Annotated in this window: 211 protein-coding genes, 3 tRNA genes and 6 pseudogenes (2 of these 220 cut by a window edge); 109 read left to right on the top strand and 111 right to left on the bottom strand. The window is 69.3% G+C overall.

Features of this window, described 5'->3' with window-relative positions:
* A protein-coding gene (locus ABD705_RS01550) for a DUF1684 domain-containing protein (protein WP_344779803.1) crosses the window boundary here: on the bottom strand, positions 1 to 496 show its beginning. 587 nt of this gene lie to the left of the window's left edge; the window shows 496 of its 1,083 coding nt (coding positions 1–496); it begins with the start codon at positions 494 to 496; its stop codon lies off the left edge, out of view.
* A gap of 114 nt (positions 497 to 610) precedes the next feature.
* Here ABD705_RS01550 and ABD705_RS01545 point away from each other — a divergent pair, with 114 nt between their 5' ends.
* The gene (locus ABD705_RS01545; RefSeq protein WP_344779801.1) at positions 611 to 1,033 is read left to right on the top strand and encodes a nitroreductase/quinone reductase family protein; all 423 of its coding nucleotides are present in this window, start codon (positions 611 to 613) and stop codon (positions 1,031 to 1,033) included.
* A 55-nt stretch (positions 1,034 to 1,088) separates the two neighbouring features.
* Here the strand turns inward: ABD705_RS01545 and ABD705_RS01540 are convergent, their stop codons facing one another.
* Complete coding sequence (locus tag ABD705_RS01540) at positions 1,089 to 2,117, bottom strand: tocopherol cyclase family protein (protein ID WP_344779798.1); 1,029 nt, start codon at positions 2,115 to 2,117, stop codon at positions 1,089 to 1,091.
* A gap of 165 nt (positions 2,118 to 2,282) precedes the next feature.
* Here ABD705_RS01540 and ABD705_RS01535 point away from each other — a divergent pair, with 165 nt between their 5' ends.
* Positions 2,283 to 2,720: an NAD(P)-dependent oxidoreductase gene (locus ABD705_RS01535; protein ID WP_344779796.1), complete on the top strand. Its 438-nt coding sequence runs from the start codon at positions 2,283 to 2,285 to the stop codon at positions 2,718 to 2,720.
* A gap of 8 nt (positions 2,721 to 2,728) precedes the next feature.
* Here ABD705_RS01535 and ABD705_RS01530 read toward each other — a convergent pair whose 3' ends face one another.
* A complete protein-coding gene (locus ABD705_RS01530) occupies positions 2,729 to 3,391 on the bottom strand; it encodes an MFS transporter (protein ID WP_344779794.1) in 663 nt (220 codons plus the stop codon).
* Positions 3,392 to 3,442: 51 nt separating this feature from the next.
* Positions 3,443 to 4,066: an NADPH-dependent F420 reductase gene (locus ABD705_RS01525; RefSeq protein ID WP_344779792.1), complete on the bottom strand. Its 624-nt coding sequence runs from the start codon at positions 4,064 to 4,066 to the stop codon at positions 3,443 to 3,445.
* A 101-nt stretch (positions 4,067 to 4,167) separates the two neighbouring features.
* On the opposite strand from ABD705_RS01525, the gene ABD705_RS01520 reads away from it, so the two are divergent.
* Positions 4,168 to 4,668: a MarR family winged helix-turn-helix transcriptional regulator gene (locus ABD705_RS01520; protein ID WP_344779790.1), complete on the top strand. Its 501-nt coding sequence runs from the start codon at positions 4,168 to 4,170 to the stop codon at positions 4,666 to 4,668.
* A gap of 16 nt (positions 4,669 to 4,684) precedes the next feature.
* Here the strand turns inward: ABD705_RS01520 and ABD705_RS01515 are convergent, their stop codons facing one another.
* From ABD705_RS01515 to ABD705_RS01505, 3 genes are all read right to left on the bottom strand, one after another.
* Positions 4,685 to 5,317, bottom strand: coding sequence for an alpha/beta hydrolase (locus ABD705_RS01515; protein ID WP_344779788.1), 633 nt, complete (start codon positions 5,315 to 5,317; stop codon positions 4,685 to 4,687).
* On the bottom strand, positions 5,314 to 6,246 hold the full coding sequence (locus ABD705_RS01510) for a VOC family protein (protein WP_425562006.1): 933 nt from the start codon (positions 6,244 to 6,246) through the stop codon (positions 5,314 to 5,316). The genes ABD705_RS01515 and ABD705_RS01510 overlap by 4 nt, the downstream gene beginning before the upstream one ends.
* Positions 6,247 to 6,342: 96 nt before the next feature.
* Positions 6,343 to 7,713, bottom strand: coding sequence for an HNH endonuclease signature motif containing protein (locus ABD705_RS01505; RefSeq protein ID WP_344779786.1), 1,371 nt, complete (start codon positions 7,711 to 7,713; stop codon positions 6,343 to 6,345).
* 274 nt (positions 7,714 to 7,987) lie between these two features.
* Between ABD705_RS01505 and ABD705_RS01500 the strand changes: the two genes are divergently transcribed.
* The gene (locus tag ABD705_RS01500) at positions 7,988 to 8,644 is read left to right on the top strand and encodes a histidine phosphatase family protein (protein ID WP_344779784.1); all 657 of its coding nucleotides are present in this window, start codon (positions 7,988 to 7,990) and stop codon (positions 8,642 to 8,644) included.
* 10 nt (positions 8,645 to 8,654) lie between these two features.
* On the opposite strand, the gene ABD705_RS01495 is transcribed toward ABD705_RS01500, so the two are convergent.
* Positions 8,655 to 9,056: a PPOX class F420-dependent oxidoreductase gene (locus tag ABD705_RS01495; protein ID WP_344779782.1), complete on the bottom strand. Its 402-nt coding sequence runs from the start codon at positions 9,054 to 9,056 to the stop codon at positions 8,655 to 8,657.
* Between the two features lie 59 nt (positions 9,057 to 9,115).
* Here ABD705_RS01495 and ABD705_RS01490 point away from each other — a divergent pair, with 59 nt between their 5' ends.
* A complete protein-coding gene (locus ABD705_RS01490; RefSeq protein WP_344779780.1) occupies positions 9,116 to 9,610 on the top strand; it encodes a methylated-DNA--[protein]-cysteine S-methyltransferase in 495 nt (164 codons plus the stop codon).
* A 67-nt stretch (positions 9,611 to 9,677) separates the two neighbouring features.
* Positions 9,678 to 10,271, top strand: a complete 594-nt coding sequence (locus ABD705_RS01485) for a GNAT family N-acetyltransferase (protein ID WP_344779778.1) — start codon at positions 9,678 to 9,680, stop codon at positions 10,269 to 10,271.
* 23 nt (positions 10,272 to 10,294) lie between these two features.
* Here ABD705_RS01485 and ABD705_RS01480 read toward each other — a convergent pair whose 3' ends face one another.
* From ABD705_RS01480 to ABD705_RS01470, 3 genes are read right to left on the bottom strand one after another with little or no spacing between them, the layout of a single operon-like run.
* The gene (locus tag ABD705_RS01480; RefSeq protein ID WP_344779776.1) at positions 10,295 to 12,334 is read right to left on the bottom strand and encodes a vWA domain-containing protein; all 2,040 of its coding nucleotides are present in this window, start codon (positions 12,332 to 12,334) and stop codon (positions 10,295 to 10,297) included.
* A gap of 51 nt (positions 12,335 to 12,385) precedes the next feature.
* The gene (locus tag ABD705_RS01475) at positions 12,386 to 13,804 is read right to left on the bottom strand and encodes a sigma 54-interacting transcriptional regulator (RefSeq protein ID WP_344779774.1); all 1,419 of its coding nucleotides are present in this window, start codon (positions 13,802 to 13,804) and stop codon (positions 12,386 to 12,388) included.
* A complete protein-coding gene (locus ABD705_RS01470; protein WP_344779772.1) occupies positions 13,801 to 14,478 on the bottom strand; it encodes a class I SAM-dependent methyltransferase in 678 nt (225 codons plus the stop codon). Before ABD705_RS01470 ends, ABD705_RS01475 begins: the two co-directional genes overlap by 4 nt.
* A gap of 94 nt (positions 14,479 to 14,572) precedes the next feature.
* On the opposite strand from ABD705_RS01470, the gene ABD705_RS01465 reads away from it, so the two are divergent.
* The gene (locus tag ABD705_RS01465) at positions 14,573 to 15,496 is read left to right on the top strand and encodes a ketopantoate reductase family protein (protein WP_344779770.1); all 924 of its coding nucleotides are present in this window, start codon (positions 14,573 to 14,575) and stop codon (positions 15,494 to 15,496) included.
* Positions 15,497 to 15,550: 54 nt separating this feature from the next.
* Here the strand turns inward: ABD705_RS01465 and ABD705_RS01460 are convergent, their stop codons facing one another.
* The 6 genes from ABD705_RS01460 to rpsF all read right to left on the bottom strand — a co-directional run bounded on the left by ABD705_RS01460 (position 15,551) and on the right by rpsF (position 19,650).
* A complete protein-coding gene (locus ABD705_RS01460; protein WP_344779768.1) occupies positions 15,551 to 15,847 on the bottom strand; it encodes a GNAT family N-acetyltransferase in 297 nt (98 codons plus the stop codon).
* A gap of 100 nt (positions 15,848 to 15,947) precedes the next feature.
* A complete protein-coding gene (gene dnaB, locus ABD705_RS01455) occupies positions 15,948 to 17,321 on the bottom strand; it encodes a replicative DNA helicase (RefSeq protein WP_344779766.1) in 1,374 nt (457 codons plus the stop codon).
* 658 nt (positions 17,322 to 17,979) lie between these two features.
* Positions 17,980 to 18,432: a 50S ribosomal protein L9 gene (gene rplI / locus ABD705_RS01450; protein WP_344779764.1), complete on the bottom strand. Its 453-nt coding sequence runs from the start codon at positions 18,430 to 18,432 to the stop codon at positions 17,980 to 17,982.
* Positions 18,433 to 18,443: 11 nt separating this feature from the next.
* Complete coding sequence (rpsR, locus tag ABD705_RS01445) at positions 18,444 to 18,698, bottom strand: 30S ribosomal protein S18 (protein WP_029146075.1); 255 nt, start codon at positions 18,696 to 18,698, stop codon at positions 18,444 to 18,446.
* Positions 18,699 to 18,761: 63 nt separating this feature from the next.
* Positions 18,762 to 19,262, bottom strand: a complete 501-nt coding sequence (locus tag ABD705_RS01440) for a single-stranded DNA-binding protein (protein WP_344779761.1) — start codon at positions 19,260 to 19,262, stop codon at positions 18,762 to 18,764.
* A 4-nt stretch (positions 19,263 to 19,266) separates the two neighbouring features.
* On the bottom strand, positions 19,267 to 19,650 hold the full coding sequence (gene rpsF, locus ABD705_RS01435) for a 30S ribosomal protein S6 (protein ID WP_344779759.1): 384 nt from the start codon (positions 19,648 to 19,650) through the stop codon (positions 19,267 to 19,269).
* 191 nt (positions 19,651 to 19,841) lie between these two features.
* On the opposite strand from rpsF, the gene ABD705_RS01430 reads away from it, so the two are divergent.
* The 3 genes from ABD705_RS01430 to cds1 all read left to right on the top strand — a co-directional run bounded on the left by ABD705_RS01430 (position 19,842) and on the right by cds1 (position 22,168).
* The gene (locus ABD705_RS01430; RefSeq protein WP_344779757.1) at positions 19,842 to 20,816 is read left to right on the top strand and encodes a hypothetical protein; all 975 of its coding nucleotides are present in this window, start codon (positions 19,842 to 19,844) and stop codon (positions 20,814 to 20,816) included.
* Between the two features lie 90 nt (positions 20,817 to 20,906).
* Complete coding sequence (locus ABD705_RS01425) at positions 20,907 to 21,053, top strand: hypothetical protein (protein ID WP_344779755.1); 147 nt, start codon at positions 20,907 to 20,909, stop codon at positions 21,051 to 21,053.
* Between the two features lie 23 nt (positions 21,054 to 21,076).
* Positions 21,077 to 22,168 (top strand): L-cysteine desulfhydrase Cds1, encoded by a 1,092-nt coding sequence (gene cds1 / locus ABD705_RS01420; protein WP_344779753.1) that lies wholly within the window; start codon positions 21,077 to 21,079, stop codon positions 22,166 to 22,168.
* 269 nt (positions 22,169 to 22,437) lie between these two features.
* Here the strand turns inward: cds1 and ABD705_RS01415 are convergent, their stop codons facing one another.
* The 7 genes from ABD705_RS01415 to ABD705_RS01385 form a co-directional block, all read right to left on the bottom strand.
* Entirely contained in the window at positions 22,438 to 24,162 is a 1,725-nt protein-coding gene (locus ABD705_RS01415) for a dipeptide ABC transporter ATP-binding protein (RefSeq protein ID WP_344779751.1), read from the bottom strand.
* Positions 24,159 to 25,139 carry an ABC transporter permease gene (locus ABD705_RS01410; RefSeq protein WP_344780418.1) on the bottom strand — a complete coding sequence of 327 codons (981 nt, stop codon included), beginning with the start codon at positions 25,137 to 25,139 and terminating at the stop codon, positions 24,159 to 24,161. The genes ABD705_RS01415 and ABD705_RS01410 overlap by 4 nt, the downstream gene beginning before the upstream one ends.
* A gap of 98 nt (positions 25,140 to 25,237) precedes the next feature.
* The gene (locus tag ABD705_RS01405) at positions 25,238 to 26,314 is read right to left on the bottom strand and encodes an ABC transporter permease (RefSeq protein ID WP_344779749.1); all 1,077 of its coding nucleotides are present in this window, start codon (positions 26,312 to 26,314) and stop codon (positions 25,238 to 25,240) included.
* Between the two features lie 80 nt (positions 26,315 to 26,394).
* Positions 26,395 to 28,038, bottom strand: a complete 1,644-nt coding sequence (locus ABD705_RS01400; RefSeq protein WP_344779747.1) for an ABC transporter substrate-binding protein — start codon at positions 28,036 to 28,038, stop codon at positions 26,395 to 26,397.
* A gap of 214 nt (positions 28,039 to 28,252) precedes the next feature.
* Positions 28,253 to 29,005, bottom strand: coding sequence for an amino acid ABC transporter ATP-binding protein (locus ABD705_RS01395; RefSeq protein ID WP_344780416.1), 753 nt, complete (start codon positions 29,003 to 29,005; stop codon positions 28,253 to 28,255).
* A gap of 32 nt (positions 29,006 to 29,037) precedes the next feature.
* Positions 29,038 to 30,012: an amino acid ABC transporter permease gene (locus ABD705_RS01390; RefSeq protein WP_344779745.1), complete on the bottom strand. Its 975-nt coding sequence runs from the start codon at positions 30,010 to 30,012 to the stop codon at positions 29,038 to 29,040.
* Between the two features lie 3 nt (positions 30,013 to 30,015).
* Positions 30,016 to 30,918: an ABC transporter substrate-binding protein gene (locus ABD705_RS01385; protein WP_344779743.1), complete on the bottom strand. Its 903-nt coding sequence runs from the start codon at positions 30,916 to 30,918 to the stop codon at positions 30,016 to 30,018.
* Positions 30,919 to 31,376: 458 nt separating this feature from the next.
* Between ABD705_RS01385 and ABD705_RS01380 the strand changes: the two are divergent.
* Positions 31,377 to 31,550, top strand: a pseudogene (locus ABD705_RS01380) (response regulator); the annotation flags it as partial.
* Between the two features lie 60 nt (positions 31,551 to 31,610).
* On the opposite strand, the gene arfB reads toward ABD705_RS01380, so the two are convergent.
* Positions 31,611 to 32,048 carry an alternative ribosome rescue aminoacyl-tRNA hydrolase ArfB gene (gene arfB / locus ABD705_RS01375; RefSeq protein ID WP_344779741.1) on the bottom strand — a complete coding sequence of 146 codons (438 nt, stop codon included), beginning with the start codon at positions 32,046 to 32,048 and terminating at the stop codon, positions 31,611 to 31,613.
* 32 nt (positions 32,049 to 32,080) lie between these two features.
* Here arfB and ABD705_RS01370 point away from each other — a divergent pair, with 32 nt between their 5' ends.
* Entirely contained in the window at positions 32,081 to 32,281 is a 201-nt protein-coding gene (locus tag ABD705_RS01370; protein ID WP_344779739.1) for a hypothetical protein, read from the top strand.
* Between the two features lie 2 nt (positions 32,282 to 32,283).
* Here ABD705_RS01370 and ABD705_RS01365 read toward each other — a convergent pair whose 3' ends face one another.
* Positions 32,284 to 33,711 carry a CCA tRNA nucleotidyltransferase gene (locus tag ABD705_RS01365; RefSeq protein ID WP_344779737.1) on the bottom strand — a complete coding sequence of 476 codons (1,428 nt, stop codon included), beginning with the start codon at positions 33,709 to 33,711 and terminating at the stop codon, positions 32,284 to 32,286.
* Between the two features lie 149 nt (positions 33,712 to 33,860).
* Between ABD705_RS01365 and ABD705_RS01360 the strand changes: the two genes are divergently transcribed.
* The 5 genes from ABD705_RS01360 to trxA all read left to right on the top strand — a co-directional run bounded on the left by ABD705_RS01360 (position 33,861) and on the right by trxA (position 40,509).
* Entirely contained in the window at positions 33,861 to 36,185 is a 2,325-nt protein-coding gene (locus tag ABD705_RS01360) for a DUF6049 family protein (protein WP_344779735.1), read from the top strand.
* Entirely contained in the window at positions 36,182 to 37,774 is a 1,593-nt protein-coding gene (murJ, locus tag ABD705_RS01355; RefSeq protein WP_344779733.1) for a murein biosynthesis integral membrane protein MurJ, read from the top strand. The genes ABD705_RS01360 and murJ overlap by 4 nt, the downstream gene beginning before the upstream one ends.
* A gap of 93 nt (positions 37,775 to 37,867) precedes the next feature.
* Positions 37,868 to 39,004, top strand: coding sequence for an NAD(P)/FAD-dependent oxidoreductase (locus ABD705_RS01350; protein WP_344779731.1), 1,137 nt, complete (start codon positions 37,868 to 37,870; stop codon positions 39,002 to 39,004).
* A gap of 124 nt (positions 39,005 to 39,128) precedes the next feature.
* Positions 39,129 to 40,124, top strand: a complete 996-nt coding sequence (gene trxB / locus ABD705_RS01345) for a thioredoxin-disulfide reductase (RefSeq protein WP_344779729.1) — start codon at positions 39,129 to 39,131, stop codon at positions 40,122 to 40,124.
* A 61-nt stretch (positions 40,125 to 40,185) separates the two neighbouring features.
* Positions 40,186 to 40,509, top strand: a complete 324-nt coding sequence (gene trxA, locus ABD705_RS01340) for a thioredoxin (RefSeq protein WP_344779727.1) — start codon at positions 40,186 to 40,188, stop codon at positions 40,507 to 40,509.
* A gap of 75 nt (positions 40,510 to 40,584) precedes the next feature.
* On the opposite strand, the gene ABD705_RS01335 is transcribed toward trxA, so the two are convergent.
* From ABD705_RS01335 to rpmH, 10 genes are all read right to left on the bottom strand, one after another.
* Complete coding sequence (locus tag ABD705_RS01335; RefSeq protein WP_344779725.1) at positions 40,585 to 42,474, bottom strand: APC family permease; 1,890 nt, start codon at positions 42,472 to 42,474, stop codon at positions 40,585 to 40,587.
* Positions 42,475 to 42,655: 181 nt separating this feature from the next.
* Complete coding sequence (locus ABD705_RS01330; RefSeq protein WP_344779723.1) at positions 42,656 to 43,024, bottom strand: tryptophan synthase subunit alpha; 369 nt, start codon at positions 43,022 to 43,024, stop codon at positions 42,656 to 42,658.
* A 49-nt stretch (positions 43,025 to 43,073) separates the two neighbouring features.
* On the bottom strand, positions 43,074 to 44,051 hold the full coding sequence (locus tag ABD705_RS01325; RefSeq protein ID WP_344779721.1) for a ParB/RepB/Spo0J family partition protein: 978 nt from the start codon (positions 44,049 to 44,051) through the stop codon (positions 43,074 to 43,076).
* Positions 44,051 to 44,989 (bottom strand): ParA family protein, encoded by a 939-nt coding sequence (locus ABD705_RS01320; RefSeq protein WP_344779719.1) that lies wholly within the window; start codon positions 44,987 to 44,989, stop codon positions 44,051 to 44,053. Before ABD705_RS01320 ends, ABD705_RS01325 begins: the two co-directional genes overlap by 1 nt.
* Positions 44,990 to 45,823: 834 nt before the next feature.
* Positions 45,824 to 46,459, bottom strand: a complete 636-nt coding sequence (gene rsmG, locus ABD705_RS01315; protein WP_344779717.1) for a 16S rRNA (guanine(527)-N(7))-methyltransferase RsmG — start codon at positions 46,457 to 46,459, stop codon at positions 45,824 to 45,826.
* An 18-nt stretch (positions 46,460 to 46,477) separates the two neighbouring features.
* A complete protein-coding gene (locus ABD705_RS01310) occupies positions 46,478 to 46,990 on the bottom strand; it encodes a Jag family protein (protein WP_344780414.1) in 513 nt (170 codons plus the stop codon).
* 21 nt (positions 46,991 to 47,011) lie between these two features.
* Positions 47,012 to 48,232, bottom strand: coding sequence for a membrane protein insertase YidC (gene yidC / locus ABD705_RS01305; RefSeq protein WP_344779715.1), 1,221 nt, complete (start codon positions 48,230 to 48,232; stop codon positions 47,012 to 47,014).
* Between the two features lie 19 nt (positions 48,233 to 48,251).
* Positions 48,252 to 48,587, bottom strand: coding sequence for a membrane protein insertion efficiency factor YidD (yidD, locus tag ABD705_RS01300; RefSeq protein WP_344780412.1), 336 nt, complete (start codon positions 48,585 to 48,587; stop codon positions 48,252 to 48,254).
* A gap of 17 nt (positions 48,588 to 48,604) precedes the next feature.
* Positions 48,605 to 48,919 (bottom strand): ribonuclease P protein component, encoded by a 315-nt coding sequence (gene rnpA, locus ABD705_RS01295; RefSeq protein ID WP_344779713.1) that lies wholly within the window; start codon positions 48,917 to 48,919, stop codon positions 48,605 to 48,607.
* Positions 48,920 to 48,950: 31 nt separating this feature from the next.
* A complete protein-coding gene (gene rpmH / locus ABD705_RS01290; protein WP_320942673.1) occupies positions 48,951 to 49,088 on the bottom strand; it encodes a 50S ribosomal protein L34 in 138 nt (45 codons plus the stop codon).
* A gap of 295 nt (positions 49,089 to 49,383) precedes the next feature.
* Here rpmH and dnaA point away from each other — a divergent pair, with 295 nt between their 5' ends.
* From dnaA to ABD705_RS01255, 7 genes are all read left to right on the top strand, one after another.
* On the top strand, positions 49,384 to 50,805 hold the full coding sequence (dnaA, locus tag ABD705_RS01285; protein WP_344779710.1) for a chromosomal replication initiator protein DnaA: 1,422 nt from the start codon (positions 49,384 to 49,386) through the stop codon (positions 50,803 to 50,805).
* Between the two features lie 416 nt (positions 50,806 to 51,221).
* Positions 51,222 to 52,370, top strand: a complete 1,149-nt coding sequence (dnaN, locus tag ABD705_RS01280; RefSeq protein WP_344779708.1) for a DNA polymerase III subunit beta — start codon at positions 51,222 to 51,224, stop codon at positions 52,368 to 52,370.
* Positions 52,371 to 52,443: 73 nt separating this feature from the next.
* A complete protein-coding gene (recF, locus tag ABD705_RS01275) occupies positions 52,444 to 53,604 on the top strand; it encodes a DNA replication/repair protein RecF (protein WP_344779706.1) in 1,161 nt (386 codons plus the stop codon).
* Positions 53,594 to 54,127, top strand: coding sequence for a DciA family protein (locus tag ABD705_RS01270; RefSeq protein ID WP_344779704.1), 534 nt, complete (start codon positions 53,594 to 53,596; stop codon positions 54,125 to 54,127). Before recF ends, ABD705_RS01270 begins: the two co-directional genes overlap by 11 nt.
* Positions 54,128 to 54,247: 120 nt before the next feature.
* On the top strand, positions 54,248 to 56,296 hold the full coding sequence (gene gyrB / locus ABD705_RS01265; RefSeq protein WP_344779702.1) for a DNA topoisomerase (ATP-hydrolyzing) subunit B: 2,049 nt from the start codon (positions 54,248 to 54,250) through the stop codon (positions 56,294 to 56,296).
* Positions 56,297 to 56,388: 92 nt separating this feature from the next.
* Positions 56,389 to 58,971, top strand: coding sequence for a DNA gyrase subunit A (gyrA, locus tag ABD705_RS01260; RefSeq protein ID WP_344779700.1), 2,583 nt, complete (start codon positions 56,389 to 56,391; stop codon positions 58,969 to 58,971).
* Entirely contained in the window at positions 58,968 to 59,372 is a 405-nt protein-coding gene (locus tag ABD705_RS01255; protein ID WP_344779698.1) for a DUF3566 domain-containing protein, read from the top strand. Before gyrA ends, ABD705_RS01255 begins: the two co-directional genes overlap by 4 nt.
* Positions 59,373 to 59,467: 95 nt before the next feature.
* Here the strand turns inward: ABD705_RS01255 and ABD705_RS01250 are convergent, their stop codons facing one another.
* Positions 59,468 to 60,190, bottom strand: coding sequence for a VIT1/CCC1 transporter family protein (locus ABD705_RS01250; protein WP_344779696.1), 723 nt, complete (start codon positions 60,188 to 60,190; stop codon positions 59,468 to 59,470).
* 111 nt (positions 60,191 to 60,301) lie between these two features.
* Between ABD705_RS01250 and ABD705_RS01245 the strand changes: the two genes are divergently transcribed.
* From ABD705_RS01245 to ABD705_RS01230, 4 genes are all read left to right on the top strand, one after another.
* A tRNA-Ile gene (locus ABD705_RS01245) sits at positions 60,302 to 60,375 on the top strand.
* Between the two features lie 13 nt (positions 60,376 to 60,388).
* Positions 60,389 to 60,461, top strand: a tRNA-Ala gene (locus ABD705_RS01240).
* A 523-nt stretch (positions 60,462 to 60,984) separates the two neighbouring features.
* Positions 60,985 to 62,196, top strand: a complete 1,212-nt coding sequence (locus ABD705_RS01235) for an FAD-dependent monooxygenase (protein ID WP_344779694.1) — start codon at positions 60,985 to 60,987, stop codon at positions 62,194 to 62,196.
* Positions 62,197 to 62,201: 5 nt separating this feature from the next.
* Entirely contained in the window at positions 62,202 to 62,825 is a 624-nt protein-coding gene (locus ABD705_RS01230) for an NADPH-dependent F420 reductase (RefSeq protein ID WP_344779692.1), read from the top strand.
* Here the strand turns inward: ABD705_RS01230 and ABD705_RS01225 are convergent.
* On the bottom strand, positions 62,795 to 63,760 hold the full coding sequence (locus tag ABD705_RS01225) for a LysR family transcriptional regulator (protein WP_344779690.1): 966 nt from the start codon (positions 63,758 to 63,760) through the stop codon (positions 62,795 to 62,797). The two genes, ABD705_RS01230 and ABD705_RS01225, sit on opposite strands and share 31 nt — an antisense overlap.
* Before the next feature lie 200 nt (positions 63,761 to 63,960).
* Between ABD705_RS01225 and ABD705_RS01220 the strand changes: the two genes are divergently transcribed.
* The 4 genes from ABD705_RS01220 to ABD705_RS01205 are packed head-to-tail and all read left to right on the top strand — an operon-like array spanning position 63,961 to position 67,072.
* Positions 63,961 to 64,992 carry a thiamine pyrophosphate-dependent enzyme gene (locus tag ABD705_RS01220; protein WP_425562005.1) on the top strand — a complete coding sequence of 344 codons (1,032 nt, stop codon included), beginning with the start codon at positions 63,961 to 63,963 and terminating at the stop codon, positions 64,990 to 64,992.
* Positions 64,985 to 66,013: an alpha-ketoacid dehydrogenase subunit beta gene (locus ABD705_RS01215; protein WP_344779688.1), complete on the top strand. Its 1,029-nt coding sequence runs from the start codon at positions 64,985 to 64,987 to the stop codon at positions 66,011 to 66,013. Before ABD705_RS01220 ends, ABD705_RS01215 begins: the two co-directional genes overlap by 8 nt.
* Positions 66,006 to 66,329 carry a biotin/lipoyl-containing protein gene (locus ABD705_RS01210; protein ID WP_344779686.1) on the top strand — a complete coding sequence of 108 codons (324 nt, stop codon included), beginning with the start codon at positions 66,006 to 66,008 and terminating at the stop codon, positions 66,327 to 66,329. The genes ABD705_RS01215 and ABD705_RS01210 overlap by 8 nt, the downstream gene beginning before the upstream one ends.
* A 2-nt stretch (positions 66,330 to 66,331) precedes the next feature.
* Positions 66,332 to 67,072, top strand: coding sequence for an alpha/beta fold hydrolase (locus ABD705_RS01205; protein WP_344779684.1), 741 nt, complete (start codon positions 66,332 to 66,334; stop codon positions 67,070 to 67,072).
* Between the two features lie 50 nt (positions 67,073 to 67,122).
* Here ABD705_RS01205 and ABD705_RS01195 read toward each other — a convergent pair whose 3' ends face one another.
* The gene (locus tag ABD705_RS01195; protein ID WP_425562004.1) at positions 67,123 to 68,097 is read right to left on the bottom strand and encodes a LysR family transcriptional regulator; all 975 of its coding nucleotides are present in this window, start codon (positions 68,095 to 68,097) and stop codon (positions 67,123 to 67,125) included.
* Positions 68,098 to 68,329: 232 nt separating this feature from the next.
* Between ABD705_RS01195 and ABD705_RS01190 the strand changes: the two genes are divergently transcribed.
* The 15 genes from ABD705_RS01190 to ABD705_RS01120 all read left to right on the top strand — a co-directional run bounded on the left by ABD705_RS01190 (position 68,330) and on the right by ABD705_RS01120 (position 83,713).
* The gene (locus ABD705_RS01190; protein WP_344779682.1) at positions 68,330 to 69,517 is read left to right on the top strand and encodes an ABC transporter substrate-binding protein; all 1,188 of its coding nucleotides are present in this window, start codon (positions 68,330 to 68,332) and stop codon (positions 69,515 to 69,517) included.
* Positions 69,518 to 69,618: 101 nt separating this feature from the next.
* Complete coding sequence (locus ABD705_RS01185; RefSeq protein WP_344779680.1) at positions 69,619 to 70,320, top strand: ABC transporter ATP-binding protein; 702 nt, start codon at positions 69,619 to 69,621, stop codon at positions 70,318 to 70,320.
* A gap of 56 nt (positions 70,321 to 70,376) precedes the next feature.
* Positions 70,377 to 71,075 (top strand): ABC transporter ATP-binding protein, encoded by a 699-nt coding sequence (locus ABD705_RS01180; protein WP_344779678.1) that lies wholly within the window; start codon positions 70,377 to 70,379, stop codon positions 71,073 to 71,075.
* Positions 71,072 to 71,932, top strand: coding sequence for a branched-chain amino acid ABC transporter permease (locus ABD705_RS01175; protein WP_344779676.1), 861 nt, complete (start codon positions 71,072 to 71,074; stop codon positions 71,930 to 71,932). Before ABD705_RS01180 ends, ABD705_RS01175 begins: the two co-directional genes overlap by 4 nt.
* Before the next feature lie 65 nt (positions 71,933 to 71,997).
* Positions 71,998 to 73,050: a branched-chain amino acid ABC transporter permease gene (locus ABD705_RS01170; protein WP_344779674.1), complete on the top strand. Its 1,053-nt coding sequence runs from the start codon at positions 71,998 to 72,000 to the stop codon at positions 73,048 to 73,050.
* Positions 73,051 to 74,409, top strand: coding sequence for an FAD-binding oxidoreductase (locus ABD705_RS01165; protein WP_344779672.1), 1,359 nt, complete (start codon positions 73,051 to 73,053; stop codon positions 74,407 to 74,409).
* 306 nt (positions 74,410 to 74,715) lie between these two features.
* Positions 74,716 to 75,789 (top strand): histidinol-phosphate transaminase, encoded by a 1,074-nt coding sequence (gene hisC, locus ABD705_RS01160; protein WP_425562003.1) that lies wholly within the window; start codon positions 74,716 to 74,718, stop codon positions 75,787 to 75,789.
* Between the two features lie 87 nt (positions 75,790 to 75,876).
* A complete protein-coding gene (locus tag ABD705_RS01155; RefSeq protein WP_344779668.1) occupies positions 75,877 to 76,893 on the top strand; it encodes an ABC transporter substrate-binding protein in 1,017 nt (338 codons plus the stop codon).
* Between the two features lie 32 nt (positions 76,894 to 76,925).
* A complete protein-coding gene (locus ABD705_RS01150; protein ID WP_344779667.1) occupies positions 76,926 to 77,846 on the top strand; it encodes an ABC transporter permease in 921 nt (306 codons plus the stop codon).
* Entirely contained in the window at positions 77,846 to 78,637 is a 792-nt protein-coding gene (locus ABD705_RS01145) for an ABC transporter ATP-binding protein (protein WP_344779665.1), read from the top strand. Before ABD705_RS01150 ends, ABD705_RS01145 begins: the two co-directional genes overlap by 1 nt.
* A 19-nt stretch (positions 78,638 to 78,656) precedes the next feature.
* Positions 78,657 to 79,496 (top strand): methylenetetrahydrofolate reductase, encoded by an 840-nt coding sequence (locus ABD705_RS01140; RefSeq protein ID WP_344779663.1) that lies wholly within the window; start codon positions 78,657 to 78,659, stop codon positions 79,494 to 79,496.
* A 114-nt stretch (positions 79,497 to 79,610) separates the two neighbouring features.
* Entirely contained in the window at positions 79,611 to 80,396 is a 786-nt protein-coding gene (locus tag ABD705_RS01135; RefSeq protein ID WP_344779661.1) for a DeoR/GlpR family DNA-binding transcription regulator, read from the top strand.
* Entirely contained in the window at positions 80,393 to 81,340 is a 948-nt protein-coding gene (locus ABD705_RS01130; RefSeq protein ID WP_344779659.1) for a 1-phosphofructokinase family hexose kinase, read from the top strand. Before ABD705_RS01135 ends, ABD705_RS01130 begins: the two co-directional genes overlap by 4 nt.
* A 28-nt stretch (positions 81,341 to 81,368) precedes the next feature.
* Positions 81,369 to 83,423 carry a PTS fructose transporter subunit IIABC gene (locus ABD705_RS01125; protein WP_344779657.1) on the top strand — a complete coding sequence of 685 codons (2,055 nt, stop codon included), beginning with the start codon at positions 81,369 to 81,371 and terminating at the stop codon, positions 83,421 to 83,423.
* Between the two features lie 17 nt (positions 83,424 to 83,440).
* Complete coding sequence (locus tag ABD705_RS01120) at positions 83,441 to 83,713, top strand: HPr family phosphocarrier protein (RefSeq protein WP_344779655.1); 273 nt, start codon at positions 83,441 to 83,443, stop codon at positions 83,711 to 83,713.
* On the opposite strand, the gene ABD705_RS01115 is transcribed toward ABD705_RS01120, so the two are convergent.
* Together ABD705_RS01115 and ABD705_RS01110 are read right to left on the bottom strand one after the other, a co-directional pair.
* Positions 83,714 to 83,914: a DUF6186 family protein gene (locus tag ABD705_RS01115; protein ID WP_344779653.1), complete on the bottom strand. Its 201-nt coding sequence runs from the start codon at positions 83,912 to 83,914 to the stop codon at positions 83,714 to 83,716.
* Positions 83,911 to 84,654, bottom strand: a complete 744-nt coding sequence (locus ABD705_RS01110) for a hypothetical protein (protein ID WP_344779651.1) — start codon at positions 84,652 to 84,654, stop codon at positions 83,911 to 83,913. Before ABD705_RS01110 ends, ABD705_RS01115 begins: the two co-directional genes overlap by 4 nt.
* Before the next feature lie 66 nt (positions 84,655 to 84,720).
* Here ABD705_RS01110 and ABD705_RS01105 point away from each other — a divergent pair, with 66 nt between their 5' ends.
* The gene (locus tag ABD705_RS01105) at positions 84,721 to 85,146 is read left to right on the top strand and encodes an NUDIX hydrolase (RefSeq protein ID WP_344779649.1); all 426 of its coding nucleotides are present in this window, start codon (positions 84,721 to 84,723) and stop codon (positions 85,144 to 85,146) included.
* A 3-nt stretch (positions 85,147 to 85,149) separates the two neighbouring features.
* Here ABD705_RS01105 and ABD705_RS01100 read toward each other — a convergent pair whose 3' ends face one another.
* Positions 85,150 to 85,605 carry an aminoacyl-tRNA deacylase gene (locus tag ABD705_RS01100; protein ID WP_344780408.1) on the bottom strand — a complete coding sequence of 152 codons (456 nt, stop codon included), beginning with the start codon at positions 85,603 to 85,605 and terminating at the stop codon, positions 85,150 to 85,152.
* Positions 85,606 to 85,628: 23 nt separating this feature from the next.
* A complete protein-coding gene (locus tag ABD705_RS01095) occupies positions 85,629 to 86,219 on the bottom strand; it encodes a DNA helicase (protein WP_344779648.1) in 591 nt (196 codons plus the stop codon).
* 110 nt (positions 86,220 to 86,329) lie between these two features.
* Here ABD705_RS01095 and ABD705_RS01090 point away from each other — a divergent pair, with 110 nt between their 5' ends.
* Positions 86,330 to 86,887 (top strand): peptidylprolyl isomerase, encoded by a 558-nt coding sequence (locus ABD705_RS01090; RefSeq protein WP_344779646.1) that lies wholly within the window; start codon positions 86,330 to 86,332, stop codon positions 86,885 to 86,887.
* A 17-nt stretch (positions 86,888 to 86,904) separates the two neighbouring features.
* Positions 86,905 to 87,810 carry a rhomboid family intramembrane serine protease gene (locus ABD705_RS01085; RefSeq protein WP_344779644.1) on the top strand — a complete coding sequence of 302 codons (906 nt, stop codon included), beginning with the start codon at positions 86,905 to 86,907 and terminating at the stop codon, positions 87,808 to 87,810.
* Between the two features lie 64 nt (positions 87,811 to 87,874).
* On the opposite strand, the gene ABD705_RS01080 is transcribed toward ABD705_RS01085, so the two are convergent.
* Complete coding sequence (locus tag ABD705_RS01080) at positions 87,875 to 88,114, bottom strand: cell division protein CrgA (protein WP_344779642.1); 240 nt, start codon at positions 88,112 to 88,114, stop codon at positions 87,875 to 87,877.
* A 117-nt stretch (positions 88,115 to 88,231) separates the two neighbouring features.
* Between ABD705_RS01080 and ABD705_RS01075 the strand changes: the two genes are divergently transcribed.
* The 3 genes from ABD705_RS01075 to ABD705_RS01065 are packed head-to-tail and all read left to right on the top strand — an operon-like array spanning position 88,232 to position 89,801.
* Entirely contained in the window at positions 88,232 to 89,026 is a 795-nt protein-coding gene (locus ABD705_RS01075) for a class E sortase (protein WP_344779640.1), read from the top strand.
* Entirely contained in the window at positions 89,026 to 89,181 is a 156-nt protein-coding gene (locus tag ABD705_RS01070; RefSeq protein WP_344779638.1) for a hypothetical protein, read from the top strand. Before ABD705_RS01075 ends, ABD705_RS01070 begins: the two co-directional genes overlap by 1 nt.
* Complete coding sequence (locus tag ABD705_RS01065; protein ID WP_344779636.1) at positions 89,178 to 89,801, top strand: anthranilate synthase component II; 624 nt, start codon at positions 89,178 to 89,180, stop codon at positions 89,799 to 89,801. Before ABD705_RS01070 ends, ABD705_RS01065 begins: the two co-directional genes overlap by 4 nt.
* Here the strand turns inward: ABD705_RS01065 and pknB are convergent.
* The 7 genes from pknB to ABD705_RS01030 form a co-directional block, all read right to left on the bottom strand.
* Positions 89,798 to 91,534 carry a Stk1 family PASTA domain-containing Ser/Thr kinase gene (gene pknB, locus ABD705_RS01060; protein WP_344779634.1) on the bottom strand — a complete coding sequence of 579 codons (1,737 nt, stop codon included), beginning with the start codon at positions 91,532 to 91,534 and terminating at the stop codon, positions 89,798 to 89,800. The genes ABD705_RS01065 and pknB overlap by 4 nt on opposite strands.
* Positions 91,535 to 91,591: 57 nt before the next feature.
* Complete coding sequence (locus ABD705_RS01055) at positions 91,592 to 93,340, bottom strand: serine/threonine-protein kinase (RefSeq protein ID WP_344779632.1); 1,749 nt, start codon at positions 93,338 to 93,340, stop codon at positions 91,592 to 91,594.
* Positions 93,337 to 94,794: a peptidoglycan D,D-transpeptidase FtsI family protein gene (locus ABD705_RS01050; protein ID WP_344779630.1), complete on the bottom strand. Its 1,458-nt coding sequence runs from the start codon at positions 94,792 to 94,794 to the stop codon at positions 93,337 to 93,339. The genes ABD705_RS01055 and ABD705_RS01050 overlap by 4 nt, the downstream gene beginning before the upstream one ends.
* Positions 94,791 to 96,134 carry an FtsW/RodA/SpoVE family cell cycle protein gene (locus ABD705_RS01045; RefSeq protein ID WP_344780406.1) on the bottom strand — a complete coding sequence of 448 codons (1,344 nt, stop codon included), beginning with the start codon at positions 96,132 to 96,134 and terminating at the stop codon, positions 94,791 to 94,793. Before ABD705_RS01045 ends, ABD705_RS01050 begins: the two co-directional genes overlap by 4 nt.
* A gap of 80 nt (positions 96,135 to 96,214) precedes the next feature.
* Positions 96,215 to 97,450: a PP2C family protein-serine/threonine phosphatase gene (locus tag ABD705_RS01040; protein ID WP_344779628.1), complete on the bottom strand. Its 1,236-nt coding sequence runs from the start codon at positions 97,448 to 97,450 to the stop codon at positions 96,215 to 96,217.
* A gap of 12 nt (positions 97,451 to 97,462) precedes the next feature.
* Positions 97,463 to 97,987, bottom strand: coding sequence for an FHA domain-containing protein FhaB/FipA (locus tag ABD705_RS01035; protein ID WP_344779626.1), 525 nt, complete (start codon positions 97,985 to 97,987; stop codon positions 97,463 to 97,465).
* Complete coding sequence (locus ABD705_RS01030) at positions 97,984 to 98,721, bottom strand: FHA domain-containing protein (RefSeq protein WP_344779624.1); 738 nt, start codon at positions 98,719 to 98,721, stop codon at positions 97,984 to 97,986. Before ABD705_RS01030 ends, ABD705_RS01035 begins: the two co-directional genes overlap by 4 nt.
* A 221-nt stretch (positions 98,722 to 98,942) precedes the next feature.
* On the opposite strand from ABD705_RS01030, the gene ABD705_RS01025 reads away from it, so the two are divergent.
* Positions 98,943 to 99,026, top strand: a tRNA-Leu gene (locus ABD705_RS01025).
* Positions 99,027 to 99,612: 586 nt separating this feature from the next.
* On the opposite strand, the gene ABD705_RS01020 is transcribed toward ABD705_RS01025, so the two are convergent.
* Both ABD705_RS01020 and ABD705_RS01015 read right to left on the bottom strand, forming a co-directional pair.
* Positions 99,613 to 100,098, bottom strand: coding sequence for a GNAT family N-acetyltransferase (locus ABD705_RS01020; protein ID WP_344779622.1), 486 nt, complete (start codon positions 100,096 to 100,098; stop codon positions 99,613 to 99,615).
* 48 nt (positions 100,099 to 100,146) lie between these two features.
* Complete coding sequence (locus tag ABD705_RS01015; RefSeq protein ID WP_344779620.1) at positions 100,147 to 100,791, bottom strand: GntR family transcriptional regulator; 645 nt, start codon at positions 100,789 to 100,791, stop codon at positions 100,147 to 100,149.
* Between the two features lie 308 nt (positions 100,792 to 101,099).
* On the opposite strand from ABD705_RS01015, the gene ABD705_RS01010 reads away from it, so the two are divergent.
* On the top strand, positions 101,100 to 101,306 hold the full coding sequence (locus ABD705_RS01010; RefSeq protein ID WP_344779618.1) for a cold-shock protein: 207 nt from the start codon (positions 101,100 to 101,102) through the stop codon (positions 101,304 to 101,306).
* A 61-nt stretch (positions 101,307 to 101,367) separates the two neighbouring features.
* On the opposite strand, the gene ABD705_RS01005 is transcribed toward ABD705_RS01010, so the two are convergent.
* From ABD705_RS01005 to ABD705_RS00990, 4 genes are all read right to left on the bottom strand, one after another.
* Positions 101,368 to 102,633, bottom strand: a complete 1,266-nt coding sequence (locus ABD705_RS01005; RefSeq protein WP_344779616.1) for a hypothetical protein — start codon at positions 102,631 to 102,633, stop codon at positions 101,368 to 101,370.
* Position 102,634: 1 nt separating this feature from the next.
* Positions 102,635 to 103,324 carry an HAD hydrolase-like protein gene (locus ABD705_RS01000; RefSeq protein WP_344779614.1) on the bottom strand — a complete coding sequence of 230 codons (690 nt, stop codon included), beginning with the start codon at positions 103,322 to 103,324 and terminating at the stop codon, positions 102,635 to 102,637.
* 246 nt (positions 103,325 to 103,570) lie between these two features.
* Entirely contained in the window at positions 103,571 to 104,266 is a 696-nt protein-coding gene (gene nucS / locus ABD705_RS00995; protein WP_344779612.1) for an endonuclease NucS, read from the bottom strand.
* 9 nt (positions 104,267 to 104,275) lie between these two features.
* Positions 104,276 to 104,911: a cysteine hydrolase family protein gene (locus tag ABD705_RS00990; protein ID WP_344779610.1), complete on the bottom strand. Its 636-nt coding sequence runs from the start codon at positions 104,909 to 104,911 to the stop codon at positions 104,276 to 104,278.
* A gap of 116 nt (positions 104,912 to 105,027) precedes the next feature.
* Between ABD705_RS00990 and ABD705_RS00985 the strand changes: the two genes are divergently transcribed.
* The 10 genes from ABD705_RS00985 (at position 105,028) to ABD705_RS00940 (ending at position 116,633) form a co-directional block, all read left to right on the top strand.
* Positions 105,028 to 105,789 carry an IclR family transcriptional regulator gene (locus ABD705_RS00985; RefSeq protein ID WP_344779608.1) on the top strand — a complete coding sequence of 254 codons (762 nt, stop codon included), beginning with the start codon at positions 105,028 to 105,030 and terminating at the stop codon, positions 105,787 to 105,789.
* 139 nt (positions 105,790 to 105,928) lie between these two features.
* The gene (locus ABD705_RS00980; RefSeq protein ID WP_344779606.1) at positions 105,929 to 106,951 is read left to right on the top strand and encodes an amidohydrolase family protein; all 1,023 of its coding nucleotides are present in this window, start codon (positions 105,929 to 105,931) and stop codon (positions 106,949 to 106,951) included.
* 42 nt (positions 106,952 to 106,993) lie between these two features.
* The gene (locus tag ABD705_RS00975) at positions 106,994 to 108,025 is read left to right on the top strand and encodes an ABC transporter substrate-binding protein (RefSeq protein ID WP_344779604.1); all 1,032 of its coding nucleotides are present in this window, start codon (positions 106,994 to 106,996) and stop codon (positions 108,023 to 108,025) included.
* A gap of 27 nt (positions 108,026 to 108,052) precedes the next feature.
* Entirely contained in the window at positions 108,053 to 108,862 is an 810-nt protein-coding gene (locus ABD705_RS00970; protein WP_344779602.1) for an ABC transporter permease, read from the top strand.
* Positions 108,859 to 109,683 carry an ABC transporter permease gene (locus ABD705_RS00965; RefSeq protein WP_344779600.1) on the top strand — a complete coding sequence of 275 codons (825 nt, stop codon included), beginning with the start codon at positions 108,859 to 108,861 and terminating at the stop codon, positions 109,681 to 109,683. Before ABD705_RS00970 ends, ABD705_RS00965 begins: the two co-directional genes overlap by 4 nt.
* A gap of 9 nt (positions 109,684 to 109,692) precedes the next feature.
* Positions 109,693 to 110,499 (top strand): ABC transporter ATP-binding protein, encoded by an 807-nt coding sequence (locus tag ABD705_RS00960; RefSeq protein WP_344779598.1) that lies wholly within the window; start codon positions 109,693 to 109,695, stop codon positions 110,497 to 110,499.
* 19 nt (positions 110,500 to 110,518) lie between these two features.
* Positions 110,519 to 112,036 carry an aldehyde dehydrogenase family protein gene (locus ABD705_RS00955; protein ID WP_344779596.1) on the top strand — a complete coding sequence of 506 codons (1,518 nt, stop codon included), beginning with the start codon at positions 110,519 to 110,521 and terminating at the stop codon, positions 112,034 to 112,036.
* Positions 112,033 to 113,754: a thiamine pyrophosphate-requiring protein gene (locus ABD705_RS00950; protein ID WP_344779594.1), complete on the top strand. Its 1,722-nt coding sequence runs from the start codon at positions 112,033 to 112,035 to the stop codon at positions 113,752 to 113,754. Before ABD705_RS00955 ends, ABD705_RS00950 begins: the two co-directional genes overlap by 4 nt.
* A gap of 1 nt (position 113,755) precedes the next feature.
* A complete protein-coding gene (locus ABD705_RS00945; protein WP_344779592.1) occupies positions 113,756 to 115,183 on the top strand; it encodes an MFS transporter in 1,428 nt (475 codons plus the stop codon).
* 70 nt (positions 115,184 to 115,253) lie between these two features.
* Positions 115,254 to 116,633 carry an MFS transporter gene (locus tag ABD705_RS00940; protein ID WP_344779590.1) on the top strand — a complete coding sequence of 460 codons (1,380 nt, stop codon included), beginning with the start codon at positions 115,254 to 115,256 and terminating at the stop codon, positions 116,631 to 116,633.
* 17 nt (positions 116,634 to 116,650) lie between these two features.
* On the opposite strand, the gene ABD705_RS00935 is transcribed toward ABD705_RS00940, so the two are convergent.
* On the bottom strand, positions 116,651 to 117,907 hold the full coding sequence (locus ABD705_RS00935) for an MFS transporter (protein WP_344779588.1): 1,257 nt from the start codon (positions 117,905 to 117,907) through the stop codon (positions 116,651 to 116,653).
* A gap of 61 nt (positions 117,908 to 117,968) precedes the next feature.
* Here ABD705_RS00935 and ABD705_RS00930 point away from each other — a divergent pair, with 61 nt between their 5' ends.
* The 7 genes from ABD705_RS00930 (at position 117,969) to mnhG (ending at position 125,525) form a co-directional block, all read left to right on the top strand.
* Entirely contained in the window at positions 117,969 to 119,009 is a 1,041-nt protein-coding gene (locus tag ABD705_RS00930) for a LacI family DNA-binding transcriptional regulator (protein ID WP_344779586.1), read from the top strand.
* A gap of 167 nt (positions 119,010 to 119,176) precedes the next feature.
* On the top strand, positions 119,177 to 122,107 hold the full coding sequence (locus tag ABD705_RS00925) for a Na+/H+ antiporter subunit A (protein WP_344779584.1): 2,931 nt from the start codon (positions 119,177 to 119,179) through the stop codon (positions 122,105 to 122,107).
* Positions 122,104 to 122,745, top strand: a complete 642-nt coding sequence (locus ABD705_RS00920; RefSeq protein WP_344779582.1) for a Na(+)/H(+) antiporter subunit C — start codon at positions 122,104 to 122,106, stop codon at positions 122,743 to 122,745. Before ABD705_RS00925 ends, ABD705_RS00920 begins: the two co-directional genes overlap by 4 nt.
* Positions 122,742 to 124,310 carry a Na+/H+ antiporter subunit D gene (locus ABD705_RS00915; protein WP_344779580.1) on the top strand — a complete coding sequence of 523 codons (1,569 nt, stop codon included), beginning with the start codon at positions 122,742 to 122,744 and terminating at the stop codon, positions 124,308 to 124,310. Before ABD705_RS00920 ends, ABD705_RS00915 begins: the two co-directional genes overlap by 4 nt.
* A complete protein-coding gene (locus tag ABD705_RS00910) occupies positions 124,307 to 124,858 on the top strand; it encodes a Na+/H+ antiporter subunit E (RefSeq protein WP_344779578.1) in 552 nt (183 codons plus the stop codon). Before ABD705_RS00915 ends, ABD705_RS00910 begins: the two co-directional genes overlap by 4 nt.
* The gene (locus ABD705_RS00905; protein WP_344779576.1) at positions 124,855 to 125,118 is read left to right on the top strand and encodes an MrpF/PhaF family protein; all 264 of its coding nucleotides are present in this window, start codon (positions 124,855 to 124,857) and stop codon (positions 125,116 to 125,118) included. Before ABD705_RS00910 ends, ABD705_RS00905 begins: the two co-directional genes overlap by 4 nt.
* Positions 125,115 to 125,525 carry a monovalent cation/H(+) antiporter subunit G gene (gene mnhG, locus ABD705_RS00900; RefSeq protein WP_344779574.1) on the top strand — a complete coding sequence of 137 codons (411 nt, stop codon included), beginning with the start codon at positions 125,115 to 125,117 and terminating at the stop codon, positions 125,523 to 125,525. The genes ABD705_RS00905 and mnhG overlap by 4 nt, the downstream gene beginning before the upstream one ends.
* An 83-nt stretch (positions 125,526 to 125,608) precedes the next feature.
* Here the strand turns inward: mnhG and ABD705_RS00895 are convergent, their stop codons facing one another.
* From ABD705_RS00895 to argG, 3 genes are all read right to left on the bottom strand, one after another.
* On the bottom strand, positions 125,609 to 126,409 hold the full coding sequence (locus ABD705_RS00895; RefSeq protein WP_344779572.1) for an aggregation-promoting factor C-terminal-like domain-containing protein: 801 nt from the start codon (positions 126,407 to 126,409) through the stop codon (positions 125,609 to 125,611).
* 399 nt (positions 126,410 to 126,808) lie between these two features.
* Positions 126,809 to 129,376, bottom strand: a complete 2,568-nt coding sequence (locus tag ABD705_RS00890) for a penicillin acylase family protein (RefSeq protein ID WP_344779571.1) — start codon at positions 129,374 to 129,376, stop codon at positions 126,809 to 126,811.
* A gap of 142 nt (positions 129,377 to 129,518) precedes the next feature.
* Positions 129,519 to 130,949: an argininosuccinate synthase gene (gene argG, locus ABD705_RS00885; protein WP_344779569.1), complete on the bottom strand. Its 1,431-nt coding sequence runs from the start codon at positions 130,947 to 130,949 to the stop codon at positions 129,519 to 129,521.
* A gap of 157 nt (positions 130,950 to 131,106) precedes the next feature.
* Here argG and ABD705_RS00880 point away from each other — a divergent pair, with 157 nt between their 5' ends.
* Together ABD705_RS00880 and ABD705_RS00875 are read left to right on the top strand one after the other, a co-directional pair.
* Complete coding sequence (locus ABD705_RS00880) at positions 131,107 to 132,390, top strand: adenylosuccinate synthase (RefSeq protein WP_344779567.1); 1,284 nt, start codon at positions 131,107 to 131,109, stop codon at positions 132,388 to 132,390.
* Complete coding sequence (locus ABD705_RS00875; protein ID WP_344779565.1) at positions 132,390 to 133,433, top strand: lactonase family protein; 1,044 nt, start codon at positions 132,390 to 132,392, stop codon at positions 133,431 to 133,433. The genes ABD705_RS00880 and ABD705_RS00875 overlap by 1 nt, the downstream gene beginning before the upstream one ends.
* A 165-nt stretch (positions 133,434 to 133,598) precedes the next feature.
* Here the strand turns inward: ABD705_RS00875 and ABD705_RS00870 are convergent, their stop codons facing one another.
* Positions 133,599 to 134,795, bottom strand: a complete 1,197-nt coding sequence (locus tag ABD705_RS00870) for an AI-2E family transporter (RefSeq protein WP_344779563.1) — start codon at positions 134,793 to 134,795, stop codon at positions 133,599 to 133,601.
* Positions 134,796 to 134,912: 117 nt separating this feature from the next.
* Between ABD705_RS00870 and ABD705_RS00865 the strand changes: the two genes are divergently transcribed.
* The 4 genes from ABD705_RS00865 (at position 134,913) to ABD705_RS00850 (ending at position 138,953) form a co-directional block, all read left to right on the top strand.
* Positions 134,913 to 135,218 (top strand): chorismate mutase, encoded by a 306-nt coding sequence (locus ABD705_RS00865; protein WP_344779561.1) that lies wholly within the window; start codon positions 134,913 to 134,915, stop codon positions 135,216 to 135,218.
* Between the two features lie 531 nt (positions 135,219 to 135,749).
* Positions 135,750 to 137,036: a quaternary amine ABC transporter ATP-binding protein gene (locus ABD705_RS00860; protein ID WP_344779559.1), complete on the top strand. Its 1,287-nt coding sequence runs from the start codon at positions 135,750 to 135,752 to the stop codon at positions 137,034 to 137,036.
* Positions 137,036 to 137,938 carry an ABC transporter permease gene (locus ABD705_RS00855; RefSeq protein WP_344780404.1) on the top strand — a complete coding sequence of 301 codons (903 nt, stop codon included), beginning with the start codon at positions 137,036 to 137,038 and terminating at the stop codon, positions 137,936 to 137,938. The genes ABD705_RS00860 and ABD705_RS00855 overlap by 1 nt, the downstream gene beginning before the upstream one ends.
* Before the next feature lie 97 nt (positions 137,939 to 138,035).
* Entirely contained in the window at positions 138,036 to 138,953 is a 918-nt protein-coding gene (locus ABD705_RS00850; RefSeq protein WP_344779557.1) for a glycine betaine ABC transporter substrate-binding protein, read from the top strand.
* 542 nt (positions 138,954 to 139,495) lie between these two features.
* Here ABD705_RS00850 and ABD705_RS00845 read toward each other — a convergent pair.
* The 4 genes and pseudogenes from ABD705_RS00845 to ABD705_RS00830 all read right to left on the bottom strand — a co-directional run.
* The gene (locus ABD705_RS00845) at positions 139,496 to 140,461 is read right to left on the bottom strand and encodes a hypothetical protein (RefSeq protein ID WP_344779555.1); all 966 of its coding nucleotides are present in this window, start codon (positions 140,459 to 140,461) and stop codon (positions 139,496 to 139,498) included.
* Positions 140,462 to 140,494: 33 nt separating this feature from the next.
* On the bottom strand, positions 140,495 to 140,629 hold the full coding sequence (locus ABD705_RS00840) for a hypothetical protein (RefSeq protein WP_344779553.1): 135 nt from the start codon (positions 140,627 to 140,629) through the stop codon (positions 140,495 to 140,497).
* Positions 140,630 to 140,703: 74 nt separating this feature from the next.
* Positions 140,704 to 143,022, bottom strand: coding sequence for a phosphoribosylformylglycinamidine synthase subunit PurL (purL, locus tag ABD705_RS00835; protein WP_344779551.1), 2,319 nt, complete (start codon positions 143,020 to 143,022; stop codon positions 140,704 to 140,706).
* Between the two features lie 79 nt (positions 143,023 to 143,101).
* Positions 143,102 to 143,413 (bottom strand): annotated as a pseudogene (locus ABD705_RS00830) (aminotransferase class V-fold PLP-dependent enzyme); the annotation flags it as partial.
* 150 nt (positions 143,414 to 143,563) lie between these two features.
* Between ABD705_RS00830 and ABD705_RS00825 the strand changes: the two are divergent.
* The 4 genes from ABD705_RS00825 to ABD705_RS00810 all read left to right on the top strand — a co-directional run bounded on the left by ABD705_RS00825 (position 143,564) and on the right by ABD705_RS00810 (position 146,092).
* Entirely contained in the window at positions 143,564 to 143,902 is a 339-nt protein-coding gene (locus tag ABD705_RS00825) for a hypothetical protein (RefSeq protein ID WP_344779549.1), read from the top strand.
* Complete coding sequence (locus tag ABD705_RS00820; RefSeq protein WP_344779547.1) at positions 143,889 to 144,470, top strand: carboxymuconolactone decarboxylase family protein; 582 nt, start codon at positions 143,889 to 143,891, stop codon at positions 144,468 to 144,470. Before ABD705_RS00825 ends, ABD705_RS00820 begins: the two co-directional genes overlap by 14 nt.
* Before the next feature lie 257 nt (positions 144,471 to 144,727).
* Positions 144,728 to 145,087: an ArsR/SmtB family transcription factor gene (locus ABD705_RS00815; RefSeq protein WP_344779545.1), complete on the top strand. Its 360-nt coding sequence runs from the start codon at positions 144,728 to 144,730 to the stop codon at positions 145,085 to 145,087.
* Positions 145,088 to 145,114: 27 nt separating this feature from the next.
* On the top strand, positions 145,115 to 146,092 hold the full coding sequence (locus tag ABD705_RS00810) for an SRPBCC family protein (RefSeq protein WP_344779543.1): 978 nt from the start codon (positions 145,115 to 145,117) through the stop codon (positions 146,090 to 146,092).
* Between the two features lie 49 nt (positions 146,093 to 146,141).
* On the opposite strand, the gene ABD705_RS00805 is transcribed toward ABD705_RS00810, so the two are convergent.
* Genes ABD705_RS00805 through ABD705_RS00785 form a run of 5 tightly spaced genes read right to left on the bottom strand, consistent with a single transcriptional unit; the run spans position 146,142 to position 151,019 of the window.
* Positions 146,142 to 147,176, bottom strand: coding sequence for an ABC transporter substrate-binding protein (locus ABD705_RS00805; protein WP_344779541.1), 1,035 nt, complete (start codon positions 147,174 to 147,176; stop codon positions 146,142 to 146,144).
* Positions 147,177 to 147,193: 17 nt separating this feature from the next.
* Positions 147,194 to 148,075 (bottom strand): ABC transporter permease, encoded by an 882-nt coding sequence (locus tag ABD705_RS00800; protein ID WP_344779539.1) that lies wholly within the window; start codon positions 148,073 to 148,075, stop codon positions 147,194 to 147,196.
* The gene (locus ABD705_RS00795; RefSeq protein WP_344779537.1) at positions 148,072 to 148,875 is read right to left on the bottom strand and encodes an ABC transporter ATP-binding protein; all 804 of its coding nucleotides are present in this window, start codon (positions 148,873 to 148,875) and stop codon (positions 148,072 to 148,074) included. The genes ABD705_RS00800 and ABD705_RS00795 overlap by 4 nt, the downstream gene beginning before the upstream one ends.
* Before the next feature lie 41 nt (positions 148,876 to 148,916).
* On the bottom strand, positions 148,917 to 149,765 hold the full coding sequence (locus tag ABD705_RS00790; RefSeq protein WP_344779535.1) for an NAD-dependent epimerase/dehydratase family protein: 849 nt from the start codon (positions 149,763 to 149,765) through the stop codon (positions 148,917 to 148,919).
* On the bottom strand, positions 149,766 to 151,019 hold the full coding sequence (locus ABD705_RS00785; protein ID WP_344779533.1) for an FAD-dependent oxidoreductase: 1,254 nt from the start codon (positions 151,017 to 151,019) through the stop codon (positions 149,766 to 149,768).
* A 64-nt stretch (positions 151,020 to 151,083) separates the two neighbouring features.
* On the opposite strand from ABD705_RS00785, the pseudogene ABD705_RS00780 reads away from it, so the two are divergent.
* Positions 151,084 to 151,908: pseudogene (locus ABD705_RS00780) on the top strand (LysR family transcriptional regulator); the annotation flags it as partial.
* A gap of 85 nt (positions 151,909 to 151,993) precedes the next feature.
* Here ABD705_RS00780 and ABD705_RS00775 read toward each other — a convergent pair.
* Genes ABD705_RS00775 through ABD705_RS00765 form a run of 3 tightly spaced genes read right to left on the bottom strand, consistent with a single transcriptional unit; the run spans position 151,994 to position 156,873 of the window.
* Positions 151,994 to 154,084 (bottom strand): APC family permease, encoded by a 2,091-nt coding sequence (locus tag ABD705_RS00775; protein ID WP_344779531.1) that lies wholly within the window; start codon positions 154,082 to 154,084, stop codon positions 151,994 to 151,996.
* 48 nt (positions 154,085 to 154,132) lie between these two features.
* Entirely contained in the window at positions 154,133 to 155,164 is a 1,032-nt protein-coding gene (locus ABD705_RS00770; protein ID WP_344779529.1) for a LacI family DNA-binding transcriptional regulator, read from the bottom strand.
* Positions 155,165 to 155,193: 29 nt separating this feature from the next.
* The gene (locus ABD705_RS00765; protein ID WP_344779527.1) at positions 155,194 to 156,873 is read right to left on the bottom strand and encodes a glycoside hydrolase family 13 protein; all 1,680 of its coding nucleotides are present in this window, start codon (positions 156,871 to 156,873) and stop codon (positions 155,194 to 155,196) included.
* Between the two features lie 329 nt (positions 156,874 to 157,202).
* On the opposite strand from ABD705_RS00765, the gene ABD705_RS00760 reads away from it, so the two are divergent.
* Together ABD705_RS00760 and ABD705_RS00755 are read left to right on the top strand one after the other, a co-directional pair.
* On the top strand, positions 157,203 to 157,721 hold the full coding sequence (locus tag ABD705_RS00760) for an adenine phosphoribosyltransferase (RefSeq protein WP_344779525.1): 519 nt from the start codon (positions 157,203 to 157,205) through the stop codon (positions 157,719 to 157,721).
* 66 nt (positions 157,722 to 157,787) lie between these two features.
* Positions 157,788 to 158,957: a glycoside hydrolase family 3 N-terminal domain-containing protein gene (locus ABD705_RS00755; protein ID WP_344779523.1), complete on the top strand. Its 1,170-nt coding sequence runs from the start codon at positions 157,788 to 157,790 to the stop codon at positions 158,955 to 158,957.
* A 13-nt stretch (positions 158,958 to 158,970) separates the two neighbouring features.
* Here the strand turns inward: ABD705_RS00755 and ABD705_RS00750 are convergent, their stop codons facing one another.
* The 19 genes from ABD705_RS00750 to idi form a co-directional block, all read right to left on the bottom strand.
* Positions 158,971 to 159,897 (bottom strand): 2-hydroxyacid dehydrogenase, encoded by a 927-nt coding sequence (locus ABD705_RS00750; protein WP_344779521.1) that lies wholly within the window; start codon positions 159,895 to 159,897, stop codon positions 158,971 to 158,973.
* A gap of 44 nt (positions 159,898 to 159,941) precedes the next feature.
* Positions 159,942 to 161,405 (bottom strand): aldehyde dehydrogenase family protein, encoded by a 1,464-nt coding sequence (locus ABD705_RS00745; protein WP_344779519.1) that lies wholly within the window; start codon positions 161,403 to 161,405, stop codon positions 159,942 to 159,944.
* 111 nt (positions 161,406 to 161,516) lie between these two features.
* A complete protein-coding gene (locus ABD705_RS00740) occupies positions 161,517 to 161,852 on the bottom strand; it encodes a cupin domain-containing protein (RefSeq protein ID WP_344779517.1) in 336 nt (111 codons plus the stop codon).
* A gap of 69 nt (positions 161,853 to 161,921) precedes the next feature.
* The gene (locus ABD705_RS00735) at positions 161,922 to 162,719 is read right to left on the bottom strand and encodes a MetQ/NlpA family ABC transporter substrate-binding protein (protein WP_344779515.1); all 798 of its coding nucleotides are present in this window, start codon (positions 162,717 to 162,719) and stop codon (positions 161,922 to 161,924) included.
* A 54-nt stretch (positions 162,720 to 162,773) separates the two neighbouring features.
* Positions 162,774 to 163,445, bottom strand: coding sequence for a methionine ABC transporter permease (locus tag ABD705_RS00730; protein WP_344779513.1), 672 nt, complete (start codon positions 163,443 to 163,445; stop codon positions 162,774 to 162,776).
* Complete coding sequence (locus ABD705_RS00725; protein WP_344779511.1) at positions 163,442 to 164,215, bottom strand: methionine ABC transporter ATP-binding protein; 774 nt, start codon at positions 164,213 to 164,215, stop codon at positions 163,442 to 163,444. Before ABD705_RS00725 ends, ABD705_RS00730 begins: the two co-directional genes overlap by 4 nt.
* Before the next feature lie 234 nt (positions 164,216 to 164,449).
* Positions 164,450 to 165,157, bottom strand: coding sequence for a phosphoribosylformylglycinamidine synthase subunit PurQ (gene purQ, locus ABD705_RS00720; protein ID WP_344779509.1), 708 nt, complete (start codon positions 165,155 to 165,157; stop codon positions 164,450 to 164,452).
* On the bottom strand, positions 165,154 to 165,402 hold the full coding sequence (locus ABD705_RS00715; protein WP_344779507.1) for a phosphoribosylformylglycinamidine synthase subunit PurS: 249 nt from the start codon (positions 165,400 to 165,402) through the stop codon (positions 165,154 to 165,156). The genes purQ and ABD705_RS00715 overlap by 4 nt, the downstream gene beginning before the upstream one ends.
* A gap of 102 nt (positions 165,403 to 165,504) precedes the next feature.
* Positions 165,505 to 165,942, bottom strand: coding sequence for a pyrimidine dimer DNA glycosylase/endonuclease V (locus ABD705_RS00710; RefSeq protein WP_344779505.1), 438 nt, complete (start codon positions 165,940 to 165,942; stop codon positions 165,505 to 165,507).
* A complete protein-coding gene (locus tag ABD705_RS00705) occupies positions 165,939 to 166,919 on the bottom strand; it encodes an alpha/beta hydrolase (protein WP_344779503.1) in 981 nt (326 codons plus the stop codon). The genes ABD705_RS00710 and ABD705_RS00705 overlap by 4 nt, the downstream gene beginning before the upstream one ends.
* 32 nt (positions 166,920 to 166,951) lie before the next feature.
* A complete protein-coding gene (locus tag ABD705_RS00700) occupies positions 166,952 to 168,634 on the bottom strand; it encodes an MFS transporter (RefSeq protein WP_344779501.1) in 1,683 nt (560 codons plus the stop codon).
* Positions 168,631 to 169,437 (bottom strand): tryptophan-rich sensory protein, encoded by an 807-nt coding sequence (locus ABD705_RS00695; RefSeq protein ID WP_344779499.1) that lies wholly within the window; start codon positions 169,435 to 169,437, stop codon positions 168,631 to 168,633. The genes ABD705_RS00700 and ABD705_RS00695 overlap by 4 nt, the downstream gene beginning before the upstream one ends.
* A 44-nt stretch (positions 169,438 to 169,481) precedes the next feature.
* Positions 169,482 to 170,363: a prenyltransferase gene (locus tag ABD705_RS00690; RefSeq protein WP_344779497.1), complete on the bottom strand. Its 882-nt coding sequence runs from the start codon at positions 170,361 to 170,363 to the stop codon at positions 169,482 to 169,484.
* Complete coding sequence (locus ABD705_RS00685; RefSeq protein WP_344779495.1) at positions 170,356 to 170,679, bottom strand: lycopene cyclase domain-containing protein; 324 nt, start codon at positions 170,677 to 170,679, stop codon at positions 170,356 to 170,358. Before ABD705_RS00685 ends, ABD705_RS00690 begins: the two co-directional genes overlap by 8 nt.
* Complete coding sequence (locus tag ABD705_RS00680; protein ID WP_344779493.1) at positions 170,676 to 171,005, bottom strand: lycopene cyclase domain-containing protein; 330 nt, start codon at positions 171,003 to 171,005, stop codon at positions 170,676 to 170,678. Before ABD705_RS00680 ends, ABD705_RS00685 begins: the two co-directional genes overlap by 4 nt.
* Entirely contained in the window at positions 171,002 to 172,567 is a 1,566-nt protein-coding gene (crtI, locus tag ABD705_RS00675; protein WP_344779491.1) for a phytoene desaturase family protein, read from the bottom strand. The genes ABD705_RS00680 and crtI overlap by 4 nt, the downstream gene beginning before the upstream one ends.
* A complete protein-coding gene (locus ABD705_RS00670; RefSeq protein WP_344779489.1) occupies positions 172,564 to 173,457 on the bottom strand; it encodes a phytoene/squalene synthase family protein in 894 nt (297 codons plus the stop codon). The genes crtI and ABD705_RS00670 overlap by 4 nt, the downstream gene beginning before the upstream one ends.
* Entirely contained in the window at positions 173,451 to 174,515 is a 1,065-nt protein-coding gene (locus tag ABD705_RS00665) for a polyprenyl synthetase family protein (RefSeq protein ID WP_344779487.1), read from the bottom strand. Before ABD705_RS00665 ends, ABD705_RS00670 begins: the two co-directional genes overlap by 7 nt.
* The gene (gene idi, locus ABD705_RS00660) at positions 174,512 to 175,090 is read right to left on the bottom strand and encodes an isopentenyl-diphosphate Delta-isomerase (protein ID WP_344779485.1); all 579 of its coding nucleotides are present in this window, start codon (positions 175,088 to 175,090) and stop codon (positions 174,512 to 174,514) included. Before idi ends, ABD705_RS00665 begins: the two co-directional genes overlap by 4 nt.
* A 71-nt stretch (positions 175,091 to 175,161) precedes the next feature.
* On the opposite strand from idi, the gene ABD705_RS00655 reads away from it, so the two are divergent.
* A complete protein-coding gene (locus ABD705_RS00655) occupies positions 175,162 to 175,737 on the top strand; it encodes a MarR family winged helix-turn-helix transcriptional regulator (RefSeq protein ID WP_344779483.1) in 576 nt (191 codons plus the stop codon).
* Between the two features lie 31 nt (positions 175,738 to 175,768).
* Here the strand turns inward: ABD705_RS00655 and treS are convergent, their stop codons facing one another.
* The 4 genes from treS to glgX are packed head-to-tail and all read right to left on the bottom strand — an operon-like array spanning position 175,769 to position 184,267.
* Positions 175,769 to 178,096 (bottom strand): maltose alpha-D-glucosyltransferase, encoded by a 2,328-nt coding sequence (treS, locus tag ABD705_RS00650; protein WP_344779481.1) that lies wholly within the window; start codon positions 178,094 to 178,096, stop codon positions 175,769 to 175,771.
* Positions 178,093 to 179,907 carry a malto-oligosyltrehalose trehalohydrolase gene (treZ, locus tag ABD705_RS00645; protein ID WP_425562002.1) on the bottom strand — a complete coding sequence of 605 codons (1,815 nt, stop codon included), beginning with the start codon at positions 179,905 to 179,907 and terminating at the stop codon, positions 178,093 to 178,095. Before treZ ends, treS begins: the two co-directional genes overlap by 4 nt.
* Positions 179,904 to 182,219 carry a malto-oligosyltrehalose synthase gene (gene treY / locus ABD705_RS00640; protein WP_344779479.1) on the bottom strand — a complete coding sequence of 772 codons (2,316 nt, stop codon included), beginning with the start codon at positions 182,217 to 182,219 and terminating at the stop codon, positions 179,904 to 179,906. The genes treZ and treY overlap by 4 nt, the downstream gene beginning before the upstream one ends.
* Before the next feature lie 5 nt (positions 182,220 to 182,224).
* The gene (gene glgX, locus ABD705_RS00635) at positions 182,225 to 184,267 is read right to left on the bottom strand and encodes a glycogen debranching protein GlgX (RefSeq protein WP_344779477.1); all 2,043 of its coding nucleotides are present in this window, start codon (positions 184,265 to 184,267) and stop codon (positions 182,225 to 182,227) included.
* 115 nt (positions 184,268 to 184,382) lie between these two features.
* On the opposite strand from glgX, the gene ABD705_RS00630 reads away from it, so the two are divergent.
* The 4 genes and pseudogenes from ABD705_RS00630 to ABD705_RS00615 all read left to right on the top strand — a co-directional run bounded on the left by ABD705_RS00630 (position 184,383) and on the right by ABD705_RS00615 (position 189,149).
* On the top strand, positions 184,383 to 185,756 hold the full coding sequence (locus ABD705_RS00630) for a maltokinase N-terminal cap-like domain-containing protein (protein WP_344779475.1): 1,374 nt from the start codon (positions 184,383 to 184,385) through the stop codon (positions 185,754 to 185,756).
* A 476-nt stretch (positions 185,757 to 186,232) separates the two neighbouring features.
* A pseudogene (locus ABD705_RS00625) lies at positions 186,233 to 186,592 on the top strand (carbohydrate ABC transporter permease); the annotation flags it as partial.
* A gap of 58 nt (positions 186,593 to 186,650) precedes the next feature.
* Complete coding sequence (locus tag ABD705_RS00620; protein WP_344779473.1) at positions 186,651 to 188,117, top strand: GH1 family beta-glucosidase; 1,467 nt, start codon at positions 186,651 to 186,653, stop codon at positions 188,115 to 188,117.
* Between the two features lie 24 nt (positions 188,118 to 188,141).
* Positions 188,142 to 189,149, top strand: a complete 1,008-nt coding sequence (locus ABD705_RS00615) for a LacI family DNA-binding transcriptional regulator (protein WP_344779471.1) — start codon at positions 188,142 to 188,144, stop codon at positions 189,147 to 189,149.
* A gap of 122 nt (positions 189,150 to 189,271) precedes the next feature.
* On the opposite strand, the gene ABD705_RS00610 is transcribed toward ABD705_RS00615, so the two are convergent.
* On the bottom strand, positions 189,272 to 189,724 hold the full coding sequence (locus tag ABD705_RS00610; protein ID WP_344779469.1) for a hypothetical protein: 453 nt from the start codon (positions 189,722 to 189,724) through the stop codon (positions 189,272 to 189,274).
* 145 nt (positions 189,725 to 189,869) lie between these two features.
* Positions 189,870 to 191,198: a uracil-xanthine permease family protein gene (locus ABD705_RS00605; protein ID WP_344779467.1), complete on the bottom strand. Its 1,329-nt coding sequence runs from the start codon at positions 191,196 to 191,198 to the stop codon at positions 189,870 to 189,872.
* A gap of 168 nt (positions 191,199 to 191,366) precedes the next feature.
* On the opposite strand from ABD705_RS00605, the gene ABD705_RS00600 reads away from it, so the two are divergent.
* Together ABD705_RS00600 and ABD705_RS00595 are read left to right on the top strand one after the other, a co-directional pair.
* Positions 191,367 to 191,606 carry a DUF2249 domain-containing protein gene (locus tag ABD705_RS00600; RefSeq protein ID WP_344779465.1) on the top strand — a complete coding sequence of 80 codons (240 nt, stop codon included), beginning with the start codon at positions 191,367 to 191,369 and terminating at the stop codon, positions 191,604 to 191,606.
* Positions 191,607 to 191,613: 7 nt separating this feature from the next.
* Positions 191,614 to 192,090: a hypothetical protein gene (locus ABD705_RS00595; RefSeq protein ID WP_344779464.1), complete on the top strand. Its 477-nt coding sequence runs from the start codon at positions 191,614 to 191,616 to the stop codon at positions 192,088 to 192,090.
* Positions 192,091 to 192,288: 198 nt separating this feature from the next.
* On the opposite strand, the gene ABD705_RS00590 is transcribed toward ABD705_RS00595, so the two are convergent.
* Complete coding sequence (locus ABD705_RS00590) at positions 192,289 to 193,185, bottom strand: phosphoribosylaminoimidazolesuccinocarboxamide synthase (RefSeq protein ID WP_344779463.1); 897 nt, start codon at positions 193,183 to 193,185, stop codon at positions 192,289 to 192,291.
* Between the two features lie 98 nt (positions 193,186 to 193,283).
* On the opposite strand from ABD705_RS00590, the gene ABD705_RS00585 reads away from it, so the two are divergent.
* Entirely contained in the window at positions 193,284 to 193,907 is a 624-nt protein-coding gene (locus ABD705_RS00585) for a PadR family transcriptional regulator (protein WP_344779461.1), read from the top strand.
* Positions 193,904 to 195,604, top strand: coding sequence for an MDR family MFS transporter (locus ABD705_RS00580; protein WP_425562001.1), 1,701 nt, complete (start codon positions 193,904 to 193,906; stop codon positions 195,602 to 195,604). Before ABD705_RS00585 ends, ABD705_RS00580 begins: the two co-directional genes overlap by 4 nt.
* Positions 195,605 to 195,675: 71 nt before the next feature.
* Here the strand turns inward: ABD705_RS00580 and ABD705_RS00575 are convergent, their stop codons facing one another.
* Positions 195,676 to 196,515, bottom strand: coding sequence for a siderophore-interacting protein (locus tag ABD705_RS00575; RefSeq protein ID WP_344779459.1), 840 nt, complete (start codon positions 196,513 to 196,515; stop codon positions 195,676 to 195,678).
* A 131-nt stretch (positions 196,516 to 196,646) separates the two neighbouring features.
* Between ABD705_RS00575 and galE the strand changes: the two genes are divergently transcribed.
* Complete coding sequence (gene galE, locus ABD705_RS00570; protein WP_344779457.1) at positions 196,647 to 197,606, top strand: UDP-glucose 4-epimerase GalE; 960 nt, start codon at positions 196,647 to 196,649, stop codon at positions 197,604 to 197,606.
* Positions 197,607 to 197,664: 58 nt separating this feature from the next.
* On the opposite strand, the gene ABD705_RS00565 is transcribed toward galE, so the two are convergent.
* Entirely contained in the window at positions 197,665 to 200,187 is a 2,523-nt protein-coding gene (locus tag ABD705_RS00565; RefSeq protein ID WP_344779455.1) for a CDP-glycerol glycerophosphotransferase family protein, read from the bottom strand.
* Positions 200,188 to 200,280: 93 nt separating this feature from the next.
* Between ABD705_RS00565 and ABD705_RS00560 the strand changes: the two genes are divergently transcribed.
* Entirely contained in the window at positions 200,281 to 201,147 is an 867-nt protein-coding gene (locus ABD705_RS00560; protein ID WP_344779452.1) for an LLM class F420-dependent oxidoreductase, read from the top strand.
* Positions 201,148 to 201,343: 196 nt separating this feature from the next.
* On the top strand, positions 201,344 to 202,246 hold the full coding sequence (locus ABD705_RS00555; protein WP_344779450.1) for a hypothetical protein: 903 nt from the start codon (positions 201,344 to 201,346) through the stop codon (positions 202,244 to 202,246).
* Positions 202,247 to 202,458: 212 nt separating this feature from the next.
* Here ABD705_RS00555 and purD read toward each other — a convergent pair whose 3' ends face one another.
* Positions 202,459 to 203,730: a phosphoribosylamine--glycine ligase gene (purD, locus tag ABD705_RS00550; RefSeq protein WP_344779448.1), complete on the bottom strand. Its 1,272-nt coding sequence runs from the start codon at positions 203,728 to 203,730 to the stop codon at positions 202,459 to 202,461.
* A 209-nt stretch (positions 203,731 to 203,939) separates the two neighbouring features.
* On the opposite strand from purD, the gene ABD705_RS00545 reads away from it, so the two are divergent.
* Together ABD705_RS00545 and ABD705_RS00540 are read left to right on the top strand one after the other, a co-directional pair.
* A complete protein-coding gene (locus tag ABD705_RS00545) occupies positions 203,940 to 204,293 on the top strand; it encodes a sterol carrier family protein (RefSeq protein WP_344779446.1) in 354 nt (117 codons plus the stop codon).
* A 39-nt stretch (positions 204,294 to 204,332) separates the two neighbouring features.
* The gene (locus ABD705_RS00540; RefSeq protein WP_344779444.1) at positions 204,333 to 204,713 is read left to right on the top strand and encodes a potassium transporter Trk; all 381 of its coding nucleotides are present in this window, start codon (positions 204,333 to 204,335) and stop codon (positions 204,711 to 204,713) included.
* A 27-nt stretch (positions 204,714 to 204,740) separates the two neighbouring features.
* Here ABD705_RS00540 and ABD705_RS00535 read toward each other — a convergent pair whose 3' ends face one another.
* Positions 204,741 to 205,352 (bottom strand): zinc-binding alcohol dehydrogenase, encoded by a 612-nt coding sequence (locus ABD705_RS00535; RefSeq protein WP_344779442.1) that lies wholly within the window; start codon positions 205,350 to 205,352, stop codon positions 204,741 to 204,743.
* A 69-nt stretch (positions 205,353 to 205,421) separates the two neighbouring features.
* Between ABD705_RS00535 and purM the strand changes: the two genes are divergently transcribed.
* Positions 205,422 to 206,543, top strand: a complete 1,122-nt coding sequence (gene purM / locus ABD705_RS00530) for a phosphoribosylformylglycinamidine cyclo-ligase (RefSeq protein ID WP_344779440.1) — start codon at positions 205,422 to 205,424, stop codon at positions 206,541 to 206,543.
* 6 nt (positions 206,544 to 206,549) lie between these two features.
* Positions 206,550 to 208,010 carry an amidophosphoribosyltransferase gene (gene purF, locus ABD705_RS00525; RefSeq protein ID WP_344779438.1) on the top strand — a complete coding sequence of 487 codons (1,461 nt, stop codon included), beginning with the start codon at positions 206,550 to 206,552 and terminating at the stop codon, positions 208,008 to 208,010.
* 60 nt (positions 208,011 to 208,070) lie between these two features.
* Here purF and ABD705_RS00520 read toward each other — a convergent pair whose 3' ends face one another.
* Entirely contained in the window at positions 208,071 to 208,277 is a 207-nt protein-coding gene (locus tag ABD705_RS00520; protein ID WP_344779436.1) for a DUF3073 domain-containing protein, read from the bottom strand.
* A gap of 164 nt (positions 208,278 to 208,441) precedes the next feature.
* On the opposite strand from ABD705_RS00520, the gene ABD705_RS00515 reads away from it, so the two are divergent.
* A complete protein-coding gene (locus ABD705_RS00515) occupies positions 208,442 to 208,966 on the top strand; it encodes a universal stress protein (RefSeq protein ID WP_344779434.1) in 525 nt (174 codons plus the stop codon).
* A gap of 429 nt (positions 208,967 to 209,395) precedes the next feature.
* On the opposite strand, the gene ABD705_RS00510 is transcribed toward ABD705_RS00515, so the two are convergent.
* Both ABD705_RS00510 and ABD705_RS00505 read right to left on the bottom strand, forming a co-directional pair.
* Complete coding sequence (locus tag ABD705_RS00510; RefSeq protein ID WP_344779432.1) at positions 209,396 to 210,001, bottom strand: PadR family transcriptional regulator; 606 nt, start codon at positions 209,999 to 210,001, stop codon at positions 209,396 to 209,398.
* Positions 210,001 to 210,846, bottom strand: a complete 846-nt coding sequence (locus ABD705_RS00505) for a DUF4097 family beta strand repeat-containing protein (RefSeq protein ID WP_344779430.1) — start codon at positions 210,844 to 210,846, stop codon at positions 210,001 to 210,003. The genes ABD705_RS00510 and ABD705_RS00505 overlap by 1 nt, the downstream gene beginning before the upstream one ends.
* A gap of 155 nt (positions 210,847 to 211,001) precedes the next feature.
* On the opposite strand from ABD705_RS00505, the pseudogene ABD705_RS00500 reads away from it, so the two are divergent.
* The 3 genes and pseudogenes from ABD705_RS00500 to ABD705_RS00490 all read left to right on the top strand — a co-directional run bounded on the left by ABD705_RS00500 (position 211,002) and on the right by ABD705_RS00490 (position 213,297).
* A pseudogene (locus tag ABD705_RS00500) lies at positions 211,002 to 211,755 on the top strand (MerR family transcriptional regulator).
* A gap of 34 nt (positions 211,756 to 211,789) precedes the next feature.
* On the top strand, positions 211,790 to 212,026 hold the full coding sequence (locus ABD705_RS00495) for a putative acetyltransferase (protein ID WP_344779428.1): 237 nt from the start codon (positions 211,790 to 211,792) through the stop codon (positions 212,024 to 212,026).
* Positions 212,027 to 212,121: 95 nt separating this feature from the next.
* Positions 212,122 to 213,297 (top strand): MalY/PatB family protein, encoded by a 1,176-nt coding sequence (locus tag ABD705_RS00490; RefSeq protein WP_344779426.1) that lies wholly within the window; start codon positions 212,122 to 212,124, stop codon positions 213,295 to 213,297.
* A gap of 397 nt (positions 213,298 to 213,694) precedes the next feature.
* On the opposite strand, the gene ABD705_RS00485 is transcribed toward ABD705_RS00490, so the two are convergent.
* Complete coding sequence (locus ABD705_RS00485) at positions 213,695 to 214,957, bottom strand: CynX/NimT family MFS transporter (protein ID WP_344779424.1); 1,263 nt, start codon at positions 214,955 to 214,957, stop codon at positions 213,695 to 213,697.
* A 112-nt stretch (positions 214,958 to 215,069) separates the two neighbouring features.
* The gene (locus ABD705_RS00480) at positions 215,070 to 215,234 is read right to left on the bottom strand and encodes a hypothetical protein (protein WP_344779422.1); all 165 of its coding nucleotides are present in this window, start codon (positions 215,232 to 215,234) and stop codon (positions 215,070 to 215,072) included.
* Between the two features lie 265 nt (positions 215,235 to 215,499).
* On the opposite strand from ABD705_RS00480, the gene ABD705_RS00475 reads away from it, so the two are divergent.
* Positions 215,500 to 218,688, top strand: coding sequence for an efflux RND transporter permease subunit (locus tag ABD705_RS00475; RefSeq protein ID WP_344779420.1), 3,189 nt, complete (start codon positions 215,500 to 215,502; stop codon positions 218,686 to 218,688).
* Positions 218,689 to 218,810: 122 nt separating this feature from the next.
* Here the strand turns inward: ABD705_RS00475 and ABD705_RS16045 are convergent.
* Positions 218,811 to 219,371: pseudogene (locus tag ABD705_RS16045) on the bottom strand (DUF998 domain-containing protein); the annotation flags it as partial.
* A 369-nt stretch (positions 219,372 to 219,740) separates the two neighbouring features.
* On the opposite strand from ABD705_RS16045, the gene ABD705_RS00465 reads away from it, so the two are divergent.
* Positions 219,741 to 221,738 carry a DEAD/DEAH box helicase gene (locus tag ABD705_RS00465; protein ID WP_344779416.1) on the top strand — a complete coding sequence of 666 codons (1,998 nt, stop codon included), beginning with the start codon at positions 219,741 to 219,743 and terminating at the stop codon, positions 221,736 to 221,738.
* Between the two features lie 122 nt (positions 221,739 to 221,860).
* On the opposite strand, the gene ABD705_RS00460 is transcribed toward ABD705_RS00465, so the two are convergent.
* Positions 221,861 to 222,970: an Rv2578c family radical SAM protein gene (locus tag ABD705_RS00460; RefSeq protein ID WP_344779414.1), complete on the bottom strand. Its 1,110-nt coding sequence runs from the start codon at positions 222,968 to 222,970 to the stop codon at positions 221,861 to 221,863.
* A gap of 108 nt (positions 222,971 to 223,078) precedes the next feature.
* On the opposite strand from ABD705_RS00460, the gene ABD705_RS00455 reads away from it, so the two are divergent.
* Both ABD705_RS00455 and ABD705_RS00450 read left to right on the top strand, forming a co-directional pair.
* Positions 223,079 to 224,395, top strand: a complete 1,317-nt coding sequence (locus ABD705_RS00455) for a M15 family metallopeptidase (protein WP_344779412.1) — start codon at positions 223,079 to 223,081, stop codon at positions 224,393 to 224,395.
* A gap of 167 nt (positions 224,396 to 224,562) precedes the next feature.
* On the top strand, positions 224,563 to 225,490 hold the 5' portion of the coding sequence (locus ABD705_RS00450; protein ID WP_344779410.1) for an acyl-CoA dehydrogenase family protein. Its footprint extends 236 nt past the window's final position; only the first 928 of its 1,164 coding nucleotides appear in the window; its start codon is at positions 224,563 to 224,565; its stop codon lies beyond the right edge, outside the window.

Here is a 225,490-nt window from a genome sequence, read left to right as displayed (position 1 = left end):
GCAGCGTCTCGCCGTCGACGAGCGTCACGACGGGTGCGGCATCCGTCGTCGACCAGGCCCCGGGCGCGTCGTCGAAGCGCTGCGGGTCGGCGCCCAGCCAGTGCGCGGCGGTGATCGCCAGGAAGCCGTGCGGATCGGCGCGCACCCGCTCGTGCTCGGCATGCCAGGCCGCCCAGTCCGCGGCGAAAGCGGCCCCGGCATCGACGGTGTGGTGCACCGAGGCGGGTGGGCGCGCGGTGAAGTCGCGCAGGCCGGCGTGCGCGATCTGCTCGTGCCAGCGCAGGAAGTCGGCCACCGCCTGCTCCGATTCCCAGCGCGAGATCACCAGGATCCGGTCGGCGTCGCCGGGGTCCGCAGCCACCTCGGCGCTCAGGCATCCGTCCTGCCGGCCGGCCGCCGCGGCGTTCTCCCATGCGGCTGCGACCAGTTCGGCGCGGACGTCGGGGCGGGCCTGCAGGGTGGTGATGCGGATGACGGTGGCGTGCGGTGCGGGCATGACTCCAGTCTGACGCCTCGCACCGATGTCCGGCGCCGGAAGATCGGGCGCGCCCGCGGCGGGATACTGAGAGAAGGGGCCGTGACGGGCGCGGACCCATGGGAGGGGTATTCCGTGGCTGGACAGAAGGACTGGACGCAGCAGATCATCGACGAGTTCCGGGAGCACGACGGCACCGTGACCCTGGCTCCGTTCGGTCGCCACCTGGTGCTGCTGCACCATGTCGGCGCCAAGAGCGGAACCGCCCGGGTCACGCCGGTGCGGTCCATCCGGACTGATGACGACACCTGGCTGATCGCCGCCTCGAAAGCGGGTGCGCCGGTGAACCCGGGCTGGTACCACAACCTGCTCGCCCACCCCGACATCACGATCGAGGTGCCCGGCGAGGGCGAGGTCGCCGTTCACGTCGACGAGCTGACCGGCGCGGCACGGGATGCCGGCTGGGCGCAGTTCACCAGCCAGGCCCCGGGATTTCAGGAGTACGAGAAGAAGACGACGCGCGTCATCCCCGTGCTCGCGCTGCACCGGCGCGGATAGGGGCAGCCGGCGCAGTCACTGCGGCCGGCGCGTGCGATCAGTGCCGCGCGTACGTTCACTGCGGCGGCGCGTGCGTGGCCGCTCCCTCCGCACCGCGACGGATCAGCTCGGCGCGGGCCCGGTCCAGGCCCCCGTGCTCGAGCCCGGCGAGCGCCGATTCGCCCGAGAACACGACCCGTCCGCGCCGGCGCACGGTCAGCTGCAGCGTGCCGGCCAGGTGCTCGAGCGCGCCGGCGATGTTGCGCTCCTGCGACGGCAGCGGCACCGGCAGCACGTGCGCGGCGCCGCGCGGGGCGTGCGCATCCACGTCGATCTGCCAGCCGAATCCGCGACCGCGCAGCCGCCACGTCTCATCGGCGATCTCGGCGCGCACCGGGCTGAGGATCGGGTCGCCCAGGCGCACGACCCGGCCGCCGGGCAGGCGTACGACCAGCCCGGTGACCTCGGTGCGGATCGGGCCGGAGTGCACCTGCCCGCCGGCGAACGCCACGCACACGTCGCGCTGGTCGAACCCCTGGGCCTGGCCCCACCACCAGGAGTCCGGGAATCCCTCCCGCCCCCAGTTCTTCTCGGCGTAGATCTGCGCGCCGTGCAGCTGCCAGGTGTGCCCGCCCAGGGTCGCGGTGCCGTCGGCGCGGCCGCCGAGCAGCCACGGGTGCCAGTACTGGTTCAGCGCCGGCACCATCTGGAAGACGCTGGATCCGCCGAGCGCGCGGTGCGGCCAGGGCAGCGGGTCGGTGATGACCACGTCCAGCCGCGCATCGGGGCCGAGGTCGATCCGCAGCCGCCGGTCGTCGCCGGCGAAGGCCGTTCCGGCGCTCGCTCCGATGCGCCGCGGGTCGGCGGCGGCATCCGAAGCCTGCGCGACGCGCAGGAATCCGCCCGGGTGTGCGGCGAAGCCGAGCGTCGCCCACGGGCCGTGCGGGCCGCGGTTCACACCGTTCAGCGCGATCAGCACGCGGCCGGCGGCGGCATCCGTGATGCGCCAGAAGTAGCCCTCCATCGCGACCCCGGGGTGCGCGGGCAGCGGACTCTGGAACGGCAGATCCGCCCCTGTCGACCGGTACCACCTGCGAATGCCCACGGCCCAGGTCTACCAGCAATGCGCCGCGGTACGCGGGGGGTCGGATCTGACCCCGCACGGCGCCGCGGAACGTCGCTCGGCATCGCAGCGGTTACCACGAGCTCGCCGGTACCCGCCGACCGCGACGACTTCTTCTCGGGAACCGGCAGCGCAATCTCGCTCGCGGTGACCACTGGGATGACCGGGGTCGACGGCGCCCTCATGCGTGCCGCGCCGCGCCTGCGTGCCGTCGCCAGCCTCGGGGTCGGGTTCGACAGCACCGATGTCGTCACCGCACGCGAGCTGGGCGTCGCGGTCTCGACCACCCCCGACGTGCTCACCGACTGCGTGGCGGACCTGGGTGCCGGAATGGTCATCGACATCGTGCGGGGGATCAGCGCCGCCGACAGGTTCGTCCGTCGCGGGAAGTGGGCGCAGTCCGCGATGCCGCTGGCGCACGACATGCGCGGCCGGCGCGTGGGCATCGTCGGGCTCGGCCGGATCGGCCGGGCCGTCGCACAGCGCCTCGTCGCCTTCTCGGTCGAGGTCGCGTACCACAACCGCCACGAGGTGCCCGGGGCCGGCCATGGGACAGCAGGCGAGCGGCTGCGGCAGGTGAGCTGACAGGTTGATCACTCCAGATCTTTCGCGCACGTCGCGGCATCGGGCAGCACCTGCATGATCAGCGCGGTATCGACGGCCTGATAGACACCGAACCCGAAGCCGGCCAGGCACACCGCCCGCCCAAGCGTCAGCGGCAGCCAGGCGGTCACCAGGGCCGCGCTCATGAGCACGGATACCGCGAAGACGAGGGGCTTGCGTCGCCCGACCCTGTCCGGCAGCGGGCCGCAGGTCAGCGTCAGCTGGAACCCCATGACGCAGAAGTATCCGCTGAACAGCAGCATCCGACTGATGAACGCCCAGAGGAAGTCTGGATGCCGCACGGGGCAGACCCAGAACCTGCCCAGCACCGCCCGCACATCCAGCCACCGACGAGGCAGGTGGATGCTGGGCGCATCGGGGTTGGCCATGGCAACCAGCACCAGCGTCGTCGTCATGATGACGGCGAAGACGGCGTACCCGCGGTGATGGGCGCGCTGCGCGCTCGTGCCGACCGCGACGCGGCACGACCAGCGCTCGCTCGTGCTGACGCGCCGCGGAGAATCAGCATCCTGGCTCAAAATCAGGGCGTCGCCGCGATTGCGGGTCGGGATGCCGATTCTCGCGGTGACGGTGGGGTGTGGCGCCGCGCGGGTGCGATGCCGCGGGTCAGCGATGCCGCGGGTCAGCGGCACCACGCAACAGCGGCGCCCGCGGGCCGTTGGTCCGCGGGCGCCGCCACCGGGTCAGGCGCGGACGGCGAAGCCGCCGGTCCAGGCGACCTGCTCGCGCACGGCGAGCACCATCTGCAGGAAGCCTACGGCCTCGAGCTCGCGTGCACGCTTGAGCGAGCCCGCGTCGGCGATCGTCACGCCGCCCGCCGAGACGACCTCGGTCAGCAGCGCCTTGGCCACGTCGTCGTCACCGGCGATGACCACGGTCGTGGGCACGCCGCCGACCTCACCCGACTGCAGGGTCGCGGCGAAGTTCGTGTTGAACGCCTTGATGACCTTCGCGGCCGGGATCGCGGCCTGCAGCTCGGCGGCGGCCGAGGAGTCGGCCGGAACGGTCAGGTCGTCGAAGGTGGCGAAGTCCACCGGGTTGGTCACGTCGACCACGATCCTGCCGTCCAGCTGGGCGCCGTACGTCGAGATCACGTCGGCCAGAGCCGGGTAGGGCAGAGCCAGCACGACGATCTCGCCGCTCAGCGACTCGCCGAACGCGACCGCGGTGCCGCCGACCTGCTCAGCCAGGGCCTGCGCCTTGACCGCGTCGCGCGCGACGACCTGGACGGTCGCGCCGCCCTTGGCCATGATGGCCGCGATCGCAGAGCCCATGTTGCCGGTGCCGATGACCGAGATGCTTGTCATTGTTCATTCCTCCAGAGGTAAGAAGTTGTATTGACAACTACTGGGTCCAACGAAGTTGTAGGTACAGCTATTCCCGCATCCGGCAATAGACTCGGGATGCCATGAGCTACCAGGTTCCGCGGATGAACGAGCTCGAGTCCCGAGCGTGGCTGTCGCTCGTGTGGACGGCCGAGCTGCTGCCGGCCGCACTCGACGCGCAGCTGCAGGCCGAGTCGGGGATGACCCACTTCGAGTTCATCGTGCTCAGCACTCTGCGGCAGGCCGACGACGGCGCGCTGCAGACGAAGGACCTCGCCGCCGCCGTCAACTCCACGATGCCGCGGCTCTCGCGCGTGGTGGGCAAGCTCGCCACCCGCGGACTGGTCGAACGCATCGGCGGCCAGGACGACGCGCGGGTGATCAACGTGCATCTGACCGGCGCGGGGCGCCGGGCGCTGGTGCGCGCCGTCCCCGGCCACATCGCCCTGGTCAAGCGACTCGTGATCGATCGGCTCGACGCGCAGCAGCTCGAGGTGCTCGCAGGCGCCCTCGAACCGCTCGTGGGTCGGCTCGACCCGCACAACCGCGTCGGCTTCGCGGCCGTGCAGCACATGGCTGAATAGCCGCGATCGAGGGCGCTCAGCGCGTCGGGACCACCGCGTGCTCGGCGAGGAACGTCCGCACGTCGGCGAGCTCAGTGCCGTCGATGCCGTGCGCGAGACCCGGATAGGTGCGGGCGGTCGGCGTCGTGTGGCCCGGCAGCCAGGCGTCTGTGCGGGCCACGGCCGCCGCCGAGATCACGCGGTCCTGGTCGCCCCGACCGGAGAACACTGCTGGACGCGCCCCCTGCAGCTCGGCGTCGGCGGGCTGCTCGCCCGCCTGCACGAAGCCGCCGAGGATGACCGGAGCGAGCACCCGCGCGGGCTTGGTGCGCAGCAGCTGCGAGGCCATCAGCCCGCCTTGTGAGAATCCGATCGGCACGATCCGGGCCCGCGCCGCCAGCGCGGCACCCACCCACGACCAGATCGCGTCGGTGCCGGCCGCGACGGCGGACGCGTCGGGGTTGCCCGGTTCGGCGATCGGGAACCAGGCGTAGCCGCCAGGCGCGACCACGATGGGCGCGCGCAGCGACGCCCAGGGCATTCCCTCCGGCAGGGCGGATGCCAGTGCGGTGAGGTCGTGCTCGTTCGAGCCGTACCCGTGCAGGAACACGGCGACGACCGCCGCGGCATCCAGCTGCTGCGTGGAAGAGGTGACAGCGCGCAGCGTCATCGTGCCAGCAGCTCCTCGGCGTCGGCACCCGGCAGCGCCAGGGTGACCTGTGTGCCCCACGGGTCGGTGACGACGATCGCGTGCCCGTCGTCGGCGAACGGCAGGTTGCGGTGGGCAAGGCGCGCGGCGAGCGCATCGAGGTCGTCACGCCCCGGGACGGTGACCGCCACGTCGCCGAGCCCCAGGCGCGCGCCACGGGGTCCGGCGCCGGCGCTGTTCCAGGTGTTCATCGCGATGTGGTGGTGGTAGCCGCCGGCCGAGGCGAAGAGGGCGCCGGGGTAGCTGCTGACCGTCGTCTCGAAGCCGAGCGCGTCGACGTAGAACGCGCGGGCGGTCGGGATGTCGCCCACCTGCAGGTGGACGTGGCCGACCTTTCCGGCCGCCTGCGAGACGGTCTGGAACGTGTTCTGGTCGAGGTTGCTCTGCAGGTAGGCGTTGGGGTCGAGGTACAGCGTCGACATCTGCAGCTCGCCGTTCACGTACTGCCACTCCGACCGGTCGCGGTCGACATACAGCTCGACGCCGTTGCCCTCGGGGTCGGTGAAGTAGAACGCCTCGCTGACCAGGTGGTCGCTCGATCCGGTGAAGCGGCTGCGCGGCTCCTGGGCGGCGCGCAGGACGGTGGCCGCGAGCGTCGGCGCGTCGTCGAAGAGGAAGGCCGTGTGGAACAGCCCCGCCTGGCGCGGATCGACCGCGGGCAGGTGTGGCGTGCTGATCAGGCGCACCATCGGGGTCTGGCCGCGACCGAGCACGCGGTGCACCTCCGCGCCGCGGGCGCGCTCTTCGATCGGCTCGAGGGCCAGCGCGTTCGCGTAGTAGGACGACATCAGCTCGAGATCGCCCACGCGCAGACTGACGGCATCCATCCCGGTCTGCGGGTTCAGGGTGCTGTCGGTGGTCTGAGTGGTGCGGGTTTCGGTGTCGGTCATGGTTCTCCGGGTGGAAGGTCAACTCTTTGGTTGTATCTACAACAGGTGCGCCGTGCGATTCATTCCCGGTGCCCTGCGTGCCCGAAGATTCACGGATCAGGCGGCCTGATAGCAGAAGCGCGCTCTGCCGCCCAGGCGCGGCGTTCGTCCCGGATCGACGGTGGGTGGTGGGATGAACCAGACCCTGGCCTCGACGCCACGGCCTTCGATGCGGATGTCCCATCCGTTGTCGTGGATGCGGTGGTGACAGGACTCGCAGAGCAGGACGCCTTCATCGAGGTTGGTGCTGCCGTGATCTCGCAACCACCAGTTCAGATGGTGGGCCTTGGTCATCCCCGGCGGCAGGTTGCACATCGCGCAGCCGCCGTCGCGTTCGACCAGAGCCAGTCGCTGTGCGAGGGTGAACAGGCGCTTCTTCCGACCCCAGTCGACGATCTCACTGTCCCCGCCCAACACGGCCGGGATGATCCCCGCCGCCGCGGCGTACCGGCGGGCCGAAGCCGGCGAGATCGGCTGGGTGATCCCGTCGATCTCGGCAAGTCCCACCCCGTCGGTGAGAGCGTCCAGGCTCATCCGGACCACGACGGTGGCGCCCGACAGTGGCAGGTCACTGTGCTGGCAGCCCAGTGCGTGCTCAGCCAGCTGGATCAGAGCGTCGGCCTGCAGCTGCGCGACGGAGGGGCGGAGTGCATCGTCATCCCCACAGGTGACGTCGTTCCGCGACTGCCGGAACCCGGCGGTCACCAGCGCATCGATCGCCGTCTTCAGCGATGCACCGCTGACGGCGTCGAGCTTGCCGTCGACGTACACGAATCCGTCGCGTTCGAACAAGCGCAGCGAGCGCTCCCCGCGCCGGTCGCGTTCGGCCGGTTCCACACCGTCGGGATCGAGCCACGCCTCGGCATGCGTGATGAGCTTGCGCAGTTGATCGAGGCTGAGCCCGGGAGCCCGCTCGACGAGGGTCTGCTCGACCTGGTCACGGTCGCCGGGGCTGCTGCGCAGCGCCACCTTGTCGAGCATGCCCACGATCAGGGCCGCCGCGAGCTGGCCGAGCCGGCCGGCGGCCATCCCGGCCGCGACGTGCGGATGCTTGGGCGGCAGCGGCTCCCCCGTCAAAGTGGAGCGCGGTGCGACGGCCTTGCCGACGCAGACCAGGCGCTTGGCGTCACCGGCGCCGATTCCGCCGGTCGCGGCGATCAGAGCCGTGCAATTGCGGAAGCCTTGCTGCTTGGCCAGCGAGTCCGGCCCCAGCTCGGGGCGGCTCTCGTGCTCGATCTCGGCCGAGACCTGCGCGCGCACGGTGTCGAGTCGTCGGCCCACCGCGGCGAGCGCATGGTTGACGGCCACAAGCCCGGCCCGGTCGAGCTCGGATGCCGGCCCGGCGGCATCCGCCTTCCCCGTTCCACCGGACCACGCACGGCGCAGTGCGGCGACCGCGTCTTCGAGTCCAATGAGGGAGTCTTCCATACCTTTAATAGTACGCAGATTCTATACTCTGTCAATATCTACACCTTATTCTCTCGAATCTGTGCATAACCACTTTGAGGCTACGCCTGGGGAGGAACCAATATAGCCCGCTGCTATGTTCTAATCTTCGTGCACATCGATGTTCGATTCCGCGCACCTCATCCGACGCTCGCTCCCTCCGATTCGACCCATAAGGAACCGCCGGCGCCCGCACGCATCGCCGTGAATGCACGCGGTGCGCTGGATTGCACCCGGCGGCGAGTACGGTGGCGTCGTGGACACCTTCGACGAGCTGCCCGACCATCCGGCCCCCGACAATCCGGCGGGCAAGCTCGTGCTGCTGCGACACGGCGAGACGGAGTGGTCGAAGGCCGGCAAGCACACCGGGCTGACCGACATCCCGCTCACGGCGCGCGGTGAGCAGCTCGCGCATGCGGCCGGCGCGCTCGTGAGCGGCTACGACTTCCGGCTCGTGCTGGCCTCACCGCTGCAGCGCGCGCGGCGCACCGCCGAGCTGGCGGGGCTGCATCCGCAGATCGATCCCCTGCTGGTGGAGTGGGACTACGGCGGGTACGAGGGGCGCACGACGCGGGAGATCCGCGCCGAGCTCGGCTACAACTGGACCGCGTTCACGCACGGCGTGATCCGCGGCAAGACGCCGGGCGAGACGGTCGAAGAGGTCGCCGCCCGCGCCTCCCGCCTGCTCACGCGGGTGCTGCCGGCGATGGCCGAGGGGGATGTCGCTCTCGTCGCGCACGGGCACTACCTGCGCATCCTGACGGCCGTGTTCCTGCGCCAGGCGCCGCGGTTCGGCGCGATGATCACGCTCGACGCCGGATCGGTCTCGGTGCTCGGCTTCTATCGCGAGCAACCGGCGATCCTCGCCTGGAACCACGGCCCGGAACTGCCCCGGGTGCCGTCCGAGACGTGAGCGGCGGCTCCTACTGGGATGTCGACCGCTCGATCGACATCACGAGGATCACGCGGTCGGCCTTGTCGCGCGGCGGCGTGGTCCCGGCATCCCCGTATCGGTTCTGCAGCCGCACATAGAAGGCGCCCTCGGGGTCGGGCACCGCCTCGATCAGCCGCCCGGCGACTTCGAGGTAGTGCGACGGATTGTCCGGATCGAGGATCGACAGCGCCATCGACGGGTTGAGCTGCAGATTGCGATACTTCTGGCGCTTCGAGGTGTGCGTGAACCGCACGTGCTCGCCGTCGAACTCGAACCACATCGGAGTGACCTGCACGGTGCCGTCGGGACGGACCGTGCCGAGGTGCCCGAACAGCGGCAGGTCGAGCAGGTGACGACGGTTCGCGGGAAGGATGCTGTCGAGATCAGTCATGACTCCAGCATGCCCACCTCGCGTGCCGCTGTGTCGGATCGCCGCGATACCCTTCGGCTATGACGTCGTTCGGCACCCTGGCCACACCCGTGGGCACGCTCGGTGTCGTCAGCAGCGGCGACGCGATCACGCACGTCGGGTGGCGGATGCTGCGGCCGGCGGATGCGGCCGCACGGGCGGACCCGCTGCTGGATCAGGCGATCGCGCAGCTCGCGGAGTACTTCGCCGGCACGCGGCGCAGCTTCGACCTGCCGGTCGACCTCGGCGCACCGGCAGAGGGCACCCGCGCCGTGCTCACCTGCCTGCATGAGACCGTCGGGTATGGCGAGTCGATCACCTACGGCGACCTCGCCGCCCGCAGCGGGTCGGGCATCCCGGCGCGCGGCATCGGTGCGATCATGGGCGCCAACCCGATTCCGATCATCGTGCCCTGCCATCGCGTTCTGGCCAGCGACGGTCTGGGCGGCTACTCCGGGGGCGAACCCGGCAAGGGCCCGGCCACGAAGCGCTGGCTGCTCGAGTTCGAAGGGGCGCTGCCGGCGCCGCTGTTCTGACCCAGGAAACCCGGCGCCGCGGTTCCGACGCGGCAGGCGCCGCGGCGACCCAGTCCAGGAGGCATCCATGTCATTCACCGATCCGAGCGCCCCCATCCCCGCCGGGTTGCGGACGGCGGAGTTCGTCCTGCGCCCGATCACGGCCGAGGATGCCGCGCAGGACCACGCCGCCGTGATGGAGACGCGCGCGGACCTGCGGTTGTGGGAGCAGTCGACGTGGCCGGCCGACGACTTCACGGTGGACGACAATCGCGAAGACCTCATCGGCCTCGAACGCCGCCATGCCGCCGGTCGCGCGTTCACATACACGGTGCTCGACCCCGACGGCGCCGACAGTCTGGGGTGCGTGTACGTCTTCGCGACGGATGCTGCATTCCTCGCGCGATCGCTTGTCACGCCGGTCACCGACCACGCATGGGCCGACGTCGACGCGGTGATCTACTTCTGGGTCCGCGCGTCCCGTGTCAAGACCGGCATGGACGGGCGGCTGCTCGCCGCGCTGCGCACATGGTTCCGCGACGAGTGGCAGGTCCGGTGCGGTGTGTACGTCACGAACGAGCAGTTCATACAGCAGCTCGAACTGCTCCGCAGCACCGATCTGAGCCTGAGGTTCGAGCTGCGCGAGCCCGGCAAACCCGGCACATACCTCGCCTTCGGCTGACCGCCGCGGCCTCCCGTCCGCTGCTACCACCAGGATCGGCCGCGCAGCATCGCCGCGAAGTCTTCGGGGGCGCCCGCTCGTCCCGGCCGCGATCCCAGGTAGCTGTCGACCACGGCACGGCCGAGGTCGGCCAGTTCCGGGGCGACCACCCGGCCATCGGCGCGGTACGCGAGCGCATCGATGAACCGCGCGAGAGACGGATCATCGCCCAGGCGGAAGAACGTCGTCTGCGCGCCCATCCGCTGCACTGTGTCGAGTTCGCGCACCGTGACGGCCACCGTGTAGGGATCGGGCGGGTATGCGAAATACACCTCACCGCTGGGCCCAAGGTGGGCGGTCGGCTCGCCGTCGGTCACGATCAGCAGCACCGGCTGCGCCGTCGGATGGCGCCGGAAGTGCCGCTGGGCCAGCAGCAGCGCGTGATGCAGGTTCGTGCCCTTGTCCCACACGGCGTCCTTCGCCGTGAGCTGCTCGATGTCGAGCACTTCGGCATACCGCGAGAACGCGATCAGCTGCAGATCGTCGCCGCGAAACCGTGTCGAGATCAGGTGGTGCAGCGCCAGCGCCGTGCGCTTCATCGGCACCCACCGGTCGTCCATCGCCATCGAGAACGACGTGTCCACCAGCAGCGCCACGGCGGCCGTCGTGCGCTGCTCGGTCTCGACGACCTCGACGTCGCGGGTGTCCAGCCGCACCCCGTGCGCGGCGTCGCCGCCGGCGACGATCGTGCGCAGCACGGCGTTGGAGACCGTGCGCGGGATGTCCCACGGCTCGGTGTCGCCGTATGCCCACTCGCGCGTCGCGCCGGTGCGGTCGCCGGCCGCGCCGGCGCGGCGCGTCTCGCGGCGCCCCACCCTGCCGGACTGGCGGGTCGCGACATCCCGCATCAGCGCCCGCCCCAGCTGCCGCATCGCCCGCGGAGTCAGCCGCAGCGCGCCATCCGAGGCCCGCTGCAGCATGCCGGTCTCGCGCAGCTGCTGCTCGAGATCGCGCAGGGCGCGTGCGTTCACGGCGGCCTCGTCGCCGACCAGGCGGGCGAGCGCATCGAGGTCGATGTCGTCCATCCGCGCACCGGGGTACATCTGCCCCAGCTGTTCGGTCAGCGCGTCGAGGTCTGACAGATCCTGCATCACGCCCGTCGCCTCGCCGAGCCCCATCGGCTCGTCGCCGGAGAAGGATGCCGAACCCGTCCAGTCCTCGCCGGGCCGCAGTGCGCGCAGGTTGTCGTCCAGGAGGGAGAGCGACTGCATGAGCTCGGGTGAGCCGAACGCCTGCGCCGCCAGCGTCATCAGCTCGTCGCGTTGCTCGGGACTCATCGAGTTCAGCATTCTCTGCGCCGCGGCCGAGCGCTGGGCGAGAGCATCCATCAGCTCGTCGAGGTTCTGCGGATTCTCGGGGAACTGCGCGCCATGCGCGCGCATGAACTCGTCGAAGTCGGCCTGCGTGTCCTCACCGAGCCGGCGCTTCTGAAGCAGGGCGTTCAGATCGTCGAGCATGTCGCGGATGGCTTGGCGATCGGCGTCCGTCGCGTTCTCGAGCGCCTGCTTCATGCCCGCGAAGCGCTGATCCAACAGCTCGCGACCGAGCAGCTCGCGGATCTTGTCGTAGTCGGCCCGCGCGGCAGGGCTGTGCCAGTCGTAGTCGGCGAGGTCGTTCACCGCTGCGGCGGTGCTCGGCGGCAGGTTCTCGAGGCGCATCTCGGCGAAGGCCCGCGCGTCGTCGTCGAGCTGCACGTCGGTGGCGAGGCGCTTGCGCTCTGCGAGCACGGCTCGGTCGAGCAACTTCCGTACTTCTTGCAGCGTGCCGTCCAGACGATGCCGGCTCACCAGCTCGGCCCGGCGTTCGCGCACGCGGCGCGCCAGCTCGTCGAGCCCCTGCCGGCCGGAACCGCCGCGACGCAGGTATTCGCGCATCGCGCGCTCGGCCGAGACGCCGGCCATCACGTCGGCGCCGATGGCCTCGAGCGCCTGCTGCACGGGCACCGGCGGCGCGAGCGGGTCGCCGCCGGAATACCTGCCGTACCGTGCCGTGTGCGCGGGCACGCGGTGAAAGCTGCGGACCATCAGCCGCTCCTTCTCAGACTGCCGGGTGGATGCCGCAGGTCGAGACTCCGCTCAGCCATAGACGGTCTCTCCTCCGGCGCTCTCTTTGCCGATCAGCCGTTCCAGGTACAGCGATTCGAGCAGCAGCTCGACGGCGCCGGCGCGTTCGCCCGGCGTGTGCGCGTCGAGCCGGTCGGCGACCCGGTCGTACAGGTCGGATTCGCCGAGCACGGGCAGGGCGGCCAGCACCTCTGCGGCGGCAACCTGCTCACCGGTCATCACCGTCGCCCCGCCGGCGGCCGCGTCGGCGCCGTGCGCGCCGTGCAGCGCCTCGACGAGCACGATGGCGTCGATGCCGCTCAGGTGCGCGCGGGCGGTCTCGGCCACGGCGGTGCGCAGCAGGTGCTCGAGGATGGCGCGCTCACGCCCCTCTTCACCCGTCTCGAACTCGATCTTGCCGCCGAGCACATCCACGGCCGTCTCGAGGTCGACGGGGCGTGCGACGGCCTCGGGTTCATGCTGCCGCGTCGCGCGATGCAGCGCGGCCGCCGCGATCGTCTCGGCGCCCGCGATCGCGAAACGCGCCGAGACGCCGGCGCGCTGGTCCACGACATCCGACTCCCGCAGATTGCGGGTGAACCGCGCGAGGATCTCGAGCAGGTGCGCGGGCACGTCGGCGACCAGCTCGGCCTCTTGCCGGATCACCGCGACCTCTTCGTCGATCGTGGGCGGGTAGTGCGTGCGGATCTCGGCGCCGAAGCGGTCTTGCAGCGGCGTGATGATGCGGCCGCGGTTCGTGTAGTCCTCGGGGTTGGCGGTGGCGACGATGAGCACGTCGAGGTCGAGACGCAGCACGTAGCCGCGGATCTGGATGTCGCGCTCTTCCATCACGTTCAGCAGCGACACCTGGATGCGCTCGGCCAGGTCGGGCAGCTCGTTGATCGCGACGATGCCGCGATGGCTGCGCGGCACGAGCCCGTAGTGGATCGTCTCGGGGTCGCCCAGCGACCGCCCTTCGGCGACGCGGATCGGGTCGACGTCGCCGATCAGGTCGGCCACCGACGTGTCGGGCGTCGCGAGCTTCTCGGCATAGCGCTCGGAGCGGTGGCGCCACGCGACGGGCAGGTCGTCGCCGAGTTCGGCGGCGCGGCGAAGGGATGCCGGTGTCACCGGCTGGTACGGGTGCTCGCCGAGCTCAGACCCCGCGATGACCGGCGACCACTCGTCGAGCAGCCCCACCAGGCTGCGCAGCAGGCGCGTCTTGCCCTGCCCGCGCTCACCCAGGAGCACGATGTCGTGGCCGGCGATCAGGGCCCGCTCCAGCTGCGGGATGACGGTCGTGTCGAATCCGTGGATGCCGGGCCACGGGTCGATCCCGTCGGCGAGCATTGCCAGCAGGTTCTCGCGCAGCTCGGCGCGCAGCGGTCGGTGCACGTGGCCCGACGCACGCAGCTGACCGGCCGTGGTGATCTCGGGAGGTGATGAGGTCATGGGGAGAGGTTAAGCCGCACAGCACGCGCGCGGGCCGGTTTCGCGGGATCCTCATCCGCCGGCGGGCGCTGCGCCGGGCCGAGCACGATCATGCTCGCCGGGATCGAACCCCGAGGCGACGTCGTCTCGAACGCGGTGTCGGTGACTCCGAGAAGCCGCCAGCCGGCCCCGAATGAGGCCACGACCTCGGCCGGGCTCACCCCGGGAGGGCCCCAGGAACGCGCGGGGTCGGGCCGCGCGCACAGCAGCAGGCACCGGCCGTCGGGAGTGAGCACCCGCTCGGCCGATGCCGCGTACCGCCGCCGGTCACGCACATCGAACATGTGGAATACGCCGGAATCGATCACCACGTCGGCAACGCCCTCGAGATCGTCGGGCAGGGAGGCGGCATCCAGTATGTCGGCGACTTCGAAACGCGCTGTCTGCCGCCCGGCAGCCACCTTGGCACGCGCCGAGGCGATCGCCCGCGACGAGATATCGAGGCCGATGGCGTCTGCACCGCGCTGCGCCGCCAGCAGCGTCTGCTCGCCGGTGCCGCACCCGAACTCGACGACGGTGCCGGTCAGCTGGTCCGCGGCGGCGAGGAACGCCGGCTGCGGGCGGCCGATGTCCCAGGGCGGGGTGCCCAGGTAGGTGCGATCCCACTCCGCACCGCGTGCCTTGTCGTCGACCATGTTCTGACCGTAGTCCGACCGGGGCCGGGCGGGGCGGCGAGGACGCCGCGGTCGCACCGCTGCGCGCATCGGGCACGTGGCTACGATGAACGTCGTGACCCATCCCATCGAGCGCGTCGCGGTGATCGGCGCGGGAGCCATGGGCGGCATGTACGCGGCGCACTTCGCGCGCGCCGGGTTCGATGTGCGCTTCATCGCCCGCGCCGATCGCGCCCGCATCTTGCGGGACTCGGCGGTGACCGTCAACGGCGAGCCGCTGCGTGTGCCCGTGGTCGATGCCGACACCGCACGGTCATGGACGGCCGACCTGGTGATCTTCGCGGTGAAGGACCGCCATCTGCGTGCCGCGATCGACGAGGCGGCGATGGTGGTCGCGCCGTCGACGATCGTGCTGTCGGTGCTGAACGGGCTCGATTCGGAAGAGCGGATCGCGACCGGGCTGGGGTCTGCTCCGTCGGTGCTGCTGTGCGTCGCGATGGCGATGGATGCCGAGCGGGCCGGCGACGACATCCACTTCCGCCAGGCCGGCAGGCTGGTGTTCGGACACGAGCACAACGACGAGGTCAGCCCGGTGGTGCGGGCGGTGCAGGATGCCTTGACGCGTGCCGGGCTGGAGTGGGAGACGCCGCCGGACATGCGGCACCGGCTGTGGTGGAAATTCATGGTGAACGTCGGCATCAATCAGGCATCCGCAGTCCTCGATGCGCCCTACGGTGCGTTCCAGCACGACGGGGACGCGCGGTCGCTGATGGCGGCGCTGGTCGACGAGGTGATCGACGTCGCGCACGCCGAGGGCGTGGATCTCGGACCCGACGACGTCGACGCCTGGCACCGCGTGCTGGCCGGCCAGCCGGCCGAGGGCCGGACGTCCATGCATCAGGACGTCGTGGCCGGCCGCCCCACCGAGGTCGAGTCGTTCGGCGGTCGGGTCGTCGAACTCGGGCGCCGGTACGGCATCCCGACGCCGTTCAATCAGGCGATCGTGTGGGTGCTGCGAGCGCGCACCGGGCGGGCGTGACGGCGGCACCCCGAGCCGTTCAAGAGCGTTGCCGTCACGGGATTCTGCACAGCGTCACCGCACCATCCGCGCGTCGGTGATGATCGGCGTATACGGGTCGATCTGCTCGACCCCATCGAGCCGAAAGCCGTTGCGCCGGTAGAACGCCGTCGCCCGCGGATTCTCCTTCGCGACCCAGAGCATCGCGGCCCCGCCACCCAGAGTCTGATCGAAGAGCGCCTGGCCTACTCCCGTTCCGTAATGCGCCGCGAAAACATAGATCGCATACAGCTGATTCCTCCGAGAAGAAGTCAAGGATAGGAGATGCGCATAGGCCTCACGCCACGTAGCGACGTGGACATCGGCGATCACCTCGGCGTCACTAGGCGTCGGCACTCGGATCCTGAAGCTCACCTGCTCATCGTGCCAGAGTGTGCCGCCACGAAGTCAGCGGACGCGCATCCCCGATCTCCTACTGGAAGTCCCCCACCGGGGCCATGTCGGCGAAGCGCGAGAAGTGGCCCTGGAAGGCGATCTCCAGCGTTGCGGTGGGGCCGTTGCGGTGCTTGGCGACGATCAGGTCGGCCTCGCCCGGGCGGCTGTCCTTGTCATAGACCGACTCGCGGTGCAGCAGGATCACCATGTCGGCATCCTGCTCGATCGAGCCCGACTCACGCAGGTCCGACACCTGCGGCTTCTTGTCCTGCCGCTGCTCCGACCCGCGGTTCAGCTGCGATAGCGCCACCACCGGCACCTGCAGCTCCTTGGCCAGCAGCTTCAGCGCACGCGAGAACTCGCTGACCTCCTGCTGGCGCGACTCGACCCGCTTGCCGCTGGTCATCAGCTGCAGGTAGTCGATGATCACCATCTTCAGCCCGACGCGCTGCTTGAGCCGGCGGCACTTCGCCCGGATCTCGACCAGCGTCATGTTCGGACTGTCATCGATGTACAGCGGCTTCTCGTTGATGTGGCCGCGCGTCCTTGCCACCGTGGTCCAATCGCGCTGGTCCAGCGTGCCCTTGCGCATGTTCTGCAGCGGGATGGCGCCCTCGGCGGACAGCAGGCGCATCGCGATCTCGCTGCGCCCCATCTCGAGCGAGAAGAAGATCGTCGGCATGTCGTGCTTGATCGCCGCCGAACGGGCGAAGTCCAGCGCGAGGGTCGACTTGCCCATCGCCGGCCGGGCCGCGACGACGATCATCTGCCCGCCGTGCAGGCCGTTGGTCAGCTCGTCCAGCTCACGGAATCCGGTCGGGATGCCGGTCATCTGACCGTCGCGCCCCTTGGCCGCCTCGATCTCCTCCACCGCGGCATCCACCGCCATCGTCAGCGGCACATAGTCTTCGGACGCCTCGAGCCCGGTCACCGAATAGATCTCGGCCTGGGCGTTGTTGACCAGATCGAGCGCCTCGCCCTGCCCGGAGTACCCCATCTGCACGATGCGCGTGCCCGCCTCGACCAGCCGGCGCAGCAGCGCGCGCTCGGACACGATCGACGCGTAGTAGCCGGCGTTGGCGGCGGTCGGCACGATCGAGGTCAGGGTGTGCAGGTAGTCCGCGCCCCCGGCCCGCTGCAGGTCGCCGGTCTTGATCAGCTCGTCGGTGACGGTGATCACGTCGGTCGGCTCGCCGTGCGAGTACAGCGTGAGGATCGCCTCGAAGATCAGCTCATGCTTCGGCATGTAGAAGTCGGCCCCGCGCAGCGTCTCGATGACGTCGGCGACGGCATCCTTCGACAGCAGCATGCCGCCCAGCGTGCTCTGCTCGGCGAGGATGTCGTGCGGTGGAGTGCGCTCATGCTCGCGGGGTGCACCCAAGCGCTCTTCGGAGATGTCCGCGATCGACACGTCGTCCGTCCTCCTTCACGTTCGGGTACGCATGCACAGGCCGATGGAGAAGTCAGCCTCAGCTGATGCGGTACCCCGTGATCTCAGCAGACCACACACCCCCGACATCCCTCATCGCTGACGGATGCTTCCCCCGGTTCGACCAGTTCCCCACGCTAGGCACCCCCCTGATCCGCCGCAAATCGCCCTGTGGATAACTCTGTGGAGAGATTGCGAAAAACGCCGTTGAGCCTGTGCACAAGCCCTGTGGACAACATCGCTGTCATTCGTGCGAAGTCACATTTTTATAGCATCTGACCTGGGATTGCTAATTGCACAGCCTGTGGATGGAAGCACACTTGAAGTAGCGGTTTAAGGTTCCCCCGCGCGAGGGAGTTATGCACAGGATGCGCGTGAATGCAAGTCGGCCCTGACGCCCGCAGTACGAACGGCCGAACACGGCGGCAACGCCACAACCGCCGACGGAACCAGCGACGTCCTCGGCTCCCAGAGCCCGCCGGCAGGTGCTGTGCCGGCGCTCGGCGGCATTCAGGGTGCACTCCGGGGCGGGGGGGCGATCTACGGCGTCCAGGGCGCCAGGGGTCCAGCAGGCGCTGAGCGGGTGCTGGGCACGCGAAAGGCCGTCGACCGGGGGCCGACGGCCTTTCGGCGTGCCGCCTTACTTGGCGGCGACCACCTGCAGGCTGATCACGGCGACCAGCTCTTCACGCAGGCGAATCGTCGCCTCGTGCTGGCCGGTCGACTTGATCGGTGCGGTGATGTGGATCTTGCGCTTGTCGAGCTCGCCCAGACCCGCGGCCTTGACCGCGTCGGCGATGTCGCCGGTCTTGACGGCGCCGAACAGGCGGCCTTCCGAGCCGGCCTTGACGGTCAGGGTGACCCGGTTCGACTCGAGCGCGTCCTTGAGCGCCACGGCTTCTTCGAGGTCGTGGATCGCGCGGGAGTCACGGGCGGCGCGAATCGACGCCACCTGCTTCTCGCCACCGCGGGTCCAGGAGACCGCGAAGCCCTGCGGGATGAGGTAGTTGCGGGCGTACCCGTTCTTGACCTCGACCACGTCGCCGGCGCTACCGAGCCCGGCGACCTCGTTCGTGAGAATCAGCTTTGCCATTCGGGTGCCCCTTACCGGCCAGCGCCGGCGTAGGGCAGAAGAGCCATCTCGCGCGCGTTCTTGATCGCGCGGGCGATGAGGCGCTGCTCCTGCACGGAGACACCGGTGATACGACGGGCGCGGATCTTCCCGCGCTCCGAGATGAACTTGCGAAGCGTGGCGACGTCCTTGTAATCAATGACGCCGACCCGGATCGACTTCGCGGGAGCGGCGTTCTTCGCGCCCTTCCGCGGCTTGCGGCGGTCGCCGCTCGACTTTCCAGCCATGTTGTTCCTTAGATCAGATGAGAGTCGGATGCCTCAGCCCGGGCAGTGCGCCCGGGACCGGCATCAGAACGGGGTGTCGTCGCCGTAGGCGCCGGGAGCACTCCAGGCGTCGGCACCGGAGGCGCCGCCGGACGAGGAGCCGGGGGTCGACCACGGCTCTTCCGAGACCTGCTGGCGTGCCTGCTGGCCGCCGCCGGACGAGGCGGCGCGCGTGACCTGCGCGGTCGCGTAACGCAGCGAGGGGCCGATCTCGTCGACCTCCAGCTCGATCGACGTGCGCTGGTTGCCTTCGCGGTCCTGGTAGGAGCGCTGCTTCAACCGACCGCTCGCGATGACCCGGGAGCCCTTCGTGAGCGAGCCCGCCACGTGCTCGGCGAAGTCGCGCCACACGCTCGCGCGCAGGAACAGCGCTTCGCCGTCCTTCCACTCGTTCGCCTGGCGGTCGAAGGTGCGCGGCGTCGATGCGATCGTGAAGTTCGCGACGGGCAGTCCGGACTGCGTGTAGCGCAGCTCGGGGTCTGCCGTGAGGTTGCCCACAACGGTGATGATCGTTTCGCCGGCCATTTCGCTACGCCTTCGCTCCGGCGGTGGCCTTCACGGCGGTCGCCTTGCGGGCGGCCTTGGCCTCGGAACGGACCTTCTCGGCCGCGACCTGGGCGATCGCGTCCTCGGCGCGCAGGATCTTGGTGCGCATGATCTGCTCGTTCAGGCCGAGCTGACGGTCGAGCTCCTGGGTGGCCTCGCTGGTGGCGGTGAAGTCGACCACGGCATAGATGCCCTCGGTCTTCTTCTGGATCTCGTATGCGAGCCGGCGGCGGCCCCAGATGTCGATCTTTTCGATCGTCCCGCTGGCGTCGGTGAGGACCTTGAGGAACTTGTCCAGCTGCGCAGGCACCTGGCGCTCGTCGATCTCAGGATTGAAGATGACCATGAGTTCGTACTGGTGCGTCACTAACCCACCTCCTTCGGACTAGAACGGCTGACGGGTATCTCCCGTCAGCAGGAGGGTGTGAACTTGTCGCCCGCGCACGCACAGTCGCGTCGCCAGGCAACCTTCACAGTGTAGCGGATGCCGCGCCCGGCCACCGACCGCGATGAAGGACCGTCGCCATGCCGCACGCCCCGGCCCGGTAGCGTGGTCGGATGGAATGGACAGCGGATGCCTCGGCCGGCGACTGGCTGCGGGGGCGCATCGACGACCCCTGGTGGGGCACGATGCACGATGTCGTGCCGCGGGGCTTCCCCGCCTATGCGCGCATCTTCCATCCCGCCACCCGCGAGCGGCCGGTCGGCCGCTCGTGGCCGGCCGACGGCGACCCGGACGGCTGGGAGGCCTTCGCGGCGGCCCGGCCCGAGGTCGACACCGAGTGGGTGCGATGGGCGCAGGCGGCCGCCGCGTTCGGCACCGTGATGCATCCGCTCGCGCAGTGGCAGCGACTGCTCGGCCGCCACGACCCGCACCCCGACGGCACCGCCGCCCGCGACGGCGCCGGGTGGCGCTACCTCGACCCGCCGGAAGGGCAGGTCGAGGCGGCATCCCTCGCCGCGGCCGCACAGATCCTGTCCGCGCACACGACGACACCGGATGCCGGGTTCATCGCGCTGTGGGAGGGCTGGGGCGGGGTCACCGGCGGCATGGGCTTCGGGCCGAGTCGCACCCTGGTCGCGGTCGAGCCCGACGCACCGCCGCGGCACGCGGAGTTTCTGGCGCATACCGGAGGCGACGTGTTCAACAATCCGCTCCGCAAAGACACCTGGCAGCCGGGCATCCTGCCCGACGACGTCTCGCGCGGGCCCCGGCTGCACCTGCCGGGCCGGGATCACGTGCTGTTCCGCGGCGGGGTGGCCGAGCTCGCCGATCCGGGGTGGCTGCGCACGGCGCCGTGGACCGACCACGCCGCCGAGCAGTTCGGCGGCGAGCCGAGCGCCGAATCGCCGAGCCTGGTCTGGCCGGATGACCGCGCGTGGGTGCTGGTCAGTGAGGTCGACTTCGATTCGACCGTCGTGGGCGGCAGCATCCCGGCCATCGCCGCACTGCTGGCAGATCCGCGGCTGGAGGCCGCCGCGATCGGTGTCGATGCCGACCTGGGCTGGGACGCCGACGAGGAGAACCGGTGAGCCAGGCCACCACCGAGTTCGACGATCGCTGACCGAGCCCGTCGACCGGGCGGCGGCACGCTCGAGCTGGACGCGCCGCTGCCGAACATCGTGCTGGACTCGGCGGCGGGCAACGGCGTGTTCGGCTCGAATCTGCCGGTCAGCCTCGCGCGCTCCCAGCGGCTGGGCCTGGAGGGCGACTTCGACAAGCACTTCGCGCTGTACCGCCCGCAGGCGCCCGCATCAGCCCCCGGATAGGCTCGCGGGGGAGGGAGACGCCGATGTCACACACGCAGACCGAACCCGGGGCCACACGGGCATGGGTGAGCGAGGCGGTGCGCAAGGTCGAGGCCGACGCGAACCGGTCCTCGGACACGCACCTGCTGACCGTGCCGCTGCCGGCCGACTGGGGGATCGAACTGTACCTGAAGGACGAGTCGACCCATCCCACCGGCAGCCTCAAGCACCGGCTCGCGCGCTCGCTGTTCCTGTACGGCCTGTGCAACGGGTGGATCCACGAGGGGTCGACGATCGTCGAGGCATCCAGCGGGTCGACGGCCGTGTCCGAGGCGTACTTCGCGCGGATGCTGGGGCTGCCGTTCGTCGCGGTGATCCCGAAGACCACGACCGACGAGAAGATCGCCCTGATCGAGTTCTACGGCGGCAGCTGTCATTTCGTCGACGACGGCGCCGGCGTGTACGCCGAGGCGGCGCGGGTGGCCGAGGAGTCCGGCGGGCACTACATGGACCAGTTCACGTTCGCCGAGCGGGCCACCGACTGGCGGGGCAACAACAACATCGCCGAGTCGATCTTCCAGCAGCTCGCGCAGGAGCGGCATCCCGTGCCGCGCTGGATCGTGGTCGGCGCCGGCACCGGCGGCACCAGCGCGACCATCGGGCGGTACGTGCGCTACCAGCGGCATCCCACCCTGCTGTGCGTGGCCGACCCCGAGAACTCGGCGTTCTTCCAGGCCTGGCGCACCGGCGACCGGTCGGTGACGACGGCGCACGGCAGCCGCATCGAGGGCATCGGGCGCAGCCGGGTCGAGCCGAGCTTCTTGCCGCAGATCGTCGACGAGATGGTGCAGGTGCCGGATGCGGCATCCATCGCCGCGATGCGGTTCCTCGCCGCACGCACGGGCTTCCGCGCCGGCGCATCGACCGGCACGAACCTGTGGGCGGCGTTCGGCCTGATCGCCGGGATGCTGCACCGCGGGCAGACCGGCAGCGTCGTCAGCCTGCTGTGCGACGCCGGCGACCGCTACCGGCACACCTATTACAGCGACCAGTGGCTGGCCGAGCGCGGCCTGGACCTGGCCGGCCCGACCGCGACGCTGGAGGCCTTCATCACGACCGGCGCCTGGCCCGCGTAGCCCGGCGCGCGACGGGCAGCGTAGCCCGGCCCACGAGACGGGCAGCGTAGCCCGGCCCACGTGCGGCCGTGCGTTGACCAGAGGCGCACGCGCGCCCGTTCCTTGCAGCCACGCCCGTTTTCGCCGACGGGAATCGCTCGCGCTATAGAAAGTTGCATCCGCGCCCGAAACAAACAGGCGCGGATGCAAGAAACGACAGCGCGAACGCTCGACCCCGCCGGGCGTGCCACGCCGGGCGAGACCCCGCCGAGCGTGCCACGCCGGGCCCGCTACCGATCCGGGTCGGGGTCGGACAGCTCCGCCTCGTGCCACGCGGCGCGGCGCAGCGCCTGCGCCTCGGGGTCGGGCACCGGGATGGATGCCAGCAGCCGGCGGGTGTAGTCGTCCTGCGGGTCGCGCAGCATCTGCACCGTCGTGCCCTGCTCGCGGATGGTGCCGCGGCGCAGCACCACGATGCGGTCGGCGACCTCGTCGATGACGGCCAGGTCGTGGCTGATGAACAGGCAGGCGAAGCCCATCTGCTCCTGCAGCTCGGCGAACAGCTCGAGCACGCGCGCCTGCACCGACACGTCCAGCGCGCTGGTCGGCTCGTCGGCGATCAGCAGCTTGGGGCGCAGCGCGATGGCCCGCGCCAGCGACGCGCGCTGGCGCTGTCCGCCGCTGAGCTCATGCGGGTACCGGTCGCCGAACGATTGCGGCAGGTGCACGGCATCCAGCAGCTCGTTCACCTGCGTGCGCGCAGCACGGGCGTTCGCGGCGCGTCCGTGCACCACGAGCGGCTCGGCGACGCACTCGGCGATCGTCAGCAGCGGGTTGAAGCTCGTCGCAGGATCCTGGAAGACGAACCCGACATCGGGGCGCAGCTTCTTCAGATGGCGCGGCTTCGCGCCGCGCATCTCGGTGCCCAGCACCTGCAGCGACCCGGCGACGACCGGGGTCAGGCCCACGATGGCGCGACCGATCGTGGTCTTGCCCGATCCGGACTCGCCGACCAGGCCGAGCACCTCGCCGGGCGCGATCCAGAAGTCGACACCGTCGACGGCGACCACACCGATGCGGCCGAACCGGCCCGGGTAGGCGATCCGCAGATCCCGCGCCACGACCGGCGACCCGGCCGGCGGCTCGGTCGGCGCAAGGGTGGCGGCATCCTGCCGGGCGCTCTTGCCGTGGCCGACATGCGGCACCGCCGCCAGCAGGGTCTTGGTGTAGTCCTGCTGCGGATGCGCGAACAGCTCGCGCGCGGGCGCCTGCTCGACGATCTCGCCCTGATACATCACGACGACCCGGTCGGCCAGGTCGGCGACCACGCCCATGTTGTGCGTGATCAGCACGACCGTCGCGCCGAACTCGTCGCGCGCCGTGCGCAGCAGATCGAGGATCTCGGCCTGCACCGTGACATCCAGCGCCGTGGTCGGCTCGTCGGCGATGATCAGCCCGGCATCGAGCACGAGGGCCATCGCGATCACGATGCGCTGCTTCTGCCCGCCCGAGAACTGGTGCGGGTACTCGTCGACGCGCCGCTGCGGGTCGGGGATGCCGACCCGGCGCATGATGTCGATGGCACGGCGGCGCGCCTCGCGCCGCGAGATGCGGTGGTGCGCGCGCAGTCCCTCGGCGATCTGGAACCCGACCGTGAACACCGGGTTCAGCGCCGTCGACGGCTCCTGGAACACCATCGCCGCGTCGCGGCCGCGCATCGCACGCAGCTGCGCGCGGGTGGCGTGCACGACGTCGGTCTCGGTACCGCTGCGGCCGCGGATCACGAGTGCGCCCGACAGCGTCGCCGTCTCGGGCAGCAGGCCCAGCAGCGAGTTGGCCGTGACGGTCTTGCCCGATCCGGATTCGCCGACGATCGCCAGCACCTCGCCGGCGTGGGCCTGCAGCGAGATGCCGTCGACGGCGACGACGGGGTCGCCGTCGGTGGCGAAGGTCACCTTCAGGTTGCGGATGGATGCGGCATCCGGCGTCTGCGCATCGATCATCGTGTCGCTCATTCGTCGTCACCTCCCGTGGCGGCCACGCGGCGCCGACGGCGCAGCCGCGGGTCGCTCAGGTCGCTCAGGCTCTCGCCGACCAGGGTGATGCCCAGCACCACCAGCACGATCGCGACCCCCGGGGGGATCGCCGTCCACCAGATGTGGCTGGTCACGTCCGACACCGACCGCGACAGGTCGTAGCCCCACTCGCTGGCGGCGGTGGCCTCGATGCCGAAGCCGAGGAAGCCCAGGCCCGCCAGGGTCAGCACGGCTTCGGAGGCGTTCAGGGTCAGCACCACCGGCACCGATCGGGTGGAGTTGCGCAGCACGTGCCGCACCAGGATGCGCAGCGTCGGCACCCCGATCACCCGCGCCGATTCGACGAACGGCTCGGCCTTCACGCGCACCACCTCGGAGCGCACGACACGGAAGTACTGCGGCACGAACACGACCGTGATCGAGATGGCCGCCGCCAGGATGCCGCCCCACAGCTTGGACTGGCCGTGGCTGATCACGATCGCCATCACGATCGCCAGCAGCAGCGACGGGAACGCATAGATCGCGTCGGCGATGACCACCAGCACGCGGTCGAGCCAGCCGCCGAAGTAGCCCGAGATCAGGCCGATGAAGATGCCGATGAAGATCGAGAACAAGATCGCGCAGACGATCACCAGCAGCGCGGTCTGCGCCCCCCAGATCGTGCGCGAGAGCACATCGAAGCCGCTGACCGTCGTGCCCAGCAGGTTGCGCGCGCTCGGCGGCTGCAGCGTGCCGAAGTCCTGCCCGTCCGCGCCGGTGCGCTGCGCGTAGCCGTAGGGGGCGATCCACGGTGCGAACGCCGCGACGATCACGAACAGCACGGTCAGCACGAGGCCCACCACCAGCATGGTGCGCTGCCAGCCCACGCTGTGCTTGAGGTGCGAGACGATCGGCAGGCGGTCGGACAGCGGACGCCGGGCCAGGGTGGCGGCGGCCGGAAGCACGCCGGTGGGCATCGGGTCGAGCATGCCGGTCGGGGTCGGGTCGGTCGCACGGTCGACGCCGGCCTCGAGCTCGGTGCTCGAGCCGCCGGCGGCGGTCTGCTCGTCGCTCATCAGTACCTCACTCGCGGGTCGATCGTGACGGCTATCACGTCGACGATGAAGTTGGCCACCGCCACCACGACGGCGATCATGATCACGATGCCCTGCACGGCGACGAAGTCGCGTGCCTTCAGATAGTCGGCGAGCATGAAGCCCAGGCCCTTCCATTCGAAGGACGTCTCGGTCAGCACCGCGCCCGACAGCAGCGCGGCGATCTGCAGCCCCATCAGCGTCACGACCGGGATCAGCGCCGGCCGGTAGGCGTGCTTGGTGACCAGCCGCCGCTCGCCGACGCCGCGCGAGCGCGCCGACGTCACGTACTGCGCCTCGAGCGTGCCGATGACGTTGATGCGCACCAGCCGCAGGAAGATGCCGGCGGTCAGGATGCCCAGCGCCAGCCCCGGCAGCACAGCATGCCAGAGCACATCCAGCACGGCGTCGGCGCTGCCCAGCTGAAAGGCGTCGATGAGATAGATGCCGGTCGGATGCGGCAGGCTCTGCAGCGCGAGTTCGACGCGGGTGGATGCTCGGCCCGACACCGGCAGGATGTTGATCTGCACCGCGAAGACGAGCTTGAGCAGGATGGCGATGAAGAAGATCGGCGTCGCATAGCCGAGGATCGCGCCCACCCGCAGCAGCGCGTCCTGCCACCGGTCGCGCTTGTAGGCGGCGATGAGCCCGAACGGGATGCCGAGCAGGAACGCGACGATCAGGGCGTAGAAGGCGAGCTCGAGAGTGGCCGAGCCGTACTGCAGCAGGATCTGGCTGACCGGCCGGTTGTCGGTCAGCGTCGTGCCGAAGTCGCCGCGGAACACGCCGCTGAGGTAGTCCAGGTACTGCACGATCAGCGGGCGGTCGTAGCCGGCCTCGTGGATCCGCTCGGCCAGCTGCGCGGGCGGCAGCTTGCCGCCCAGGGCCGCCGTGATCGGGTCGCCGGTCATCCGCATCAGGAAGAACACGGTGGTGACCAGGATGAACACGGTCGGGATGATCAGCACCAGGCGAACGAGGATGTATCGCCACAGCCCGCCGCTTCGGGCGCGGACCGGTGCGGATGCGACGTCGGCTTCTTCGACGGCTATGGCCATGCCTGCACCTTACTCAGAGAATGGGTGCGGGCCGGGTCCCGCAGGTGGCTGCGATGACCCGGCCCGCGAATTCGTGCGTGTTACTTGTGGAGCGGCGCGTAGCGGAACTTGAACGAGCCGTCCAGGGTGGTGCCCTGCACGTCGGTGCCGACCACGGCGACCTGGGCGCCCTGCAGGTACGGCAGGGTGGACAGGTCCTTGGCGACCAGGTCCTGGACCTGACCGATCTCGGCGGTGCGCGCAGACGCGTCGGTCTCGGTGCCCTCCTTGGAGATCAGCGCCTGCACATCGGCGTTGTCGTAGTGGTTGCCCAGGAAGTTGTCCTTCGCGAAGAACGGCGACAGGTAGTTGTCGGCGTCCGAGAAGTCCGGGAACCAGCCCAGCTGATACATCGGGTAGACATCCGCGGTGCGGTCCTTCGAGTACTGCACCCACTCGGTCTGGGCCAGGTTGACCTTGAACAGGCCGCCCTTCTCGAACTGCGTCTTCAGGGCCGCGTACTCGTCACCCGACGACGGACCGTAGTGGTCGCCGTTGTACTGCAGGTTCAGGGTGACCGGGGTCTTCACACCGGCCGCCTCGAGGGTCTGCTTGGCCTTGTCGCCGTCGGGGCCGCCCTGGCCGTCGCCGTAGAGGCTCTTCAGCGACTCGTTCGCGCCGGTCATGCCCTGTGCGACGTACGAGTACAGCGGGGTGTAGGTGCCCTTGTAGATGTCCTTCGACAGCTCATTGCGGTCGACCAGGTCGGCCATCGCCTGGCGCACGGCCAGCGCCTTGGCCGGGTCGGCGTCGGCGGTCTTGGCGCCGAACGGCATCGTGTCGAAGTTGAACACGATGTAGCGGATCTCGCCGCCGGGACCCTGCACGACCTTGACCTTGTTGTTCGTGCCCAGGTCCGCGATGTCGGTGGGCGAGAGGCTGCGGAAGGCCACGTCGATATCGCCGTTGGCCACAGCGAGCTTCAGGTTCGAGGCATCCGCGTAGTACTTCACGGTCACGCCCGAGTTCTCGGCCGCACCCAGTTCGCCGGCGTAGTCCTTGTTGGGCTCGTAGTTGACCAGTTCGTTGACTTTGTAGGACGTGATCACGTACTGGCCGCCGAAGGCCTTGGCCTTGACGATGTCGGCGTCGGGGGTGACCTTGTCGGGCGAGAACACCTGCTCGTCGACGATGGGGGCCGCCGGGCTGGAGAGGATCTGCGGCCAGGTCTGGTCGTTGGGGTTCTTCAGGTGGAACACGACCGTGGTGTCGTCGGGGGTGTCGATGCTGACCAGGTTGCCCAGCAGCGATGCCGGCCCCTGCGGGTCGTTGATCTTGGTCTGGCGCTCGAACGAGAACTTGACGTCCGACGAGGTGAGCTCGTCGCCGTTGGCGAACTTCAGCCCCGGCTTGAGCTTGACCGTGTATTCGGTCGGCGCCGTGAAGTCGGCCGAGACGGCGATGTCGGGGGTGACATCGGCCGTGCCGTACTTGCTGTTGAGCAGGAACGGGTAGATCTGGTTCATCACGGCGAACGACCCGTTGTCATAGGAGCCGGCCGGGTCGATCGACACGATCTTGTCGGTCGTGCCGATCAGCAGCGAGGCCGCCGAGCCGCCGTTGTTCGTCTTGTTGGTGTTGTCGGTGTTCGCGCCGCCGGCACAGCCGGAGAGCACGATGGCCGAGGCGCTGAGCGCGCCGAGCGCGAACAGGACGCGCCCGCGGGTGGATGACTGCAGTGACATGGATTTACCTCTGCTGTGGACGGGAAGCGGCAGCGCAGTCCGGCGCGGCCTCGTGCTCCCCATCATGTCTGCGAATTGCCGCATCTGGCAATGACAACGCCGCTTCGTGATCAGAACGCAATGCACATGGCCGCCTCGTTGAGCAGGCCGCACGCCCGGCACCACTGCGCCCCGGGCGGTCGAAGGGTCGCCGGGGGCACAGCGGGATGCCGGATCAGAGCACCTTGGACAGGAAGGCCTTGGTGCGCTCGTGCTGCGGGTTGGCCAGCACGTCGTGCGGATCGCCGGACTCGACGATCACCCCGCCGTCCATGAACACGAGCTGGTCGCCCACCTCGCGGGCGAAGCCCATCTCGTGCGTGACCACGACCATCGTCATGCCGGTCCCGGCCAGGCCCCGCATCACGTCCAGCACCTCGCCGACCAGCTCCGGGTCCAGCGCGCTGGTGGGCTCGTCGAACAGCATCAGCTTCGGATCCATCGCCAGCGCCCGCGCGATCGCGACGCGCTGCTGCTGTCCGCCCGACAGCTGCGCCGGGTAGTGGGATGCCTGCGCGCCCAGGCCGACCCGGGCCAGCAGATCGTGCGCGCGGGCCGAGGCATCCGCCTTCGAGACGCCCTTGACCTGCATCGGCGCCTCGCAGATGTTCTCCAGCGCCGTCATGTGCGGGAACAGGTTGAAGTGCTGGAACACCATGCCGATGTCGCGCCGCTGCCGGGCCGCCTCGGCGGGCTTGAGCTCATAGAGCTTGTCGCTCTTCTCGCGATAGCCGACCAGCTCGCCGTCGACGTACAGCCGGCCGGCGTTGACCACCTCGAGGTGGTTGATGCAGCGCAGGAACGTGGACTTGCCCGAGCCGGACGGCCCGACCACGCACATCACCTGGCCGCGCTCCACACGCAGACTGATGGACTTGAGCACTTCGTTGCTGCCGAAGCTCTTCGAGACCTTGACGGCCTCGACCATGGGCCGCGCTGCGGCTCCGGGCTCTGCCGCGGTCATCCCTTCCCCCCGACGTCGATTCCCACCGCTTCGACGGTGACGCTCTCCAGACCCAGGACCGGCCGCGACCGATCGGTGCCGCGCGCGAAGCGCTTCTCGACGAAGTACTGCCCGATCATCAGCACCGAGGTGAAGAACAGGTACCACAGCGACGCGACGATCAGCAGCGGGATCGGCGCGAATAGCCGCGCCGAGATGTCGCTGGTGCGCCCGAACAGGTCGAGCGAGTAGGGCACCGCGACCACCAGCGAGGTGGTCTTCAGCATCGAGATGACCTCGTTGCCGGTGGGCGGGATGATCACCCGCATCGCCTGCGGGATCACGATGCGCCGCATCGTCTTGCCCCACGGCATGCCCAGTGCCGTCGCCGCCTCTTCCTGGCCGGGGTTGACCGACAGCAGCCCGGCGCGCACGATCTCTGCCATGTACGCCGACTCGTTCAGCGCGAGGCCGACCATCGCCACCAGGAACAGCGGCGGCGTCCAGTCGATGTTGATGACCGCCCAGTCGTGCACGAACGGGATGCCCACGTTGATCGTCTTGTAGATCAGCGTGATGAGCCCCCAGAACACCAGCTGCACGTATACAGGCGTGCCGCGGAAGACCCAGAGGTAAGCCCACGCGATCCACTTCACGATCGGGTTCGGCGACAGCCGCATCACCGCCAGCAGGAGCCCCAGCAGGATGCCGATGATCATGGCCGTCACCGTCAGCGCCAGCGTGATCAGGGCGCCCTGGGTGACCCGGGTGTCGAAGAGGTACTTGCCGACGATGTCCCACTGGAACGTCTGCCGCTCGGCGGCATCCAGCACGAACAGCAGCAGCGCGAAGATCAGCACGACCGCGATCGTGACCCGCCACGGATGGCGCTGCCGCACCGCGCGGATGGTCTCACCCCGATCGATCTGGATGCTCGCCGTCGACGGCGGGGGGACCGGGGTCGCCCCCGCCGGCCGCTGCGTGTCACTCATGGGTCACTGCTTCGACGCCGCGTTGACCTGAGCCTCGGTGACCGCGCCGGAGGCGACGCCCCACTTGTCGAGGACCTTCTTGTAGGTGCCGTCGTCGATCAGCGCCTGCAGCGTCTTCTGGATGACCTGGGTCATCTCGCCGCCCTTGGGCAGTGCGAAGCCGTACGGTGCGACCTCGAACGTGGTGCCCGCGGCCTGGATCTTGTCGGACTGCTGGTGGATCGCGTACTCGGTGATCGGCGAGTCGGCGCTCATGGCCTGCACCTGCCCGAGCACCAGAGCGTTGGTGACCTGGTCCTGACCGTCGAACTTGAAGACCTGGATGGCCGGCTTGCCGGCATCCGTGCACGCCTTGGACTTGGGGGGCAGCTCGTCGAGGTCTTCCGTCGTGCCCGCCTGCACGCCGACCTTCAGGCCGCACGCGTTGTTCGGGTCGACGGTCGTGCCCTTCGCCGAGGCCCACATGATGCCGGCGTTGTAGTAGTTGACGAAGTCGACCTGCTTCTCGCGCTCAAGCGTGTCGGTGAACGAGGAGATCCCCATGTCGTAGCGGCCGCCGGTGATCGACGGGATGATGTTGTCGAACTTCGACTCGACATACACTGCCTGCAGCCCCAGCTTGGCCGCCAGCGCATCGCCCAGGTCGATGTCCCAGCCGACGATCTTGCCGCTCTCGTCCTTGGACTCGTTGGGGGCGTACGTCGGGTCGGTGCCGATCTGCAGCTTGCCGGAGTCGGCGATCTTGCTCGGCAGGAGCTTTGCCAGAGCCGCATCCTTGGTCACGCCGTAGGCGTTGGCGGCAGCACCGCCCGATGACCCCGTGTCGGTGGGTGCGTTGTTCACGCAGCCGGTGAGCATCATGGCCGCCGCGACGACGACCACGGGTAGTGCGAGGATTCTTCGCATTTCTTACCTTTCCTCTTCTCTGAGGGACAACGTCCGCACGTCTCGGGCGACGCCGACTCCCAAAGTCTATGCACAGTGAATGCGAACCCGTGATGACGATCTGATTGCGCATGCCCGGGCGCCGACCGTGACGGATGTCACCGGCACATCGTGACGATCGTGTCCGGGCGGATGCCGGCGCCGAGACGCTGCTGTCCCGCCGCCCCGCCGAGAAGGTGCCTCCCGCGCCGAGAAGGCGCGATCTCCGCCGAGGAGGCGCGATCTCCGCCGAGAAGGTGCGATCTCCGCCGAGGAGGCGCCCACCCCCTCGCGCGCAAACGCACCACCTCGGCGTAGGAAGCACCACCTCGCGGTGGGAAGCACCTTCTCGGCGAAATAGGCACCACCTCGCGGCAGAAGACACCTTCTCGGCGGACTGGGCGCGGTGGGGGTGGGGCCGGAGAATCTCGGGTGAAGAGATGCACCACGAGCTGGGGCTCGAGCACGACGTCGACGTCGTCGCCGAGGTCGGCCGCGGCGACGAGGTGTCCGCCGCCGCCCTCGCCGCCAGGCCCGACGTCGCACTGCTGGACATCGAGATGCCGGGCCTGGACGGCATCGCCGCCGCGCAGCTGCGGTCGGCACTGCCGGGTGCCGGGTGCCGGGTGCCGGCTGTTGGGGCCGCGGCCGCGCGGCCCCAGCGACCCGACCGTTCAGTCCACCGGCGGGCGGCGCAACCGCTTGATGTCGGTGCGCTGCTTCTTGGCCGTCAAGCGCCGCTGCGTCGCACCCCGAGTCGGCTTGGTCGCCCGCCGGGCCGGCGCCGGCGGGCGCAGCGCCTCGGCCACGACGGCCGCCAAGCGGGCACGCGCCGCCTCGCGGTTGCGCAGCTGCGCACGGTGCTCGGACGCGGCGACCGTCAGCACGCCATCCACCAGCCGGCCGCTCAGTCGCTCGAGCAGACGCACGCGCTGGCGCGGCGACAGGGTCGATGAGCCGGCCGCGTCCCAGACGAGTTCGACGCGCGAATCGGTGGTGTTCACACCCTGCCCACCCGGGCCGGACGACCGCGAGAACCGCCACGACAACTCGGTCTCGGGGATGGTCAGACCCGCCGTGACCGGCAGACCCCGGCGGTGGACAGCAGGCATGGATCCATCATCGCCGAACTAGGGTGGGGCATGTGAAGCGAACCTGGCTGTGGTGGCTGCCCGGCGTGATCCTGGTCGCCGTGGGGCTGGTCTGGACGCTGCAGGGTCTGAACGTGCTGCGCGGATCGGTGATGAGCGGGTCGTCGCTGTGGGGCACGATCGGTCCGATCGTGCTGCTGATCGGCGCCGTGCTGATCGGGGTCGCGTTCTCCCGCCGCCGCCGGCCGCACTGAGGTCAGTCGCGGGCGGACCACCACGTGCGCAGCCGGCGCTCGGCCTCGTCCGGCCCGAGGATGCCCTCGTCCAGACGCAGGTCCAGCAGAAAACGGTACGCCTGACCGACCTCGCGCCCCGGGGGGATGCCGAGCACCTCCTGGATGCGGTTGCCGTCCAGCTCGGGGCGCATCGCGTCCAGCTCCTCCTGCGCGGCGAGCTCGGCGATCCGGTTCTCGATGTCGTCATATGCCGACGCGAGCATGTGCGCCTTGCGCTTGTTGCGCGTCGTGACATCGGCGCGGGTGATGATGTGCAGCCGCTCCAGCTCGGCACCGGCGTCGCGCACATAGCGCCGCACCGCGGCATCGGTCCAGGCGCCCTCGGCATAGCCGAAGAAGCGCAGGTGCAGTTCGATGAGCCCCGTCACGGTATCGATCGTCGCTGAATCGAACCGCAGCTCGCGCATGCGCTTGCGCGCCAGCCGGGCACCCCGCAGGTCGTGGTGATGGAACGTCACGGTGCCCCCCGGTTCGAGCTTGCGGGTGGCCGGCTTGCCGATGTCGTGCAGCAGCGCCGCCAGCCGCAGCGGCAGGTCGGGCGCCTGCCCGGGATGCCGCGCGTGCTCGAGATCGATGGCCTGGCGCAGCACGGTCAGCGAGTGCTCGTAGACGTCCTTGTGATGGTGGTGCTCGTCGACTTCGAGCCGCAACGCCGGGATCTCGGGCAGGAACTGCGCCATCAGCCCGGTGTCCACGAGCAGCCGGATGCCCGGGGTCGGGTCGTCGGTCTCGAGCAGTCGCATCAGCTCACCGCGGATGCGCTCGGGCGAGACGATCTGGATGCTCTCGCGGAGCCGTTCGATCGCCTCGACCGTGTCGGGGTCGACCTCGAACTGCAGCTGCGCGCGGAAGCGGGCGGCCCGCAGCATCCGCAGCGGGTCGTCGCCGAAGCTGATCTGCGGATCGACGGGCGTGCGCAGCACGCCGCGCACCAGGTCCTCGACCCCGCCGGTCGGGTCGACCAGGGTCTTGGCGGGCAGCTGCAGGGCCATCGCATTGACGGTGAAGTCGCGGCGGGTCAGGTCGCCGGCGATGTCGTCGCCGAACGCCACGACCGGCTTGCGGGTGGCACCGTCGTAGCTGTCGGCGCGATACGTGGTGATCTCGACCTGCTCGCCCGCGATCCGCGCGCCGATCGTGCCGAACTCGCGGCCGATGTCCCAGTGCGCCGTCGCGATCGGCCGCACGATCTGCAGGATCTGGTCGGGCCGCGCATCCGTCGTGAAGTCGAGATCGTGGGTGGTCCACCCCAGCAGCGCGTCGCGCACCGGGCCGCCGACGATGGCCAGCTCCCGGCCGGCGTCCGCGAACGCGCGGGCGAGCACGGCCACCGGGGTCGACGCGGCCAGCGCGTCCAGGCGTGCGACACCCTCGGCCATGTTCAGCATGGATTCCAGCCTAATCGCGCCGCCACCGGCGGCCGACCCGGCACCGACCGGGTGACCGCATCCGGCGCGCGTTCGGGCAGCGCGCAGTCGCCCGCCGTAGACTCGCACCTGGTCGCGGGCCCAGTCCCGTGCCCACAGCCAGCATGACCGTGACTCCTTCTGATCCCGTCACGCGCGCGTCACGGCCGGCCCGCCCCCCGCGGCCCGCGGACGACCCGCGCGCCTCGACCGACCCACGCGGGCGGCGCACCCGGCACCGGCGCGGCGGCATCCGCACTCGAGCGGCGGCGATCGCCGCGATCGGCGCGCTGCTGCTGGGCCCGCTGCTGGCCAGCGCGGCGCTGGCCGAGGATGCCACTCCGACACCGACACCGACACCGACACCGACTCTCTCGGGCACCGTGGACGCCGTGCTCTCACCCACTTCCTATGGCGTGCTGCACGAGGGGCGGCCGCTGAGCGTCTGGGCGGTGCTGCGAAACGGCACCGGCTATGCGCTGTCGGCGTCGACGGTGGCGCTCAGGCTCGGGACGACCCCGATCACCGACCGCACCCGGCTGACGGCGTGGCTCGCCGGAACGGCCGCGCGCCCGCACCTGGTCGCGGTCTCGACAGCGACGCTCGACCCGGTCGGCCCCGGTCAGACCGAGCAGACGCTCGTGACGGTGCCGGCTGCCAATCCTGCCCTGCACGCCTTGAAGCCGGGGGTATACCCGCTGTCGGCGACCATCACCCACGCCGCGCAGGCGACGACGGTCACGAGTGTCGTGGTGGTCGGCGACCCCAAGGCCACCGCGCACACTCCGGTGGGGCTGGTCGTGCCGATCACGGCGGGACCGCTGACGGCCGGCCTGCTCACCGCCGACGAGCTCACGACACTGACGGCACCCGACGGCGAGCTGACGGCGGCACTGAACGCCGTCGCCGGCACCTCGGCGATCCTCGCCATCGACCCCGCGATCCCGGCGGCCATCCGAGTGCTGGGCACATCGGCACCGCAGTCCGCGACGGACTGGCTGAGCCGACTGGACACCCTGCCCAACGACCGATTCGCGCTGCAGTTCGGTGACGCCGACGTCGCGACCCAGATCGCCGGCACCGCCGGGACGCTGCTGGCCCCGACATCCCTGCAGTCCTACATGGCACCCGCCGACTTCAACCCCACACGGCAGGCCGACCAGCAGACCGACCAGAACGGGCCCGACACGCCGGCCACCGCGTCGCCGACGCCCACCGGCACTCCGACGACCGCACCGGACCAGCCCGTCTATCCGACGCTCGCACGGCTGCAGAGCCTCGGCCCGAACACGCGGGATGCCGTCGCCTGGCCGTTCACTGGCACGGCCGATCCCCAGACCGTGGCTGCCGTGGCCGCGCTGCCGGCGACTGCCCCGGCCACAGCCCCGGGCAGTGCGGCGAGCGTGCCGGCGCTCACCCTGGTCTCGTCGACGAGCACCGCCGCCGGAGCCCGCGGAGCGGCGGTGCCCGCGCACGGGATCGCCGGAAAGGCCGGCGTGCTGGTGTACGACGCCGCAGTCTCGAAGGCGCTGCGCGCGGCATCCCTGATCGACGACCCCGCCGTGCGCGGGGCGTCGCTGGCCGCGGTGACCGCCTACCTCGATCTCGCCCCCCACACCGCCCCGCTGCTGGTGGCCGTCGACCGCGGCACCGCGCGCTCGAGCCTGGGCCTGTCCTCGGCCGTCGAGGCCGTCACCGGCGCGCCGAACACCACCTCGGCGAGCCTGACGACCCTCACCGACGCCCGCGCCGTGCCGGTGACGGTGCGCAGCGCCCGCGTCGACCCGACGCGGTCGACGGCGCTGGACACGCTGCTGCGCGGTCAGGCCCGGCTCGGCGAGTTCTCGGCGATCCTGGCCGACCCCACGCTCATCACCGGGCCGGAGCGGGCGAGCATCCTGCAGCTGCTGGGCGGGGCTTGGATCGGCGATCCGACCGGATGGCAGGCGGCGGTCACGGCACACGAGAAGGCCACGTCGACGACGCTGGCGGCCGTCTCGATCGCCCCGAGCAGCCCGATCAACCTGGCCGGCACCGCCGCTCCGCTGCGGTTCGGGGTGCGCAACGACCTGCCCTGGCCCGTGAACGTCGAGCTCATCGCGCGGCCCGACGACCTGCGCATCGAGGTGCAGCCGAACACGCCCGTGGTCGCGCACGCCAGCAGCACGACACGCGTGGCCGTCCCGGTGCGGGCGCGCATCGGCAACGGCCAGAGCACCATCAGTCTGACCCTGCTCAGTCCCACCGGCATGCGGATCGGCCAGATGCAGACCGTGCGCGTGACCGTGCACGCCGACTGGGAGGTCATCGGCCTGACCGTGCTCGGCGTCGGCATCGCCGGGTTCCTGGTGCTGGGCCTGGTGCGCACGATCGGCGCGCGCCGACGCCGGCAGGCCGCGGATGCCGCCGACGAGGCATCCGACGCACCCGATTCTCCCGCCGGGGGTGACCGATGACCAGCATCGGACGCGCCAGCGTGCTGATCGGCAGCGGCACGATCGTCTCGCGCCTGACCGGCTTCCTGCGCACCGTCGTGCTGGTCTCGGCCATCGGCGCCACGACCGCCGCGGGCAACGCGTTCTCGATCGCCAACTCGCTGCCCAACGCGATCTACGCCATCATCTCGACGGGGCTGCTGACCGCGGTCGTGGTGCCGCAGATCGTCGCGGCCGCCCGGCACGCCGACGGCGGCACCGCGTTCATCTCGAAGCTGTTCACGCTGGGCACCGTGGTGCTGGTGGTCGTCACCGCCGCGGCCGTCGCCGTCGCGCCCTGGCTCGTGCAGCTGTACGCACCCGGGTTCTCGCCCCACCAGCAGGCGGTCGCGACCGCATTCGCCTACTGGTGCCTGCCGCAGATCCTGTTCTACGGGCTCTACGCGCTGGTCGGCGAATCGCTGAACGCGCGCAACATCTTCGGCCCGTACACGTGGACGCCGATCGTCAACAACCTCATCTCGATCGCCGGATTCGGGGCGTTCATCCTGCTGTTCGGCCGCTCCGAGTCGATCACCGGCTGGACGCCGGGCATGATCGCGCTGATCGGCGGCACCGCGACCGGCGGCATCGCCGTGCAGGCACTGCTGCTGTTCGTGTTCTGGCGCCGCACCAGGCTGAGCCTGCGCCCCGACTTCCGCTGGCGCGGGGTGGGCCTGAACCAGATCGGTCGGCTGGCCGGCTGGACGTTCCTGATGGTCGTGCTCGGCCAGATCGCCGGAATCGTGCAGAGCCGGGTGATCTCGGCCGCGGCCGAGAACGACCCGGGCGTGTTCGTCTCGCAGAACGCGTGGCTGCTGTACATGCTGCCGTACTCGATCATCGTGCTGTCGATCGGAACCCCCTACTTCACCCGGCTCAGCGAGCACGCCGCCGCCGGCCGGCACGATGAGGTGCGCGCCGACGTCGGGCGCAGCATCCGCACCCTCGGCGTGTTCATCGTGATCGCCGCCTTCGCCCTCGCCGCCGCGTCGGTTCCTGCCTCGCGGATCTTCACCGACTCGCCCGCCGAGGCGTCCGCCGCCGCGGTCGTGCTGGTGCTCTTCCTGGTCAGCCTGATCCCCAATGCGCTGCAGTTCACGATCCAGCGCACCTTCTATGCCTATAACGACACCCGCACGCCGTTCCTGTTCACGATCGTGCAGGTGGCCGTCGTGATCGGCACCGCCTACCTGGCGAAGGCGACGCTGCCGATCGGATGGCTCGCCGCCGGCATCGCGCTGGGCCAGTCCATCGCCGCGATCGTGCAGCTGGTGGTGGCCACGTGGCTGCTGCACCGGCGGATCGGCCGGCTGGACGTGGCCGGCTGGATGCTGGCGACCGGGCGGTTCGTCGTGGCGGCCATTCCGGCCGGGGCGGTCGGCTGGGGCGTGTTCTGGCTGCTGGGCGGCGTGGACGGGTGGACCGCCTCGGGCAAGATCCTCGGCGCGGTCGGTGCCGCCGTCATCGGCACGGTCGCACTGGCGGTGTACCTCGGCATGCTGGCACTGATGCGCGCCCCCGAACTGAGCCCGGCGCTGCAGCTGGTGCGGCGCCTGATCCGGCGCTGACCTCCCGCGTCCGACCCGCACCGGGTGCGGCCTTCCGCGCCGGGGCGGGGCGTTCGGCGGTAGCCTGCAGGGGCGAGAGCAGGGAGGACCGACATGACGGCACGAGTGCTCGTTCTGGGCGCGGGGTTCGGCGGGCTGGAGGTCGCCGCGCGCCTGTCCGAACGCTTCGGCACCGACATCGAGGTCACCCTGATCGATGCCGCCGAGCATTTCGTCTTCGGTTTCGCCAAGCTCGACGTCATGTTCGGCAAGCGCACGGCCGCCTCGGTCAGCCACCCGTATCGCCGCATCGACAAGCCGGGCGTGCGCTTCGTGCAGACCATGATCCGCTCCATCGACGCGGCGGAACGGCGCACGGTCACCGATGCCGGGTCCTTCGACGCCGACTACCTGGTGATCGCCCTCGGCGCCGACCTCGACCCCGGCGCGACACCCGGGCTCGTCGAGGACGGGCACGAGTACTACACGAACGCCGGCGCCTTCGCCGCACGCGACGCCCTGGCCGGCTTCGCGGGCGGCCGCATCGTCATCGGCGTCACCCGGGCGCTGTTCAAGTGCCCGCCGGCGCCGAGCGAGACGGCCCTGCTGACCCACGAGTACCTGTCCGCGCGCGGGCTGCGTGCGGCGTCCGAGATCGCGCTGGTGATGCCGATGCCGGCGCCGGTGCCGCCAGTGCCGGAGGCATCGACGGCGCTGCTGGAGGCGTTTGCGGAGCGCGACATCGCGTGGCACCCGAAGCGCAGCATCACGGCGCTGGACGCGAGCGCGCACGAGGTCGTGTTCGCCGACGGCTCGACGATGCCCTACGACCTGTTCCTGGGCGTGCCTCGCCACGTCGTGCCCGCCGTCGTCGCCGAATCGGGTCTCGCACCGGACGGCTGGGTGCCGGTGGATCCGCTGACCCTGCAGACCGGACATCCCGACGTCTTCGCGATCGGCGATGTCGCCCAGGTCGGCACGCCGAAGGCGGGGGCGTTCGCCGAGGGCCAGGCGGTCGTGGTCGCCGAAGCCATCGCCGCCCGCATCCAGTCCCGCGAATCGTCCGCGCGCTACGACGGCAGCGGGGTCTGCTATGTCGAGTTCGGCGGTGGCCGGGCCGGACGGGTGGATGTGCGGTTCCTCGCCGGAGGCGGGGCATCCGGCTCCTTCGTCCGCGCCACCGGAGCGCTCGCCGACGACAAGGACGACTACCGCGCCTCGCGGGTGCGCCGCTGGATCACCGACGGCTGAGGCGATCTCCCCTTCCGCCTGCTGACAATCCCAGCCGGCCGGAATGTCGCACGGTTACGATGTGTTGAGGCATTCGGGCGTGTTTTCGGCGCCCGCAGACAGCACCCGCAGACAGGGAGACACCGTGCGTCAGCTCATCATCATCGGGTCGGGACCGGCCGGATTCACCGCCGCGCTCTACGCGGCGCGCGCGAATCTCAGCCCTCTGGTCGTGGCAAGCTCCGTCGAGGTCGGCGGCGAGCTGATGAACACCACCGACGTCGAGAACTTCCCGGGCTTCCCGGAAGGCATCCAGGGTCCCGAGCTGATGGAGAAGCTGCAGGCCCAGGCCGAGAAGTTCGGCGCCGAGATCGCCTACGACGATGTCGTGGAGCTGGATGTCTCGGGCCCGGTCAAGCGCGTGACGCTCGGCAGCGGCAAGGTCGAGACCGCCGCCGCGCTGATCTTCGCGACCGGTTCGGCGTACCGCAAGATCGGCATCGCCGGCGAAGAGCGGCTGTCCGGCCATGGCGTGTCGTGGTGCGCGACGTGCGACGGATTCTTCTTCCGCGAGCAGACCATCGCCGTCGTCGGCGGCGGCGACTCGGCGATGGAGGAGGCGACGTTCCTGACCCGGTTCGCCTCGAAGGTCTATGTCGTGCACCGCCGTGAAGAGCTGCGCGCCTCGAAGATCATGCAGGAGCGCGCGTTCGCCAACCCGAAGATCGAATTCGTGTGGAACAGCGCCGTCGTCGACATCCTGGGTGGGGATTCCGTCACCGGCATGCTGCTGGAGTCCACCGTCGACGGCTCGCGGCGCGAGCTGGCCGTGCAGGGCGTGTTCGTCGCGATCGGCAACGACCCGCGCACCCACCTGGTGCACGACAAGCTCGACCTCACCCCCGAGGGCACGGTCTGGGTGGACGGACGCTCGTCGCGCACGTCCGTCGCGGGCGTGTTCGCCGCCGGCGACGTGATCGACCCCACCTACCGGCAGGCGGTCACCGCCGCCGGGTCGGGCACGGTCGCCGCACTGGACGCCGAGCACTACCTCGCCGCGCTGGACGACGCGGGGGCGCCAGACCCGGCCGCCGACGAGATCGGCCTGCGCACGGCAGCCGTGGCCGGCTCGGTCGCCTGACCGGAACAATCCCGAACCGATCGACGTTTCACCCAACGACACAGCTCTACGAAGGAGAATCATGACCGCCAAGGCGACCACAACCGCGACGTGGGAAAAGGACGTGCTGCAGGCCGAGGGCCCCGTGCTGGTGGACTTCTGGGCCGCATGGTGCGGACCGTGTCGCATGGTCTCGCCCGTGCTGGACGAGATCGCGTCGGAGAACCCTGACAAGATCACCGTCGTGAAGGTCAACGTGGATGAGAATCCCGACCTCGCGATGAAGTACCAGATCACCTCGATCCCCGCGATGAAGGTGTTCCACAAGGGGGAGCTGAAGACCTCGATCATCGGTGCCAAGCCGAAGTTCGCCCTCGAGCAGGATCTCGCGGCCTACCTGGGCTGAGAACGCGCCGCCGGGCTCAGCCCGGCGGGCCCGGTGCGGGCGCCACGGCCGTCGGCTGTGGCGCCCGCATCCGTCTCAGGCAGTCCCGGTGCTGCTCACCTGGCCGCCGGACGCCTGGGCGCTGGCGACGATGTCTTTGATCTCATCGGTCTCGAAGCCGGCGCGGATCGCCCACACATAGGCGATGATGCCCACGACGATCTCGGCGACCATGCCCCACGGGAACTCCAGTAGCGGGTGCGGCAGCGGGCCGTATGCGCCCAGGTAGCCCACCAGCAGCGAGGCCAGCAGCAGCCAGATCAGCCACCAGTTCGCCGTCACGTGCCGGCGCCCCTCGTTGTTGCTGGCGGCCCAGACCGCGGCGCAGAAGCCGATCACGAGCACGCAGAACACGACGTAGTACACGGGGAACGCCCAGCCCCCCGGGCGCTGCCCGCCCCCGGTGGTCAGCACCCAGCCGCCGGCATAGGCCACCCAGATCCAGAGCACGAAGAAGATCACGCTGATCGCGATGCTGGCGGCCGCGTTCAGCCATCCGCGCTTCCACGCGTAGTAGGCGGTGAACACCGGCAGCCCGATGAAGGTGGCCGTGATGACGTTGGCGAGCGTCGAGAACCCGCTCCAGTACAGGATCAGCACGGCGGCCAGGAACGACACCGGCGACCAGAACCGGAACGCGCGCAGCCGGAACGGCCGCTTCAAGCTCGCCGCCGTGCGGCGCAGCACCGGGAGGCCCGCGCCGCCCATGATGTAGGTCAGCACCGCGGCAGAGCTGATGAACCCGACCAGTTGATACCAGCTCGGGGCCGGAACGAAGAACACGCAGCCGACGACGGCCGAGACCACCAGCGGCACCCAGGGGATGCCGAATCGATTGCTCTTGGTGAACACGCTCGGGATGTTGCGGTGCACCCCCAGCCCGTAGCCGGTGCGGGCTCCGGTGCCGAGGTACACCCACCCGGTGGCCAGCGGCGACACCGCCGCGTCGATCAGCAGGAACGTGCCCAGCGCCGCCAGGGCTGCGATGTTGGCCGAATCGAGGGCGTGGAAGAGCGGGCCGTCGGCCCACCCGCCGGTGACGAGCTGGTCCCAGGCACCGGGTTCAAGCCCCATGCTGGTCCAGTTCAGCGCGCCGATGAACGCGACCTGCAGCAGCGTGTAGATCACCGCCGGGATGGCGATCGACCCGATCGTGGCCAAGGGCACGTTGCGCTGGGGATTGCGCACCTCGCCGCCGTAGTCCAGCGCCTGCCGGAAGCCCAGCAGCGAGAAGATGATGCCGGTGGTGGCGATGGCGTGGAAGATCGGCGGCACGCCCAGCGGGGCGAACCCGCCGAAGCTGGTGAAGTTGCTGCCCTTGAGGATGAAGAACAGGAAGATGAACGTCAGGGTCGGCAGCGCGATCTTCCACAGCGTCACCCAGCGGTTGGATTCGGCCAGGAACCGGGCGCCGAAGAAGTTCAGCGCGAAGAAGACGATCATCAGCGCGAATCCGGCCAGGATGCCGTTAGGCCAGCTGAGCACGTCGACCCCGTCGACCTTGGTCAGAAATCCCGTCTCCGGAAACCGTCCGCCGAGGTAGGTCAGGGTCGCTTCGGCCTCGATCGGCGGAATCGACACCACCGACAGCCAATATGCCCAGCCGATGATCCAGCCCGAGAGCGACCCGTGCGTGAGGTACGTGTAGCGGACGATGGCCCCCGACCGCGGCAGCATCGCGCCGAGCTCGAGATAGGTCAGCGCGATCAGAAACACCAGCACCGAGGCGATGATCCAGGACAGGATGGCTGCGGGTCCGGCCACGCCCGCCGCCGCCAGCACCCCGAACAGCCAGCCCGACCCGATCTGCGCGCTGACTCCGAGCAGCAGCAGCTGGGTCAGCGACAACCTGCGTTTGAGTCCGGCGTCTGCGACTTCGAAGGAACCCGTCACCGGCTCCGGCTCGGCCTTGGTTGGTGTGCTCATCCTGGCACTTCCTCCCGCTGTTCGCCGTCGAACCTGTTGGGACGCAGGCTTTTGCGGTGCCCAACATACGCTCCTGCGGCGGTGCTGTGGGGTGAGTTCTGGACAGCGAGCGCTCAGGGGTGTGCGAATGCACTCAGGTGCGTGGTGCCGGATGTGCTCAGGTGCGTGGTGCGGGACGCGCTCAGGACGCGTCGCTGCGGATCACGGCATCCCACCGTCGGTGCGTGTTCGCGTCGCCCAGCAGCCGCCACACCGCGCGGGTCAGCGCGGGGTAATCCAGCGCGATCTGGCGCAGCACCCGATAGTGCCGCGCAGCGCTCGGGCGCACCCCGCCGTTGGCCGCGATGTTCTCGGCGCGCAGGATGAACACGACCAGCTCGTCCACGCTCGGCAGCTCCTCCATGAAGTCCCAGGGGTCTTCACCGGCGACCAGGCGCTCTCGGATGATCACCGCGAGCTCGTCGGTGGCCTCGGCGCGCAGCAGCTCCAGGCTGGCACGCCGCCGCGGCGTGGTGTCACGCCTGGGGTCATCGCCTGCCGGAATCGTCATCACCCCAGCCTAAACGCGCTTGCGCGCGGGCGCATTCAGACCTGCCGAATCAGGCGCCGTAGGTGCCCTCGCCCAGCTCGGCGAGCACTCGGTTCAAATCCTGGATAGTTGCGAAATCAATGCTGATCTGGCCTTTCCGTGCACCTAAGGTGATCTTCACCTTCGTGTTCAGACGATCGCCGAGGCGCTCGGCCACGTCGTCCAGATAGGCCTTGCGGGCACCGGCCTTCGGTTTGGGAGCGCGCAGGGACGCGGCATCCCGCGCCTTCGCGGCGGCTTCGGCAGCGCGGACGGAGAGGTCCTCGTTGACGATCTTGTCGGCCAGGCGCTGCATCGCCGGCTCGTCGTCCAGCGACAGGATCGCGCGGGCATGGCCGGCGCTGAGCACGCCGGCGGCCACACGCTGCTGCACTGCCAGGGGCAGCTTGAGCAGCCGGATCGTGTTGCTGATCTGCGGCCGGGAACGACCCAGCCGGGTCGCCAGCTGCTCTTGGGTGATGCCGAAGTCCTCCAGCAGCTGCTGGTAGGCGGATGCCTCTTCCAGCGGGTTCAGCTCGGAGCGGTGCAGGTTCTCCAGCAGCGCGTCACGCAACAGGTGCTCGTCGGCGGTGTCGCGCAGGATCGCCGGGATCGTGTCGAGGCCGGCCTCGCGAGCGGCACGGGTGCGCCGCTCGCCCATGATCAGCTCGTATTCGCCGGCGGCGTTCTCGCGGACCACGACCGGCTGCAGCACGCCGAATTCGCGCACGCTGTGCACGAGCTCGGCGAGATCGTCGGCATCGAAGACCGAGCGCGGCTGACGCGGGTTGGGCACGACCTGGCGCGGATCGATGCGGATCAGGCGCGCACCGGGCACCTCGATCAGCTCGGGCGAGGAGGCCGGGGTGTCGGCATCCTTGACCTTCATCCGTGCCGCCGCCGCGGCGGCCCCGGGGAAGAACACGTCCACGGGACGCTCGTGGGTGATCTCCGTCGTGGGGATCAGTGCGCCGATCCCCCGTCCGAGTCCGGTGCGTTTGGCCGCCATCAGGCTTCTCCTTCATTGCGGTGGTGTCGTGTGATCATCTCTACGGCCGCCTCGCGATACGCGACGGCGCCGGCCGATTGGGCGTCGTAGGCGATCACGGTCTGACCGAAGCTGGGTGCTTCCGAGACCCGGACCGAGCGCGGAATGACGGTGTCGAGCACTTCATCGGTGAAGTGCGTGCGCACCTCCTCGGCGACCTGCTGGGCCAGCCGGGTGCGGCCGTCGTACATCGTGAGCAGGATGGTGGACACGTGCAGGGCCGGATTGAGGTGCTTCTGGATCATCCGGACGTTGCCCAGCAGCTGGCTGAGCCCCTCCAGTGCGTAGTACTCGCACTGGATCGGGATGAGCACCTCTTCAGCCGCCGCGAACGCGTTGATCGTCAGCAGCCCCAGTGATGGCGGGCAGTCGATGATGACGAAATCGGGCTTGTCCTCGACGCCTTTCAGGTAGTCCTCGAGCGCCGTGCGCATGCGATATTCGCGTGCCACCTGGGTGACCAGCTCGATCTCGGCGCCGGCGAGGTGGATCGTGCTGGGCGCGCACAGCAGCAGATCGGACTCGGGGCTGGTCTGGATGACCTCGCCCAGCGGGAACTCGTCGATCAGCACGTCGTAGACGCTGGGCGTGTCGGTCCCGTGCGGGATACCCAGTGCCGTGGACGCATTTCCCTGCGGATCCAGGTCGATGACGAGGATGCGTGCGCCGACCGCGGCCAGTGCCGCCGCGAGATTGACGGCTGTCGTGGTCTTGCCGACACCGCCCTTCTGGTTCGACACCGTGATGATCCGAGTGCGACCGGAGAGCGTGACAGTGGTGGATTCCAGGGTGCGGCGGCGCGCAGTCAGGTCTGCGAGCTGCCGGGCGATCGGACTGTCGTCATCGAGAGGATCGAACGCTGTGACGTTCGAGTTCTCGGCTTGTTTCACGTGAAACACACTCCCTCTTCGCGCCCGGCTGACCTCTTCGTCCAGTCTAAACGGCGCCTCTCCCATTCCCTGTAGCCGGCGGGCACGGCGCCAGGACCCGGGGCTGTGTGTTTCACGTGAAACATGGTGCTGGCGGACCAGTGGCGGGCGGACAGCCTGCGGAATTCCGGACCATTGGCGGCGCCATCCTCTCGCCGAGCGAGGGCATCCAGTACGGTGCACACACTGGTGCTTCACGTGAAACACGGTTCTTGCAGGCGCAGTCACGGAGAATCGTCGGCGACTTCGGGGACTTCTGCCGTTTCACGTGAAACAGGGTGCTGAGAGGTGGAAGGGCCGGGTTCGGTCGTGGAGCGAGGACGCGCACCAACCGATTCGACACGAAGGGCTACGGGAGGTCGCCTCGACTCGCTGCTGCTCGCAGGGCGCTCGGGGCCGGATGCTGCGCCCAGAATCGCCGACACACCGGGCCCGACACGCTGACCGCGGCATGCCGGCGGCAATCCCCGGTTCAGTGCACGCGCCAGCCCGGCCAGGAGGTGTTTGCTTGCTGCGATTGCGAGGCGACCGGCCTCGGGTGGGGCTCGGCTGCGCGTGGCATGCCCGTCACCGCTGCATGTCGACACGCATCCGACGCTCAGCAGCGCACGAGATGGCAGCCCGCCCCTGCCGCGGAATAGCTGGGGAGCGCGTCGTTTCACGTGAAACATCACACTCGGCCGACATCGCATTCGGCCGACATGCTCACCGACGGGCCGCTGGTGGCACAGATGGGCTGTGCCACCGCAGGCCGGGACTCACCGCGGAGCGTCGCACCGTTTCACGTGAAACGGTGCGCCGGCGTCAGCGGACGCGCGCGCGGACCACTCGAGAGGGGTCCGCCAAGACACCCTCGCCGATGACCTCGACCCGGACGTCGGACAGACCGAATCTGCTGATCTGCTTCGCCGCCTTCTCGATCTCGGCCGGCGCTCCGGCACCTTTCAGCAGCACCAGCTCACCGCCATCGCGCACGAGCGGGGCGGTCAAGGGGATGAGGGTGCGCAGCGCGCTCACGGCTCGGGCAGTCACCGCGTCCAGTTCCGCGGAACGTTGCCAGTCTTCTGCCCGCGCGCGCACGACCTCGACGTTGTGCAGACCCAGTGCATCGACCTGCTCGAGCAGCCAGACCACGCGGCGCTCCATCGGCTCGATCAGCACCCATTCCACGTCCGGTCGGGCGATCGCCAGCACCAGGCCCGGCAGTCCCGCGCCGGATCCGACGTCACCGACTCGCCCCGCGAACAGCGGCGCGATCACGGCACTGTTGAGGATGTGCCGCGACCACAGCCGCGGCCGCTCCAGCGGGCCGATCAGTCCACGCTCTTCGCCATGCTCGGCCAGCGCGACAGTGAATCGGCGGGCGGCATCGATTCGATCGCCGAAGATGATCTCGGCTGCAGCCGGTTCGGGCTCCAGTTGCGGTGCGATCTCAATCATCGTGTTTCACGTGAAACATCACGCACGACGAATGACCGTGTGACGGTCTGCGCCCTCGCCGTACGACTCCGAAACGAACCCGCGCTCGGCGACAATATCGTGCACCAGCTTGCGCTCGTAGCTGGACATCGGGGGGAGTGAGGCCTGTGACGCGCCTTCGTCCAGCCGCGCGGCGGCCCGGTCGACGAGTACAGCGAGCTCACGCTGGCGGGCATCTCGCGATCCGCCGATGTCGAGGATCACCCGCGAGAAACGGCCTGTCTTGCTCTGCACCGCCAGCCGGGTCAGCTCCTGCACGGCCTGGACCGTGTCCGGGTCCGACAGCGCCGACAGGGCATCGGGATCGTCGGCCTCGACCGAGACATATGCGCGCCCGCCCCGCACATCGAGTGCGAGATCACCGTCGACATCGGCGATGTCCAGCAGTCCCTCGATGAAGTCGGCGGCGATGTCGCCCTCTTCCTCAAGCTGTTCGGCCGTGGCCGACCGCTCATCCGACGGGGCGGGCGGCGTGGTCTGTGAGGTGGACATACTCATCTCTCCGGTCGAAGGTCAGGACTTGGATGTCGGGGATCCGCCGGACGGGCCGGAGGGTTTGCCCGGATTGGGCTGGTTGGCCGAGCGCGGCTGAGTGGGATTGGCGGGGCGCTGCTGAGTCGGGTTCGCGGGACGCGGCTGAGTCGGGTTAGCGGGACGCGGCTGAGTCGGCTTGACGCCCTGCTTCTTCGCGCGCTGCTTGTTCACCGGCTGCTGACGCTTGGGGGCCGCGGCCTTGAGCTCCTCGGCCTCCTTGAGCAGGCGCTCCTGCTCGGCGAGATACTTCTCCATCGGAACGATCTTGCCGTGGGAGTCCAGCGCCTTGCCCCTCTTGGCCAGTCGCTCCTCGCGCTCCTTGGCCGCCTGAGAGCCGGGCGTGGGCAGATTGCGGATGACCATGAACTGCTGCACGGCCGTCCAGATGTTGCTCGTGAACCAGTAGATGACCACGCCCAGCGGGAAGAAGACGCCGGAGAACACGAAGGCGAACGGCAGGACGTAGACCATCATCCGCTGCATCTTGTAGGCCTGGCCCTGCTTGGCCTCCGGGGACAGGTTCTTCGAGACGATCTGCAGCTGCGTGAAGAACTGCGACGCGATCATCAGCACGACCAGGGTCACCATGATGGTGACCGTGGTCTGCCAGCCGTCGGGCTTGACCTCGAGGGTGCCCTGCAGCGATTCATGCAGGGAGGCGACGCCGAACAGCTTGGCGTTGTAGAACTCCTGGGTCAGCTCGCTCGTGAGCCAGAAGATACCGCCATGACCTGCCTCGGCATTCGCCTTGATGGTCTGCAGCACGCTGTACAGCGAGAAGAACACCGGCATCTGCACCAGGATCGGCAGACAGCCCGACACCGGCGAGGTGCCGTTCTTCTTGTACAGCCCCATCGTCTCGCGGCTCATCGCCTCACGGGACAGCTGGTCGCGCTTGCCCTTGTACTTGGCCTGGATCTTCTTGAGCTCGGGCGCGATCTCCATCATCTTGCGCTGGCTCTTGATCTGCTTCACGAACAGCGGAACGAGGGCGGCGCGGATCACGATGACCAGGCCGATGATAGAGAAAACCCAGGTCAGACCGGAAGTCGGGTTCATTCCGATGAACGTGAACAGGGCGTGGAAGGCGACCAGGATCAACTCGACGAGCCACTTCAGAGGCCACAGCACGAATCCGATCGGGTCGAAGCCACCGCCGCTGCCGGCGGCGGGAGTGGGGGTGCTCGTCACGGCGAGCATCAGCAGATCCTGCAACGGATCAGTCCTTTCTGAGGGGCACGACGAATCCGTGTGGAGTCAGCTCGTGACGGAAGTGGCGGTGCGGCGGAACATCGTCGACACCGCCGGCGGCCCAGGGATGGCAACGGCAGATCCGCCACGCGGCCAGGGCGCTGCCCTTGGCGACGCCGTGCTGCTGCACGGCGCCCACCGCATACGCGGAGCAGGACGGGTAGTACCTGCAGACATCGCCGTAGGTATGAGAGATCGTGGCCCGGTAGGCGTGCAGCAGCGCGAGCACGGCATTGCGCGGCAGCAGCGGGATGGCCCGCCAGACCTGGTCCGCGCGCAGATGCGCGGTGCCGCGATAGGCCATCGGCAACGTCGCGGTGCTCATGCCGCCCACCTCATCAGGCATCGGGTGACTTCGCTGCGCAACTGTTGGAAGTCGGCGCGCGCGGCGTCCGGAAGCGCCCGGATGACGACATCCGCCCCCGGCCGCACCTGCGGCAATGCCGCCGCGCAGACCGCCTTGAGCCGGCGGCGCACAGTGTTGCGGGTCACGGCCGAACCGACCTGCTTACTCACGATGAAGCCGAACCGGGCGGCGCGATCGGCGCCCGAAGAGGTCACGTAGGTCACCGTGTGCGCACCGGCGCACTTCGCTCCCCGACGGACCACGGCCTTGTACTCCGCGCCGCGGGTCAACCGATTCGGCCTCGCGAGCACCGGGATCGGATCAGGCCGACAGCTCGCTGCGGCCCTTGGCCCGGCGAGCGGAGAGGATGGCGCGGCCGGCACGGGTGTGCATGCGGGCACGGAAGCCGTGCTTCTTGGCACGACGACGGTTGTTCGGCTGGAAGGTGCGCTTAGTCATGGAATCACTCCGGTGCTGCACCGGGTCACATGCCCGGAGACGAGGAAAGGGGACCATGCCGGGTGGGCATAAGTCAACCGACTTAGGCTACGTCCTGCGCGGTGATAACTCAAACCGGAATGGGAAGACTCAGACATTATCCACAGCAGGGCCGGGAGCGCTGGAAGTGACACGCCGCCCGGAACTACAGTGGAGTTTGCTCCGCGAGCAACCGCTGACTACCGTTGCACGGGCAAGTTATCCACAGGCTGAGGAGTGTTCCGCTGCCTGTCTCACATCGACAGCCGGGGGCGTTATGGCACAGCAGGACAATCCGGACGTCCCGATCTGGGGTTCCATCCTGCAGCTGCTCGAGGCCGACGACCGGATCACCCCGCAGATGTGGGGATTCCTCAATCTCGCCTTCGCACAGGGCGTGATGGGCGGCATCCTCTACATCGACGTGCCCAACGACCTGACCGCGGCCCAGATCAACAAGCGCATGCGTGCGCCGATCATGGAGGCGCTCGAGCACGCCGGCGACCATGTCAACTCGTTTCGGGTCGTGGTCAATCCCGAGATCACCGACAGTCATCTGACCGCGGCCATCCCGGTGCAGTCCGCATCCGCCGTCGCCGCCGAGCACCCCCCGACCGTCTCCGACCACATCAGTCCTGCGCCGCAGTCCGCATCCACCTCGCGCAGCGAGACCCGGCTGAACCCCAAGTACACCTTCGACAGCTTCGTGATCGGCCAGTCCAACCGGTTCGCCCATGCCGCGGCCGTCGCCGTCGCCGAATCGCCGGCGAAGGCCTACAACCCGCTGTTCGTCTACGGCGACTCGGGGCTGGGCAAGACGCACCTGCTGCATGCGATCGGCGACTATGCGCAGAGCATGTATGCCGGCATCCGGGTGCGCTATGTCTCCAGCGAAGAGTTCACCAACGACTTCATCAACTCGATCGCCAACAACCGCGGCTCGGCGTTCCAGGCGCGCTACCGTGACGTCGACATCCTGCTGATCGATGACATCCAATTCCTGCAGGGCCGTGCCGAGACGCAGGAGGCCTTCTTCCACACCTTCAACACGCTGCACGATCACGACAAGCAGGTCGTGATCACCAGCGACGTGCCGCCGAAATATCTGACCGGCTTCGAGGACCGCATGCGCAGCCGGTTCGAATGGGGCCTGATCACCGACGTGCAGGCGCCGGACCTCGAGACCCGCATCGCGATCCTGCGCAAGAAGGCGCAGAGCGAACGGCTGCAGATTCCCGACGAGGTGCTCGAGTACATCGCCTCGGTGGTCTCGTCGAACATCCGCGAACTCGAGGGCGCGCTCATCCGGGTCTCGGCGTTCGCCAGCCTGAACCGCTCGACGCTCGACATGTCGCTGGCCCAGACCGTGCTGCGCGACATCATCGACCAGGACGACGCCAACATCATCTCGCCGACTGACATCATCACGGCCACTGCCGGCTACTTCAAGCTGTCGGTGGACGATCTGTACGGGTCGAGCCGCTCACAGTCGGTCGCGCAGGCCCGCCAGATCGCGATGTACCTGTGCCGGGAGCGCACCAGCCTCTCGCTCCCGAAGATCGGGCAGCTCTTCGGCGGTCGCGATCACACCACCGTGATGTACGCCTACAAGAAGATCAGCGACCTCATGAAAGAGCGCCGCTCGATCTACAACCACGTCACCGACATCACGGCGCAGTTGGGCCGCAGCAGCCGCTGACCGATCCGGTCGCCGGCACTTGACACGGCGTGGCCGGCACGCCAAGATGCCAGTTCTGCACAGTGTGGATAACTTGTGGAAAACCCAGAACAACGCCCACTGGAATGTGAATGGAACCGGGCTGCCTGTGGACAACGTGTCCGCACAGCACCGCCGCCGACTTCCGCACGAACAGTGCCCTCCGCAGCCGATCCACAACTCACACGCGTGTAGTTTCCTACTCTCGACAACTATCCACTGAGTTATCCACAGTTCCCACAGCGGTTAACACCATGACGAAGAGTTGACGATGAATGAGGGCACCCCGATCACCTTCGGTGCGAACGGGTGAAAATCCGGTCTGAGCCGCGGGAGGTGGCGCAGCCGGTCAAGGGCACTAGCATGAGAAGGCCCACGCCCACACCAAGGGAGCGCAAGTGAAGTTCCACGTAGGTCGCGATGTTTTCAGCGAGGCCGTGTCATTCGTTGTGAAGCTCCTGCCGCAGCGCAATCCGCAGCCGATTCTCGCGGGAGTCCTCATCGAAGCCGGTGACAACGGCCTGTCACTGTCAGCCTTCGACTACGAGGCATCCGCCCGCACCACGATCGAGGCGACCGTCGACGAGCCCGGCACGATCCTCGTGCACGGCCGGCTGCTGTCCGACATCGCCAGTCGGCTGCCCAACGCGCCGATCCAGATCGAGGTCGAAGACGACGGCATCGTACTGACCTGCGGATCGGCGCGGTTCACCCTGGCTGCCATGCCGGTGCAGGAATATCCGGCGATCCCGGAGGTCAGCGGCGACTCCGGACTGGTTCCGGCCGAGGACTTCGCCACCGCCATCGCCCAGGTCGCCTTCGCCGCCTCGCGCGACGACGTCACCCCGGTGCTGACCGGCGTGCAGCTCGAGGTCTCGGGCACCCGACTGAGCCTGGTGGCCACCGACCGCTATCGGGTCGCGCTGCGCGAGATCCCGTGGGATGGCGGCACCGCGGCATCCGATGACACCACCGCGGCACTCGTCCCGGCGCGCACACTGATCGAGGTCGGCAAGACGTTCTCGCACGGCGGCGAGATCTCGGTGACGTTCTCGGGGTCGGGCGATCGCGAGATCATCGCGTTCACCTCCGGCAACAAGACCGTGACATCGCTGCTGATCAAGGGCAACTTCCCGCCCGTGCGGCGCCTGTTCCCCGACCAGACCGAGCATCACGCCGTGGTGAACACCGCCGATCTGTCCGAAGCGGTGCGACGGGTCTCGCTCGTGCTCGACCGGGCCGCCCCGCTGCGGTTCACGTTCACGCCCGAGGGCGTCTCGATGGATGCCTCGGGCACCGAGCAGGCGCGGGCGAGCGAGTCGGTCGATGCGACCCTCGTCGGCGAGGATGTCACGCTGGGCCTGAATCCGCAGTATCTGCTCGAGGCGCTCGGCGCGGTGCGCAGCGAGTTCGCCCGGGTGACGTTCACCTCGAGTGAGAACCAGAACAAGCTCAGCCCCGTGCTGATCACCCCGCAGACATCGGTGGAAAAGGGCGGCGAAGACAGCTTCCGCTACCTGCTGCAGCCCAACCTGCTGCTGCGCTGAACCGCTTGCCTGCGAGATCGTACGATCTCGCCCGGGGTGACGGCGTCGCGGGTGGGCCAGATCGGAGGGTGCGGTGATCATCGAGCAGCTCAGCCTGGTCGACTTCCGCAACTATGCGGCCGCCGACGTCGCCCTCGTCGCCGGGCCGAACGTCTTCATCGGCAGCAACGGCCAAGGCAAGACCAACCTGGCCGAGGCCATCGGATACCTCGCCACCCTCGGCTCGCACCGCGTCTCGGGCGATGCGCCCCTGGTGCGCCGCGGCGCGGACGCCGCCATCGTGCGGGCGCGGCTCGCGCACGGTGAGCGCCACATGCTGTTGGAAGTCCAGGTCAACCGGCAGGGTTCGAACAAGGCGCGGGTCGGCGGCGCCCCCGTCAAGCCCGCTCAACTGCCCCGCTACGCGCATGTCGTGCTGTTCGCCCCCGAAGACCTGCAGATCGTGCGCGGCGACCCCTCCAGCCGCCGGCGCTTCATCGACCAGCTGCTCACCCAGCGCATCCCGCGGATGGCCGGCGTCCTCGGTGACTACGACCGGGTGCTGCGCCAGCGCAACGCCCTGCTGAAATCGGCGCGGGCCCGCGGCATCCGCGGTGAGGGCCTGAAGACCCTGGATGTGTGGGATGAGAAGCTCGTCGGCCTCGGCGCGGCGGTCATCGACGCACGCAGCGAACTGACCGAAGAGCTCGCCGCGCCGATGGCCGATGCCTACGCCGCCATCGCCGGCGCCGACCACGCTCCCGAGCTGGGCTGGGCGCTCTCGGTGCGCGGCGCCGATCCCGAGGACGGCGCCGACGAGGGCACGGTGGATGCCGGTGACACGGCCGAGCTGTTCCGCGCCGCGTTGGCGGCCCGGCGCTCGGCCGAACTCGACCGTGGCCTGACCCTGGTCGGCCCGCACCGCGACGACCTCGTCCTGCACGTGCGGGGGCTGCCCGTGAAGGGCTACGCCTCACATGGTGAATCCTGGTCGGTCGCGCTGAGCCTGCGACTGGCTTCGGCCGAGCTGCTGCGCGCCGACTCCCCCCTCGGCGATCCGATCGTCATCCTCGACGACGTCTTCGCCGAGCTCGACGTGCAGCGCCGCGCCCGCCTGGCCGAGCTGGTCGGCGGCTATGAGCAGGTCATCGTCACCGCGGCCGTCGAGCCCGACGTACCCGAGGCGCTGCGCGCGCACGTCGTGCGCGTGGAAGCCGGCACCATTCTCGGAATCGAGCCGGCCGATGAGCGCTGACCTGCCCGGGGACCCCGGAAGCGGTGAGAACCCCGACGACCACGGCGACATCCCCGAGACGCTCGCCACCTACCTCCGCCTGCGCGGACTCAAGCCTTCGGCGCGCGGTCGGCGCCGGCGCCGGCGCGGGACGGCGACCGCCGATGAGAACCAGCCGTTCACACTGGGGCGCGACCCGAAGGGGGTCGGCGACGTCCTCGATGCCCTCAGCCACGAGTCGGGGTGGGACTCGAATCTGGCCCGGGCCGATCTGGTGCGGCAGTGGGAACTGGTGGCCGGCGAGGAGACGGCCGGGCACACCCGGCCGGTGGGCCTGTCCGACGGAAAGCTCACAGTGGCGTGCGACTCGACGGCGTGGGCCAAACAGCTCCAGCTGATGCGGGCGCACATCCTCACGCAGATCCTGCAGCAGTACCCGGATGCCGGTGTCGACAGCATCCGTTTCATCGGGCCGGACGTCCCCTCCTGGAAATGGGGTCCCAGAGCCGTTCCAGGGCGTGGTCCGCGCGATACCTACGGCTGAACCACGTTCCGGACCCTTCCGTACCGTTTCAGGGCCGCACAGGGCCGCCTAACGCGCTTTCCGGGCCCTGAGTTGATAGGATGGACTGTCACCCCTGGACGATCGGAGCGCGGGATCGAAATGACGTCAGAAACACCGGAGAATGAGCCCGCGCAGGCAGATCAGCAGCCCGCTTCCAAGCCCGCACCCAACCAGACCCATTACGGTGCCGAAGACATCCAGGTGCTCGAGGGACTCGAGGCGGTGCGCAAGCGCCCGGGCATGTACATCGGCTCGACCGGCGAGCGCGGACTGCACCACCTGGTGCAGGAGATCGTCGACAACTCGGTCGACGAGGCCCTGGCCGGCTACTGCGACACGATCCTCGTCACGATCCTCGAGGACGGCGGCATCCGCTGCGTCGACAACGGCCGCGGCATCCCCGTCGCGCCGCACTCCTCCGACCCGACCAAGTCCACCGTCGAGGTGGTGCTGACCGTGCTGCACGCCGGCGGCAAGTTCGGCGGCGGCGGCTATGCCGTCTCCGGCGGCCTGCACGGGGTCGGCTCGTCGGTGGTCAACGCGCTCTCGAGCCGTTTCGAGGTCGAGGTCAAGCGCAACGGTCACGTCTGGCGGCAGACCTTCCGCGACGGCGGGGTGCCGCAGGGCCCGTTGGCCAAGGGCGAAGCCAGCAGCGAGACCGGCACGACCATCACGTTCTGGCCCGATGCGACGATCTTCGACGACATCGCGTTCGACTACGACCTGCTCCGGGTGCGCTTCCAGCAGATGGCCTTCTTGAACAAGGGCCTGACCATCTCACTGGTCGACGAACGGGCGAAATCGCTGCAGGTCGACGACGTCGACGGCGAAGAGGTCGTCTCGCAGCGCCACGACACGTTCCTGTACGAGCGCGGCCTGGTCGACTACGTCGAATACCTGAACCGGGTGCGCCGTGCCGAGCAGGTGCACGACGAGATCATCGACTTCGAATCCGAGGACACGACCCGCAAGATCTCGCTCGAGGTCGCGATGCAGTGGACCTCCAGCTACACCGAGAACGTCTTCACCTATGCGAACACCATCAACACGCACGAGGGCGGCACGCACGAAGAGGGCTTCCGCGCGGCGCTGACCACGCTGGTCAACCGCTACGCGCGCGCGAACGGCATCCTCAAGGACAAGGACGAGAACCTCTCCGGCGAGGACGTGCGCGAGGGCCTGACCGCGGTCATCTCGGTCAAGCTCGCCGAACCGCAGTTCGAGGGCCAGACCAAGACCAAGCTCGGCAACACCGAGGCCAAGGCGTTCGTGCAGAAGGTCGTCGGCGACCGGCTGGGCGACTGGTTCGACCGCAACCCGGGCGCGGCCAAGAACATCATCCGCAAATCGATCGACGCCTCCACCGCACGGCTGGCCGCCCGCAAGGCGCGCGAGACCGCGCGCCGCAAGAGCGTCTTCGAGTCGGCATCCATGCCCGACAAGCTCAAGGACTGCACGAGCAAGGACCCGTCCATCTCGGAGGTCTTCCTCGTCGAGGGCGATTCGGCCGGCGGCTCGGCCGTGCAGGGTCGCGATCCGCACACGCAGGCGATCCTGTCGCTGCGCGGCAAGATCCTCAACGTCGAGCGGGCGCGGCTGGACCGGGCCCTGGGCAACAATGAGATCCAGGCGATGATCGCCGCCTTCGGCACCGGCATCGGCGAAGACTTCAACATCGACAAGGCCCGGTACCACAAGATCGTGCTGATGGCCGATGCCGACGTCGACGGCCAGCACATCACGACGCTGCTGCTGACGCTGCTGTTCCGCTACATGCGGGGCCTGATCGAGGCCGGTTTCGTCTACCTCGCGATGCCGCCGCTGTATCGGCTGAAGTGGACCAACGCGCCCAGCGAGTACGTCTACTCCGACATCGAGCGCGACGCGCTGCTGAACGACGGGCTCGCCTCGGGCAAGCGGATCCCGAAGGACAACGGCATCCAGCGCTACAAGGGCCTCGGTGAGATGAACCCGAAGGAGCTGTGGGAGACCACGATGGATCCGACCACGCGCACGCTGCGTCAGGTCACGATCGACGATGCCGCGGCCGCCGACGAGATCTTCTCGGTGCTGATGGGCGAGGATGTCGAATCCCGCCGCAGCTTCATCCAGCGCAACGCCAAGGACGTCCGGTTCCTTGACATCTAGATTGCTATCCGTTTCGACCCGTCGACCCGAACATCCCCGGTCGCCCGGCGAGCGAAGCGAGACGAAACGACAGCGAGAGAGAACGAAGACACATGGCTGACGACGACCGCCCCACCGAAGCGCCCGAGCACAACCACGGCAGGATCGACCAGGTCGACCTGCAGGTCGAGATGCAGCGCAGCTACCTCGACTACGCGATGAGCGTCATCGTCGGGCGCGCGCTGCCCGACGTGCGCGATGGTCTCAAGCCCGTGCACCGGCGCGTCATCTACGCGATGTACGACGGTGGCTACCGTCCCGACAAGTCGTTCTCCAAGTGCGCCCGTGTGGTCGGCGAGGTCATGGGCCAGTACCACCCGCACGGTGACTCGGCGATCTACGACACCCTCGTCCGGCTCGTGCAGCCGTGGTCGCTGCGCTACCCGCTCGCACTCGGCCAGGGCAACTTCGGTTCGCCCGGCAACCAGGGCGCCGCCGCCCCGCGGTACACCGAGACGAAGATGGCTCCGCTCGCGCTGGAGATGGTGCGCGACATCGAAGAGGAGACCGTCGACTTCCAGGACAACTACGACGGCCAGACCCAGGAGCCGGTCGTCCTGCCCTCGCGCTTCCCGAACCTGCTGGTCAACGGCTCGGTCGGCATCGCCGTCGGCATGGCGACCAACATCCCGCCGCACAACCTGCGCGAGGTCGCCGCCGGCGCGCTGTGGGCGCTGGAGCACCCCGAGGCCACCCGCGAAGAGCTCTTCGAGGCGCTGATCCAGCGCATCCCCGGCCCGGACTTCCCGACCGCCGCGCACATCCTCGGCACCCGCGGCATCCAGGACGCCTACCGCACCGGGCGCGGGTCGATCACGATGCGCGCCGTCGTGGACGTGGAAGAGATCCAGGGCCGCACCTGCCTGGTCGTGACCGAGCTGCCCTACCAGGTCAACCCCGACAACGTCGCGCTCAAGATCCGCGACCTCGCCCGGGACGGCAAGATCGCCGGCATCGCCGACATCCGCGACGAGTCCAGCGACCGCACCGGGCAGCGCCTGGTGGTCGTGCTGCGACGGGATGCCGTCGCCAAGGTCGTGCTGAACAACCTGTACAAGCACACCCAGCTGCAGGAGAACTTCGGCGCGAACATGCTCGCGATCGTCGACGGCGTGCCGCGCACGCTGCCGATCGACGGGTTCATCACGCACTGGCTCAACCACCAGGTCGACGTGATCGTGCGCCGCACCCGGTTCCGGCTGCGCAAGGCCGAAGAGCGCATGCACATCCTGCGCGGATACCTGAAGGCGCTGGATGCGCTGGACGACGTGATCGCCCTGATCCGGCGGTCGCAGACCGCCGACGACGCGCGCGAGGGTCTGAAGGACCTGCTTGAGATCGACGACGACCAGGCCGCTGCGATCCTGTCGATGCAGCTGCGTCGGCTGGCTGCCCTGGAGCGGCAGAAGATCGTCGACGAGGCCGCCGAGCTCGAGCGGCAGATCGCCGACTTCAACGACATCCTCGGCGACCCGGCCCGGCAGCGTGCGATCATCCGCGACGAGCTCACCGACATCGTCGCCAAGTTCGGCGACGAGCGCCGCACGCACATCCTGCCCGGCTTCGACGGCGACATGTCGATCGAAGACCTCATCCCCGAAGAGGAGATGGTGGTCACGGTCACCCGCGAGGGTTACATCAAGCGCACCCGCAGCGACAACTACCGCTCGCAGCATCGGGGCGGCAAGGGTGTGAAGGGCGCGCAGCTGCGCGCCGACGACGTGGTCGAGCACTTCTTCGTCACCACGACGCACCACTGGCTGCTGTTCTTCACGACTAAGGGCCGGGTCTACCGTGCCAAGGCGTATGAGGTGCCCGAGGCCGGGCGCGATGCCAAGGGCCAGCACGTGGCGAATCTGCTCGCACTGCAGCCGGACGAGGAGATCGCCCAGATCCTCGACATCCGTCACTATGACGATGCCGCCTACCTGGTGCTGGCCACCCGCGGCGGTCTCGTGAAGAAGTCGCGGCTGAACGAGTACGACACGAACCGGCAGGGCGGGATCATCGCGATCCGGCTGCGCGAGGACGACGAGGTCGTCAGTGCGCTGCTGGTCGATGAGGACGACGAGATCCTGCTGATCAGCACGAAGGGCATGTCGCTGCGGTTCGCCGCGACCGACGAGGCGCTGCGTCCGATGGGCCGGTCGACCGAGGGCGTCAAGGGCATGTCGTTCCGGCAGGGCGACAACCTGCTGTCGGCGTCGGTGGTCTCCAGTGACGGCTACGTGTTCGTGGTCACCGACGGCGGCTACGCCAAGCGCACCGCGGTCGGCGAGTATCGGGTGCAGGGCCGCGGCGGACTGGGCATCAAGGTCGCCAAGCTCAACGACGACCGCGGCACTCTCGCGGGCGGCCTGATCGCCACGATCGATGACGAGGTCTTGGTGGTTCTTGCCAGCGGCAAGGTGGTACGCTCTGCCGTGGCCGAGGTGCCTGCCAAGGGTCGCGACACGATGGGTGTCGTGTTCGCCCGTCCCGACGACGATGACCGCATCATCGCGATCGCTCGGAACTCTGAGCGCGGGTTGGGTGAGGAAGACGAGGCGGATGCCTCCACCGCCGCCGCCGAGGAGGTGCCGGCCGCTTCCTACGAGACTTCCGCCCAGACCACCGAAGAGAGTACTGCCGAATGAGCACAGTCGCCGACAAGCTGGCCAAGAAATCCAGCCATAAGACCAGTGCGAAGCAGGTGCGTCTGCGGCTGGTCTACGTGGACTTCTGGTCGGCCGTGAAGCTGTCCTTTCTGGCGGCGGTGGCGCTGGCCGTGGTCACCATCGTCGCGTTCTTCCTGATCTACATGGTGGTCTCGGCCACCGGCCTGATCACCAAGACCGACGAGCTGTTCAAGAGCGTGTCTGACGGCGGCATCACCCTGTCGTCGATCATCGGGCTGCCGCAGGTGATGGCGATCGCCGCGATCATCGCGATTCTGAACCTGGTCGTGGTCACCGTGCTGGGCGCCGTCGTCACGGGCATCTACAACCTGGCGGTCAAGGTCACCGGCGGCTTGCTGATCGGCTTCACCTCGAACTGACCCGCGCCGGCGCGGGCCCGCGCACTGCGGGTGGAGGATGCCTGCGCGTCATGGCGGGGGCGGACGCTGCCGCCGGGCGTGCTGTCGCGACGGGCTCAGCCGATGCCGGCGGTGCCCAGCAGCATCCCGATCACGAACGTGGCGACCAGGGCGAGTGCGCCGCCGATCACCAGTCGCAGCATGGCGCGCAGCTTGGGGGCCCCGCCCAGTCGGGCGGCAATGGTGCCGGTGCACGCCAGGGCCACCAGCACCGCGATGAACGTCACGGCGATGCGCGCCGAAGGCGGCGTCAGCAGCACCGCCAGCATCGGCAGCAGTGCGCCGATCGTGAACGCCACCGCCGACGAGAGCGCGGCATGCCACGGGTTGACCAGATCGTGCTGGTTGATGCCCAGCTCCACCTCGAGGTGCGCGGCTAGGGCGTCGTGGGCGGTGAGCTCGACGGCGACGGTGCGTGCGGTCTCGGCGCTCAGACCCCGCTGCTCATACAGTTCGGTCAGCTCGGCGAGCTCTTCGTCGGGCATCTCCTCGAGCTCGCGGCGCTCCTTCTCGATCAGCGCGCGCTCGGTGTCGCGCTGGCTGCTGACCGAGACGTATTCGCCGAGCGCCATCGACACCGCCCCGCCGACCAGGCCTGCCGCACCTGCGGTGAAGATCAGTCCGAGGCTGTTCGTGGCCGCCGCGACACCGACGACGATGGCCGCCACCGAGACGATTCCGTCGTTGGCGCCGAGCACGCCGGCGCGCAGCCAGTTCAGCCGCTGCCCGATGTTGGCGGCGTGCGGCTCGCTCGGGTGCGTCTCGTCGGCGAAGGTCATGAGCACAGTCAAACAACACGCGGCCGCGAGAGCAATCTCGACATCGGTCCGATTCGGACAATCACCCCGATTCGGGTAATATCTTGGAGGTTGACGACGCCGTCGGCATGCGGGGCTATAGCTCAGTTGGTTAGAGCGCTTCACTGATAATGAAGAGGTCCCAGGTTCAAATCCTGGTAGCCCCACTCCACCGGTCACGGGGCCTTAGCTCAGTTGGTAGAGCACCTGCTTTGCAAGCAGGGGGTCAGCGGTTCGAACCCGCTAGGCTCCACCGTTCAGACCTGCTGCTCGAACCCTCTTCGGCGGGCATCTCACCCCTTGGTCGTCGCAAATGACGACCTCTGGGGGCGGAAACTCGGCAAACGTGACGACCGAAGACGGGCGGTGCCGCTTCGGTCGTCGCAAATGGCGGGTTTTACTGCCTGCGACTCGCCACATGCGACGACTCAAGAATCGGGTCAGCGTGGATGCCCGGGCGGGCAGCAGGCTCGCTGAGGGTGGCGACGTTCGGCATGGCGGCGACGAGCTGTCTTCGGCCCACGTGACCATCGGTGCCCTCGGTCCGCGCGGAATGTTAGTTCAATCAAAGTACATGTTCAAACAACTGTGATTTACATATAGAGGCTGCCGTCACAAGCTTGGAGAAAACACTTCGGCATGCTGCTCGAGCAGCCGCGAGAGCGACCCCCGGAGCAACGTGGAACAGGTGCGAGGCCAAGGATGGACTCCGATACCCGGGCGCGACGGACAGGGAGCAGGGCACAAGTGTTGACCAGGCTAGTCAAGGAGAAGCAATGGTAAGCCACACCACGAGAATCGCGGTCATAGGCGGAGGGGTAGGCGGACTCACGGCTGCGATAGCGCTGACGAGGATCGCAGATGTCCAGGTCACCCTGTTCGAACAAGCCGCCGAACTCGGCGACGTCGGCGCCGGCGTCACGGTCGCCCCGAACGGGCAGCGTGTTCTCGAGAAGCTCGATGCGCTTGAGCCGGTCAAGCGCGCCGGAGCAATCCCCGACGGCCCGGGCCTGTACATGGATGCCTTGGGCAACGTCGTGACCGACGCCGCATGGGAGGACACGGCCAAGCAGTATCAGAATGTCGGAATGTACCGACCGGATCTGGTGGACGTTCTCGCGCGGGAGGTCGCACCGGAGTCAGTGCGGCTGGGGCATCGCCTGACGTCGGTCCGCGCGCTGGATGAGAGTGTCCGCGTCGAATTCGACAATGGCTTTCACGACGAATTCGACGGAGTGATCGGCGCGGACGGCATCCATTCCCGGGTGCGGGACTCGCTGATGGACGTCCCACGCCCCGTGTACTCCGGGTCCATTGCCTACCGCGGCGTGATCGATGCCGCACTTCTCCCCAAGGACTGGCCGATGATCAGTCAGGTCTGGATGGGGGAGGGAAAGCATTTCATGTGCTACCCCTTGCAGCAGCGCAGGTTGTTCAACTATGTCGGATTCGTGCCGAGCACCAGACCGCTCAAGGAATCGTGGTCCGCACCGGGCGAGGTGAGCGAACTCGCCGCGGAGTTCGGCGGCGAGAAATGGGACCTGTCGCTCCGTCGCTTCATCGACCTCATCGACCACACGTTCTGGTGGGGCCTCTACGACCACGAGCCGCTCTCGAACTGGTCGCGCGGACGCATCACTCTGCTCGGCGACTCCGCACACACCATGCTGCCGCACGCCGGCCAGGGCGTGAACCAGGCCATGGAAGACGCCATCACGCTGGCGTTCTTCCTCAGGGAGGCCGACGGCGCTCACGAGATCGCCGAGGCATTCAAGCGCTACACGGCCATTCGCATGCAGCGCACGGCGATCCTGCAGAACAGTTCGCGTCGGAGCGGCTCACAGTTCGACGCGCAAAACGAATTCGCCGACATCAAGAAGCGTGATGCCGACCTACATGCGGGTCGGGACTTCCGTCGAAGCGTGCTGTTCGACTTCGACGCCGTGGCGGCCGCCGAACGGGCACTCAAGCGATACAGGAGGATCTAGTAATCATGACATCGATCAGCATCATCGGTACCGGTAAAATGGGTTCGGCCATCGCCGATATCGCGGCCCGCGCCGGGACGAAGATACAAATCGTCAGGCGTCAGACCGGGTCTGGCTCATCTCGTGAGCGTTCGGACGTGGAGTACGCTCGCGTCGGCGACGACCTCACCGGCGATCTTGTCGTTCTGGCGGTCCCCTACGAGGCGTATCCCAGCATCCTCGAGCATTACCGGGACCGGCTCGGTGGCAAGGTCGTCGTGGACATCAGCAATCCTATTGATTTCACGACCTACGACGAGCTGCTGGTGCCGGCGGATTCATCGACCGCAGTCGAGCTCGCCAAAGAGCTTCCACTGGACACCACGGTCGTGAAAGCGTTCAATGTGAATCTCGGCGACACCCTGAGCGCGGGGACGAACGGCACGACGCGCACGACCGTCATGTTCGCCGGCGATGATCCGGAGGCGAAGATCACTCTCGCGGCCCTCATCGAGGCGGGGGGACTGCGCGCGGTCGATGTGGGCCCCCTCTCGCGCGCCCGCGAGCTCGAGGCGATGGGTTTTCTGCAGATCATCTTGGCGGCGAGCGCGAAGACGCACTATGAATCCGGGTTCACGCTTCTGCCCTGAGCGGGCGCCGACACCGCAGCGGCAGCGGGCTCGTCCTTACCACCGAGCCGCTCTGCGGCGAAGTCGAGAAGTGCCGAGGCTCGAGGCGTGAGACTCAGGTCCTCAGGCCAGATTCCCACCACGTGAGACACAGTGACCGGTGGGTCGAATCGCCGAATGACGAACGGCCGTCCCTCCGCGCTTATCTGCGCGGCGTTGGGGCGCGACATGAGAAGGCCGTAGCCGAGACCCCTGCCCACGATCGCCTCGACCAGGCTGATGTGGGTCACTCGTGCTGCGATCTTCGGTTCGAGACCGCGCGCCGCGAACGCGTCTGTGACGTTGCGGACGCCGGGGGCCGCATCGACTTCGACATATGGTTCGTCGGCAAGATCCGCGAGGTCGACCGTGGCAGCCTGCGCGAGCGGATGACTCGGGTGAAGGTGGACCTCAAGCTCCGTCGCGTAGATATTGCGACGGGAGTACCCGGCGGGCAACGACACGTTGTAGACGAGCGCGACGTCGAGATGACCCGCGTCGAGCGCCGTGCACAGCTCTTCGTTCGTGCCCAGCATGAACTCGATGGTCACTTCGGGATGCCTTTTCGGAAAGCCCTCAAGAAGCTCGGGGATCACGCTCGTCGAAAAGCCGGAATAGCAGCCGAGCTTGACCGGACCCCTGAGTTCCTTTCCCTCGCCGGCGCTCAGAACGAGCTCCTGAGTGTCAGCGAGGATCCGGCGAGCCTTCCTGGCGAATTCCTGGCCGGTCGGCGTCAGGGTAAGGCCTCGGGCTTTGCGCCGCACGCACAGCTGTGCTCCGACGGCGCGCTCGAGATTCGTGATGGCCTGCGACAGCGCAGACTCCGAGATGTGCAGGTGGGCTGCAGCCGTGCTGAGCGTGGTGAAGTTCGTCAAGGCGGCGAACAGCTCAAGCTGTCTCAGGCTCACGTCGATCATGGTTCACCTCTCCGATCTTCTGCGGCCGGGTCGAACTACATCTTCATTCTATAGCGATTTACTTTCAGTGTTGAGCCCTACACAATGAATGAACAAGGCTTCTCAGCCCCACCGCGAATGGCGGATTTCCATTTCCAAGAGGGCGATGACGGCCGACCTGTTCTGTCAGGGATTGCAGCTCAGCGTGAGGAGTGAAGAGTGTGACTACAAAGACGTCGGCACGGCTTGCAGAAGAAGCAGGGCTATCCACCGAATTGCTCAAAGATCTCTATACCAAGATGCTCATCACGCGGCAGATCGACACGAGCGCGATCGCCATGCAGCGTGAGGGCGTCATCTTGGCCTATTCGCCGTTGCGCGGCCAAGAAGCGGCGCAGATCGGCAGCGGCGTCGCGCTCGATCTGGCGCGGGACTTCGCGTTTCCCACTTATCGTGAACTCGGCGTCGCGGTCGCGATGGGAGTCGATCTCGTCGGGTATCTGGCCAGCTACGTCGGCATCTGGCACGGCGGTCTTTACGACCCGGTGGCTTCGCGCTTCGGCTCGATCAACGCGGTGGTCGCCGGATCGGTGCTGCACTCGGTGGGGTGGGCGAAAGGGGCACAGCTCTCCGGCGACGGTGGCGTCGCCGTCAGTTACTTCGGCGATGGGGCGAGCTCAGAAGGCGAAGTGCACGAGGCCATGAATCTCGCCGGAATCGACAAGCTGCCCGTCGTGTTCTTCTGTCAGAACAACGGCTGGGCGATTTCTCTCGCTGCCGAACGTCAGATCGCCGGCGGTTCCGTCGCGGCACGCGCCGCCGCATACGGCATCGAGGGCGTGCAGATCGATGGCAATGATGTCATTGCTGTGCTTCACGCGACACGGCAGGCGCTCGCTCGGGCCCGAGCCGGAGAGGGACCCACCGTCATCGAGGCGATGACCTATCGCGCCGGCCCGCACTCGACGTCCGACGATCCTGGTCGTTATCGTTCGCTCGATGACGAACAGACGTGGCTGTCGAAAGATCCGATCGCGAGCCTCGCTGACCGGCTGAACGCGGAGGGCATCGCCGACGGGCAGTTCTTCGAGGCTGCCTCAGCCGAAGCAGCGCGTGCCGCCGACGCCGTGCGCGCGGGTCTTGTGGCGCTCACCGACCGACCGGGCGAGGAGCTCTTTGATTTCGTGTTCGCCAATCCGACAGGGGCACTGCAGGAGCAGAAGCACGCATGGCAGGAGAGTATGCATGACTGAGTCCAAGAGCACCGTGCCGGCGAACCCGACGCCAGAGGCGAGCATGCAGGTCGCGCTGAATCTCGCACTGGAGCATGCGCTCGCCGAGGACGATCGCACGCTGGTCTTCGGTGAAGACGTTGCGAAACTCGGCGGCGTGTTCCGAGTGACCGATGGCCTGCAGGAGAAGTTCGGCAGTGACCGCGTCTTCGACTCTCAGTTGGCGGAGGCGGGCATCGTCGGCATGGCGGTCGGCCTCGCTCTGCACGGATACCGGCCGATCCCGGAGATCCAGTTCGACGGATTCGCCTACCCCGCGATGAACCAGATCGTCACTCAGATGGCGCGGATGAATTATCGCTCGCGAGGCGCGGCACCCATGCCGATCACGTTGCGCCTGCCGAGTTTCGGTGGAATTCGAGCCCCGGAATTCCACGGCGAGAGCTTGGAGTCCCTGCTCGCGCATGTCCCCGGACTGAAGGTGGTGTCTCCCTCGAACCCGAACGAGGCATACCAGTTGCTTCGCCAGAGCATCGCGGACCCGGATCCGGTTGTCTTCATGGAGCCGAAGGCACGCTACTGGAACAAGGCCGTGTTCGACCCCGAGGTGCCTGCCTCCGACTATCTGCCCATCGGCGCGTCCCGAACAGTCCGGTCGGGTAAGCACGTCACGCTCATCGCGTGGGGGGCCATGGTCGCGAGGTGCTTGCGGGCGGCCGAGCTTGCCGAAGAGGACGGCGTCGAGATCGAAGTGATCGATCTGCGCTGGCTGAAGCCGATCGACGCGGCCGGTCTCGAAGAGTCCGTGGGCCGCACGAAGCGGGCGGTGGTCGTGCACGAGGCACCGTTCAGCGGTGGCCTCGGTGGCGAAGTCAGTGCGATCATCACCGAGCGCTGTTTCGACTCGTTGCGCGCGCCCGTGCAACGAGTTGCCGGGTATGACGTTCCTTACCCTTCCGGAGCGCTGGAAGACCAGTATTTGCCGAGCGTCAACCGGATCCTCAGGGCCGTTCAACGCGTATTGGAGTATCGACGTGGCTGAGAAGACGCTGATTCTGCCGGACCTGGGCGAGGGTCTTCTGGATGCCACCGTGTTGGAGTGGCTGGTCTCGGTCGGCGATCACGTCGAGCGTGGCGACGCGCTCGTTGAAGTCGAGACCACGAAGTCCGCCGTCGAGCTGCCGTCGCCGCAGTCGGGGACGGTGGCCCGATTCCATGCTGAGGCGGGCGAACTCGTGAATGTCGGTGAGCCGCTCATCACGCTGGAATTCGAAGATGACCAGGCCGGGATCGTCGGCACGGTGCCGGTTCAGAGAGAGTCTGCGCACCGAGTCCGTCTGCGGCCGCCAGAGGACTGACGATGCCGAAGGTGAGCGGTTCGGATGGCGTTGCGATCTGCTTTCAGTGGGTGGCCGGGCCCCGTCCCGTCGTCCTGGTGCACGGATTCGGCTCCACTGCGCAGATGACGTGGGTGGAAACGGGCTGGGTGCGCGCCCTGACCGGTGCTCAGCGCGGCGTTCTCACGCTGGACCTGCGCGGACATGGGATGAGCGGCAAGCCCAGTGACGCGGGCTCCTACTCGCTGGAGCTCATGGTGGGCGACGTCGTCGCCGTCATGGACGCGGCCGGGCTATGGGCCGTGGACGTCGTGGCCTACTCCCTGGGAAGCCGGATCGCGCTGGCGCTTGCGCAGTCGGTTCCGGAGCGCATCGGGACCCTGGTGCTGGGCGGGATCGGTACGGAGGAGTTGTTCCAGAGCTGGGACGCGGAATCCATTCGATCGATGCTCAAGGGCGATGTGCCCATAGCCGATCCGCTGGCGATGAGGTTGTTCAGCGGCGCGAGGTCCCTGCCGGGCGCCGATGTCGCGGCGTTGCTCTCCTGCGTCGAGGGACTGAGCGGTCATGAGGTCACGACGACCGCGCTGCCGCAGCGCGCGCTGGTGGTGGCCGGTGAGGCCGACACCGCGGCCCGGGGTGCAGCAAATCTGGCCGACGAGCTGGGGGCGCGATTCGTCTCGATACCGGGGCGGAACCATATGAACGCACTGAGTGCCCGATCCTTCAAGCAGGCGGCGTTGGAGTTCCTCGACGACAGGTGATGTTCAGCAGCGCCGTGCCGGCGAGCTGCACGGGTGGGAACTGCGATCCGTCAAGGTGAGACCGGCCCGATGCCGGTCGGCCCCTCGTGTGGCCGTCGTCGACGAGCATCGGAATCGTTGCGCATCTTGCCGCCGAGCTTCTCGACGGCGAAGTCGAGCAGGGCGACCGCGCGCGACGTGAGGATCATGTCCTCGGGCCAGATCGCCACGACATGTGTGGAGGTCGCGGGTGGGTCCAGAGGCCGAACGGAAACGGGCAGCCCCTCGACGCTGACCGGGAGTACGTTGGGCCGGGACATGAGCAACCCATAGCCCGCACCGCGAGCCACGAGCGCCTCGACGAGCGTGACCTGAGTGACCCTGGCATCTATCCTCGGCGTGAGACCACGCGCGCTGAATGCCTCGATCGTGTACGTGAGGATGTTCGGCAAGTCGTAATGGATGAGCGGCTCGTCAGCGAGATCGGCGAGGTCGACGGTGGCCCCCGCGGCGAGCGGATGGCTCGGGTGCAGGTGGGCTTCAAGCCGAGCCGGGTAGATCTTGCGATGCCGGTAGCCCTCGGGGAGGAACATGTCGTACACGAACGCGACATCGAGGCGTCCTGACTGAAGTGCGGGGAACAAGTCCTCGTTCGTGCCGACCACGGTCTCGAGGTCCACTCCGGTGTGTGTGTGCGAGAACCCGTCCAACAACTCAGGTACGACGCTCGTCGCAAAGCTCGCAAAGCAGCCGAACCTCACGGGGCCGCGCAACTCGTCTCCCGCGCGAACGTCCAGAACGAGTTCGCGTGTGTCCCCGATGATTCGGCGTGCCCGCCTCGCGAAGTGCTGACCCGCCGGAGTCAGCGCGAGCCCCCGGGCCTTGCGGCGCACGCACAATTGTTCACCGACCGTCTTCTCGAGTCCTGTGATGGCCTGGGACAGCGCCGATTCAGAGATGTGCAGATGCGCTGCTGCCGCACTCAGCGTGGAAAAGTCCGGCAGGGCAGCGAACAACTCGAGTTGCCTCAGACTCACATCAGCCATGGCCCACCTCAAGATCCAGAGAATTCATAAGCAGAGTCGAACTTCATTTGAGCATCTTCTAAATTTACCTTAAGCATGGTCCGCGTCATGATGGGGGTCAATGGCAGCGCTCGTGACAGTGACGACGATCACCCCTACACAGTCAGTGGGAGACCTCGAAGTCGACAGTCCCAGTGAGATGGCGCACGACAAAGAAGTCCACGGTTAATCACTACGCAATAAGGAGCAGCTCATGAGAAGAAGAAGCAGGCTCGGTGCGCTCTCGATCGCACTCGGGGCGTCATTAGCGCTGGCGGCATGCAGTGCGCCGGCAACGTCGCCGGGAGCATCGCCCGGCGACGATCAGTCGGAAATCACGATCGGCGTGATCACCTCGCTCAGCGGCGGATACAGCGTGCTCGGCGGCTTCGTGAAGAACACGATCGCCCTGCTGGCCGAGGAGGCCAATGCTGCCGGCGGCATCGACGGACACAAGGTCAACGTGGAATATGTCGATGACCACACTGATCCGACCCAGGCGGTGACGGCGCTGCGCTCGCTGCTGGCGAAGAAGCCGGTAGCCATCGTCGGTCCGATTCTCAGCTCGTCGTGCGGTGCGATCCTGGATGCCGTCGACCAAGCCAAAGTCCCGATGGTCACCACGTGCGCGACCGACTCTCAAGTGGAGCCGATCCACAAGTACACCTTCATGTCCACCTTGCCCACTCCGGGAATGGCCGGAGCACTGACGGACTACTTGAAGAGCATCAACAAGGACAAGATCGGGGTGCTCTATGACTCGGCCGACTTCGGTCAGTCGGGCTTCAATGCGCTGAAGAACCTGGGCACGGCGAATATCGTCGAGAGCCAGTCGTACCAGCTGTCGTCGACGACATTCCTGCCGCAGTTGACGTCACTGACCAAGAGTGATGCCAACGCCATCGTCGTCTGGGGCGCCGGCCCGCCGCTCGTGACGATTGCGAAGGAGTACTCGCAGCTCGGCTCGAACGTGCCCATCGTATTCCCCGGATCGGCGGCGACGCCGCTGTTCTTGGGCCCAGCCGGTGCATCGGCGAATGGCGCGGTCATGGCCTCGAGCATTGCCAACGTCATCGATCAGGTCCCCGACACCAACCCGAGCAAGGTCATCGACCAGAAATTGGCGACGGATTACAAGGCGAAGTACAACGAGGAGATGTCGCAGTTCACGGCTGACTCCTGTGGCGCTTGGTCGGTGATCGCCAACGGGATCAAGATCGGAGGTACGGACCCGGTCAAGATCCGCGATGCGATCGAGAGCAACCCGGCAGTCGGCTGCCACGGCACCTACAAGTACTCGGCGACGGACCATCGTGGCCTCACGGCGGCGGATGTCTGGATCGTCACCGATCAGAACGGCACGCTGACGGCGACCGACTACAGCGTCAACAAGGCGAAGTAGCGCATATGGTCAGCGATCAGGGCGCGGAGCGTCGCACGTCGTCGGTGTTGAGGGTGGAGAGCATCACCCGGTCATTCGCCGGTGTCACGGCAGTGGACTCGGTGTCGCTCGAGGTGACGGCAGGCAGTCTGGTCGGGATCCTGGGACCCAACGGCGCCGGAAAGTCAACGCTCTTCCATCTGATCGCCGGGCATCTGCGTCCGGACGGAGGCCGGGTCTTCATCGGAGACCGCGATGTCACCCGGCTCCGTCCGTATCAGCGCGCGGCGCTGGGAGTCGGACTCGTCTTCCAGAAGCCGCGTCTGTTCGAGGGCATGACCGTCCTGCAGAACGTCATGGCCGGCCGGTACCTCAAAGGCAACGCCGGGATGTTCGCCTCCGCACTGCGGCTTCCCCGCCACGGACGGTGCGAGGTGCATGCCGAGCAGGCGAGCCGAGAACAGCTCGCGAGATTCGGAGTGCCAGACCGTTACACCGATGAGATCATCGACGGGTTGCCGTTCGGTGTCCAGCGCCGTGTCGCAGTGGCGCAGGCATTGGGGGTTGCCGGAAGCGTCCTGCTCTTGGACGAGCCGGCTGCCGGCCTGACGGGCAGTGAACGGAGCGAGCTTGCTGAATCGATCGCAGACCTGAAGGCCGGCGGCATGTCGATCCTCTTGATCGAGCACGACGTGCGGTTTGTGGCCAGTATCGCCGATTCGCTGCTTGTCCTCGATCGCGGGGCCGTGATCGCCGAGGGCCCGGTGCGCAAGGTTCTTGCAGACCCGAAAGTCATCGAGGCCTACAGCGGGGTGGGTGTCTGATGCTGAGCGTCCACGACGTCGTGGTTCGGTACGGGGCACTGGAGGCGCTTCACGGGGTGAGCATCGACGTGCCATCGGGGGCGTTCGTGGCTGTTCTCGGCAGAAACGGCGCAGGGAAGAGCTCGTTGGTCGGAGCGATCTCGGGGATCTTGCCCCTGTCCGGCGGGACGGTGCAGATCGGCGGCAGGAGGATCGACGGCAAGGGTCCGACCCACGTCGTTCGTGCGGGTGTGGCGGTGGTTCCCGAAGGGCGCCAGCTTTTCGGGGAACTGAGCGTGTTGGACAATCTGCGGCTCGGAGCATACGGCAACACGTCGGTCGGCGTGAGCGGCTTCCTCCGTTCACTGCTTCCGAAGCAGCCGGCGATCGAAGCCGCCGTGGTCCGGGTCTTGGACCTGCTTCCGGAGTTGAAGGAGCTTCTGTCCCGGGAAGCGGGGAAGCTGTCCGGTGGACAGCAGCAGATGGTGGCGGTCGGACGGGCGTTGATGGCCGACCCCGCAGTGCTGCTGGTCGACGAGCTCTCGCTCGGGCTCGCACCGATCGTGGTGCACCGCCTCCTGGAATATCTGAAATCGCTGAACGCCGGAGGGATGAGCATTGTGCTCATCGAGCAGAACATCGCCTCGGCACTGCGCGCCTCGACCAGCGCCTATGTCCTCGAAGGCGGCGTCGTCCGGTTCTCCGGACCGAGCTCGGAGCTGGCCCACGATGGCAAGATCCTGAACGCGTACCTCGGAGTGGAGGAGGCAGCATGATCAGCGATCTCTTGCAGTCGCTCTTTTCCGGACTCGCACTCGGGGCGTTGTATTCCATTGTCGGAATCGGTTTCGTGATCATCTATCGCGTGACGGGGGTGGCGAATCTGACCCAAGGTGCGCTGGTCGCGCTCGGCGCCTATGTCATGTCGAGCGTCGCCGGGCTCCTGCCGTGGGCGCTGGCGGTCCTCGTCAGCCTGCTGGTCACGGCCGCCGCGGCAGCCTTCGTCGGACTCGCGGTGCTGACAGGTCGCTCTCTGGGTGCCCACGCTCCGCTGATCATGACACTGGGCCTCGCCATCGCCTTTCAGGGTGTCTTCATTTTGATCTGGGGTGACCTCCCGGTCTCCTACCCGCCGCTGATCTCCGCCGCGTTCAGGGTCGGGGGTGCCTTCATACTGCCCCAGCAGGTACTCCTGCTCGCGGTCGTCCTGGTCTTGTTCGTTCTCCTGCAGATGTTCTTCTCGAAGTCCTATCTCGGGAAAGCCCTCACCGCCGCGTCGTCGAATCCGCACGCGGCCCAACTCGTCGGGGTGGAACTTCTCAAGATGGGCACGATCGCGTTCGCAGTCTCGGGCGCGGTCGCGGGCCTGACGGGAGCGATTTTCGGCGCGCTGGTGCCCATGACTCCGGAAGCGCATATCGCGATCGCGATACCCGGCTTCGCGGCAGCGATCATCGGCAATATGCGTTCCCCCGTCGGTGCCATGATCGGTGGCCTGGTCCTCGGGCAGGTCACGAGCGCCGTCGCGGTCTTCGGGCTTCCCGAGTACCAGCAGACGGCGGCGCTCGCCGTGCTCATCCTGGTGCTGCTGGTGAGGGCCGCGCTCGGGCGGCGAGGAGGCGAGCTCGCGTGAGGGCGTCCAGGATGAAACTCGATCGTCGGCGAATCGAGCTGTGGGGTGGGCCGCTCCTGGTCCTCGTGATCATCGTGGTGGGGCCGGTCGTCCTGCCGGAGGAGCTCATCGGCATCGGCGCGCTCTGTGCGCTCTATGTCATCGCCGGTGTCGGCCTTCAGCAGATGATGGGGGATACCGGACAGGTCTCCTTCGGTCAGGGCGCGTTCTGGGCGATCGGGGCCTATGGAGTGGGCATTCTGACGGTCAAGGCGCATCTGCCGGTGATCCCCGCGATCATCATCGGTGTGCTCATCACCGGCGTCGTGGCGTTCGCCATCGGCTGGCCGCTCACCCAACTGCGCGGACACTACCTGGCGGTCGCCACGTTGGCACTGGCGATGATCGTAGCTGACCTTGCGAACAACCTCATCGGTGTCACGGGAGGGAGCACCGGCCTTCCCGGCGTTCCCCTGATCACGTTGTTCGGCGAACCGATGATCGGGACCCCGTTCTACATCCTCTGTTGGATAGTCGCCCTTGTCGTCTTGGTCGGAGCGTCGAATCTCTCCACCAGCCGGACGGGTCGGGCGTTTCGCGCCGTCGGCCGGGACGACAGCGGCAGCCAGGCGTTGGGGATCCCGTCGGCGGGCTATCGCCTCAGGTCCTTCGTCCTCGCCGCGATGCTCGCCGGCGGTGGCGGGGCGTTGTATGCCACCTATCTGGGCTTCCTCTCACCGGATGCCTTCAGCGTCCAGCTCTCCGTGCTCCTTCTCATCATCGTGGTCGTCGGCGGCCTCGCTTCGCCCTACGGGGCGTTGCTCGGCGCCGTCGTGGTCACCGTTCTGAGCCAGTGGCTCACCGCCGTCGCGAGCAACCCCTCGGTGCCCGTCGGGGTGGGGTCTGCCCTTGACCCGCTTCTCTACGGTGGCGCGGTGTTCCTGATCCTCCGGTTCCTGCCCAGCGGTCTGCAGCCGCCGTTGCGACGGATCGCCGGCGGGAGCGTGACGGGAATCCGCCGCCTGATGGGCCGGGACACGAGATCCGTCGAACCTCGCGAGGGCGAACGGGATGCCGATTCCCTCGCGCCGGCGGAGGTCGTCCCGACTGACACGCCCGCGCGCGTTGTGGAGGACTGAATGGACGTCGTGGCGCGGTTGACCCGGGCGCTGCCCGGAAAGGTCGAGACCACTCCAGACGTTCTTGAGCGCTACCGTCGAGACCGATCCGGTCGCGTCGCGGACGGCGTGCCGCTGGCCGTCGTTCGGGCGACTTCTGTCGACGACGTGCAGACCGCCTGCCGCATCGCCTCGGCGACGGGGACGCCGCTCGTCAGTCGCGGCGCGGGGACGGGGCTCGCGGGCGGCGGGATCGCCGGGGCCGGGGAAATCGTCCTCTCCACGACAGGCATGACGCGCGTCCTGGAGATCTCGCCGGCGAACCAGTATGCAGTCGTGGAACCGGGAATACTCAACGGAGACCTGAACAGGCGGCTCCAGGAGCACGGACTGTGGTGGCCGCCCGACCCCGCGAGCAAGGACATCTCCACGGTGGGCGGGAACATCGCTATGAATGCCGGCGGCTTGCTCTGTGCCAAGTACGGCGTCACACGGGAAGCGGTACTGGCGCTCAAAGTCGTCCTCGCCGACGGCCGGCTGATCTCACTCGGCCACAAGTCGGTCAAGGGAGTGACCGGCTATGACCTGTGCGCGCTGATGATCGGCTCCGAAGGCACGCTCGGTGTGATCGTGGAATGCACGCTCAAACTGCGCCCGGTGGTCACCGGGACCGTGGTGACCATCGGAGCGTTCTTCGATTCGGTCGAGCTCGCCGCAACGGCCGCGGCCGGTATCACCGCCGCCGGCCTGCAGCCGGCGATCATGGAGATCCTGGACCGGAGGACGCTGGAATGCGTCAGTCGATTCACCGGCAGCGACCTCATCAGCAGGGGAGATTCCTACTTCCTCGTGCAATGCGATGGACCCGCATCGGTGCAGGAGTCGAGTTCGGTCCTGGACATCATCACTTCCGCGGGAGGGACGGCCGAGCAGACGACGGACCCGGCCGAGTCCGAGCGCCTGGTCGACGTGCGGCGGCAGGGGTTCCCGGCGTTGGAGGCGATGGGAACCATGCTCGTGGAGGATGTCGCTGTGCCGCGTGAAAACATGGTGGCCGTCTTCCGGAAGATCGCCGAACTCGAAGGCAAGTACGCACTCATGATCCCTACCGCGTGCCATGCGGGGGACGGCAATCTGCATCCGAGTTTCGTGTTCCAGGGCGATACCGTTCCCGAGGAGGTCTGGCACGCTGCCGAAGAGCTGTTCACATTCGTCCTCACGCTCGGTGGCACACTGTCGGGCGAACACGGTATCGGCGTGTTGAAGAGACGCTGGCTGAGAGCTGAGCTCGGCGACGACCAATTCGACATTCAAAGGCAGATCAAAGCCGTCTTCGACCCGCAGAACATCCTCAATCGCGGCAAGGTCTTCGAACCCTGAGGTCACCCGAACTCTGCGCGAACACGTCCTCCACCCGGCGAGGATGCCCCAGTCCACGTGACCTCGCGCTGTTCGACCATCGCGGCGCTTCCCGAAATTCTTCGGTGCGATCGAACTACATCTTCATTCTATAGTGATTTACTTTCAGTGTTGAGCCTTACACAATGAATGGAAGGGCTCACCAGAACCACAATGGCGAAGCAGTCTTGTGGCCCTCCGCCCCTCGCGCCAGTGCAGGGTGGGCGTCCCGGCCGACCATTTCGGCAACCATCACCTGAGCCCCCGCGGAAGGACGGTGTCATCGCAATGATCAGGCAGCGAAGCGCTGTTGCGCAGCTTCCCGGGTACGTGCAGGGGAGGTCGGATGCAGGCGCGATAAAGCTCTCGTCGAATGAGAGCCCGTTTCCCCCTCTTCCCGCAGTGACAGACGCCCTGGGCGGCCTCATGGACAGTCTCCATCTCTACCCGGAGATCGCCGCCACCGAGCTGATTGCGCGGCTGGCCGCACGGCTTGCGGTGAACCCGGAAGAGATCGCTCTCGGCTCAGGGTCTGCCGAAGTGGTCACTCAACTCATCGCCGCTGCCGCGGGTGAGGGCGACGAGGTCATCTTCGCCTGGCGGTCCTTCGAGGCATACCCCCGGCTCGTGCAGATCGCGGGTGCGACCCCGGTGCCGATCGCGCTGACGAGCGAGGGGCGCCATGACCTGCCCGCGATGGCCGCCGCCGTCACTGATCGGACGAAGCTCATCCTCGTCTGCAGTCCGAACAACCCGACGGGTACGTGTGTCATGAAGGACGAACTGGATTCGTTCCTCCAGACGGTTCCACGAGAAGTCCTCGTCGTGATCGATGAAGCGTACGTGCATTTCAACAACGGTGAAGGGACCGCCGACGGGCTCGACTTCTTCCGCCGCTATGAGAATGTGGCGGTCTTGCACACCTTTTCGAAGGCCTACGGCCTCGCCGGCTTGCGGGTGGGGTACGCAATCGCCCCTGAGCAGATCACGGCGAACCTTCGCCGAGTGGCCCTGCCTTTCGGCGTGACCGCCCTCGCGCAGAAGGCCGCTCTGGTATCGCTCGATGCGGAAGCGGAGCTGCGGGAGCGAGTCGACTACGTCATATCCGAACGGTCTCGCGTCGCCGATGCATTGCGCGATGGCGGATGGAGCACGTTCGACTCGTTCGGCAACTTCATCTGGCTGCGGACCGGCGAGCGCACCGCATTCGTGCATCAGCAGCTGTGGGAGCGCGGAGTGCTCGCCCGCGCCTTCATCGGCGAAGGCATTCGGGTGACCGTTGGAAACTCAGAAATGAATGACGTGTTTCTCACCGCCATGCGAACGCTGAGTTCTCTGAGGGAATACGACACAACCGAATAGCGAGCACCGGCCGAAGGCATCCCTGGTGGGGCATTCGGTGAGCGGTGCAGCCATGCAATCACAGAACCCCTATCAAGGAGGATAGAGATGAGAATGAATCGATGGCTAGCCGGCATTGCCGCCGCAGCCGCGGGCGCACTGGCCCTTGCCGGTTGCGCAGGTGGCGGAGCGGGCAACGATGGCGGCTCCAACGACGCAAGCGCGAAGGTGCTGAACATCGGCATCAACCAGCTTCTGCAGCACCCCGCCCTCGATGCAGCCACAGAGGGCTTCAAGAAGGCGTTCTTCGACGCGGGCTACATCGATGGCGAGACCGTCAAGTTCGACGAGCAGAACGCGAACGGCGAGCAGGCCACGGCCGTCACGATCGCGAACAAGTTCGCGGGACAGGATCTCGACCTCGTCCTGGCTGTCGCCACGCCCGCCGCACAGGCGACGGCACAAGCCATCACCGACATCCCGGTCGTGTTCACGGCGGTGACGGATCCTGAGGCGGCCGGCATCGTCGACAGCTGGGAGAAGCCTGGGGCGAACGTGACGGGCGTGAGCGACCTCAACCCGGTCGCCGAGCAGATCGGGCTCGTCCGAAAGATGATCCCGGACGCGAAGACCGTGGGAGTCGCCTACAGCTCGGGTGAGGTCAACTCTGCCGTGCAGGTCGCGATCGCGAAGGAGGCCGCGGCCGACCTCGGGCTGACGATCAAGGAGGCCACGATCTCCAACCCCAGCGAGCTGGGGCAGGCGGTCGCCTCGCTCGGCGATGTCGATGCCATCTGGGTTCCGACAGACAACGGGGTCGGCTCTGCGATCGAGGTCGTCGTCCAGTACGCCGAGAAGAACAAGATCCCCATGTTCGTCGCCGATGCGACTCAGGTCGAGTCCGGCGGTGTAATGACCGTGGGGCTCGACTACTCCCAGATCGGCTATCAGACCGGTCAGATGGCTCTCGACATCCTGGAGAACGGGAAGGACCCTGCGTCCATGCCCGTCGAGATGCCGAAGGCTGACGCACCGCCGCTGACGATCAACCTCGGAGCTGCCAAGCGCATGGGTCTTGAGATCCCGCAGTCGTTCATCGACACGGCCGACAAGGTCATCGAGTAGTCAGCGACGCGAGACCCGGAGGGCCCGAAACCATGATTCCCGCACTTGAACTCGGCATGCTGTATGGCATCGTCGCACTGGGTGTCTATCTGACGTTCAGAATCCTGAACTTCCCAGACCTCACCGTCGACGGCAGTTTCACCACTGGCGCCGCCGTATCTGCATCGCTCCTGGTTTCGGGCACTCCGCCTGTTCTTGCCACCCTTGCCGGAGGGCTTGCCGGCGCTGTCGCCGGCGTCGTCACCGGCCTTCTCTATGCCAAGGGTCGAATCAACGGGCTCCTCGCCGGCATTCTCACCATGATCGGTCTGTGGTCGATCAACCTGGCGATCATGGGCCGAGCGAACATACCCATGCTCCGGCAAGAGACCCTCATGACGCCCCTTCGGGAGAACGACCTCATGGGCGGCCCCGTGAGCATCCTCATCTTCGCGGTCATCGCCCTTGTGCTCAAGTTCGCCATGGACTGGTTCCTGTCGACCGATCACGGTCTCGGGATCCAGGCGACGGGAAACAATGAAGAGATGATCCGCTCGCTCGGGGTGAACACGGCGCGCATGGCGATCATCACGCTGGCCCTGTCGAACGCATTGGTCGCTCTTGCGGGTGCGCTGATCGCCCAATACCAGGGATTTGCAGACATCTCGATGGGCATCGGCCTGGTTCTCGTCGGCCTCGCGTCGGTCATCATCGGTCAGGCCGTCATTCCGGCGCGCGCAGTGTGGTGGGCCACCCTCGCGGTCATCGTCGGTGCGGTCATCTACCGATTCGTCATCTATCTGGCGCTGGCTGTCGGTGTGGACCCGAACTACATGAAGCTGATCTCCGCTGTTCTCGTCGTTGCCGCGCTGCTCCTGCCGCGCTGGGGTCTGCTCAAGCGGGTCCCCTCGCTCCGACAGCTGTTTTCCAGCCGGCGGCCCAAGCCTTATCTCGAAAAGGGGTTTGTCGAGTAATGCTGACACTGCAGAACGTGACCAAGACGTTTTTTCCCGGCACAGTGAATGAGAGAGTGGCGATCAGCGATGTGTCCCTGCACCTGGAGGCCGGAGACTTCGTCACGGTCATCGGGTCCAATGGCGCCGGCAAGTCCACGATGCTCAACATCATCTCAGGCAAGATTCCACTCGACTCCGGTGATCTGCACATCGATGGCAAGTCCGTTCGGAACCTGAAGGACTATCAGCGAGCGAAGTACATCGGCCGCGTGTTCCAGGACCCGATGGCGGGGACGGCCCCGGATCTCACCATCGAGCAGAATCTCGCCCTCGCACTCAAGCGCGGGCAGCGCAGACTGTTCAGAATCGCTGTGACGAACTCTCGACGTGAGAAGTTCACCGAAGAGCTGAAGACGCTGGAGCTCGGCCTTGAAGGCCGATTGAAGATGCGCGTAGGGCTGCTCTCCGGCGGCCAGCGCCAGGCGCTCTCGCTTCTGATGGCGAGTTTCACGCAACCGGCGATCCTCTTGCTCGATGAGCACACCGCCGCGCTCGACCCGCAGCGTGCGGCGCTGGTCACAAAGCTCACGAAGACACTCGTCGAGCGGGATCACCTGACGACTCTGATGGTGACGCACAACATGGAGCAGGCGCTGCAGGTGGGAAACCGCCTGGTCATGATGCACGAAGGGCGCATCCTGCTGGACGTCAAGGAGGACGAGAAGAAGAAGCTGACGGTGCCGAAGCTCCTGGAATTCTTCGCGCAGGTCAAGGGAGCGCAGCTCGACGATCGGGCGATGCTCGGCTAGGCCATGGTCAACTGGCAGCATGGACCTCCGCCGGCTCGTGGACGACTGCTCGCTCGACATGGTGGGCCGCCGCCTTCCGGAGCTGCCGGCGGCCGCTGCGCTGCTGCCGCCGGGCACCCGGGTCAACATCGGGGTCGCGCCCGGCGAGAGCCCACAGCTGCGCCGGGACACCAGCGCCGCGGTCGCCGCGCACGGGCTCACCCCGGTGCCGCACATCGCCGCGCGCCGGATCGTGTCGGCGGCGTCGCTGGAGGACTTCCTGTCCGGCCTGCAGGCCGACGGCACTTCCCGTCACCTGCTTGCCCTGGGCGGTGACCCCGACCCCGCCGAAGGTCCGTACCGCGACACTCTCAGTGTGATCCGCGCAGTCCGACTGGCCGATCACGGCGCGGTCACCGTCGGCGTCGGCGGCCACCCGGACGGTCACCCGGCCGTCTCCTCCGACGTGCTGTGGACGGCCCTGCACGCCAAGATCGACGAGCTCACAGCGCAGGGCCTGCAGCCCGAGGTCTTCACCCAGATGGTGCTCGACGTCGATTCCACGCTCTCCTGGATCGAGGCGGTCCGGGATGCCGGGATCACCGCGCCGATCCGCGTCGGGCTCTGCGGACCCATCGAACCGGCCCGGCTGCGCGGCTACGCGCGGCGCGTCGGCGCATCGCGTGGGGAGGAGGTGTTGAAGCGATACGGCGCCGCACCGGACGATCCGACACCGCGCGTGGGTCCCACCCGGTTCCTCGACGCCCTCGCCGGACGGCTCGACACAGGCCACCACGGGTCGGTGCGCGTGCACCTGTTCTCGCTCGGCGGCCTGCGCGAGAGCGCGGAGTGGATCCACGCCGCGCTGACCCCCTCCTGACCGACATCGCCCGAGCCGGGGCGACGTGTGCTTCGCGCGCGACATCCAACAGAAAATAACTGTTGTTGCGTGTTGATTTGTGTTGTATCGTGTTGCTATCCGAAGGAGGACGCAGTGTATGCCACGGAGCGGCGCGAGATCATCGAGCAGCAGCTGACCGACGACGGCCGGGTGGGCGTGCACGAGCTGGCGCGCCGGTTCGAGGTCACGACCGAGACGATCCGTCGGGATCTGGATGCGCTCGAGCGGCTCGGCGCCCTGCGCCGCGTGCACGGCGGTGCCGTCACGCTGCACACCCGCAGCGTCGCCGAGCGATCGGTCACCGAACGCATCCACCATCGCGCCGGCGCCAAGGCGGCCATCGCACGGCGTGCACTCGGCGTGCTGGCCGGCAGCTTCCAGGGGTCGGTGTTCCTGGATGCCGGCACCACGACCGCCGCGGTCGCCGATCTGCTGCCGGCCCGGCTCGACGAGATCCACGGGCACGCCGACGTCGTCACGCACTCGCTCTCGCTCGCGCCGGCGCTGGCGACCGCCGGCGGCATCACGCTGACCGTCATCGGCGGACGGGTGCGCACCGTCACGGCCGCCGCGGTCGGCGCCGGGACCGTCCGGGCCATCGAGCAACTGCGGCCCGACATCGCCTTCATCGGCACGAACGGCGTCACGGCCGGATTCGGACTGAGCACGCCCGACCCGGAAGAAGCCGCCGTCAAGCGCGCGATCGTCCGTTCGGCCCGGCGCATCGTCACCGTCGCCGACGCCAGCAAGTTCGGCGAGGAGTCGCTGGTCACCTTCGCGGCGCTGTCCGAGATCGACGTGCTGGTCACCGATGCCGCGCCCGGCGCCGAGCTCGCGGCGGCGCTGTCCGAGGCCGGGGTGCAGGTGTGGTCGGCATGATCGTCACGGTCACCGTCAACCCCGCGCTCGACCGCACCGTCGTGCTCGACGGCCCCCTGCGGCCTGGGCAGGTGCAGGTCGCGGCATCCGTCCGCGAAGACGCCGGCGGCAAGGGCATCAACGTCTCGAGAGTGCTCGCCGCCGCCGGGCAGCCGACGCGCGCGGTGCTGCCGCTGGCCGCCGACGACCCGCTGCGCACGGCGCTTGCCGCCCAGCAGCTGGACGTGCGCGCCGTCGCCACCGCCGGCCACTGCCGGACCAACATCGCCCTCACCGATCCCGCCGGCGTCACCACCAAGGTCAATCTGCCCGGCACCGCCTTCTCGCCGGCCGAGGCCGACGCTCTGGTGGCCGCCGTGGTCGTCGCCGCCGAGCACGCGCGCTGGCTCGTGCTGGCCGGCTCCCTTCCGCCGAGCGTTCCCGACGACTTCTACGTCACGCTGATCCGCGCCGTGCGCGAGAAGTGGCAGGATGCCGCACCCCGCGTCGCGGTGGACACTTCGGGCGCCGCACTGCAGGCCGTCGTCGAGCACGCCCGCCCCGATCTGATCAAGCCGAACGACGACGAGCTGGCTGAACTGACCGGAATGGCCCCGGACGGCGCCGACCTGGTGCCGGCGTCGCTGAGCGCGGCGCGCACGCTCGTGCCCGCCCGGGTCGGCGCGGCGCTGGTCACCCTGGGCGCCGCCGGCACGCTGCTGGTCACCGAAGGCGGCGCCTTCGCGACGGCGGCGCCACGCATCCAGGTGCGCAGCACGGTCGGTGCCGGCGACAGCGCGCTGGCCGGCTATCTGCTCGCCGAGACGGCCGGCCGCCCGCCCGAGCAGTGCGTCGTCTCGGCCACCCGACACGGCGCGGCCGCGGCATCCCTGCCCGGAACCCGCGTTCCCCGCCCGCAAGACCTGCCCACCGACGACCTGCCGGTGCAGCACTTCCCGTTCTGAAAAGCCACCCGCACCATTGGAGGTCACCGTGGCAGACACCATCACCACCGCACTGATCAGTCTCGACGACGATCTCGGACCCGACAAGGCCGCCGTCATCCGCGCGCTCGCCGCGCGGGTGGTCGCGCAAGGCAGGGCGACCGACGCCGACGCGCTGTTCGCCGACGCGTGGGCCCGCGAGCAGCAGGACGAGACCGGCCTGCCGGGCGGCATCGCGATTCCGCATGCCAAGAGCCCGGCCGTGCGCGAGCCGTCCCTGGCGTTCGCACGACTTGAGCCCGGTGTCGACTTCGGCGCCGAAGACGGCCCGGCCGACCTGGTCTTTCTGATCGCCGCGCCGGCGGACGCCGCCGAGGCGCACCTCGCGGTGCTCTCGAAGCTGGCCCGCAGCCTGATGCAGGACGAGTTCACCGCCGGCCTGCGGGCGGCCGGCACCGCCGATGAGGTCGTGCACCTCGTGCGCGTCGCGATCGGCGAAGAGCAGTCCCTCGCCGCTCCCGCCGCGGCGCCCGCGCCCAGGAACGAGGCCGCCGCGGCTCCGAACGCACCGACCATCGACGGGCGCACGCCGCGGATCGTCGCCGTCACCGCCTGCGCGACCGGCATCGCGCACACCTTCATGGCGGCGGACGCGCTCACTGCGGCGGGCGCCAAGAACGGCGTCGAGCTGACCGTCGAGCCGCAGGGCTCCAGCGGCTACCAGGCGCTGCCGGCCGGCGTCATCGATGCGGCCGACGCGATCATCTTCGCCGTCGACGTGGATGTGCGCGAGCCGCAGCGGTTCGCCGGCAAACCGGTCGTGCGCGCCTCGGTCAAGGCCGGCATCGAGCACCCCGACGACCTGATCGCACGGGCCGTGAGCGCCGCGGCCGACCCGCATGCCGACCGGGTGACCGGTACGGCGGCGACCGCGACCGCCGCAGGTGCGCCGACCGAGTCGGCCGGCGCGCACATCAAGCGCATCCTGCTCACCGGCGTCAGCTACATGATCCCGTTCGTCGCCGGCGGCGGCCTGCTGATGGCGATCGGCTTCCTGCTCGGCGGTTATGCGATCGCCCTGGGCCACGGCGATTCGGGCGTCAGCAACGCCGTGTACACGCTGCAGCACTTCGCGCTGTGGTCGCTGCCGCCGCAGGGGCTGATGTACTACCTGGGCGCAGCCGCCTTCCAGATCGGCAGCGTCGGGCTGGGCTTCCTGGTGCCGGCGCTGGCCGGCTATATCGCCTTCGCGATCGCCGACCGGCCCGGCATCGCACCCGGGTTCATCGCGGGGTCGATCGCGATCTTCATGAATGCGGGCTTCATCGGGGGCCTGGTCGGCGGCCTACTCGCCGGCTATGCCGCTTATTGGATCGGCAAGCCCGCCGCCCCGCGCTGGCTGCGCGGCCTGATGCCGGTCGTGATCATCCCGCTGCTGGCCTCGATCATCGCCTCCGGGCTGATGCTGCTGGTTCTGGGCGCTCCGATCGCGTGGCTGATGACCCACATGTCCGACTTCCTGAACGGTCTGACCGGCGCCGGCGTGATCGGGCTGGGCATCATCCTCGGCCTGATGATGTGCTTCGACCTGGGCGGCCCGGTGAACAAGACCGCCTACGCGTTCGCCGTGGCCGGCCTGGCCAGTCAGAGTGCCGCGAGCCTGCACATCATGGCCGCCGTGATGTGCGCCGGCATGGTGCCGCCGATCGCGATGGCACTGGCATCCACCGTCCTGTACCGTCGCGGCTTCAGCACCGTCGAGCGCGAGAACGGCGCCGCCGCCTGGCTGCTGGGGGCGTCGTTCATCACCGAGGGCGCCATTCCGTTCGCCGCCGCCGACCCGCTGCGCGTGATTCCGGCCAACCTGGTCGGCGGTGCCGTCACCGGTGCGCTGTGCATGGCGTTCGGCGTCGCCTCGCGTGCCCCGCACGGCGGCATCTTCGTGTTCTTCGCGATCGATCCGATCTGGGGCTTCGTGGTGGCGCTGGCCGTCGGCGCGGTCGTGACGGCACTGCTTCTGATCGCCCTGAAGAAGTTCGTCCGGCGCAGGCAGGCAGCAGAGCCTGCTACCGTCGTGCTCAGCCCCGCGGCCGTCGCCGCCTGAACGCAGGAGAAGAAGAAATGGCAGAACGTCAGGCCACTGTCGCAAGCAGTTCCGGGCTGCACGCCCGCCCGGCCAAGCTGTTCGTGAACGCGGTGAAAGAAGCCGGCATCCCCGTCACCATCAGCGTGGCCGACGGGCCTGACCTGAACGCCGGCAGCATCCTGTCGCTGATGGGTCTGGGCGCGGCGCAGGGCACCGTCGTCACCCTCAAGTCCGACGCCGAAGGCGCCGACGAGGCGCTGGACTCGCTCGTGACGCTGCTGCAGACAGACCTGGACGCCGAGGAGTAGTCACAGCGTCTGGCCGGCCAGGAAGTGCCAGCCGAGCCACCACCAGATCACGATCACCGCGATCCGGACCGGGCCGGTCGACATCAGCCGGTCGAACATCGCGGTGACGGACGCCTCGGCGAAGCGTCGGCCGATCACCCACCCGGCGGCGGCCAGCGCCGCGCCGCAGGCAAGGAAGGCGATCGCGCTGACCACGATCATCGCGCACCTCCGCGGCGCATCAGCCAGACGCCGCCGGCCAGCCATACGCCGATGAACAGGATCTGCCCGGGCACCGTCGCCACGGCGGGGTTGAGCAGGTCGCTGAGGGCGAACGAGGTCGCGTCCGGGTGGATCAGGCCGGCGATGAACTGGATCAGCTCCCACACGCACCCGACGATCACGATCGCCGCCCAGGCCAGGGCCAGATTGCGGATGCCGGTGGTGTAAGCGGTCGGCGCGTCCGGCCGCGCCACCGTGCTGCCCGGCCACGCCAAGGCGACCGCGATCGCACCCGCGGCCACCACCAGCACCTGCATGAGCGGCGAATGCCGCGGCAGGAAGCACATCGCCGCACCCAGCACCCCCGCTCCTCCCGCCAGCGGTGGCAGCGGCAGCCGCCACCGCGAGTGCGGGTCGGGCAGCACCCCCAGCGCGCGCAGCGCCACCGCGACGGCCGCGACGAAGAACACCGCGGCGTCGAAGAACTGCACGCGCACCAGCTGCACGACGCCGATGGCGGCCAGCACGAACAGCCAGCACGCCGCCGGCCAGGCCAGTCGCGCGGTGCGGTGCGGTGCGGTGCGGGAACCGCGGCCGGCGCGGGGCGTCGGGTCGGGGGTGACGCGGCCGGCGGGCCTGGGCAGGGCACGCGCGGCGCGGCGGGAGGGAGCGGATTCGTGCGAGGGCGCGTCGGGCACGCGCTGGCCCCGAGTGTGACGATGCTTCTCACGCGAGGTCATGACGACACTTCCCTGATTGCACTTTAGTCATCCGTCGGGCCGGGTGGGCCGTTCTACAGTGGAGGCATGGACATCCGGGTTGCCGCATATGCGGTCATCGTCGATGCGGATGACCGCATATTGCTCTCGCACTGGATTCAGGGGCGCCGTCCCGCCTGGACGATGCCCGGCGGCGGCCTCGAGGACGGCGAAGATCCGGTGGATGCCGTGCGCCGCGAAGTGCGCGAAGAGACCGGCTACCGGGTCGTGGTGGGGGATCTGCTCGGCATCCATTCCCGCGTCGTCCCGCCCGGGCGCCGGATCTCCCCCGCCACCGAGCCGCTGCACACGCTGCGCATCGTCTACCGCGCGCGGATCACCGGCGGCCGGCTGCGCGCCGAGATCGGCGGCTCCACCGACCGCGCCGACTGGTTTCCGCTGACGGCGGTGCGCAAGCTGCCGCGCGTGCGGCTCATCGACATCGCGCTGCAATTGGCCGACGTGGCCTACTGAGGGCTATTCGCCGATCGGCCGGGTGATGTCGGCGACCGTCGCGTCGTATGCCGCGATAAGATCATCGGCCTGCACGAACAGGCTGTAGTCGGGTGCCCCCGCGCCCATCGCCACGCGTCGCCCGACGATCTGCGCGTCAGCGTACACCGGCCAGTCATGCGTGCTGCCGATCGGCACGATCGTGCCGCGCCCGTACCCGGTCGCCGCCAGTGCGAGCTCAGGCTCCGGCATCCGCAGCCGGTTCACGCCCACCACCGCCCGCAGCTTGGGCCACGAGATGGCGCTGTCACCCGGGACCAGCGCGAACAGGTAGCTGCCGTCATGGCGGGCCACCACGAGCGTCTTGACGATGTCGGCCGGCGTCAGATCCAGCAGCGCTGCCGCCTCCGCGAGGCTGCGCGCGGCCGGTCGCTCGCGCAACGTGATCTCGAGCCCACGGGCGGCCGCCGCAACCCGCACCCGTTCGGTGGGGTCTCCCGCGCTCACGCGTCCGGGCTGCGCAGCGGGTCGTCGGCCACCCACAGCTCGTCGTCGGCGCGCAGCGTCTGCCATGCGGCATAGGCCACGCCGATGGCCGCCGCCACGCCCAGCAGCAGCGCGATGACGCCGCCGGCGCCGATCCCCTTGGACGCGGGCGCCGGCCGCACCGAAGCCATCTGCTTGGCGAACGTCTTCGACGCCTGCTTGCTGTTCTTCTTCGCGTTCTTGGCGAGGGTCTGGATGTCGGGAAGCGACAGGCCTCGGCCCGAGGCGAGCTTGGCGCGCGTGTCGCTTGCGGCATCCCACACCGACATCGCCGAGCCGACGACGGCCCCGGCGGCCGGCACCAGCCGGTTGTTGAACACGTGCTGCGCGGTCTGCACACCCTTGTCGACATAGGGCGCGGCGTACTTGGCGTAGTTCTCCTGCACCGTCGGCGTGAGGTGCTCGCGGTTGTAGTGCCCGAGCTGCTCGCCGGCCGATCGGGCGACGGCGGCGGCTTCACCTACCAGGACCTGCTGCGCCTCCCAGAGCTTGCCGGCCTGGTCCTGCAGCTTGCGGAGTTCCTTCTTGCGCTTACGGCTGAGGCTCACGGGATGCCCTCCCTGTCGATGGGTCGTGTGCCCTTTCATCTTGCCAGACGCACGCACCCGACGGTGGGGATGTACAGAACTTAGAAAGGTATCTCTGGAAGAATGGGGCCATGCCTCAACCCACATCTGTCGCCACCGTCCACACCAATCACGGCGACATCGTCATCAATCTCTTCGGTGACCACGCGCCGCGCACGGTGGCCAACTTCGTCGGCCTGGCCGACGGCACCGGCAGCTGGACCGACCCGCGCACCGGCCAGCCGGGCGAGGGCGCGCTGTACCAGGACATCGTCTTCCACCGCGTCATCTCGGGCTTCATGATCCAGGGCGGCGACCCGCTCGGCGTCGGCACCGGCGGCCCCGGCTACGCATTCAACGACGAGATCCACCCCGAGCTGACCTTCGCGGCGCCCTACGTGCTGGCCATGGCCAACGCCGGCCTGCGCCGCAACGCGATCACCGGAGCGGCCGAGGGCACCAACGGCTCGCAGTTCTTCATCACCACCGCGGCCACGCCGTGGCTGCAGGGCAAGCACACGATCTTCGGCGAGGTCGCCGATGATGCGTCCCGCGCCGTCGTGGACGCGATCGACGCAGTGCCCACCGGCGCGCAGGATCGCCCGGCCGAGCCGGTCGTGATCTCCTCGATCGACATCGCCGCGGTCTGAGCCGGCCCGCCGACCGGATGACGTCCCCCGACTTCGCTGCCAATCGCGACAACTTCTGCTATCGGCATCCCGATCGGCAGAGCTTCGTGCTGTGCCAGCGCTGCCTGCGCACGATCTGCCCGGAGTGCCAGACCCAAGCGCCGGTGGGCGTCATCTGCCCGCAGTGCCTGCGCGACCAGCAGCAGGCGGCGACGCCGGGCCAGCGCCGGGCGCAGCGGCGCTGGCGGGGCGGTTCGGCCCGGGCCGCGACCATCGCCCCGGTGGACCACCGTCCGCTCGCGACGTACGCCATCATCGCGGTCACGGTCTTCGTCTACCTCACCCAGCTGGTGCCGAACTCGCCGGTCGAACAGTGGCTGCTGCTGTGGGGCGGATATCTCATCCCGTCGCTCGGTCACTTCGAGCCGTGGCGACTGCTCACGGTGCTGTTCGTGCACTCGGGCTGGCTGCACATCGGCCTGAACATGCTGGCGCTGTGGATGATCGGCCGCATCCTCGAACCGCTGCTGGGCCGATCCCGGTTCGTGGTCCTCTACCTGATCGCGGGGATCGGCGGCTCGATGGGTGCTGTGCTGCTCGCACCGACCGTCCCGGTCGTGGGCGCGTCCGGGGCCATCTTCGGGCTGTTCGGGGCGCTGCTGATCATCGGCCGCCACATCGGTGCGAACGTGACCGGCATCGCGGTGATCATCGGCATCAACTTCGCCTACCCGTTCGTGATCGGCATCCTGTCCGGCTCGATGGCCGCGGTGCAGATCTCGTGGCAGGCGCACCTGGGGGGACTGGTCGCCGGCTGTGTGGTCGGCTTCATCTATACCCGCACGCGCGCCATCCGCCGGCGCCGCCTGCAGGTCTGGCTGCTGGTGGCCGTGACTGTGGTGCTGCTCGGTCTGCTGATCATTCCCGCGACGCTGTACGTCTAGCGCGAACGAGAGTTATCCACAGGGTTGTCCCCAGCTGGGGACAAACTACAGCCGTGTAGTTCGGTCAGCGCCAGCGGGTGGTCATCAAGAACCCGGCGAACGCGATGCCGAATCCGATCACCAGGTTCCAGGCGCCGATGCCCGGGACGGGGAACTGACTGCCGCTCAGATAGAACACCAGCACCCAGGCCAGCCCCAGCAGCATCAGGCCGACCATCATCGGCTTGAACCACACCGCGTTGGGCGCGGCGTCGGTCGCGCTGCGCTCGACGAGGGGCTCGTCGTCCTTGCCAGATCGTGCCATGCCGCCATTCTACCGGGCGGACGCGCCAGAGCAGAACTGCCGGGTTCTGCCTCGCGTCACCGGGCGGGGTCGCCGACCGGCGGCGGGCGGTCACCGGCGCTGGCTTAGACTTCCGATGTGACCGACCCGCCCGACGCCCCGCGGCCGCGGCCGACCCTGCCGGCGGCTGCGCGCGGGCGCACGGACGGCGGCGTCGCGGTCATCGGCGTGGTCGCCGAGGTGCTGCTCACCCTCGGCGCGCTCACCCTGCTGTTCGTGGCCTGGCAGCTCTGGATCGGCGACTGGATCGGGGCGGCGCAGAAGAACGCCGCCGGATCCAGCATCAGCCGGCAGTGGGCCGAGGCGCCGCCGCCCGCGCCGGCGGCCGCCACACCCGGCCCGACCGCGACCGCGAGCGCGGCGCCGGTCGCACCGGTGGTGCTGCCGCAGCCGAAGGACGCCCAGATCTTCGGTGTCATGCACGTGCCCCGGTTCGGCGCCGACTACAGCGTGCCGGTGGCCGGCGGCGTGACCCGGCCGCGCACCCTCGACCCGATCGGCATCGGCCACTATCCCGGCACCCCGATGCCCGGGGCGCTGGGCAACGTCGCCCTCGCCGGGCACCGGACGACCTTCGGCAAGCCGTTCAACCGGATCGCCGATCTGCGCATCGGCGACGCGATCGTCATCGAGACCAAGGCCGGCTGGTACACCTACCGCTTCCGCAATCTCGAATACGTCCGGCCGGACGCCGTCGACGTGCTGCTGCCGACGCCGCAGCGCACCGATGTCGCCGCCACCGGGCGCTACCTGACCATGACCAGCTGCAGCCCCATGTACTTCAAGTCCGAGCGCATCATCGCCTATAGCGTGTTCGAGTCGTTCACGCCGCGCGGCGACCCGCCGCCGGTCTCCCTTGCGGCGGTGAGCTGATGTACGCCGCACTGTGGCGCATCCTGCCCGGTCCCTGGTGGGTGCGGGTGCTGATGCTGCTCGTGCTGTTGGCGGCGGTGCTGTACGGCCTGTTCTTCTTCGTGTATCCGTGGGTCAGCGCGCTGATCGACCCCCAGGAGGTGATCGTCCAGTGAGCGAGATCCTCGTCGTGGACAACCACGACAGCTTCGTGCACATCCTGGTGGACTACCTGGGCGAATTGGGCGCGTCCGTGCATCTGGTCGAGGCCGATGCGATCGATCCGGACGCGGCCGCCGCGGCGCTGGGCGGCTACGCCGGCGTGTTGATCTCTCCCGGTCCGGGCACCCCCGCGCAGGCCGGCGCGTCCATCCCGGTGGTGCGTGCCGCGTTCGAGCGGCGGATGCCGCTGCTGGGCGTCTGCCTCGGCCACCAGGCGATCGCCGAGGCGTTCGGCGGCACAGTGGGGCAGGCGCCCGAGCTCATGCACGGCATGGTCTCCGACATCCACCACGACGGCACCGGGCTGTTCGACGGCATGCCCGCGCCCTTCCCCGCCGGCCGTTACCACTCGCTGGCGGTGACCCGGATGCCCGGTGCGCTCGAGGTGACCGCACGCACCGACCGCGGTGTGGTGATGGCGCTGGCTCACCCGCGCGCGCCGATCTGGGGCGTGCAGTTCCACCCCGAGAGCGTGCTCACCCGCGGCGGGCATCGGCTGCTGGGCAACTGGCTGACCCACGCGGGCATGCCCGGTGCCGCCGAGCGCGGCGCGCACCTGACGGTGCGCCGCTAGCCGCCGCCCGTGCCGCCACTTTTCTTGTCGCCGGCAGCAGGTCCCGAGCACGACACCAGCACGACGTGGGTGTGGATGGGCACCTCGCCAGGGCCGGCGGACTGCGACTTCACCGAGCGCGGGTCGGTGGCCGGGCAGCTCGCATCATCGGTGACGTCGACGGTCAGCTTCAGATCCAGCAGCGCCTTCTTGGCGTCGTCGAGCGTGAAGTTCCCGGTGACGTCGGGCACCGCGACCGTGCCGGTGGCCACCACCAGGTCGACGGCGCTGCCCTGCGCGACGTCGACCTTCTGTTCGGGGTCGCTGCTGATCACGATGTCGGCCTCGGTGTCGGGCTCGTCGTCGCGGCGCACCTGCCCCAGACTGAGTCCGGCCGTCTGCAGCGCCTGCTCGGCCTGCGCGCGCGTCATCCCGACCAGAGGGGGCACCGTCACCGACTGCGGGCCCTTCGAGACCACCAGCATCACCTCGGAGTCGCGCTCCATCGACACACCCGCCTTCGGTTCGGAGCGGATGACGTCGCCGGCCGGCACCGTGGCGCTGGCCTCATCCTGGCGGGTGGCGCTCAGGTCGTTGTCGGCGAGCGCCGTGGTCGCCGCGTCATAGGTCAGCCCGACGACGACGGGGACGATCCGCGATCCGGAGGGCACCAGCTGGCACGGTTTGATCGTCAGCACCCAGATCAGCACCGAGATCAGCAGTACCGCCAGCACCGCCACGCCCGCCCAGATCCAGGCCGCCGGCGGCCCCGCCTGGGTGCGCTTCATGGTCGGGTCGCTGCTGAGCTGGCGCAGCGACCGGGCGGTCTCGGCGGCCTGCCGCGGGTCGGGTCCGTAGAGCGTGTTCGCGAGCGTGTCGACCTGTCGCCGGCTCGGCGCCTTGCCGGCTCCGGCGGCATCGAGTGCTTCACGGAAGGCGGCGGCATCCGGATAGCGCGCGAACGGGTCCTTGGCCAATGCCCGCAGCACGACGGCGTCCAGCGCGCGCGGCACGGTCTCGACCACCTCGGACGGCGCCAGCGGCGCAGCACTGACGTGCTGGTAGGCCACCGCGACCGGCGAGTCTCCGCGGAACGGCTGCCGGCCGGTGAGCAGCTCATAGAGCACGACTCCGGTGGAGTACAGGTCGGCGCGGGCGTCGACCACATCGCCCTTGGCCTGCTCGGGCGAGAAATACGCCGCGGTGCCGAGGATCGTCGTCGTTTCGGCGACCGTGGACGAGGAGTCCGACACGGCGCGGGCGATGCCGAAGTCCATCACCTTGACCTGACCGGCATCCGTGATCATCACATTGCCGGGCTTGATGTCGCGATGGACGACGCCGGCGCGATGCGAGTACTCGAGTGCTTCGAGGATGCCGTCGACATAGCGGATGCTGTCGGCCAGCGGCACGGGCCCGGCGGCGATGACGTCTTTCAGGAGCCGGCCGTGCACGAGTTCCATCACGATGAACGGGATGGGGTGTTCGGTGCCGTCCGCGTCGGTCTCGATGTCTTCGCCGGCGTCGTACACGCGCACCACGGCGGTGCTGGACATGCGCGATGCGGACTGTGCCTCGAGCCGGAATCGGGTGCGGAATCCGCTGTCGTCGGCCAGCTCGCCGTCGAGGATCTTGATCGCGACCGGGCGGCCCAGGGTCAGGTCGTAGCCACGGTACACCGACGCCATGCCGCCGCGGCCGATGGGCTCGTCGACGCGATAGCGACCGGAAAGCACGCGCGACTCGACTGACACTTCACTCCCTGTGGTGGAACAGATGCCAGCCTAACCGACGGCACCGGGCGACCCGGCTCAGGGCGCGGTGGACGGCGTCGGCGCGGGACTGTCGGAGGGCGGGGCGGACGGTGCGTCGGTGGGCGCCGTGGTGATCGGCGTGGACGTCGTGCCGGACGGCGCCGACTGGCGGCTGTCGGTGTTGCTCTTGCAGACGGCGACGTACGAGGCGGTCACGTCGCCGGTCGCATTGGCGACGTTCACGTGGGCCGACAGAGTGCCCGCAGCGGCGGTCAGCGTGCTGCCTCCGCCGTCGGCGAAGGTCGCATTGGTCACCGTCACGACGTAGCCGTCGAGGTTGCCGGTGCCGGGCGGGCAGGTGAAGGCATCCCACGAGACGGTGGCGGTGCCGCCGGCCATGACCTGGCCCGATTCGCCGTCACCGTTTATCTGGGGCGGGTTGGTCGGAGCGGGGATGTCGGTCTGCGCCGCGTAGCACGACAGCGTGATCGTGGTGCCGACGGGGTTGTTGCCCCCGGGCCGGTACGAGGCGACGGTGCCGACCTTGTCCTTCGCGGGCGCGGCGCCGCCGTCGGTGCGCTGTGGGGTGAGTTCGTTGTCGCGCAGCGTCTGCTCGGCGGCGTCGCACGTCATTCCGACCAGGTTCAGCCCATCGACGTTCACCGGTTCGGCGGTGGCGGTATCCGACGGAGTCTGCACGGTGGTGCCGGCCGCCGACGAAGTGGCCGGCGCCGGCGCGGGCTGGCCGAACAGCGCCCACAGAGTGCCGGCCAGGACGATGATCAGCAGTGCGATCAGCGCCAGCAGCGGCCAGGTCCACGGGCTGCGGCCCTTGCGCCTCGGCTCGGCCTCGACCGGCACCAGCGGGGCGGTGGACGGCAGCAGCCGGGTCGTGGCCGCCGTGCCGCCGCCGGTGGTCGCCAGCAGCTGCGTGGCGGCGTCCACACCGGTGGCGATCGCCGGCACCGCGGTGATCGCGGCGGCGACGTCACCGCGCCGCAGCGCGGTGGCCGCCCGGGCGACGATGGCCGTGGATGCCGGCCGGTCTTCGGGCTTCTTGGCGATCATCGCGAGGACGAAGTTCTGCACCGGCTGTGCGATCGTCGCCGGCAGCGGCGGCGGCTGCTCGTTGATCTGCGCCATCGCGATCGCCACCTGCGATTCGCCGGTGAACGGGCGCTTGCCGGCCAGGCACTCGTACGCGACTATGCCCAGCGAGTAGATGTCGGTGGACGGGGATGCGGGATGACCGGATGCCTGCTCGGGTGAGAGATACTGCACCGTGCCCATGACCTGGCCGGTGGCCGTCAGCGGCACCTGATCGGCGATGCGCGCGATGCCGAAGTCGGTGATCTTCACGCGTCCGTCGGGGGTGATCAGCAGGTTGCCGGGCTTGATGTCGCGGTGCACCAGGCCCGCGGCGTGCGCGGCCTGCAGGGCGGCCGCCGTCTGCGCGACGACGTCGAGGGTCTTGTCGACCGACAGCGAACCCTCGCGCTCCAGCACGGTCGACAGCGCCTCGCCGGGCACCAGCTCCATCACCAGGAACGCGGAGCCGTTCTCCTCGCCGTAGTCGAACACGCTGGCGATGCCTTCGTGGTTGACCAGGGCCGCGTGCCGCGCCTCGGCGCGGAAGCGCTCCAGGAAGCCGGGGTCGCCCATGTATTCGTCTTTGAGGATCTTGATGGCCACGGTGCGGCCAATCACGTGATCGGTGGCTTCCCACACCTCGCCCATGCCGCCGATCGCGATCCGCGAGTCGAGCTCGTAGCGGCCGCCGAAGGTCACCCCTTGCGTCGGTCTCATTTACCCAGCACCGCCTCCATGACCTTTTTCACGATCGGCGCCGCGATTGAGTTACCGCTGCCCGACTGCCCGACGCCTCCGCCATTCTCCACGACGACCGCCACCGCTACCTGAGGGTCTTCTGCGGGGGCGAATCCGGTGAACCACAGTGAGAACGGGTTGTTGTCCCCGTTCTGCGCGGTTCCGGTCTTGCCGGCCACAGCGACCCCGTCAATTCTTGCATTGGTGGCGACTCCGTCGCTGACGTTGGCGACCATCATCCGCACCAGTTCGGCGTTCAGCGCGGGATCCAGTGCCCTGCCGTACTCGGCGTTGTCGAATTTCTCCTGCACCGACAGGTCGGGTCCGACCACTTCGTCGACCATCCGCGGCTTCATCACGACGCCGCCGTTGGCGATGCCGGCCGAGACCATCGCCATCTGCAGCGCTGTGGCGGTGACCTTGCCCTGGCCGAACCCGGTCAGCGCGGTCTGCGCGGAGTCCGTCGGCGGCGGGTAGGACGAGGGCGTCGAGGGCAGCGGCAGATCGAATGACGTGTTGAAGCCGTATTTCTCGGCTTCGGCGCGGATCGCGTCGCCGCCGACCTTGACTGCGAGTTCGGCCATCGGGATGTTGCAGCTGAGCCGCAGCGCATCGGCGATCGTGACGTCCTTGCCCGGGCCGCACGTGGTGCGGGTGTCGTTGGAGATCGAGGTCGTCGTGCCCGGCAGCGTGTAGCGGACCGGGTTGGGCAGCTTCGACTGCGGCGTGAACTGCCCGCTGGCCAGGGCCGCCGAGACGGTGACGAGCTTGAACGTCGACCCCGGCGGATCCAGATCGCCGCCGATGGCACGGTTGTAGAGCGGATGCGTCGGATCGGCGTTGAGCTTGTCGTAGGCGGCGTTGACGGCGTTCGCATTGTGCGCGGCCAGGATGTTGGGGTCGAAGCCGGGGCTGGAGACCATCGCGAGGATGCGGCCGGTCTTGGGCTGGATCGCGATCACGGCGCCCCGCAGCTTGCCGAGCGCCTCATAGGCGGCCTTCTGCACCTTCGCATCCAGTGAGAGCATCACGTTCGAGCCGCGGGCCGGCTGGCCGGTCACGATCTGCTCGACGCGGGTGAGGAACTGCGAGCTGCCGGTGCCGGACAGCTGCTGGTTCAGGGCCTTCTCGATGCCGGTGCGCGATTGCAGCACGGGGTTGTAGTAGCCGGTGACCGGCGCCCACATCAGCGGATCGACGTACTGGCGCTGCCAGCTGTAGACGTCCTTCGACGGCGTGGAGTACGCGATCGCCGACCCGCTGGCGATGATCGATCCGCGCTGCACGTCGAACGAGTCGTACATCGCCCGTTTGTTGTTCTGGTTCTGGGCGAGCGAATCGGCCTGCACGACCTGGATGACGCTGGTCGAGCCGAACAGGGCCAGGAACATCAACAGCATGATGATGGTCAGCCGCCGCAGTTCCTTCGTCATCCGATCACCACCCGCGGGCGGGACCGGACGGCGTCGGAGACCCGCAGCAGGATCGCCACGATCAGCCAGTTCGCCACCAGCGAGGATCCGCCGGCGGCCAGGAACGGCGTGGTCAGGCCGGTCAGCGGAATGACCCGCGTCACGCCGCCGACCATGATGAACACCTGCAGTGCGATCGTGAACGACACGCCCACCGCGAGCAGCTTGCCGAAGTCGTCCTGACCGTTCAGGCCGATCCGGATGCCGCGGCTGGTGAAGACCATGTACAGGCAGAGGATCGCGAACAGGCCGATCAGTCCGAGCTCCTCGCCGAGGCTGGCGAAGATGTAGTCGCTCTCGGCGACCGGGGTCAGCCACGGCCGGCCCTGCCCGAGCCCGGTGCCGATCAGGCCGCCCTGGGCCATCCCGAAGATGCCCTGCACGAGCTGATAGCTGCTGCCACCCATCAGGTCGGGGTTGAAGGCATCGAGCCAGTTCGTGAATCGGCTGCCGACGTAGGGCAGCAGTCGGGATGCGGCCCAGGCGCCGCCGGCGGCCAGCACGACGCCCATCAGCACCCAGCTGGTCTTGCCGGTGGCCACGTACAGCATCGCCACGAACATGCCGAAGATGAGCAGCCCGGTGCCCAGGTCGTGCTGGAGCACGATGATGCCCAGTGACACCAGCCACACCACCAGCAGCGGGCCCAGCTCGCGGGCGCGCGGCCAGGTGAAGCCCAGGAAGCGGGTGCCCACCGAGGTCAGCGAGTCCCGGGTGCGCACCAGATAGCCGGCGAAGAAGATCGCCAGGCAGATCTTGGCCAGCTCGCCCGGCTGGAACGAGAAGAAGCCGAGCGAGACCCAGACGTCGGCGTTGGCCTCCGTGCCCAGACCCGGGATGATCGGCAGCAGCAGCAGCACGATGCCGAGCAGGCCGAAGATGTAGGTGTACCGGAAGAGCACCCGGTAATTGCGCAGCAGCATCACCAGCAGCACCGCCCCGACCAGGGCGATGCCCGCCCACGCGAGCTGGCGGGTGGAGTACGCCGCCCAGCCGTGCCGGTGCCAGTGCACGTCGAGGCGGTAGATCTCGGCGAGGCCGATGCCGGTCAGCAGCGTTCCGATCGGCACGATGAACGGGTCGGCGTCGCGGGCCACCAGGCGCAGCACGATGTGCAGCGCGAGCACCAGCGCGGTGAGCACGCCCAGGTAGATCAGGAACCGCGGGTCCACTTCACCGGCGGCGCCCAGCTGCACCAGCACGACGGCGCTGCCGTTGACGACGAACGCGAACACCAGCAGCGCCAGCTCGCGGTTGCGCTGGGTCTGCGGCACCCGGATGCGCCGCAGCGCGCGCAGCATGGCGGTGTCGGCCACGGGCGCCGCCGGTGCCGCTCCGGCAGCCGGCCGCGTCGCGCTGATGCCGCTGGGCGGAGTGCGCATCAGCCACCTCCGATGTTCAGTCGCAGCTGGTCGACGATGTGCTCGGCGGCGTCGAACGAGTCGGCCGAGATGGTGCCTTCGACGGTCTGCCGGTCGAAGTCGCTGAGCAGATTCAGCGGCAGCCCGGTGTTCTCGTACGGTGTGGACAGTGAGATCGGGCCGATGTTCTGCTGGATGCCGCGGTAGATGACGACGGTCGTGTCGCCGGCGCCGACGAAGTACCGGGTCTGCGTCCACGTGTAGGCGCCGAACAGCGCCGCCGCGATGGCCGCCAGCACCAGGAGGAGACCGACGATCCAACCCACGCGCCGCCGGCGCGCGCGGCGCCGGTCTTCTTCGATGAGCTCTTCGAGGTATTCGGCGGCCGGCTCGAAGTGGCTCGGCTCGTTGGCGGCCTGCCGGCCCAGATGCAGCCACGAGACCCGGCCGGGCCGGATCGGCGGCACCTCGATGCCCTTGGGGGTCGCGGCGGCGCCGACGATCTGCGGCGTGCCGGAGAACAGCGGATGCTGGCCGCCGACATCCACGATCACTATCGTCACGTTGTCGGGGGCACCGGCATCCAGCGCCTGCTTGAGCAGCATGTCCGCGGTGCGCCCGGGGGCTTGACCGAGCGCCATCGTCTTGGCCATGTGCGTGTCGTCGACGACACCGCACAGGCCGTCCGAGCAGATCAGCCAGCGGTCACCGGGCCGCGTCGGCATCACGAACGCGTCGACCTCGGGGTCGGCCGACATGTCGCCGAGCACGCGCATCAGCACCGAGCGGCGCGGGTGGTAGCGCGCTTCTTCGGGGGTGATCCGGCCCGAGTCGACCAGTCGCTGCACGAACGTGTGGTCGGTGGTGATCTGGGTGAGCTCGTCGTCGCGATACAGATAGATGCGCGAATCGCCGATGTGCGCGATCACGGCGTACTCGTCGACCATGATGATCGCGCAGACCGTGGTGCCCATGCCGGCCAGCTCCGGCTGCGCCTTGACGGTGTCGATCAGGTCGCCCGCCGCGGCGGTCATCGCATGCCGCAGCGCGTGCTCGGCCGCGCCGGTCGACTCATAGCCGTGATCCAGGCCCTGCAGCCGGGCCAGGGCCAGGCTCGAGGCGACGTCGCCGCCGGCGTGCCCGCCCATGCCGTCGGCCACGACGAACAGGTTGGCCCCGGAATAGCCGGAGTCCTGGTTGTTCGACCGCACCTTGCCGGTGTGCGAGAGCGCAGCGCTCGAGCCCTGGAAGACCATGTCGGGCGGGTCCTACTTCCGCAGCTCGAACGTCGTGGCCCCGACCCTGATGGGGACGCCGATCGTGATCGGCACGGGGGCCGAGATGCGCTGGTCGCCGTGCCAGGTGCCGTTGGTGGAATCCAGGTCCTGGATCATCCAGACCTCGCCCCACAGCACCAGGCGCGCGTGGTGGCTGGAGGTGTAGTCGTCGCGGATCACCAGGCCCGATTCGCTGGAGCGGCCGATCGTCAGCGGCTCGGTGCCCAGCGGCAGCTCGAGCCCGGTCTTCGGGCCCGAGGTGATCACGATCCGCGAGACGGTCTCGGTGGTGGCGGTGCCGCCGGCCTCGGCGGCCGGCGGCTTGTGCGCCTGCACCGGGACGGTGGCATCGGCCGGGCCGGCCGGCGGTGCCGCAGCGGCGGTCGCCGGTGCAGGCATCTTGCGCACCTTCACGCCGAACAGGTCGGCGCGCAGCGAGTAGACCACGGCGAACACGAAGAACCACATCAGGATCAGGAACCCGATCTGCAGCAGCAGCAGTGTCAGCTGGCTCATCGCGCGTCGCTCCCGGTGTCGAACATCCGGGTCACGGCATCCGCCGCCGGTGTCTCCGGCAGCGGCGGCGTGGCCCGCGGGACGACGTGGAAGGCGATCTCGGTGCGCCCGATCGCGATGACCGAGTCGGCCGGCAGCGGCGCCTGCGAGATCGCGATGCCGTCGAGCTTGGTGCCGTTGGTCGAGCCGAGGTCGCGGACCACGGCGCGCTCGCCGTCCCAGAGGATCTCGACATGCTTGCGGCTGGTGCCGGAGTCGGCGATCGTGATGTCGGCGTCGCTGCCGCGTCCGATCACAGTGCGACCCTTGGCCAGCGGATGGCGGGTTCCGTCGATGTCGACCACGCCGCGCCACGATACCGTGCCCTGGGCCGTGTGCGAGAGCACCCGCAGTGTTCCGGTGGAGAGCCGGTCGTCGCGCTGGAGGGTGACCGAGACCGGTCCGGCGAAGGAGTAGTGCTGGGATGCCGCGTGCGTGCGCACGATCTCGGTGAGTTCGCCGATCAGCGCGGGGCCGATGGCGGCCATCTTCTCGTCGTCGGCCGGGGCCAGCTGCACCGTGAATGTGTTGGGCACCAGGATGCGGTCGCGGGTGACCACGGCGGCCTTCTTGTTGAGCTCGCTGCGCAGCGCCGAGGCGATCTCGACGGGCTGGATGCCGCTGCGGAAGGTCTTCGCGAACGCGCCGTTGACGGCGCGTTCGAGACCTCTCTCGAAGCTGTCAAGTAGTCCCACGCGACTCCTCAGGCAGGGCGGACTGGTGGCTACATGCTAGTTGTCCCGGCTGAAGACGTCATGATTGCCCTGATGCAGGCGCCTTCGGTGCCCGTGAGCCCGCGGGAATCTGGCGCCCCGGCCGGGGGGCGGCGCCCCGGTCGGGGGGATGCCGCGGTGCGACGCGCTGGTGCTCTCGTGCTATTCTCGACAGGTTGAATCGGGGTTTCACTCCGGTTCACGCGCGAGTGGCGGAATAGGTAGACGCGCTGGCTTCAGGTGCCAGTGCCCGCAAGGGCGTGGGGGTTCAAGTCCCCCCTCGCGCACCCAGATGGCTCCGGTCGATTTGTGACGGAGTCTTCACTGGATGTGATCGCGAACCGGTCGGAGATGAAGATCTCGACCGGTTTCGTCGTTCCAGGCCGCGAAGTACTGCCAGCGCGAGGGGCTGCTGCCGCAGGGTGAGAAGTCGGCCCCGAATCAGTCGTCGTACGATCACACCCACGTGCAACGGGTCCGGATGGTCTGGCGGCGATCGGGTTCGCCCACCAGGACGCCACGCACGATCGCTTCCCCGTCGAGCCGAAGGCACACCGATGGCCGCATCCGCACACGTCGTCCTCGGCGGCAACGGCGCTGTCGGCGCCGCGACCATCGCGGCGCTGCTCCGGCGCGACGTGGCGGTCACCTCCGTCGGGCGGCGGCCCGCCACCATCTCCGGCGCCGTGACCCCGGGACTACGTCGAGCTGGCAGCGGGCGCCGGCGCCCGGCCGCGGGTCATGTCGGCGGGCACGCTGCGCTTCGGGGCGCCGTTCAACTCGGCGGCGCGAGAGACGCTCGAGCTGGCCTACCAGTTCGCCAAGCCATATGTCTTCGACTTCCGCCTTGGAGGCGCTGCTGCACTGACCCCGCTACTCCAGCGCCGGCAGCAGGGTGTACACGATCTGCTCCACATCGCGGCCCAGCCCCTGCGCCGGCACGAGCGCGTGCGAGGCCTCGGTGAACCCGTTGCGCTGAAGCGCCGCGATCGCCGCCGCGTTGTGTGCGGCGACCCGGGCGACCAGCGGCCGCGTGGCTTCGCGCGAGACCAGCAGCCGCAGCGCCTGCGTGGCCACCCCACGGCCCCAGGCGTGCCGGGCCAGCCAACAGGTGACCTCGCGGTCGCCGCCGGCGGTGACGGCGGTGATCATGCCGGCGAATCCGCCGCGGTCGGTGACCACGTACAGCGAGGCATCCGGCATCGCGCGGGTGCGCACGATCCACTCGTCGAACGCGGCGCGGTCTGCGGCATCCCGATCGATGAAGGCGACCAGCGCGATGGCCGCGGGCTCGCACGTCATCTCGAAGACGGCGTCGAGGTCGTCGTCGTCCACGGCCCGCAGCTCGATGTGGCCCATGCCGCCCACGCTACCCGTGCGCGCGGCTGTCGGGAACGCCCGCTCTCATCAGCCGTAGCCGTGCTGCAGCCGCAGGATCCGCTCGGCGCGGTCGCCGTCGCGTGCGGCGACCGCGTGGCGGAAGACCCGGTACATATCGGTGCGCTCGCCCGGATCCCGCACATGCGGACGCCAGCCGTGCATGTTGCGGCGCAGCGCGAACTCGGCTTCTTTAAGCACGGTCTGCAGCACGCGGTTGTCGGTGGCATCCGTCACGGCCATGAAGAACCCGACGCTCACGCGCATGATCCGCGCGTGGTCATCGGCGGTGGATGCCTCGATGAGCTCGTCGGTGAACGCCAGCAGCTCGCGCAATCGCTGATCCGAGCAGCGGGCCAGCGCCATCCGCATCGCATTGCCCATGAGGTGGATGACGAACTCGTGCGTCTCGGCGAACACCGACTCGTCCGGGGTGGACACTCGCGTCCAGCGGTTGGCCGACACTTCGACCAACCCGCTGCGCGCCAGGCGCTGCAGCGCTTCGCGGACCGGGGTGCGCGAGACCCCCAGCATCTCGGCCAGTTCGACATCCCGCAGGCGCGCTCCGGCCGGCAGCCGTCCGTCGAGGATCGCCTCGCCGAGGACCGCATACACTTCATCGCCGAGCACGGCGCCGCGCGGGTCCAAGGGCGCGAGGACAGCGTCGTAGATCATCAGTGGTCCATGTCTGTGTCGGGAGGGGACTGGACGGCCGCATGCCGCGGCCGGAAAACGACCAGCACCGATGCACAGCCGCAATATATCAGTACCGTGGAGGTGTCGCGCCCGGCGCGATCCGCCCGGATGATGCGTGCACGCCCCGGCTCGGCGGGGACTCTCGCCCAGCGTGAGCGTCGCAGAGCGCGCGTCGTCGTGCAACATTTGTGTCACCTTCTGCTATATGGCATATGTGCGGGCCATTAGTTCGTTACGGTTGAGGGAACCCGGCGCACAGTGTGCCGGAATGTACAGAACGGCAACACATGAGCACGCAGGGCACCGTAAAGTGGTTCAACTCCGAGAAGGGCTTCGGCTTCATCGCACCCGATGACGGTGGCGCAGATGTCTTCGCGCACTACACCGCCATCGCCGCGAGCGGCTACCGCTCGCTCGAGGAGAACCAGCGCGTCGAGTTCGACGTCGCCCAGGGACCCAAGGGCCTTCAGGCCGAGAACATCCGCCCGGTCTGAGACTGAGCGGACGGCGTCCCGTCGCACCAGGTGCGGCGGGACGTCTCAGTATCCGGGCACGTCAGTGCGCGGACATCCGGTCGTAGTTCGCTAGGGCCTGTGCGTCTTCGGCGTGCCGCAGCGCGCGCCGCGCGGCATCCAGCGCCTCGACCGGGTCGGGCAGCGATCGCGCCTTCGCCAGTTCGTCGTGCGCGGCGGACAGGCGTACGCGCGCATCGGCGCCGGCACCGATGACGGATGCCTCGGCAGCCGCCACCGTGTTCTGTGCGGCCGCGACCGCCCCGGGCAGCGCCGTGCGCGCGCCGCGAAGACGTTGTTGCGCCGTGCGGGCATCGCCGAGCGCCAGATCGAGTCGGTCGCGCAGCCGCGCGATCTGATCCTCGGTCGCGGTCGGCGTTCGCGCCGCGCGCGGCTCCAGCTGCGACAGCCCCGCCTGCGCCGACTCGATCGCCGCGCCCAGCCGCGCCGAGGCATCCGGTTCCAGCGTCTCGCGCACCGACAGCGCCTGGCGGATCGCACCGCGAGCGGCCTCGAATTGATCGGGCAGCTCCTGCGCCGCCTGCGTGATCAGCCGATGCGTCTGCTCGAGGCGCTGCGTCGCCGACTGCGCCGAGCGGATCCGCCGCTCGGCCAGTGCCAGGTCCGACAGGGCGCTGCGCGATGGGTCGCTCGCGTCGGCGGCTGCGCGATCGAGCAGAGTCTGCGCCTGGGCGGCATCGTCGGCCGCGTTGTCCGCCGCGGCCGCGGCATCCTGCCATTCCGACGCGTCGAACCGATCGGCGAGCTGGTGGATCAGGGCGTCGGGGTCGCCCATCTGCTCGCGCAGGGCGGCCAGCCGGCCGCGGGCGGCGTCGACCTGAGCGGCGGCGGACGTGTTCTCGCGCATCCACTGCTCGTGCTCGACTCGCGCGCGGGCGATCAGGGCGAGGGCTTCGGCGACGTGCGCCCTGATCAGGCCGGCGCGGCGCTGCACCTCGCGCGGCAGGAGTTCGGTGTCGTCGGTGATCGCGCGGAAGTCGGTGAAGGCGTCGTCGCGCACGTGCTGCGCGGCCATCCGCGCGTGGCGCAGCGAGGCGGGGGCGTTGCCGCCGTAGAGCGCGCCGGACAGGGCCACCTCGAGGTCGAGCTCGCCGACCGCGTCGTCCAGACTGACCAGGTCGACGCCGGCGGCGGTGCGCGCCGCGTTCGCGGCCGCGCGGGCGCGGGGCGAGCGCCGAGAACGGCGGAGGGCCCAGGCCAGGACGAGCACGACGCCGATCGTGACGACCAGGACGACCAGCGCCGGCACGAGCCAGCGCAGGATCTGGGCGAGGACGTCGCCGGACATCTCAGGCGGTCTCCGGGTCGCCGGGCACCAGCAGCAGGTCGCGCAGCTGCGCGACGGTGTCGACGGCTGCCTGGGCGCCCTCGGATTCGTAGGGCCAGCTGAAGCCCCACCGGACGAAGATCACCGGCACACCCTGCTCGGCACCTCCTTCGACATCGTGGTGCCGGTCACCGACCAGCACCGGCCGGCTGGTGTCGACGCCGGCGGCCTCCAGTCGCCGCAGCGCCTCGCCGACGATGTCGGCCTTGCGACTGAGCGTCTTCTCGTCGGGGGTCGATCCGGCCATCGCCGTGAAGTGTCCGGCGAGGTCGAACCACTCCATCAGCGCGACGACCTGCGTCTCGGGCTTGGAGCTGGCGGTCGCCTGCGCGACACCGGCATCGTCCAGCTCGGCGATCACGCCGGCGACGCCGTCGAACAGCTTCGCGCCGGTCGTGTAGCCGTCCTTCTTCGACAGCCCGCGGTAGTACGTGACGCCGACAGCGGCCTGCTCGGGCGTCATGCCGAGGTTCGTCTGGAACGACTCGAACATCGGCGGACCGATCCAATGCGCGAGCTCGTCACGCGTGGGGGCGGGGTGGCCGAAGTGCTCCAGCGCCGTCGACAGCCGACGCAGAATGCCTTCCGAGGCATCCACGATCGTTCCATCGACATCCCACAGGATGCAGGTCCACGGCGAGCGGTGCGGCATGGCTCCATGCTATGCGGGGTGCGCGGGAGCCTCGTTCGCGGGGGCTCCCGGGTGCGGCTCGGGCCGAGCCCGGTCGGAACTCCTTCGATCTGGACACGATCGGGTGGAATCCGTCCCGATTCGGCACCATGGGCGTCGGATCGGAGGAGTTCTGGCCGCAGTGCGGCGCAGCACACCGGGCGCGCAGCCCCCACGGGTGCGCGGCGCCGCGCGGACCAGCGACCGGAATAGCCGGACGGCCGCCGGTCAGAACAGGCGCGGGGCGCCGGACTCGACGCCCTTCATGCCCTCGTAGTCCAGCGTCACGCAGCGGATGCCGCGGTCTGCGGCCAGCACCTTCGCCTGCGGCTTGATCTCCTGCGCGGCGAACACGCCGGTGACCGGCGTCAGGTGCGGGTCGCGGTCCAGCAGCTGCAGGTATCGGGTCAGCTGCTCGACGCCGTCGATGTCGCCGCGGCGCTTGACCTCCACCGCGATCGTGCCGCCGGCGGGGTCGCGCAGCAGCAGGTCGACCGGCCCGATCGCGGTCGGGAACTCGCGGCGCACCAATGTGAGCCCGTCGCCGATCACCTCCACCTGCTCGGCCAGCAGCCGCTGCAGGTCGGCCTCGACGCCGTCCTTCTGCAGCCCCGGGTCGACGCCGAGCTCGTGCGAGGAGTCGTGGAGGAGCTCGTAGATCTGCACGACCAGTTCGTCGCCGCTCTTGCGGTGTGTGACACGCCACTGCTCGAGCACGCCCGCGGATGCGGCACCCGCATCCGGCTGCTCGACGGTCAGCGTGCACGGCGGGCTCATCCAGTTCAACGGCTTGTACGAGCCGCCGTCGGAATGCACCAGCAGGCTTCCGTCGCCCTTGTGCACGAGCAGACGGGTGGCCATCGGCAGATGGGCGTTCAGTCGCCCGTGGTAATCGACGGAGCAGCGGGCGATGACAAGACGCACCCGACGAGCCTACCCCGGGGCGGCGGCGGCCCAGACGGCGGTCAGTTCGGAGCAGGAGGTTACGGTGCCGAAGCTGCGAGAAACCGCACCGACCGTTGCCGCTTGCGCGTCGGCGCCATAGGTCGCAGCACCGTCCGCGACCAGCGAGACCAGGTAGTCCGCCGACAAGCCGTCGCGCAAGCTGGACTCGACGCACACCTCGGTGGCCACACCGGTGAAGATCAGTGAGCGCACACCGAGCGTGCGCAGTGTCAGGTCGAGACTCGTGCCCGCGAACGCCGAATAGCGGTGCTTGGTCACAACGATCTCACCTGGCTGCGGGGCGATGCTGTAGAACTCGGCTCCCCATGAGCCCGTGCGACATATGACGCCTTCTGGTGCGTCGTCGGGCTCCTGGGCATTCCGACTCAGCCATGCGACCGAGTCATCGGTGGAGTCGTGTGTGGTGCGTACGAAGATCACGGGGACGGATGTCGTGCGGGCGGTCTCGATGAGGGCGACCAGCCTCGGCACCATCTGCTCTACGGCGGTGACATCGCTTCCCAGCCGGGCGACGGCGCCCTGGGCGTGGCAGAAATCGTTCTGCACATCGATCACAACAAGCGCGGCGTGGCTAGGATCGTAGCGGAAAGGCGTTTCCGGCACCGGGCTCCTTTCACTCGAGCGTGAGCCGCGGCAGCGTCAGCGACGACGCGGACTCCGGCCCACCATATCCGATGAGCGGTTCTGGGCGTCGCATGAGAGGCACGAACGAGGTGACCATGGGCGCTGATCCGGCTCGCGGCCGAGTGGAGTCCGTCGACACTGCCTTGCGCCTGCTGCTGTTGCTGCGCCGCCAGCCCGAACTCCGCGTCACCGTGGTCGCGCGGCAACTCGGCGTTGCCGCGTCCACCGCCCACCGGTTGCTGACCACACTTCAGGCGCGCCGATTCATCACTCAGGACCGCGTGACCCGAACCTACCGGGCGGGACCGGCGCTGATTGAACTGGGCGTACAGAGCACGGGCTCATTTCCCCTGCGCACGGCTGCCGAACCGCACTTACGTGCACTTGCGGGGCGGATGGGTGAGACCGTCAACCTTCTCGTCCTGGAAGACACGTCAGTGCGCTTCATCGCCGGCTACGAGAGCGACCAGCGGGTGCGCACGCATGTATTGACCGGAACGCTGCTGCCGGCGTATGCCGTCTCGGGGGGCAAAGTGCTGCTTGCCGAGGTGCCGCGCGAGACGTTGCGGGCTATGTACCCTCAGGGATTGCGCAAGCTCACGCCTCGCACGAAGACCTTCACGAAGCTCATGGACGAGCTGTCGCTGGTCATGATGCGCGGCTACGCCGTCAACCACGGCGAGAGCGAGGCGGGCCTGAGTGCCGTCGCGGTGCCGCTGAAGGACCACGTGGGACGTACCATCGCGGCAGTTGCGATGTCGGCGCCGACACCGCGCCTGAAAGCTATGGACCTGCGCGAAATCGTCGTTCAGCTGCGCGAGTGCGCGCGGCAGATCCGTGCCGACCTGGCGTACTGACTCTGTCTGGACAGACTTCCCCCTCCGCATATTCCGCACCCCGGAATCTGTGGGTGCAGTTCATTGTGGTGGCGTGGAGACCGCGATTTGGTGGCAGCACGTCGGGTCGCGCAGAGGCGGCCCCGAAAGGACCCGAGCGATGAAGATCGATGCCTTCTGCCATCTGCTTCCGCGTGCCTACGCCGACCGCCTGTTCGCGATCGATGATAGCCCGGTCGCCCGCAATATCCAGAAGCGAGTGAGCGGCGTGCCCGCCCTTGTCGACATGGATGTGCGGTTCGGATTCATGGATGAGTTCGGGTCTGACTACCGGCAGATAATCAATACGGCTGCCCCGCCCCTGGAGGACCTGGGTCCGGTGGAGCGTACGACCGAACTGGCACGGATCGCGAACGACGGCATGGCCGAGCTCGTCGCTGACCACCCTGATCGGTTCGCGGGCTTCTGCGCCGCGGTCTCGCTCGACGATGTCGAGGCCGCCATCGCCGAGGCGGAGCGTGCATTCGACCAGCTCGGAGCGGTCGGCGTCCAGATCTACACCCACCACCACGGCGGTCCGATGGACCAGGAGCGCTTCTTCCCGTTCTACGAAGCGGTGGCCAAACGGGGGGACAAGATGATCCAGGTGCACCCGTGCCGAGACTCCAGCTGGCCTGACTATAAGACCGAGGAACGCTCGAAGTTCGAGATGTGGTGGACGCTCGGCTGGGAGTACGACCTTGCGGCGTTCATGTCGCGGCTGGTCTTCGCCGGCATCTTCGAGCGGCTGCCGGATATCAAGATCTTGATGCACCATGGCGGCGCGATGATCCCCCACTTCGCGGGCCGCGTGGGCCCGGGGTGGGATCAGCTGGGTGCTCGGACCCCGGAGAACCAGCGTGAGGACATCACCGGCTACCCGCTCACGAAACGGCCGATCGAGTACTTCAAGAAGTTCTACGTCGACACTGCCTATTTCGGCGCCGGGGATGCGATGCGCACGGCGATCAAGTTCTTCGGCGTCGACCGTACACTCTTCGGTTCGGACACCCCGTTCGATCCGGAGAAAGGGCCGGGCTACACCCGGTCCACGATCGCGAACCTCGAGGAGATGGAAATCCTCACGGATGACGACCGGGAAGCGATCTACCACGGCAACGTGACGGGCCTGCTCGGCTTGTAACGCCGCCACACGCACCACCCACACAGAATCGAGGCAGAGACAATGAAGTTCCTCCGCAGACGACGACTGGGCGCTCTCGCGCTCGCGGCATCCGCCGCACTCCTGCTCGCCGCGTGCTCCTCCGGCTCCCCTGGGCCGGCCGCCTCCGGGGATCCCGGAAACGCGGGTCCTGAGAAGACCGACCTGAAGATCGCGATCAATCCCTCATCGCAGTTCGCGCCGATGTACTACGGCATCGACTCGGGGATCTTCGAGAAGCACGGCCTGAAGCTGGAGGTCGTGCCGCAGACCGATATCGCGGCGATCATCTCGGGCATTGCCAGCGGTCAGTACGATTTCGGGTTCGCAACCGTCGTGCACGTGCTCACGGCTAATGCCAATGGCATCCCGATCCGCACGGTCTCTACGATCGAGGGGCAGATCAAGCCCGACGACGAAGGGACCGTGACTATCGCCTCGGCGAAGTCCGGCATCACCGACTATGCCGGAATGGCGGGCAAGCGTCTGGCCACGGTCGGTCTGTCGTCGATGAACACGCTGACCGCGTGGGCGCTGGCCGAGAAGGCCGGGATCGATCGGAAGTCGATGAAGCTCGTGCAGCTGCCGTTCGGTCAGATGGCCGCGGCACTCGCGAACGGTGATGTCGATGCGGCCGTGATGCAGTGGCCCTTCGCCGGAGATGCACTGAGTGCCGGTGGAAAGGTGCTCGCTTACAACAATGGTGTCATGTTCGGCAACACGGCGACGACGTTCTTCAACACGTCGCAGTCTTTCATCGACAAGAATCCGAACACGGTGAAGGCGTTCTCGGAAGCCATGATCGAATCGATCGAAGCGGCGACCGCCGACCCGGATGCGGCGCGCCAGGCGCTCATCCCGGGAATGGGTCTGAGTGCAGACCAGGCAAAGGAAGCGAAGTGGAACATCGGCGGCGTCCCGTATGTGAACCTCGACTCGTTCAAGACGGCGCAGGGGTTCCTGGTGAAGTTCTCCGATGACAAGGCGACAGCGGCGGCGACAGAGGCGCTCGACGTGAGCACGCTGGTCTATCCGGGAGCGCTTCAGAAGAAGTAATCCCATTTCAGCTGAGGGAGGAGCACGGTGAGCACGAGGAACGCGTGGACCGCGTGGGTTCTGCCGCCTGCGGCAGTGCTCATCGTGCTCCTTCTATGGCAGGGGGTGACTTCTGCCGGCATCGTCAGCCCGGTCCAGTTCCCGACGATGGCCGAGTCGATGACGGCGCTGTGGCATGAGATCGTTTCGGGTCGGGTGTGGAGCGCCGTGGGCGCGACGCTCCTGGGTTGGGTGATCGGCATGGTCATCACGACCGTGCTGGGGATCGCCGTGGGCACCGCGCTTGCGTTCAACCGGTTCGCGCTGCGCAGCGCAGCGCCGGTCATCGAGATCTTCAAGGCGATCCCCGCCATCGCCATCCTGCCGCTGGTGATCTTGGTGGCCGGCTCGACGCTGCCGATGAAGGTGTTCCTGATCTGCTTCGCCGCGTTCTGGCCGTTCGTCATTCAGGTGATCTACGGCGTGCAGTCGATGGACCCGGTCGTGCTGGACACCTCGCGGGCACTCGGCGTGCGTGGCGTCCGAAGATTCTTCAGCGTCAGCATCCCGAGCGCATCGCCGTACCTGGTGACCGGGATGCGGATCGCCTCGGCCCAGGCGCTGATCCTCGCAGTCGTCGCCGAGATCGTCGGCGGCGCCGAGGGCATCGGGAGAAACATCCTCCTCGCCGAGAATTCGGGTACCTCCGCGTACCCGACGATGTATGCCTACATTCTCGTGTCGGGTCTGCTCGGGATCACCCTGACCGGAGCGTTCTTCCTCCTGGAACGCAGACTCATGCATTGGCACGAATCACAGCGGAACATTCGGGCATCGAATCGGGCGGTAGGCGCATGAGTCGGCTCACCACGAGCGTCGTCCGGGTGCGTTCGACTCCCGCGATCCGCCTGACAGGACTCGGGCGGGTGTTCACTCCACTGTGGCTGCCGGTACTGCTGGTGGTGGCATGGTGGGTGCTGTCCGCCAGTAGCACGTCCCCGTTCTTTCCGCCTCTGCAGGACATCCTTACGGAGACGTGGAACCAGTGGGTGGTGTTCGGAGCCTGGACGAACGCCGTGAGCAGCGTGCAGAACCTGCTCATCGGATACGTCGCCGGCGTTCTCATCGGACTCGTCGGAGGTTCGGTGCTCTGGCGACTGCGCCTCGTGCGGACGGCGATGAACCCCATCATCTACTTCCTCTACGTGCTGCCGGCGCCGGCACTGCTGCCCGCGATGATCGCGATCTTCGGCATCGGCGACATGCGGCAGATCGCGCTCATAGCGCTGGGTGCTATCTGGCCCACACTGCTGAACACGCTCGACGGAATGCGCGGTATCGACGGGGTGAAGTTCGACACCGCACGTGCGCTGCGCGTGGGCGGATGGCGGCAGTACTTCTCCGTCGTCCTGCCCGGCGCCTCGCCGCAGATCGCCGCCGGCATGCGGGCCAGCCTCACCGTCGGCATCATCCTCATGGTGGTCAGCGAGATGGTGGCTGCCCAATCCGGGATCGGCTACTTCATCCTGCAGGCGCAGGCCTCGTTCGCCATCAAGAAGATGTGGACCGGCATCGTCGTCCTCGCCGTGCTGGGCACGGTACTCAACTATCTGTTCATGTTCGCCGAGCGCATGATCCTCCGGTGGTACTACCGGTCGCGCGCGCTGAGCGGTTCGTAGGAGGCTCCCATGACCATCAGCCAGGCGACCGAGACAGTGCTCGCAGTCGATGGATTGCGCAAGATCTACAACGAGGGGACCGACCAGGCGAACCTGGCGATCGACGACGTCTCGTTCGAGGTGACGAAAGGCGAATTCGTCTGCATCGTCGGGCCGAGTGGTGCGGGGAAGACGACACTGCTGCGGTGCATCTCAGGTCTGGCGCCAGCCAGCCGCGGCTCGGTCATGTTCGAGGGGCGCTCGCTGACCAGTGTGCCGGACGAGCTCGGGCTGGTCTTCCAGGACTACAGTCGCTCGCTGTATCCGTGGTTCACGAACGCCCGGAACATCGCCCTGCCGCTGGCGGCCCGGCGCATACCCAAGGCCGAGCGCGCCGAACGCATCCAGGACGCGCTGGACAGCGTCGCGCTCTCGCAGGTCGGGAAGATGTACCCCTGGGAGCTCTCCGGTGGAATGCAGCAGCGTGTGGCGATCGCGCGCTCGCTGTCCTACCGGCCAGAACTCCTCCTGATGGACGAGCCGTTCGCGTCCGTCGATGCTCAGACCCGGTTCGACCTCGAGGACCTCATTCTGCGCGTGCGACGCGAGCGCGAGATCACGGTGGTGCTGGTGACCCACGACATCGATGAGGCGATCTACCTCAGTGACCGGATCGTGGTGCTGTCGCAGAGCCCGAGCGTTGTCAAGGAGATCGTCCCGGTAGCGCTCGGCGAGGTTCGTTCACAGGTGGAGACCCGCGCCAGCGAAGACTTCCTCGCGCTGCGCAGCCACCTGCTCTCGCTGGTGATGCCCCACGCGGCGTCCGAGATGGAGTGAAGAAGGCGCAGGAGAGGCCATGGCACACATGATCGACACGACGGCGCCGGTGCGCCTGGGGCAGTTCATCGACGGGCGCGAACGGCCCGCCGAGGCCGTGATCGAGGTGCGCAACCCGAGCCGCACCTCGCATCTGGTCGGTACGGTCGCCGCGGGCACCGTGGCGGACGTCGACGCGGCTGTGGATGCGGCGGCCGCGGCAGCGTCCACATGGGCCGCCACGAGCGCCGAGGTGCGGATCGACCTGTTCACCCGCATCGCGGACGCCATCGACGCCGACGCCGACGACCTGGCCACCCTCGTCGCGCAGGAGAATGGCAGCGTCCGGGAGATCATCCGTCGAGAGCTCATCGGAGCCGCCGCGGCGTTCCGGGGCATTGGTTCCCACCTGCCCGGAAAGCTCGCACCCATGCGCCACGACTCCGGGCCGGACGGGGCGGTGGTCGTCGTGTCGCGCAAGCCCTTCGGCGTGGTCGCCTGCATCGTTCCATGGAATGCGCCGCTCGTGCTCACGGCGAACAAGATCGCGCCGGCGATCGCGGCGGGCAACACGGTCGTGCTCAAGCCCTCGCCGTTCGCGCCGTTGGGCGTGACGCTGATCGGCCGGCTGGCGGCATCCATTCTCCCTGCCGGCGTCGTGAACATCGTGAACGGGCAAGGTGAAGTCGGCGCAGCCCTGATCGGCCACGCGTCGGTCCGGAAGATCTCGTTCACCGGTGGGGGCGAGACCGCGCGGCACGTGATGCGTCAGGCTGCCGATCGGCTCACCGGAGTGCACTTCGAGCTCGGCGGCAACGACCCTGCGATCGTCCTGAGCGACGCCGACCTCGCGGTGACCGCCGACCGGATCGCCGACTCCGCGTTCCGCCGTGCCGGTCAGGTGTGCTTCGCCGTGAAGCGCATCTACGTGCCCCGTGCACAGCTCGCCGAGTTCGGGGAGCTGCTCGCCGAACGGGTGGACGCCATCACCGTCGGCGACGCGCTGGACCCGCGCGCGACCATGGGTCCGCTCAACAACGCAGGTCAGTTCGAGAAGGTGCGCGGGCTGCGCGAGCGGGCAGTGGCGGCGGGTCGCGATGTCCGTCAGCTCGGCACCGTGCTGGACCCGGATGCGTGGGACGAAGGGTACTTCCTCCGCCCGACCGTGGTGCTGGACGCCGAGCACGACGACGAGCTCGTCCGCGAAGAGCAGTTCGGTCCGGTGCTGCCGGTGGTCGCCTACGACACCGAGGAGGAGGCGATCGCGATGGCCAACGACACCGAGTACGGGCTCTGCTCGTCGGTGTGGTCACGGTCGCTGGAGCACGCGACCGAGGTCGCCGGACGCATCGAGTCGGGCATGACGATCGTCAACAGCCACCTGTTCAGCCCGGTGGGTACGCGCGAGATCCCGTTCGGCGGGTGGAAGCAGTCGGGCGTCGGATGGGAGGGCTCGCCCTACGGCATCGACGAGTACCTGCAGTTCCACAGCGTCGACGTGCAGACTCTTCCCGACCCCTCCGTCGGCCGCGCTGCCGACGACGGGCAGCGGCGATGACCACGGCGGCGGACCTCCTCGTCTCGACGCTGCGCGAAGCCGGTGTCACCCACCTGTTCGCGAACTTCGGCAGCGATCACCCCGCCATCATCGAAGCACTCGCCGATGACCGTGAGCGCGGGGTGACCGAGCCTGCCGTCATCCTCTGCCCGCACGAGTACACGGCGCTCAGTGCCGCACACGGCTACGCGGCGGTGACGGGTCGCCCCCAGGGTGTCTTCGTGCACACCGACGTCGGCACCGCGAACCTCGGCGGCGCCGTGCACAACGCCGCCCGATCACGCGTGCCGGTGTTCATCTTCGCGGGCCTCACCCCGTACACACTCGAGGGTGAGCTCGCGGGCACGCGGAACACGCATGTGAACCATCTGCAGGACGCCCCGGACCAGCATGCCCTGGTCAGGCAGTACGTCAAGTGGAACTACGACATCCGCACCGGCCGGAACGTGCCGCAGATCGTACGGCGGGCGCTGCAACTCGCGGCCAGCGCCCCGGCCGGCCCCGTGTATCTGACCGGCGCGCGCGAGGTCCTGGCAGAGCACGTACCCGATCCGGGCATCCGCGCGACCGGCTGGGCGGCGATCGCCCCGATCCCGGCGCTCGCCGACGTCATCGAGAACCTCGCACGTGACCTGAGCCAAGCGGAGCATCCCCTCATCGTCACCAGCTATCTCGGACGACGGCACGGCGCCATGGGCAGGCTCGTCGAACTCGCCGAACGGTTCGCGATCCCGGTCGTGGAGGTCAACGCCGAGGTGCTCAGCTTCCCCCGCGATCATCCGCTGCATCTCGGGGACGATCCACTGCCCCTTCTCGAGGACGCCGACGTCATCGTCGCGCTCGACACGGACGCGCCGTGGATGCCGGCAGCCGCGCGCCCGCGCGATGACGCGACGATCTACGTCATCAACGACGACCCGCTGCAGGAGCGCATCCCGCTCTGGTACCTGCCCGCCCATCGTGTCGTGCGCGCTGACGCGGGTGTCGTGCTGATGCAGCTGCTTGAGCGCACCGACGGATTCCAGCCCGACGCCCGACACGCCGCGCGGGCCGCCGAGCTTCGGGAGCGATCGCGCGCGCAGCGCAGCGCATGGACTGCAGAGGCGGCCGCTGAGCTGGCGCGTGGGCAGCTCACCCCGGGCAGCGTCGCGCACGTTCTGGCCGGTCTCCTCGATGACGACGCCGTCGTATTGAACGAAGCCATCTCGGAGGCGCCCGCCGTGTGGCGGCATCTGCCGCGCCGACGCGAGGGCACCCTCTATGGCAATCGCGGCACGTCGCTGGGCTGGTCCGGCGGCGGCGCCCTCGGCGTCAAGCTCGCCGTCGGCGACCGCACCGTGGTCAGCATCGTGGGCGACGGCACCTACTTCTTCGGCATTCCGTCATCCACGTTCTGGGTGGCCGATCGCTACCGGCTACCGGTGCTCACCGTGATCCTGGACAACGGCGGATGGAACGCGACCAAGCGCAACCTCCACCGGCAGCACCCCGGCATGACGGCGGACCGCACTGACCGCTACTGGGTGAACCTGCAGCAGAGCGCCGATCTGCCGGGCATCGCCGCGGCGGCCGGGAACGCCTGGGGTGCGACGGTGACCTCAGCCGACGACCTGGCGGGTGCCCTGCGCACCGGCCTCGCCCGCGTCGCGGCCGGGCAGGCCGCCGTGGTGAGCGTGCGGCTCGAGCCGATCAGCAGTCAGGCGGAGGACGCGATCTAGCGTGGCCGTCGGATTGCGCGAGCAGCGCGGCCCGGCGTTGCTCGCGCTGCTGGTCGCGACTTTCCTGATCGGGATGTCGGCGTGGGTGATATCGACGGCGGTACCGTCGATCGTTGCCGACATCGGCGGATTCACGTCGTTTCCTTGGCTGTTCTCGGTCTATCTGCTGACGATGGCCGTCACCGTGCCGGTGTTCTCGAAGCTCGCCGACACGATCGGCCGCACACGCCTGCTTCTGTTCGGTATCGCCGTCTTCGTGCTGGGCTCGGTGCTGTGCGCACTGGCGTGGAGCATGCCCTCTCTCATCGTCTTCCGCGTCGTGCAGGCGCTCGGCGGCGGTTCGATCCAGCCGCTCGCGCTCACCGTCATCGGCGACCTGTACGAGCGCGGTGAGCGGGCTCGGGTACAGGGATACCTGGCGGTCACACTGGCCACGGCATCCGTGATCGGCCCCGCTGTCGGCGGCCTGTTCGCGATGTTCGACCTGTGGCGCCTGGTCTTCCTCATCAACCTGCCGCTCGGCGCGCTCGCCGCATGGCTCATCCACCGCAACATCCGCGAGAAGGTCACCCACCGCACCCACCGCATCGACGTGCTCGGAGCGATTCTGGTCACCGGTGGTCTCACGCTGCTCATCCTCGGGCTGCTCGAGGGCGGCGATGCGTGGGGCTGGGCGTCGCCGACGAGCTTCGGCGTGTTCGGCGGCGGCATCGTGCTCATGTGCCTGTTCCTGCTGCGCGAGACGCGGGCGGCCGAACCGGTGATCCCGCTCCCGCTGTTCCGGCAGCGGCTGGTGGTCATGCTCGCCGTGCTCGGCGTCATGATGGGCGGCATCATGGTGGCCCTGACCGCGTTCGCACCCACGTATCTGCAGGTGTCAGCCGGCATCTCACCAGTGTGGGCAGGCGTGGCGGTGGCGGCGATGGCGATCGGCACCCCCGCGTCGTCGGCGCTGGCCGCGACGCTGTATCTGCGCTGGGGGGTGCGGGCCACCACGCTGCTCGGGGCAGTCATCACGCTCGCCGGCGCCGTCGGGATGGCGGCGCTCGCCCCGTTCCCCTCGGCGTGGACTGTCGCGGTGTGCGCGGCGCTGGTCGGCGTCGGATTCGGCTTCACGACGATCCCGGGCCTCGTCGCCGTGCAGGAGAGCGTTCCGTGGGAGCAGCGGGGCGTGGTGACGGGGCTCGTCACCTTCTTTCGCTCGCTCGGACAGGCGCTCGGGGTCGCGGTGCTCGGCGCTGTTGCGAAGTCGATCCTCGAGACCGGCGGCGGCGGCGCGCAGGATCCCGGTGCGGTGCTCCAAGCGAGCGTCGCGGTTTTCATCGTCGCCGCGGTCTTCGCCCTGATCCACCTGCTGGGGGCCTGTGGGATGGCTCGAGACCGTGCCCTCACTGCGGCCCCCGCATCGCGCGCCGACGCGGCCGCATGATCGCGGCATTCTGCTTCTCATAGCGCAGGGACGGAGATGTGGCCTCCCGCGCCGGTGAGAGGATCTATGCGTGGCTGCGGACGGGTGGAATGCGCGCCGGGTCGGTCTGACGATCTCCGCGCTCAGCCTGGGTACCACGCTCAATGCGCTGAACTCGTCGATGATCGCCGTCGCCCTGCTGTCGCTGCAGCACGACTTCGGCCTGAGCATCGCCGCGGTGACCTGGGTGATCACGGTCTTCTACATCGCCTCGACCGTCGCACAGCCGCTGATGGGCCGCATGGCGGATGCCTTCGGAGCCCGACGTGTCTTCGTGGCCGGGATGGTGCTCGTCGTCGTCGCCGGCGCGATCGCTCCGCTGGGCGGGTTCGAACTCGTACTTGTCGCCCGCGGGATCATGGCGATCGGCACGTCGGTCGCATTCCCGGCTGCGGTGGCCCTGGTCGGTCCGCTGGCGCACGCTTCAGGTGCCTCTCCCCCGCGGCTGCTGGCCCGCATCCAGATCGCGAACACCACTGCGGCCGCGCTGGGGCCGGTGATCGGCGGCCTGCTGATCGCGCTCGCCGGGTGGCCCGCGATCTTCCTCGTGAACATCCCGCTGGCACTCGCGGCCTTGGTGGGCGTCCTCACGCTCGCCCCGCCCGACGAACCACGCGGCGCGGTGTCGCCCGCGGCCGTCATGCGCGTGCTCGACCCCGCGGGCGTGGTCGCGTTCACGGTCGCGGTTGTCTCGCTCCTGGTCGCGGCTCTGGGCGCGGCAGGGGAGGCGCTCTGGCTGCTGCTGGCCATCGGCGCCGTGGCCCTCGCGCTGTTCGTGTGGCGCGAGCGCCGCGCCCGCTTTCCGTTCATCGACGTACGGATGCTGGCCGCGAACCGGGCGCTCACGTGGACGTATCTCGGGTTCACGGTGTTCGCCGCGCTCTACTATGTGGCGTTCTTCGGGCTGCCGCAGTTCCTCGAATCGTACGGCGGATACTCGACCGCGATCGTCGGTCTGCTTATGCTGCCGCTGTCGGGCATGACGATCGCACTTGCGCCGTTCGTGGCGCGGACGATCGACCGGCGGGGTCTGGCGCCCGTACTCATCGGCACCGGGATCCTTCTGCTGGTGGCGACCGTCGCGCTGGGCATCGGCGTCATCACGATCGCTCCGGTCTGGATACTGGTGATGACCGCCGTGATGGGGATCCCGTACTGCATGGGTTCGCTCGCCATGACCGAGGCCGTCCGTCGTGCTGCTCCCCCGGATGCCGTGGGCGTGGCATCCGGCCTGCTCCAGTCCACGCGGTACCTCGGTGCCATTGCGGCCACGGTCGTGCTCGGACGGATGCTCGGCGGCGAGGTGGATGCCGCGGCCTGGGGCGGCGTGGTGCTGGCGGCCGTCGGGATCGGCATTGCGCACCTGGCGGTCGCGCTGGTCGGAGCATCAGCCTTCCGGCGCCCGGCCTGACGGCGACTGGGATGCCGTCAGCCGGCCCCGCCCTCCCGCACCGCAGGCTGGCCGGCGCCCACCACCGAGCCGGCGATGGGCTTGGCTGCGCCCGACGCGAAGCCGGACACCACGATCAGCGCGACCAGGATGTACAGCGTGTTCAGCAGGCCGATGTGGTCGCTGATGAAGCCCAGCGCCGGCGGCCCGGCCAGGAACGCCACATACCCGATCGTGGCGGCGGCGCTGACCCGGGCGGCGGCATGCGCGGGATCGTCGGCGGCGGCCGACATCCCGAGCGGGAAGCCGAGCGAGGCGCCCATGCCCCACAGCGCCGCTCCGACGAAGACCAGCGGCAGGTTCGGCGCGAGGATGAACAGCAGCAGCCCCGCGGTGGCCAGCACCGCCAGCATCCGCAGCGCAGCGACCCGGCCGATGCGGTCCACGATCGGGCCGCCGAAGATGCGCACCACGGTCATGCAGATCGAGAAGGTCGCCAGCGCCGCCGCGCCCATCGCCTCGGCCGCGCCGTGACCGTCGACCACGCCCAGCGCCAGCCAGTCGTTCGCGCCCCCCTCGGCGAACGACATGCCCAGCATGATCAGACCGAGGGCATAGGTGCGCGGCTCGCGCCACACCGACAGCGCCGACCGCAGCCGGTCGCGCCAGGCCGCCTTCTGCGCGGCGGCGTCCGGAGCATCCATCGCCGCTTCGCGCACCGGCACGTTCGCGACGCTGACGATCCCGATCACGACGATGATCGCCGCCATGATCGGCAGATGCACCCCGGGCACCATGCCCAGCGCGATGGCCGCCGCGCCCAGGCCGGCGCCGATCACGGTGCCGAAGCTGAAGAACGCGTGGAACAGCGGCAGGATCGTCTTGCCGACCTGCTTCTCGATCGCGGCGCCCTCGACGTTCATGATCACGTCGAGGCAGCCGTTGCCGAAGCCCCACAGCACGAGGCCGACGGTGACTACGAGCCACGAATCGAGGATGTCCGTGCCGATCCCGATGACGGTGATGCCGACGGCGAAGGTGACCATCATCGTCAGCATCGACCGGCGCGCCCCCCAGCGGGCGAGGATCACCGAGCTGGTGGACAGCCCGACGATCGAGGCGATGCCACCGATCAGCAGCATCAGGCCGACGCCGGTGCGGGTGATGCCGAGGGTGTCGCGGATCGCCGGCACGCGTGCCGCCCAGGTGGCGATGCTCAGCCCGCTGGCCAGGAAGATCGCGAAGATCGCGGTGCGCCAGCGCACGAGCTGCGGATGAGCGAGAGCGAGTTCCACCAGGACAGTGTATCGAATCGATTCGGCGAATCGCCAGGCCGAACCGGTAGCATCGGGGAGGATGAACACGCGCAGAGCCACGATCGCCGATGTCGCCCGCCGCGCCGGCGTCGCACCGTCGACGGCGTCGGTCGTCTTCAGCGGCAAGACGCCCAGCTCGGCCGCCACTCGGCAGCGCGTGCTCGACGCGGCCGCCGAGCTCGGCTACACCGGGCCCGACCCGCGCGCCGCCTCGTTGCGCCTGGGCCGCAGCGGCATCGTCGGGGTCGTGTTCGAAGAGCACCTGGGCACGGCGTTCCTCGACCCGGTGAACACCGTGATGATGGACGGCCTCGCCGACGGCGTCAGTCCGCTGGGCGCCGGCCTGCTGCTGCTGCGCGATGACGACAACGAGGGCCGGCTGCCCACGCTGACCTCGGCCCCGCTGGATGCCGCGGTGCTGGTGGGCTGCAGCGGGCGCCTGCGCGACTCGCTGGCCACGGTGCTGCGTCGCGGCATCCCGGTCGTCGTCATCGAAGGGGATGCCGGTGACGGCGTGCCTCAGATCGATCTGGACAACCGCGAGGCGCAGCAGCAGATGGCGCGGCATCTCCGCTCACTCGGGCACGAGCGGGTGGCCACCGTGACGCTGCCCACGGATGCCGCCCGCCTGCGCGGGTTCATCGCCGCGGGTGCGGAGGTCACCGTCGGCGTCACGCGCGACCGGCTCGACGGGCTGCGCGATGTGTATCCGGATGCCGTCGCCTACGCCGCCGCCGCGAGCTCGATCGACGAGGGTCTGGCCGCCGGCCGGGTGCTGCTGGCCGGCGGCGCCGCGCGCCCGACGGCCGTGATCGCGCAGAGCGACCTGCTCGCGGCCGGCGTCATCCGAGCCGCCGAAGAGGCGGGACTGCGGGTGCCGGAAGATCTCAGCGTCACCGGATTCGACGGCATCACGGTGGACGGCCTGGCCCCCTACCGGCTCACCACGATGGCGCAACCGGCCGCGGACAAGGGCCGTGCCGCCGGTCAGGCCGTCGCCGCGATGCTGGGCGGCGAGGCCGCGGCATCCTTCCGCTTCACCTGCACCTTCCGCGCCGGCAACACCACCGGCCCGGCCTGACCGGGCCGGCCCGCCGACCGGGCGGGATCGTAGGATGTCGCCCGCGGCACACCGGATCGCCGCCGGTGCGGTGCGTCCGGGCCGAGATCGTGCGACCTCCGCCCGAGGCCGGAGGGTGCGCAACCGTAGAATTGACCGCAACCCCCGAACCGAGGAGGACCTGCACGATGCTGATCCTCCTCGCCGCGTTCGTGCTGGTCCCGCTGATGCTGCCGCCGCTCGTGCGCGTGTGGGGTTCGCGCGCGTTCTACGTCGCCGCCGCACTGCCGCTGGTCGCCTTCGTGCACGCCGCACTGCAGGCGCCCGCCGTGCTGTCCGGGCAGACTCCGTCTGAGGCATATGCCTGGATTCCGAGCCTGCACCTGAGCATCTCGATGCGCATGGACGTGCTCGGCTGGATCATGGCGCTGATCGTCACCGGCGTGGGCGCCGTGGTGCTGCTGTACTGCCGGTGGTACTTCGCGGGATCGCTGGAGGGCGTCGGACAGTTCGCCGCCGTGCTGCTGGGCTTCGCCGGGGCGATGTACGGGCTCGTGCTGATCGACGACATCGTCGTGCTGGTGATGCTGTGGGAGGTCACCAGCGTCCTCAGCTACCTGCTGATCGGCTTCTACCACCGCCGCGGCGCCAGCCGCCGTGCGGCGCTGCAGGCGCTGCTGGTGACCACGATCGGCGGCCTGGTGATGCTCGTCGGCGTCGTGCTGCTGGTGGTCGCCGCGGGTACCACGAGCCTGTCCGGCATCCTCGCCGACCCGCCCGCCGGACCGGTGGTCGACGCCGCGATCGTGCTCGTGCTGGTGGGGGCGCTGAGCAAATCGGCGATCTTCCCGTTCCACTTCTGGCTGCCCGGTGCGATGGCCGCACCGACCCCGGTCAGCGCCTACCTGCACGCGGCTGCGATGGTCAAAGCCGGCATCTACCTGATCGCGCGGCTGGCCCCGGCCTTCGCGCTGATCGGGCCGTGGCGGCCGATCCTGGTGATCCTGGGCGTGTTCACGATGCTGCTGGGCGGCATCCAGGCGCTGCGCGAGACCGACCTCAAACGCCTGCTCGCCTATGGCACGGTCAGCCAGCTCGGCCTGCTGACCGTGGTGCTCGGCTTCGGCACCCGCGATGCCGCGCTGGCCGGGCTGGCCCTGCTGATCAGCCATGCGCTGTTCAAGTCCTGCCTGTTCCTGATCGTCGGCGTCATCGACCGGCAGCTGTCCACGCGTGACATCCGCGACCTGTCGGGCGTGGGCCGGCAGGCGCCGGTCCTGGCGACGGTCTCGATCGTCGCGGTCTGCTCGATGGCCGGCGTGATCCCGACGATCGGCTTCGCAGCCAAAGAGGGGATGCTGGCCGCGCTGCTGCACGAGAGCTCGATCGGCACGGGCTGGGCCGTGCTGGCTCTGGTCGGCGCGGTCACAGGGTCCGCCTTGACCGTGGCATACGGCATCCGGTTCGTGTGGGGCGCGTTCTGGACGAAGAGGGATGGCGCCGGGGCGGCGCTGCCGGCCACCGACTGGCCGTCTCCGCCGGCCGGGTTCGTCGCGGGCCCGGTGCTGATGGCCGCGCTCACGCTGGCCGGCGGTGCCGTGGTGGGGCTGCTCGACCCGGTGCTGGCCCGCTACGCCGACACCGTACCCGCCGCCGTTGGGACGGCGGTGGCCGCGCACCTGTCGCTGTGGCACGCCTTCGGGCCGGAGCTGTGGATCTCGCTGGGCACGCTGGCCGCCGGTGCGCTGATCTTCTGGACCGCGCGCCGCCTGGCTTGGGACAGCCGGCGCCGCCTGCTGCCGTTCTCCGCTGTGGATGCCTACAACTTAGTGCTGCGCGCCATCGCACGCGCCGCGGTCACCGTCACCGGCGCGACCCAGCGCGGGTCGCTGCCGGTGTATGTCGGCACCGTGTTCGTCGTGCTGGTCGCCGCCGAGGGCACGGCGCTGCTGGCGAGCCCGCAGTGGCGCGCACAGGTGGATGCCTGGCACACGCCGATGCAGGTGCTCGCGGCGCCGCTGATGATCGTGGCCGCCCTGCTGGCGGTGCGCGCACGCAAGCGCTACACCGGCGTCGTGCTGGTGTCGGTCACCGGGCTCGGCATGATCCTGCTGTTCGCCACCAGCGGCGCCCCCGACCTCGCCCTGACCCAGGTGCTCGTCGAGACCGTGACGATGGTCGCCTTCGCCCTGGTGCTGCGGCGGATCCCGTCCCGACTGGGCGAGCATCACGCATCGGTGTGGCCGATCGCCCGCGGCGTGCTGGGTGCGGCCGTCGGCCTGGTGATGGCGGGCGTCGCGATCGTGGCCACCGGCGCCCGGCAGGCGCGGCCGATCTCGGACGAGTTCCCCGAGCTCGCCTACCACCTCGGCCACGGCAGGAACGTCGTGAACGTGGCGCTGGTCGACCTGCGGGGGTGGGACACGATGGGTGAGCTGTCGGTGCTCATCCTCGCCGCCACCGGAGTGGCATCCCTGGTCTTCGTCACGCACCGTGCCGACCTGCTGTCATCGCTGTCGGCGCTGCCGCGCGCCGTCGGGCGCTCGCGCCGGCTGCTGATCGAGACCGACGACGGACTGCAGCGGCAGCGGTCCGGCAACGGCGGGCGCCGCGTCTGGCTGGTCGGCGGCCGGCGGGTGCGCGCCGAGGACCGCTCGATGATGCTCGAGGTGATCGTTCGGATCCTGTTCCACACCATCATCGTGGCGTCGCTGTACATCCTGTTCGCCGGGCACAACCTGGTCGGCGGCGGGTTCGCCGGCGGCCTGGTGGCCGGCATGGCGCTGGTGATGCGCTACATCGCGGGCGGTCGCTATGAGCTCGGCGCCGCCGCGCCGATGGATGCCGGACGGCTGCTGGGCGTCGGCATGATCCTGGCCGTCGCGGCCGCCGTCGTGCCGCTGCTGTTCGGCGCGGCGCCGCTGACCAGCACGGTGTGGGAGGCCGACATCCCGGTGCTCGGCCATCTCGAGCTGGTCTCGTCGACGATCTTCGACGTCGGCGTCTACCTGGTGGTGATCGGGCTGGTGCTGGATGTGCTGCGCAGCCTCGGCGCCGAGGTCGATCGGCAGCTGCATGAGCTGCGCACCGGCGAGCGCGGGGAGGTGGGCACCCGATGAACGTGAGCGGAGTGCTCATCGTGATCATGGCCGTGCTGTTCGCCGGCGGGGTCTACGCGATGCTCGAGCGCAGCCTGACCCGGGTGCTGATCGGCTTTCTGCTGCTGGGCAACGCGGCCAACCTGCTGCTGCTGATCGTGATGGGCCGGCCCGGGATCGCACCGTTCTTCGGCGACGCCGACAAGGGCGAGTTCAGCGATCCGCTGCCGCAGGCGATGACGCTGACCGCCATCGTGATCACCTTCGCGGTCTCGGCGTTCCTGCTCGCGCTGATCTACCGGTCGTGGCAGCTGGGTCAGGCCGACACCGTCGAGGACGACCTCGATGATGTCGCGATGCGCGCCGCCGAGCACCTCGCCGAAGAAGACGCGCTGGACGACGAGGTCGAGGTGGAGACGGCCGACGAGGCGATCTTCTCGGACTTCGTCGACACCGCCACGGCGCCGATCACCGTCATCCACCACCGGGACCTCGCCGCTGTCGTCGACGACGCACCGGTCGACAGGCCGCACCCCCGCAGGCCGGACGCCGGAGAGCGGTCGGGCGGCGCGGAGCGACCGGGCGGCACGGAGCGGCCGGAGGACCCGGACCGCCGCGACGACCCGGCGGGCCCGGACGACGGGGGGAACCGCTCATGAACGCGCTCGTCCCCCTGATCGTGACGCTCCCACTGCTGGGCGCCGCCGTGGCGCTCGTGGCCGGGCGCCGGCGCCGCGTGCAGGTCGCGGCATCCGTCATCACCCTGTCGGCGGTGCTGATCATCGCCGCGATCCTGCTGGTGACGGTGGATGCCTCGGGCGTGCCGCTGGCGGTCTCGGTCGGCGGCTGGCCGGTGCCGTTCGGCATCGTGCTGTACGTGGACCGGCTCGCCGCACTGCTGGTGGGTGTGTCGGCGGTCGTGCTGCTGGCGGTGCTGCTGTTCTCGGTCGGGCAGGGCTCGGCCGACGGTGACGGCGAGACGCCGGTGACGATCTTCCACCCCACGTATCTGATCCTGTCGGCCGGGATCTTCAACGCGTTCATCGCAGGCGACCTGTTCAACCTGTACGTCGGGTTCGAGATCCTGCTGGTCGCCTCGTTCGTCTTGATCACCCTCGGCGGCACCGAGTCGCGCATCCGCACCGGCGTCGTCTACATCGTGGTGTCGCTGGTCTCGTCGGTGATCTTCCTCGCCGCCATCGCGATGATCTACGGGGCGCTGGGCACCGTGAACATGGCGCAGATCGCCGAGCGGATGGATCAGCTGCCGCAGTCCACCCAGCTGGTGCTGCACCTGATGCTGCTGATCGCGTTCGCGATCAAGGCGGCCGTGTTCCCGCTGTCGTTCTGGCTGCCCGACTCGTATCCGACGGCGCCGGCGCCGGTGACCGCGGTGTTCGCGGGCCTTTTGACCAAGGTCGGCGTGTACGCCATGATCCGCACCGAGACGCAGCTGTTCCCCTCCAACGACGTGAACACGCTGCTGCTGATCGTGGGTCTGGCGACCATGATCATCGGCATCCTCGGTGCGATCGCGCAGGCCGAGCTCAAGCGCATCCTCTCGTTCACCCTGGTCAGCCACATCGGCTACATGGTGTTCGGCCTGGCCATCGCGACGCCGGCCGGGTTCGGCGCGGTGGCGTACTACATCGTGCACCACATCGTCGTGCAGACCACCCTGTTCCTCGCGGTCGGGCTGATCGAGCGGCGTGCCGGGTCGACGTCGATCCTGAAGGTGAAGGGCCTGATGCGGGCGGCGCCGCTGCTGGCGGTGCTGTTCTTCATCCCGGCGATCAACCTGGGCGGCCTGCCGCCGTTCTCCGGGTTCATCGGCAAGTACGCGCTGTTCAACGCCGCGGCGGCCGTGGGCACGCCGCTGATGATCGTGCTGATCGCCGGCGGCATCCTCACTTCGCTGCTGACGCTGTATGCGCTGATGCGCGCGTGGAACCTGTCGTTCTGGCGCGAGGAGGAGGACCTGTCGGAGTCCGAGCGTGAGACCGTCGAGCGCTTCGACTACCTGCAGGCGGCGCCGGCGGCGGGCACGGTGACGCAGAAGCGCGTCATTCCGCGGATCATGACCGCCGCCACGGCCGGCATGGTCGCCGTCACGATCGCGCTGACCGTGTTCGCCGGCCCGCTGTACGACCTGTGTGCGCGGATCGGCACCGGCATCTCGGAGCCGGTGCACGTCAGCCAGCTCACCGGCGAGGTGGGCGGATGAACGCGCTGCGATCGGCCTGGCGGCAGCTGCCCTTCTTCGTGTGGCTGATCGCGCTGTGGATGCTGCTGTGGGGCCAGTTCACGGTGCTGGCGCTAGTGACCGGCCTGGTCGTGGCGCTGCTGGTGACTCGCGTGTTCCGGCTGCCGCCGGCCGAGCTGTCCGGCCGGATCAACCTGTGGTGGGGACTGGTCTACGTCGTCACGTTCCTGAGCGCGGTCGTGCTCAGCTCGCTGACGGTCGCGTGGCAGGCGATCGATCTGCGGCGCCAGCCCGGCACGGCGATCATCGCCGTGCAGCTGCGCACCGACGACGACCTGATCATGACGCATGTGGGGGTCACCGCATCCCTCATCCCCGGGTCGCTCGTGGTGCACGCCGATCACGGCAGACGCATCCTGTATCTGCATTTCATCGGCGTGCACACGATGGCCGACGTCGACCGGCAGCGCGCCAGCGTGCTGCGCTGGGAGCGGCGGATCGTGCGCGCCGTGGGCTCGCGCGCGCAGCTGCGGCAAGTGACGGCGGATGCCGCGGGGGGTGCACGATGAGCTGGCTGATCTGGACGATCTACGGCGTCTTCGCCGTCGCCGCGCTGGTGACGCTGTGGCGGATCGTGCGCGGCCCGTCGATCCTGGACCGCGCCGTGGCGGCGGATGTGCTGCTGACCGAGGTGCTGTGCGTCCTCGGCACCGACATGGTGATCGGCCACCACGCCCGCACGCTGCCGGTGCTGCTGATCATCGCCGCCGTGGGTGTGTTCGGCTCGATCGCCATCGCCCGGTTCGTCGCGCGGAAGGATGGCCCGTGAACGCCGTGCTGGATGCGATCGCGCTGGCGCTGGTGCTGGCCGGAGCGCTGCTGTGCCTGACCGCCGCGATCGGCGTGGTGCGGTTTCGGGACGTGCCCACGCGCCTGCATGCGGCGACCAAGCCGCAGGTGCTCGGGCTGCTGCTGATCTGTGTGGCGATCGCGCTGGCGATGCGGTCGTGGCCGGTCACGGCGTTCCTGGTGCCGGTGGTGCTGATCCAGCTGGCGACGGCGCCGCTGTCGGCGCACATGATCGGCCGCCAGGCGTACCGCAACGGGCGCCTCGACCAGGCCTCGATGGTCGTGGACGAGTTGGCCGAGGCCGACTCGCCCGAGCCCCCCGCCGGCGACCCGGGTCGCCACGACGCCCCGGGTGGTTCTGGTGCCCCGCCCCGTCCCGGCGGCTGACGCGGGGGGAGCCCCCGCGGCGCAACACCGTGAATGGCTCGGGTCGGCACCGGCCCGCTCACGCCGCGTGCGACGCCGCCGGGTCAGTACCAGCCGACGGACTGGGAGTGGCCCCACGCACCGCACGGCGTGCCGTAGCGGGCCTTGATGTAGCCCAGGCCCCACGCGACCTGCACCTGAGCGCTGTTCTGCCAGCCGGCGCCCATCTTCGAGCCCGGCAGCGCCTGGGGGATGCCGTAGGCGCCGCTCGGGTTGGCGGCGTGCACGCGCCATCCCGACTCGCGGTTCCACAGCGAGTTGAGGCACGTGAACTGGTCGGCGCCCCAGCCGTACTTGCTCGCCATCAGGCTGCGCGCGTAGGCGCGGGCCGCCGCGGGCGAATTGTCCCCGGAAGACACCGGCACGGCGGTGCCCACCGAGGCGGGCGAGGCTGTACTCTGCCGCGCGGCGACCTTGCGCGCCGCCTCTTTCGCGGCTTTGGCCTCGGCGGCTTTGGCCTCGGCGGCCTTGCGGGCCTGCGACTTGTCGTAGCTGACGACCTGGGCGGCCACGCGCGAGGTGAGCTCACGCAGCTGGTCGATCTGGATCTGTGCCGAGAACGCCGACATGCTCGCCGAGTCCTCGACGAGCGCGATCTGCACCTTCAGGGTGGTGCTGCTCACCTTGCCTTGGGCGAGCTGTGCGGCGCCGCGGGCCACACTGGCGAAGTAGGCGGCGTCATAGTCGACGGAGCGAGGGGCCGGCGCGACGGCGGCGGTGACCTCGGTGGCGGTGGGGGCGGTGGCCCCGGCGCTGGCCGGAACGGCGACGATTCCGAGGGATGCCGCGACAGACGCGGCGACGAGGAGGGACTTCTGCGAGAGGGTGAGGGCGCGAAGGCGCACGGGGCTCCGATGTTCTTGCTCTCCCACCGTGCCAGAGGCCGGTCGTCTCAGGCCGGTCTGGTGTCGGGCCGCACTTCAGCGGATGCGGATCGGATGGGTTGGTCGCCTCGGCGGGCACGTCGCGGCGATCGTCGGCCCCGGATCGGGACTTCGTGTTCGTGACGGCGCGGACCGGCCGGAGCCGGCTGCTGACCCATACGGCCCGCAGGCCGTACCGAGGCATCCGCCGAAACCCTCGGGTGGCTTCGCCGGACCGTGCCACGCTATGCGCGGTTTCTGGACGGTTCATCCGAGAATGCTGACCGCCCGGTGTGTGCGTTCGGTATCGATGGCACAACGATGGCGGGATGCCGGGGGCGGGTGGCGGGCCATCGACGGGGCGCGACCACCCCCGCCGGCTCAGGGCTGCAGCACCAGCGTGTGCGTCGCGGCGGCACGTGCGGCCTTCGCCGAGAATGCCCACGGCAGCGCGCGGACGTGCCGCCAGGCATCCACCTGGTCGTCGTAGTTCGGGTGGAACGCGTGCCCGCTCTCGCCGGTCAGGTTCGTCCACGTCGAGCGGTCGAAGTCCGACAGATCCACGACCATGCGCATCGACGGCACCGTGACGACGCCGAACCCGTCGCCGACGATCCAGCCGGTCGCGTCGACCACGCTCGACCCGCCGCCGACGCCGTACGGGCCGCGGTTGAACAGCCACTCGATCGGCGCGATGCCGGACTGGCCGAATGTGCCGCTGGTCAGGGTCAGGGTGTGGATGCCGGCCCAGGTCCAGTTCTCCGGACGCGAGCCGGCGAGCTTCGCCAGCCGCGCATACGCGTCGGTGGCCGCCTTCACCAGCATGTCGTGGCGGCCGCTCACGCCGATCTGCTCGTTGGTCCACCACGGCGAGTCCGGAGTGTCCAGGAGGGTGTTCACGACCAGGAACATCCGGTCCTGCCCCGTCACCGGAGCGGGATCCGCGCGGCGCGCGAACAGGTCCTGCGTGAGCTCGTCCCACACCGCGTTGGCATAGGCGGCCGCCGCCGAGCCCGGGTCATTGTGGCCGTCCCATTCCTGGAACAGATCGAGCGCGGCCTGGATGTCGGCGTCGTCGACGGTGATGTCGGTGTAGGCGGCGATCAGCTTCTTGCCGATCCAGAACTCGGTGTCGGCCTGGATGTCGCGCATGTCGGCGATCGTCAGCTTGTGCGCAGCCGACTTGCGTGCAATGAGCGCCTCGATGCGCGCCGCGCGCCATCCGTAGTCCCAGTCGTTGGTGAGGAAGTACGGATAATCCGTGCCCACGATGGCATTGTTCGCGGTGACGATGTAGCCGGAATCGGGGTTGTACGAGACGGGGAGCTTGTCGAACGGGATGAAGCCCTTCCAGTCGTAGGCCGAGTCCCAGCCCGGCTGCGGCAGCGAGCCGTCGCCGGCCCCGCGGAGGGGCAGCTTGCCCGGTGCTTGATAGCCGATGTTGCCCTCGACGTCGGCATAGATCAGGTTCTGCGCGGGCACGTCGAACTGGGCGGCCGCAGCACGGAAGTCGGCGAAATCCTGGGCGGAGTCGAGCGTGAAGATCGCCTCGGCGGTGGTGCCCGGTGTCAGTGCCGTCCACTTCAGCGCGACGGCCGTCTCGCCCTCGGGCGCGCCTTGCACGGGCGCGATCTTGCCGCCCGTGCCGGTGTAGGGGTGTGTCGCGATCGCGGCGTAGTCGCCCGCGCTGGAGATGATCGGCCCGTTGTTCGTGGCGCGGATCTCGAGGTCGACGTCCTTGGAGCCTGCGATCTTGATCGTCTCGTGCGAGATCTGCAGCGGCACCAGCTTGCCGTCGCGCCAGTACTCGTCGCCCTGGATCTTCTCCAGGTACAGATCGGTCACGTCGGTGGTCAGGTTCGTGAACCCCCACGCGATGTGCGCGTTGTGCCCGATGATCACACCGGGCACGCCCGAGAAGCCGAACCCGCTGACGTTGAACGGGCACCCGGCCGAGGCGGTGCGGCATTTCAGGGTGATCTGGTGCCAGACGCTGGGCATCGCCGCGCCCAGGTGCGGGTCGTTGGCCAGCAGCGGCATCCCGGACTCGGTGAGCTCACCCGAGACGACCCAGGAGTTCGAACCGATGCCCTCGCCGACGTCGCCGACCAGGGCGCCGGCCGCCTCGATGACGTTGTCGACCGTGGACCAGGTGAGCGATGCCGGTGCCACCGCCGCGGACGCCGTGGCCCGGGGGGCATCCGTGGTCAGCGTCGGCACGATCACCGGGTTCTCGTCGAACGGATACTTCGGGTAGAGCTGGTCGATCTGCTGCGCCGAGTAGTGCGGGGCCAGCATGGCCCGTGAGGTCTCTTCGCCGAGATTGGAGCGCAGGTCCCAGGCCATCGCCTTCAGCCACGCGAGCGAATCGGCGATGGTCCACTTCTCGATCGTGTAGTCGGGGTTCTGTATGCCGAGTACGGCATATTCCAGCGAGACCGCGGCGCCATGATGGTCCTTCAGATAGGCGTTCACGCCGTCGGCGTAGGCCTGGTAATAGCCCTTCGCCTGGTCCGAGAGCAGGTCGACCTCCTGCTCGGCGACGGCGCGCCAGCCGAGTGTGCGCAGGAACGTGTCGGTGCCCAGCTGCGATGCTCCGAACAGCTCCGAGAGCCGCCCGCTGGTCACGTGCCGGCGGAAGTCCATCTCCCAGAACCGGTCCTGCGCATGCACGTAGCCCTGCGCGAAGAACAGGTCGTGGCTGTCGTCGGCCGTGATGGTCGGGATGCCGCGGTCATCGCGCAGCACGGTCACGGCGCTGTGCAGCCCGGTCGCGGTGATCTCGCCATCGCGCTGCGGGAACGAGCGCTGGATCGTGTAGGTGAGCACGCCCGCGGCGATCACCGCGAGCACCAGCAGCCCCGTGAAAACACTGAACGCCGTGACGCCGATCGTGTGGCCGATCGATCGTCTGCGGGTCGTGTGGGGCGCGGTCGGATTCTTCGGCATTGAAGCTCTTTCGGTGCTGCGAGGGCGCGCGGTCGGGTCGCGCGCCTGTCCTGGCATCGTATCGTCACCGGCGGGAGGGCCGGGATGCCCTGTCCGCCCGCGGGCCGTCGCCGGGGCGCTCGTGCGGCCGCGCGTCCTCGCGTCAGTCGGTGCCGGCGTCGAAGGCCGCGCCCTCGACGGCCGTGTTGACGGCGGCGGCCGCCTGCTGCGTCTCGGCGCTCGTCTCGGTGATCCCGTCTGCCGCGCCCTGCTCGAGCTGGCCCACCAGGTCGCGGGTCGCCCCGCCGATCAGGCCCAGGCTGGCGTACTGCTCGAGCCGGCCGCGCGAGTCGGCGATGTCGAGGTTGCGCATCGTGAGCTGGCCGATCCGGTCGACCGGGCCGAACGCGGCGTCGCCGACGCGCTCCATCGACAGCTTCTCGGGCGCATAGGACAGGTTCGGCGCGGTGGTGTCCAGGATCGTGTAGTCCTCGCCGCGGCGCAGCCGCAGCGTCACGCTGCCGGTGATCGCCTTCCCGACCCACTTCTGGATCGACTCGCGCAGCATGAGCGACTGCGGCTCGAGCCAGCGGCCTTCGTACATCAGCCGGCCCAGGCGCCGGCCCTGTTCGTGATAGGTGGCCAGGGTGTCTTCGTTGAGGATGCCGTTGATCAGGCGCTCGTACGCGATGAAAAGCAGCGCCATGCCCGGCGCCTCATAAATGCCGCGCGACTTGGCCTCGATGATGCGGTTCTCGATCTGGTCGCTCATGCCCAGGCCGTGCCGGCCGCCGATGCGGTTGGCCTCCAGCACCAGCTCGACCGGATCGCTGAAGTCGACGCCGTTCAACGCCACCGGGCGTCCTTCGGCGAAATCGATCGTCACATCCTCGGTCTCGATCGGCACGGCCGGGTCCCAGAACCGCACGCCCATGATCGGGTCGACCGTCTCCAGCGAGACATCCAGGTGCTCGAGCGTCTTCGCCTCGTGCGTGGCGCCCCAGATGTTGGCGTCGGTCGAGTAGGCCTTCTCGGCCGAGTCGCGGTAGGGGAAGCCGTGCGCCACCAGCCACGCCGACATCTCGGCGCGGCCCCCGAGCTCCGACACGAAATCGGCATCCAGCCAGGGCTTGTAGATGCGCAGCGCGGGGTTCGCGAGCAGGCCATAGCGGTAGAACCGCTCGATGTCGTTGCCCTTGTAGGTGGACCCGTCGCCCCAGATGTCGACGCCGTCCTCCTTCATGGCGCGCACCAGCAGCGTGCCGGTCACGGCCCGCCCGATCGGCGTCGTGTTGAAGTAGGTGCGGCCGGCGGAGCGGATGTGGAAGGCGCCGCACGCCAGCGCGCCCAGGCCCTCTTCGACCAGCGCGCGCTTGCAGTCCACGATGCGCGCGAGCTCGGCGCCGTACTCCAGGGCGCGGCCGGGGATCGCGTCGATGTCGTCCTCGTCGGGCTGGCCGAGATCGCCGGTGTAGGTGCACGGCACGGCGCCGGCCTCACGCATCCAGGCGACCGCGACCGAGGTGTCAAGACCACCGGAGAAGGCGATGCCGACGCGCTCGCCGACGGGGAGGGACTGCAGGACCTTCGACATGCGCTCAAGTCTACTGAGAGCGGATGCCCCGCCCCGGCTTCGGCCGCGGCCGCGGTCCGGTGGGTCCGCACGGGCGCTGCGGTCCGGGGCGATGCGGGCGCGGACCCGGCCGATAGGATGGGGCGTAACCCGTCCCAACACCTTCCGGGGGTCTCTCATGCCAGGAATCGTCATCGTCGGAGTGCAGTGGGGGGATGAAGGCAAGGGCAAGGCCACCGACCTGCTCGGCGATCGCACCGACTGGGTGGTCAAGTTCAACGGCGGCAACAACGCCGGGCACACCGTCGTGGTCGGCGAGGAGAAGTACGCGCTGCACCTGCTGCCCTCGGGCATCCTCAGCCCCGGCGTCACCCCGGTGATCGGCAACGGCGTCGTCGTCGACCTCGAGGTGCTGTTCGGCGAGCTTGAGGCGCTGTCGGCGCGCGGCGTGGACATCTCGCGGCTGCGCGTGAGCGCGAACGCGCACATCATCACGCAGTACCACCGCACGCTCGACAAAGTCACCGAGCGGTTCCTCGGCAAGCGGCAGATCGGCACGACCGGCCGGGGCATCGGCCCGACCTATGCCGACAAGATCAACCGCACCGGCATCCGCGTGCAGGACCTCTTCGACGAGAACATCCTGCGCCAGAAGGTCGAGGGCGCGCTCGATCAGAAGAACCATCTGCTGGTGAAGGTCTTCAACCGCCGCGCCATCACGGTCGACGAGGTCGTCGAGGACCTGCTCTCCTACACCGACCGACTGCGGCCGATGGTCGCCGACACCGCGCTGCTGCTGAATGAGGCGCTGGATGCCGGCGACGTCGTCGTGTTCGAGGGTGGCCAGGCGACGATGCTCGACATCGACCACGGCACCTACCCGTTCGTCACGTCGTCCTCGGCGACCGCGGGAGGTGCGGCCACGGGCTCGGGCGTCGGCCCGAACCGGCTCGACCGGATCGTCGGCATCGTCAAGGCCTACACGACCCGCGTAGGGTCGGGCCCGTTCCCCACCGAACTGTTCGACGAGCAGGGCGAGTGGCTGCGCTCGGCGGGCTTCGAGTTCGGCACCACGACCGGGCGGCCGCGCCGGGTCGGCTGGTACGACGCGCCGATCACCCGCTACGCCACCCGCATCAACGGCCTCACCGACCTGGTGCTGACCAAGCTCGACGTGCTGACCGGGCTGGAGCAGATCCCGGTGTGCGTCGGATACGACGTCGGCGGCGAGCGGTTCGACGAGGTGCCGGTCAACCAGACCGACTTCCACCACGCCACGCCGATCTTCGAGTACCACCCCGGCTGGAGCGAAGACATCACCCGTGCCCGCCGCTTCGAAGACCTGCCGCAGGCGGCCCGGGACTACGTGCTGGCCCTCGAGGCGATGAGCGGCACCCGTATCTCGGTGATCGGCGTGGGTGCGGCCCGCGACGCCGTGATCGTCCGACACGACCTGGTCTGATGCGCTTTCTCACCGGCGGGTACACGGCCGAGATGGACGGCGAGGCCACCGGCATCGGCATGCTGCTGGCGGGCGCGGCCGACGACCGGCTCGCCGGCGGATCACTGGGTTTCGCGGGGGATGCCGTGCGCACCGGCGGATCCCCGTCCTGGATCGCGGCCCACCCCGCGCTCGACGTCGTCTATGCCGCGCTGGAGGGCGACGGCGCCGTGCAGGCGTTCACCCGCACCGGCGAGGCATCCTTCGCCCGACTCGGCGCACCGGTGCCAGCGGGCGAGCTCGCCTGCCACGTCGCCGTCTCGCCCGACGGCGCGTCGCTGGTCGCCTCGTGCTGGGGCGACGGGCAGGTGGTGCGGATGGCGCTGGATGCCGCCGGCCGGCCGTCCTCGCCGCAGACGGCGGTGGCCGCGGTCGACCCGTATGCCGGGTTCGGGGTCGACGACCGCACCTCGCATGCGCATCAGACCCGCTTTCTGCGCAGCGGCCGGATCGTCACCTGCGACATGGGGTTCGACCTGTTGCGGTTCTGGCGCGCGGGCGCGCGCGGCCTGGAGGCGGCCGAAGAGCTCGTGCTGCCGATGGGCACCGGGCCGCGGCATCTGCAGTCGCACCCGAGCGGGCACCTGTACGTGATCACGGAGCTCTCCCGAGAGGTGTTCGTGCTCGCGGAGGGTCCGTCCGGCGCCTGGCGCGTCATCAGCGGCGTGCCACTGAGCGCCGACCCGACGACGGCCGGTGACACCGCCGCCGAACTGGCCGTCTCGCGCGACGGGCAGTTCCTGTACGCCGGGCTGCGCGGCTCGAACACGATCTCGACGCTGCGGGTGCGCGGCGACGGCTCGAGCCTGGATCTCGTGGCCCAGGTCGACAGTGGCGTGGACTGGCCGCGCCACCACGTCGTGGCGCGCGACACCCTGCTGGTGGCCGGGCAGCACTCGAACGAGGTCGCCTCACTCACTCTGGACGAGCGCACCGGCGTGCCGGGCCGCGCGCGCCAGCGCACCGCGGTGCCCTCGCCGACCTGCCTGCTGCCGGTGGCCTGACCGGCCCGGCGGGTTCGGCCGGGCTCACCCGCCGGGCAGAACTCCTTCGATTTCGACCGGTGTGGGCTGTTTCGGCCTGACCCGGCGGCTGTGAGCGCGGATTAGAGGAGTTCTGCCCGCAGGGGCCGCGGCACGGGGCGGCACCCCGCCGACCGAGCCGGCGCTCTAGACCTTGGCGTCCTGGCGGGGGAGCACGACCTGTTTCAGGATCAGCAGCAGCGACGCCGTCACCGGGATCGCCACGAGCGCGCCGAGCAGGCCGAGCAGCGTGCCGCCGACCAGGGCGCCGATCACCACCAGCGAACCGGGCACCGCGACGGCGCGGTTCATCACCCGCGGCGTCAGCACGTATGCCTCGATCTGCATGTAGATCAGGTAGATGACCGCGAACAGTAGCGCGCTGAGCGGGCTGGTCAGCAGCGCGATCAGCGATCCGATGAACCAGAACAGCACCGAGCCGACCAGCGGGATCAGGGTGATCGCGAAGGCCACCACCGCCATCAGCAGCGGGAACGGCAGCCCGAGGATCAGGTAGAGCAGGAATGCGACGATCGAGTTGAAGAACGCCAGCACCACCATGCCGCCGAGATACCCGCCGATGGAGCCTGAGATCTGCTCGGTGATCGAGGACACCTTCAGGCGGTTGCGCGCCGGGGCCAGACGCGTCAGCGACACCTTCATCGCGGGCATCGATGCCAGGAAATACAGCGTCAGCACCAGGATGATGATCAGCCCCGAGATGGTCGTGCCGATCGTGACGCCGACCTGCACGACCCCGCCGCCGATGGCGGCGATGTTGGCCGGGTCGCTGAGGAACTTCTGGATCTGCGCCACGATGTTGCCGACCTGGTCGCCGAAGTTGTGCTGCAGCCAGGCATAGAGGTCCGACGCCCGGAAATCAGTGATGATGTGCGGCACGTTCTGGACGAACTGGGTGATCTGGCGCACCACCGTCGGGATGATCAGCCACAGCACACCCACGATCACGACGGCGAATCCGGTGAACACGATCACGATGCCCCAGGTGCGCGAGACGTCGCGGCGCTCCAGCATCCGCACCAGCGGCTCGAGTCCGAGCGCGATGAACAGGGCGAGCGCGACATAGATGATCACCGTCGACAGGTTCGCCACCGCCAGGCCGAGCACGAACGCGAGCAGGCCGCCGAGGGTCAGCGCGAAGCCGACACCGAACGGGTGGTTCAGGCTCGCCCAGAACGTGCGCGAGGGCAGGGCTTCACCCGATCGGGCCGCGATCTCGTCGCTCGTGGGGCCGGATGCCGTCGCCTCGTCGCCGGTCGCGGGGGCGGCGGCGTGCGCCGGGGCGGTCGGTGTCGAGTCCGCGGTGGTGGCGTCATCGCTCATGTGCACACTCTATGGGCGGGCCGACCGTGACATCGGCAGAAGTGCCGCGGCGTCGTCGCACCGCCCGTGCGAGGTAATCTCGAAACGCACGTCGCCGATGGATGCAGGGAGAGAGCCATGACCGACGCCGAGAACGCCGATCCGATCGCCGCGCTCTGGCGGCTGCGTGGCAGTATCGACAATATCGACGCCGCCCTGATCTACCTGCTGGCCGAGCGGTTCAAGTGCACGAAGCAGGTCGGGCGGCTGAAGGCCGACCACGCCATGCCGCCGTCGGATCTCGCCCGCGAGGAGCAGCAGATCGCCCGGCTGCGCAGCCTCGCCGAGCAGGCCGAGCTCGACCCGGAGTTCGCGCACAAATGGTTCAGCTTCGTGGTGGCAGAGGTGATCCGCCACCACGAAGCCGCGGCCGAAGACGGCTGAGCGCCCAGATTCACGGCACGAGCCGGCGCAGCAGCCGGTAGGCGATCGCCGCCAGCAGCACCGCCAGGATGAGCAGCCACACGGCCAGTTTGGTCAGGTGCTCCACTTCGATGACGGCGGTCACAGCCTGGTCCCTTCTGTGGTGGTGGTTGCGGCGGCGCGCTCGCGGAGGAGTGCGCCGAGGTCGTCGGTGTCGAGGCCGAGCCGCCGTGCCTCCGTCAGCAGCGGCTCGATGTAGCGGTCGGCGAATGCCGGACCTGGCTCAGGTTGCGAGCTTCTAATGTCGGGGGTAACGTCGCTAGAAGGGCTTCGAGCCCTGACGACCAGTCCGCGGCCGCATCACGACCTCTGTGGAGGCCGATTCCCGGGAGGGATTCCCGATGCGGGCGTATGGTCGGCGGTCTGGGCGACAGACCCGATGTGTGTCGCCGACGTGTCTGGGCGGTCCCCTTGCGGGCTCGTGGCACGCGCTGAAGATCGTCACCCGGGCGTAACCGATGCAGCCGTTCGCGGCTGACGAGGCCAAGCAACGTGACCATCCCACCCGCAGTGCAGGCGCAGAGCCTGTTCAAAGTATTCGGCCGGAATCCGAAGGATGCCGTACGCCGATTGAAAGCCGGTCAGACCCGCACCCAGGTGCAGGATGCCGGCACCGCCGCCGTCATCGACGCGAGCTTCGCCGTGCAGCCCGGCGAGATCTTCGTGATCATGGGCCTGTCCGGATCGGGCAAGTCGACGATCATCCGCATGCTCAACGGCCTGCTGCAACCCACCGCCGGTGAAGTGATCGTGCAGGGCGTGAACGTGACCACGGCGAACCCGGCCGAGCTGCGTCGCATCCGCCGCACGTCGATGTCGATGGTGTTCCAGCACTTCGCGCTGCTGCCGCACCGCACGGTGCTGGACAACGCGGCCTACGGGCTCGAGATCGAGGGCGTCGGCAAGGCCGAACGCCGCGCCCGGGCCCGTGAGATCCTGACCAAGGTGGGTCTGGGCGATCGCCTGGACGCGATGCCCGATGAACTCTCCGGCGGCATGAAGCAGCGCGTCGGCCTCGCGCGCGGACTCGCCGCGGGCACCGACATCCTGCTCATGGACGAAGCGTTCTCGGCGCTGGATCCGCTGATCCGACGCGAACTGCAGGAGCAGCTGGTCGAGTTGCAGCAGGAGCTCGGGCGCACCATCATCTTCATCACGCACGACCTGAACGAGGCGATGTTCCTCGGCGACCGGATCGCCGTGATGCGCGACGGCCGCATCGTGCAGACCGGCACGCCGGAGGAGATCCTCACCGACCCGGCCAACGACTACGTCGCACAGTTCGTGCAGGACGTCGACCGGGCGCGGGTGCTCACCGCCGCCGCCGTGATGGAGCGGCCGCTGTTCGTGCCGGTCACCGCCGGCGTCCGAGGCGCGCTGCGCATCATGCGCGAAGAGCAGATAGGCGAAGTGTTCGTCGTCGACGGCCGGCGCCTGGTCGGCGTGGTGACCGACCGCCGGGTCATCCGCGCCGTCAAGGACGGCGAGCGCGACCTGCGCACCATCGCCGATCCGGCGGTGCGCCGCGTGGGTCCCGACGACCTGCTCACCGATCTGGTCGAGCACGCCGTCGGCAGCCCGGTCTCGCTGCCCGTCGTCGACGCCGAAGGGCGCCTGCTCGGCGTCATCCCGCGCATCACGCTGCTGGCGGCCCTGGGCAACGTGCCGGCCACCACGGCCGCGTTGCCGATCATCCCGGCCACGGCGCTGCAGCTCGCCGAGGAGATCGCCGACCTCGAGCCGAATGCACTGGCCACGGCCGCAGGGGGTGAGCAGTGATGGATCTCATCCGCATTCCGCTCGGCGACTGGGTCGAGGCGATCATCAACTGGGTCATCGCCACGTTCAGCGGTTTCTTCGACGTGGTCTCGGCGATCTTCGGCGGCCTGTACGACGCCGTCGAATGGGTCTTCGTCACGCCGCCGTTCTGGGTCATCATCATCGTGATCGCCGCCATCGCGTGGCTCGTGAAGGGCTGGAAGCTCGCGGTCGGCACGGTCATCGGCCTGCTGCTGATCACCACCGTCGACCAGTGGCACAACGCGATGCAGACCATCGCGCTGACCCTCGTCGCCGTGGTCGTGGCGATCGTGATCGCGATTCCGATCGGCATCTGGGCGGCGAGATCGCAGGCGGTGTCGACCATCGTCCGTCCGGTCCTGGACTTCCTGCAGACGATGCCCGCCTTCGTCTACCTGATCCCGGCGATCTTCCTGTTCGGCATCGGCGTCGTGCCCGGCATGGTCGCGACGATCCTGTTCGCCGTCGCCCCCGGCGTGCGGCTGACCGAGCTCGGCATCCGCGGCGTCGACAAGGAGGTCGTCGAAGCCGGCAACGCCTTCGGCGCCACCCCGGGCCGCATCCTGCGGCAGATTCAGCTGCCGCTGGCGATGCCCTCGATCATGGCCGGCGTCAACCAGGTCATCATGCTCGCCCTGTCGATGGCCGTCATCGCCAGCATGGTCGGCGCCCCGGGCCTGGGCAAGGACATCATCCAGGCCCTGAGCCGCACCGACATCGCGCTCGGCTCCGAGGCGGGGATCGCCGTGGTCGTCATCGCGATGATCCTCGACCGCATCACCGGCGCCCTCGCGCTCTCGCGCCGCGCCCGCTCACAGCGATCGTCGTCGGCTGCGGCATCCGCCGACGAGGCGCCCGCCCCGGTCACCGCCGCAGCCTGACTCGCAGACCTCGGTGCGCGAGGCGCACCGTTCTGCCCGCGGGAACCGCGGGCGTCCCCAACGCTCGTGCCACAGCACACGAGAGGAAAGGAATCACATGAAGAAGCGCACACTGCTCGGGGCGATCGCCCTGGGCGTCGTCGCCAGCATCTCGCTGGTCGGCTGCTCGACCAACGCGGCCGGCGCCGGTGACAACAACAGCAACAGCAGCAGCACCGCCGAGCAGAAGAAGGACATCACGGTCGGCGTCTTCAACGGCTGGCCCGAGGGCGAGGCCGCGTCGTACCTGTGGCAGCAGGTGCTCGAGGAGAAGGGCTACAACGTCGACCTGGAGTATGCCGACGCGGGCCCGGTGTTCGCCGGTCTCGCCAAGGGGGACTTCGACGTCGCGTTCGACGGCTGGCTGCCGACGACGCACGCGAGCTACTTCAAGCAGTACGGCGACGACCTGGTCGACGTCGGCTCGTGGAACGACGATGCGAAGCTCACGCTCGCGGTCAACGCGGATGCCCCGATCGACTCGATCGCGGACCTGGCCACCAACGCCGACAAGTTCGGCAACCGCATCGTCGGCATCGAGCCGGGTGCGGGCCTGACCGAGGCGATGGAGAAGAAGGTCATCCCCGAATACGGCCTGGAGAAGATGGACTTCCTCACGTCGTCGACGCCGGCCATGCTCGCCGCGCTGAAGAAGGCGCTGGATGCCGATGAGAACATCGTCGTCACGCTGTGGCGTCCGCACTGGGCTTACGACGCGTACGACATCAAGGACCTGAAGGACCCGAAGGGCGCACTGGGTGCGGCCGAGTCGATCCACACGGTCACGCGCACCGGTTTCGCCGATGACTTCGCCGACGTGAACAAGTGGTTCGCGGCGTTCAAGATGGATTCGGACCTGCTGTTCTCCCTCGAGAACGCGATGTTCCGTGAAGACCACAAGCAGAGCGAGTTCCCCGACATCGTCAAGAAGTGGATGGGCGAGAACCAGGACTATGTCAACAGCCTGACCTCCTGATCCGCGGGAGGGCAGGAGACGAGTGGATGCCGCGGCCCGCGGCATCCACTCGTCTGTTCAGTCGGCGCGAGTTACCGTTCTCGCGCGCGGCAGTGGCAATTCGCGCCGACTGAGCGACGGACGCATTCTTCAGTCGGCGCGGATTACCGTTCCTATGGCCGGAAATGGTAAATCGCGACGACTCAACGGCGTGCGCAGTGGACGAGCGGTGGGATTGGCCCATCGCTTCGCGCCGGCGCCCCGGCTCTTTGGGAGGAGCTCAGTGCAGCCCGTCGTCGCCGACGAGGTGCCACCAGGTCTCGGCCAGCACGTCGAACTCGACCCCTGAACCGGGTTCGAAGCCGCCGCCGCGCATCCAGTGCAGCGCGGTCTGATCGGATTGGCGAACGCGAGCTCGCCGCGGAAGTGCCGGCTCGCGGGATGCTGCTGAGACGCGCGCCGGTCGAGCCGGGGCGCCAGGACGGCGCGGCGAATCGGGTGATCGTCGGGACGGTGCGGACGATTGGGTGCTCGTCAGGACGGTGCGGACGATCTGGTGATCGTCAGGCGTGCGGCCCAGCGGCGCTGCCCCGGCGCGGAACAGGCCAACGCGCGGCATCGGACGCGTCGGCTGCCGGCGGTTCTCCCGCGGAAGCCGAACGTCCCGCGGACGCCGAGCTTCCTGCGGAGGCCGAATCTGCCGCGGACACTGAAGGCGGCGAGCCATCCCGCGTCGCAACGGCCGCGGGCGACCCCTGGCCGACAGGCGGCGGCAGCACAGCCCCGGCCGCGACAGGCGGCGGCAGCACAGCACCGGCCGGCAGTTGCAGCGCGACCTTCTTCTCGAGCACCTCGATCGCGCCGTCCGGGATCGAGATCAGGCCGTCCAGCTCTTCCCGCACGCGGCGGTAGGCGACCTGTCGCTCGGCGGGCGTCGCGGCCTGGTCGGTGGCCATCGACAGCAGCTGCTTGGCGGTGTCGAGGCGCTTGCGTTCGGTGGCCGTGAACGTCGAGTCGCGCAGCCGGCGGGCGTCGCGCTCGGCGACATCGAAGGCGACCTCGAAGTCGGTGACTGCGTTGCGGTACTCGGCCAGTGCCGACGCCGACAGCTTCACCTTCAGCGAGGCGGGGCGCAGCCGATCGGCGACCTTCTTGGCGCGTAGGAACGCCGCCGTCAGCGGCTGACGGCCATCGCTCATCGCCGGAAAGGCGATCAGCTTGGCAACGTCCAGCTCGTAGTCCAGCCAGCGCTTGGTGACCGCATCGTGCGCGGCGAGCAGCTTCTCCAGCTGCTCGGACCGGTCCGGCTCGGGCGGCGCGGCGGAAGCCGCGACCCGAGGAGCCCGCCCCGCCGCACGCATGCCGGCCTGCGCCGACTTGATCTCGGCCTTCGCGCGCACGATCTCCAGACGCCGCTCATGGCGTTCGCGCGCATTGCGCCGCCAGGCGTTGCCGGTGCCGCCCAGCACACCCATCACGGGGAAGATGAGCCACCAGTAGCTGCCGGCGAACTGCCAGAAGTCATCCACCCTGCCATGCTAACCGCAACGAAAGCGGAAGCATCAGCCGAACAGCAGCGCGAAGACCGTGGCCCCTCCGGCGACGAGGATCAGCGCGACGATGACGATCCACGCGATCGTCTTGATGCGGCGCTCCCGCTTCTCGCGGAGCAGGCTGTAGTCGTCGTCCTGGGACATGGCGACAAGTCTACGGCCCGACCCGTCGCCTGACATGCCCCAACCGGCAGGTGCCCCGACCGGCCGGTGCCGGCTCAGCCGGTGACGGTCGGCCCGAACACGGCCGGCAGGGTGGCGGACGTGAGCGCGCGCAGCTCGGACACCGGAATCGTGAACAGTCCCTGCACTTCCAGCGCTGCGTCGGGCCCGGCCTGGTCGGTCACGCCGATGCGCAGCACCGGGTAGCGCCGGCCCGCGCACAGCCCCTGGAACTTCACGTCGTCTTCGCGGGGCACCGTCACGATCACCCGACCCGTCGACTCGGCGAACAGCGCGGCTGCGGCATCCACCCCGTCGCGGTCGATGAGCTCGTCCAGCCACACCCGCGCGCCGACGCCGAACCGCAGCACGCCGTCGGTGAGGGTCTGCGCGAGACCACCCTCGGACAGGTCGTGCGCACTCGAGATCAGGTTCTGGTCGTTGGCGGCGTGTAGCAGGGCGGCCAGGCGCATCTCGGCATCCAGATCGACGGCCGGTGGCCGCCCGCCGAGGTGCCCGTGCACGGTTGCCGCCCACGCCGAGCCGGAGAGCTCAGTGGCGGTCACGCCGAGCAGATAGATGTTCTGCCCCTCGTCCTGCCAGCCGCTCGGGATGCGGTGGGCGACGTCTTCTATGATGCCCATCACGCCGACCACCGGGGTGGGGTGGATCGGGGTGTCGCCGGTCTGGTTGTAGAAGCTGACGTTGCCGCCGGTGACCGGGATGCCCAGCTGCAGGCAGCCGTCGGCGAGGCCGTCCACGGCCTGGCCGAACTGCCACATCACCTCGGGGTTCTCGGGGCTGCCGAAGTTGAGGCAGTCGGTGACCGCCGCAGGCACCGCGCCCGTGACGGCGACGTTGCGGTATGCCTCGGCCAGGGCCAGCTGCGCACCCTGGTACGGGTCGAGCTGGCAGTAGCGGCCGTTCGCGTCGGTGGCGATGGCGAAGCCCAGACCGGAGTTCTCGTCGACCCGGATCATGCCGGCGTCGTCGGGGAAGGCGAGGGCCGTGTTGCCGCCGACGTAGTAGTCGTACTGGTTGGTGATCCACGACAGGTCGGCCTGGTTGGGGCCCGAGACCAGCTGCTCGAACTGAGTGCGCAGCGTGTCGGGGTCGGTCGCCCGCGGCAGCGCCGCGGCGGAGTCGTCGCGCAGCGCGTCGATCCAGGTCGGGTAGGCGACCGGCCGCTCATAGACCGGGCCGTCGACGGCCACGGTCGACGGGTCGACGTCGACGATCTGCTCGCCGTGCCAGAAGATCTGCAGGCGGCCGTCGCCGGTGACCTCGCCCAGCACGCTGGTCTCGACATCCCACTTGCCGGTCACGGCCAGGAACGCGTCGAGCTTGTCGGGCGCGACGATGGCCATCATCCGCTCCTGGCTCTCGCTCATCAGGATCTCTTCGGGGGTGAGCGTGGGGTCGCGCAGCAGCACGCTCTCCAGGTCGACGCGCATGCCCGAACCGCCGTTGGCGGCCAGCTCGGATGTCGCGCACGAGATCCCGGCGGCGCCGAGGTCCTGGATGGCCTCGACCAGCTCGTCGCGGTAGAGCTGGAGGCAGCACTCGATGAGCACCTTCTCGGCGAACGGGTCACCCACCTGCACGGCCGGGCGCTTGGTCGGGCCACCCGCGGCGAACGTGTCGGACGCGAGAATGGATGCTCCGCCGATGCCGTCGCCGCCGGTGCGGGCACCGAACAGCACGACCTTGTTGCCGGTGCCCGACGCGTTCGCCAGCTTCAGGTCTTCGTGGCGCAGCACTCCCACCGCCAGTGCGTTCACGAGCGGGTTGCCCTGGTACACCGGGTCGAACACCGTCTCGCCGCCGATGTTGGGCAGGCCCAGGCAGTTGCCGTAGAACGAGATGCCGCTGACCACGCCGTGCACGACGCGCGCCGTATCGGGGTGGTCGATGGCGCCGAAGCGCAGCTGGTCCATGACGGCGACCGGGCGCGCGCCCATCGAGATGATGTCGCGTACGATGCCGCCCACGCCGGTGGCGGCGCCCTGGAACGGCTCGATGTAGCTGGGGTGGTTGTGGCTCTCGACCTTGAACGTGACCGCCCAGCCCTCGCCGATGTCGACGACCCCGGCGTTCTGGCCCATGCCGACCATGAGCCTCTCGCGCATCTGGTCGGTGACCTTCTGGCCGAACCGCTTGAGATAGATCTTGCTCGATTTGTAGGAGCAGTGCTCGCTCCACATCACCGAGTACATCGCCAGCTCGCCGCTGGTGGGCCGGCGGCCGAGCAGCTCCTTGATCGCCGCGTACTCGTCGGGCTTCAGACCGAGCGCGGCGTACGGCTGCTCCTTCTCGGGAGTGGCGACGGCGTTCTCGACGGTGTCGGCGACGGATTCCTGAGTGGGGGTGGTCATGCGGCTGAGCTCCAGGGTTCGTGCCGCGCGGGAATCGCGGGCGCCGGACACATCGATTCTAGTTGGGCGGATGCGTGCGGATTCCGCAGGGTGCCCACGAGACCCACACGAGGTTCTCCGGCGCGGCGCCGACGAAGGCCGCCACGGCGGCGCGGGCATCCTCGAACGACTCCGTCGCCTCGGCGGCCAGCGTGTGCGCGCCGCGGTGCACGGCCGCGTTCGCGTGCGCGAGGAAGGCGCGTTCGGCGTCGAGCACCACGCGCGGCTTCTGGCTCGTCGCCGCCGAGTCGAGGTACACCAGCGGGGCGTCGCCGACCGTCTCGTCCAGGATCGGGAAGTCCGCCCGGACGGCGCGTACGTCGAACACGCCGGTGTCGGCAGGGGATGTCATGCCATCCAGGCGACGTCTGTCGGGAGGCGTGTCGGCGGCGGCGGCTCGTCGTGCGGCTGCCCTCGTCGCGCTCGGGGCACCTCGTGGCCGGGGCCGGGAGTTTCGCGCCGCATTCTGGCTGTTGTCGGAGGTCAGCGCTACTCTGCACGGATGAGCGACTCTGAGAGGAATGCGTTCCTGCGGTCCCGCCTCGAGGCCGCGGTGCTGGGCGACGGCGCGGCCGACCTTGATCTGCGTCGAGCGGCGTTCGCGGCAGACAACGCCGCGGCAGACGACGCCGAGATCGGCGAGCCGTATCGAACCCTCGTTGATCTCGTCCGGGACGCCTCGTATCGCGTGACCGACGAAGATGTGGCCGCCGTGCGGGACGCCGCCGGCGGCGACCGTGCAGCGTTCGAGGTGATCCTCGCCGCGGCGGCGGGGGCAGGCGTGCGGCGATGGGATGCTGCGGCGCGGGCGATCGCGGAGGCCACGGATGCGCCTGATTGAGATCGAGACCGGCGACCGGATGAAGACCCGGATGCTGTTCGGGTTCGTCTCCGCCGTCTCGGGGATGCGGTTGCCGGATGCCGCCCGGGTGGCGATGTACCACCCCGACTTCGCCGGGCCGGCGCTGAACGCGTGGACGCACGAGGCGATGCGCGGTGACAGCGCGTGGTCGCCTGCCGAGCGTGAGCTCATGGCGGCGATGGTCGCGCAGTGGAACTCGTGCCCCTTCTGCATCGGTGCGCACAGCGCCGTCGCGGTGCACGGCATGGATCCGGAGCTCGTCCGCGCGACGCTGGAGGACTACCAGACCGCCCGGATCCCGGAGCCGCTGCGGGCGGCGCTCGTGTTCCTGGAGAAGCTCACGCGCGATCCGGATCACGTCAGCGCCTCCGACGCACGCGCCGCGTTCGAGGCCGGCGTCACCCGCGAGCAGTTGGAGGATGCGGCCGCTGTCGGTGCCGTGTTCGCCGTGATCACCCGGTACGCGAACGCGCTGGGGTTCGACATCCCGAGCACGGCCGACTTCGCGAAGGCGTCGAACCGGCTCTGGAAGCGCGGCTACGCCTGACGCTCACAGGGTTAGCAGGATCACTCGAAGTTCGGAGCCGTTCGGGGCGCGGCATCCGAGGTGCGCGACATCCTCCGAAGTCTGGACGAGGATGCGGTGGGTGCGCTCGCGAAGGGCAGTGTCGGGAACGTGGTGACGCGACACTATGAAGAAAGTTCGCCGACGCTCGTTCGGACGGCGCCGCATCGATGACTTTCGCGGTGTCGACGACAGGCAGGGGTTGACGCCGGCCGCGGCATCCCGTAATCTACAACCAAATGGTTGCACAAAGAGAGCTCAGCGACGACGACGTGGACCGGATCTTCCGGGCCCTCGCCGATGCGACCCGCCGTGACATCCTGCGCCGCACGATAAGCGCCGAGCAGTCCGTGTCGGCGCTCGCCGCCGACTACGACATGTCGTTCGCCGCGGTGCAGAAGCACGTCGCCGTGCTCGAAGCGGCCCGCTTGATCGTCAAGCGGGCCGAGGGAAGGGAGCGTCTCGTGCGCACCGATCCCGAGATGATCGCCCGGGCGCAGCAGCTGCTCGAGCGCTACCAGGACCTCTGGCGGCACCGCATCGATCGCATCGACGCGCTGCTGGCCGAAGACGCTGAGAACCCGCGGCCCGGGTCTTGAACCCCGCCACACGAACAAGGAGAGACCATGCCCGTCACCGACATCACCAGTGACCCCGAGAAGCTGACGATGAACATCGTCGCCGATTTCGCCGCCACCCCCGAGCGCGTGTGGCACGTGTTCACCGACCCGCGCCAGCTCGAACGGTTCTGGGGTCCTCCGGGATGGCCGGCCACGTTCACCCGGTTCGACTTCGCGCCCGGCGGCCTCGCGCAGTACGCCATGACCGGCCCGCGCGGCGAGACGTCCCGCGGACGCTGGGAGTTCCTGACCATCGACGAGCCCCGTTCGTTCGAGGTGCTCGACGGCTTCGCCGACGAGCACGGGGACCTCGACGACGGGATGCCGGCGATGCGGATGGTCTTCGCGTTCGAGCCGACGGCCACCGGCACGCGCCTGAACGGCGTGACGTACTTCCACTCGATCGACGACCTCGAGAAGGCGGTCGGGATGGGCATGGTCGAGGGCACCCGCATGGCGATGGGCCAGCTCGACGTCGTGCTGCAGGACCTGCGCGATTACGCCGCAGGCAAGGGGACCCGGCTCGAGGTGCTCGACGACCAGCACGTGCGCATCACCCGACTGGTCGAGGGACCGCGCGATCTCGTCTGGCGCGCCCACCACGAGCCCGAGCTGCTGAAGCAGTGGCTGCTCGGCCCCGACGGGTGGCGGATGACGGTGTGCGAGGTGGACGCGGCCCCGGGCGGCACCTACCGGTACGCCTGGGAGCCCGACGAGGGCACCGAGGGCGAGCCGTTCGGCTTCGACGGCGAGACGCTCGTCTCGGACGCCCCGCGTCGCGCGGTGACCACGGAGCACATGACCGGGACCGACTACCCCGCCACGGTCAACGATCTGCAGCTGTACGAGGAGAACGGCGCGACGCTGCTAACGCTGATCATCACGTACCCGGATGCCGCGACCCGCGACATGGTCCTCGCGACCGGAATGATCGACGGCATGGAGACCAGCTACCAGCGCCTCGAGCGCCAGCTCGTCGCCTGAGCGAGGCGGGTGCGGGCAGGATGCGCGGCATCCTGCCCGCACGGGGCCGTCAGGACGCGGGCACCTTCACGTTCTTCGCGAACGTCGTGTCGACATAGGTGGACGGGTCCAGCGCGGTGTCGTACTTGAGCGCGCCGAACTCCATCCAGACCTTCTCCATGCCGGCCAGCTGGTCGGGCAGCGGGTGCAGGTCGGGGAACCAGTCGTACAGCGGCACCGACTTGACCTGCTCGGGTGTCTGGTCGGTCGCGTCGCCGATGATCTTGAGATTCTCGTCCGAGTACTTGGCGTCACCTTGCAGGTCCTGCGCGCCGCGCGCCATCGCGTCGAAGAACGGCTGCGCATACTTCGACGACGCGAACTTACCGCCGTAGAAGACACCGGTGCCAGACGTGCCCGGAGGGGTCTGCCACAGCTTCACGGCCACCCCGTCGGCGACCGCCTGCTCCCAGAACGGCGCCGACACGAATGCGCCGTCGATGCCCCCGGTCTTGATCCCGGTGGGGATGTCGGGGCTGCTCAGGTTCACGAAGGTGACGTCCTTGTTGGTCAGCCCGACCTGGCCCAACGCCAGGCTGACATAGAACGCGCTGGTCGCGCCGCCGCCGCCGAGAGCGCCGAGCTTCTTGCCCTTCAGGCCTGCGACCGACGTGATCGCGCCGCTGTCGTACTCCTTCTTCGAGACGATCAGTGCGGATGCCGGCTTCTCGTCCGCGGGTCCCGCGACGCCCATCGAGGCGACGGCCTTGACGTCGAGGCCGCTCTGGACGGCACTGAAGAAGCCGGCCGAGAAGCCGGCCGCCACCGCGTCCAGCTTGCCGCTGGCGGCGAGCGGGATCGCGTCCTGCCCGGACTTCACGTTCTGCAGGTTGACCTTCAGGCCCGCGTCCGTGAAATAGCCTTTGGCCTGCGCGATGTACAGCGGGGCGAAGATCGGCAGCTGAACGATGCCGACGTTCACCTCATGCAGCTGCCCCGATGCGCCCGTCCCTCCGGAGGCGGCCGGGTTCGTCCCGCCCCCTCCGCTGGAGCAGCCCGCGACGGCCAGGCTCACGCCCACCGCGAGCGCGAGCACTGCGGTCATCGATCCTCTGAGATGTGTCACGTCGTCTTTCCCTTCTTTCGTGGTCCTCGTCCATGGCGCCAAGGCAGCATCGCCCGCTCGAGCAGGATCACCAGTCCGGTGGAGATGGCACCGATGAGCGAGACGGCGATCAGCCCCACGAACATGGAGTCCGGTTGGAACAGCTGCCAGGAGTTCCAGATCAAATAGCCCAGGCCGTTGTTGGACGCGACGAACTCGACGGCCGTGATCACGATGACGGCCATCCCCGCCGACACCCGCAGACCGGTCATGATCGACGGCAGGGCGGCGGGGACCAGCACGTAGCGGAACAGTCGAAACCCGGAGGCCTTGTAGGCGCGCGCCGCCTCGGTGATGCGACTGTCGATCTGCATGATGCCGGCGAGCGTGTTGATCTGCACCACGAAGAAGACCGAGATCGTGACGGAGAGGATCTTCGGCGTCTCGGTGAGGCCGAAGATCAGCAGCAGCAGCGGGAGGATGGCGATCTTCGGGAGCGCGTACAGCGCCGTGAACGTGGGGTCCAGCGCGGCCCGCAGCGGACGCCAGACGCCCATCAGCAGGCCCACCACGATTCCCAGGATCGCGCCTGAGACGAAGCCGGCGATGAGCCGGGCCACGGTGCTGAACACGTCGATCCAGAGCGTCCCCGTCACGATCATCTGCCAGCCGCGCACGGCGATGGCGCTGGGCGGTGTGAACAGCCGCGGATCCAGCAGCCCGGTTCGCGCGGCCAGCTCCCATGCGATCAGCAGCACGATCGGGGTGAGGATGGCGAGGGTCAGGTCGCGTCGGCGCAGAAAGCGCGCGCGGCGGTACTCCCGCTCGATCGCAGTGTCGAGGTGCTCGCGAGGCTCGGATGCCGAGTGCGGCGTCGCGCTCATCGAGAAGCCGGTCATGAGAACCTCATCGAGGCCTGCACCTCGTCGCGCAGCGACTCCCAGATCTCCTGCTTCATCTGACCGAACTCCGGCGACGCTTCGATTCCGACGTCGCGGGGTCTGCCGAACGGCACGTCGATGATGTTCTTCACCTTCCCCGGTCGCGCGGACATGACCACGATCTGGTCGCCCAGCAGCAGCGCCTCTTCGATCGAGTGGGTGACCAGCACGACGGTCTTGCGCTCGCCCTCCCACAGGCGCACCAGCTGCTCCTGCATCAGCATCCGGGTCTGGGCGTCGAGGGCGCCCAGCGGCTCATCCATCAGCAGGGCGGGCGAACCCGTCGCGAAGGCGCGCGCGATCGCGATGCGCTGCCGCATGCCGCCGGACAGCTGATGCGGATAGGCGTGCTCGAATCCGGTCAGGCCCACTTCGGCGATCCATCGCTGGGCGTGTTCGAGCCGGCTCCTCTTGCCCACCGACGCCATCTGCTCGCCGAACGCGACGTTCTGCAGCACTGTGAACCAGGGGAAGACGCCGTGCTCCTGGAACACGAATGCGGCCCGCGGCACCTTCGAGTCGGGGATGTTGATGTGCACGGTGCCGGCGGTGGCCGTCTCGAGCTCACCGAGGATCCGCAGCAGCGTGGACTTGCCGCAGCCGGAGGGCCCCACGATGCAGGTGAACGAGCCGTTGGCCAGTTGCAGGTTGATGTCGCTGAGCGCATGCACCTGGGTGTCGCCGACGAACACCTTCGAAACGTGCTCCACGACGAAGTCGTGCACGGCGGTGTCGGGGGCGGGAGCGGTCGGTGCCATCGTGGATCCTTCCACGGCCGAGCGGTCGCCTGTGGCCGTCATCATCGCCCCGTCCCTGTGCCGGACCCGGGCAGGCGCACGTATCGGGGTGGAGCCTCTGAGCAGAATACGCCACCGATGAATTCACGATCCCACGCGGTGGCGGCGATCTGTGGATCGTGTTCGGCGGCGCGCAGGATGTCGCCGGCGAAGGCCTCGGCGTCGTCTTCGGGACGGTACCCGAGGCGCTCTCCGCCCGCGGCCGAATAGCAGCTGCGCGTGTTGGCCGACACTCCCCACACGGTCTGGAAGCCCGGGTGCGGTGCGGTCAGCGCCGCGACGAACAGCCGTCCGGCGTCGGCCGGCGACAGCCACGAGCCCAGCATCCGCTCGTTCTGCGGTGCCGCGAACCGCGACGCGATCCGGAGGCAGACGACATCCATTCCATACCTGTCGTGATACAGGCGGCCGAGCGCTTCGAGGGCAGCCTTGCTCACGCCGTAGAACGTGTTCGGCCGGATCACCGTGTCATCCGGAATGCGCCGCCCGGGCGGGGGCACGCGGGTGAATCCGGCGGCGTGCACCGAGCTCGCCAGCACCGCGCGGGGCACCGCGGCCAGCCACGCCGCGTGCAGCACATGCTGGGTGCCGTCGATGTTGACGCGGGAGATGTCGCCCCAGTCGGCCTCCAGCGGAATGCCGGCCAGGTGGATGACGGCGGCGGCGCCCGCCAGCGCGCGGCCCAGCGTCTCGGTGTCGGCGAGGTCGCAGCGCACCCAGGGGATGCGCGGATCACCGCCGGGGCGGACGTCGAGCCCGATCACGTCGAAGCCGGCATCGAGCAGCGCCGGCAGGATGTCGTGGCCGAGGCCCCCGGCGGCGCCGGTGAGGACCACGCGCGGCGCGGCCATTCAGATCAGCGCCCCTTGCCGCACCAGTTCGGCCCGGACCCGGTCGAGGTCGTGCCGGCCGCTGTCGGCATAGACCGCCGCGGCGACGCCGGCGGCATGACCGGTGGCGAACGAGGTCCCCATCACCCGCAGCGACGCGTATGCCTGATTGTCGGAACCGGTCAGGCGCCCGGCGGCCCACAGATTGGGGATGGATGCCGCGCGGATCGCGTCGTAGGGGATGTCGTACCAGCCCTTGTCGCGGATGCCGCCGTAGGCGGTCACTCCCGGCTCGACGTGATGCTCCATCGGCCAGCCGCACCGGGCGATGGAGTCGGCCGGCCGTTTGCGCCCGCTCGAGACGTCATCGGCCGTGACGGCGTAGCGGGCCAGGAGGCGCCGCGACTCGCGGATTCCGATCTGCGGTCCGGTCGCGGCGAGGTAGGCGTTCTGCCAGCCCGGCAGATACCGGCGGAACGCCGCCAGGTAGCCCCAGCAGAGCCGACGCGATTCCAGCTCTGCCCGGGTCAGCTCGCCGACGTCGAGCGCGTCGCGATGCTGGTCGGCCAGCAGCAGGAGGACTTCGCGGGAGATCGGCAGCCGTGCGGCGATGCCGTGGGTGCGCACCAGGCTCTCGCCGCTGGCCGCCTCGTACTGGACGACCGCGTGCTGCATCCCCGCGGCGCTGAGGTCTGCGTCGTCGTCGATACCGCCGGCGCGGATGACCTGTGTGCTCGCCTGGCGCTCGCCCACCGGCGAGACGACGGCGGCACCGGTGGCGGCGATGACCGCCCCGTCGCCGCTGGCGTCCACGAACGCGCGTGCCCGGATGCGCGCCCGGCCGCCGCGGTGCGCGATCTCGAGGGACTCGACTCCGGAGGGGCCCGTGGTCGCGTCGATCAGGGTGCTGTGCAGCAGCAGCGTGACGTTCGCCTCGCCGATCAGCTCATCGAGCGCGATCTTGGTGATCTCGGGGTCGAGCAGGACGACCGTGTTGCCGGTCTCGGACATCGTCTGCGTGCGGTACACATCGCGTGCGCTCAGCTTGTCGAGGAAGCGCTGCCCCGCTCCGCGCACGACCTGGGTGCGGGTCTGGTCGAAGAACCCGCAGTAGGTGAGCACCGAACTGTTCGTCGCCGCGCCGCCGAGGAACCCGTACCGTTCGATCAGCGTCACCCGCGCGCCCGCTGCGGCTGCGCCCACTGCGGCGGCGACTCCGGCGGATCCGCCGCCGGCGACGACGACATCCGATTCGAAGACGGCACCGTTGCCCATTGCGCGCACTTTCCCCTCGGCGCGGTGATTCCTGCACTGGGGCAAGTGTGGACGGGGCCAGGTCATGCGTCAAATACCCGTGAGGCGTCGATGCCATGCCTTCACGGCATATCCTCGGGACATGGAATTGCGCCATCTCGAATACTTCGCCGCCGCGGCCCGGGTGGGTTCGGTGAGCAAGGCGGCCGCCGCGCTGAACACCTCGCAGCCGTCGCTGAGCCGTCAGATCCGCGCACTGGAGGGCGAGTTGGGCTACCGGCTGCTCGAACGCACCCCCGAGGGCGTGGTCATGACGAAGGCGGGCGTCGGACTGTACCGGCACCTCGATGTCGTGTTCTCGCAGATCCAGCAGATCCCCGAGATCATCCGGGCGGCCGACCTGGGCGAGCAGGTCGTGCGGGTGGGCATTCCACAGGGGCTGCCCGACGAGTGGTTCCTCGAGATCGCGCAAGCGGTGCGGCAGCACCTCCCGGGCGTCTCGCTGTCGCTGCACGAGGCCACCACCGAAGAGCAGCGCCTGATGGTCATGATGCGCGTGATCGACCTCGCCTTCATCCACTTCGACGCGCCCGAGCTGGAGTCGCGCCTGCTGCTGGAGCAGCCGATGGGGATCGCGGTCGCGCCGGATTCACCGCTGGCGGCGAGGTCCACGGTGAGCTTCGCCGACCTCGACGGGCGGAAGGTCATGGCGCATGCGATCGGCGAGATCAATGCCGAAGAGGCGAGACTGCGGGCGGCGGCGGCCGCGGCGGGGGTCGACGTGCAGTGGGTCTTCCGCCGGTTCTCAGAGCACAGCGAGCTGATCGCCCGCACTGCCCAGGTCGACGCGGTGCTGGTCACTCAGGCGTCGCGGGCGCGCAACTTCCGACGCTGGTCGTGGCTGCCGCTGGAGGGCACCGACACCGAGGGGCGGAGGTTCGGCACGCAGACCTGGGTCGCCTGGCGCGCACCGGCCGGCGCCGAGCTGGCCGAGGTCATTGCGGTGGTCGAGGCGGCCGTGCCGCGCCGAACCGCGCCGTCGGCGAGAACGGCCGGCCGGCGCGCTCCTGGCCGAGCACCGGGCGCGAGCGGCGGCCGTAGATCAGCTCCGACGAATCCAGCAGCCACGGCACCAGGGTGATCGTCACCCCGTGCACGAGCATGAGCTGCTGCGCGATGCGCTTGGCGCGGCGGTTGTGCAGGATCTTCTCCCACCAGTGCCCGACGATGTACTGCGGCAGATAGACCGTGATCACCGTCGGGCCGTGCTCGGCGCGGTACTGCTTGATGAACTCGATCATCGGGCCGGCATAGCTGCGGAACGGCGACTCGATCGTCACGAGCGGGATCGGCACCGCGTGCGCCTGCCAGGCCTTGTGCAGCGCGTTGGACTCCTCTTTGGTCACCGCCACGTGCACGGCCACCGTCTTCTCGTGCTTGGCGGCCAGCGCGTAGTCCATCGCCTTCATCACCGGCTTCTGCAGCTTGTTCACCAGGATCAGTGCGACGTCGCCGGTCGACCCGAAGTGCAGCGTGTCGTCGATGGTGATCTCGTGCTCGACGTCCCGGTAGTAGCGGGAGACCCCCATCATCAGCACCGCCAGGATCGGGATCGCCAGGAAGACCAGCCACGCGCCATGCGTGAACTTCGTGATGGTGACGATGATCAGCACCGTCACGGTCATCGTGGCGCCCATGCTGTTGATCGCCAGGCCCTTGCGGTAGCTCCACAGCTGCCGCCTGGCCAGCTGCTGCTCGCGTGCCGCCGCCGGCAGCGTGGCCAGTCGGCGCAGCCCGCGGATCCAGTGCCGGATCATGCCGATCTGGCCCAGCGAGAACGAGACGAACACGCCGATGATGTACAGCTGGATCAGGTTCGACAGATTGGCCTTGTAGACCACCAGCACGCCGATCGCGGCCACACCCAGCAGGATCATGCCGTTCGAGTACACCAGCCGGTCGCCGCGGGTGTTCAGCGCCTTCGGCGCGTAGCCGTCACGGGCCAGCACCGAGCCCAGCAGCGGGAAGCCGTTGAACGCCGTGTTCGCCGCCAGCAGCAGCACGCAGGCGGTCGCCGCCTGCACGATGAAGAACGGTATCGAGTTCATGCCGAACGTCGCCGCCGACAGCTGCGCCATCAGGCTCGGCTGCGGCAGGTTCTTGCAGTCGAATCCGTTCAGATCGCACGGGTTCTCGGCGTACTTGACCCCCGCGATCAGGGCGAGGGTGACCAGGCCGGCGAACATCAGGCCGGCGATCGAGCCCATCAGCGCCAGCGTCGCGCGGGCGTTGCGGATCTTCGGCTTGCGGAACGCCTGCACGCCGTTCGAGACGGCCTCCACACCGGTCAGGGCGGAGCATCCGCTCGAGAACGCCCGCAGCACCAGCAGGATCACCGCCGCCTGCGAGATGCTCTGCGCGTGCATGCCGTACTGCGCGCTGGAGGCGACCGGCGCGGCGCCCAGGAACGTGCGGACGAGGCCGACGACGACCATCACCGCGACCGAGCCGATGAACACGTAGGTCGGGATCGCGAAGGCCCGCGACGCCTCGCGCACCCCGCGCAGGTTGACGACGATGATCAGCACGACGCATCCGACCGCCATCTCGACCCGCCAGGAGTTGAGCACCGGCAGCGCCGAGATGATGTTGTCGACACCGGATGCCGTGGACACGGCCACGGTGAGGATGTAGTCCACCAGCAGCGCGGAGGCCACCACGACGCCCGGCACTTCGCCCAGGTTCGTTCGGGCCACCTCGTAGTCGCCGCCGCCGGACGGATAGGCGCGGATCAGCTGCCGGTACGACAGCACCACCACGGCCAGCAGCAGCACGACCGCCGCCGCGACCCACGGCGCGAACGCGACGAACGCCAGCCCTCCGGCCAGCAGGATCATCAGCATCTCCTGCGGCGCGTAGGCCACTGAGCTCAGCGCGTCCGAGGCGAAGATGGGCAGGGCCATCCGCTTGGGCAGCAGATGCTCGTCCGCGTTCTGCGAGGCAAGGGGGTCGCCGATCAGGATGCGTTTTGCAATCGGCGACTCCGGCACCGCGTCGCGGCTCTCTTGGGTCACGGCGGGTGACACTACGCCTGTTCTGTCACCGTCGCAACGCGACACGGTCCACGAGCGCTCTCAGACGGCGGCGGGGCGGGCCGTCGACCCGCGCACGACGAGCTCGAACGGCAACGGGTCGGGCGCCGCCTCGGGTGCGCGGCGCGCCGCGTCGACGGGGCCGTTCAGCGCCTCGAGCATCGCCGTCGCCGCACGCTCGCCCTGTGCGGCGGGGAACTGATCCACCGTGGTCAGGCGGAAGAACTCGCCCAGGTCGTGGCCGTCGACGCCGACGATCGACAGGTCGGCGGGCACGCGATGGCCGAGCTCGCGTGCGGCCAGGATCGCGCCGATCGCCATCTCGTCCGACGCGGCGAAGATCGCCGTCGGGCGCTCGCCGGGGCGGCCCAGCAGCCGCGTGGCGGCGCGGAATCCGCCCTCGACCGTGAAGTCCGCCGGCTCGAACAGCGCCGGCCGCAGTTCGACCCCGGCCTGTTCGAGCGCCCGCTCGAAGCCCTGGCGGCGCTGGGTGGGGATGTGGAAGTCCAGGTCGAACTCGGCACTGGCCCCGATGTGCGCGATGTCGTGGTGCCCCAGTGCCAGGAGGTGCTCGGTCGCGAGGCGGGCGACCGCGACCTCATCGATCGTGAGGGTGCGCAGGCGCGGGTCGGGCCCGCCGATCGCGATCACGGGCATGTCCAGCGCCAGCAGGCGCTCGATCTCGGCGTCGCCGAGGGCGATCGACACGGCGATGATCCCGTCCACGCGTTTGCGGCGCAGCAGCGTGTCGAACACGTTGCGGCGCAGCTCGGCATCCTCGGTCACGCTGTACAGCGTGATGTCGTAGCCGTGCCGCATGAGCTCGGCCGCCGTGCCGGCCAGCACCGCCCCGAAGAACCAGCGTTCCAGGAACGGCACGAGCACGCCGATGTTGCGCGCGCGCCCCGAGGCCAGGCTCGACGCGGGCGCCGACACGACGTAGCCGAGCGAGTCGACCGCCGCCTCGACGCGCGCCTTCGCCGTGTCGGACACATGGCCGCGGCCGCTGAGCGCGCGCGAGACGGTCGCCGTGGAGACGCCGGCCATTCGTGCGACTTCGTCGATGCTCACCATTGTGCGCCGTTCTGCTGGTTGCCTGCGGGTCAGTCCGTCTCGGCCCACACCGTCGTGTCGACGGGCACGAGTCCGCCTGCGAGTGCCCCGCTCGAGGCGATCACCCGGCCGGGGGGCGCCGCCACCGGCTGATCGCCGATGTTGGCGAGCACCGTCAGGTTCCCGTTGCGGAATGCGACGACGTCGGGCCCGGAATCGAGCCACTCCAGGCTGCCTCCGCCGAGCCGACGCTCGCGGCGCTCGCGGAGCAGGGTCGTGTACATCGAGAGGGTGGATGCCGCATCCGCCGCTTCGACGTCGCGGGCCAGGTCCGCCCACTGCACCGGCTGCGGCAGCCAGGCCGCCCCGGTGTCGTTGAAGCCGTAGGCGGGGGCGTCGGCGACCCACGGGATCGGCACCCGGCAGCCGTCGCGGCCGTAGCGCTCGCCGTGGGTGCGGAACCAGGTCGGGTCCTGCCGTGCATCGTCGGGGATGTCGATGACCTCGGGCAGGCCGAGCTCTTCGCCCTGGTACAGATAGGCAGACCCCGGCAGCGCGAGCATCAGCGCAGTGGCCGCCCGAGCCCGTCGCAGTCCGACCTCGGGGATGGGCTTGCCGGGGGAGTTCGGGCCGATGCCCGTGCCCTGCGGGTTCTCGGCGGTCAGCGCGAGCCGCGACGCGTGCCGGACGACGTCGTGGTTGGACAGCACCCAGGTGCTCGGGGCGCCGACGGCGGCATAGGCGCGCAGCGACTCGGCGATCACGGCGCGCAGGTCTGCGGCATCCCACCCCGTCTCGAGGTATTCGAAATTGAACGCCTGATGCATCTCGTCGGGGCGCACCCAGAGCGCGGTCTGCTCGATCGTCGGCAGCCACGCCTCGGCGCACAGAGCCCGGTCGCCCGGATACTCGGCGACCACGTCGTGCCAGTCGCGGTACACGTCGTGCACGCCCGGCTGGCCCCAGTACGGCACGTCGACCGCGTCGCCGCCCATCGAGCCGCCGTCCGCCGGCGGATGGTAGTCGGGGAGCCCCGCCTTCTTGATCAGGCCGTGGGCGACGTCGACGCGGAAGCCGTCCACACCCCGGTCGAGCCAGAACCGCAGGATGCGGCGGAACTCGGCGCGCACCTCCTCGTTGGTCCAGTCGAAGTCGGGCTGCGACGGGTCGAACAGGTGCAGGTACCACTGGCCGGGCGTGCCGTCGGCCTCCTGCACGCGGGTCCAGGCCCCACCGCCGAACACCGACTCCCAGTTGTTCGGCGGCAGCTCGCCGTGCGCGCCGCGCCCGTCACGGAACAGGTAGCGCGCGCGTTCCCGGCTGTCGGGGGCCGCCGCCAGGGCCGCCTGGAACCAGACGTGCTGGTCGGACGAGTGGTTCGGCACGAGGTCGACGATGAGCCGGATGCCGCAGGCATGCGCCGTTGCGAGCATGTCGTCGAAGTCGGCCAGCGTGCCGAACAGCGGATCGACGGTGCAGTAGTCGGCCACGTCGTAGCCGGCATCCTTCTGCGGCGACGTCATGAACGGGCTCAGCCACACGGCGTCCACGCCGAGGTCGGCCAGATCGGGCAGGTGCTGGGTGATGCCGGGCAGGTCGCCGATGCCGTCGCCGTTCGCGTCGGCGAACGAGCGGGGGTAGATCTGGTAGATCACGGCGGAGCGCCACCACTGCGCCCCCGGCGCGGTGGGCAGGGCGAAGAGGGCGTCGGCGGGCGCGGTCGAGGTCATGCGAACAGCGTAGTGCAAGCGCTTACAACCGTCTGCAATCGCGATGGGCGCGCTCCGATGCTGGGTGCCCTCCGTCGCGCAGATTCTTGAGTCGTCGTTGAGTCGGCGCATATGGCGGGTGTTTTGCACGAGAGGTCGCCATATGCGACGACTGAAGGCAGCGGCAGACTCTTGAGTCGGCGCATATGGTGGCCTGTCGGGCGGGTGAGGTCGCCATATGCGACGACCGAAGCGTCATCGACGTGGGGCCGGGCCGCGCCGGGCCGCGCCGGGCCGCGCCGGCGGGAGCGTCGCCGGGGCCGGTCGCTGGGCGCGCGTATGGTTGACGGGTGCCCGACGACCAGCTTCAGCGCGCCCAATCGCTCATCCGCAGCATCCCAGACTATCCCGAGCCGGGCGTCCTGTTCCGCGACATCACGCCGCTGCTGGCCGATGCCGTGGCGCTGCGCGCCGCGATCGACGCGATGATCGAGCCGTTCACCGGCACCTTCGACGTGGTCGCCGGCGTGGAGGCGCGCGGGTTCCTGCTCGCGGGCGCCGTGGCGATCGCCGCCGGCGTCGGGCTGGTGCCGATCAGGAAGGCCGGCAAGCTGCCCCGGCCCGCGGCATCCGTCGACTATGCACTGGAATACGGCACGGCCACGATCGAGGCCCATGACGAGATCCATCCCGGCGTGAACCTGCTGCTCGTGGACGACGTGCTGGCCACCGGCGGCACGCTGCAGGCCGCGCACTCCCTGGTGCGCGAGCTCGGCGGCATCGTCGTCGGCACCTCGGTGCTGATCGAGCTCGAGGCGCTCGCCGGGCGCGCGCTGGTCGGCGACGTGCACGCCGTGTTCCGCGCCTGACGCCTGCCCGCACTCGCGCCGGTACGCCGCGGCGGGTCGTCGGCGTTCCGGTACAGACTTGAAGGCATGCGCATTCGGATCGCCGCCGGCATGATGGCCGGCCTGGCACTGCTGGCCGGCTGCGCCGCCGCCCCCGCCGCGAGCCCGACGACCCCGACCACCGCATCAGCCACGTCGACCCCCACGCCGACTCCGACGGTCGACCCGATCGCCGACCTGTCGCTTGCCCAGCGCGTGGGCCAGCTGTTCATGGTCGGCACCGGCACGGATGCGCCGAACCCGCAGACTCTGGCCGACATCGCCGACCGGCACGTGGGCGGCATCTTCCTGCACAGCGGCACGGCCTCCAGCGTCGCGCAGACCGCCGCCGTGGTGGCGCGCTTCACCGCGCTGGTCTCGCCGGCTGCCACCGGCGATGTGCCGCTGTGGGTGGCCACCGACCAGGAGGGCGGCGACGTGCAGGTGCTGCACGGGCCCGGATTCGCGCGGATGCCCTCGGCACTGACCCAGGGCACCCGCGCGCCCGAGACGCTGCGGGCGGATGCCGCGTCCTGGGCCGCCGAGCTCGCCGCGGCGGGCGTGAACGTGAACCTCGCCCCGGTCGCCGACATCGTCACGAGCGCGGCCACCGCACGGCAGAACCCGCCGATCGGCGCACTGGACCGGCAGTACGGCTACGACCAGCAGACCGTCGCCGCGCACGCCGGCGGGTTCGCGGACGGGATGCGGCACGGCGGCGTCATGCCCACGTTCAAGCATTTCCCGGGCCTGGGCCGGGCACGCACGAACACCGACTTCGTGCTCACCACCGACACCACCGTGACCGCGGGATCTCCGGACGTGCAGGTCTACCGCGCGCTGCTGGCCGCCGGTCCCGCCCTCGTGATGGCCGCGACGGCGATCTACCAGAAGATCGATCCGTCCGCCCCGGCCGCGTTCTCACCGAAGATCATCACCGGGCTGCTGCGCGGCACGCTCGGCTTCGACGGTGTCGTGATCACCGATGACCTGTCGGCGGCGGCCGCCGTCGCCGGGTGGACTCCGGCGCAGCGCGCACTCCTCGCCATCGGCGCGGGGTGCGACATCGTGCTGGTCTCGTCCGAGGTCTCGGTGCTGCCGGAGATGTACGACGCGGTGCTGTCGGCGGCGCAGTCGGATCCGGGTTTCGCGGCGAAGGTGGATGCCGCCGCCCGCCGCGTCGTCACCGCGAAGCAGGCCGGACCCGGCGCCGACTGATCCGGGCGCGCGGTCAGCCCGGGATGACGACGTTCAGGGGCGCCTCGCCCGCCCGCATCCGGTCGATCTGCGTGCGGACGAGCTTCGCGACGCGGGGCAGCATGGCGGTGGACGCCCCGCCCACGTGCGGCGCGATCAGCACGCCCGGCAGCGACCAGAGCGGGTGACCGGCCGGCAGCGGCTCGGGATCGGTGACATCCAGTGCGGCGCGGATCCGTCCCCGGCGCACGTGGTCGGTCAGCGCGTCGGTGTCGATCGTCGTGCCGCGCCCGACGTTGGTCACCAGGGCGCCGTCGGGCAGCAGCGACAGTGCGGCGTCGTCGATGACGTTGCGGGTCGCGTCGCCGCCGGGCAGTGTGCTGATCACGATCTCGGCGTCCGGCAGCAGCGCATGCAGCTCGTCGGCGCCGTGCACGTGCACACCGTCCTCGACGCGGGCGCGGTGGGCGAGCACGGTCAGCTCGACCTCGAACGGTGCCAGTCGCGCGGCGGTCGCCTTGCCGACCCCGCCGTAGCCGAGCAGCAGCACCCGCCGGTCGGCCAGGCTCGCCGCGAACACCGGCGCCCACCGGCCTTCGTCCTGCGCGCGGACGAAATCGGGCAGCCGGCGCTGCGCGGCCAGCGTCAGCGCGACGGCCAGTTCGCCGGTCGAGGTCTCGTGCACGCCGGCCGCGTTCGCGAACGCGTGCCCCGCCGGCAGTGTCGACACGACGTGCTCGTATCCGATCGACTGCCCCTGCACGAGCCGCGTGCGCACCCCGTTCAGCCGGGCGAACCGCTCGGCGGCGGAGGAGCCCAAGTACGGCGCCACGACGATGTCGATCGCGTCGCGGTCGGCCGGGGCATCCATCGACCATCGGATCAGCTCCACGTCGTCGGGCAGCGCGCCAAGGCCGGCGGCGAGCTGCTCATCGGGAACGGAGACGACAAGATGGGGCATGGCTCTTACGGTAGTGGCCGCCGCGCCGCCTCGCGCCGTGCGGATCAGATCGGGTAGCCGGCGTGGCACTCCTGCTGGATGGTGACCCAGCGGGTGTTCGTGAACGAGGCGATGCCGTTCTGGCCGCCGAACTTGCCGTAGCCGGAGTTGCCCACGCCGCCGAACGGCGCCATCGGCTCGTCGGCGATGGGCTGGTCGTTCACGTGCACGATGCCGGTTTTCAGCCGCTGCGCGACCTGGATGCCCTCCGAGATGTTCTCGGTGATGACCCCGGCGGTCAGCCCGTAGGGCGTGTCGTTGGCGAAGGCCACCGCGGCTTCGGTGTCGGCCACCGGGAACACCGTCGTGATCGCGCCGAAGATCTCCTGACCGTAGACATCCATGTCTTCGGTGACCCCGCCCAGCACCGTGGCCGGCACCACGCCGTGGTCGTGCCGCTGCCCGCCGGCGAGCACCGTCGCGCCCTTCGCGCTCGCGTCGTCGATCAGCGCGTACTGGCGGGCCGTGGACTGCGCATTGATGGCCGGGCCGATCACCGTGCCCGGGTCGGTCGGATCCCCGGCCGGCAGCGCGGCCGCGCGGGCGGCGAACTTCTCGGTGAACTCGTCGGCGATGGTGCGGTCGACCAGGATCCGATCCGCCGACATGCAGATCTGCCCGGCGTGCATGAACGAGCCGAAGATCGACGCGTTCACCGCGTGGTCGATGTCGGCGTCCTTGAGCACGACGATGCTGTTCTTGCCGCCCAGCTCCAGCACGGCCGGCTTCAGGTGCTGCGCCGCCAGGACGCCGATCTGTCGGCCCACGTTCGTGGAGCCGGTGAAGTTCACACAGCGCACCCGGTCATCGCCGATCAGGCTCGCCACCACGTCCGGACCGTCGGCGCGGGCGCTCGTGATGACGTTGATCACGCCCTCGGGGATGCCCGCCTCCAGCAGGATGTCCGCGATGAACAGGCCGCACGCGATCGGCGCGTCCTCGCTCGGCTTGAGCACGACGGTGTTGCCCACCGCCAGCGGGATCGCCACGGCACGGGTGCCCAGGATCAGCGGTGCGTTCCACGGCGAGATCGCCGCGACCACGCCGTAGGGCTCGCGCACCGCGAGCGAGTACACGCCGGCCATGTCGGTGGCCAGCACGTCGCCACGCGGGGCGGTGGTCGCCGCTGCGGCGGAACGGAAGATGTCGGCGGCCAGGCCGACGTTGAACTGCGCCCACCCGGCCACGCCGCCGGTCTCGGCGGCCATCAGCTCCACGGCCTCGGGCCGGCGCTGCTCGAAGATCTCGGCGGCACGGGTGAAGATCTTGCCGCGCTCGGTCGGGCGCATGCCGGACCACGCCGCGAAGGCGCCATCGGCGGCATCCACCGCCCGGCGCACGTCCTCCGCACCGGCCGCAGCCACGTGCGCATACGGTTCGCCCGTGTAGGGATTGAGGTCCGGTGTCGTCTTGCCCGAGGCGGCATCCACGTGCTCGCCGCCGATGATCAACTGCCGTGTGATCGCCATGAACCCGCTCCCTTGCCGGCCGAACTGAACCCGTTCGGAGTCTATGCCCGCGGCAGCAGGCGCTCCGGCGGGCGGCTCGGGCGGTCGTTGCGGCGGGTCGGTCCGGCCGGCTCAGAGGCTCTTGACGACCGTCAGCAGGAAGGCCGAATCGTCGACCGCCTCGATCGCGTTGCGCCCCGGTGGCACGATCAGAAAATCGCCCGGCAGGCCCTCCCACACGGTCGTGCCCGAGACCAGCCGGATGTGCCCCTGGATCACATTGATCGTCGCCTCGCCGGGGTTGTTGTGCTCTTCGAGCCGGTGCTGGCCGATCAGCGCGATCACGGTCTGGCGCAGCGCGCGCTCGTGACCGCCGTGGATCGTCTTCGCGCTGCGGCCGCTGTCGGCGTCGGCGGCCAGCCGCAGCTGGTGCCGGGCCTGTGCGATCAGGGAGAGCTTCTGGGACACGCGCCACCTCCGTTCAGGTCAGTCAAGCACCTTTCGCTCCGGGGCGGCATCCCGAGTCCGCCGGACGGCTCAGAATGCCGGCGGCACCCCCAGGTCTTCCAGCGTCTTGCGCACGTGGTCGCTGGTCAGCGCCTTGACCAGCGCGGCGATCTTCGCCGACTTCTCGTTGTCGGCGCGGGTGACCAAGGTGACCGCGAAGCGCGGGTCCTTCTCGATGGCCAGGCCGTCCTTGTCGGGCGTGAGGTGCAGCTGCCGGGCGAACGACGGCAGATTGAACACGGCGTCGGCCTCGTCGTAGGCGGTGTTCAGCTGCATCAGGTCGACCTGGGTGATCTTCAGATGCCGCGGGTTGCCGGTGATGTCGTCGACGGTCGCGGCGAAACGCGCCACCGCCGGGGCGATCGTGATGATGTGCGCATCGGCGAGCATCTGCAGCGCGCGTGCCGCGTTGGATTTGTCGTTGGGGATCACGACACTGCCATTGTCGGGCAGGTCGGCGAGCGACTTCAGCGTCTTGGAGTAGAACGCCACGACGGTCGAGTAGACCGGCTGCACGGCGACCAGTGTCGCGCCGTTCTTCTTGTTGAAGTCCTCCATGAATCCGGGGAACTGCACCAGGTTCGCGTCGATCTCGCCGTGCTGCAGCAGGATGTTCGGCTGCACGTAGTCCGACACCGGCACCAGCTCGATCTTGTAGCCGTCACCGATCACGTCGGCGGCCGCCTCGACGGCATCCGTCATCGGGGTGACCGTCGCCGCGACTTTGATCACCTTCGAGTCGGCGGCCGCGGCCTGGCCGGCCGAGCAGCCGGCGGTCAGTGCGATCAGTGCGGTCACGGCGAGTGCGGCCAGGGCGCGGGTCTTCATGGATGCCTCTCGGTAGGGGTTGGTTCTGTGGGGTCGGTGTTCGGCGGGTGCGGGTCAGCGCTTGTCCAGTGCCGCGGAGGCGCGTTCGCCGGCCAGCTGCAGCAGCAGCACGCAGACGATCACGATGACGATCGTGGTGTACATCAGCGGGTAGTCGTACTCCTGGTACCCATACCGCAGGGCGAAGTCGCCGAGGCCGCCGCCGCCGACGATGCCCAGCACCGTGGAGTAGGAGATCAGGCTGATCGAGGCCGAGGTCAGCGCATAGACCAGGCCCGAGCGTGACTCGACGAGCAGGAAGTGGCCGACGTACTGCACGGTGTCGGCGCCCATCGATCGCGCCGCCTGGGTGACCCCGGGCGGCACCTCGAGCAGAATCTGCTCGACGAGGCGGGCGTAGAGGGCGACCCCGACGAAGCACAGCGGAAAGGTCGCGGCGGCCGTGCCGAACGTCGTGCCGTAGACGAGCCGGGTCAGCGGGATCAGGAACACCACGAACAGCAGGAACGGGAAGGAGCGCACCACCGTGACATAGAGGTTGGCCACCGCCCAGACCCGTCGGCGCTCGCGCGGGCCGCCCGGGCGGGTCAGATAGATGAGCACCCCCAGCGGCAGGCCCAGCAGCACCGCGGCCGCCAGCGAGAAGATCAGCATGTAGCCGGTCTCGGCCAGAGCGACGCCGATCTTGTCGGCGTTGGATGTGATCGAGTCGATGAATCCGTTCACACGCTGAGCACCTGGCGGACGTGGTCGAGGTAGCTGCGGATGTCGGCCGGCTCGCGAGGCTTGCGCACCACCGGGATGACGTCGCGCAGCACGCCGCGCTCGAGCACCGCCGCGCGGTCGCAGATCGCGCCGACGGCGTCTAGCTCATGCGTGACCAGCACGATGGTGGTGCCGAAGTCGCGGCGCGTGTGGGCGAGCAGTTCGAGGATGTCGGCCGCCGTGTGCGTGTCGAGGGCGCTGGTGGGCTCGTCGCACAGCAGCAGGCCCGGTCGGGTGGCCAGCGCGCGGGCGATCGCGACGCGCTGCTTCTGGCCGCCGGACAGCTGGGCGGGGTAGCTCTCGGCGCGCTCGAGCAGCCCGACGTAGTCGAGCAGGTGCTCGACCAGTGCGGCATCCGAGCGCCGCTGTAGCCGCAGCGGGAGTGCGATGTTCTGGCGCACGGTGCGGTTGGAGAGCAGGTTGAAGCTCTGGAAGACCATCCCGATCCGGCGACGCAGCAACCGGCGCCCGCGCTCGGTGAGCGCCTGCGGGTCGGTGCCCTCGATCAGCACCCGGCCGGCTGTGGGCCGGGTGACCGCGTCCAGCAGGTTCAGCAGCGTCGATTTGCCCGCGCCGGACTCGCCGACCACGCCGATGATCTCGCCGGCTGCGATCTCCAGATCGATGCCGGACAGTGCGGTGGTGGCGCCGAAGCGCACCGTGACCTGCTCGAGCGCAGCGACCGGGCCGGTATCCGGCATATGTCCGTCCTGCTCTCCGTCGTAGGTCATTGTTGAACTGAGTACAAGTATAGGGGTGTCGCGTGCCACACGTCGCCGGGAGTCGACATCCACTCCGAACCGGCGTCGAGAATGCGCAAACGGCGCGCCACGGCTCCAGACCGCGCAGTGTGCGCGTTTTCGGCGGCCGGTGGGCTGGGCAGCCGGCGCGGCGAACGCGCATAGATCCGCCGGCAGATGCCGCCAAGCGCCCGGGCCGGGTGTAGACCCGCGGGGCGCCGCGCCTCAGGCGGCGGCGCGGGCGGTCGCGGCGATGACCGATGCGAACATGTTCAGGCCGTCGACGCCCGAGCGCATCGCGGCGGTGGTGTCGGGCCCGAAGCCCGGCTCGACGGCGTGCTCGGGATGCGGCATCAGACCGACGACGTTGCCGCGGTCGTTGGCCAGGCCCGCGATGTCGTTGAGCGACCCGTTCGGGTTGACGCCGACGTAGCGGAACGCGACCAGACCATCGCCTTCGATGCGCGCCAGCGTCTCGGCGTCGGCGATGTAGCCGCCCTCGCCGTTCTTCAGCGGGATGACGATGTCCTGACCGGGTTCGAAAGCCGACGTCCACGCGGTGTCGGCGTTCTCGACGCGCAGCACCTGGTCACGGCGGATGAACTGCTGGCCCGCGTTGCGGATCAGGCCCCCGGGCAGCAGATGCGCTTCGACGAGCATCTGGAACCCGTTGCAGACGCCGAGCACCGGCATCCCGCCGGCGGCGGCATCCTTCACCTCGGACATGATCGGCGAGCGGGCCGCGATCGCGCCCGAACGCAGGTAGTCGCCGTAGCTGAACCCGCCCGGCAGCACCAGGGCGTCCACGCCCTGAAGGTCGTGCGCGCCGTGCCACAGCGCGACCGGCTCGGCACCGGCGATGCGGATCGCGCGGTGCGCGTCGCGGTCATCCAGCGAACCGGGAAAGGTGATGACCCCGATCCGGATGGTCATTCCACGACCTCGATGCCCACGACGTCCTCGATCACCGCGTTGGAGAGGATGTCGTCGGCCACCTGCCGCGCCTGCGCGAGCATGGCCTCGTCGACCTCGCCGTCCACATGCAGCTCGAAGCGCTTGCCGATGCGCACGGCGGTGAACGGTGTCTCGCCGATGCGCGCGAGGGCTCCGGCGACGGCCTTCCCCTGCGGGTCGAGCAGTTCGGCCTTGGGCATGACGTCGACGACGATGGTGGGCATGGACAGCTCCGGATGTCGCGGGGAATGGGGCGCTCCCAGTCTACGGCCGTTCCCGCGCCGGCCGCGGGGCGCTGCCCGGCCGCGGGCCGGGCCCGGCCGCGTCTACCGGGCCGCGGGACGCTCCCAGTCCGCCATCGGGCCGGGCTCGACGCGAAAGAGCGGATGCGGGTGCGGCACGGCGTCGGCGGGCCACCTGGCCAGCCAGTCGGGCGCCCGACGTTCGAGCTTGGCGCGCAGGTGGGCCGCTTCGAACTCTAGCTGGCCGGTGGTCACCGGCAGTGGGCCCGCCGGACCCGGATGGCGGATCTTGGAGCGGTCGAATCGATAGCCGCGCGCCGCCGCCTCGTCCACGATCCCGATCAGGAACGCGCCGAGCGCCGCTTCGGGATCGGGAGCGAGGCGAAATCGGATGAGCTGCGGATGCTGCGAGTACCCGGCGCCCGGCCTGCCGATGACCGCCTGCGCGAGCAGAGCCTCACGCCACGCGGCGACCAGGCCGGCCCGATCGAGGTAGCGCGGGTGCAGCGACCAGAGTCTCATCGGCCTGGTCCGTCCGTGCGCGCGACCGCTGCGGCGAAGGCCAGCGCCGCAGCCGAGCTCTGCTCCCGGGCATCGGCCGCGTCGATGGTCGGCACGCCGTCGCCCGCCTGCGGACCGTAGGCGCCGAACTGCGCGTGCGAGGCACCCTCGATCACGATGAACCGGGTGCTCGGCGGCAGTGTGGCGTGCGAGGCCGCGATCTTCGCGGGCGTGGCCAGCCCGTCGCGCGATCCCGAGAGGGATTCCACTGGCACCGCGAGCGTGGCGCTGATGTCGGTGGCGGGATACGCCGCGAAAAGCAGCAGGCCTGCGGCCGCTCCCGGATCGTCGTGCTGCGCGTCCTGCGCCGTGATGGCCGCGACGGTGCCCCCGAGCGAGTGGCCGCCGATGATCCAGTCCGCGATCTCGGGGTGATCGTGGCGTGCGGCGTCGAAGGCTCCCATCGCGAGGAAGGCGATGCCCAACGGCTGCTTCGCGATCACGACGGTATGGCCATGCTCGGCCAGGGGACGCAGCACCGCTGCGTATGCGCGCGCATCGACGAGTGCGCCGGGCTGGAAGAAGACGCCGAGCGAGTCGGCGTCGTGGCGAGGGGTGAACGTCACCCGGTCGACGGACTCGGTCACCTGCACCCCGGCGTCGCTGTGCATCGCCGCCACGGCGACCGGCGCGGCCGAATGCGGGCGCAGCCAGGCGACCGCCGCGATCCAGAGCACCGCCAGAAGCACAGCCACGATGCGCAGGACCCGGTGGCGGCGGCGCCTCGCGCGCAGCGCGAGGATCGCGCCGAGCACCGAAGCGACGGCGGTGACGGCCAGCACGATCGCGTACGCGGGCTGTCCGTGCACGATCGCTCCCCAGGCCGTGTTGACAGCCCAGAGCACCACCGCCACCCCGCCGACGGCGACCGCCAGTCCGATCCAGGAGAGCACGCGGCGCCCGGACTCCGTGTGTCGCGCGCCGACGTCGGCGGTCACGCCGGCCTCCTGTCGCGGCCCCGACTGGGCGGTCACACCGTTCCTCGTCGCGCTGTCTGGCGCAGATCGCGGCGACGAGGGTCACCCGAACCCGCCTCGTGCGCCGCGGTCTGCTCCACAGGCGTCTGCGGCGCGGATGGCGCAGACGGTGCGGGCGATGAGAGCCGGAACGTGGCCGCCAGTCCCAGAGTGAGAAAGCCCGCCGCGGTGAACGCCGCATAGCGGGTGCCGTCGCTGAAGGCCTGGCGCGCCTCCCCGCCCACCGCGGCATCCTTCTCGACCAGCCCGGGAATCGCGCCGCCCGCACTGGTGACCACGGCGTCGACGATCTGGCTGCGCACCGTCTCGGGCAACGCCGCCGACGTCTGCGCCAGCGAGCTGCTGAGCACCGCGCCCGTCGACGAGAACAGGATCGTCCCGAGGATCGCGATCCCCAGGGCCGATCCGATCTGGCGTGCCGTGCTCGCCGTCCCTGACCCCTGGCCGCTGCTGTCGACCGGCACATCCTGGAGCACGACACCGGTGAGCTGAGCCGTCGCCAGGCCGACGCCGATGCCGTACACGAAAAGGCAAGGCACGATGGCCCACCACGCCGTGTGCGGCGCGATGATCACGCCCAGCGACACGACGCCGACGATCTCGGCCGCGATGCCGGCACGGACGATGGTCACCGGACGGGTGGAGCGGATGACGGCGGCCGACAGCCCACTGGCGGCGAACGAGCCCAGTGCCAGGGCCAGCAGCACCACGCCGGTCTGCAGGGCGCTGTAGCCGAGGACGTTCTGCAGCCACAGCGGCAGCGCGAGGATGATGCCGAACTCCCCGAGCGAGACGATCATCGCGGCGACGTTTCCGTTGCGGAATGACGCAATCGCCAGCAGGTCGAACGGAAGCATCGACGTGCGTCCGGCGCGGGTGCGCCGCCGGCCCCGCCAGATGAGGGCAGCTGTGGCCGCGGCGGCCAGCACGAAGACCAACGGGATGGGGGAGATCGACAGCGGCCAGGTGCCGCCGAGCACCGACGGGATGTGGGCGGCCTCGGCGAGCCACCACCCGTAGGTGCGGCCCTCGATCAGCCCGAACACGAGCGCCGCGCTGGCGAGGATGGACAGCACCGCCCCGCCGATGTCGATCCCCGCCTCACGCGAGTCGGTCGATTCGCGCGTGGTCAGCAGGATTCCGATGGCGATGATCAGCCCGAGCGGAATGTTGATGCCGAACGCCCATCGCCACGAGAACGCCGTGGTGAGCCATCCGCCCAGGAGCGGACCGACCGCCACCATGCCGCCGATCGTCGAACCCCAGACGGCGAAGGCGATCCCCCGCTCCCGGCCGCGGAAGGTCGCATTGATCAGAGAGAGCGTCGTCGGCAGCACCATGGCCCCGCCCACACCCTGCAGCACACGCGATGCGATCAGCAGATCGCCGGTCGGCGACAGCGCGGCCAGAACCGACGCGACCGTGAACACACCGACGCCGATGAGGAGCATGCGTCGACGCCCCCACCGGTCGGCGAGCGTGCCGAACACTAGCAGCAGCGCCGCGAACACGAGGGTGTAGCTCTCTTGCACCCACTGCACCTGGGTCGAGGTGATCCCCAGATCGTCGACGATCGAAGGGATCGCGACGTTGACGATCGTCGAGTCGACGATGATGAGGGCCACCGCCAGGCTGATCGATACCAGCCCGATCCAGCGCCGTCGATCCGCGCTCATGAGCGAACCTTTCGCAGCGCCTGGACGCGGAAGATCAACGTGACGATGATCACGGCCGCAGCGACGATGATCGCGGCGATCGCGGTGGTGGTCGAGTGCGGAGAGCCGCCCAGGCGGGCGACGGCGATCCAGGCCAGCCCCCAGCACAGCGACAGCATGGGCGAGATGCGGCCACGGCTGACCACCGCGAGCGTGATCGCGATGGCCCCGGTGATGATCAGGATGCCGGTCGACCAGGCTTCGGCAGGCAGTCCCCAGCCCGTGAATCCCGCCGCCACGAGCGTCGCGGCGATGCCCGCCGCAGTCGCCACCGACACCCAGCCGAGGTAGAGCCCGATCACGCCGTCGGTGAGGATCATGTCACCCACCCGGCGCGCCGGCGAGCGGACGGTGCGCGCGAACGCGAAGGCCAGCACGGCCACCAGCGCTACGATCACCACGACGCTCAGCGCCAGCAGGTCCGCCTGGACGCTGAGAATCCATCCGGCGTTCAGCACCAGCGATGCGGCCACGAGGTAGCCCAGCGCACGCTGCCGCGAGCTGGTGGCGTGGGCGGGAAGGGCCTGCCAGATCGCGTAGCCGATCAGGCCGAGGTAGATGACGCTCCAGATTCCGAACGCCGGCACCGCGGGGGCCAGCAGGGTTGCGTCCGCGCGCAGTGCGCCTCCGGCCGCGTCCTGGATGGCGGTGCCGCCGAAGGCCCCGGAGCCCACCGCTCCGCCGACGATCGCCACGACGGCGCAGACGGCCACGATGATCTGGCGCACCCGGTCGCTGGTGCGGACATCTCTTCTCACTGTCATGTGCGGCATCCTCGAACCTTCCTCGAACCTTCTTCGAACAGGGATCAGCCCCGGGCGATCGCATACGCGATCAGGAGCATGGTGATGAAAAATCCGACCGCGTAGTTGAGCCAGATGAACCGGCGCCACCCGCGATTGGCCGCGGGCGAGAGCTCATCGGTGATCGAGCGGAACGGGAACGCGGCCCACAGGTACGGGATCGCGGCCAGCGCGGCGAGCGGACCAGGCCAGGTCGTGAACAGCATGAGAACCCCGGCCGTCGTCCAGCATGCGAGCGCGAACCGGACCGTCCAGCGGGCGCCCATGACCGTGGCGATCGACCGGATTCCGCCCGCACGGTCGGGGACGACATCCTGGACCGCGCCGAACGCATGGCTGGCCATTCCCCACAGAAAGAACGCCGCCAGCAGTGCGACCAGTGCGCCGGTCGGCCGCGCCCCTGCCAGCACGAGCCCGTACACGGCGGGACTGACGAAGTGCGTGCTGGATGTCACCGAGTCCAGGAAGGGGCGCTCCTTGAAGCGCAGGCCGGGCACCGAGTAGGCGGCCACGGCGAACAGGCTCACCGCCAGCACCGCCCACGACGCGGGATCGCCGAGGACGACCAGCGCGACGACGAACGGCACGCACGAGGCGATGGCGGCGACCAGCACCACCCGGTGCGCTCCGCGGTCCAGGACCGTGCCCTCCATCCCGCCCTTGCGTGGGTTGGCGAGGTCCGAGGCGTAGTCGAAGACGTCGTTGATGCCGTACATCGCGAGGTTGTACGGAATGAGAAAGAACACGACGCCGATGACGAAGGCGGCATCGATGCGGCCTGAGGTCAGCAGATAGGCGGCGCCGAACGGGTACGCAGTGTTGATCCAGCTCACCGGCCGCGACACGGCCAGGATTTCACGGGTGCGCAGCAGCACGGGTTCAGCCACGGCTGCGCCGCCTTCCGAAGATCAGCCACAGGGCCGGCAGCAGCATCACTCCGGCCAGCGGGTAGGAGAAGTCCTCCACCGGCGCCATTCCGATGCGCACCCCTGAGGTGGTCGCGTTCTGATAGGTCATCAGTCCCGAGGCGATCATCACGTTGTCGAAGATCGCCGTCAGCACGAGCAGCGCCACTGTCGCCACGGTGATCGGCCCCCACCAGTGAACGATGAGCACGCGCCGATCGGACTGCATCGCGAGCGCGAATACCAGCACCGCGGCCGCGATGCCCAGAAAGATCAGACAGAGGATCAGGTAGGTCATGGCCGCTCCTTCCTGCGCCGCTGCGTGATCCGCCGCGAGCCCGCGATCAGGACCAGGGTGAGGTGGCACAGGAACGCGAGAAAGAACCCCTCTTCCAGCGGCAGCTCCGGCGCGAGCAGGATGCCAGTCATCACCGCGTTCTCGCCGCGGGCGAAGATCCCCAGCGCGATGCCGCACAGGTCCCAGGCCAGAAAGAAGATGATTCCGCAGGCCAGGACGAACCCCGCGGTGCGCGCGTTCCGGCCGAACACCAGGTGGAAGCGTAGATCGATGAGGATGCTGCCGCCCAGGCAGACGAGCAGGACGGCCAGATACAGCAGGCTCACAGCGGTTCCGCCAGTCGCGCGGCGGAGGTGTCGCCGCGCAGTCGCTTGAGCACCAGCTCTGCGCTGATCAGGCACATCGGCAGCCCGATTCCGGGGAGCGTGCTCGAGCCGGCGTAGAGGAGGCCGGCAACCCGCGCCGACGCGTTCCGACCGCGCAGGAACGCGCTCTGGCGCAGGGTGTGCGCCAGGCCCAGCGCCCCGCCGCGCCACGAGTTCAGGTCATCGGCGAAGTCGGCGGGGCCGATGGTGCGGCGCACGGCGATGCGCTCGGCCAGGTCGGGGATGTCGGCCCACTCGGCGATCTGACGGATGGCACGGTCGGCCGTGGCCTCGACGTCGTCCGCCCCGGCCCCGGCGATCCCGCCCGCGCCGATCCCGGGGTCGGCGGGCACCGGAACGAGGATGAAGAGATTCTCGTCTCCCTCCGGTGCGGCGCCGGGATCGGTCGCACTGGGGCGGCACACATAGATCGATGCGGGCGTGGGAATCGTGGTCGGGGGAGTGAAGATGGCCTCGAAGTTGGCCGTCCAGTCCCGGGTGAACAGCAGCGTGTGGTGCGCGAGCTCGGGCAGACCGCCTCGCACGCCGAGCATCACCAGGACCGCGCCGGGACCCGGATTGCGCTTTCGCCACCACTTCTCCGGAAAAGTGCGCAGGTCGGCCGGCAGCAGCTGCGTCTCGGTGTGGTGCAGATCGGCCGTCGAGACCACCACGTCTGCCGCGAAGTGGCGGGTGTGCCCGTTGGGTCCCGCCGCCGTCACGCCCGTGACCTGCGCGCGGCCGCCGGCTGCCGTCGTGTCGATCCCCACCACCTGCTGCTCCGTGTGGATGACCGCACCCGCACGCCGGGCGAGGCCGGCGATGGCGTCGATCACGACCCCGAAACCGCCCTGGGGATACCAGACCCCGTCGTCGAGGTCGAGGTGGCTCATCAGGTGGTACAGGCTCGGGGCCAGCTTCGGCGAGGCCCCCAGGAAGACGGCGGGATAGCCCAGGACCTGGCGCAGCCGCCGATCGCGGAACTGGTGCGCGATGAAGGAGTCCAACGGCTGGAGCAGCAGTCGCGCCAGTCGTCCCGCGCGTGCGAGCAGCTCGGCCGAGATCAGTGGCCGATAGGACGCGTACGTGCTGTAGAGAAAACGGCCCACCGCGAGCCGATACGCCTCTGCCGCGGAGTCGAGGTACCGTTCCAGGCGGCGACCGGCGCCGGGCTCGGCATGCTCGAACAGGTCGACGTTCGCTGCGCGACCGGGGCGGATCTGCAGCGGTTGGTCATCCCCCTCGAACAGCACCCGATATCCGGGATCCAGCCGACTCAGGCGCAGCTGCTGGTCGGTGCTGGTGCCCAGCAGGCGGAAGAAGTGGTCGAAGACCTCGGGCATCAGGTACCACGAGGGTCCGGTGTCGAAGCGGAACCCGTCCTGCTCCCAACGTCCGGCGCGTCCGCCCAGCTGATCGCGGGACTCCAGCAGGGTGACGTTGTCGCCGTCTTGTGCCAGCAGCGCGGCCGTGGCCAGCCCTGCGATCCCGCCGCCGATCACGACCACCCGCCGGCCGGTCACGGCATTCTCCGCGGACGCACGCCCAGGCGCGCGCGCACGAGGATGGTGAGCTTGTGGAGATTCGACACCCGCACTCGGGTGGAGAGCAGCCGGTCCGCGTCGGTCGTTCGCAGCCGGCGCGACAGCGCCGAGAACAGAGCGTGAGCGGCGGTGACTGCGGCGCGGCAGCCGGGCGGGAGATCGGCGATGGCCGCTGCTGCGACGTTCAGGTCGGCGTCGATGTCGTTGAGGATGCGGTGCTTGTCAGCCTCGGAGAGCTCGTCGGGACGGATACCGGGAAAGTAGCCGCGTCCCAGACTCTCCCAGTCCGCGGAGAGGTCGCGCAGGAAGTTCACCTTCTGGAATGCGGCGCCCAGGCGGCGGGCGCCCTCCTCGAGCCGGCGTCGGGTGGCGGCGTCCACGGCGTCGTGGATGAGGAAGGCGCTCAGGCACATCAGGCCCACGACCTCGGCGGAGCCGTGGATGTAGTCGGCGACCTCGGGGGCGGTGTACTCGGTGCACGTCACATCCCGGCGCATCGACGCGAAGAACGGCGCGATCACGGTGTCGTCGATGCCTGCCTCGCGTGCGGTGTGTGCGAAGGCGTGCACGACGAGGTTCGCACTGTACCCGCCGGCGACCGCCTGCGCGGTCTCGGACTCGAGGGCATCCAGCAGGATTCGCTGCGCCCGCGGGTCCAGGCCGGCTTCGGCCGCCGCGCCGTCGACGATCTCATCGGCCACGCGGACGAGGGCATAGATGCTCCGCACGTGCGTGCGGGTGACCCGATCGAACAGGTACGTCGCCATCCCGAACGATGTCGAGTATGCGCCGATGACGCCCGCCGCGCTGCGCTGCGCACATCGCGTGTACTGCGTGAGGTCGGTCACAGCAGTCGTGCCGGTCACCATGATCGCGCTCCGGCTTCGTGCGCGATGGCGATCAGACGTTCGTGCAGCGTCTCGGGCAGAGCCGCTTCGCGCAGGGCCGCCTCGGCGGCGGCCACATGGTCGTCGATGAGTCCTTCGACGAACTCGCACGCGCCGGAGTGCATCAGGATCTCGCGGGCGCTGGCCACGTCGACATCTCTCGGAGCGCCGGCTTCCATGATGAGCCGCAGCCGGGGCCCGTGCTCGGTGCCGAGTGCATAGGCGACCAGAGGCGTCAGCTTCGCACGACAGATGTCCACCGAGTTGCTCTTGCCGGTGACTGCGGGGTCGCCGAACACACCGAGCAGGTCATCGCGAAGCTGGAAGGCGATACCCGCACGGTGGCCGAAGACGCTCAGTGCGTCGTGCTCGCGGCTCCCGGCCCCGGCGAGGATCGCGCCCGCCTGCAGCGGTGCCTGGAACGAGTAATGGGCGGTCTTGGCGCGGGTGACCGTGAGCGCGTCGGCGAGCGACGGCGTCGCCGTCCCGACGCTGAGCGCCACGTCGCCCAGCTCCCCGGCTGCCGTGACCGACAGCGTCCGGTCCAGCAGGTCGAGCAGGCCCAGCCGCCTGCCCTCGTCGATGTCCAGACGTGCGATCAGCGCCTGTGCGGCGTGCAGCAGCAGATCGCCGGCCAGAATTCCCGCGGCGCTGGACCAGGCCAGCGCCGCGCGCTCCGCGACACCGTGCGAGCGCGCACCCGCGTAGAACTCACCGATCAGATTGGGCTTGCCGCGCCGCCGGGTATCGCCATCGATGACGTCGTCGTGCAGCAGAAAGGCGGTGTGCAGCAGTTCGAATGCGGCCGCGACCGCGTCGGCAGCCTGCGGCCGGTCGCAGCCCAGTTCGCGGGCGGTGTGCAGGACGAGTGACGGACGGATGCGCTTGCCGCCGATGCTCGCTCTGCGCAGGGCGGCCCACAGCGCCACGAAGTGCTCACCCTGGTCGCCTGCGAGCGCCTCCTTCTCGTCGAAGAAGCGCTGCAGCCGCTCATCCACCCCGGCAAGTCCCCGCGCTGCGTCGGTGGCGGTGATGCTCATCTGGCCACCTCCACGCCGACCGGACCTTCCACCTCGCGGTGGGACGGTCCGCCCCCGAACAGCGGCAATCGCTCGGCCTGCAGGCCCAGCCAGGGGCTGAACCTCCACGGGGCGCGGCGGATGGTTCGTCCCAGGGCGATAGGGTCCACCCAGGCATGCTCCATCACCTCGTCAGGCCGCGGGTTGGGCTGGTCCGAGGCGGTCGCGAGGTAGACCGGGCAGACCTCGTTCGCGGTGAGGTCGCGGGCGTCGATGGCCCGGTAGCGCAACACCGGAAGAACGAGTTGCACGTCGTGAAGATCCAGTCCGAGTTCGGAGTCGGCGTGCCGACGCACGGCATCCAGCATCGCCTCGGCTGAGCGGGGATGGCCGCAGAAGGCGTTCGACCAGACGCCGGGCCAGCCCTGCGCCGTGAGTGCGCGACGAGTGATCAGGACCCTTCCCTCGGCATCCCGCACATGGCAGGAGAACGCGAGGTGAAAGGCAGTGCCTGGACCATGCACGCTGACCTTGGATGCGTGCCCGATGGCGCGACCGGCCTCGTCGAGCATCACCACCCGCACATCGTCTTCCATGGCTTTCCCTTTTAACTAGCCTAGCAAGCAATAAGTTTAGCATGCAATATTCCGAGTTATACAATGATGCTATGAGCGCCCCCCGCCGTCAAGATCCACAGCAGTCGGATCGCATGCTCGACCCTCGCGTGATCGATCCGCACCAGGAGCTCGTCGACTACAGCGCGCTGGCGGAGGACGAGATCGCCCAGATCGTGCGGGTCCTCCAGGGGATCCGTCGGTGGCGCGAGGCGGAGCAGAAGATGAGCTTCACTTCGCGCGATCGGATGAAGCTGAACGAGACCGATATGCAGGCGCTGCGGTTTCTCGTGGTTGCCAAGAATGACGGACGCATCGTCACGCCGGGAGCGCTCGCGGGCTATCTGGGCATATCGTCTGCGTCTACCACGAAGCTTCTGGATCGGCTCGCGGCGGCCGGACATATCGAGCGGGCTGCGCACCCCACCGACCGGCGCGCGCTGACCATCCGGATCACCCAGCAGACCCACGAGCAGGTGCGTGACACGGTCGGACGGACGCACGCTCGGCGGTTCGAGGTCGCGGCGCGGATGTCTCCGGCAGAGCGGGAGACCGTCATCCGCTTTCTCGACGAACTCAGCGAGACGGCCGACGAAAGCGCGTCCGCCATCCAGGAAGCGACGACCTGATCGTCCAGGGGGCGAGTGGGCGCGAACCGAATCAGATCTGGCTTCCGGTGATCAGCGGCAGCGCCTGCGTCGTGGTCGGCGGCTCATCGGCGGTGCCCATCAGCAGAAATGCGCCGGCATACGGCGCCAGCCGCACGGCGAAGCTGTTCAAGCCGTCGACGTGGCCGATCTCGGTGCCACTGTCGACATCGGTCACGGTGCGGCGGGGCGGCAGCACGTCCGAGCGGATGGTCCCCTCGATCTCTTCGCCGGTGAAGTTCAGGACGGTCACCTGCAGCTGCGCGTGATCGTCCTCGACGTCGCCGGCGTCGAGTCGGTGCACCATCACCAGCATGCCCGGGTGGGCGACGTCGGGGATGTCGATCTGCGTGGCGACGTCGATGCCGTGCTCGCCCCGGATGCGCAGGATTCGTGTCAGCCGTGCGGCGAACGAATCTTCGGCGGCGAGCTGGGTGGGCAGCGAGCCGTACAGCGAGCGCCCCCGCGACATTCCCGAGCTCGACATCGTGGCGGTCGGATTGGCATCGGTGAGGTCGTGCGCACCGCGATGGATCCAGCGCGTGTCGCCGTGCTTGATGAGGCTTGAGACCTCGTCCTGCGGCAGCGGCAGCATTCCGAGCAGGTCCCACGCCGACAGCGCGAACACGCCGGGCTGCCAGGCGTTGAACATCGCCAGCAGCAGGTGCGCTCGCCGGATCCCGTCGATGTCGTCCTCGCCGATCTCGTCCAGGCTGGTGAACCCCTGCGCGGCGGCGATGACGGATGCCGTGGTGCAGGCGATGCCGTTCGTGGTGAAGATGAGGTTGTACTCGGCGCGCGGGCCGGTCAGCGTCTCGATCAGGTCGGCTCGGACCGTCTCGGCCAGCTGCGCACCGGTGATGTCCTCGCCCCGGAACGAGTACACGTCGGCCCGATGCCGGGTCGCCCAGTGCACCAGCTCGTAGGTGAGCTCGTCGTGGTTCTGCAGGGCGTGCACGAGCGTGACCGGCTGGACGTGCCGCGCCAGCGAGGTGCGCAGCGTCAGCCGCAAGAACTCGGTGTCGCCCATCGCAAGGGCGTGGTGGTATGCCGGCCGGTTGATGAAATCGTAGGAGAGGTCCGCACCGACCCGGCCGGTGTCGCGGATGTCTTCGATCGTGAGGTTCAGCTCTTGGAACGAGAACCCGCCGACCTTGCGCAGCATGCTCGCGATGATGTGATTGGCGGCCTCGGAGAGCGGGTGACCCTCTGACCAGCCGGGTGTGCCATCCATGCTCTTCTCGACGCCGAGGAACCCGTTCGCATCCAGCCGAAGCGCGCTCGAGCCCAGGTCGCTGAACGAGTGCAGCGCGTCGCCGATGACCAGGCGCATGCCGGCGAATGTGGGGTCGAGCCAGTTGATCGATGGCTGGCCCTGCTTGAAATAGTGCAGGTAGACCCACCGTCTGGTGCGGCCGTCCACGCCCAGCACCGGTCCGGTCGCGCTCCAGTTCGTCTCCTTGACGCCGAGGGAGTAGAAGATCACGCGCTGCAGTTCGCCGATGATGAAGCCCTGGGCGGCAAGCGTGGCCTCGGTCTGCGCATTCAGGTTCGCCGCATCCTCTCCCTCCGGCACGTCCGGCAGCAGCGACCAGCTCTCTTCGGGGATCTCGACCATGTGGTAGATGCCGGGATAGTCCTTGTACGCCATCTCGGCGAGCCGAAAATCGGCACCCTTGCCGGTGTGGCCCGGCACGATGTCGTCGATCACGCAGCCGCCGTGGTCATCGGCGACCTCGCACAGCTGCCGGAACTCCTCCTCCTGGCCGAACGCGGGGTCGATCTGGGTGCTGATCCGGTCGAAGTGCCCGTCCACGCTCGCCGTGTGCGTCCACCCGGTGATGCCGCCGGCATCTTTGACCGGGCCGGTGTGCACCGCGGTGATGCCGATCGATTCGAAGGCCTGCCAGAGATCGGCGCTGCCCAGTGCGCCCAGATAGGACTGGCCCGGCGCGGTGATCAGCGAGATCGGGTAGGCGGTGAACCAGACCGAGGCGGTGCGGATTGCCCGGCGGGCGTCGGGCCGGGCATACGAGTTGCGCCACATGCTGGGCTGGCCCGACAGCCCTCGCACCAGCACGTCGGCGTCGCCGAGCATGGACTGGCGGCGCAGCCACTCCACATAGGACGGGTTGGATGCGTCGGCGACCCGGGGATCGGCGAAGGAGCGACGGATGCCGCTGGCATGCAGGTGCGCTCGTGGCCGCAGCCGGCGTGGCCGGGCCGGGTAGAGGCCCTCGTCGTAGGTGATCTCGGCCGGCGCGCCCGCATCGGGGCTGTCTTCGACCGGATCGATGGGGTCGTGCGTGATGGCTGGCTCGGCCTCGTCGCGAGAACTCATGGTGCGGCTTCCTCACTCGGTGTACGGCTGGCGTGCCGGTCGGAGTCGGTCGGCGGCGTGTCCAGGACGACCAGACTGTGTGGGCCGAGCGTCCGGTCGCCGCCCGCGCTCAGGCAGCTTCCGAACGAGGCGATGACCTCCGCCGCCGGCACGATGCCCGGCAGCGGCCGAGCATCTGCAGAGAAGTTGACCACGAGCGTGGTGCGCTCCCGGCGCAGGACGAGCCAGGCGGCATCGGCGGCGGCATCGGCGTGCACGGACGCGAAGCGCTGGTCGCGCAGATCGGGTCGCTCGCGGCGGATGCGGGCGAGCTCGCGGTAGAAGGCGAGCAGCCGCGCGTGCCGGCCGTCGTCCTTCTCGGTCCAGTCCAGCTTCGAGCGCAGGAACGTCTGCGGGTCCTGCGGGTTCGGAACCGCGGACTCATCCCAGCCCATGCGCGCGAACTCGGCGAGTCTGCCACGGGCGGTCGCCTGGCCGAGATCGGGTTCGGGGTGCGAGGTGAAGAACTGCCACGGTGTCGACGCCGCCCACTCCTCGCCCATGAACAGCATCGGCGTGAACGGGCCGAGAAGCGTCACCGCCGCCGCGATCGCGAGCTGCCCGTCGTCCAGCGTGCTGCTCGGGCGGTCGCCGATCGCGCGGTTGCCGATCTGGTCGTGATCCTGGCTGTAGACGACCAGGCGCGCGGGAGGAATCGTGCGGGTGTCGATCGGGCGACCGTGGTGTCGGCCCCGGAAGGTCGACATCGTGCCGTCGTGGAAGAAGCCGCCCGTGAGGGTCTTGGCGAGCGCGCCGGGCGCGGCGAAGTCGGCGTAGTAGCCGGTCACCTCGCCGGACAGCGCGACGTGCAACGCGTGGTGGAAGTCGTCGTTCCACTGCGCGTCCAGACCATAGCCGCCGGATTCGCGCGAGGTGATCAGGATCGGGTTGTTCAGATCGGACTCGGCGATCAGGCTCAGCGGACGCTGCACCGCCGCCGACAGCGAGGCGACGGCACCGGCGAGCTCCTCCAGAAGCGGCAGTGCGCGGGTGTCGACCAGCGCGTGGACGGCATCCAGTCGCAGCCCGTCGACGTGGTAGTCCCCGAGCCAGCCGAGCGCATTGTCGATGATGTAGCGCCGCACCTCGTCTGACCCCGGCCCATCCAGGTTCAGCGCACTGCCCCAGGTGCTGGCCGCATCCGTCCGCAGGTACGGTCCGAACTGCGGCAGGTAGTTGCCGCTCGGGCCCAGGTGGTTGTACACGACGTCCTGGATCACTCCGAGCCCGGCCGCATGGCACGAGTTGACGAACCGCTGATAGGCCTCCGGCCCGCCGTAGGGCTCGTGTACGGCGTACCAGAGCACCCCGTCGTATCCCCAGTTGTGCACGCCGTTGAAGGCGTTCACCGGCAGCAGTTCGACGAAGTCGACGCCCAGCTCGACCAGGTGGTCCAGTCGGGCCGCCGCCGCATCCAGGGTGCCCTCGGTCGTGAACGTGCCGATGTGCAGCTCGTAGATGACCGCGCCGGCCAGCTGCCGCCCGCTCCAGGCGTGGTCGGTCCACGCGAACCCGTCCGGATCGTAGACCCGGGACAGCGCGTGCACGCCGTTCGGCTGACGCCGGGAGCGCGGGTCGGGGTAGGGTCCTGCGCCGTCGATCAGATAGCCGTAGTCGATCGGGCCGCCGGGCACCGGCACGTCGGTGCGCCACCAGCCGTCGGCGACCGCCTGCAGCGGGTGCGCGGCCTCGCCGACGACGACCTGGACCGTGGTCGCCTCCGGCGCCCAGACCTCGAACGCCTGCGACCTGCTGCGGTCCGTCGCCATCATGAGCGACCGGCGTTCTCGGCAACCGGCGCCGTCAGCAGGGCGACCGGGTACCGCTCGAGCAGCTCGGCGAGCAGGATGCGTCCGCCGGTGAATTCCCGTCCGGTCACCACGTCGACCAGGTGCGTGCCGGCCGGTTCGATGCAGGTGTCGCGCCAGCCGCCGTCGCGGCCCAGAGCCCACGGCAGCCGGGTGCCGACGGCGACCGCTCCGCCACGGTCGAAGGCGAGGGCGTGGCTGCGCGCCGCACCGTACACCGGGAGCGCCCGGTAGGCGCCGAATCGCTCCGGGTGGTCGCGCCGCAGCCGCAGAGCGCGCGAGGTGACCAGCAGCTTCGCCGCACCGGTCTCATCGATCCGCGGGAGCCAGCCTTCATCCAGCCGCTGCAGCAGGGCGGCGCGGGCGGTGAAGTCGACCGGGCGGCGGTTGTCGGGGTCCACCAGCGACCTCTCCCACAGCTCGCTGCCCTGGTACACGTCCGGGATCCCGGGGGCTGCCAGCTGCAGCAGCTTCGCGGTCAGAGAGTTGCACCGGCCAGCATCCTGGATCTCGTCGACGAGACCCTCGATCACCGCGCGCACCTGCGGGTCGTCGAACGCCGCGTCGATCGCAGCGTGCATCCGTGCTTCGAACTGCGCGTTCGGCGCGGTCCACGATGTCTGCGTGCCCGATTCGCGTGCGGCCTTCTCGGCGTAGCCGTGCAGGCGCTCCCGCGATGCGGGCCACGCGCCGATCACGGCCTGCCAGAGCAGGTTCTCGAGCGCGGGTTCGCCGAGGTCGGCTGCGCGGTGCAGCTCGGCGAGGGCGGCGCGCCAGAGCTCGGGACGCTCCGCGAGCGCATCGATCCGAGCCCGGACATCCTCGCTCCGCTTCGTGTCGTGCGTGCTCAATGTCGTCATCGAGTGCGGGAGCTCGGCCTGCCGTCGCGCCTGGCGCGCGTGGAACTGGTCCGGCTCGATCGAGAATTCGCTCGGATCCGCCCCGACCTCGGCCAGTGAGCTCAGTGTGCTCCAGCGGTAGAACGCGGTGTCCTCCACGCCCTTGGCCATGACCATCCCCGACGTCTGCTGAAACCGCACCGCGGCCGGGTGGGTCGGGTCGCCGAGAAGGGCGACGACGTCGGCCAGCGCATCGCGCAGGTCGGGTCGCCGCGCGGCGGCGTCGGCGTGCGCGCGGGCGAGATCCTCAGCGCCGAGCGGCAGGTAGGAGCGATAGACCGGAAAGCAGGCCGCCAGCTCGATGAGAGCATCGGTCGCCTGGTCGACGGTGGGCATGAGTCGAGCGAGCCGGTTCATCTCGGAACGCAGGATGCCGTCGGCGATGCCGCGCTTGGTGTCGTGGATGAGATTCGCCCACGAGTCGGCGGGGGCAGGACCGCTCAGATCGCAGACGGCCTGACGCAACCCGTCCTGGCCGGCGGGATCGATCAGAACGCGGTCGACGTCGCCGAGCGCGTCGTACCCGGTAGTCCCGCGCGTCGCCCAGTTGGCGGGAAGGCGCTCCGCACCCTCGAGGATCTTCTCGACCCATACCGGCGCGTCTGTGGTGAGGCGGGCCAGGGCGTCGAGGTATTCGCGTGGATCGGCCAGGCCGTCGGGGTGGTCCACCCGCAGCCCGTCGACCAGACCCTCCTGAAACCAGCGTCCGATCTCGACGTGGGACGCGTCGAAGACGGTCGGGTCTTCGACGCGGATCGCGGCCAGCGAGTTGACCGCGAAGAACCGCCGGTAGTTGAGGTCGTCGTCGGCGCGTCGCCAGTTGATCAGCTCGTAGTGCTGCCGGTCGTGCACCTGCGCGCCGCTGTCGCCGTCGCCGCGGGTGCCGGCCGCGATCGGGTATCGATTGTCGTAGTAGGCCAGCTCGTCGCCGTCGACCCGCAGCAGGTCCAGCTCGCCCGCGCCGTCGGCCAGCACCGGAATGCGCACCCGCCCGGAGCCCGCGGCCCAGTCCACGTCGAACGCCTCGGCATGCGTGGCGGTCCGGCCCGCCTTCAGCAGGTCCCACCACCACGCGTTGCGGGCGGGCGTCGCCACCCCCATGTGGTTCGGCACGATGTCGACCAGCACGCCCAGGCCGTTCGCGCGCGCGGCGGCCACGAACCGTTCGAATGCGGCCGGACCGCCGCGCTCCGGGTCGATCGTGGTGTGGTCGATCACGTCGTAGCCATGGTTCGACCCCGGCTCGGCGCGCAGCAGCGGCGAGAGGTAGACCCACCCGACGCCGAGATCGGCGAGGTATCCGCAGAGGCCGGCGGCGGCATCCAGGTCGAATGCCGAGGTGATCTGCAGTCGATACGTCGATGTGGGCAGCGGCATCCGGCTCACGTCCCTTGCCCCGACGACCGCAGCAGCGTGAACGAGGTCTCGCCGAGGATGAGCGAGGTGACGGTCTCACCCTCGGTCTGCTCGGGATCGCTCGAGACGACGTGCACCCACGGGCGGCCTGGGGCTGGCGGCAACGTGAACTCGACCCCGTTCTCGGCTCCGTTCACCAGGAACGCGAACGAATCCGCACCCTCGTGCGCGAGCAGGAACGTGATCGAGCGGGCATCCGGGTTGTCCCAGTCCTCGGGCTCGAAGTACTTTCCGTCGGAGCGGAAGATCTCCACGGTGTCCGCACCGCCGGTGCGGGGGGCCTGCCGGAACCAACTCGGGCGCAGTGCCGGATTGTCGCGGCGCAGGGCGATCAGCTGCGCAGTGAAGTCGTGCAGCTCGGCATCCGGGCTCTGCCAGTCGTACCACGAGATCTCGTTGTCCTGACAATAGGCGTTGTTGTTGCCCGACTGCGTTCTGCCCATCTCGTCGCCACCGAGGATCATCGGCACGCCGGCAGACAGCAGCAGGGTCGCCAGGAAGTTCTTGCGCTTCCTGTTCCTGCGCTCGAGGACGGCCGGGTCATCGGTGGGGCCCTCGACCCCGCCGTTGGACGAGCGGTTGTCGTCCTCGCCGTCGTTGCCGCCTTCGCCGTTGGCCTCATTGTGCTTCTGCTCGTACGAGGTGAGGTCGGCCAGGGTGAAGCCGTCGTGCGCGGTGACGAAATTCACGCTCGACAGCGGCGCGCGGCGGGATGCCTCGTACACGTCGGGGCTTCCGAGGACGCGTTCCGAGAAGGTGCCGAGCACATTGTCGACGCCGTTCCAGAAGTCGCGCACATCGTCGCGGAACTTCCCGTTCCATTCCGACCACGTGGCGGGGAATCCGCCCACCTGATAGCCGGCGGTGTCCCACGGCTCGGCGATCATCTTCACCGGCGCCAGCACCGGATCCTGCTCGATCAGGGTGAGAAAGGCGCTGTGCAGCTCGGCGGACCCGTCCTGCCGGGTCAGCGTCGTGGCCAGGTCGAAGCGAAAGCCGTCGACGTGCATCACGGTCACCCAGTAGCGCAGCGAATCCATGATCAGGCCGAGCGCGGCCGGGTGGCCGACATTGAGGCTGTTCCCGGTGCCGGTGGTGTCGTAGTACGACGAGGGGTCGTCGTCGACCAGCCGATAGTAGGCGGCGTTGTCGATGCCCTTCAGCGACAGCATCGGGCCGAGGTGGTTGCCCTCCGCGGTGTGGTTGTAGACGACGTCGAGGATGACCTCCAGCCCGGCGGCGTGCAGCGACTTCACCATGTTGCGGAACTCGTTGACCTGGCTGCCGTCGTCACCGGAGGCGGAATACTCTCCGTGCGGGGCGAAGAAGCCGATCGAGTTGTAGCCCCAGTAGTTGGTGAGCCCCTTCTCGATCAAGTGGTTGTCGTGCACGAACTGGTGCACCGGCAGCAGCTCGATGGCGGTGACGCCGAGGTTCTTCAGGTAGTCGATCATCGCCGGATGCGCCACACCGGCGTACGTGCCGCGCAGATGCTCGGGCACTCCCGGGTGCAGCTGCGTGAAGCCGCGCACGTGCGTCTCGTAGATGATCGTCTCGGCGAGCGGGGTGCGCGGCGGCCGCTCGTCGAGCCAGTCGAAGTCGGGATTGGTGACCACGCACTTCGGCACCGACGCCGCAGGGTCGCTGTCATCCATCCGCTCGGGTTCGGTGAAACTGTGCCCGTAGGTGCTCTGGCTCCAGCCGTATTCTCCCTCGATGGCTGTCGCATGCGGATCCAGCAGGAGCTTGTTCACGTTGTGCCGCAGCCCGTTCGCCGGGTCCCAGGGCCCGTCCACCCGCAGCCCGTACCGGGTGCCGATCTGAACGCCCGGGACGAGGCCGTGAAAGACGTGCCCGGTGCGCCCGTTCAGGCGCGTCCGGTGCTCGGTCTCGCCGTCGAACACGCAGACGTCAACGCTGTCTGCGGTCTCAGAGTAGACGGCGAAATTCGCGCCTTCCGGTCGCAGGGTGACGCCAAGTGGATAGGGCACGGAACCGTCGGCGGACATGTCCCCATTGTGCGGTGCTGATCATGACTCGTCCACCCCACGGTGCGGCCCGGGCTGTTGCGCGGCGATGTGATATGGGAGGGCGCCGCGGCGGCCATCCGGCTAGCCTGTTGCCATGACCGCAACGAACGCTGTCCTTCACGCCCTGGCTGGGTGGGTCGGCGCGCAGCGGTGGTTCACCGGCAAGGGAGCGGTGCCGAAGCTGCGCATGATCGGCTCGTGGGATCTGGAGCCCGGACCGGATGTGTCGATCACGACCTACCTCATCGTCGACGGCGGCTCCGAGCGATCGGTGCTCTACCAGGTGCCGGTGACCTTCCGGCGCGCGCCGCTGGAGTCCGCGACATCCGCGCCGATCGCACAGCTCACCGATACCGACGGGACGCCGGTCTGGCTCTATGACGGACCGCACGACCCCGCCTACGCCGAGCGCCTGCTGCAGCTGGTCTGCGGCGGCCGGCACGCGCAGGGCGACGGCGCGGTCGCCGACGGCGTGCCGATCACGCCGTTCGAATGCCACAACGTCCGCTCCCGGGTTCTGTCCGGCGAGCAGTCGAACACGTCGATCGTGTACGAGTACGACGTGGCCGGTGGGCCTGCGGGCTGTCGGGCGATCTGCAAGGTGTTCCGCACGCTGGCGCACGGAGAGAACCCGGATGTCGTGCTGCAGTCCGCGCTGTCGGCCGCCGGTTCGCGCTCGGTGCCGGCAACTCTCGGCAGCGTCGTCGGGCAGTGGCCGGATCCTCGCGAGCCGGGTGGCCGCGCGCCCGGGCATCTCGCGTTCGCGCAGGAGTTCTTCAGCGGCGTCGAGGACGGCTGGCGCCATGCCACTGCCGCCGCTGCCGGGGCGGTGTCGTTCGCCTCCAGCGCCCGGGCGATGGGAGCTGCCACGGCCGACGTGCACGCGACGCTCGCCGAGGTTCTGCCGACCACTGTCGCGGAGGATGCCGACATCGCCGCGATGGTCGCGCAGTGGCGCGCGCGGCTGGATGCCGCCATCGCGGCAGTGCCTGAGCTCGCTGCGCTGCGCAAGCCGATCGAGGCGCTGCAGACCCGCGCCGCCGCCGGACCGTGGCCGCGGCTGCAGCGCATCCACGGAGATCTGCACCTGGGTCAGGTGCTGTCGATGCCCGGCGGCGGCTGGGCGATCATCGACTTCGAGGGCGAGCCGATGCGGCCACTGGCCGAGCGGTCCGAGCCCGACGTGGCGCTGCGCGACGTGGCCGGCATGCTGCGCAGCTTCGACTACGTGCGCGGTGCGGAGCCCGACGCGCAGGGTGTCGCGGCGTGGGCCGAGGACTGCCGGGCGGCGTTCATCGACGGATACGCCCGGCGATCGGGCCAGGACGTGCAGGCGCAGGGCGTGCTTGTGGACGCGTTCGAGCTCGACAAGGCGCTGTACGAGACGGTCTACGAGGCACGCAATCGTCCCGCATGGCTGCCGATCCCGATGGCGGCCGTTCGCCGCCTCGCTCAGCGCGCGCGCTGAGGTCGAATCGGCGTCGCGCGCGCCGTAACCGCACCCGCACCGTGCCTTCACTCGCACCGCGACCCAAACGTTATGCGCAGATGGGAGCGCTCCCTGACGTCATGGGAGCGGTCTCATAGAGTCTGGAGACAAGCCTGAGAGCGATCTCAGACGGGACCGAGTGATATCGCATACGTGACCGCGAGAGAACGCACAGGATGCCCTGACCGCACTCGCACCATCCGACACCACAAAGGAGTGACAACGTGAAATCACGCGCACTGCGGCGTACCGCCATCGTGGCGGCCGCCGTCTCCACCACCGCCTTGGTCCTCGCCGGCTGCGCCAGCAGCGGCGGCGACAGCGGATCCGACGACCCGAACGCCAAGATCACGCTGACCGTCGCGACGTTCAACGACTTCGGCTACACCGACGCGCTGCTCAAGGGCTACACCGCCGAGCACCCGAACGCTACCGTCGTGCACAACAAGGCCGCCACCCAGTACCTGCGTCAGGCCGTTCCGGACGAGCTCATCGAGGCGGCGCGGGTCGACGGGGCGAATTCGTTCCGCACCTTCATGACCGTCGGGCTGCCGGCGGCGCGGCCGCCCGCGGCGATGCTGGGGCTGTTCACCTTCGTGACCGCGTGGAACAACTTCTTCTGGCCGTTCATCGTGCTCGATCCCCAGTCGCCGACTCTGCCGGTGGCGCTGTCGCTGCTGCAGTCGGACTATTTCGTCGACTATTCGATCGTGCTGGCCGGCGTGCTGCTGTCCACCGTCCCGCTGCTGATCCTGTTCATCTTCGCGGGAAAGCAGCTGGTCAGTGGCATCATGGCCGGAGCCGTCAAGGGCTGAGCCGCACGTCCGGTCCCGCATCGCCGCCCGACTCCCCCACCGAGAGGAACCCGCCCGCATGAACGCGAGCACCCGCCACTTCCCGCCGAACTTCCGGTTCGGCGCCGCCACGGCCGCCTTCCAGATCGAGGGCGCCGCCGCCGAGGACGGTCGTCGCGCCTCGATCTGGGATGCCTTCTGCCGCGTCCCCGGTGCCGTGCTCGGCGGTGACACCGGCGATGTGGCCTGCGACCACTATCACCGCTACCGCGACGACGTCGCGGTCATGAAGGACCTCGGCCTGCAGTCCTATCGCTTCTCGACGTCGTGGGCGCGGGTGCGCCCGGACGGCGGCGCGCTCAATCACGCCGGCGTCGACTTCTACGCGCGCCTCGTGGACGAGCTGCTGGATGCCGGCATCCAGCCCTGGCTCACGCTCTATCACTGGGACCTGCCGCAGGCGCTGCAGGAACGCGGCGGGTGGACGGTGCGGGAGACCGCGGACCGGTTCACCGAGTACGCGCTGGACATGCACGACGCGCTCGGCGATCGGGTGGCCGTGTGGACGACGCTGAACGAACCGTGGTGCTCGTCGTTCCTCAGCTACACCGCCGGGGTGCACGCGCCCGGGCGCACCAGCGTGGCCGAAGGCCTGCTCGCTGCGCACCACCTGCTGCTCGGGCACGGCCAGGTCGTGCGGGAGCTGCGGGCGCGGGATGCCGCGCTGAACCTCGGGCTGACCCTGAACCTCACCGTCGCCGACCCTGTGGACGCGGCCGACCCGGCCGACGCCGATGCCGCCCGGCGCATCGACGGCCAGTTCAACCGCTGGTTCCTGGATCCGGTGTTCCGTGCCGAATACCCGGCCGACATCGTCGCCGACATCCGCGCCGTCGACGCCGATGCCGTCGGCCGGTTCGAGGCAGCGGTGCAGCCGGGCGATCTGCCGGCCATCGCCGCGCCGATCGACACGCTCGGCGTCAACTACTACCACGGCGAGCTCGTCGGCGGCCGGCCCCCCGCCCGGCAGATCGGCGGCGGCGAGGCGCCGACGAGCCGGCCGACGGCATCCCCCTATCCCGCACATCACGGCATCTTCTGGCACGACCGCGGCCTGCCGCGCACCCCGATGAACTGGGAGGTGCAGCCCGAGGGGCTGACCCGGCTGCTGGTGCGGGTCAGCGCGGAGTATGCGGCGCCGGTCGGCGTCGCGCTGTACGTGACCGAGAACGGGGCCGCCTACGACGATGAGCCGGCTGGCGACGACGGCGAGCTGCGCATCCGGGACCTCGACCGCACCGAGTACGTGCGCGACCATCTGGCGGCGGTGCTGGATGCCGCGGATGCCGGCGTCGACGTGCGCGGCTACTTCTACTGGTCGCTGCTGGACAACTTCGAGTGGGCGTGGGGCTACCGCAAGGGATTCGGCATCGTGCACGTGGACTATGACACGCAGGTGCGCACGATCAAGGACAGCGGCCGCGAGTACGCTCGGATCATCGCGGCGCGTTCCCTCGCGGGCGTGTGCGCCCCCGCGCGCGGGTAGCATCATCCGACGGGGAGGAATCCGATGAGCGGTGCAGGCGTGCGGGCGACGATCGAGGAGGTCGCCGCGGCCGCCGGGGTCTCCCGGTCGACGGTGTCGCGTGTCGTGAACGGGTCCACCGCGGTCAGCCCCGCGGCGCTCGAGGCCGTGCGCCGGGTGATCGCCGAGATGAACTACGTGCCCAACCGGGCGGCGCGCTCGCTGGCCAGCCGGCAGACGCTGGCGATCGCATTGGTCGTGCCCGAAGACACCACGCGGTTCTTCGGCGATCCGTTCTTCGCATCGATCGTGTCGGGCATCAACGCTCGGCTGACCCGCTCCGACTACGTGCTGAATCTGTTCATCGCCAGCGACGACCCGGGCGAGAAGACGACCAGCTACATGCGCGGCGGCAATGTCGACGGGGCGATCATCGTCTCGCACCACACCAGTGACACGTTCATCCACCGCATCGCCTCGGTCGTGCCGGTCGTGTACGGCGGCCGGCCGACGCATCAGCGCGAGGGCGACTACTACGTCGACGTCGACAACGAGGCGGGCGGCAAGGCCGCGACCGACTACCTGATCGGGCGCGGGCATCGCAGGATCGCGACGATCACAGGCCCGCCGACGATGCCGGCCGGCGTGGACCGGCTGCGCGGGTACCGCGCCGCGATCGCCTCGGCCGGACTCGAGGCCAGTGCCATCGTCGACGGCGACTTCACCGCGGACGGCGGAGCGCGCGCGATGCGTGAGATCCTGGCCTCGGGCGACCGGCCCGAGGCCGTGTTCATCGCCAGCGACCTGATGGCGCGCGGTGCCCTGGCGGTGCTGGCGGCGGCGGGGGTGCGGGTGCCGGACGACGTGGCGCTGATCGGGTTCGACGACTCGCCGGTCGCGACATCCGTCTCGCCGCAGCTGACCACGATGCGCCAGCCGTCGTTCGAGCAGGGCGAGACGATGGCCGAGGTGCTGCTGCAGATCCTGTCCGGCGGGGCGCCGGCGCACTCGACGGTGCTGCCGACCGAGCTGGTCGTGCGCGCGTCGGCGTGAGCCGGGTCGCGCACAGAGTTCGGAGGATGTCGCCGACCTCGGACCGATCTCCGCGAAGTCCTCCGAACTTCGTGCGATTCTCCGAACTCTGTGAAGGCCGCTCAGCCCGCTGCGCGCGCGACTCAGCCCGCCGCGCGGGCCACGAGCTCGGCGATGCGCTTCTCGTCGGCCTTCGTCAGCGACAGGATCGCGTACGACGTCGGCCACATCTGCCCGTCGTCCAGCTGCGCGTTGGTCTCGAAGCCCAGCGTGGCATAGCGGTCCTTGAACTTGGCGGCCGGCTTGAAGAACAGCACGACTTTGCCGTCGCGGGTGTATGCCGGAAAGCCGTACCAGGTCTTCGACGCCAGCTGCGGGGCGACCGACGTGACGATGTCGTCGATCGCGGCGGCGATCACCCGGTCGGCGTCGCCCATGCCGGCGATCGCGTCGAGCAGGTCCTGCCGGTCGATCGCGGCCTTCTCCGCCGGCGACTTGCCCTTGCGCTCCTGCGCCTTCAGCTCGGCGGCGCGCTGGCGCATCGCCGCGCGCTCCTCGGCGGTGAATCCGGACTTCGTGCTTCGTTCGGGGCTCATGTGGACAACGATACGGATGCCGCGGCCGAGCCGCTTCTCTGATCCTGCTCGGCTGCGCCGCGAATCCCGCTCGGCTGCGCCGCGAATCCCGCTCGGCTGCGCCGCGAGTCCCGCTCCGCTGGGCTTTGCGGGGCCGCGGTGCGGGCTACAGGGCGTCGACGGGGTCGCCGCCGAGTGGGCCGACCGCGGGGATCGGGCCGCCGTCGTCGGCGCCGGTCCTGCGCGCCCGGGCCAGCGCGTTGCCGACGTGGTAGATCAGCAGCGCCGCCACGGTGCCCAGCACGATGCCGGAGAGCACGAAGTCGCCCCAGTTCATCGTGAAGTTGGCGATCGCGATGACCAGGGCCACGGCGCCGGTGTACTGGTTGACCGGGCGCGAGAAGTCCACTCGGTTGTCGACCCAGATCTTGATGCCGATGATGCCGATCAGGCCGTACAGCGCCGTGGTCGCCCCGCCCAGCACGCCTTGCGGGATGGAGTTGAAGATCACGCCGACCTTCGGTGACAGCGCCAGCACGATCGCGACGATGCCGGCGACCCAGTATGCGGCCGTGGAATAGACCCGGGTGGCGGCCATCACACCGATGTTCTCGCCGTAGGTCGTGGTGCCCGACCCGCCGAACGCGCCGGCGATGGTCGTGGCGACGCCGTCGGCGATCAGCGCCTTGCCCGTCTGCTTGTTGACCGACTTGTCGGTCATCGTCGCCACGGCGCGCACGTGGCCGACGTTCTCGGCGATCAGCACCAGCACGACCGGCAGGAACATCGCGATCGCGCCCCAGGTGCCGGGCGTCGTGAAGTCGGCGATGTGGAAGGTGGGCCATCCGAACCATTGCTCGTCGGCCACCTTCGACCAGTCGATCTCGCCCTGGAACGTTGCCACGATGTAGCCGACCACGACGCCGAGGAAGATGGAGATGCGGCCGAGGAAGCCGCGGAACAGCACGCTGAACAGGATGATCGCCGCCAGCGTGATGCCGGCCGTCAGCGGCTGCTTCTGCACGTTGTCCCACGCCGCCGGCGCCAGGTTGAAGCCGATCAGTGCGACGATGGTGCCGGCCACGACGGGCGGCATGAACTTGTCGACCCAGCCGATGCCGGCCACCTGCACGACGACGCCGACCAGCAGCAGCAGGATGCCGACGGCCACGATGCCCGCCAGCGCGGTGCCCATGCTGTGGGATGCCGTGGCCGCCGTGACCGGGATGATGAACGCGAACGAGCTGCCCAGGTAGCTGGGCAGCTTGTTGCGGGTGATCAGCAGGAACAGGATCGTGCCGATGCCGGAGAACAGCAGCGTCGTCGAGACCGGGAAGCCGGTGAGGATCGGCACCAGGAACGTCGCGCCGAACATGGCGACCACGTGCTGCGCACCGATCGCGATGGTCGCGGGCCAGTTCAGCCGCTCGCCCGGGTGCACCACCTCGCCAGGGGCGACCGTGCGGCCGTTTCCGTGCAGAGTCCAGATCGGCATGCGCGCTCCTGTGGGCGTGAGAAGAGGGGATGGCGCCGGATGCCGCCGAAACGACTTTATCGGTGGGATGGCATCGCTTGCGGGAGCACGCACCGCAGTGTTTTCATGCGCCCGGAGCCGGGTGCGTCGGGCGGTGCTAGCGTCGAATCAACTCTGGAAGGGAGTTTCATGAGCGAGCGGGTAGAACTCGACGTACGGACGCTGGAGCCGGCTCGTCGGCACCAGATCATCTTTGAGAGGTACAACGCGCTGGGCCCCGGTGAGGGGTACGTGCTGGTCAACGACCACGACCCGAAGCCGCTGTACTACCAGTTCGCCGCGGAGCACGCCGGTGACTTCACCTGGGACTACCTCGAGGAGGGCCCCGAGGTCTGGCGCGTGGACATCGGGCGCCCCGCCGCTCAGTGAACACACCGTGACCGGCGGGTATCCCCCCGCACTGCAGGCGGTTCTGCTGATCATTCTGTTGCTGGCCACCTGCGTGTGGATCGGCGGCTGGGCCACGCTGATCGTGGTCGCGCGCACCGCGACGGCCGCGCTCAGTCGCGCCGACCGGGTGTCGTTCTTCCGGCTGTTCGGCCGCAGGTTCGGCATCGTCTCGACGATCGCACTGGTGCTGGCCCTGGCATCCGGCCTGCTGCTGTTGGTCGCGATGCCGTGGACGGCACTGTCCACGTGGATGGTGGTGCTGGCGGTCGTGCTGCTGCTCGTTGTGGGCGCGGGCGTCGTGCAGGCGCGGATGCTGACCCGTCAGCGTCGTGCGCTGATCGCGGCGCACGACGAGGGCCTGGAGGCGCGGATCGCCGCCGGCGCCCGTGCTGCGACCGTGCTGCGTGCGAGCCTGGGTGCGATCAGCATCGTCATACTGATGCTCGCGGTCCTGCCCCGGTAGCTCGCGTCGGCCCCTCCTTCGCCGAGAAGGCGCATCCCGCGCCGAGGTGGTGCGTCCCGCGCCGAGGTGGTGCCTCCCACCGCGAGGTGGTGCCGACCTTCTCGGCGTAGGAAGGACCCTTCTCGGCGTAGGAAGGACCTTCTCGGTGCAGGGGGCACCTTCTCGGCGGCGGGGCGGCGGGGCGGCGGGGCGACCGGATCAGGCGGTCAGGCGCTCGACGAGCTCGCGGTAGCGGGTTGCGGTGCGGGCCACGATGTCGGCCGGCAGTTCCGGCGGGGTGCCGGTCTTGTCCCAGTTCGCCGACAGCCAATCGCGCACGATCTGCTTGTCGAAGCTGGCCATCCGCTCCGCCGGCGTCGAGCCGGTGCGCCAGGTCTCGGCATCCCAGTACCGCGACGAGTCCGCCGTCAGCACCTCGTCCGCGAGGGTCACGGTGTCGTCGTCATCCAGGCCGAACTCGAACTTCGTGTCGGCGAGGATCAGCCCGCGCTCGGCGGCGGTGTCGGCCGCGCGCTGATAGACCTGCAGCGACAGCGCCCGCACCTTCTCGGCGTGCGGCACGCCGACCAGCTCGACGACCCGGTCGAACGAGATGTTCTCGTCGTGCTCGCCCATCGGCGCCTTGAACGCCGGCGTGAAGATCGGCGCCGGCAGCCGGTCGCCGTTGTGCAGCCCGTCCGGCAGGTGGATGCCGCACACCGTCTGACTCGCCTGGTATTCCGCCCACCCCGACCCGGTCAGGTACCCGCGCACGACGCACTCCACCGGCAGCATCTGCAGCCCCCGGACGACCATCGCCCGCCCGGCCACCTCGGCCGGCACGTCGGCGTCCGCGATGACGTGGTTCGGGATGCCGGGCCCGCCGTCCCCACCGGAGAGGCGATCGAACCACCACAGGCTCAGCGTCGTCAGCAGCTCGCCCTTGCCCGGAATCGCCGGCGAGAGCATCACGTCGAACGAGCTCACCCGGTCGCTGGTGACCACCAGCATCCGGTCCGCCCGGGTGTTCGGCGGCAGATCGGCCGGCACATACAGATCGCGCACCTTGCCGGAGTAGATGTGCGTCCAACCGGCCAGTTCACGGGGAGCAGTCATCTGCCCATCTTCGCACTCCGCCCGAAGCGTAACCATCCCAGCGAAGATGCAGGCCGACGGGTATATAGTCCATCTGGACTAATCGATCTGGAGCATCCATGAAGCATGCCGCACTGACCCCGCTCGGGGTGATGGTGCTCGCGCTGCTGCGCGAGGGCGACATGCATCCGTACGAGATGATCCGGCTACTGCGCCTGCGCCGCCAGGACGCCATCATCAAGATCACCAACGGCACGTTCTACCACACGGTCGGCCGGCTGCAGCGGCAGGGACTGATCGCCGAAGTCGGCGTGGACCGCGACGGCAACCGCCCCGAGCGCACCACCTACGCGCTGACGGATGCCGGCCCCCAGGCGCTGGCCGCATGGGTGCGGACGCATCTGGCCGACGCCGACGGCACCACCGGGTTCCGGGTCGCGCTCGCCGAGGCGCACAACCTCGACCGTGCCGAGGTGGCCGATCTCATCGGCATCCGTCGCACCGCACTCGCGCGCGAACTCGCGGAGGTGCAGAAGCGGCTGACCCGCGCGCAGGCGCTGAACATCCTCGAGCAGTTCGCCATCGAGAGTCACCGGCGGCGGGCGATGCTGCGCGCCGAGATCGAGTGGACCGATTCGTTCCTGGAACGTCTTGCGCGCCCCGACTACCTCTGGGGGGTCACTGACATCCCCGTCGAACATCAGGCCGGCAATCTGGCCCTCCGAAAGGCAGCACGAGCATGACCGTGACAACGCGAGCGGCAGCGCGGGCGGCACTGCCGGTGCGCCGCGGCGGCACCCCGCGCAGCCCGTGGCCGGCGCTGTGGGCGCTGGTGATCGGCTTCTTCATGATCCTGGTCGACACCACGATCGTCTCGGTGGCCAACCCCGCCATCAAGGCGGCGCTGGACCCCGACACCACCAACCTCGACAACGTCATCTGGGTCACCAGCGCCTACCTGCTGGCCTATGCGGTGCCGCTGCTGATCACCGGGCGCCTGGGCGACCGGTTCGGTCCGAAGAACATCTATCTGATGGGCCTGGCGATCTTCACGCTCGCCTCGTTCGGGGCGGGGATGTCGCAGACCCTCACCGTGCTGATCGCGTTCCGCGCGGTGCAGGGCGTCGGCGCCTCGCTGATGACACCGCAGACGATGGCCGTGATCACGCGCACCTTCCCGCCCAACCAGCGCGGTGCGGCGATGGGGCTGTGGGGGGCGACCTCGGGCGTCGCGATGCTCGTCGGCCCGCTGGCCGGCGGCCTGCTCGTGGACGGCCTGGGCTGGGAGTGGATCTTCTTCGTCAACCTGCCGGTGGGCGTGCTCGGGTTCGTGATGGCATGGGTCCTGGTGCCGAAGCTGCCGACGCATCCGCACCGCTTCGACATCGTCGGCGTGTTCCTTTCAGCCGCCGCTCTGTTCTTCATCGTCTTCGGCTTGCAGGAGGGGCAGAAGTACAACTGGGGCGAGATCTGGGGAGCGGTCACGGTCTGGGAGCTGATCGGGTTCGGCGTCGTGCTGCTGGGCGCTTTCCTCTGGCAGCAGGCGAAGACCCGCAGCGAAGCGCTGGTGCCCCTGGGGCTGTTCCGCGACCGCAACTTCGCGGTCTCGAATCTCGGCATCGCCGTCGTCGGGTTCACCGTGACGTGCATGTCGCTGCCGTTCATGTTCTTCTTGCAGCTCTCGCGCGGGCTCAGCCCGACCCAGTCCGCGCTGCTGATGATTCCGATGGCCGTGCTCGCCGGCATCCTCTCGCCGTTCGCCGGCCGCCTGCTCGACCTGGTCGATTCGCGCCTGCTGCTGGTGCCCGGCATCGGCCTGTTCGCCGCGGCGCTGTTCTGGTACGCGGCGCTGATGAACATGGACACCCCGGTCTGGATGTTCCTGCTGCCGTCGGCGCTGATGGGCATCGGCAGCGCCGGGGTGTGGGGGCCGCTGGCCACCACCGCCACCCGCAGTCTGCAGCCGCGGCAGGCCGGGGCCGGCGCCGGCATCTACAACACCACCCGCACGATGGGGTCGGTGCTCGGCTCGGCAGCGATCGCCTCGTTCATGCAGGCGCGGCTCGAGGCGAATCTGCCCGGCTCGGGCAGCAGCACCAGTGCGGTCGGCGCGGGCCAGCTGCCGGCGCCCATCGCCGGACCGTTCGGAGCCGCGATGGCGCAGTCGATGCTGCTGCCGGCGATCGTCATGGTGGCCGGAGTCATCGTCGTGCTGTTCATGCGGCACGGCCGGGTCGCCGACTGGCACGGCGCGCACCAGGGCACGGCACCGATCGCCGTGGTGGACGCGCCGGTGGTGGACGCGCCGGTGGTGGCAGCGCCCGTGGTGGCTGCGCCCGTGGTGGCTGCGCCCGCGGCGCCCAATGCGTCGCCGGTGTCGCCGCTGCGCCGCCAGAACTCCTCCGATCCGGACCGGGTGGCGCCGAATCGGGCCCGTTGAGTGGTGAATCGCACCGATGGGAGGAGTTCTGACCGGGGTGGACGGCGCCCGCTGCTGCGGCGCCGGCATGGTCAGTCCGGGTCGACCGGGTCGATCGGCGCGTGGTGGTCCCAGGCCACGACGCCGCGGCGCCAGTAGCCGGTGACCGAGTACTGCTCACGCGGCAGCTGCAGCGTGTGCCGCAGATGGCGGCGCAACGGCACGAGGGCGGATGCCTCACCCGCCGCGAACACATAGGTCGTGGCATCCACGCCCACCGCCGTCACGCCGGCGACCAGGTCGTCGCCGGCGGCCGTCAGCGCGAACTCGCGGTCGGCGAACGAGCTCAGGTAGGCGCGCGCGCTGTCGAGGTCGCCGTCGGCGATGATCTCGACGCGGGTGGATGCCGGCACCTCGGCGAGCCAGCGGCCGGCCGCCGGCAGCGAGGTGCCGTCGACGACCAGCAGCACGCGGGGCGCGTTCTGGGTGGCGGCCTTCGATCCGCGTGGGCCGACCAGCACGAGCTGCGATCCGATCGTCGCGGTGGCGCCCCACTGCGCGGCCGGACCCGGGCTGTCGTGACGCAGGATGTCGAGGTCGACGAGCCGCCGGCCGTTTTCGTCGCGCACGTTCAGGGGCGTGAAGTCACGGCCGAAGGTCGGCTGGTCGGGGCGGACGATGCCGTCCTCACCGGGGCCGGCGGCGACCGGAGCGACCAACTCGCCGGTGGCGGGGTCGGGGAAGAACGTGCGGGTGTGATCGCTGGGGCCACCGCTGGCGTAGTCCGCGAAGTCGGGTCCGGTCAGGGTCACCCGGATGTACTCCTGGGTCGGCGCGCTGACGGCGACCACGGTCGCCTGGCGCGCCGTGAAGCGGTTGCGGCCGGCGGCACGGGCGAACAGAGCGGGGGCGTCGGTCGGGGCGTCCGGCATGGGTATTCCTCCACTGGTCACGTCATCGAGTGAGAATTGCTCACGTCATCGGGGTAGGACCAGGCTATCGGCCCCCGATCATCACGAGCCGCCCGCGGTGCGTCCGGCCGAACGGAAGCTAGGCTCGATCCATGCGAGTCGCAGTCACCGGGGGCGCCGGCTACATCGGTGCGCATGTCGTCGACCTGCTGGTGGCCCGGGGCGACGAGGTGGTCGTGCTCGACGATCTGTCGACCGGCGTGCGTGAACGAGTCGGCACGGCCGACTTCGTCGGCGTCGACCTGGCCGCGACGTTCGACCCCGAATCGTTGGCGACCCACCTGGCCGGTGCGGACGCCGTGATCCACTTCACGGCCAAGAAGCGGGTCGATGAGTCCGTCGCGCGCCCGGCCTGGTATTTCCACCAGAACATCACGTCGCTGGCGAACGTGCTGGCGGCGGCGGCGGCAGCGGATGCCACGAAGTTCATCTTCTCTTCGTCGGCCGCGGTCTACGGGGCGGTCGACGGGCGGCCGGTGCCCGAGACGACACCCGCGCATCCGGTGAACCCGTACGGCGAGACGAAGCTGGCCGGCGAGTGGCTGGTCGCCGACGCCGCAGCCTCGATGGGCCTGCAGGCATCGAGCCTCCGGTACTTCAACGTCGCCGGCGCCGCCCGCCCGCAGCTGGGCGACACGGCGGCGCTGAACATCATCCCGATCGTCATGCAGCATGCCCGCGCGCATCAGGCGCCAGTCATCTTCGGCGACGACTACCCCACCCCGGACGGCACCTGCGTGCGCGACTACATCCACGTCACCGATCTGGCCCGCGCGCACCTGGCGGCATTGGACGGGCTGGCCGGCCGTCCCGAGCCGCACCGCACCTACAACGTGGGCACCGGCACCGGCCACTCGGTGCGCGAAGTGGTGGATGCCGTCCGTCGGCATGCGCCCGACATGCCGGCCGCACAGATCGCGCCACGGCGGCGGGGCGACCCGGCCTCCGTCGTCGCCGATCCGACCCGGATCCAGCGCGAACTTGGCTGGTCGGCCGACCACTCGCTCGCCGACATCGTCGATTCGGCCTGGCAGGCGATCGCCGCAGGCTGACAGCGCGTCGCCGACTGAACCTCCGGCTGACAGCGCGTCGCCGGCCAGCGCCCCCGCCCTACCCCCAGCGGTGTGTGCGCACCGGACCGGTCACCACGACCGCCGGCGGGGTCGCGATCAGGGTGTCCAGCTCCGCGATGACCTCCGACGTGTAGGCGGCGGCATCCAATGTGCTGGCCGGCACGTCACCGTGCAGGAAGGCGCGCATGCCGTCGCGCAGCGCGTCGTCGGACTGCGCGACGACGTGGATCGTGTCGCCGGGCAGCGCGTCGCGCACCGAGCCGAACACGGTGGACACGATCGGCAGGTCGCACAGCGCGGCCTCCAGCAGCACCATCGGCTGCCCCTCGTACTTGCTGGACAGCACGAAGCAGTCCGACGCCGCCAGGACCGCGAACGGGTTGCTGCGCTGCCCGGCCAGGAAGGCGACGTGGTCGAGGCCGGCGGCCGCGATCTGTCGCCGCAGCGCGTCTTCGAGCGGACCGGTGCCGACGATCACCAGTCGCGTCGACGGGTCGTCGGCGTGCACCTGCGCGAACGCCCGGATCAGCCGGGCATGGTTCTTCTCGCTCGACAGCCGCCCGACCGTGACGAACCAGCGGGTGTCGTGATCGGTCTGCTGCAGCTGCGCCATCCATTCCGGAACGGCCTCGCCCGGCTCCAGCAGCGACGGCAGCGGTTCGCGTTGTGCGGTGAGCACGCGATCGACGTTGGGCAGGTTGCGCACCGTCGTGAACCGGTCGGCGGGCGCGTATTCGGCCAGTTCGGCGCGGTTGAGCTCGGTCAGTCGCTCCGACACCGACACCAGGTGGTCGAACGAGTGGTAGAGCGAGAAGACCAGTCCGAGCGAGTGGCGCATCGGCTGCTTGCCGCCGATGATGCGCTGCTGGTCCGACGCCATCTGGCTGTGCAGCCAGATGGCGCGCTGCGCGTAGGGCGAATGCAGCAGCAGGTTCGTCCAGATCGGGCTGTAACCGCTGAAATCGGCCACCCAGTCGAACCGCGCGCTGCCGAACACGCGCGCCCATTCGCTGCCCCAGAGCAGCGAGTGCCAGCGCTCGTCGCGGGGGGCCGGCGGCAGGCCGCGGCGATCCCGGGCACGCCGGCGCAGCTGCAGCGCCTTCGATCCGTTCATGCCGCCGATCCGGAACACCTGCCGCACGGCCGGGTGGATCAGGGCCTGGTTCTGCAGCGGGTTCTCGGCGCGGAACATCGGCATCAGCGCCGTGACGTCGTATCTGTTGTGGTCGATCGCGTCGAGCAGGTTCAGCACCGAGGTGGTGATGCCGTTCGAGCGCATCCCGCCCAGGAAGAACAGCAGCCGGGTGCGCCCGTCGGCGCGCACCGCCCGCACGCGGCGACCGGCGGCGGCGCCGCGGAACACGATGTCGACGACGCGCCGGGTCACGGCGCCGTCTTCGTAAGGGGTGAACCGCGCCGCCCATTCCGCATAGCGCGGGTGCGGGGCGCCGCCGTCGAGCATCTCGGCCATGAGCCGGCCCGCTTCGGCAGGGTCGGCGGTGACGGGGCCGGGCAACTGGTCCAGCGGCAGGTACGTGCCGCGGCCGTGGGCATAGGCATCCGCATCGGGAGTGAAGAAGGCGATCGGCCGCCCGGTGGCGAGATAGTCGAAGAAGATCGACGAATAGTCGGTGATCAGGGCATCGGATGCCCCGAGGATGACGTTCGTCGGCAGGGTGTTGGGCACCAGGATCCGGCGCAGCCGGGGCCGCTTCGCCGCCAGTGCGTGCACGATCTGGTGCGTCTTCAGCAGCACGACGGTGTCGTCGCCGAGCCGGGCCTGGATGGCCGCGGTCTGCGCCGCCAGGGCGTCGACGTTGTCGTCGGGTGCGTGGAACGAGGAGCCGCGCCAGGTCGGGGCGAACAGCACGATCCGCCGATCGCCGACGGCGATGCCGGCGCGGTCGAGTTCGGCGCGCACGTGCGCGGCCTGGGTGTCGGTCAGGCGCTGCCGGTCGATGCGGGGGTAGCCCTCTTCGATGATGCGGCCCTGGTACACGTTGCGCAGGCGGAAGGCATCCTCATACATCGTCTCGGCCATGAACTCGTTCGCGGCGAGCACGAAGTCGGCCGAGAGCAGGTTGCGCAGCGTGTTGGCCGCGCCGATCGCGCCGCCGGGGATGTCGAACCCCATCAGCTTCAGCGGGGTGCCGTGCCAGGTGTTCAGGTAGACCTGGCCGGGCCGCTTGCCGAATGCCGGCGGGAAGGTGGCGTTGTTGATCACGAAGCCGGCCGTGGACAGTGCACGCCAGTAGGCGAAGCTGCCGTGCCGCACGAAGCGCACCCGCGGGTGCGCGCCGAACTCGGCGTCGAAGTGCGCGATGGCCGCATCGTCGGCGATCGACCAGACGTGCCAGAGGTGGTCGAAGTCGGGCCGGTTCAGCAGGTGCCGGAAGATCGCCTCGGGGTTGTCCAGCACGCCGTTGCCCGCGAACGACTCGTAGAAGACGACGTCGTGCTGGATGCGCAGGTGCCTGGTGTAGGCGATCCGCTCTGCTCGCACCGCCCGTCCGGCGCGTGAGACGTAGCGGTTCAGGCGGCCGGGCAGCGGGAGTCTCACGGCACCGAGCCTAGGGGAGGGGGCTGAGAGCAGGCTTGGGGATGCCTCTGGGGGACGGGTGCCGTTCATGGCCGACAGGCGTAGCCTTGCGCAATGCACGCGGGAATCCACTTCTGGAACTACACCATGCCGGGCGCCCCGGCATCCATCGCGGCCACGGTGGCCGAGACCGCGCGGGTTGCCGACGCCGGCGGATTTGATCAGTTCACCGTGATGGACCATTGGTTTCAGATGGAGAACGCCGGCGACCCCGCCCAGCCGATGCTCGAGGCGTTCTCGACTCTCGCCTTCGTCGCCGCGCAGACCCGGCGGATGCGGCTGGCGCCTCTGGTGGCCGGCGTCACCTACCGGCATCCGGGTCTGCTCGCCAAGACGATCACGACGCTCGACGTGCTCAGCGGCGGCCGGGCCGCGCTCGGCATCGGCGCCGCCTGGTACGAGCGCGAGCACCACGCGCTCGGCGTGCCGTACCCGGTCCTCTCGGAGCGGTTCGAGCGGCTCGAAGAGGCGATCCGGATCGCACTGCAGATGTGGGGCGATGATGCCGGGCCGTTCGCAGGCGCGCACTACGAGCTGGCCGAGACGCTGAACAGCCCGGCGCCGGTGAGTGCGCCGCATCCGCCCCTGCTGATCGGCGGCAAGGGGGAGCGCAAGACCCTGCGCATCGCCGCGCAGTACGCGCAGATCGTCAACCTCACCTCGGCGGATCCCGACGAGGTCGCGCACCTGCTCGAGGTGCTGCGCCGGCACTGCGCCGATGTCGGCACCGACTACGACGGCATCGAGAAGCAGGTCATGGCCTCCCGGCTCGACCCGGCCGGCGCGGACTTCTGGTCCACGATGGAGCGCTTCGTCGCGCTGGGGGTCGACCTGGTCGTGTTCGGCGTGCGGCCCGGCGACCAGCTCGCCTCGGTCGAGACGCTCGCCGCCGACGTTCTGCCGCGGCTCGCCGACCTGTGAGCCCGCACCACCCCGCACCGCCCCGCCCCGCCCCGCCGCCCTTCTCCGTGACTTGCCACAAGTGGCGACATCGACGTCGGCAATTCCAGCCACTTGTGGCAAGTCAAATTCGTGGGACGCCGCGGCGAGGGGACGCCTGGACCTGTGCCTGTGGATAACTCGGCGCCATGTCGCCTGGGCCCGGCATCCTGGGCAGATGGCACGGCATCCTGCTCCGCTCCCCGACTCCTTCCAGGGCAGGTCGTTCGCGGTCGCGACAGCGCGGGCCCACGGCATCCCGCGCAGTCGGACCCGGGCGCAGGATCTGCTCCGTCCGCACCGCGGCATCCGATCACCTGCCGGCGTCGAGTTGACTTACGGCCACGAATGCGCGGCGCTGCAGCTGCGGTTGCCCGTGACGGCCGCGTTCAGTCACGTGACGGCCGCACGGCTCCACGATCTGCCGCTTCCTTCCGTCCTCGAGAGCGCGGATGTCTTCCACGTGGTCGTCCCCCGTGGCACGCGCGCGCCACGGGGAAAACGGGTGTGCGGCCACCAGTCCACGATCGGTGAGAAGGATGTCGACAGGCGCAAGAGGGTGCCCGCCACCACGCCCGAGCGCACTTTCTGCGACCTGGCATCGATGCTCACACTGGGCGAACTCGTCGCGATCGGCGATGTGATCCTGCGCCGCGGCGGTCGCGCGGCGCGCATGAAGCTCGCGAAGGCGGTCGCCGCACACCCGGCGCGCAAGTATCGACTGCACCTGAAACGCGCTCTCGAGCTCCTGAATCCGAAGGCCGAATCGCCGAAGGAATCCGAGCTGCGCGTGCTGCTGATCGCGGCCGGGTTCCCGGCGCCGGCGGTCAATCACGTCGTCTACGACGTCGACGGGACCTTCGTGGCACGGATCGACCTGACCTACCCAGGCTGCAAGGTCGCGATCGAATATGACGGTGATCAGCACCGCACCGACAAGAAGCAGTGGCGCACGGACCTCAAGCGCCGCCGCCGCCTCGAGGCGCTCGGGTGGAAGTACCTCACCGTGACCCAAGCCGACCTCGACGACCACGGGGACTTCTTCGCCGACCTGCGCACCGCCCTCATCCGGCCTCTCTGACGTCTCGGGGCCGTGGTCTCGGCATCCCCCGCCCTCGGCATCCCCCGCCCTCGGCATCGATTCCCGGTTCATGCGTCCTCGATCCGACCGTCCCCGCCTCTGATTCGTGACTTGCCACAAATGGTGAGTGTTTGCCGGGCGATTCCCACCACTTGTGGCAAGTCAGTGCCGCGCGCGGCCGCGCCGGCCCGACGGGCCGGAGACTCTCGGGCTCAGCCCTCGACGACGCGGGCCGCGATGTCGGTGCGGTACTGGCCGCCCTCCAAATCGATCGCGGCGATCGCCTGGTACGCGCGCCCGGTCGATTCGGCGAAAGTGCTGCCCAGCGCGACGACGTTCAGCACCCGCCCGCCGGTCGCCACCAGTCCCGCCTCGGTGCGCCCGGTGGCGGCGTGCGCCAGGTGCACGCCGGTCACGGCGGCGGCGGCATCCAATCCGGTCAGCGGCCGCCCGGTGACCGCCGCCGCCGGGTACCCCTCGCTGGCCAGCACGACGCTCACGGCGGTCGCATCGGCGAAGGCGGGCCGCGGGCAGTCCTCCAGGTGGCCGGATGCCGCAGCCAGCAGCAGCGCGCTGAGCGGGTCGACCAGCCGGGGCAGCACGACCTGCGTCTCGGGGTCGCCGAAGCGGGCGTTGAACTCGATGACCTTGACGCCGTCGTCGGTCAGCACGAGGCCGGCGTACAGCAGCCCGATGAACGGGGTGCCCTCGGCATCCAGCTGCCGGATCACCGGCTCGGCGACCGTGCGGGTGACCAGGTCGGTGAACGCGTCTTCGCCGCCGAAGCGCTCGAGCAGCCATGGCAGCGGCGAATAGGCGCCCATGCCGCCGGTGTTCGGGCCCTCGTCGCCGTCGCGCAGCCGCTTGTAGTCCTGCGCGGGGCTCAGCGGCAGCACGTGATCGCCGTCGCTGAGGAAGAACAGCGACACCTCCGGCCCCGACAGGAACTCCTCGACGAGCACGGGCGCGGCACCCAGGTACGACGCGGCGTGGGCGAGGGCGGCGTCCCGGTCGGCGGTGACGATCACGCCCTTGCCGGCGGCCAGCCCATCCGCCTTGACGACATAGGGGGCGCCGAACTCGTCGAGCGCGGCGGCGACTTCGGCCCAGGTGTGCGCATGCACGGCGCGGCCGGTGGGCACGCCGGCGGCCTGCATCACGCGCTTGGCGAACGTCTTCGAACCCTCCAGCTGCGCCGCCGCCCTGCCCGGGCCGAAGGTAGGGATGCCGCGCTCACGCAGTTCGTCGGCGACACCGGCGACCAGGGGAGCCTCGGGTCCGATCACGACCAGGTCGATGTTCGCGTCGTTGGCGTACGCCGTCACGGCCGCCGGGTCGTTCGGATCCAGCGCGACGACGGTCGCGTCCTGCGCGATGCCGGCGTTGCCGGGGGCGGCGAAGATCTCGTGCTCGGCCGGCTCCATGCGCAGCGCGAGGACGATGGCGTGCTCGCGCGCGCCCGAGCCGAGGACCAGGATTCTCACACCGCCAGCCTATCTGCGGGCCCCCACAGGAGGGATGCCGAGAATCGAGCTCGGCGAGCTCGGCGATGTCGCCGATGCCGGTCAGCCGGGCGCGAACCCCGGCGATGAACGTCCCGGTCCTCTGCCCGGATGGTCGCGGGTCGCGCCTCCGCGGGATCATCCGAGCCGCCGGGCCCGCACCGGAGCCTGCGCCGGGGTAGCGTGGGCGCATGGCCCGCACTATCTCCACGGAGGACGGCAGAACCGCGATCGCCGGGGTGAACAGTGGCGATCCCGAGCGCACGGATCTCGCGACCGCCGTGCGCTATCTGCTGCAGCTGCTGGCCGAGAAGGCACCCGGGCACACGGTCGAGGTGCGGGTGCCGCCGTTCGGCGCGGTGCAGGTCATCGAGGGCCCCCGGCACACCCGCGGCACACCCCCGAACGTCGTCGAGACCGACCCGATGACGTGGATCTCGCTCGCGCTCGGCAGGCAGCAGTGGCAGGATGCCGCCGGCGACGGCCGCATCCTCGTCTCAGGGGTGCGCGCCGACATCTCGGATCTGCTGCCGCTGCGCCCCTGATCGGACGCTTGTGCCACGGCGCAGTGAGACAATAGAGGCATGGTCGACGAGCGGGACACCCCCGAGCAGGTGGATGCTGCGGCCGCGCCCACGCAGCGGGTGCGGGAGCGCGTCGAAGCGGGCACCGTGCGGCGCGCCCCGAAGATCTCGGTCTTCCTCGTGCTGGGCGCGGCGATCGGTGTGATCGCCGCGCTGATCCTCACCTTCGCGTTCGGCGAAGTGGACGCGTCGGGTGCCGAGACCAGCATCATCGGCGTGGTGTCGTACACGAAGGCGCAGGTCTTCGGCTTCCTGCTGCTGATCTGCATCCCCGCCGGTGTCGCCCTCGGCGGTGTCGCCGTGATCATCCTCGACGCGACCACGCGCCGCCATCGCCGGCAGGTGCAGGTGCAGCGCGAAACGGTCTCTGCGGTCGACTGATCGCACCGGCGTCCGGCTCGGCGCGCGTCAGGCCAGTTCGGCGATGATCGGATGGATCGCGGCGTCGAACGCCGCGACATCCTGGCGCAGTCCGTCGGTGACCGCGACCGTCAGCGCGCCGATCCACCACACGCCGCGCTGGGTCAACGGCAGCACCTGCACGTTCAGCTCGAACGAGTGCGCGCGCCGGCCCACCTGCCGCTCGTGCTCGGCGATCGCCGACGCATAGCCGCGGTAGGACGTGCCCGGCTTGGCCGTGGCGACCCGCGCGTAGCGCGCCTGCATCGACTGCGACAGGGCCAGCGCCTCGGACGCGTGCGGCGCGATCGCCCGACGCAGCTCGTCGAAGCCCTCCACCGGCAGGGCGATCAGCGACGCGAAGTCGTCGATCAGTTCCAGCGGCACCGGCGACGGGTGCGCGGTCGGCTCGACCGTGAGGTCCCAGTACGTGCTCCACTGGCTCTCCAGCGTGTCCTGCGCCTCCGCGCTGCGGTCGTTGACCCGCAGCGGGATGCCGCGCAGGTGCGGCAGCTCGTCCGGAGAGCGCACGCCGATCAGCTGTCGCAGGCACAGGGCCAGCAGAACGGGGTGACTCGCGTCCTCGCGAATCACCCACTCCGGGCTCCCGGCGCTGTGCATGCCGCCATTGTAGGACGCGGCACGTCACGCCGGGCATCTGCACAGGGTTCGTCCCAGTACGCTTAGGGTGTGGCCGAACCCTCCCACGCGAACCCCTATGCACAGGCCGGAGTCGACACTGCCGCGGGTGATCTCGCGGTCGAGTTGATGAAGTCGGCCGTTCGGCGCACCCACGGCCCCGAGGTGCAGGGCGGGGTGGGCGGATTCGCCGGCCTGTTCGACGCCTCGGCGCTGCGCGGCTACGCGAAGCCGCTGCTGGCCACCAGCACCGACGGCGTGGGCACCAAGGTCGCCATCGCGCAGGCGCTCGACAAGCACGACACGATCGGGCAGGACCTGGTCGGCATGGTCGTGGACGACATCGTCGTGGTCGGCGCCACGCCGCTGTTCATGACCGACTACATCGCCTGCGGCAAGGTCGTCCCCGAGCGCATCGCCGACATCGTCGGCGGCATCGCCCGCGGCTGCGCGGACACCGGCACGGCGCTGATCGGCGGCGAGACCGCCGAGCACCCGGGCCTGCTCGGCGTCGACGACTACGACGTGGCGGGGGCCGCCACCGGCGTCGTCGAGGCGGCCCGCGCGCTCGGCGCCGCGAACGTGCGACCGGGCGACGCGGTGCTGGCGCTGGCCTCGTCGGGCCTGCACTCGAACGGCTACTCGCTGGTGCGGCACATCCTCACCGGCGCCGGCATCTCGTACGCCCAGCATTCCGCCGACCTCGGCACCAGCTGGGGCGAGGCGCTGCTGGAGCCCACCCGGCTCTACACCCGGCCCCTGCTCGAGGTCATCGGCGGCCTGGACGGCGGCATCCACGCCCTGAGCCACATCACCGGCGGCGGCATCGCCGCCAACCTGGCCCGGGTGCTGCCGCAGGGCTCGTGGGTCGACGTCGACCGCGCCACCTGGTCGCCGGCTCCGGTGTTCCGGGTGCTGGCCGACCTCGGAGGCTTGAACCTGACATCCACCGAGGGCACCTGGAACCTGGGCATCGGCTTTCTCGCCGTCGTCGCGGCGGCAGCGGCGCAGGATGCGGCATCCCGCCTGACTGCGGCCGGCATCGCCACGTGGCAGGTCGGCGTCGTGTCGGGCGGCGCGCGGCCGGACGGCGAATTCGAATCGGGCGCCAAGGGCGTGGACGGCGGGGCCGTGCGCCTGGTCGGCGCCTATGCAGAAGATGGAGCGAAGTAACAGCAGATGTGCGGCATCGTCGGCATGGTCGGGCGTGGCCCGGTAAGTCAGGACATCTACGACTCGCTGCTGCTGCTGCAGCACCGCGGGCAGGACTCGACCGGCATCGCCACGGCGGAATCCAACGGCGTGTTCCACCTGCACAAGGCGCAGGGCATGGTGCGCGAGGGGTTCCGCACCCGCGACATGCGCGCACTGCTGGGCGAGATCGGGCTCGGGCACGTGCGGTATGCGACCAAGGGACTGGCCTCCAGCGAAGAGGAGGCCCAGCCGTTCTATGTGAACGCGCCGTACGGCATCGTGCTGGTGCACAACGGAAACCTGACCAACACGCGCGAGCTCACCGACGAGCTGTTCCACAAGGACCGCCGGCACCTGAACACCTCCAGCGACACCGAGCTGCTCGTGAACGTGCTGGCCAACGAGCTCCAGTCCACGATCTCGGGCCTGGAGCTCGGGCCGGACGAGGTGTTCCAGGCGGTCGCCCGGGTGCACGAGCGCGTCGAAGGCTCCTATGCGGCGATCGCGCTGATCGCCGGCTACGGTCTGCTCGCCTTCCGCGACCCGTTCGGCATCCGTCCACTCATCCTGGGCACGCGCGCGGCCGAGGGCGGCGGCTACGAGTGGCTGGTCGCCTCCGAGTCGCTGGTGATGGAGAACGCGGGCTTCGAGATCGTGCGGGATGTCATGCCCGGCGAGGCGGTGTTCATCGACATCGACGGCAGGCTGCACACCAAGCAGTGCGCGCCGGACCCGCAGCTGGTGCCGTGCTCGTTCGAATACGTGTATCTGGCCCGGCCCGACTCGGTGATGAACGGCATCTCGGTGTACGAGGCGCGGCTGCGGATGGGTGAGCGGCTGGCCGACACCATCGCCGCGCACACCCCACCCGGGTCGATCGACGTCGTGATGCCGATCCCGGAGTCATCCCGGCCCGCCGCGATGCAGGTGGCCCGCAAGCTGGGTCTGGAGTACCGCGAGGGCTTCTACAAGAACCGCTACATCGGCCGCACCTTCATCATGCCGGGGCAGGCGGTGCGCAAGAAGAGCGTGCGGCAGAAGCTGAACGCGATGTCGAGCGAGTTCAAGGGCAAGAACGTGCTGCTCATCGACGACTCGATCGTGCGCGGCACCACGAGCAAGCAGATCATCCAGATGGCGCGGGATGCCGGTGCCCTGTCGGTCACGTTCGCCTCGGCCGCTCCCCCGGTGCGCTACCCCCACGTGTACGGCATCAACATGCCGTCACGGCACGAGCTCGTCGCGCATGGCCGCACGATTCCCGAGATCGCCGCCGAACTGGGCTGCGATCGGCTCGTCTACCAGGAGGTGGACGACCTCAAGGCCGCGATCCTGGAGGGCAGCGACATCCAGGACCTGGATATGAGCTGCTTCGACGGGCGCTACGTCACCGGGACGGTGACCGAGGAATACCTGGACTGGGTCGAGGCCGCTCAGGAGTCCTGAGTCTGCAGTCGTGTGCGGTCGGCGCGCTGACCGGGGGGCGCCGCGACGGGCGCAGTTCGGCTAGGCCTTCTCGTGCTGATAAGACTCTTCGCTCTCGTCGTCGGAGTCGTCGGCGTCGTACTTGTCCGCCCACTTGTCGACGAGGTCATCGTTCTCACCCGGGTGACCGAGCTCACGCTCCAGCGCGCCGAAGTTCACGCTGTAGGTGTCGTACTTGAGTTCACGGGCGATTTTCGTGTGTTTCGCCTTCTGACGGCCACGCCCCATGCGAGACCCCCTTATGTTTCAAGTGGCGGGAGCTGCGTCCCGACGTGTTCGCGAAGTCCGGTTTCACACCGGCAAGAGTAGCATTCAGGATAGCACGCGGGGGATTGAACAAGCCGGTCGCGGTGTGTTCAGCTTGCTGTGCATCTCGTGAACGAGGGGGATATATGTCTGACGCGGCATCCGAGCCCGCGACCGCGCCCGATCATACCGGCGCGGTCATCGTGGGGGTCGTTCCGGGTGAGCCGGCGCGCGTCGTGCGAGAGGCCGCGCGGTTCGCCAAAGCGCTGGCCGTGCCGCTGATCGTGGCCAACGTCGACGTGACCCGATTCGTCGCCTACGAAGACCCCGCCGGCGCGGTGCAGACCTCGCCGATCGACCTCAGCGTGGCCGGTCGTGAAGAAGAGGTCGCCCAGATCCGCCGCGAGGTCGCCGCCGCGCTGGAGGGGTGCGGCGTGGCCTGGTCGCTGCAGCAGTTCGTCGGCGATCCGGCCATGGCCATCAAGCGGCTCGCCGAGGAGGTCGACGCATGCATGATCGTGATCGGCACCCGCAAGCGCGGACTCGGCGAGTCGATCCGGGAGTTCTTCACCGGATCGGTCGCCGTCCGTCTCGCGCACCGGCAGCCGCGCCCCGTGCTGGTGGTGCCGATCGGGCACCTTGCCGCCGACGACGAAGACCTGGGCTGGTAGGCGCGCCGGATGCCGTGGTGCCGGGATGGCGGTGCCGGATGCCGGGGTGCCGGGATGGCGGTGCCGGATGCCGGGGTGCCGGGCGCGGCCGAGAACGCGCGAACTGCGCGGTTGCGGGCCGGAGGGCGCAGTTTGCGCGTTCTCGACGGGGTCGGATGCCGGGATGCCGGGTGACGGGATGCCAGGATGCGGGATGGCGGTGCCGGAGGCCGGATGCCGTGGTGCCGGGCGCCGGGTGCCGGGGTGCCGGGATGCCGGGCGCGGCCGAAAACGCGCGAACTGCGCGGTTGCGGGCCGGAGGGCGCAGTTTGCGCGTTCTCGGCGGGGTCGGCGGCACGAGTCCGCGGCCGACCCCGGCACCGCCCCCGCCTCCGTGGCGGCAGTCGACCCCGCGATCCGCGGCCGATCTGCCCGGTGCCCTCGAGGCCCCTACCGGCGCAGACTCGCTGCGACCGCGTGGGCTGCGTCATCCAGCGCGCGGCCGAGGTCGTCGACGATGGATGCCGCCAGCTCGCCGCCACGCGCGACATGCGTACGCAGATCGGCGCGCACCTGGGCGCGGAACGCGTTGACCGCGGCATCCGCCCGTTGCAGCTGCTCCCGGCTGCGCACACGGGCATCGTCCTCGCGCGGCGTCGCGGTCGGCGTCGTCGCCTGGTGCGACGCGGCGGCGAGGTCGGCGCGCAGGCTCTTCATCGCCGCGCGCACGCTGCCGCGCACCTCGTCGGCGATCAGCCGCACCGAGTCAGCCAGACCCGCCTCGATGCCCGACATGTCGGCGGCACGCGCGCCGACCTCGGCTCGCCCGGCATCCGTGATCGCGTACACGGTCTTGCGGCCATCCACGGTCTTGGTGACCAGGCCTTCTTCTTCGAGCTTGGCCAGCCGCGGATACACCGTGCCGGCGCTGGGGGTATAGGTGCCGCCGGTGCGATCGGACAGCGCCTGCATCAGGTCGTAGCCGTGCCGGGGCTGGTCATCGAGCAGGTTCAGCAGGTACAGGCGCAGGTCGCCGTGCGAGAAGACGGGGGTCATCACCACTCCTCATCGTCGGCGGCGACCGGCACCGGGCGGCGCAGCACCGTCAGGTCCCCCGAGACCGAGTTCACCCGCACGTCGGCGAAGCTGCCCGAGAGCTCACCGGTCGAGCCGGTGTAGTTCGTGGTGGGGCCGGTGCCACGGCCCGACCAGGTGGTGCCGTCGATCTGCACGCGTCCGCTCACCGATCTCGCGACGTAGTTCGCCGCGAGACCGTCGTCCAGTCGCACGGTGCTGTTGCCGCTGACCGTGTTCAGCGCGATCTGGTGCACGTCGCCCGTCGAGTCCACCAGCATCCCGCCCGAGACGGTGTCGATGCTCGCCCTGCGGATGCTGCCGGTCGCGAAGACGTCGCCCGAGACGCTGTTGGCCGTCAGACTGCCGACCAGGTCGCGGATCTGCACGTCGCCGGAGACCGCGTTGACGGCGATGTCGCCGGTCAGCGAATCGACGATGATGTCACCCGAGACGGTGTTCAGCTTCGCGTCGTGGCGGATGCCGGTCACCAGTGCGCTGGCGCTGACCACGCCGAGGTTCAGCGCGACGTCGCGGGGGACCGCCACGCTGATCTCGGCCTTCGCGCCGCCCGATCCGAAGTTGCGGAACACGTCGAGGAAGTTGTCCCACCGCAGCTGCGGGTGGTCGATCTCGACGACGTCGTCGGTGACCTCGACGCGCAGATCTTTGACGGTCACCGAGTGGACCTCGATGCGCGCGCCGGGCTCGTCGTGCGCGACGACGTCGATCTGGCCGCCGATCAGGGCGACCTTGAGCTTGCGCACGTCCTCGATGTCGATCACGCGCGTCTCGCCCGGGTGGATGAGCCACTTTTCAAGGGTCATGGGATGCTCCTGGTAGAGAGGGGAACTCGCGATGTATCGCGATTGCTCCACTCTAACACGATATATCGCGATCTCACCAGATCCTTGGGACACAAGCACGCTTGACATTGACGCAGCGTCAAGCAGTACCGTCGGGGCAGAAAGGAGGGCGCGCGATGGATTGGTCGATTCACGAGCTGGCCACGTTCGCCGGCACCACCAGCCGGACGCTGCGCCACTATGACGCGATCGGGCTGCTGGCCCCGACCCGCACCACGACGAGCGGGTACCGGCACTACGACCGGCACGCGCTCATCCGGCTGCAGCGCATCCTGCTGCTGCGCGAGCTCGGACTCGCTCTGCCGCAGATCGCCGAAGTGCTCGATCGCACGACCGACGAGGTTGACGCCCTCACGACGCACCTGGCGCTGCTGCGACAGGAGCAGGAGCGGCTCGCGCGCCAGATCGCCGCGGTGGCCGGCACCATCGCCGCGCTCAACGGAGAGGAGCAGCTCATGGCCGAGCAGATGTTCGACGGATTCGACCACACCGTATATCGGGAGGAGGTCGAGACCCGCTGGGGCCGGGACGCGTATGCCCGCAGCGACGCCTGGTGGCGCGGGATGGATGCCGATGCCCGGGCACAGTGGCAGCGGCGCAGCGCTGAATGCCGACTGGACGGATGCCGCCGCCCGCGGCGTCGCCGCCGACAGCGCCGAGGCGCAGGCACTCGCGCAGCGGCATGTGCAGTGGCTGGCCGCCATTCCGGGCACGCCGGCCGCCGCGCCCGATGGCGACACTCGCGGGTACGTCATCGGGCTGGGTGAGATGTATGTCGCCGACCCGCGGTTCGCCGCGAACTACGGCGGAGCACAGGGCGCCGAGCTGGTGCGCGACGCGCTGCGCGAATACGCGCGGGCGCACCTGTAGCCGCGCCGCGCCGGGGCGCGGCTAGGCTGGCACAGTGAGCGACCCGGTCCGATTCCTGCGCGAATGCGCGCTGGGCACCCGCGTCACGGTGCGCCGCCGCATCGACGACGGGTTCACCGACGCGCTCGGCTATCTGCGCGAGCTCAGCGACACGGCGTGTGTCGTCGAGACGCGGCGCGGCCTGGTCGAAGTGCCCCTGGATGCCGTCACCGCGGCGATCCGCGTGCCCGAGCCACCGCCGCGCCGGGCACCGCGGCACCCGATCGTCTGAACCCGATCGGGTCGCGGCATCCGATCACCTGCACGACCGGCGCCACGGCATCCGGTCGTCTGAACACCACTGGGCAGCACTTGACGGGAGCATGGATGACATCGGCAGCGGAACGTTTCGACCAGATCACGGTGGAGCAGCTGCGCCGGATCGGCGGTATGAAGTGGTCGCGCTTTCCCGAGGCGATCGGCGCCTTCGTCGCCGAGATGGACTTCGGCGTCGCGCCCGTGGTGCACGCGGCGATCCAGTCGGCCGTCGACGCCGGGCTGCACGGCTATCTGCCCACCGCGCACCAGGAGGCGATGCAGGCGGCCTGCGGCGCCTGGCAGCGCGAGCGCTACGGCTGGGAGGTGCCGTCCGAGTGGGTGCGCCCGCTCGGAGACGTGCTGCAGGGCATGCGTGCGGCCATCGAGATGTTCACCGAGCCGGGCAGCGCCATCGTGGTGCCGACCCCGGCGTACATGCCGTTCCTCACCCTGCCGGCGATGACCGGTCGCGAGGTGATGCAGGTCCCGATGCGCTCGGGTGACGACGGGTGGTCGCTCGATCTGGACGGCATCGACCGCGCGTTCGCGGCCGGCGGCGGGATGCTGGTGTTCTGCAATCCGCACAACCCGATCGGCAAGGTCTACAGCCGCGCTGAGATGTCCGCCGTCGCCGAGATCGTGCAGCGTCACGGCGCCCGCGTGTTCGCAGATGAGATCCACGCCCCGCTGGTCTTTGCCGGCGCTGCGCACGTCCCGTATGCGGCGGTGTCGGCGGTCACGGCGGGCCACACCATCACCGCGACCTCCGCATCGAAGGCCTGGAACCTGCCGGGGCTGAAGTGCGCGCAGGTGATCTTGTCGAATGAGCAGGATGCCGCCACCTGGACCGGGCAGTTCAAGGGCTTCTACACCGAGCACGGTGCAGGCAACCTCGGCGTGATCGCCAACACTGCGGCCTACTCTGCCGGCGGCGACTGGCTCGGCGAGATCGTCGACTATCTGGAGGGCAACCGCCGGCTGTTCGGTGAGCTGGTGGCCGAGCACCTGCCCGGTGTGCGCTGCGCGCTGCCGGAGGGCACCTACCTCGCGTGGCTCGACTGCCGCTCGCTGGGGCTGGGCGATCGCCCGGCGGAGTTCTTCCAGGAGCAGGCGCAGGTCGTGTGCACCGACGGCGCCGAGTGCGGCGACGTCGGCGCGGGGCACCTCCGGTTCAACTTCGCGACCCCGCGCCCGATCCTGTGCGAGGCCGTAGGGCGGATGGGCCGCGCCCTCGCCGCCCGCTGACCGGACGTACGCGGGGCACGCCGCCGCGTACGTCGGGCAGAGCGCCGGTGCGGTGCGCCGCAGCGCGCGGGCAGAGGGTGCCCGCAACCGCGCGGGCAGAGGGTGCCCGCAGCGCGCGGGCCGGGTGCGCGCAGCGCGCGGGCCGGGGTGCCGAGAACGCGCGAACTGCGCCCTGGGGCGGCGTGGCGCGCAGGTTGCGCGTTTTCGGCAGGGTGCCCGCAGCGCGCGGGCAGGGTGCACTGCAACGCGCGAGCAGGGTGCGCCGAGAATGCACAAACTGCGCAGGGGAGGGGTATGGCGCGCAGGTTGCGCGTTTTCGGCAGGGGTCAGGGTGCGGGGTGGATGCCTCCGCCCAGCCGGGCGCGACCCGCGAGGTCGCGCCCGGCACCGCGACGGCTCAGCGCGCCGGCTCGCCGACGAAGCGCGGGCGCCCCGCGAAGATGCCGGTGATGAAGATGCCCACGGTGACGGCCAGCAGCACGAACAGGGGAAGATCCCATGAACCGGACGTGTCGTGCAGCACGCCGATCATCACCGGACCGAGCGCGGCCAGCAGGTAGCCGACCGACTGGGCCATGCCCGACAGGGAGGCCGCACGGTGGTGGTGGCGCGTGCGCAGGCCGAACAGCGACAGCGCGATCGTGATCGACGCGCCGCCCGAGATGCCCAGCAGCACGATCCACAGCACGGCTGACGAGGGCCACAGCAGCTGTCCGCCGATCCCCGAGAACGCGAACACCGCGGCGACCGCCGCCAGTGTGGACTGGCTCCGCAGCCGATGCAGCAGCGCCGCCGCTGACAGGCTGCCGACGATGCCCAGCGACTGGAAGAGGAATTGGTGCCAGCCGGCGGCGGTGGCATCCAGCCCCTGATGCTGCTCGATCGTGGGCCACCACGTGATCACGGTGTAGTAGATGGTCGACTGCAGGCCGAGATAGAGCGTCACGAACCAGGCCAGCGGCGAGCCCCACATCGCCTGCGCGGGCATGACCGGCGCATCGCTCTGTGCGACGGCGCCGGCATTCGCGGCCAGCGCGGACGCGGTGTGCCGGCGGCGCAGCTGCGGCAGGAACACGGCGAAGCCGATCAGGGCCAGCGCCGCCCAGATGCCGATCGAGACCCGCCAGCCGGCATCCGTCATTCCGGCGATCGGCACGGCCAGGCCCGCCGCGAGCGCGGCCACGCCGCTCTGCAAGGCGGCATAGATGCCCGTCATCGCGCCGATGCGCTCAGGGTATTCGCGTTTGATCAGCGCCGGCAGCAGCACGTTCAGCATCGCGATCGCGACGCCCAGCAGCGCTGTGCCCACCCAGATCGCCCCGGGCACCGGTGCCGATCGGGTGATGATGGCCACCGCCAGCACGAGCAGCGACCCGCCCAGCGCCCACTCCAGGCCGACCTTGCGGGCGACCGCGGGCGCGACCGGCGAGATCAGCGCAAACCCGATCAGGGGCAGCGCGATCAGAAAGGATGCCGCCGCCCCGCCGATTCCGAGATCGGTGCGGATCTCGCCCAGCACCGGGCCCACCGAGGTGATGCCGGCGCGCAGATTCACCGCCAGCAGCAGCACTCCGGCCAGTATCAGGCCGCCGCGGACCGCCGCGTCCCGGGGTGGCGAGCCGTGCGCGTGCGGGGGGACGGGCGCGCGGGAGGGGGGCATGGATGTCAGGCTATGCCCCGGTCAGCCGGGGCAACGAATCCGCCGATGGGCCCGACCGCAAAACCAGCGAGGAGTCCGGCCGAACCGGCCGGACCCCTCGCGCACGGATGCGTCAGGCTCTGTTGCGACCGCCGATCACCCGGAGCAGGAAGGCGATCAGCGCGATCACCGCCACGATCAGCGCGACCCACAGGAGCCAGTGCAGCGCAGCGTTCAGGCCGCTGAAGATCGCGACGATGATCGCTATCACGAGAATGATGATCAGGCCGATGTTCATGGACGTTCTCCCTTTCTACAGCTGTGGTGCGGTACCGCGGCATCGCGGAATGCTCCACGCTGGCACACATGAAACGTCGCGGCAAGCACCGCCCCGGCGCGTCTGTGTCACTACCGCACACCCCGCCCGACCCCGCTCCGAGCCGTGGCACGGCCCCTGTCCTGCCTCTGGCTCGGGAGCACCGTCCCGGCGCAACCACAACGGGCACATGGAATACTGACGTGGATACGCTCTCGTATCCAGTGCCGCATCCCGAAGGTCCTCTGTGTCACACCTTGCCGTCCTCAGCCTGCGCAACCGTGCGCTGATCGCCCTCATCACGATCGTGGCCGCCGTCTTCGGGTCGCTGGCGCTGGTGAACCTCAAGCAGGAGCTGATCCCTTCGATCGAGTTCCCGCAGCTGGTCATCGTCTCCAACTACCCCGGCGCCTCGCCCGAGGTCGTCGCGAACGACGTGTCGACGCCCGTCGAGACGGCCATCCAGGGGGTGCCGGGCCTGGAGAAGACCAGCGCCACCAGCACCACGAACGCGTCGATCATCCAGGCATCCTTCACCTACGGCACCAACCTGTCCGCCGCCGAGCAGAAGATCAGCCTGGCGATCAACCGCATCAAGGCGAACCTGCCGTCCGGCGTCGACCCCAACGTCATCTCGGCGTCGATCGACGACTTCCCGGTCATCCAGCTCGCCGTCACCGGATACTCCGACGAGCAGACCACGCAGGCGCGACTGCAGTCGGTCGTCGTGCCGGAGCTGCAGGACCTGACCGGTGTCAATGCCGCCCAGATCGTCGGCGGCCGCGGGCAGCGCGTGACGATCACCCCCGACGCCGCAAAGCTCGCGAAGGCCGGGTTCACGACCCAGGCCATCAAGGACGCCCTCGGGCAGAACGGGATGCTGTTCCCTGGCGGCGCCATCACGCAGGGCGACCAGACCCTCACGGTGCAGACCGGCTCGAAGCTGACCTCGGTCGACGAGATCGCGGGTCTGCCCCTGGTGCCGACCACTCCGCAGCAGGCTGCCGCGGGCACCACGTCGCTGGCCGATGTCGCCACCGTGAAGCTTCAGCAGGACCCGGTCACCACGATCTCGCGGGTGGACGGCAAGCCGGCCCTGACCCTGGCGGTCACCAAGCTGCCGTCGGCGAACACTGTCGACGTGTCCACGGCCGTGCGTGGCGCGCTGCCCGACCTGCAGAAGAAGCTGGACGGCGCCACCTTCACCGTCGTGTTCGATCAGGCCCCCTACATCCAGCAGTCCATCGATGCGCTCGCGCAGGAGGGCCTGCTCGGACTGCTGTTCGCCGTCATCGTGATCCTGATCTTCCTGCTGTCGGTGCGCTCGACGCTGGTCACGGCGATCTCGATCCCGACCAGCGTGCTGATCACATTCATCGGCATCCAGGCGTTCGGCTACTCGCTGAACATCCTCACGCTGGGTGCGCTGACCATCGCGATCGGACGCGTGGTGGATGACTCGATCGTGGTGATCGAGAACATCAAGCGGCATTATGTCGACGGCGCCGACAAGATCGCCGCGATCACGCGCGCCGTGCGCGAGGTGGCGATGGCGGTGTCGGCATCCACCCTCACGACCGTCGCGGTGTTCCTGCCGATCGCGTTCGTGGGCGACATGACCGGCGAGCTGTTCCGCCCGTTCGCCCTGACCATCACGATCGCGATGGTCGCCTCGCTCCTGGTGGCACTGACCATCGTGCCGGTGCTCGCCTACTGGTTCCTGCGGCCGGGCACGCAGCTGCGGGATGCCGCCGGCAACGCCGTCGACCCGGAGTCGCCGGACGCCCCGCCCTCGCGCCTGCAGCGCGGCTACCTGCCGATCCTGCACTGGACGCTGAAGCACTCCTGGGTCACCGTGATCCTCGCGATCCTGGTGCTGGGCGGCACCGGCGCGATCGCCCCGCACCTGAAGACCAACTTCCTCGGCGACTCGGGGCAGAACACCTTCACGATGACGCAGGACCTCGGGCCGGCGGCATCCCTGGGCGCCGAAGACACCGCCGCGAAGAAGGTCGAGACGGCGCTGGCGAAGGTCAACGGCATCGCGACGATGCAGGTCTCGATCGGCTCGAGCGGGTCGGCGCTGCGCGATGCGTTCTCGGGCGGCGGCAGCGGCGTGACCTACTCGATGACCACCGACCCGGATGGCGACCAGCAGCAGATCCAGACCGACGTGCAGCGCGCCGTGGCGGACCTGAAGGATGTCGGCACCCTGACGATCACGAGCGCGACCGGCGGGTTCGGCTCCAGCGACGTCGAGATCGACGTCACCGCGCCGGACGGACCGACCCTGCAGACCGCGACCGATGCCGTCGTGCACGCGGTGTCGGGCAAGGACGGCATCGGTCAGGTCACGACCAACCTGTCGGCCTCGCTGCCGTACATCTCGGTGGCGGTCGACCGCGGCAAGGCCGCGGCGCTCGGCCTCAGCGAGGTGTCGGTGGGCGCGCTCGTCTCGAACACCATGCGGCCGGCCTCGATCGGCACGATCGAGATGGACGCGACGACCCTGACGGTGTATCTGGCCGCCCCCGAGGCACCGGATTCGGTCGCGGCGCTGAAGGCGATGGCCGTGCCGTCGGCGACCGGCCCGGTGCGGCTGGACTCGGTGGCCACCGTGACACAGACGACGGGCCCGACATCCATCACCAGCCAGCGCGGCGTGCGGACCGCCACGGTGACGGTCACGCCGTCCACCGACAACCTCACCGCGGCGTCAGCCACGATCAGCGACGCGCTCGCGCAGGCCGATCTGCCCGAGTCGGCGACCGCCTCGATCGGTGGTGTGCTCTCGCAGCAGGACACGGCATTCTCGCAGCTCGGCCTGGCGATGCTCGCGGCGATCCTCATCGTCTACATCGTCATGGTCGCGACGTTCAAGTCACTGCGTCAGCCGCTGCTGCTGCTGATCTCGGTGCCGTTCGCGGCGACCGGCGCCATCCTCCTGCAGCTGGCCACCGGCGTGCCGCTGGGGGTGGCATCCCTGATCGGCGTGCTGATGCTGATCGGCATCGTGGTCACCAACGCGATCGTGCTGGTCGACCTCATCAATCAGTACCGCGCCAAGGGTCTTTCGGCCCACGACGCGGTGATGGCCGGCGGTTCACGCCGGCTGCGGCCCATCCTGATGACGGCGCTGGCGACCATCTTCGCGCTGACGCCGATGGCGCTGGGTATCACGGGCCACGGCGGGTTCATCTCGCAGCCGCTGGCGATCGTGGTCATCGGCGGGCTGATCTCGTCGACGTTCCTGACGCTGCTGGTGCTGCCCACGCTGTACAACCTGGTCGAGGGAGCCCGCGAGCGCCGGGTCGCCAGGCACGCGCCGCGCGACGGTGTGAAGCCCGTGTTGGCCGGGGTGTCGGCGATGGCACCGGTGCAGCAGGCCGCGGCGGAGGGGTCCCGGCGTTCGCGGCGGTCGTCCGCCACGAACTGATCGGCGCCCGCTGCACAGCCTCCCGTGGCCCGCTCGTGTTCGAGGGTGCGGTGCAGCGCGCACGCGAACACGACAAGCCAGCCGAACATGACGCCGAAGGCGACCAGTTCCAGGGCCGCGAGCGTGAGCAAGCCGGTCATCATGGCGACGATCCCGACCACGAGCACGCCGGCGACAAGAGCGGTGGTGCGCAGCATCGTCGCGGAATAGTGGCGGCGGCGCAGCCCCACGACCAGCAAGGCGATCAGGAACGACAGCGTGATGCCCGACGCGGCGCGCTCGTGCCAGAACGTGTTGACGTTGACCGGGATCATCCCGACCACGCTCAAGTGCACGGCGGCGCTGCCGATCAGGATGCTGATGCTGCTGGATCGCTTCACGCCGCGCAGATCCTGCAGTGCGAACATGTCGCGACGCAGGCACAGTGCGAATGTCAGGACGAGTATGCCCGTGACGATCAGGGTGATGTTGAAGGTGCGGCCGGAGAAATCGCGCACGGTGCCCAGCTCGCTGAACGCCAGCTGCCACCAGGTGTGATCGGATGTGGTCGCGATCGAGATCGATGTGCCGAGTGATATCAGCACGATGACGGCGGCGGCCAGCGCCGGGGTGGACGGCCACGGCAGCACTCGCCCAGGCACACCGACAGCACTGACTTTGCCGGTCAGTGCGAGTGAAGTCATCGGGTTCCCCACCGATATCGGGGCGCCACACCCGCGCCGGTCCCCAGACCGACTCACGTGTGCCGCCGGATGCAGGTCTCCCTTGCCCCAGTACGACGATGATGCCGTCCAGGTAAGTGTATTCGCTCAAGTGGATGAATGTCGCCCTGCCTGGCCGGTCAGTTCCCAGCCAGGGCCGCTAGTCTGGTGCCGTCGGCTCTGGACACCGCGCTGAAAGCGGATGGGTCTGTGAGTCCAAGGGGCCGATGGTGAGTGTCGATCGACGCACATGTGATCACCAGAATGGCCCCCGGCCCACGACGTCCGGGTTGCTCGAGCGAGCCTGCTCGAGCGCTGTTCTCGTGCAAGAGAACCCAGAAGGACACCTCCATGCCCAAGAGCAAGAAGCCGGCCGGCGGCCGGCCCGCGAAGAACTTCGACCCGCGCTACGCGTCCAAGACCAAGCGACGCCCCGGTGAGTCATCCACCGGCAAGCCCGGCAGCAAGAGCCCCGGCCACCGCGGCTACCGCGCGGCCGAGAGCGAGTCCCCCGTCGGCAAGCGCCGCTGGAGCGCCGACGACCGTGCCGTCCGCGGCGCGTCGCACGCGACGCGTCCGGCCGGCGACGGTCGTCGTGACGAGCATCCCCCGTACCGCGATGGGCGCCCCGCCTATGGCGATCGGCGAGGGTCTTTCGGGGATGCCCGCGCCCGGGATGAGCGGCCGGCCCGCCGTGATGACCGGCCTTCGTATGGTGACCGTCCGGCCCGCCGTGATGACCGGCCTTCGTACGGTGACCGTCGCCCGTCGTATGGTGACCGTCCGGCCCGCCGTGATGACCGGCCTTCGTATGGCGACCGTCGTCCGCCCTACGGCGAAGATCGTCGTCGGGATGAGCGTCCCGCGCGACACAGCGACCGGCCCGCATACGGTGACCGTCCGGCCCGCCGCGATGATCGGCCTTCGTACGGTGATCGTCGTCCGTCGTATGGTGACCGTCCGGCCCGCCGGGACGACCGGCCGTCGTTCGGTGACCGTCCGTCGCACCGCCCGGCGCATCGCGACGACCACCGGTCGTCGGCGCCGGTGCATCGCGCATCCTTCCGCGCCGACGACAGTCGCACCAAGCCGGCGCACCACGAAGAGCAGGCCGATGTCGTCTATGAGCGGCTGCAGGCGCAGACCGTCCAGGCCGATGAGGGCTCGACCGCGTCGTTCTCCGACCTCGGCCTCGGCGAGAACATCGTGAACTGCCTGGCGGGCCTGGGCGCGCCGCACCCCTTCCCGATTCAGGCCGCCACCATCCCGGCGATCCTCGAGGGCAAGGATGTGCTGGCCCGGGGCCGCACCGGCTCGGGCAAGACGATCGCCTTCGGCGCTCCGCTGGTCGAGTCGATCCTGCGCTCGCAGGCCGGGCAGAAGCGCGAGTTCGGTCGCGCGCCGCGCGCGCTGATCCTCGCGCCGACGCGCGAGCTGGCGCTGCAGCTGGACCGCACCGTGCAGCCGATCGCGCGCAGCGTGGGCCTGTTCACCACCCAGATCTATGGCGGCGTGCCGCAGGCGCGTCAGGTCGGCGCGCTGAAGAAGGGCGTCGACATCATCATCGGCACCCCGGGGCGCATCGAAGACCTCATCGACCAGGGCAAGCTCGACCTGTCACAGGTGCGCATCGTCGTGCTCGACGAGGCCGACCACATGTCGGAGCTCGGATTCCTCGAGCCGATGCAGCGCATTCTGCGCCGGGTCGCCGACGGCGCCCAGAAGCTGCTGTTCTCGGCCACCCTCGACCGCGAGGTCGCAGCCTTGGTCGACGAGTTCCTCGTCGAGCCGGCCGTGTACGAGGTCGCCGGCGAAGATCAGGACTCCGGCACGATCGACCACCGGGTGCTCGTGATCGACCACCGCGACAAGGCCGAGATCCTCACTTCGCTGGTGGACCGTCCCGGCAAGACCCTGGTCTTCGCCCGGACCCGGGCGTACACCGAGATGCTGGCCGAGCAGTTCGAAGACGCCGGCATCCGTGCGGTCGCCCTGCACGGTGACCTGAACCAGGCCAAGCGCACGCGTAACCTGAAGCGGCTCACCGACGGCAAGGTGAGCGTGCTCGTGGCCACGGATGTCGCAGCCCGCGGCATCCACGTCGATGACATCGACCTGGTCATCCAGGCCGACGCGCCCGCCGATCACAAGACCTACCTGCACCGCTCGGGCCGCACCGGGCGCGCGGGTCGGGCCGGCACCGTCGTCACACTCGTGGCGCGGCAGCGCCGCCGCAAGATGACCGAGCTGCTGCAGAACGCCGAGATCCACGTGGCCTTCGACGACGCGCGCCCCGGCGACGATGTCATCGAAGAGCTGGCCGGCCGGCAAGTGGACCCGATCGCCTGACCGCGGTCGCGCGCCGCTCGCCGGCCGCCGGTGAGCGTCTCAGAAGCATGCCGGATCCTGCGTTTCACCGCCCCGGTGCCCTGGGCAGACGGATCCGGCATGCTTCTCACCCACAGCCGAGGTCAGAACAGGCGCTCCGCCGCGCCTGCGACCCGGCTGTTCCCGGATGCGGCGTCTCGATCGCGGCCGGCGGCTGCGCGCCCGCGCGAGGTGGTCACCACGGCTCGGCGGGCGGCGAGCCCCGGCACCGGCGTGCCGCGCGGCTCGTCCTCTTCGGCGTGGCCGTCCAGGCCGCGTATGCGCAGCAACGGCCGCACCCGACGGTTCAGCCAGGAGCGGTACTCCTTGGGCGCGTAAGCGGAGACCCCCGGGTACAGCCTGCGGTACGACGAGACGAGCTCGGGATGGGCCCGCTGCAGCCACTGCAGGAACCAGGCCTTCGCGCCCGGCCGCAGGTGCAGGGCGCCGAACACCACGCGCACCGCACCGGCGGCGCGGATCCGCGCCAGCGCGTCATCCAGGGCCGGAATCGAGTCGGTCAGGTGCGGCAGGGTCGGCATCAGGAACACCGTGACGTCGAATCCGGCCGCGGTGGCCGCGCGGACGGTGTCCAGCCGTGCGGCGGTGGCCGGTGTGCCCGGTTCGATCGAGCTCTGCAGCGCGTCGTCGAACATCGCGATCGACATCGCCAGCGAGACCCGCACGCGGGTCGCGGCATCGCGGAGCAGCGGCAGATCGCGGCGTAGCAGCGTGCCCTTGGTCAGGATCGAGAACGGAGTGCCCGAATCGGCCAGCGCGCCGATGATCTCGGGCATCAGCCGGTAGCGGCCCTCCGCGCGCTGATACGGATCGGTGTTGGTGCCGAGCATCACCGGCTCGCGCTGCCACGACGAGCGCGCGAGCTCACGGCGCAGCACCTCGGCCACGTTCACCTTGACCACGATCTGCGAGTCGAAGTCGTGCCCGGCATCCATCTCGAGGTACTCGTGCGTTCCACGGGCGAAGCAGTAGGAGCATGCATGAGAGCATCCGCGGTACGGGTTCACCGTCCAGTCGAACGGCATCGCGGATGCCCCGGGCACATGGTTGAGGGCGCTCTTGGCCATCACCTCGTGGAACGTGATGCCGGCGAACTCGGGTGTGGTCACCGAACGCACGAGAGAGTCCAGGCTCTCCATCCCGGGCAGTGCCGCGGCATCCGCCACACCGAGTTCCTGCCCCTGCCACCGCATCTCTCCATGGGAACATAACTGCGATAACATGTCAACATACCGTTCGAGACTCTCGAAACGAGAGCCCTCCTCTCGCATTCCCGGCGCCGGCGCGGCAGAATAGGCCGAGTGACGGTTTCCGACCCGCACTCCGCGGCGCATGCGCCGGCTCCGCTGACGCGTCGCGCGCTGCGGACGCTGCGTGACCGTTCCGTGGCGACCGACCCCGTTCAGGCGGCAGGCTCGGATGCCGCCTGGAGGGCGGGGCACGAAGACCCGGCACCGACCCTCCCACTCGAGCTCGACGCCCTGCGCCGGGCCGACGCCGCAGTCGACGCACCCGCCCATCCGCCGATCTTCAAGCCGCCGCCACCCCCACGCCACTCCCGGCCCACCCCCGCCACCGCCGCGATCCCGGTGCCGCTGATCGAGGCCGGCGAGTCTGCGGCGGCACGCCACGCCCGCCGCCGGCCGATCGGCTGGGGGTCGCGACTGGCGATCGCCGCGGCATCGCTGCTGGTGGTCACCGGCGGCGCCGCCGTCGCCGCCTGGGCCGGCAGCACCCCGGAACCGGCGCCCCAGACGCTGGCGTCGGCCGACATCACCGGCTCGCAGGTGCAGCCCTTTGAGGCGGCATCGACGCCGGCGGCCACCCGCGGCACGATGTCGGTCACCGATCCCGCCGTGCGGCTGCCACGAGCGGCCGCACCCGCATCCCTCGCCCTGTGCGACACCCCTGCGTTCGCGACGGCGCTCGCCTCGGGCGACGATGCCGCTGCCATCGCCGCGGCCGGCGGTGGAGCGCAGTTCCGCATCGCGGTGGCCACCGGCGCCGCGCCGTGCGTCTCGCTGGCCGACCCGGCGCGCACCTGGGTGCTCATCGACAAGCTGCGCCCGTTCCACCCGCTCAGATATGCGCCGTCACCGTTGAAGCTGCCCGCCGATTTGCGCAGCGTCGAGGGCAGTCCGCTGCGGGTCGACGCCGCCGACGCCCTCACCCGGATGGTGCGGGCCGCCGCCTCCGCCGGCGCCGGCCAGATAGCACTCGAGAGCGGCTACCGCTCGTACCAGACCCAGGAGGGCTCGTACGGCCGGCAGGTCGGCATGCGCGGCACCGCCAAAGCCGATCTGGTCAGCGCCCGGCCCGGCTACAGCGAGCACCAGACCGGCCTGGCCGGCGACATGGTCGCCTGCACCGACGGTCGATGCGGCACCCTCGACGACCTGGCGGGATCCGCCCAGGGCCACTGGATCGTGCAGCACGCCTGGCAGTACGGCTGGATCGTGCGCTATCAGAAGGGCCAGACCGGCGTCACCGGCTATCTGCCCGAGCCCTGGCACCTGCGCTACATCGGCACCGACCTCGCCAAGGCCTATCACGACGGCGGTTTCCACACCCTCGAGGAGTTCTTCGGGCTGCCGCCCGCACCCGATTACGCCGATTGAATTCACGCAGGTTGTGCGCTCCCACATGGCCGGACCGCGGCATCCGCCGTTTCGTTGTCGCTGGCACTGAATGCCATCGCCGGTGATACTGGATGCCGAATAGGATCGGAGCAGGTGAGGCCAGCGCCGCACCATGAAGACTCAGGCAACAGAGAGGTGCGCCCGCCATGGAACGGGAGATCTACGACGAGGACCATGAGGCGTTCCGCGACGTCGTCAAGGAGTTCATCAAGCGCTACGCCACGAACGAGAAGCGCGAGCAGTGGGATGCCGACGGCGAGGTCGACCGCGCGACCATGCTCGCCGCCGGCGAGGCCGGCATCCTCGGTCTGAGCGTCCCCGAGGAGTTCGGCGGCGCCGGCATGCTGCAGGACTACCGCTTCCGTGCGATCGTCAACGAAGAGGTCATCAAGGCCGGGCTCGGCTCGCTGGCTGGGGCCCTGGGCATCCAGGACGACCTGGCCGTTCCGTATCTGGTGCACATGGGCACGCAGGAGCAGAAGCAGAAGTGGCTGCCGAAGATGGCCACCGGTGAGGTGATCGGCGCGCTGGCGATGACCGAGCCGGGCGCCGGCAGCGACCTGCGCGGCATCAAGACGACCGCGAAGAAGACCGACGGCGGCTACATCGTCAACGGCGCGAAGACGTTCATCTCCAGCGGCAAGACCGCCGATGTCGTGGTCACGTTCGTCAAGACCGGCGAGGGCAACCGCCCCGATGCGTTCAGTCTGGTGCTGATCGAAGACGGGATGGCGGGCTTCGATCACTCCAGCAAGCTGAACAAGGTCGGCTTCCACGGCTGGGACACCGCCGAGCTGAGCTTCTCCGACGTGTTCGTGCCCGACGAGAACCTGATCGGCGGCGCCGAGGGCAAGGGCTTCATCCAGCTGATGATGAACCTGCCGCTGGAGCGGCTGTCGATCGGCGTGGCGGCGGCGGCTGCCGCCGAGGCCGGGTTCCTGTGGTCGCTGGACTACACGAAGAGCCGTGAGGCGTTCGGTCAGCCGGTCGCCGACTTCCAGAACACCCGCTTCGGGCTGGCCGATATGGCCACCACCGTCGATGTGATGTGGGCGTATATCGACCGCGCAATGC

The organism is Microbacterium kribbense (assembly GCF_039537285.1).
In the GTDB taxonomy this organism is placed as follows: domain Bacteria; phylum Actinomycetota; class Actinomycetes; order Actinomycetales; family Microbacteriaceae; genus Microbacterium; species Microbacterium kribbense.
The sequence above is the reverse complement of the archived record's forward strand: the minus strand, read 5'-3'. Positions and strand labels throughout refer to the sequence as shown.

Excerpts from the sequence above, each read along its gene's own strand:
- ABD705_RS01485 (WP_344779778.1), top strand. The coding sequence starts at position 9,678 with ATGTCATTCACCGATCCGAGCGCCCCCATCCCCGCCGGGTTGCGGACG.
- ABD705_RS00980 (WP_344779606.1), top strand. The coding sequence starts at position 105,929 with ATGAAGATCGATGCCTTCTGCCATCTGCTTCCGCGTGCCTACGCCGAC.
- ABD705_RS01150 (WP_344779667.1), top strand. The coding sequence starts at position 76,926 with ATGATTCCCGCACTTGAACTCGGCATGCTGTATGGCATCGTCGCACTG.
- ABD705_RS01470 (WP_344779772.1), bottom strand. The coding sequence starts at position 14,478 with ATGGTCGACGACAAGGCACGCGGTGCGGAGTGGGATCGCACCTACCTG.
- ABD705_RS01365 (WP_344779737.1), bottom strand. The coding sequence starts at position 33,711 with ATGCTGAACATGGCCGAGGGTGTCGCACGCCTGGACGCGCTGGCCGCG.
- arfB (WP_344779741.1), bottom strand. The coding sequence starts at position 32,048 with ATGCCTGCTGTCCACCGCCGGGGTCTGCCGGTCACGGCGGGTCTGACC.
- ABD705_RS01325 (WP_344779721.1), bottom strand. The coding sequence starts at position 44,051 with ATGGCGGCCAAACGCACCGGACTCGGACGGGGGATCGGCGCACTGATC.
- ABD705_RS00735 (WP_344779515.1), bottom strand. The coding sequence starts at position 162,719 with ATGAAGACCCGCGCCCTGGCCGCACTCGCCGTGACCGCACTGATCGCA.
- ABD705_RS01145 (WP_344779665.1), top strand. The coding sequence starts at position 77,846 with ATGCTGACACTGCAGAACGTGACCAAGACGTTTTTTCCCGGCACAGTG.
- ABD705_RS00725 (WP_344779511.1), bottom strand. The coding sequence starts at position 164,215 with ATGACCTACGACGGAGAGCAGGACGGACATATGCCGGATACCGGCCCG.
- ABD705_RS00510 (WP_344779432.1), bottom strand. The coding sequence starts at position 210,001 with ATGACCCCCGTCTTCTCGCACGGCGACCTGCGCCTGTACCTGCTGAAC.
- ABD705_RS00590 (WP_344779463.1), bottom strand. The coding sequence starts at position 193,185 with ATGACTGCTCCCCGTGAACTGGCCGGTTGGACGCACATCTACTCCGGC.
- ABD705_RS01415 (WP_344779751.1), bottom strand. The coding sequence starts at position 24,162 with ATGAGCGACACGATGATCGATGCGCAGACGCCGGATGCCGCATCCATC.
- rplI (WP_344779764.1), bottom strand. The coding sequence starts at position 18,432 with ATGGCAAAGCTGATTCTCACGAACGAGGTCGCCGGGCTCGGTAGCGCC.
- cds1 (WP_344779753.1), top strand. The coding sequence starts at position 21,077 with ATGTCACACACGCAGACCGAACCCGGGGCCACACGGGCATGGGTGAGC.
- ABD705_RS00875 (WP_344779565.1), top strand. The coding sequence starts at position 132,390 with ATGCGCTTTCTCACCGGCGGGTACACGGCCGAGATGGACGGCGAGGCC.
- ABD705_RS00685 (WP_344779495.1), bottom strand. The coding sequence starts at position 170,679 with ATGACCTACCTGATCCTCTGTCTGATCTTTCTGGGCATCGCGGCCGCG.
- ABD705_RS00465 (WP_344779416.1), top strand. The coding sequence starts at position 219,741 with ATGCCCAAGAGCAAGAAGCCGGCCGGCGGCCGGCCCGCGAAGAACTTC.
- ABD705_RS00715 (WP_344779507.1), bottom strand. The coding sequence starts at position 165,402 with ATGCCCACCATCGTCGTCGACGTCATGCCCAAGGCCGAACTGCTCGAC.
- ABD705_RS00910 (WP_344779578.1), top strand. The coding sequence starts at position 124,307 with ATGAACGCGCTGCGATCGGCCTGGCGGCAGCTGCCCTTCTTCGTGTGG.
- ABD705_RS01350 (WP_344779731.1), top strand. The coding sequence starts at position 37,868 with ATGACGGCACGAGTGCTCGTTCTGGGCGCGGGGTTCGGCGGGCTGGAG.
- trxA (WP_344779727.1), top strand. The coding sequence starts at position 40,186 with ATGACCGCCAAGGCGACCACAACCGCGACGTGGGAAAAGGACGTGCTG.
- ABD705_RS01440 (WP_344779761.1), bottom strand. The coding sequence starts at position 19,262 with ATGGCCGGCGAAACGATCATCACCGTTGTGGGCAACCTCACGGCAGAC.
- galE (WP_344779457.1), top strand. The coding sequence starts at position 196,647 with ATGCGAGTCGCAGTCACCGGGGGCGCCGGCTACATCGGTGCGCATGTC.
- ABD705_RS00785 (WP_344779533.1), bottom strand. The coding sequence starts at position 151,019 with ATGGGCAACGGTGCCGTCTTCGAATCGGATGTCGTCGTCGCCGGCGGC.
- ABD705_RS00865 (WP_344779561.1), top strand. The coding sequence starts at position 134,913 with ATGACCGACGCCGAGAACGCCGATCCGATCGCCGCGCTCTGGCGGCTG.
- ABD705_RS01015 (WP_344779620.1), bottom strand. The coding sequence starts at position 100,791 with ATGATCTACGACGCTGTCCTCGCGCCCTTGGACCCGCGCGGCGCCGTG.
- ABD705_RS01040 (WP_344779628.1), bottom strand. The coding sequence starts at position 97,450 with ATGGTCTTCCAGGGCTCGAGCGCTGCGCTCTCGCACACCGGCAAGGTG.
- ABD705_RS00460 (WP_344779414.1), bottom strand. The coding sequence starts at position 222,970 with ATGCGGTGGCAGGGGCAGGAACTCGGTGTGGCGGATGCCGCGGCACTG.
- ABD705_RS01115 (WP_344779653.1), bottom strand. The coding sequence starts at position 83,914 with ATGATCGTGGTCAGCGCGATCGCCTTCCTTGCCTGCGGCGCGGCGCTG.
- ABD705_RS00540 (WP_344779444.1), top strand. The coding sequence starts at position 204,333 with ATGGTCGACGAGCGGGACACCCCCGAGCAGGTGGATGCTGCGGCCGCG.
- ABD705_RS01090 (WP_344779646.1), top strand. The coding sequence starts at position 86,330 with ATGCCTCAACCCACATCTGTCGCCACCGTCCACACCAATCACGGCGAC.
- ABD705_RS01520 (WP_344779790.1), top strand. The coding sequence starts at position 4,168 with ATGAGCTACCAGGTTCCGCGGATGAACGAGCTCGAGTCCCGAGCGTGG.
- ABD705_RS00770 (WP_344779529.1), bottom strand. The coding sequence starts at position 155,164 with ATGGTGAGCATCGACGAAGTCGCACGAATGGCCGGCGTCTCCACGGCG.
- rsmG (WP_344779717.1), bottom strand. The coding sequence starts at position 46,459 with ATGATTGAGATCGCACCGCAACTGGAGCCCGAACCGGCTGCAGCCGAG.
- idi (WP_344779485.1), bottom strand. The coding sequence starts at position 175,090 with ATGGAAGACGATGTGCGGGTGGTGATGCTCGACGAGGCCGGTCGCGCC.
- ABD705_RS01155 (WP_344779668.1), top strand. The coding sequence starts at position 75,877 with ATGAGAATGAATCGATGGCTAGCCGGCATTGCCGCCGCAGCCGCGGGC.
- ABD705_RS01395 (WP_344780416.1), bottom strand. The coding sequence starts at position 29,005 with ATGGTCGAGGCCGTCAAGGTCTCGAAGAGCTTCGGCAGCAACGAAGTG.
- gyrB (WP_344779702.1), top strand. The coding sequence starts at position 54,248 with ATGACGTCAGAAACACCGGAGAATGAGCCCGCGCAGGCAGATCAGCAG.
- ABD705_RS00695 (WP_344779499.1), bottom strand. The coding sequence starts at position 169,437 with ATGACAGTGAGAAGAGATGTCCGCACCAGCGACCGGGTGCGCCAGATC.
- ABD705_RS00710 (WP_344779505.1), bottom strand. The coding sequence starts at position 165,942 with ATGAGACTCTGGTCGCTGCACCCGCGCTACCTCGATCGGGCCGGCCTG.
- ABD705_RS00750 (WP_344779521.1), bottom strand. The coding sequence starts at position 159,897 with ATGCCCCATCTTGTCGTCTCCGTTCCCGATGAGCAGCTCGCCGCCGGC.
- ABD705_RS00505 (WP_344779430.1), bottom strand. The coding sequence starts at position 210,846 with ATGACCCTTGAAAAGTGGCTCATCCACCCGGGCGAGACGCGCGTGATC.
- ABD705_RS01005 (WP_344779616.1), bottom strand. The coding sequence starts at position 102,633 with ATGTCCGGCGACGTCCTCGCCCAGATCCTGCGCTGGCTCGTGCCGGCG.
- ABD705_RS00825 (WP_344779549.1), top strand. The coding sequence starts at position 143,564 with ATGAGCGACTCTGAGAGGAATGCGTTCCTGCGGTCCCGCCTCGAGGCC.
- ABD705_RS01085 (WP_344779644.1), top strand. The coding sequence starts at position 86,905 with ATGACGTCCCCCGACTTCGCTGCCAATCGCGACAACTTCTGCTATCGG.
- ABD705_RS01310 (WP_344780414.1), bottom strand. The coding sequence starts at position 46,990 with ATGTCCACCTCACAGACCACGCCGCCCGCCCCGTCGGATGAGCGGTCG.
- ABD705_RS01235 (WP_344779694.1), top strand. The coding sequence starts at position 60,985 with ATGGTAAGCCACACCACGAGAATCGCGGTCATAGGCGGAGGGGTAGGC.
- ABD705_RS00560 (WP_344779452.1), top strand. The coding sequence starts at position 200,281 with ATGCACGCGGGAATCCACTTCTGGAACTACACCATGCCGGGCGCCCCG.
- yidD (WP_344780412.1), bottom strand. The coding sequence starts at position 48,587 with ATGGCCTATCGCGGCACCGCGCATCTGCGCGCGGACCAGGTCTGGCGG.
- ABD705_RS00905 (WP_344779576.1), top strand. The coding sequence starts at position 124,855 with ATGAGCTGGCTGATCTGGACGATCTACGGCGTCTTCGCCGTCGCCGCG.
- purL (WP_344779551.1), bottom strand. The coding sequence starts at position 143,022 with ATGACCACCCCCACTCAGGAATCCGTCGCCGACACCGTCGAGAACGCC.
- purF (WP_344779438.1), top strand. The coding sequence starts at position 206,550 with ATGTGCGGCATCGTCGGCATGGTCGGGCGTGGCCCGGTAAGTCAGGAC.
- ABD705_RS01205 (WP_344779684.1), top strand. The coding sequence starts at position 66,332 with ATGCCGAAGGTGAGCGGTTCGGATGGCGTTGCGATCTGCTTTCAGTGG.
- ABD705_RS00950 (WP_344779594.1), top strand. The coding sequence starts at position 112,033 with ATGACCACGGCGGCGGACCTCCTCGTCTCGACGCTGCGCGAAGCCGGT.
- rpsR (WP_029146075.1), bottom strand. The coding sequence starts at position 18,698 with ATGGCTGGAAAGTCGAGCGGCGACCGCCGCAAGCCGCGGAAGGGCGCG.
- ABD705_RS01390 (WP_344779745.1), bottom strand. The coding sequence starts at position 30,012 with ATGAGTGACACGCAGCGGCCGGCGGGGGCGACCCCGGTCCCCCCGCCG.
- ABD705_RS01080 (WP_344779642.1), bottom strand. The coding sequence starts at position 88,114 with ATGGCACGATCTGGCAAGGACGACGAGCCCCTCGTCGAGCGCAGCGCG.
- argG (WP_344779569.1), bottom strand. The coding sequence starts at position 130,949 with ATGTCGAAGGTCCTGCAGTCCCTCCCCGTCGGCGAGCGCGTCGGCATC.
- ABD705_RS01330 (WP_344779723.1), bottom strand. The coding sequence starts at position 43,024 with ATGACGATTCCGGCAGGCGATGACCCCAGGCGTGACACCACGCCGCGG.
- ABD705_RS01430 (WP_344779757.1), top strand. The coding sequence starts at position 19,842 with ATGGAATGGACAGCGGATGCCTCGGCCGGCGACTGGCTGCGGGGGCGC.
- purQ (WP_344779509.1), bottom strand. The coding sequence starts at position 165,157 with ATGACCATCCGGATCGGGGTCATCACCTTTCCCGGTTCGCTGGATGAC.
- ABD705_RS00605 (WP_344779467.1), bottom strand. The coding sequence starts at position 191,198 with ATGCCGATCTGGACTCTGCACGGAAACGGCCGCACGGTCGCCCCTGGC.
- ABD705_RS00485 (WP_344779424.1), bottom strand. The coding sequence starts at position 214,957 with ATGCCCCCCTCCCGCGCGCCCGTCCCCCCGCACGCGCACGGCTCGCCA.
- ABD705_RS01050 (WP_344779630.1), bottom strand. The coding sequence starts at position 94,794 with ATGACGAAGGAACTGCGGCGGCTGACCATCATCATGCTGTTGATGTTC.
- ABD705_RS00480 (WP_344779422.1), bottom strand. The coding sequence starts at position 215,234 with ATGAACATCGGCCTGATCATCATTCTCGTGATAGCGATCATCGTCGCG.
- treY (WP_344779479.1), bottom strand. The coding sequence starts at position 182,219 with ATGCCGCTGCCCACATCGACGTATCGACTGCAGATCACCTCGGCATTC.
- ABD705_RS01410 (WP_344780418.1), bottom strand. The coding sequence starts at position 25,139 with ATGCCCACCGGCGTGCTTCCGGCCGCCGCCACCCTGGCCCGGCGTCCG.
- ABD705_RS01525 (WP_344779792.1), bottom strand. The coding sequence starts at position 4,066 with ATGACAAGCATCTCGGTCATCGGCACCGGCAACATGGGCTCTGCGATC.
- treZ (WP_425562002.1), bottom strand. The coding sequence starts at position 179,907 with ATGATGGCGACGGACCGCAGCAGGTCGCAGGCGTTCGAGGTCTGGGCG.
- ABD705_RS00585 (WP_344779461.1), top strand. The coding sequence starts at position 193,284 with ATGAAGCATGCCGCACTGACCCCGCTCGGGGTGATGGTGCTCGCGCTG.
- ABD705_RS00630 (WP_344779475.1), top strand. The coding sequence starts at position 184,383 with ATGACCGCAACGAACGCTGTCCTTCACGCCCTGGCTGGGTGGGTCGGC.
- ABD705_RS01165 (WP_344779672.1), top strand. The coding sequence starts at position 73,051 with ATGGACGTCGTGGCGCGGTTGACCCGGGCGCTGCCCGGAAAGGTCGAG.
- ABD705_RS01195 (WP_425562004.1), bottom strand. The coding sequence starts at position 68,097 with ATGGCTGATGTGAGTCTGAGGCAACTCGAGTTGTTCGCTGCCCTGCCG.
- ABD705_RS00795 (WP_344779537.1), bottom strand. The coding sequence starts at position 148,875 with ATGGCACCGACCGCTCCCGCCCCCGACACCGCCGTGCACGACTTCGTC.
- ABD705_RS01120 (WP_344779655.1), top strand. The coding sequence starts at position 83,441 with ATGGCAGAACGTCAGGCCACTGTCGCAAGCAGTTCCGGGCTGCACGCC.
- ABD705_RS01020 (WP_344779622.1), bottom strand. The coding sequence starts at position 100,098 with ATGGGCCACATCGAGCTGCGGGCCGTGGACGACGACGACCTCGACGCC.
- ABD705_RS01190 (WP_344779682.1), top strand. The coding sequence starts at position 68,330 with ATGAGAAGAAGAAGCAGGCTCGGTGCGCTCTCGATCGCACTCGGGGCG.
- ABD705_RS00765 (WP_344779527.1), bottom strand. The coding sequence starts at position 156,873 with ATGACCTCGACCGCGCCCGCCGACGCCCTCTTCGCCCTGCCCACCGCG.
- ABD705_RS00490 (WP_344779426.1), top strand. The coding sequence starts at position 212,122 with ATGACATCGGCAGCGGAACGTTTCGACCAGATCACGGTGGAGCAGCTG.
- ABD705_RS01230 (WP_344779692.1), top strand. The coding sequence starts at position 62,202 with ATGACATCGATCAGCATCATCGGTACCGGTAAAATGGGTTCGGCCATC.
- ABD705_RS01070 (WP_344779638.1), top strand. The coding sequence starts at position 89,026 with ATGTACGCCGCACTGTGGCGCATCCTGCCCGGTCCCTGGTGGGTGCGG.
- ABD705_RS01255 (WP_344779698.1), top strand. The coding sequence starts at position 58,968 with ATGAGCACAGTCGCCGACAAGCTGGCCAAGAAATCCAGCCATAAGACC.
- ABD705_RS01105 (WP_344779649.1), top strand. The coding sequence starts at position 84,721 with ATGGACATCCGGGTTGCCGCATATGCGGTCATCGTCGATGCGGATGAC.
- ABD705_RS00985 (WP_344779608.1), top strand. The coding sequence starts at position 105,028 with ATGGGCGCTGATCCGGCTCGCGGCCGAGTGGAGTCCGTCGACACTGCC.
- ABD705_RS00850 (WP_344779557.1), top strand. The coding sequence starts at position 138,036 with ATGAAGAAGCGCACACTGCTCGGGGCGATCGCCCTGGGCGTCGTCGCC.
- ABD705_RS00855 (WP_344780404.1), top strand. The coding sequence starts at position 137,036 with ATGGATCTCATCCGCATTCCGCTCGGCGACTGGGTCGAGGCGATCATC.
- ABD705_RS00610 (WP_344779469.1), bottom strand. The coding sequence starts at position 189,724 with ATGAGCCCCGAACGAAGCACGAAGTCCGGATTCACCGCCGAGGAGCGC.
- ABD705_RS01055 (WP_344779632.1), bottom strand. The coding sequence starts at position 93,340 with ATGAGACCGACGCAAGGGGTGACCTTCGGCGGCCGCTACGAGCTCGAC.
- ABD705_RS00755 (WP_344779523.1), top strand. The coding sequence starts at position 157,788 with ATGCGCATTCGGATCGCCGCCGGCATGATGGCCGGCCTGGCACTGCTG.
- ABD705_RS01475 (WP_344779774.1), bottom strand. The coding sequence starts at position 13,804 with ATGACCTCATCACCTCCCGAGATCACCACGGCCGGTCAGCTGCGTGCG.
- ABD705_RS01495 (WP_344779782.1), bottom strand. The coding sequence starts at position 9,056 with ATGACTGATCTCGACAGCATCCTTCCCGCGAACCGTCGTCACCTGCTC.
- ABD705_RS00960 (WP_344779598.1), top strand. The coding sequence starts at position 109,693 with ATGACCATCAGCCAGGCGACCGAGACAGTGCTCGCAGTCGATGGATTG.
- ABD705_RS01405 (WP_344779749.1), bottom strand. The coding sequence starts at position 26,314 with ATGGCCATAGCCGTCGAAGAAGCCGACGTCGCATCCGCACCGGTCCGC.
- ABD705_RS01385 (WP_344779743.1), bottom strand. The coding sequence starts at position 30,918 with ATGCGAAGAATCCTCGCACTACCCGTGGTCGTCGTCGCGGCGGCCATG.
- ABD705_RS01270 (WP_344779704.1), top strand. The coding sequence starts at position 53,594 with ATGAGCGCTGACCTGCCCGGGGACCCCGGAAGCGGTGAGAACCCCGAC.
- ABD705_RS01225 (WP_344779690.1), bottom strand. The coding sequence starts at position 63,760 with ATGATCGACGTGAGCCTGAGACAGCTTGAGCTGTTCGCCGCCTTGACG.
- ABD705_RS00520 (WP_344779436.1), bottom strand. The coding sequence starts at position 208,277 with ATGGGGCGTGGCCGTCAGAAGGCGAAACACACGAAAATCGCCCGTGAA.
- rpmH (WP_320942673.1), bottom strand. The coding sequence starts at position 49,088 with ATGACTAAGCGCACCTTCCAGCCGAACAACCGTCGTCGTGCCAAGAAG.
- ABD705_RS01110 (WP_344779651.1), bottom strand. The coding sequence starts at position 84,654 with ATGACCTCGCGTGAGAAGCATCGTCACACTCGGGGCCAGCGCGTGCCC.
- ABD705_RS01335 (WP_344779725.1), bottom strand. The coding sequence starts at position 42,474 with ATGAGCACACCAACCAAGGCCGAGCCGGAGCCGGTGACGGGTTCCTTC.
- ABD705_RS00805 (WP_344779541.1), bottom strand. The coding sequence starts at position 147,176 with ATGACCGCAGTGCTCGCGCTCGCGGTGGGCGTGAGCCTGGCCGTCGCG.
- ABD705_RS01035 (WP_344779626.1), bottom strand. The coding sequence starts at position 97,987 with ATGAGCCAGCTGACACTGCTGCTGCTGCAGATCGGGTTCCTGATCCTG.
- ABD705_RS01510 (WP_425562006.1), bottom strand. The coding sequence starts at position 6,246 with ATGACCGACACCGAAACCCGCACCACTCAGACCACCGACAGCACCCTG.
- dnaA (WP_344779710.1), top strand. The coding sequence starts at position 49,384 with ATGGCACAGCAGGACAATCCGGACGTCCCGATCTGGGGTTCCATCCTG.
- ABD705_RS00920 (WP_344779582.1), top strand. The coding sequence starts at position 122,104 with ATGAACGTGAGCGGAGTGCTCATCGTGATCATGGCCGTGCTGTTCGCC.
- ABD705_RS01140 (WP_344779663.1), top strand. The coding sequence starts at position 78,657 with ATGGACCTCCGCCGGCTCGTGGACGACTGCTCGCTCGACATGGTGGGC.
- ABD705_RS00890 (WP_344779571.1), bottom strand. The coding sequence starts at position 129,376 with ATGCCGAAGAATCCGACCGCGCCCCACACGACCCGCAGACGATCGATC.
- treS (WP_344779481.1), bottom strand. The coding sequence starts at position 178,096 with ATGAGTTCTCGCGACGAGGCCGAGCCAGCCATCACGCACGACCCCATC.
- ABD705_RS00880 (WP_344779567.1), top strand. The coding sequence starts at position 131,107 with ATGCCAGGAATCGTCATCGTCGGAGTGCAGTGGGGGGATGAAGGCAAG.
- ABD705_RS01490 (WP_344779780.1), top strand. The coding sequence starts at position 9,116 with ATGACGTCGTTCGGCACCCTGGCCACACCCGTGGGCACGCTCGGTGTC.
- ABD705_RS01000 (WP_344779614.1), bottom strand. The coding sequence starts at position 103,324 with ATGCCGCACCGCTCGCCGTGGACCTGCATCCTGTGGGATGTCGATGGA.
- ABD705_RS00975 (WP_344779604.1), top strand. The coding sequence starts at position 106,994 with ATGAAGTTCCTCCGCAGACGACGACTGGGCGCTCTCGCGCTCGCGGCA.
- ABD705_RS00670 (WP_344779489.1), bottom strand. The coding sequence starts at position 173,457 with ATGGTGACCGGCACGACTGCTGTGACCGACCTCACGCAGTACACGCGA.
- ABD705_RS00810 (WP_344779543.1), top strand. The coding sequence starts at position 145,115 with ATGCCCGTCACCGACATCACCAGTGACCCCGAGAAGCTGACGATGAAC.
- ABD705_RS01515 (WP_344779788.1), bottom strand. The coding sequence starts at position 5,317 with ATGACGCTGCGCGCTGTCACCTCTTCCACGCAGCAGCTGGATGCCGCG.
- ABD705_RS00745 (WP_344779519.1), bottom strand. The coding sequence starts at position 161,405 with ATGGCGATCACACGGCAGTTGATCATCGGCGGCGAGCACGTGGATGCC.
- ABD705_RS00545 (WP_344779446.1), top strand. The coding sequence starts at position 203,940 with ATGGCCCGCACTATCTCCACGGAGGACGGCAGAACCGCGATCGCCGGG.
- ABD705_RS01045 (WP_344780406.1), bottom strand. The coding sequence starts at position 96,134 with ATGCTGCGCGCGCTGCGGCGCATCCGGGTGCCGCAGACCCAGCGCAAC.
- ABD705_RS00600 (WP_344779465.1), top strand. The coding sequence starts at position 191,367 with ATGAGCGAGCGGGTAGAACTCGACGTACGGACGCTGGAGCCGGCTCGT.
- ABD705_RS00615 (WP_344779471.1), top strand. The coding sequence starts at position 188,142 with ATGAGCGGTGCAGGCGTGCGGGCGACGATCGAGGAGGTCGCCGCGGCC.
- ABD705_RS00790 (WP_344779535.1), bottom strand. The coding sequence starts at position 149,765 with ATGGCCGCGCCGCGCGTGGTCCTCACCGGCGCCGCCGGGGGCCTCGGC.
- ABD705_RS00840 (WP_344779553.1), bottom strand. The coding sequence starts at position 140,629 with ATGTCCCAGGACGACGACTACAGCCTGCTCCGCGAGAAGCGGGAGCGC.
- ABD705_RS01175 (WP_344779676.1), top strand. The coding sequence starts at position 71,072 with ATGATCAGCGATCTCTTGCAGTCGCTCTTTTCCGGACTCGCACTCGGG.
- ABD705_RS00800 (WP_344779539.1), bottom strand. The coding sequence starts at position 148,075 with ATGACCGGCTTCTCGATGAGCGCGACGCCGCACTCGGCATCCGAGCCT.
- ABD705_RS00665 (WP_344779487.1), bottom strand. The coding sequence starts at position 174,515 with ATGAGCATCACCGCCACCGACGCAGCGCGGGGACTTGCCGGGGTGGAT.
- ABD705_RS01480 (WP_344779776.1), bottom strand. The coding sequence starts at position 12,334 with ATGGTCCGCAGCTTTCACCGCGTGCCCGCGCACACGGCACGGTACGGC.
- ABD705_RS01010 (WP_344779618.1), top strand. The coding sequence starts at position 101,100 with ATGAGCACGCAGGGCACCGTAAAGTGGTTCAACTCCGAGAAGGGCTTC.
- ABD705_RS01250 (WP_344779696.1), bottom strand. The coding sequence starts at position 60,190 with ATGACCTTCGCCGACGAGACGCACCCGAGCGAGCCGCACGCCGCCAAC.
- ABD705_RS00955 (WP_344779596.1), top strand. The coding sequence starts at position 110,519 with ATGGCACACATGATCGACACGACGGCGCCGGTGCGCCTGGGGCAGTTC.
- glgX (WP_344779477.1), bottom strand. The coding sequence starts at position 184,267 with ATGTCCGCCGACGGTTCCGTGCCCTATCCACTTGGCGTCACCCTGCGA.
- ABD705_RS01130 (WP_344779659.1), top strand. The coding sequence starts at position 80,393 with ATGATCGTCACGGTCACCGTCAACCCCGCGCTCGACCGCACCGTCGTG.
- ABD705_RS00515 (WP_344779434.1), top strand. The coding sequence starts at position 208,442 with ATGTCTGACGCGGCATCCGAGCCCGCGACCGCGCCCGATCATACCGGC.
- ABD705_RS01400 (WP_344779747.1), bottom strand. The coding sequence starts at position 28,038 with ATGTCACTGCAGTCATCCACCCGCGGGCGCGTCCTGTTCGCGCTCGGC.
- yidC (WP_344779715.1), bottom strand. The coding sequence starts at position 48,232 with ATGCTCGCCGTGACGAGCACCCCCACTCCCGCCGCCGGCAGCGGCGGT.
- ABD705_RS00965 (WP_344779600.1), top strand. The coding sequence starts at position 108,859 with ATGAGTCGGCTCACCACGAGCGTCGTCCGGGTGCGTTCGACTCCCGCG.
- ABD705_RS00915 (WP_344779580.1), top strand. The coding sequence starts at position 122,742 with ATGAACGCGCTCGTCCCCCTGATCGTGACGCTCCCACTGCTGGGCGCC.
- ABD705_RS00700 (WP_344779501.1), bottom strand. The coding sequence starts at position 168,634 with ATGAGCGCGGATCGACGGCGCTGGATCGGGCTGGTATCGATCAGCCTG.
- ABD705_RS01215 (WP_344779688.1), top strand. The coding sequence starts at position 64,985 with ATGACTGAGTCCAAGAGCACCGTGCCGGCGAACCCGACGCCAGAGGCG.
- ABD705_RS00620 (WP_344779473.1), top strand. The coding sequence starts at position 186,651 with ATGAACGCGAGCACCCGCCACTTCCCGCCGAACTTCCGGTTCGGCGCC.
- gyrA (WP_344779700.1), top strand. The coding sequence starts at position 56,389 with ATGGCTGACGACGACCGCCCCACCGAAGCGCCCGAGCACAACCACGGC.
- ABD705_RS00555 (WP_344779450.1), top strand. The coding sequence starts at position 201,344 with ATGGCACGGCATCCTGCTCCGCTCCCCGACTCCTTCCAGGGCAGGTCG.
- murJ (WP_344779733.1), top strand. The coding sequence starts at position 36,182 with ATGACCAGCATCGGACGCGCCAGCGTGCTGATCGGCAGCGGCACGATC.
- ABD705_RS00580 (WP_425562001.1), top strand. The coding sequence starts at position 193,904 with ATGACCGTGACAACGCGAGCGGCAGCGCGGGCGGCACTGCCGGTGCGC.
- ABD705_RS00870 (WP_344779563.1), bottom strand. The coding sequence starts at position 134,795 with ATGAGCGATGACGCCACCACCGCGGACTCGACACCGACCGCCCCGGCG.
- ABD705_RS00925 (WP_344779584.1), top strand. The coding sequence starts at position 119,177 with ATGCTGATCCTCCTCGCCGCGTTCGTGCTGGTCCCGCTGATGCTGCCG.
- ABD705_RS00815 (WP_344779545.1), top strand. The coding sequence starts at position 144,728 with ATGGTTGCACAAAGAGAGCTCAGCGACGACGACGTGGACCGGATCTTC.
- hisC (WP_425562003.1), top strand. The coding sequence starts at position 74,716 with ATGATCAGGCAGCGAAGCGCTGTTGCGCAGCTTCCCGGGTACGTGCAG.
- ABD705_RS00575 (WP_344779459.1), bottom strand. The coding sequence starts at position 196,515 with ATGCCGGACGCCCCGACCGACGCCCCCGCTCTGTTCGCCCGTGCCGCC.
- ABD705_RS00655 (WP_344779483.1), top strand. The coding sequence starts at position 175,162 with ATGAGCGCCCCCCGCCGTCAAGATCCACAGCAGTCGGATCGCATGCTC.
- ABD705_RS00820 (WP_344779547.1), top strand. The coding sequence starts at position 143,889 with ATGCGCCTGATTGAGATCGAGACCGGCGACCGGATGAAGACCCGGATG.
- ABD705_RS00930 (WP_344779586.1), top strand. The coding sequence starts at position 117,969 with ATGAACACGCGCAGAGCCACGATCGCCGATGTCGCCCGCCGCGCCGGC.
- ABD705_RS01505 (WP_344779786.1), bottom strand. The coding sequence starts at position 7,713 with ATGGAAGACTCCCTCATTGGACTCGAAGACGCGGTCGCCGCACTGCGC.
- ABD705_RS00535 (WP_344779442.1), bottom strand. The coding sequence starts at position 205,352 with ATGCACAGCGCCGGGAGCCCGGAGTGGGTGATTCGCGAGGACGCGAGT.